This is a genomic window from Pseudarthrobacter sp. L1SW, from assembly GCF_020809045.1.
Lineage (GTDB): Bacteria > Actinomycetota > Actinomycetes > Actinomycetales > Micrococcaceae > Arthrobacter.
Genome location: NZ_CP078079.1, coordinates 2,391,491 through 2,620,841 on the forward strand (window position 1 = coordinate 2,391,491; position 229,351 = coordinate 2,620,841).

210 protein-coding genes, 5 tRNA genes, 1 other RNA gene and 2 riboswitches (2 of these 218 cut by a window edge) are annotated in these 229,351 nt (G+C 65.7%); of the genes, 70 read left to right on the plus strand and 146 right to left on the minus strand.

The window, feature by feature from the left end; all coding sequences use genetic code 11:
• The 16 genes from KTR40_RS11025 to KTR40_RS11100 all read right to left on the minus strand — a co-directional run.
• Nucleotides 1–589 carry the 5' portion of a tyrosine recombinase XerC gene (locus KTR40_RS11025; protein ID WP_228403735.1) on the minus strand. Its footprint begins 338 nt before the window's first position, so the window shows 589 of its 927 coding nt (coding positions 1–589); its start codon is at nt 587–589; its stop codon lies beyond the left edge, outside the window.
• Between the two features lie 98 nt (nt 590–687).
• On the minus strand, nt 688–1,887 hold the full coding sequence (gene dprA, locus KTR40_RS11030) for a DNA-processing protein DprA (protein ID WP_228403737.1): 1,200 nt from the start codon (nt 1,885–1,887) through the stop codon (nt 688–690).
• Entirely contained in the window at nt 1,884–3,428 is a 1,545-nt protein-coding gene (locus tag KTR40_RS11035) for a YifB family Mg chelatase-like AAA ATPase (RefSeq protein ID WP_228403739.1), read from the minus strand. Before KTR40_RS11035 ends, dprA begins: the two co-directional genes overlap by 4 nt.
• Nucleotides 3,429–3,785, minus strand: coding sequence for a YraN family protein (locus KTR40_RS11040; protein ID WP_228403740.1), 357 nt, complete (start codon nt 3,783–3,785; stop codon nt 3,429–3,431).
• Nucleotides 3,786–3,919: 134 nt separating this feature from the next.
• Complete coding sequence (locus tag KTR40_RS11045) at nt 3,920–4,246, minus strand: DUF2469 domain-containing protein (protein ID WP_139029530.1); 327 nt, start codon at nt 4,244–4,246, stop codon at nt 3,920–3,922.
• 50 nt (nt 4,247–4,296) lie between these two features.
• The gene (locus KTR40_RS11050) at nt 4,297–5,109 is read right to left on the minus strand and encodes a ribonuclease HII (protein ID WP_228403742.1); all 813 of its coding nucleotides are present in this window, start codon (nt 5,107–5,109) and stop codon (nt 4,297–4,299) included.
• Between the two features lie 2 nt (nt 5,110–5,111).
• Entirely contained in the window at nt 5,112–5,939 is an 828-nt protein-coding gene (gene lepB / locus KTR40_RS11055) for a signal peptidase I (RefSeq protein WP_139029532.1), read from the minus strand.
• Nucleotides 5,940–6,617 carry a signal peptidase I gene (gene lepB, locus KTR40_RS11060; RefSeq protein ID WP_228403744.1) on the minus strand — a complete coding sequence of 226 codons (678 nt, stop codon included), beginning with the start codon at nt 6,615–6,617 and terminating at the stop codon, nt 5,940–5,942.
• 85 nt (nt 6,618–6,702) lie between these two features.
• The gene (gene rplS / locus KTR40_RS11065; RefSeq protein WP_050054723.1) at nt 6,703–7,062 is read right to left on the minus strand and encodes a 50S ribosomal protein L19; all 360 of its coding nucleotides are present in this window, start codon (nt 7,060–7,062) and stop codon (nt 6,703–6,705) included.
• 270 nt (nt 7,063–7,332) lie between these two features.
• Nucleotides 7,333–8,157, minus strand: a complete 825-nt coding sequence (trmD, locus tag KTR40_RS11070; RefSeq protein WP_228403746.1) for a tRNA (guanosine(37)-N1)-methyltransferase TrmD — start codon at nt 8,155–8,157, stop codon at nt 7,333–7,335.
• Nucleotides 8,158–8,706: a ribosome maturation factor RimM gene (gene rimM / locus KTR40_RS11075; RefSeq protein WP_139029535.1), complete on the minus strand. Its 549-nt coding sequence runs from the start codon at nt 8,704–8,706 to the stop codon at nt 8,158–8,160. It lies immediately after the preceding gene.
• Between the two features lie 110 nt (nt 8,707–8,816).
• On the minus strand, nt 8,817–9,059 hold the full coding sequence (locus KTR40_RS11080; RefSeq protein WP_018759999.1) for an RNA-binding protein: 243 nt from the start codon (nt 9,057–9,059) through the stop codon (nt 8,817–8,819).
• A 1-nt stretch (nt 9,060) separates the two neighbouring features.
• Nucleotides 9,061–9,483, minus strand: a complete 423-nt coding sequence (gene rpsP / locus KTR40_RS11085; protein ID WP_102974722.1) for a 30S ribosomal protein S16 — start codon at nt 9,481–9,483, stop codon at nt 9,061–9,063.
• 216 nt (nt 9,484–9,699) lie between these two features.
• The gene (locus KTR40_RS11090) at nt 9,700–10,140 is read right to left on the minus strand and encodes a hypothetical protein (protein WP_171059032.1); all 441 of its coding nucleotides are present in this window, start codon (nt 10,138–10,140) and stop codon (nt 9,700–9,702) included.
• Nucleotides 10,141–10,282: 142 nt separating this feature from the next.
• The gene (locus KTR40_RS11095) at nt 10,283–11,158 is read right to left on the minus strand and encodes a VOC family protein (protein WP_228403748.1); all 876 of its coding nucleotides are present in this window, start codon (nt 11,156–11,158) and stop codon (nt 10,283–10,285) included.
• Nucleotides 11,159–11,268: 110 nt separating this feature from the next.
• Nucleotides 11,269–12,351, minus strand: a complete 1,083-nt coding sequence (locus KTR40_RS11100) for an amidohydrolase family protein (protein WP_228403750.1) — start codon at nt 12,349–12,351, stop codon at nt 11,269–11,271.
• Nucleotides 12,352–12,442: 91 nt separating this feature from the next.
• A riboswitch (TPP riboswitch) is annotated at nt 12,443–12,550 on the plus strand.
• Here KTR40_RS11100 and thiC point away from each other — a divergent pair.
• Nucleotides 12,545–14,371, plus strand: a complete 1,827-nt coding sequence (gene thiC / locus KTR40_RS11105) for a phosphomethylpyrimidine synthase ThiC (RefSeq protein ID WP_304940880.1) — start codon at nt 12,545–12,547, stop codon at nt 14,369–14,371. (Overlaps the previous riboswitch by 6 nt.)
• Before the next feature lie 4 nt (nt 14,372–14,375).
• Here the strand turns inward: thiC and KTR40_RS11110 are convergent, their stop codons facing one another.
• Together KTR40_RS11110 and ffh are read right to left on the minus strand one after the other, a co-directional pair.
• Nucleotides 14,376–15,107, minus strand: a complete 732-nt coding sequence (locus KTR40_RS11110; protein ID WP_139029539.1) for an alpha/beta hydrolase — start codon at nt 15,105–15,107, stop codon at nt 14,376–14,378.
• 107 nt (nt 15,108–15,214) lie between these two features.
• Complete coding sequence (gene ffh, locus KTR40_RS11115) at nt 15,215–16,798, minus strand: signal recognition particle protein (protein ID WP_139029540.1); 1,584 nt, start codon at nt 16,796–16,798, stop codon at nt 15,215–15,217.
• A 118-nt stretch (nt 16,799–16,916) separates the two neighbouring features.
• On the opposite strand from ffh, the gene KTR40_RS11120 reads away from it, so the two are divergent.
• On the plus strand, nt 16,917–18,320 hold the full coding sequence (locus KTR40_RS11120) for a glucose-6-phosphate dehydrogenase (protein WP_228403752.1): 1,404 nt from the start codon (nt 16,917–16,919) through the stop codon (nt 18,318–18,320).
• Nucleotides 18,321–18,447: 127 nt separating this feature from the next.
• Here the strand turns inward: KTR40_RS11120 and KTR40_RS11125 are convergent, their stop codons facing one another.
• Both KTR40_RS11125 and KTR40_RS11130 read right to left on the minus strand, forming a co-directional pair.
• Entirely contained in the window at nt 18,448–18,786 is a 339-nt protein-coding gene (locus tag KTR40_RS11125) for a P-II family nitrogen regulator (RefSeq protein ID WP_013601408.1), read from the minus strand.
• On the minus strand, nt 18,783–20,141 hold the full coding sequence (locus KTR40_RS11130; protein ID WP_139029542.1) for an ammonium transporter: 1,359 nt from the start codon (nt 20,139–20,141) through the stop codon (nt 18,783–18,785). Before KTR40_RS11130 ends, KTR40_RS11125 begins: the two co-directional genes overlap by 4 nt.
• 233 nt (nt 20,142–20,374) lie before the next feature.
• Here KTR40_RS11130 and KTR40_RS11135 point away from each other — a divergent pair, with 233 nt between their 5' ends.
• Nucleotides 20,375–21,616 (plus strand): MFS transporter, encoded by a 1,242-nt coding sequence (locus KTR40_RS11135; RefSeq protein ID WP_370633124.1) that lies wholly within the window; start codon nt 20,375–20,377, stop codon nt 21,614–21,616.
• An 80-nt stretch (nt 21,617–21,696) separates the two neighbouring features.
• On the opposite strand, the gene ftsY is transcribed toward KTR40_RS11135, so the two are convergent.
• From ftsY to coaD, 7 genes are all read right to left on the minus strand, one after another.
• Nucleotides 21,697–22,905 carry a signal recognition particle-docking protein FtsY gene (ftsY, locus tag KTR40_RS11140; RefSeq protein ID WP_139029543.1) on the minus strand — a complete coding sequence of 403 codons (1,209 nt, stop codon included), beginning with the start codon at nt 22,903–22,905 and terminating at the stop codon, nt 21,697–21,699.
• 75 nt (nt 22,906–22,980) lie between these two features.
• On the minus strand, nt 22,981–26,568 hold the full coding sequence (smc, locus tag KTR40_RS11145) for a chromosome segregation protein SMC (RefSeq protein WP_228403754.1): 3,588 nt from the start codon (nt 26,566–26,568) through the stop codon (nt 22,981–22,983).
• A 110-nt stretch (nt 26,569–26,678) separates the two neighbouring features.
• Nucleotides 26,679–27,659 carry a bifunctional DNA-formamidopyrimidine glycosylase/DNA-(apurinic or apyrimidinic site) lyase gene (gene mutM / locus KTR40_RS11150; protein WP_228403756.1) on the minus strand — a complete coding sequence of 327 codons (981 nt, stop codon included), beginning with the start codon at nt 27,657–27,659 and terminating at the stop codon, nt 26,679–26,681.
• 4 nt (nt 27,660–27,663) lie between these two features.
• Nucleotides 27,664–28,386 carry a ribonuclease III gene (gene rnc, locus KTR40_RS11155; RefSeq protein WP_139029771.1) on the minus strand — a complete coding sequence of 241 codons (723 nt, stop codon included), beginning with the start codon at nt 28,384–28,386 and terminating at the stop codon, nt 27,664–27,666.
• Between the two features lie 21 nt (nt 28,387–28,407).
• Nucleotides 28,408–28,611: a 50S ribosomal protein L32 gene (gene rpmF, locus KTR40_RS11160; RefSeq protein WP_009356569.1), complete on the minus strand. Its 204-nt coding sequence runs from the start codon at nt 28,609–28,611 to the stop codon at nt 28,408–28,410.
• A gap of 36 nt (nt 28,612–28,647) precedes the next feature.
• Entirely contained in the window at nt 28,648–29,172 is a 525-nt protein-coding gene (locus KTR40_RS11165; protein WP_139029545.1) for a DUF177 domain-containing protein, read from the minus strand.
• A 123-nt stretch (nt 29,173–29,295) separates the two neighbouring features.
• Nucleotides 29,296–29,796, minus strand: a complete 501-nt coding sequence (coaD, locus tag KTR40_RS11170) for a pantetheine-phosphate adenylyltransferase (RefSeq protein WP_139029546.1) — start codon at nt 29,794–29,796, stop codon at nt 29,296–29,298.
• Nucleotides 29,797–29,839: 43 nt separating this feature from the next.
• Here coaD and KTR40_RS11175 point away from each other — a divergent pair, with 43 nt between their 5' ends.
• Both KTR40_RS11175 and KTR40_RS11180 read left to right on the plus strand, forming a co-directional pair.
• Nucleotides 29,840–31,069, plus strand: coding sequence for an aminotransferase class I/II-fold pyridoxal phosphate-dependent enzyme (locus KTR40_RS11175; RefSeq protein ID WP_228403758.1), 1,230 nt, complete (start codon nt 29,840–29,842; stop codon nt 31,067–31,069).
• Nucleotides 31,069–31,857: a spermidine synthase gene (locus KTR40_RS11180; RefSeq protein ID WP_228403759.1), complete on the plus strand. Its 789-nt coding sequence runs from the start codon at nt 31,069–31,071 to the stop codon at nt 31,855–31,857. Before KTR40_RS11175 ends, KTR40_RS11180 begins: the two co-directional genes overlap by 1 nt.
• A gap of 30 nt (nt 31,858–31,887) precedes the next feature.
• Here KTR40_RS11180 and rsmD read toward each other — a convergent pair whose 3' ends face one another.
• From rsmD to thiL, 4 genes are read right to left on the minus strand one after another with little or no spacing between them, the layout of a single operon-like run.
• A complete protein-coding gene (gene rsmD, locus KTR40_RS11185) occupies nt 31,888–32,511 on the minus strand; it encodes a 16S rRNA (guanine(966)-N(2))-methyltransferase RsmD (RefSeq protein WP_139029549.1) in 624 nt (207 codons plus the stop codon).
• A gap of 45 nt (nt 32,512–32,556) precedes the next feature.
• The gene (locus tag KTR40_RS11190) at nt 32,557–34,824 is read right to left on the minus strand and encodes an ATP-dependent DNA helicase RecG (protein WP_228403761.1); all 2,268 of its coding nucleotides are present in this window, start codon (nt 34,822–34,824) and stop codon (nt 32,557–32,559) included.
• Nucleotides 34,814–35,800: a DAK2 domain-containing protein gene (locus tag KTR40_RS11195; RefSeq protein ID WP_139029551.1), complete on the minus strand. Its 987-nt coding sequence runs from the start codon at nt 35,798–35,800 to the stop codon at nt 34,814–34,816. Before KTR40_RS11195 ends, KTR40_RS11190 begins: the two co-directional genes overlap by 11 nt.
• A gap of 22 nt (nt 35,801–35,822) precedes the next feature.
• A complete protein-coding gene (gene thiL, locus KTR40_RS11200; RefSeq protein WP_255708902.1) occupies nt 35,823–36,773 on the minus strand; it encodes a thiamine-phosphate kinase in 951 nt (316 codons plus the stop codon).
• Nucleotides 36,774–37,032: 259 nt separating this feature from the next.
• Here thiL and KTR40_RS11205 point away from each other — a divergent pair, with 259 nt between their 5' ends.
• On the plus strand, nt 37,033–37,536 hold the full coding sequence (locus KTR40_RS11205; protein WP_139029553.1) for a DUF3515 domain-containing protein: 504 nt from the start codon (nt 37,033–37,035) through the stop codon (nt 37,534–37,536).
• A 27-nt stretch (nt 37,537–37,563) separates the two neighbouring features.
• On the opposite strand, the gene KTR40_RS11210 is transcribed toward KTR40_RS11205, so the two are convergent.
• The 6 genes from KTR40_RS11210 to leuC all read right to left on the minus strand — a co-directional run bounded on the left by KTR40_RS11210 (nt 37,564) and on the right by leuC (nt 44,099).
• A complete protein-coding gene (locus tag KTR40_RS11210; protein WP_228403766.1) occupies nt 37,564–38,712 on the minus strand; it encodes a D-alanine--D-alanine ligase family protein in 1,149 nt (382 codons plus the stop codon).
• Between the two features lie 2 nt (nt 38,713–38,714).
• Nucleotides 38,715–39,767 (minus strand): NAD(P)H-dependent glycerol-3-phosphate dehydrogenase, encoded by a 1,053-nt coding sequence (locus KTR40_RS11215; RefSeq protein ID WP_139029555.1) that lies wholly within the window; start codon nt 39,765–39,767, stop codon nt 38,715–38,717.
• Nucleotides 39,764–40,537, minus strand: a complete 774-nt coding sequence (locus KTR40_RS11220) for a 1-acyl-sn-glycerol-3-phosphate acyltransferase (protein ID WP_139029556.1) — start codon at nt 40,535–40,537, stop codon at nt 39,764–39,766. The genes KTR40_RS11215 and KTR40_RS11220 overlap by 4 nt, the downstream gene beginning before the upstream one ends.
• Nucleotides 40,538–40,546: 9 nt before the next feature.
• On the minus strand, nt 40,547–41,872 hold the full coding sequence (murA, locus tag KTR40_RS11225; protein WP_139029557.1) for a UDP-N-acetylglucosamine 1-carboxyvinyltransferase: 1,326 nt from the start codon (nt 41,870–41,872) through the stop codon (nt 40,547–40,549).
• Between the two features lie 161 nt (nt 41,873–42,033).
• Nucleotides 42,034–42,636: a 3-isopropylmalate dehydratase small subunit gene (gene leuD / locus KTR40_RS11230; protein ID WP_139029558.1), complete on the minus strand. Its 603-nt coding sequence runs from the start codon at nt 42,634–42,636 to the stop codon at nt 42,034–42,036.
• Between the two features lie 8 nt (nt 42,637–42,644).
• Complete coding sequence (gene leuC / locus KTR40_RS11235) at nt 42,645–44,099, minus strand: 3-isopropylmalate dehydratase large subunit (RefSeq protein WP_228403767.1); 1,455 nt, start codon at nt 44,097–44,099, stop codon at nt 42,645–42,647.
• A 113-nt stretch (nt 44,100–44,212) separates the two neighbouring features.
• On the opposite strand from leuC, the gene KTR40_RS11240 reads away from it, so the two are divergent.
• Complete coding sequence (locus KTR40_RS11240) at nt 44,213–44,932, plus strand: IclR family transcriptional regulator (protein WP_009356552.1); 720 nt, start codon at nt 44,213–44,215, stop codon at nt 44,930–44,932.
• Between the two features lie 56 nt (nt 44,933–44,988).
• The gene (locus KTR40_RS11245) at nt 44,989–45,540 is read left to right on the plus strand and encodes a DUF1697 domain-containing protein (protein ID WP_228403772.1); all 552 of its coding nucleotides are present in this window, start codon (nt 44,989–44,991) and stop codon (nt 45,538–45,540) included.
• A 23-nt stretch (nt 45,541–45,563) separates the two neighbouring features.
• Here the strand turns inward: KTR40_RS11245 and KTR40_RS11250 are convergent, their stop codons facing one another.
• From KTR40_RS11250 to KTR40_RS11270, 5 genes are all read right to left on the minus strand, one after another.
• Nucleotides 45,564–47,180, minus strand: coding sequence for a GTPase (locus tag KTR40_RS11250; protein WP_228403773.1), 1,617 nt, complete (start codon nt 47,178–47,180; stop codon nt 45,564–45,566).
• The gene (locus tag KTR40_RS11255; protein ID WP_228406113.1) at nt 47,177–48,943 is read right to left on the minus strand and encodes a dynamin family protein; all 1,767 of its coding nucleotides are present in this window, start codon (nt 48,941–48,943) and stop codon (nt 47,177–47,179) included. Before KTR40_RS11255 ends, KTR40_RS11250 begins: the two co-directional genes overlap by 4 nt.
• A 34-nt stretch (nt 48,944–48,977) precedes the next feature.
• A complete protein-coding gene (locus KTR40_RS11260) occupies nt 48,978–50,033 on the minus strand; it encodes an acyltransferase (RefSeq protein WP_228403774.1) in 1,056 nt (351 codons plus the stop codon).
• Nucleotides 50,034–50,152: 119 nt separating this feature from the next.
• Nucleotides 50,153–50,228 (minus strand) — tRNA-Glu (locus KTR40_RS11265).
• Nucleotides 50,229–50,366: 138 nt separating this feature from the next.
• Nucleotides 50,367–50,438 (minus strand) — tRNA-Gln (locus KTR40_RS11270).
• Between the two features lie 391 nt (nt 50,439–50,829).
• Here KTR40_RS11270 and KTR40_RS11275 point away from each other — a divergent pair.
• Nucleotides 50,830–51,372, plus strand: coding sequence for a hypothetical protein (locus tag KTR40_RS11275; RefSeq protein ID WP_228403775.1), 543 nt, complete (start codon nt 50,830–50,832; stop codon nt 51,370–51,372).
• On the opposite strand, the gene KTR40_RS11280 is transcribed toward KTR40_RS11275, so the two are convergent.
• Genes KTR40_RS11280 through KTR40_RS11295 form a run of 4 tightly spaced genes read right to left on the minus strand, consistent with a single transcriptional unit; the run spans nt 51,369 to nt 55,296 of the window.
• On the minus strand, nt 51,369–52,106 hold the full coding sequence (locus KTR40_RS11280) for an HAD family hydrolase (protein ID WP_139029563.1): 738 nt from the start codon (nt 52,104–52,106) through the stop codon (nt 51,369–51,371). The two genes, KTR40_RS11275 and KTR40_RS11280, sit on opposite strands and share 4 nt — an antisense overlap.
• On the minus strand, nt 52,106–53,620 hold the full coding sequence (gltX, locus tag KTR40_RS11285; RefSeq protein ID WP_139029564.1) for a glutamate--tRNA ligase: 1,515 nt from the start codon (nt 53,618–53,620) through the stop codon (nt 52,106–52,108). The genes KTR40_RS11280 and gltX overlap by 1 nt, the downstream gene beginning before the upstream one ends.
• Nucleotides 53,621–53,670: 50 nt before the next feature.
• Nucleotides 53,671–54,447 (minus strand): fumarylacetoacetate hydrolase family protein, encoded by a 777-nt coding sequence (locus KTR40_RS11290; protein ID WP_139029565.1) that lies wholly within the window; start codon nt 54,445–54,447, stop codon nt 53,671–53,673.
• 42 nt (nt 54,448–54,489) lie between these two features.
• Nucleotides 54,490–55,296, minus strand: a complete 807-nt coding sequence (locus tag KTR40_RS11295; RefSeq protein WP_370633125.1) for an MBL fold metallo-hydrolase — start codon at nt 55,294–55,296, stop codon at nt 54,490–54,492.
• Between the two features lie 122 nt (nt 55,297–55,418).
• Between KTR40_RS11295 and KTR40_RS11300 the strand changes: the two genes are divergently transcribed.
• The gene (locus tag KTR40_RS11300; protein ID WP_228403777.1) at nt 55,419–56,015 is read left to right on the plus strand and encodes a hypothetical protein; all 597 of its coding nucleotides are present in this window, start codon (nt 55,419–55,421) and stop codon (nt 56,013–56,015) included.
• A gap of 121 nt (nt 56,016–56,136) precedes the next feature.
• On the opposite strand, the gene KTR40_RS11305 is transcribed toward KTR40_RS11300, so the two are convergent.
• The 12 genes from KTR40_RS11305 to ilvD all read right to left on the minus strand — a co-directional run bounded on the left by KTR40_RS11305 (nt 56,137) and on the right by ilvD (nt 73,140).
• Nucleotides 56,137–57,249 carry a branched-chain amino acid aminotransferase gene (locus KTR40_RS11305; protein WP_228403778.1) on the minus strand — a complete coding sequence of 371 codons (1,113 nt, stop codon included), beginning with the start codon at nt 57,247–57,249 and terminating at the stop codon, nt 56,137–56,139.
• Between the two features lie 105 nt (nt 57,250–57,354).
• Entirely contained in the window at nt 57,355–58,407 is a 1,053-nt protein-coding gene (locus tag KTR40_RS11310; RefSeq protein ID WP_228403780.1) for a 3-isopropylmalate dehydrogenase, read from the minus strand.
• Nucleotides 58,408–58,501: 94 nt separating this feature from the next.
• Nucleotides 58,502–59,239, minus strand: a complete 738-nt coding sequence (locus tag KTR40_RS11315) for a class F sortase (protein WP_228403781.1) — start codon at nt 59,237–59,239, stop codon at nt 58,502–58,504.
• A 128-nt stretch (nt 59,240–59,367) separates the two neighbouring features.
• Nucleotides 59,368–60,216: a hypothetical protein gene (locus KTR40_RS11320; RefSeq protein WP_228403783.1), complete on the minus strand. Its 849-nt coding sequence runs from the start codon at nt 60,214–60,216 to the stop codon at nt 59,368–59,370.
• A 222-nt stretch (nt 60,217–60,438) separates the two neighbouring features.
• Complete coding sequence (gene metG, locus KTR40_RS11325) at nt 60,439–62,001, minus strand: methionine--tRNA ligase (RefSeq protein ID WP_228403785.1); 1,563 nt, start codon at nt 61,999–62,001, stop codon at nt 60,439–60,441.
• Between the two features lie 34 nt (nt 62,002–62,035).
• Nucleotides 62,036–62,791, minus strand: coding sequence for an ABC transporter ATP-binding protein (locus tag KTR40_RS11330; RefSeq protein WP_139029572.1), 756 nt, complete (start codon nt 62,789–62,791; stop codon nt 62,036–62,038).
• Nucleotides 62,788–65,583 carry an ABC transporter permease gene (locus KTR40_RS11335; protein ID WP_228403787.1) on the minus strand — a complete coding sequence of 932 codons (2,796 nt, stop codon included), beginning with the start codon at nt 65,581–65,583 and terminating at the stop codon, nt 62,788–62,790. Before KTR40_RS11335 ends, KTR40_RS11330 begins: the two co-directional genes overlap by 4 nt.
• 217 nt (nt 65,584–65,800) lie before the next feature.
• Nucleotides 65,801–67,390: a phosphoglycerate dehydrogenase gene (gene serA / locus KTR40_RS11340; RefSeq protein WP_139029574.1), complete on the minus strand. Its 1,590-nt coding sequence runs from the start codon at nt 67,388–67,390 to the stop codon at nt 65,801–65,803.
• A 130-nt stretch (nt 67,391–67,520) separates the two neighbouring features.
• Nucleotides 67,521–68,546, minus strand: a complete 1,026-nt coding sequence (gene ilvC / locus KTR40_RS11345) for a ketol-acid reductoisomerase (RefSeq protein ID WP_228403788.1) — start codon at nt 68,544–68,546, stop codon at nt 67,521–67,523.
• Between the two features lie 91 nt (nt 68,547–68,637).
• Complete coding sequence (gene ilvN / locus KTR40_RS11350; RefSeq protein ID WP_009356538.1) at nt 68,638–69,150, minus strand: acetolactate synthase small subunit; 513 nt, start codon at nt 69,148–69,150, stop codon at nt 68,638–68,640.
• Nucleotides 69,151–69,153: 3 nt separating this feature from the next.
• Nucleotides 69,154–71,061 (minus strand): acetolactate synthase large subunit, encoded by a 1,908-nt coding sequence (locus tag KTR40_RS11355; RefSeq protein WP_228403789.1) that lies wholly within the window; start codon nt 71,059–71,061, stop codon nt 69,154–69,156.
• A gap of 360 nt (nt 71,062–71,421) precedes the next feature.
• On the minus strand, nt 71,422–73,140 hold the full coding sequence (gene ilvD, locus KTR40_RS11360; RefSeq protein WP_139029576.1) for a dihydroxy-acid dehydratase: 1,719 nt from the start codon (nt 73,138–73,140) through the stop codon (nt 71,422–71,424).
• Nucleotides 73,141–73,406: 266 nt separating this feature from the next.
• On the opposite strand from ilvD, the gene KTR40_RS11365 reads away from it, so the two are divergent.
• The 3 genes from KTR40_RS11365 (at nt 73,407) to KTR40_RS11375 (ending at nt 75,803) form a co-directional block, all read left to right on the plus strand.
• Nucleotides 73,407–74,507 carry a hypothetical protein gene (locus KTR40_RS11365; RefSeq protein WP_228403790.1) on the plus strand — a complete coding sequence of 367 codons (1,101 nt, stop codon included), beginning with the start codon at nt 73,407–73,409 and terminating at the stop codon, nt 74,505–74,507.
• Nucleotides 74,458–75,618 carry a PQQ-dependent sugar dehydrogenase gene (locus KTR40_RS11370; protein ID WP_228403791.1) on the plus strand — a complete coding sequence of 387 codons (1,161 nt, stop codon included), beginning with the start codon at nt 74,458–74,460 and terminating at the stop codon, nt 75,616–75,618. The genes KTR40_RS11365 and KTR40_RS11370 overlap by 50 nt, the downstream gene beginning before the upstream one ends.
• A 112-nt stretch (nt 75,619–75,730) precedes the next feature.
• Nucleotides 75,731–75,803: transfer RNA gene (locus tag KTR40_RS11375), tRNA-Lys, on the plus strand.
• Nucleotides 75,804–76,022: 219 nt separating this feature from the next.
• Here the strand turns inward: KTR40_RS11375 and KTR40_RS11380 are convergent.
• Nucleotides 76,023–76,481, minus strand: a complete 459-nt coding sequence (locus KTR40_RS11380) for a MarR family winged helix-turn-helix transcriptional regulator (protein ID WP_139029775.1) — start codon at nt 76,479–76,481, stop codon at nt 76,023–76,025.
• Nucleotides 76,482–76,577: 96 nt separating this feature from the next.
• On the opposite strand from KTR40_RS11380, the gene bcp reads away from it, so the two are divergent.
• The 9 genes from bcp to KTR40_RS11425 all read left to right on the plus strand — a co-directional run bounded on the left by bcp (nt 76,578) and on the right by KTR40_RS11425 (nt 86,683).
• Complete coding sequence (bcp, locus tag KTR40_RS11385; RefSeq protein WP_228403792.1) at nt 76,578–77,051, plus strand: thioredoxin-dependent thiol peroxidase; 474 nt, start codon at nt 76,578–76,580, stop codon at nt 77,049–77,051.
• Nucleotides 77,052–77,151: 100 nt separating this feature from the next.
• A tRNA-Leu gene (locus KTR40_RS11390) sits at nt 77,152–77,233 on the plus strand.
• A 264-nt stretch (nt 77,234–77,497) separates the two neighbouring features.
• Nucleotides 77,498–78,172: a fasciclin domain-containing protein gene (locus KTR40_RS11395; protein WP_139029580.1), complete on the plus strand. Its 675-nt coding sequence runs from the start codon at nt 77,498–77,500 to the stop codon at nt 78,170–78,172.
• 31 nt (nt 78,173–78,203) lie between these two features.
• On the plus strand, nt 78,204–78,368 hold the full coding sequence (locus KTR40_RS11400; RefSeq protein ID WP_228403795.1) for a hypothetical protein: 165 nt from the start codon (nt 78,204–78,206) through the stop codon (nt 78,366–78,368).
• A gap of 55 nt (nt 78,369–78,423) precedes the next feature.
• Nucleotides 78,424–80,094, plus strand: a complete 1,671-nt coding sequence (locus tag KTR40_RS11405; protein ID WP_171059011.1) for an ABC transporter substrate-binding protein — start codon at nt 78,424–78,426, stop codon at nt 80,092–80,094.
• Nucleotides 80,095–80,173: 79 nt separating this feature from the next.
• Nucleotides 80,174–81,676, plus strand: coding sequence for a malate:quinone oxidoreductase (locus KTR40_RS11410; RefSeq protein ID WP_139029581.1), 1,503 nt, complete (start codon nt 80,174–80,176; stop codon nt 81,674–81,676).
• Nucleotides 81,677–81,745: 69 nt separating this feature from the next.
• On the plus strand, nt 81,746–84,979 hold the full coding sequence (locus KTR40_RS11415) for an efflux RND transporter permease subunit (RefSeq protein ID WP_228403796.1): 3,234 nt from the start codon (nt 81,746–81,748) through the stop codon (nt 84,977–84,979).
• Nucleotides 84,980–85,091: 112 nt separating this feature from the next.
• Nucleotides 85,092–86,201: an LLM class flavin-dependent oxidoreductase gene (locus tag KTR40_RS11420; protein ID WP_163162589.1), complete on the plus strand. Its 1,110-nt coding sequence runs from the start codon at nt 85,092–85,094 to the stop codon at nt 86,199–86,201.
• Entirely contained in the window at nt 86,201–86,683 is a 483-nt protein-coding gene (locus KTR40_RS11425) for a MarR family winged helix-turn-helix transcriptional regulator (RefSeq protein ID WP_139029584.1), read from the plus strand. The genes KTR40_RS11420 and KTR40_RS11425 overlap by 1 nt, the downstream gene beginning before the upstream one ends.
• Here the strand turns inward: KTR40_RS11425 and KTR40_RS11430 are convergent.
• A complete protein-coding gene (locus KTR40_RS11430) occupies nt 86,680–87,486 on the minus strand; it encodes a transglutaminase family protein (RefSeq protein ID WP_228403797.1) in 807 nt (268 codons plus the stop codon). The two genes, KTR40_RS11425 and KTR40_RS11430, sit on opposite strands and share 4 nt — an antisense overlap.
• A gap of 73 nt (nt 87,487–87,559) precedes the next feature.
• On the minus strand, nt 87,560–88,351 hold the full coding sequence (locus KTR40_RS11435; protein ID WP_370633196.1) for a hypothetical protein: 792 nt from the start codon (nt 88,349–88,351) through the stop codon (nt 87,560–87,562).
• Nucleotides 88,352–88,515: 164 nt separating this feature from the next.
• Here KTR40_RS11435 and KTR40_RS11440 point away from each other — a divergent pair, with 164 nt between their 5' ends.
• Nucleotides 88,516–89,175: a DUF1684 domain-containing protein gene (locus KTR40_RS11440; RefSeq protein ID WP_139029586.1), complete on the plus strand. Its 660-nt coding sequence runs from the start codon at nt 88,516–88,518 to the stop codon at nt 89,173–89,175.
• Between the two features lie 15 nt (nt 89,176–89,190).
• On the opposite strand, the gene KTR40_RS11445 is transcribed toward KTR40_RS11440, so the two are convergent.
• From KTR40_RS11445 to KTR40_RS11465, 5 genes are read right to left on the minus strand one after another with little or no spacing between them, the layout of a single operon-like run.
• Nucleotides 89,191–90,345, minus strand: coding sequence for a cysteine desulfurase family protein (locus KTR40_RS11445; RefSeq protein ID WP_228403800.1), 1,155 nt, complete (start codon nt 90,343–90,345; stop codon nt 89,191–89,193).
• Nucleotides 90,346–90,352: 7 nt separating this feature from the next.
• Nucleotides 90,353–91,240, minus strand: coding sequence for a carboxylating nicotinate-nucleotide diphosphorylase (gene nadC / locus KTR40_RS11450; protein WP_228403802.1), 888 nt, complete (start codon nt 91,238–91,240; stop codon nt 90,353–90,355).
• On the minus strand, nt 91,233–93,020 hold the full coding sequence (locus KTR40_RS11455; protein WP_228403804.1) for an L-aspartate oxidase: 1,788 nt from the start codon (nt 93,018–93,020) through the stop codon (nt 91,233–91,235). Before KTR40_RS11455 ends, nadC begins: the two co-directional genes overlap by 8 nt.
• Nucleotides 93,020–94,324 (minus strand): quinolinate synthase NadA, encoded by a 1,305-nt coding sequence (nadA, locus tag KTR40_RS11460; protein ID WP_228403806.1) that lies wholly within the window; start codon nt 94,322–94,324, stop codon nt 93,020–93,022. The genes KTR40_RS11455 and nadA overlap by 1 nt, the downstream gene beginning before the upstream one ends.
• Complete coding sequence (locus KTR40_RS11465; RefSeq protein ID WP_139029590.1) at nt 94,321–95,031, minus strand: NUDIX domain-containing protein; 711 nt, start codon at nt 95,029–95,031, stop codon at nt 94,321–94,323. The genes nadA and KTR40_RS11465 overlap by 4 nt, the downstream gene beginning before the upstream one ends.
• 252 nt (nt 95,032–95,283) lie before the next feature.
• Between KTR40_RS11465 and KTR40_RS11470 the strand changes: the two genes are divergently transcribed.
• From KTR40_RS11470 to KTR40_RS11480, 3 genes are all read left to right on the plus strand, one after another.
• The gene (locus tag KTR40_RS11470) at nt 95,284–96,672 is read left to right on the plus strand and encodes an amino acid permease (protein WP_228403808.1); all 1,389 of its coding nucleotides are present in this window, start codon (nt 95,284–95,286) and stop codon (nt 96,670–96,672) included.
• A gap of 177 nt (nt 96,673–96,849) precedes the next feature.
• On the plus strand, nt 96,850–97,677 hold the full coding sequence (locus KTR40_RS11475; RefSeq protein ID WP_139029592.1) for an alpha/beta fold hydrolase: 828 nt from the start codon (nt 96,850–96,852) through the stop codon (nt 97,675–97,677).
• A 20-nt stretch (nt 97,678–97,697) separates the two neighbouring features.
• Nucleotides 97,698–98,345: a phosphoribosyltransferase gene (locus tag KTR40_RS11480; RefSeq protein ID WP_228403810.1), complete on the plus strand. Its 648-nt coding sequence runs from the start codon at nt 97,698–97,700 to the stop codon at nt 98,343–98,345.
• A gap of 106 nt (nt 98,346–98,451) precedes the next feature.
• Here the strand turns inward: KTR40_RS11480 and KTR40_RS11485 are convergent, their stop codons facing one another.
• Nucleotides 98,452–99,783, minus strand: coding sequence for an MFS transporter (locus KTR40_RS11485; protein ID WP_228403811.1), 1,332 nt, complete (start codon nt 99,781–99,783; stop codon nt 98,452–98,454).
• 329 nt (nt 99,784–100,112) lie between these two features.
• On the opposite strand from KTR40_RS11485, the gene KTR40_RS11490 reads away from it, so the two are divergent.
• Nucleotides 100,113–100,847, plus strand: a complete 735-nt coding sequence (locus tag KTR40_RS11490; protein WP_228403813.1) for an IclR family transcriptional regulator — start codon at nt 100,113–100,115, stop codon at nt 100,845–100,847.
• Here KTR40_RS11490 and KTR40_RS11495 read toward each other — a convergent pair.
• The 4 genes from KTR40_RS11495 to KTR40_RS11510 form a co-directional block, all read right to left on the minus strand.
• Nucleotides 100,844–102,193, minus strand: a complete 1,350-nt coding sequence (locus tag KTR40_RS11495) for an MFS transporter (protein WP_370633197.1) — start codon at nt 102,191–102,193, stop codon at nt 100,844–100,846. The genes KTR40_RS11490 and KTR40_RS11495 overlap by 4 nt on opposite strands.
• A 184-nt stretch (nt 102,194–102,377) precedes the next feature.
• A complete protein-coding gene (locus tag KTR40_RS11500; protein WP_228403815.1) occupies nt 102,378–105,446 on the minus strand; it encodes an AAA family ATPase in 3,069 nt (1,022 codons plus the stop codon).
• Complete coding sequence (locus KTR40_RS11505; protein ID WP_228403817.1) at nt 105,443–106,627, minus strand: exonuclease SbcCD subunit D; 1,185 nt, start codon at nt 106,625–106,627, stop codon at nt 105,443–105,445. Before KTR40_RS11505 ends, KTR40_RS11500 begins: the two co-directional genes overlap by 4 nt.
• 56 nt (nt 106,628–106,683) lie before the next feature.
• Complete coding sequence (locus KTR40_RS11510) at nt 106,684–107,658, minus strand: aquaporin (RefSeq protein ID WP_228403819.1); 975 nt, start codon at nt 107,656–107,658, stop codon at nt 106,684–106,686.
• 160 nt (nt 107,659–107,818) lie between these two features.
• Here KTR40_RS11510 and KTR40_RS11515 point away from each other — a divergent pair, with 160 nt between their 5' ends.
• Entirely contained in the window at nt 107,819–108,940 is a 1,122-nt protein-coding gene (locus KTR40_RS11515; protein WP_228403821.1) for an ADP-ribosylglycohydrolase family protein, read from the plus strand.
• Here the strand turns inward: KTR40_RS11515 and KTR40_RS11520 are convergent.
• Together KTR40_RS11520 and KTR40_RS11525 are read right to left on the minus strand one after the other, a co-directional pair.
• Nucleotides 108,921–109,400 (minus strand): DUF4395 domain-containing protein, encoded by a 480-nt coding sequence (locus tag KTR40_RS11520; RefSeq protein ID WP_139029600.1) that lies wholly within the window; start codon nt 109,398–109,400, stop codon nt 108,921–108,923. The two genes, KTR40_RS11515 and KTR40_RS11520, sit on opposite strands and share 20 nt — an antisense overlap.
• 68 nt (nt 109,401–109,468) lie before the next feature.
• Nucleotides 109,469–110,479, minus strand: coding sequence for an exonuclease domain-containing protein (locus KTR40_RS11525; protein ID WP_139029601.1), 1,011 nt, complete (start codon nt 110,477–110,479; stop codon nt 109,469–109,471).
• Nucleotides 110,480–110,547: 68 nt separating this feature from the next.
• On the opposite strand from KTR40_RS11525, the gene KTR40_RS11530 reads away from it, so the two are divergent.
• Nucleotides 110,548–111,324: a VTT domain-containing protein gene (locus tag KTR40_RS11530; protein ID WP_139029780.1), complete on the plus strand. Its 777-nt coding sequence runs from the start codon at nt 110,548–110,550 to the stop codon at nt 111,322–111,324.
• Between the two features lie 82 nt (nt 111,325–111,406).
• Here the strand turns inward: KTR40_RS11530 and rdgB are convergent, their stop codons facing one another.
• The 6 genes from rdgB to clpS form a co-directional block, all read right to left on the minus strand.
• A complete protein-coding gene (rdgB, locus tag KTR40_RS11535) occupies nt 111,407–112,081 on the minus strand; it encodes an RdgB/HAM1 family non-canonical purine NTP pyrophosphatase (RefSeq protein WP_139029602.1) in 675 nt (224 codons plus the stop codon).
• Nucleotides 112,078–112,836: a ribonuclease PH gene (gene rph, locus KTR40_RS11540; protein ID WP_139029603.1), complete on the minus strand. Its 759-nt coding sequence runs from the start codon at nt 112,834–112,836 to the stop codon at nt 112,078–112,080. Before rph ends, rdgB begins: the two co-directional genes overlap by 4 nt.
• 54 nt (nt 112,837–112,890) lie before the next feature.
• A complete protein-coding gene (locus KTR40_RS11545; RefSeq protein WP_139029604.1) occupies nt 112,891–113,688 on the minus strand; it encodes an MBL fold metallo-hydrolase in 798 nt (265 codons plus the stop codon).
• The gene (gene murI, locus KTR40_RS11550; RefSeq protein WP_139029781.1) at nt 113,685–114,683 is read right to left on the minus strand and encodes a glutamate racemase; all 999 of its coding nucleotides are present in this window, start codon (nt 114,681–114,683) and stop codon (nt 113,685–113,687) included. Before murI ends, KTR40_RS11545 begins: the two co-directional genes overlap by 4 nt.
• A 123-nt stretch (nt 114,684–114,806) precedes the next feature.
• Nucleotides 114,807–115,373 carry a DUF2017 domain-containing protein gene (locus tag KTR40_RS11555; RefSeq protein ID WP_139029605.1) on the minus strand — a complete coding sequence of 189 codons (567 nt, stop codon included), beginning with the start codon at nt 115,371–115,373 and terminating at the stop codon, nt 114,807–114,809.
• Nucleotides 115,366–115,749 (minus strand): ATP-dependent Clp protease adapter ClpS, encoded by a 384-nt coding sequence (gene clpS / locus KTR40_RS11560; RefSeq protein ID WP_139029606.1) that lies wholly within the window; start codon nt 115,747–115,749, stop codon nt 115,366–115,368. Before clpS ends, KTR40_RS11555 begins: the two co-directional genes overlap by 8 nt.
• 81 nt (nt 115,750–115,830) lie before the next feature.
• Here clpS and KTR40_RS11565 point away from each other — a divergent pair, with 81 nt between their 5' ends.
• Both KTR40_RS11565 and KTR40_RS11570 read left to right on the plus strand, forming a co-directional pair.
• A complete protein-coding gene (locus KTR40_RS11565) occupies nt 115,831–117,159 on the plus strand; it encodes a nicotinate phosphoribosyltransferase (RefSeq protein ID WP_228403823.1) in 1,329 nt (442 codons plus the stop codon).
• A gap of 9 nt (nt 117,160–117,168) precedes the next feature.
• Nucleotides 117,169–117,804, plus strand: a complete 636-nt coding sequence (locus KTR40_RS11570) for an isochorismatase family protein (RefSeq protein WP_139029608.1) — start codon at nt 117,169–117,171, stop codon at nt 117,802–117,804.
• Between the two features lie 21 nt (nt 117,805–117,825).
• On the opposite strand, the gene KTR40_RS11575 is transcribed toward KTR40_RS11570, so the two are convergent.
• The 8 genes from KTR40_RS11575 to KTR40_RS11610 all read right to left on the minus strand — a co-directional run bounded on the left by KTR40_RS11575 (nt 117,826) and on the right by KTR40_RS11610 (nt 127,250).
• Nucleotides 117,826–119,607, minus strand: a complete 1,782-nt coding sequence (locus tag KTR40_RS11575; protein WP_228403825.1) for a DEAD/DEAH box helicase — start codon at nt 119,605–119,607, stop codon at nt 117,826–117,828.
• Nucleotides 119,607–119,948: a DUF3039 domain-containing protein gene (locus KTR40_RS11580; protein ID WP_139029610.1), complete on the minus strand. Its 342-nt coding sequence runs from the start codon at nt 119,946–119,948 to the stop codon at nt 119,607–119,609. Before KTR40_RS11580 ends, KTR40_RS11575 begins: the two co-directional genes overlap by 1 nt.
• 120 nt (nt 119,949–120,068) lie before the next feature.
• Entirely contained in the window at nt 120,069–120,851 is a 783-nt protein-coding gene (gene nagB / locus KTR40_RS11585; RefSeq protein WP_228403826.1) for a glucosamine-6-phosphate deaminase, read from the minus strand.
• 19 nt (nt 120,852–120,870) lie between these two features.
• On the minus strand, nt 120,871–122,442 hold the full coding sequence (locus tag KTR40_RS11590) for a transporter (RefSeq protein ID WP_228403828.1): 1,572 nt from the start codon (nt 122,440–122,442) through the stop codon (nt 120,871–120,873).
• A complete protein-coding gene (locus KTR40_RS11595) occupies nt 122,424–123,242 on the minus strand; it encodes an ABC transporter ATP-binding protein (RefSeq protein WP_139029613.1) in 819 nt (272 codons plus the stop codon). Before KTR40_RS11595 ends, KTR40_RS11590 begins: the two co-directional genes overlap by 19 nt.
• Before the next feature lie 146 nt (nt 123,243–123,388).
• Nucleotides 123,389–124,486 carry an NADH:flavin oxidoreductase/NADH oxidase gene (locus tag KTR40_RS11600; protein WP_228403830.1) on the minus strand — a complete coding sequence of 366 codons (1,098 nt, stop codon included), beginning with the start codon at nt 124,484–124,486 and terminating at the stop codon, nt 123,389–123,391.
• The gene (locus KTR40_RS11605; protein WP_139029615.1) at nt 124,486–125,493 is read right to left on the minus strand and encodes a tetratricopeptide repeat protein; all 1,008 of its coding nucleotides are present in this window, start codon (nt 125,491–125,493) and stop codon (nt 124,486–124,488) included. The genes KTR40_RS11600 and KTR40_RS11605 overlap by 1 nt, the downstream gene beginning before the upstream one ends.
• Nucleotides 125,494–125,546: 53 nt before the next feature.
• Nucleotides 125,547–127,250, minus strand: a complete 1,704-nt coding sequence (locus KTR40_RS11610; RefSeq protein WP_228403833.1) for a hypothetical protein — start codon at nt 127,248–127,250, stop codon at nt 125,547–125,549.
• Between the two features lie 191 nt (nt 127,251–127,441).
• Here KTR40_RS11610 and KTR40_RS11615 point away from each other — a divergent pair, with 191 nt between their 5' ends.
• Nucleotides 127,442–128,752, plus strand: a complete 1,311-nt coding sequence (locus KTR40_RS11615; RefSeq protein WP_228403835.1) for an AI-2E family transporter — start codon at nt 127,442–127,444, stop codon at nt 128,750–128,752.
• Nucleotides 128,753–128,800: 48 nt separating this feature from the next.
• Here the strand turns inward: KTR40_RS11615 and KTR40_RS11620 are convergent, their stop codons facing one another.
• Entirely contained in the window at nt 128,801–129,601 is an 801-nt protein-coding gene (locus KTR40_RS11620) for an alpha/beta hydrolase (protein WP_228403837.1), read from the minus strand.
• Between the two features lie 44 nt (nt 129,602–129,645).
• Entirely contained in the window at nt 129,646–130,002 is a 357-nt protein-coding gene (locus KTR40_RS11625; RefSeq protein WP_228403838.1) for an ATP/GTP-binding protein, read from the minus strand.
• A 115-nt stretch (nt 130,003–130,117) separates the two neighbouring features.
• On the opposite strand from KTR40_RS11625, the gene nucS reads away from it, so the two are divergent.
• Both nucS and KTR40_RS11635 read left to right on the plus strand, forming a co-directional pair.
• Nucleotides 130,118–130,813 carry an endonuclease NucS gene (gene nucS, locus KTR40_RS11630; RefSeq protein ID WP_139029619.1) on the plus strand — a complete coding sequence of 232 codons (696 nt, stop codon included), beginning with the start codon at nt 130,118–130,120 and terminating at the stop codon, nt 130,811–130,813.
• A 301-nt stretch (nt 130,814–131,114) separates the two neighbouring features.
• Complete coding sequence (locus KTR40_RS11635; protein ID WP_011692441.1) at nt 131,115–131,318, plus strand: cold-shock protein; 204 nt, start codon at nt 131,115–131,117, stop codon at nt 131,316–131,318.
• A gap of 87 nt (nt 131,319–131,405) precedes the next feature.
• Here KTR40_RS11635 and KTR40_RS11640 read toward each other — a convergent pair whose 3' ends face one another.
• From KTR40_RS11640 to KTR40_RS11705, 14 genes are all read right to left on the minus strand, one after another.
• Nucleotides 131,406–133,988, minus strand: coding sequence for a bifunctional lysylphosphatidylglycerol flippase/synthetase MprF (locus tag KTR40_RS11640; protein WP_228403840.1), 2,583 nt, complete (start codon nt 133,986–133,988; stop codon nt 131,406–131,408).
• Nucleotides 133,985–135,295 carry an alpha/beta hydrolase family protein gene (locus KTR40_RS11645; protein WP_228406116.1) on the minus strand — a complete coding sequence of 437 codons (1,311 nt, stop codon included), beginning with the start codon at nt 135,293–135,295 and terminating at the stop codon, nt 133,985–133,987. Before KTR40_RS11645 ends, KTR40_RS11640 begins: the two co-directional genes overlap by 4 nt.
• Nucleotides 135,296–135,300: 5 nt before the next feature.
• Entirely contained in the window at nt 135,301–135,729 is a 429-nt protein-coding gene (locus KTR40_RS11650) for a DUF2550 domain-containing protein (protein ID WP_228403842.1), read from the minus strand.
• Nucleotides 135,730–135,739: 10 nt separating this feature from the next.
• A complete protein-coding gene (locus KTR40_RS11655; RefSeq protein WP_013601509.1) occupies nt 135,740–136,024 on the minus strand; it encodes a F0F1 ATP synthase subunit epsilon in 285 nt (94 codons plus the stop codon).
• Between the two features lies 1 nt (nt 136,025).
• On the minus strand, nt 136,026–137,480 hold the full coding sequence (gene atpD, locus KTR40_RS11660) for a F0F1 ATP synthase subunit beta (protein ID WP_139029622.1): 1,455 nt from the start codon (nt 137,478–137,480) through the stop codon (nt 136,026–136,028).
• Nucleotides 137,481–137,563: 83 nt separating this feature from the next.
• Entirely contained in the window at nt 137,564–138,454 is an 891-nt protein-coding gene (locus KTR40_RS11665; protein ID WP_139029623.1) for a F0F1 ATP synthase subunit gamma, read from the minus strand.
• A gap of 72 nt (nt 138,455–138,526) precedes the next feature.
• Nucleotides 138,527–140,164, minus strand: a complete 1,638-nt coding sequence (gene atpA / locus KTR40_RS11670) for a F0F1 ATP synthase subunit alpha (protein ID WP_139029624.1) — start codon at nt 140,162–140,164, stop codon at nt 138,527–138,529.
• 79 nt (nt 140,165–140,243) lie between these two features.
• Nucleotides 140,244–141,071, minus strand: coding sequence for a F0F1 ATP synthase subunit delta (locus tag KTR40_RS11675; RefSeq protein WP_228403844.1), 828 nt, complete (start codon nt 141,069–141,071; stop codon nt 140,244–140,246).
• Nucleotides 141,071–141,622: a F0F1 ATP synthase subunit B gene (locus KTR40_RS11680; RefSeq protein ID WP_139029626.1), complete on the minus strand. Its 552-nt coding sequence runs from the start codon at nt 141,620–141,622 to the stop codon at nt 141,071–141,073. Before KTR40_RS11680 ends, KTR40_RS11675 begins: the two co-directional genes overlap by 1 nt.
• Nucleotides 141,623–141,674: 52 nt before the next feature.
• Nucleotides 141,675–141,878, minus strand: a complete 204-nt coding sequence (gene atpE / locus KTR40_RS11685; protein ID WP_009356484.1) for an ATP synthase F0 subunit C — start codon at nt 141,876–141,878, stop codon at nt 141,675–141,677.
• Between the two features lie 107 nt (nt 141,879–141,985).
• Nucleotides 141,986–142,786 carry a F0F1 ATP synthase subunit A gene (gene atpB / locus KTR40_RS11690; protein WP_139029627.1) on the minus strand — a complete coding sequence of 267 codons (801 nt, stop codon included), beginning with the start codon at nt 142,784–142,786 and terminating at the stop codon, nt 141,986–141,988.
• A gap of 81 nt (nt 142,787–142,867) precedes the next feature.
• Nucleotides 142,868–143,206 carry an AtpZ/AtpI family protein gene (locus KTR40_RS11695; RefSeq protein ID WP_139029628.1) on the minus strand — a complete coding sequence of 113 codons (339 nt, stop codon included), beginning with the start codon at nt 143,204–143,206 and terminating at the stop codon, nt 142,868–142,870.
• Nucleotides 143,199–143,681 (minus strand): hypothetical protein, encoded by a 483-nt coding sequence (locus KTR40_RS11700; RefSeq protein ID WP_228403846.1) that lies wholly within the window; start codon nt 143,679–143,681, stop codon nt 143,199–143,201. The genes KTR40_RS11695 and KTR40_RS11700 overlap by 8 nt, the downstream gene beginning before the upstream one ends.
• A 108-nt stretch (nt 143,682–143,789) precedes the next feature.
• Entirely contained in the window at nt 143,790–144,902 is a 1,113-nt protein-coding gene (locus KTR40_RS11705) for an MraY family glycosyltransferase (protein WP_228403848.1), read from the minus strand.
• A 305-nt stretch (nt 144,903–145,207) separates the two neighbouring features.
• Here KTR40_RS11705 and KTR40_RS11710 point away from each other — a divergent pair, with 305 nt between their 5' ends.
• Nucleotides 145,208–146,104 carry a glycosyltransferase gene (locus tag KTR40_RS11710; RefSeq protein WP_228403850.1) on the plus strand — a complete coding sequence of 299 codons (897 nt, stop codon included), beginning with the start codon at nt 145,208–145,210 and terminating at the stop codon, nt 146,102–146,104.
• A 10-nt stretch (nt 146,105–146,114) separates the two neighbouring features.
• Here the strand turns inward: KTR40_RS11710 and KTR40_RS11715 are convergent, their stop codons facing one another.
• The 10 genes from KTR40_RS11715 to argS form a co-directional block, all read right to left on the minus strand.
• Nucleotides 146,115–146,888, minus strand: a complete 774-nt coding sequence (locus tag KTR40_RS11715; protein ID WP_139029632.1) for a WecB/TagA/CpsF family glycosyltransferase — start codon at nt 146,886–146,888, stop codon at nt 146,115–146,117.
• Nucleotides 146,888–147,742 (minus strand): L-threonylcarbamoyladenylate synthase, encoded by an 855-nt coding sequence (locus KTR40_RS11720; RefSeq protein ID WP_228403852.1) that lies wholly within the window; start codon nt 147,740–147,742, stop codon nt 146,888–146,890. Before KTR40_RS11720 ends, KTR40_RS11715 begins: the two co-directional genes overlap by 1 nt.
• A 12-nt stretch (nt 147,743–147,754) precedes the next feature.
• Nucleotides 147,755–148,627, minus strand: a complete 873-nt coding sequence (gene prmC, locus KTR40_RS11725; RefSeq protein WP_139029634.1) for a peptide chain release factor N(5)-glutamine methyltransferase — start codon at nt 148,625–148,627, stop codon at nt 147,755–147,757.
• 21 nt (nt 148,628–148,648) lie between these two features.
• The gene (gene prfA, locus KTR40_RS11730) at nt 148,649–149,722 is read right to left on the minus strand and encodes a peptide chain release factor 1 (RefSeq protein WP_139029635.1); all 1,074 of its coding nucleotides are present in this window, start codon (nt 149,720–149,722) and stop codon (nt 148,649–148,651) included.
• Between the two features lie 232 nt (nt 149,723–149,954).
• Complete coding sequence (gene rho, locus KTR40_RS11735) at nt 149,955–152,153, minus strand: transcription termination factor Rho (RefSeq protein ID WP_228403854.1); 2,199 nt, start codon at nt 152,151–152,153, stop codon at nt 149,955–149,957.
• A gap of 296 nt (nt 152,154–152,449) precedes the next feature.
• Nucleotides 152,450–153,436: a homoserine kinase gene (thrB, locus tag KTR40_RS11740; protein ID WP_228403856.1), complete on the minus strand. Its 987-nt coding sequence runs from the start codon at nt 153,434–153,436 to the stop codon at nt 152,450–152,452.
• A gap of 2 nt (nt 153,437–153,438) precedes the next feature.
• Nucleotides 153,439–154,545, minus strand: coding sequence for a threonine synthase (gene thrC / locus KTR40_RS11745; RefSeq protein ID WP_139029638.1), 1,107 nt, complete (start codon nt 154,543–154,545; stop codon nt 153,439–153,441).
• Complete coding sequence (locus KTR40_RS11750; protein ID WP_139029639.1) at nt 154,546–155,862, minus strand: homoserine dehydrogenase; 1,317 nt, start codon at nt 155,860–155,862, stop codon at nt 154,546–154,548. It abuts the gene before it with no gap.
• Nucleotides 155,863–157,338: a diaminopimelate decarboxylase gene (gene lysA, locus KTR40_RS11755; protein ID WP_228403857.1), complete on the minus strand. Its 1,476-nt coding sequence runs from the start codon at nt 157,336–157,338 to the stop codon at nt 155,863–155,865. It abuts the gene before it with no gap.
• A 5-nt stretch (nt 157,339–157,343) separates the two neighbouring features.
• Nucleotides 157,344–159,008: an arginine--tRNA ligase gene (argS, locus tag KTR40_RS11760; protein WP_139029641.1), complete on the minus strand. Its 1,665-nt coding sequence runs from the start codon at nt 159,006–159,008 to the stop codon at nt 157,344–157,346.
• A gap of 189 nt (nt 159,009–159,197) precedes the next feature.
• Here argS and KTR40_RS11765 point away from each other — a divergent pair, with 189 nt between their 5' ends.
• The 4 genes from KTR40_RS11765 (at nt 159,198) to KTR40_RS11780 (ending at nt 162,287) form a co-directional block, all read left to right on the plus strand.
• The gene (locus KTR40_RS11765) at nt 159,198–159,683 is read left to right on the plus strand and encodes a hypothetical protein (protein ID WP_228403859.1); all 486 of its coding nucleotides are present in this window, start codon (nt 159,198–159,200) and stop codon (nt 159,681–159,683) included.
• Between the two features lie 3 nt (nt 159,684–159,686).
• A complete protein-coding gene (locus KTR40_RS11770; RefSeq protein ID WP_228403860.1) occupies nt 159,687–160,559 on the plus strand; it encodes an FAD:protein FMN transferase in 873 nt (290 codons plus the stop codon).
• Nucleotides 160,556–162,097: a ferredoxin--NADP reductase gene (locus KTR40_RS11775; protein ID WP_228403861.1), complete on the plus strand. Its 1,542-nt coding sequence runs from the start codon at nt 160,556–160,558 to the stop codon at nt 162,095–162,097. The genes KTR40_RS11770 and KTR40_RS11775 overlap by 4 nt, the downstream gene beginning before the upstream one ends.
• A gap of 114 nt (nt 162,098–162,211) precedes the next feature.
• Nucleotides 162,212–162,287 (plus strand) — tRNA-Arg (locus KTR40_RS11780).
• 75 nt (nt 162,288–162,362) lie between these two features.
• Here KTR40_RS11780 and KTR40_RS11785 read toward each other — a convergent pair.
• Nucleotides 162,363–163,043: a VOC family protein gene (locus KTR40_RS11785; RefSeq protein WP_228403862.1), complete on the minus strand. Its 681-nt coding sequence runs from the start codon at nt 163,041–163,043 to the stop codon at nt 162,363–162,365.
• Nucleotides 163,044–163,215: 172 nt separating this feature from the next.
• Between KTR40_RS11785 and KTR40_RS11790 the strand changes: the two genes are divergently transcribed.
• Nucleotides 163,216–164,268 carry a M4 family metallopeptidase gene (locus tag KTR40_RS11790; protein WP_139029645.1) on the plus strand — a complete coding sequence of 351 codons (1,053 nt, stop codon included), beginning with the start codon at nt 163,216–163,218 and terminating at the stop codon, nt 164,266–164,268.
• Between the two features lie 65 nt (nt 164,269–164,333).
• The gene (locus KTR40_RS11795; protein ID WP_139029646.1) at nt 164,334–164,666 is read left to right on the plus strand and encodes a protealysin inhibitor emfourin; all 333 of its coding nucleotides are present in this window, start codon (nt 164,334–164,336) and stop codon (nt 164,664–164,666) included.
• Between the two features lie 11 nt (nt 164,667–164,677).
• Here the strand turns inward: KTR40_RS11795 and KTR40_RS11800 are convergent, their stop codons facing one another.
• A complete protein-coding gene (locus KTR40_RS11800) occupies nt 164,678–165,646 on the minus strand; it encodes a GlxA family transcriptional regulator (protein WP_139029647.1) in 969 nt (322 codons plus the stop codon).
• 81 nt (nt 165,647–165,727) lie between these two features.
• On the opposite strand from KTR40_RS11800, the gene KTR40_RS11805 reads away from it, so the two are divergent.
• A complete protein-coding gene (locus KTR40_RS11805; protein ID WP_171059018.1) occupies nt 165,728–165,895 on the plus strand; it encodes a hypothetical protein in 168 nt (55 codons plus the stop codon).
• Nucleotides 165,896–165,975: 80 nt separating this feature from the next.
• A complete protein-coding gene (gene hrpA / locus KTR40_RS11810; RefSeq protein ID WP_228403863.1) occupies nt 165,976–169,962 on the plus strand; it encodes an ATP-dependent RNA helicase HrpA in 3,987 nt (1,328 codons plus the stop codon).
• A 41-nt stretch (nt 169,963–170,003) separates the two neighbouring features.
• Here the strand turns inward: hrpA and KTR40_RS11815 are convergent, their stop codons facing one another.
• Genes KTR40_RS11815 through KTR40_RS11830 form a run of 4 tightly spaced genes read right to left on the minus strand, consistent with a single transcriptional unit; the run spans nt 170,004 to nt 173,194 of the window.
• Complete coding sequence (locus KTR40_RS11815) at nt 170,004–170,429, minus strand: HIT family protein (protein WP_139029649.1); 426 nt, start codon at nt 170,427–170,429, stop codon at nt 170,004–170,006.
• Nucleotides 170,426–171,607 carry an NAD(P)-dependent alcohol dehydrogenase gene (locus KTR40_RS11820; RefSeq protein WP_228403864.1) on the minus strand — a complete coding sequence of 394 codons (1,182 nt, stop codon included), beginning with the start codon at nt 171,605–171,607 and terminating at the stop codon, nt 170,426–170,428. The genes KTR40_RS11815 and KTR40_RS11820 overlap by 4 nt, the downstream gene beginning before the upstream one ends.
• Nucleotides 171,604–172,500 (minus strand): sulfurtransferase, encoded by an 897-nt coding sequence (locus tag KTR40_RS11825; RefSeq protein WP_228403865.1) that lies wholly within the window; start codon nt 172,498–172,500, stop codon nt 171,604–171,606. Before KTR40_RS11825 ends, KTR40_RS11820 begins: the two co-directional genes overlap by 4 nt.
• Nucleotides 172,501–172,537: 37 nt before the next feature.
• Complete coding sequence (locus KTR40_RS11830; RefSeq protein ID WP_228403866.1) at nt 172,538–173,194, minus strand: MBL fold metallo-hydrolase; 657 nt, start codon at nt 173,192–173,194, stop codon at nt 172,538–172,540.
• 94 nt (nt 173,195–173,288) lie between these two features.
• Here KTR40_RS11830 and KTR40_RS11835 point away from each other — a divergent pair, with 94 nt between their 5' ends.
• A complete protein-coding gene (locus KTR40_RS11835; RefSeq protein WP_228403867.1) occupies nt 173,289–173,753 on the plus strand; it encodes a Fur family transcriptional regulator in 465 nt (154 codons plus the stop codon).
• Nucleotides 173,754–173,788: 35 nt separating this feature from the next.
• On the opposite strand, the gene KTR40_RS11840 is transcribed toward KTR40_RS11835, so the two are convergent.
• From KTR40_RS11840 to KTR40_RS11860, 5 genes are all read right to left on the minus strand, one after another.
• Nucleotides 173,789–174,664, minus strand: a complete 876-nt coding sequence (locus KTR40_RS11840) for a metal ABC transporter permease (protein ID WP_228403868.1) — start codon at nt 174,662–174,664, stop codon at nt 173,789–173,791.
• Nucleotides 174,664–175,479, minus strand: coding sequence for a metal ABC transporter ATP-binding protein (locus KTR40_RS11845; protein ID WP_228403869.1), 816 nt, complete (start codon nt 175,477–175,479; stop codon nt 174,664–174,666). Before KTR40_RS11845 ends, KTR40_RS11840 begins: the two co-directional genes overlap by 1 nt.
• Nucleotides 175,476–176,465 (minus strand): metal ABC transporter solute-binding protein, Zn/Mn family, encoded by a 990-nt coding sequence (locus tag KTR40_RS11850; RefSeq protein WP_139029656.1) that lies wholly within the window; start codon nt 176,463–176,465, stop codon nt 175,476–175,478. Before KTR40_RS11850 ends, KTR40_RS11845 begins: the two co-directional genes overlap by 4 nt.
• A gap of 128 nt (nt 176,466–176,593) precedes the next feature.
• Nucleotides 176,594–177,664 (minus strand): hemolysin family protein, encoded by a 1,071-nt coding sequence (locus tag KTR40_RS11855; protein ID WP_139029657.1) that lies wholly within the window; start codon nt 177,662–177,664, stop codon nt 176,594–176,596.
• On the minus strand, nt 177,661–179,031 hold the full coding sequence (locus KTR40_RS11860) for a hemolysin family protein (RefSeq protein WP_228403870.1): 1,371 nt from the start codon (nt 179,029–179,031) through the stop codon (nt 177,661–177,663). Before KTR40_RS11860 ends, KTR40_RS11855 begins: the two co-directional genes overlap by 4 nt.
• Before the next feature lie 560 nt (nt 179,032–179,591).
• Between KTR40_RS11860 and KTR40_RS11865 the strand changes: the two genes are divergently transcribed.
• The 5 genes from KTR40_RS11865 (at nt 179,592) to KTR40_RS19135 (ending at nt 185,915) form a co-directional block, all read left to right on the plus strand.
• Nucleotides 179,592–183,401, plus strand: coding sequence for a multifunctional oxoglutarate decarboxylase/oxoglutarate dehydrogenase thiamine pyrophosphate-binding subunit/dihydrolipoyllysine-residue succinyltransferase subunit (locus tag KTR40_RS11865; RefSeq protein WP_139029659.1), 3,810 nt, complete (start codon nt 179,592–179,594; stop codon nt 183,399–183,401).
• A 190-nt stretch (nt 183,402–183,591) separates the two neighbouring features.
• Entirely contained in the window at nt 183,592–184,191 is a 600-nt protein-coding gene (locus tag KTR40_RS11870; protein WP_139029660.1) for a GDSL-type esterase/lipase family protein, read from the plus strand.
• Between the two features lie 87 nt (nt 184,192–184,278).
• The gene (locus tag KTR40_RS11875; RefSeq protein WP_139029661.1) at nt 184,279–185,106 is read left to right on the plus strand and encodes a DUF4097 family beta strand repeat-containing protein; all 828 of its coding nucleotides are present in this window, start codon (nt 184,279–184,281) and stop codon (nt 185,104–185,106) included.
• Nucleotides 185,106–185,717 (plus strand): PadR family transcriptional regulator, encoded by a 612-nt coding sequence (locus tag KTR40_RS11880; RefSeq protein WP_139029662.1) that lies wholly within the window; start codon nt 185,106–185,108, stop codon nt 185,715–185,717. Before KTR40_RS11875 ends, KTR40_RS11880 begins: the two co-directional genes overlap by 1 nt.
• A 123-nt stretch (nt 185,718–185,840) precedes the next feature.
• A complete protein-coding gene (locus tag KTR40_RS19135; protein ID WP_369299106.1) occupies nt 185,841–185,915 on the plus strand; it encodes a 50S ribosomal protein bL37 in 75 nt (24 codons plus the stop codon).
• Nucleotides 185,916–186,014: 99 nt separating this feature from the next.
• On the opposite strand, the gene rsrA is transcribed toward KTR40_RS19135, so the two are convergent.
• Together rsrA and KTR40_RS11890 are read right to left on the minus strand one after the other, a co-directional pair.
• On the minus strand, nt 186,015–186,275 hold the full coding sequence (rsrA, locus tag KTR40_RS11885) for a mycothiol system anti-sigma-R factor (RefSeq protein ID WP_139029663.1): 261 nt from the start codon (nt 186,273–186,275) through the stop codon (nt 186,015–186,017).
• Nucleotides 186,272–187,045, minus strand: coding sequence for a sigma-70 family RNA polymerase sigma factor (locus tag KTR40_RS11890; protein ID WP_139029664.1), 774 nt, complete (start codon nt 187,043–187,045; stop codon nt 186,272–186,274). Before KTR40_RS11890 ends, rsrA begins: the two co-directional genes overlap by 4 nt.
• A gap of 338 nt (nt 187,046–187,383) precedes the next feature.
• On the opposite strand from KTR40_RS11890, the gene KTR40_RS11895 reads away from it, so the two are divergent.
• The 11 genes from KTR40_RS11895 to KTR40_RS19025 all read left to right on the plus strand — a co-directional run bounded on the left by KTR40_RS11895 (nt 187,384) and on the right by KTR40_RS19025 (nt 196,153).
• Complete coding sequence (locus KTR40_RS11895) at nt 187,384–187,932, plus strand: DoxX family protein (RefSeq protein WP_139029665.1); 549 nt, start codon at nt 187,384–187,386, stop codon at nt 187,930–187,932.
• Between the two features lie 6 nt (nt 187,933–187,938).
• Nucleotides 187,939–189,324: a 3-phosphoshikimate 1-carboxyvinyltransferase gene (gene aroA / locus KTR40_RS11900; protein WP_228403871.1), complete on the plus strand. Its 1,386-nt coding sequence runs from the start codon at nt 187,939–187,941 to the stop codon at nt 189,322–189,324.
• A complete protein-coding gene (locus tag KTR40_RS11905) occupies nt 189,308–190,423 on the plus strand; it encodes a ribosome small subunit-dependent GTPase A (RefSeq protein ID WP_139029667.1) in 1,116 nt (371 codons plus the stop codon). The genes aroA and KTR40_RS11905 overlap by 17 nt, the downstream gene beginning before the upstream one ends.
• A 48-nt stretch (nt 190,424–190,471) precedes the next feature.
• Complete coding sequence (hisN, locus tag KTR40_RS11910; protein ID WP_139029668.1) at nt 190,472–191,284, plus strand: histidinol-phosphatase; 813 nt, start codon at nt 190,472–190,474, stop codon at nt 191,282–191,284.
• Nucleotides 191,285–191,444: 160 nt separating this feature from the next.
• Nucleotides 191,445–191,558: riboswitch (SAM riboswitch) on the plus strand.
• 35 nt (nt 191,559–191,593) lie between these two features.
• Complete coding sequence (locus KTR40_RS11915) at nt 191,594–193,018, plus strand: aminotransferase class V-fold PLP-dependent enzyme (protein WP_370633126.1); 1,425 nt, start codon at nt 191,594–191,596, stop codon at nt 193,016–193,018.
• A 93-nt stretch (nt 193,019–193,111) separates the two neighbouring features.
• A complete protein-coding gene (locus tag KTR40_RS11920) occupies nt 193,112–193,870 on the plus strand; it encodes a class I SAM-dependent methyltransferase (protein ID WP_228403872.1) in 759 nt (252 codons plus the stop codon).
• Nucleotides 193,871–193,916: 46 nt separating this feature from the next.
• Nucleotides 193,917–194,645, plus strand: coding sequence for a metal-dependent transcriptional regulator (locus KTR40_RS11925; RefSeq protein WP_228403873.1), 729 nt, complete (start codon nt 193,917–193,919; stop codon nt 194,643–194,645).
• A 5-nt stretch (nt 194,646–194,650) separates the two neighbouring features.
• On the plus strand, nt 194,651–195,070 hold the full coding sequence (locus KTR40_RS11930; protein WP_228406119.1) for a CrcB family protein: 420 nt from the start codon (nt 194,651–194,653) through the stop codon (nt 195,068–195,070).
• A complete protein-coding gene (locus tag KTR40_RS11935; protein WP_228403874.1) occupies nt 195,067–195,468 on the plus strand; it encodes a CrcB family protein in 402 nt (133 codons plus the stop codon). Before KTR40_RS11930 ends, KTR40_RS11935 begins: the two co-directional genes overlap by 4 nt.
• Before the next feature lie 88 nt (nt 195,469–195,556).
• Nucleotides 195,557–195,925, plus strand: a complete 369-nt coding sequence (locus tag KTR40_RS11940) for a hypothetical protein (RefSeq protein ID WP_228403875.1) — start codon at nt 195,557–195,559, stop codon at nt 195,923–195,925.
• Nucleotides 195,926–196,018: 93 nt separating this feature from the next.
• Entirely contained in the window at nt 196,019–196,153 is a 135-nt protein-coding gene (locus KTR40_RS19025) for a hypothetical protein (protein ID WP_255707894.1), read from the plus strand.
• Between the two features lie 2 nt (nt 196,154–196,155).
• Here the strand turns inward: KTR40_RS19025 and KTR40_RS11945 are convergent, their stop codons facing one another.
• The 14 genes from KTR40_RS11945 to KTR40_RS12010 form a co-directional block, all read right to left on the minus strand.
• Nucleotides 196,156–197,139: a S1C family serine protease gene (locus KTR40_RS11945; protein ID WP_228403876.1), complete on the minus strand. Its 984-nt coding sequence runs from the start codon at nt 197,137–197,139 to the stop codon at nt 196,156–196,158.
• Between the two features lie 210 nt (nt 197,140–197,349).
• Nucleotides 197,350–197,718, minus strand: a transfer-messenger RNA (tmRNA) gene (gene ssrA, locus KTR40_RS11950).
• 87 nt (nt 197,719–197,805) lie between these two features.
• Nucleotides 197,806–198,279 (minus strand): SsrA-binding protein SmpB, encoded by a 474-nt coding sequence (smpB, locus tag KTR40_RS11955; protein WP_009356865.1) that lies wholly within the window; start codon nt 198,277–198,279, stop codon nt 197,806–197,808.
• Between the two features lie 86 nt (nt 198,280–198,365).
• The gene (locus tag KTR40_RS11960; protein WP_228403877.1) at nt 198,366–199,790 is read right to left on the minus strand and encodes a M23 family metallopeptidase; all 1,425 of its coding nucleotides are present in this window, start codon (nt 199,788–199,790) and stop codon (nt 198,366–198,368) included.
• 26 nt (nt 199,791–199,816) lie between these two features.
• Nucleotides 199,817–200,731, minus strand: coding sequence for a permease-like cell division protein FtsX (gene ftsX, locus KTR40_RS11965; protein WP_104998417.1), 915 nt, complete (start codon nt 200,729–200,731; stop codon nt 199,817–199,819).
• Nucleotides 200,728–201,507, minus strand: coding sequence for a cell division ATP-binding protein FtsE (gene ftsE, locus KTR40_RS11970; RefSeq protein WP_157241790.1), 780 nt, complete (start codon nt 201,505–201,507; stop codon nt 200,728–200,730). The genes ftsX and ftsE overlap by 4 nt, the downstream gene beginning before the upstream one ends.
• Before the next feature lie 185 nt (nt 201,508–201,692).
• Nucleotides 201,693–202,808: a peptide chain release factor 2 gene (prfB, locus tag KTR40_RS11975; RefSeq protein ID WP_139029676.1), complete on the minus strand. Its 1,116-nt coding sequence runs from the start codon at nt 202,806–202,808 to the stop codon at nt 201,693–201,695.
• A gap of 98 nt (nt 202,809–202,906) precedes the next feature.
• Nucleotides 202,907–203,443 (minus strand): pilus assembly protein TadG-related protein, encoded by a 537-nt coding sequence (locus tag KTR40_RS11980; protein WP_370633127.1) that lies wholly within the window; start codon nt 203,441–203,443, stop codon nt 202,907–202,909.
• Nucleotides 203,440–203,961 carry a hypothetical protein gene (locus KTR40_RS11985; RefSeq protein WP_228403878.1) on the minus strand — a complete coding sequence of 174 codons (522 nt, stop codon included), beginning with the start codon at nt 203,959–203,961 and terminating at the stop codon, nt 203,440–203,442. Before KTR40_RS11985 ends, KTR40_RS11980 begins: the two co-directional genes overlap by 4 nt.
• Nucleotides 203,942–204,253, minus strand: a complete 312-nt coding sequence (locus tag KTR40_RS11990) for a TadE/TadG family type IV pilus assembly protein (RefSeq protein ID WP_255708908.1) — start codon at nt 204,251–204,253, stop codon at nt 203,942–203,944. The genes KTR40_RS11985 and KTR40_RS11990 overlap by 20 nt, the downstream gene beginning before the upstream one ends.
• Nucleotides 204,254–204,370: 117 nt before the next feature.
• Nucleotides 204,371–204,604: a hypothetical protein gene (locus KTR40_RS11995; RefSeq protein ID WP_171059022.1), complete on the minus strand. Its 234-nt coding sequence runs from the start codon at nt 204,602–204,604 to the stop codon at nt 204,371–204,373.
• Nucleotides 204,605–204,663: 59 nt separating this feature from the next.
• Nucleotides 204,664–205,605 (minus strand): type II secretion system F family protein, encoded by a 942-nt coding sequence (locus KTR40_RS12000; RefSeq protein ID WP_139029678.1) that lies wholly within the window; start codon nt 205,603–205,605, stop codon nt 204,664–204,666.
• The gene (locus KTR40_RS12005; RefSeq protein WP_228403880.1) at nt 205,602–206,459 is read right to left on the minus strand and encodes a type II secretion system F family protein; all 858 of its coding nucleotides are present in this window, start codon (nt 206,457–206,459) and stop codon (nt 205,602–205,604) included. The genes KTR40_RS12000 and KTR40_RS12005 overlap by 4 nt, the downstream gene beginning before the upstream one ends.
• The gene (locus tag KTR40_RS12010; RefSeq protein WP_228403881.1) at nt 206,456–207,679 is read right to left on the minus strand and encodes a CpaF family protein; all 1,224 of its coding nucleotides are present in this window, start codon (nt 207,677–207,679) and stop codon (nt 206,456–206,458) included. Before KTR40_RS12010 ends, KTR40_RS12005 begins: the two co-directional genes overlap by 4 nt.
• 712 nt (nt 207,680–208,391) lie before the next feature.
• Here KTR40_RS12010 and KTR40_RS12015 point away from each other — a divergent pair.
• A complete protein-coding gene (locus KTR40_RS12015) occupies nt 208,392–210,569 on the plus strand; it encodes a GH25 family lysozyme (RefSeq protein ID WP_370633128.1) in 2,178 nt (725 codons plus the stop codon).
• A gap of 996 nt (nt 210,570–211,565) precedes the next feature.
• On the opposite strand, the gene KTR40_RS12020 is transcribed toward KTR40_RS12015, so the two are convergent.
• Nucleotides 211,566–212,012: a GtrA family protein gene (locus KTR40_RS12020; RefSeq protein ID WP_228403883.1), complete on the minus strand. Its 447-nt coding sequence runs from the start codon at nt 212,010–212,012 to the stop codon at nt 211,566–211,568.
• A gap of 254 nt (nt 212,013–212,266) precedes the next feature.
• Between KTR40_RS12020 and KTR40_RS12025 the strand changes: the two genes are divergently transcribed.
• The 3 genes from KTR40_RS12025 to KTR40_RS12035 all read left to right on the plus strand — a co-directional run bounded on the left by KTR40_RS12025 (nt 212,267) and on the right by KTR40_RS12035 (nt 217,690).
• Entirely contained in the window at nt 212,267–214,231 is a 1,965-nt protein-coding gene (locus tag KTR40_RS12025; RefSeq protein ID WP_228403884.1) for a hypothetical protein, read from the plus strand.
• Between the two features lie 114 nt (nt 214,232–214,345).
• Nucleotides 214,346–216,313, plus strand: coding sequence for a hypothetical protein (locus KTR40_RS12030; RefSeq protein WP_228403885.1), 1,968 nt, complete (start codon nt 214,346–214,348; stop codon nt 216,311–216,313).
• A 117-nt stretch (nt 216,314–216,430) separates the two neighbouring features.
• Nucleotides 216,431–217,690, plus strand: a complete 1,260-nt coding sequence (locus tag KTR40_RS12035) for a lipopolysaccharide biosynthesis protein (protein ID WP_228403886.1) — start codon at nt 216,431–216,433, stop codon at nt 217,688–217,690.
• Between the two features lie 40 nt (nt 217,691–217,730).
• On the opposite strand, the gene KTR40_RS12040 is transcribed toward KTR40_RS12035, so the two are convergent.
• Genes KTR40_RS12040 through KTR40_RS12055 form a run of 4 tightly spaced genes read right to left on the minus strand, consistent with a single transcriptional unit; the run spans nt 217,731 to nt 221,961 of the window.
• A complete protein-coding gene (locus KTR40_RS12040) occupies nt 217,731–218,723 on the minus strand; it encodes a glycosyltransferase (protein ID WP_228403887.1) in 993 nt (330 codons plus the stop codon).
• A gap of 7 nt (nt 218,724–218,730) precedes the next feature.
• Nucleotides 218,731–220,155, minus strand: coding sequence for a bifunctional dTDP-4-dehydrorhamnose 3,5-epimerase family protein/NAD(P)-dependent oxidoreductase (locus KTR40_RS12045; RefSeq protein WP_228403888.1), 1,425 nt, complete (start codon nt 220,153–220,155; stop codon nt 218,731–218,733).
• A gap of 3 nt (nt 220,156–220,158) precedes the next feature.
• Entirely contained in the window at nt 220,159–221,157 is a 999-nt protein-coding gene (gene rfbB / locus KTR40_RS12050; protein ID WP_228403889.1) for a dTDP-glucose 4,6-dehydratase, read from the minus strand.
• A 33-nt stretch (nt 221,158–221,190) separates the two neighbouring features.
• Nucleotides 221,191–221,961 carry a glycosyltransferase gene (locus KTR40_RS12055; protein ID WP_228403890.1) on the minus strand — a complete coding sequence of 257 codons (771 nt, stop codon included), beginning with the start codon at nt 221,959–221,961 and terminating at the stop codon, nt 221,191–221,193.
• 246 nt (nt 221,962–222,207) lie between these two features.
• Between KTR40_RS12055 and KTR40_RS12060 the strand changes: the two genes are divergently transcribed.
• The 6 genes from KTR40_RS12060 to KTR40_RS12085 all read left to right on the plus strand — a co-directional run bounded on the left by KTR40_RS12060 (nt 222,208) and on the right by KTR40_RS12085 (nt 228,144).
• Complete coding sequence (locus KTR40_RS12060) at nt 222,208–222,966, plus strand: glycosyltransferase family 2 protein (RefSeq protein WP_199775250.1); 759 nt, start codon at nt 222,208–222,210, stop codon at nt 222,964–222,966.
• Nucleotides 222,960–223,343, plus strand: a complete 384-nt coding sequence (locus tag KTR40_RS12065; RefSeq protein WP_104998433.1) for a DUF2304 domain-containing protein — start codon at nt 222,960–222,962, stop codon at nt 223,341–223,343. Before KTR40_RS12060 ends, KTR40_RS12065 begins: the two co-directional genes overlap by 7 nt.
• Before the next feature lie 14 nt (nt 223,344–223,357).
• Nucleotides 223,358–224,245, plus strand: a complete 888-nt coding sequence (locus KTR40_RS12070; protein WP_228403891.1) for a glycosyltransferase — start codon at nt 223,358–223,360, stop codon at nt 224,243–224,245.
• Nucleotides 224,229–225,170 (plus strand): glycosyltransferase, encoded by a 942-nt coding sequence (locus KTR40_RS12075; protein WP_228403892.1) that lies wholly within the window; start codon nt 224,229–224,231, stop codon nt 225,168–225,170. Before KTR40_RS12070 ends, KTR40_RS12075 begins: the two co-directional genes overlap by 17 nt.
• Nucleotides 225,171–225,241: 71 nt before the next feature.
• Nucleotides 225,242–226,105 (plus strand): glucose-1-phosphate thymidylyltransferase RfbA, encoded by an 864-nt coding sequence (rfbA, locus tag KTR40_RS12080; RefSeq protein ID WP_104998436.1) that lies wholly within the window; start codon nt 225,242–225,244, stop codon nt 226,103–226,105.
• Nucleotides 226,106–226,161: 56 nt separating this feature from the next.
• A complete protein-coding gene (locus KTR40_RS12085) occupies nt 226,162–228,144 on the plus strand; it encodes a DUF6541 family protein (protein WP_228403894.1) in 1,983 nt (660 codons plus the stop codon).
• A 632-nt stretch (nt 228,145–228,776) separates the two neighbouring features.
• Here the strand turns inward: KTR40_RS12085 and KTR40_RS12090 are convergent.
• Nucleotides 228,777–229,351, minus strand: the 3' portion of a protein-coding gene (locus tag KTR40_RS12090) for an ABC transporter ATP-binding protein (protein ID WP_228403895.1). The gene runs 151 nt beyond the window's last position; 575 of the gene's 726 nt are visible here — the last part of the coding sequence; its start codon lies off the right edge, out of view; the stop codon is at nt 228,777–228,779.

Sequence of the window (229,351 nt, forward strand, 5' to 3'; positions counted from 1 at the left end):
CTGCGGGAACGCCATAGGGAACCGTGCGTTCCTTGTTGCCTTTACCGATGACGCGCAGGGTGCGGCGGTCAAAGTCCACGTCATCGATATCCAAGCCGGCCAGTTCGCCCACGCGGACACCGGTAGCGTAAAGCAGTTCCACGATGGCACGGTTCCGCAGGGGCAGCGGCGCGCCCTCGGCCGCCCCTTCCTCCAGGGTGGCGAGCAGCCGGGCCACCTGCGCGGCCTGCAGCACGCCGGGCAACGACTGTTCCCGTTTGGGGGCCTTGAGACGCAGGGCAGGATCCGCAACGATGAGTTCCTCCGCCAGGGCCCAGGCAGTGAAGACCCTTACGGAGGCGGACCGCCGGGCGAGGGTTGATCGTGCGGCACCAGCCTGGCTTTGGTTCCCCAGCCAGCGGCGTAGGGTGCCAAGTTGCAGGTCCCCAAGGCGGTCAGCGCCTTCCGCCGAGGCGTGGGCAAGGAGGCTCCGGACGTCACCCAGGTACCCCCGGAGTGTGTGTGGAGAAACGGCGCGCTCGGCGGACAGATACCGTGCGAAAGCCTCAAGCGCCCGGCCAAGCTCTACGGGCAGTTCCTCGTTTTCCACCCCCCTACTGTCTCAGGTCCGGTGCCCGAAGCAGCGGTGACACGCGATCCTGCCTTGGGCCCTCATTCCCACCAACGGCGGGACGGAGACAATGTACATCACGTGGTTGCCTTACCGCGTTTCCAGCCGCCCCGCTCCGAGACCGCCAGTCCCAGTAAGCCCAACCGGCCTAGGCCGGCCCGGACCGATTCCTGGCTTAGGCCCGCGACTACGGCGAGTTTCTCAACCGACGTGGTGGAGCGCAACGGCAGGGCGTCCAGGAGAATCAGGTCCTCCAGGGTCAGGCCGTCCTGCACGGCCGCCTGACCCTGGTGCGCGTCCGGAAGGGCGGAGCCGCTGGGGCCCGCCAGTTCGGCAACCTCGGCGGCGTCCGTCACGCACACGGCTCCTCCATCCCGAAGAAGACGGTGGCAGCCCGCCGAGTTGGCGCTGTGCACGGAGCCGGGGACAGCGCCAACAGCGCGGCCAAGGGTCTCGGCGTGGTGTGCGGTGTTCAGTGCCCCGGACCGCCACCTTGCCTCCACTACAACGGTCACGGCGGACAGGGCGGCGATAATGCGGTTGCGCTGGAGGAACCTGTAGCGGGTGGGGGCGGACCCCGGGGGAACCTCGGCGAGCACTGCGCCCTGGTTGCACACGGCCCGCAGGAGGTCCTCGTTTCCCGAAGGGTAGAACCGGTCAACTCCCCCGGCCATCACTGCGACGGTCGGCATGGCATCCGAAGCTCCAGCGAGGGCTGCCCGGTGGGCGTGTGCGTCAATGCCGTAGGCGCCGCCGGACACCACGGTGAATCCGCGCTGCGCGAGGGAGTAGGCGATATCACCCGTGACGGAGGCTCCATAGCTGGTGCTGTCCCTGGACCCGACGAGGGCAATGGCTTTGGACACTCCGGGAAGCCGCTGTTCCTGGCCCCGCCACCAGAGGCAGATCGGCTCCTGGATCCCGAGGTCACCCAGCTGAACTGGCCATAATTCATCCGACGGAATGATCAGGCGCCCACCCAGCCGCGCTATGGTTGCGAGGTCCCGTTCCGGGGCGAGATCGGGTATGCGGGGCTGCCAGCGCCTGAGCGACGCGGCCATCCCGGCCCAGCCTGTGGCCAGCCCGCTGTCCGCGAGCAGCCCGGTAATCTCTTGCTCCAGATCCGGCCCTGCCGCCACCTCGCCGGTAGCGATGCGCAGTGCGTCCACTGCCCCGGCAACGTGCACCAGGGCCAGGCCCGCGGCGTCCTGCGGCTCCATCAGTCGCGAGAGGGCGGCGCGGGAACGCCGTTCGCTGTCCCTGGCGGCCGCGTTCATGCCACGGCCGCCGCTGCCTGCCGGAGGCCCAGCGCCTGCCCGATGTCGTTGGTGTCCGGTTGGTCCCGGTGCCCGAGGTCGGCCAGCGTCCACGCCAGCCGGAGCACCCGGTCGTAGCCGCGGGCTGTAAGGACGCCACGTTCAAGGGAGTGGTCAAGGATCCGGGTGACGCCTGCCTGCAGTCTAAGCTCGCCTCTCAGGACGCGGCCTGGAACCTGCGCATTGGTTTCCAGGCCATAGGGCGCCAGCCGTTCCAGTTGCCGCGCCCTGGCGCCGCGCACCCGCCGTGCCACCGTGGCGGTGTCCTCCTCCGCCCCGGCCTGTCCAAAGTCGGCCAGGGAGACCCGTTCCACCTGCAGCTGGATGTCCACCCGGTCCAGCAGCGGACCGGACATCCTGGCGAGATACCGCCGCCGCATCATGGGTGTGCAGGTGCAGTCCAGTCCCTTTCCGGATGCCTTGCCGCAGGGGCAGGGATTAGCCGCGAGGACCAGCTGGAAGCGGGCGGGATAAGCGGCGGTTCCTGCTGACCGGTGGATCACCAGCTCGCCGCTTTCCAGCGGTTGGCGCAGCGCATCCAGCACCCGGCGCTCGTACTCCGGCGCCTCGTCCAGGAACAGGACGCCACGATGTGCCCGGGATGCCGCCCCCGGCCGGGGAAGCCCTGAGCCGCCGCCGATGATGGCTGCCGCGGTTGCCGAATGGTGCGGGCTTTCGAACGGCGGCCGGCGGAGCAGCTGCACCGAGGAGGACGGCAGCCCGCACAGCGAATGGATGGCTGTCACCTCCATGGACTCATGGTCCCCAAGGTCCGGCAACAAGCCGGGAAGGCGTTCTGCCAGCATGGTTTTGCCGGCGCCCGGCGGTCCTGTCAGGAGAAGATGGTGCGCCCCTGCGGCCGCCACTTCCAGCGCCCGCCGGGCATCACCCTGGCCGGATACGTCGGCCATGTCCGGATATACCCCCGACTCGCCGACTGCTTCGCCGGTGGAGTCCGCGTCCTCGGGTTCGAAATCCAGCGCGAGCTCCTGGGGGTCCGCGCCGAAGTCCAGCGCCAGCCTGGCCAGCGTGCTGTACCCCCGCACCCTGGCGTCCGGCACCAAGGCAGCCTCCGCGAAGTTCGCCTGCGCCACGACGATGTCCGGATACCCGGCCTGCACCGAGGCCATCACGGCCGGGAGTATCCCCCGGACCGGACGCAGCCTGCCGTCGAGCCCAAGCTCTGCAATAAACACTGTCCGACCGGTGGGTTTGATGTCGTTGGCGGCGCGGAGCACGGCCATGGTGACGGCCAGGTCGAAACCCGAACCGCGTTTGGGCAGCGAGGCGGGAATAAGGTTGGCGGTGATTTTCCTGCGGCTCAGGGGAATCCCGGAGTTCTTCGCCGCGGACCGGATGCGCTCCTTCGCCTCGTTGAGGGAAGCGTCCGGCAGGCCCAGGAGAATGAAGGCCGGGAGGGTTTGGCCGATGTCCGCCTCAACCTCCACCATGTATCCGTTCAGCCCCACCAGGGCAATGGAGTAGGTGCGGCCCAGCGGCATTTAGCCCACCCCCTTGAGGTGTTCCACCACGGGTGTCCCGCCGCCGTCGTCTAGCACCGCGATGACATCAACGCGCCGCAGCGGCATCCGCAGCTCCCGGTCCCGGCACCAGGCGGCTCCAAGCCGGTGGAGCCGCGCAAGTTTTTCCGGGCCTACAGCTTCGAAAGGATGGCCGTAGTCGAGAGTGCGGCGGGTCTTCACTTCGGCGATGACCAGGGCGTCGCCGTCGAGGGCAACGATGTCTATTTCGCCTTCGGTACAGCGCCAGTTACGCTCAACCACCAGCATGCCCAGGGTTTCAAGATAGCCGGCGGCGACGTCCTCGCCGTGTCGGCCCAACAGGTCTTTCGATTTCATTTCTACCTCCGCAACCAGCCTGTGATGGCTGGGGCCCGGAGGACAGGAAGATTACCGCCTATGTGGATTAAGCCCGGTCAGCTCCCCCTGTGCAGGAGGAGTCGGCGGGGAGGAAGGCGGCCGGCGGAAAGGCCCTAGTTGCCCAGGTCGACGTCCTTGGGCAGGGCGAGTTCCTCGCTGCGCGGCAGTTCTTCGACGTTGACGTCCTTGAACGTGAGGACCCGGACGCTCTTGACGAACCTGGCCGAGCGGTAGACGTCCCACACCCACGCGTCCTGCAGGGTGAGGTCGAAGTAGACCTCGCCGTCGGCGCTTCGCGCCTGGAGGTCAACATGATTGGCCAGGTAGAAGCGGCGTTCGGTTTCGACCACATAGCTGAACAATCCGACCACGTCCCGGTATTCACGGTAGAGCTGGAGCTCCATGTCGGTTTCGTAGTTTTCAAGATCCTCAGCACTCATGCTTCCATCTTGCACCATCACCGGGGCCGCTGGCGCCCGCACCGGAGCACTCAGGCGTCGGCCGGAACTTCCCCGTCCGGATTTTCGCAGTCCGGAACTTCACCGTCCGCATCTTCGCGGTCCGGCAGCCCGGCGTCGAGCAGGTCCCCGCCAAGCAGCCGCCAGCTGACCCGGTGGTAGGGCGTGGGTCCGGCGGCGCGGAGGACGTCGCGGTGCAGGACCGTGGCGTAGCCCTTGTTGATGTCCCAGCCAAAGTCCGGGAACTGGGAGTGCAGTTCACGCATCTTCCGGTCCCGTTCAACTTTGGCGATGACGCTTGCGGCAGCGACGCTCAAGCACTGCATGTCCGCTTTGACCTTGGTATGCACGGGGGCGTCACAGCTGACCTCGAAAACGGGTTCGTCGAACAACGACAGTTGCTCGGCGGGGGAAAGCCAGTTGTGGCTGCCATCCAGGAGCACGGCCTCGGGACGGACGCCTGCCTCGAGGATGTCCCGCCAGGCCCGTGTTCCGGCGAGGCGCAGCGCGGCAATGATGCCGATCGAGTCGATTTCCTGGGCGGAGGCATGGCCCACCGCCGATGCCACGCTCCAGCGGCGCACCAGCGGTTCAAGCCGCTCCCGTTCCGCCGGGCTCAGGAGCTTGCTGTCCCGCACGCCGGCCAGGGGCTTCTGGCGTTCCAGGTCCACCACGGCAATACCCACGCTCACCGGTCCGGCAAGCGCGCCACGCCCTACCTCATCCACCCCTGCCAGGTACCGGATCCCCTCGGCCTTGAAGGTCCGCTCGTGCCTCAACGTAGGAGCCTTTGCGCGGGCAGGCACTTTGGTGGAACCCGTCCTGGGCTTGACTGCCGTGGTCATGGTCAGGGCGCCGCCGGCACGTTCCGGAACACGTCCGGGTAGTTGCCAAGGGTGGTGATGCGGTTCAGCGGCCAGGCAATGACCGCCGCCTTGCCTTCGAGGTCGTCGAGGTCGATGAACCCGCCGTCGGAATCCATGTGGGCACGTGAGTCGGCGGAGTGGTTCCGGTTGTCACCCATCACCCACACCTTCCCTTCGGGGACCACTACATCGAAGTTGCGGATCTGCGGCACCTCGGCGGGGTTGACGTAGCTTTCGTCGATTGCCGTCCCGTTGATGGTCAGTTTACCGCCGGCATCGCAGCACACCACGTGGTCCCCCGGCAGTCCGATGACCCTTTTGACCAGGTGTTGTTCAGAGTTGTCCGGCAGCAGGCCAACGAATGTCAGTCCGTCCTGGACCCAGGTGAAGGGCCCCTGCTCTTTTTCCGGCGCGGCCGGCAGCCAGCCCTTGGTGTCCCGGAAAACCACCACGTCGCCGCGGGTCAGCGCGAACGGTTCAGGTACCAGGAGGTTGACGAAAATGCGGTCGTCAACGTCCAGGGTATTGACCATGGACTCGGAGGGGATAAAGAACGCCCGGAACAGGAACGTTTTGATAAGGAAGGACAGCACGACGGCGATCACCACCACCGTGGCGACTTCCTTCAGCCACGCAAGGACCGGGCTGCCCGCGGATTTCCCGGCTGCCCTGGCGGCAGAGCGGCTGTCCGCGGCAGCGGGAGCAGGCGCCTCAGGATCCTGGGCGGCCGTCACCGGAGCCGCGTCGGAGGGTGTAACCGAGGCCCCCTCCTGACGTGGTTCAGGAATCCGCGCGTGGTTCTCGGGCATCTACTGTCCGTTCTCTGTTGTTGGTCCTGCCGCAGGCGGACGTGGTAATGATGCAAATCTATCAAGCGGCCAGATGATCTGGACCGGCCTGCCGATAACCCTGTCCACCGGGACCATGCCGCCGCCAGGAGCACCTAGCAGGCTTCGGGAATCGGCGGACAGGGACCGGTGATCACCCATCAGCCACAGCCGCCCGTCCGGGACCACTACGCTGAACTTCTGCGTACTGGGGGCGTCGCCGCTGAAAACGTACGGCTCCTCCAAGGGCTCCCCGTTCACAGTAACCCTTCCTCCGGCGTCGCAGCAGGCCACCGAATCCCCCGCCACGCCGATGACCCTTTTGACGTAGGTTGTGTCGCTCCCAGTAAGGCCGAGCCATTGGGTAATGGCAGCCGCCGCCTCCAGGAAAGGGCCGTTTCCGCTCTTGAGCGGAGCGAAGGTGCCCCGCCCGTCAAAGACGACGATGTCCCCGCGCCGGATCGGTTCATCCCGGAAGTCGGTCCGGGAAATCACGATGCGGTCCCCGCCTTCCAGTCCCGGCTCCATGGACGCGGAGGGGATGAAGTAGACATCCAGCCACAACGACCGGACCAGTCCGCTGACGGCCAAAGCCAGGAAGACGGCAAGGAACGCAAAACGCCAGCCCATTTTTCGGGGCTGGCGTTTTGTCTGGTCCATGGTCCGTATCCTGGGCGCTGGTGCTGGATGGCTCCGGCGCTGGCCGGATACGGCTGCGGCCCAGCCTTCGTAGGTCCGAAGGGACTTACTTGGCGGTGCTGAAGTCGCGCTTTTCCTTGATCTTCGCAGCCTTACCGCGCAGTGCACGCATGTAGTAAAGCTTGGCGCGGCGGACGTCACCCTTGGTAACGACCTCGATCTTTTCGATGATCGGGGAGTGAACCGGGAAGGTACGCTCCACGCCGACACCGAAGGACACCTTGCGGACGGTGAAGGTTTCGCGGACACCCTCGCCCTGGCGGCCCAGGACGAAGCCCTGGAATACCTGGACACGGGTGTTCTTGCCTTCGATGATGTTCACGTGAACCTTGAGGGTGTCACCGGCGCGGAACGCGGGAACATCGGTACGAAGCGAGGCTGCATCGACGGAATCGAGAATATGCATGATGTGCACTCCTGGTGAACGCCACAGGTCATTCACTTTGGGTCACGGCAGGCAAGCCCGGAACGCTGGTGGCGTAACCGGAGATTGCTGCCGAAAGTTAAGTGGTCCGGCCGCTTCACTGATTGACGGGGCCGGTTGTCTTAGCTGTTGGTTGCGCTCCCCCTGTGGCAGGTGCGGACCCAGCAGACACAAGGACTAATTTTGCCACATCGCGGAGGTTACAGCCAATCCCCGCAGCCACCCGAAGAATGTATGGCCGCCGCCGACCGCCTAGGAGGAGGCCGGGTCCTGCTCGGCACCTTCAGCGCCAGGGCGCCGGCGCAGGCGTCCGTCGACGACGTCGTATCCCAGTTCCTGCAGTTCGGCGCGGTCCGCGCGTGGCAGCTTTCCAGCGTCGAACGTTTCGAGGAGGTCTGGCCGGCGCTCTGCCGTCCGCCGGAACTGTTCATGCCGGCGCCACTGCGCGATCTTGCCGTGGTTGCCGCTTAAGAGCACGGCCGGCACTTCCCGTTCACGCCACACGGAGGGCTTGGTGTAGACGGGATACTCCAGGAGGCCGTCGGAGTGGGATTCCTCCACCAGCGATTCCGGATTGCCCACCACGCCCGGCAGCAGGCGGCCGATGGCCTCCACCATGGCCAGGACCGCCACCTCGCCCCCGTTCAGGACATAGTCCCCCAGGCTGATGGGACGGACGTCGAAGTGTTCCCGGGACCACTCGATCACGCGTTCGTCGATGCCCTCGTAGCGTCCACAGGCGAATGCCAGGTGCTCGTGTTCCGCCAGTTCGTGCGCCAGCGCCTGGGTGAAGCGCTCCCCTGCCGGTGAGGGAACGATCAACACGGGCCTTGCCGCCCCTTCCGGGCGGCCTTCTGCAATGGAGGCCAGGGCCTGCGCCCAGGGTTCGGGCTTCATGACCATTCCCGCACCGCCGCCATAGGGCGTGTCATCCACGGTCCGGTGCCGGTCCGTGGTGAAGGCGCGGAGATCGTGGACGCGCAGGTCCAGGATCCCGTCCTGCCTGGCCTTGCCAATCAGTGACAGTTCCAGCGGCGCCAGGTACTCCGGAAAGATGCTGACGACGTCGATCCGCATCTACGCTTTGCCTTCCGGCTCCGAAGGGGCTGCTTCTGTCTCCGCATTCAGCTCGAAAAGGCCGTCCGGCGGCGTGAGGAGGATGTAGCCGCCCTCGACATTGACTTCAGGAACAATCTGCTCGACGAACGGAACCAGGATCTCGCCGCCGTCCGGGGTGGTGACCATCAGCAGGTCCTGCGCGGTTCCGGTGTTCAGCGCGGCCACCTTGCCCACGACGTTTGAGCCCACCCGGGCCTCCAGGCCGACGAGTTCATGCTCGTACCAGCCTTCGTCGTCGTCCTCCTCCAGCTCTTCGGTTTCGATGAAGAGCTTGGCACCACGGAGGGTTTCCGCTTCATTGCGGGTTTCAATCTCCTCGAAGCCCAGCAGCAGGATGTCCTTGTTCCACCGGGCGCTGTTCACAGTGAGCGGGCCGACGGATGCCGGTTCCACCATGAACTCGGCACCCGGGACAAACCGGTCCCCAGGGGCATCGGTCAGGACCTGGACGGTTACTTCCCCGCGGATGCCATGGGGTTTGCCGATTCGTGCCACCTGAAGCTGCATGTGTTCCTCTGTTCGGGTTGTGGTTGGTCCACGGTGTCCTGGTGAAAGCACTCCGGCCCCTCCACCGCGTTGGTGGAAGGGCCGGAGCTAAAACTGATATTGCCGAGCGCTCAGCGGCGGCGGTCGGTGTCGACGACGTCGACACGCACCGGCTCACCGCCGGCCAAGGCTGCCACCACGGTGCGCAGTGCACGCGCCGTGCGGCCCTGGCGGCCAATCACCCGTCCGAGGTCGTCCTGGTGAACACGCACTTCGAGGGTGTCCCCGCGGCGGTTGTTCTTGGAGCTGACCTTGACGTCATCCGGGGAATCAACGATTCCGCGGACCAGGTGTTCCAGCGCTTCTGCCAGCAATCTACTCAGCCTCGGTGGTCTCTGCTTCGGCCTCGGCGGGTGCTTCGGCTGCATCAGACTTGGATGCCTTCTTGGTGATGGCTTCCGGGATGATGACGGAACCCTTCTCCGGGGCAACGAAGGCGACCTTCTCAGACTTGGTCTTCAGGGTGCCTTCCTGGCCCGGCAGGCCCTTGAACTTCTGCCAGTCACCGGTGATCTTGAGGATCGCGGCGACCTGCTCGGACGGCTGGGCGCCGACGGACAGCCAGTACTGCGCACGCTCGGAGTTGACCTCGATGTATGAGGGCTCTTCGGTGGGGTGGTACTTACCGATTTCTTCGATGGCACGGCCGTCACGCTTGGTGCGTGAGTCCGCGACGACGATGCGGTAGTACGGTGCGCGCATCTTGCCAAAGCGCTTAAGGCGAATCTTTACGGCCACTGTTGTGGTCACTCCTGTTTCAGAAAAAGGGGGTGAACCCGGCTTTCTGCACCCGTGGGGCGGGCCGTACTTGCGGGTTCGAAGGACAGGATCCGGACGCGGAGAGAGGGGCCACGCAGATCGAGTACCTGTTTATTGTGCCAGATCAGCGTCCGGATTTCGACTTGACACGTACCGGCCCTGCTCGCGCTGCCCGGACGGATGGGCACGGACGGCTCAGGCGGACCAGACGTAGAGGCCCGTGCGCTCCGAGTCATCGATCCTGCCGGCCATTTCAGCAAGCTGCCGGACGTAGGTGCGCGCCTGGGCAGCACCGAACGGCATGTCATCCTGTGCCGCCCACTGCTCAGCGACGTCTTCGAGGACGTCGCCCTCCCCTTCGGTTTCGTAGGACAGGAGGTCCGCCAGGGCACGCACCATCGCCGGGGGAACCGCGAGCAGCGAATCGCTCGCCACGTCCACCATGGTCAGCTCATAGTCGGCCCCGCCGGCGTGGACCGCGGTGCCGGCCAGGTCACCCAGCTGCTCCACTTCAAAGTCGCTGATTCCCGGGATCCGGACGGCGTCGCCGCCGGGGGCACTGCCGCCTTTATCCAGGATGCCGCCGCGCTTCAGTGCGGCGTCGTGGGTGGCAACAAAGATTTCGGTGAAGCCCATGGGAAGTGCCCTCATTCCGTTGACGGTGCGGCCTGCCGGGGGGGCAGCGCGTGCCGCCCGGCGGTTCGGTTTCAGCCTAGTACAGATACCCCCGGCGGCACCTGCCCATGCCACCGCCAGCCCGGTGCACAAAACGCCGCTGTCAGCGGACGGCGACCCGGATCCTGTTGCGCCACGGATCCTCGAACCGGAGTTCGGCGCCGGTGTGGTGGGCGGCAACACCGGCAACCTTAAGGCGGTCGGCGAGGGCGCCGACGTCGTCCCCTGACGGAACCTCGATGAGGACCTCACCCAGGCCGAGGGTGTCCTTGCGCGGCCCCGCGCCGCGGCTGTTCCAGACATTCATTGCCATGTGGTGGTGGTACCGGCCCGCCGAGACGAACAGGGCCTGGCCGTGCCAGCCGGCGGTCTTTTCGAATCCGAGGGTCCCAACGTAGAAGTCGCGGGCCGTTTGGACGTCACCCACCTGAAGGTGCACGTGGCCCACGCCGGCAACCGTTCCGCGCTGGCGTTCCTGGGACTCCTCGGTGAGGTGCTGCTCCAGGTAGCGCTGCGGCGGAAGGGCCAGGCTGTCCATCACCACGTCAGTGCCATTCCAGGACCAGCTGCTGCGCGGCCGGTCCCAGTAGAGCTCGATCCCGTTGCCTTCCGGGTCGGTGAAGTAGAAGGCCTCGCTGACCAGGTGGTCTGCGCTGCCGGTGAAGGAGCGGGGCTCGAACTGGGCGGCGGTGGCGATGGTGGCGGCAAGGTCCGCCTGGTTCTCGAACAGCAGCGCGGTGTGGAAAAGGCCGGCCTCTCCCCTGCCCGGGAGGTTCAGGCCCGGAGCGGGGGCAAGGTGCACCAGCGGCCTCTGCAGCCGGCCGAGGTAAAGCCCGCCGTCCTGCTCCGCGACGACCTCCAGGCCCAGGGCGCGCTGGTAGTAGTCGGTCATGACCTTCATGTCGCCCACCTTGAGCATCACGGTGCCCATGGCAAGGTCGGCAGGAAGGAGATCCTGGCTGGCGGCTTGTGCAGTCATTGAAAACTCCCGGTGCTGTGGGCCATCCGATCTGGAGGCCTTTCACTCTTAAAATTACTTGAAGCTTCAATTTATTCCAAGTCCCAATTTTCGACATTCGCCCGGCAGTTTCAGCGGACCAACCGTCCTCCCAAGACAACGTGCGCCAGGTCACGGACGGTGTCCGGCACCATTCGCGGGTCCTCCCTGCAGAGCACAACGTCAGCCCGCGCCCCCTCCGCAATTCCCTCCGCGCCCAGCCACGTCCGGGCGCTCCAGCACGCCGCGTCCAACGCAGCGGCGATGGGCAGTCCTGCCGCGTGGAGGGCGAGGATCTCATCGGCGATCCTGCCGTGCGTGATGACACTCCCGGCATCCGTTCCGGCGTAAATCCGCACCCCGGCCTCGTAGGCCTCAAGCACCCGTTCCTCCCGCCGTTCCCACAGCGCACGCATATGCGCCGCGTATGCGGGGAACTTGGGATCGGCCTGCGCCGCGATGTCCGGGAACGTGGCAATGTTGATCAAAGTGGGCACGATGGGTACCCGCTGCTCCACAAACCGGGGAAGGTGGCGTGGCAGCAGGCCGGTGGCATGCTCCACGCAGTCGATGCCGGCGTCCAGCACGTCGTCGAGCGTCTCTTCGGCAAAGCAGTGCGCGGTAACGCGCGCACCCTCATCGTGGGCGGCCTGGACTGCATCACGGACGACGGCGGCAGGGAAGGACGGGGCCAGGTCGCCGGCGCCGCGGTCGATCCAGTCCCCCACGAGTTTGACCCAGCCGTCACCGTCCCGGGCCTGCTTGCGGACAGCCTCCACCAGGCCGTCCGGCTCAACCTCTTCCGCGAATCCACGCAAGTACCGCCGCGTACGCGCAACATGGCGGCCCGCGCGGATCAGCACCGGGAAGTCGCTCCCGCCCTGCAGCCACCTGGTGTCGGCAGGGGATCCTGCGTCCCGGACCAACAGCGTGCCGGCCATCAGGTCCGTCCGGGCCTGGTCCCCGGCGGTGGCCGCATCCACTGCACCTCCCACCCCCAAGCCGATGTGGCAGTGGGCATCCACGAAGCCCGGCAGCACCCAGCCGGCCAGGATCCTGTCCGGCGCCTTCGCTGGTTGGCGGAACGTCAGCCTGCCGTTAATGGACCACAGGCCGCGGGCCTCGCTGTCCGGCCCGGTAAGCACAGTTCCGGTGAACTGGATGATTTCTGGCATGGCCTTCCTCTCCTCGCCCGGACAGGCTAGCATCGGCCAACGTGGCAAGGCCCCCTCGCGTTTGCCCTTGCTGGGCGTGTGGTAGCTTTCATCTTGACCACACGGGTGCCCCTGCAGGGGCTGAGATCGGGCTGACGCAGCCTGCGACCGTCGAACCTGTCCGGGTAATGCCGGCGAAGGAAGTGAGTATTCCTTGAGTACGCAAACTGCACAGCTGAACCCTGCCCACAACCCGTCAGTCGCGGAGGAAAACAGCCAAAACCAGCCTCCTGTCACGCAATCCCTGAAGTCCCACTCGTTGGCGTTTGTCCACGATGAGGCGGCGGGCATCCGGGTACCCGTCACGGAAATAGAGCTGACGGACTCACCGAACGGGCAGCCCAACGGCCCGTTCCGGACCTACCGGACGGCAGGGCCCGGGAGCGACCCCGTCCGCGGCCTCCTTCCCTTCCGGACGGACTGGATCGAAGCGCGCGGGGACACCGAGGCGTACAGCGGCAGGGAACGGAACCTGCTCGACGACGGCCGCTCGGCTGTCCGCCGCGGCGCTGCCAGCGCGGAGTGGAAGGGAGCGCGCCCCGTGCCCCGCCGCGCCGTCGACGGCAGGACCGTGACGCAGATGCACTATGCGCGGCAGGGCGTCATCACCCCGGAGATGCGTTTCGTGGCGCTGCGGGAGAACTGCGATGTGGAACTGGTCCGCAGCGAACTGGCTGCGGGCCGCGCCATCATCCCGAGCAACATCAACCACCCTGAGTCCGAGCCGATGATCATCGGCAAGGCCTTCCTGGTGAAGATCAACGCGAACATCGGCAACTCTGCGGTCACGTCCTCGATCGCCGAGGAGGTGGACAAACTGCAGTGGGCCACCCAATGGGGCGCGGACACGGTGATGGACCTTTCCACCGGCGATGACATCCACACCACCCGCGAATGGATTATCCGCAACTCGCCCGTGCCAATCGGCACCGTCCCCATCTACCAGGCGCTCGAGAAGGTCAATGGGGAAGCCAATGCCCTTACGTGGGAGGTTTTCCGCGATACCGTCATTGAGCAGTGCGAGCAGGGGGTGGACTATATGACCATCCACGCCGGGGTCCTGCTCAGGTACGTTCCCCTGACGGCCAACCGGGTCACGGGCATCGTGTCCCGCGGCGGTTCCATCATGGCCGGCTGGTGCCTTGCGCACCACCAGGAGAACTTCCTCTACACCCACTTTGACGAGCTCTGCGAGATTTTCGCACGGTACGACGTCGCGTTTTCCCTGGGCGACGGCCTGCGGCCCGGGGCGACGGCGGACGCCAACGACGCGGCGCAGTTCGCCGAACTGGACACGCTGGCTGAGCTGACGCAGCGCGCCTGGGAGTACGACGTCCAGGTGATGGTTGAGGGTCCGGGCCACATCCCGTTCCACCTGGTCCGCGAAAACGTGGAGCGCCAGCAGGAACTGTGCAAGGGTGCGCCCTTCTACACGCTCGGGCCGCTGGTGACGGACGTGGCGCCGGGCTATGACCACATCACCTCGGCCATCGGCGCCACCGAGATCGCCCGCTACGGCACCGCCATGCTGTGTTATGTCACGCCCAAGGAGCACCTGGGGCTGCCCAACAAGGACGACGTAAAGACCGGGGTGATCACCTACAAGATCGCGGCGCACGCGGCGGACCTTGCCAAGGGCCACCCGGGTGCGCACGAGCGTGATGATGCGCTGTCCAAGGCGCGCTTCGAGTTCCGCTGGCGCGACCAGTTCGCGTTGTCCCTGGACCCTGTCACTGCTGAAGCCTTCCACGATGAGACGCTGCCCGCCGAACCTGCCAAAACCGCGCATTTCTGCTCCATGTGCGGCCCCAAATTCTGTTCCATGAGGATCAGCCAGGACATCCGGGATGAATACGGCTCCGCTGAATCGCAGGCAGCCCTGGCCGAGGCTGCGGCGGGAATGAAGGGCAAAAGCGAGGAATTCCGGGCGGCGGGCGGCAAGGTGTACCTGCCGGAGCCCCGCGTTGCCGCCGGAAGCTAACGTTTCAGGAGGCGCGTGCCTGGACCCGGCTGGCGTCACCGATAAACGAGCGGATGATGCGGTCCCCTTCGATTGAATCCTGGGGCCGGTGCCCTCCCGCCGCAGTGCGGTGCAGGGCGCCGGTCTCCCGGAGGTAGCCCGCGATCTCTTCGTAAAGCGGCTCCCAGCCGCCCGTCAGGACGAGCGTAGGCACACCGGGAACGATGTGCAGCGGCGCTTCCCACGACGGCACCTGCAGCCGCAGCCGCCGGGCGGACCGCTTTTCTTCCACCGTGACCGGATGCTGCAGGTCCGTGGCGTAGACCCGGCGGACGAATTCCCGCTGGAAGTCCTCATCACTGAGTTGGTGCCGGATGTCCAGGAGCGGCCTCATCAGCGCGATGTGGGCTGCCGTGGCCGGCAGTTCCGCGGTCAGGGACAGGCAGGCTGGCTCCACCAGCGTCAGCGAGTAGACAAGGTCGGGACGTTCGACGGCGGCCATCATCGCTGCGATGGCGCCTTGGGCGTGTGCCACGATGTGCCCGCCTACGGCGCCCCGGCCGTCGTCGGCCAGCGACCGCAGCAGGATCCGGGCGTCCTCGTCGAAGGAGGATTCCACTGGCTCCGCCACGGGATCGTAGCCGTGGCGGCGCAGGAACAGGGCGTCATAGGACAGTGCCAGGCCATGCTGGCGGGGCCAGGCGGCGGCGCCGAAGCTGCCCGCGCCGTGCACGAACACTACCCTCTGCTTGAACATGACCCAACCCTATTCCACAGCCCCGACATCCCAACCAGGTAGCGCCAAGTGTCGTTATGAACCGTCAAAACGACACTTGGCGCTACCTGGTTGGGAGACAGGGATTGCTACTTGCCCAGGAACTTGTCGAAGCCCTTGGGCAGGTTCAGCTGGGACGGGTCGAAGTCGCCGCCCTGCTGGCCGAAGGCAGCGCCGGTGGGCAACGCCTTGGCCGCGTTCGCCCGGCGGGCCTCGGCGTCCTTCCGCTCCTGGGCGGCCTTGGCCGGGTTGCCGGACTTCGCCTTCTTCTTGGGGGCGTTCTTGGCGTTCTTCCGCGCCCCGCCACCGGCCCCCGGCATGCCCGGCATTCCGGGCATCCCCGGCATGCCGCCCTGGGCCATCTTCTTCATCATCTTCTGGGCCTGGGCAAAGCGCTCAAGCAGCCCGTTGACCTCGGAGACGTGGACACCGGAACCGCGGGCAATACGGGCACGGCGGGAGCCGTTGATGATCTTGGGCGCAACACGCTCGTGCGGGGTCATGGAGCGGACGATGGCCTCGACGCGGTCGATCTCGCGTTCGTCGAACTGCTCCAGCTGCTGGCGGATGTTCTGCGCGCCCGGCATCATCATGAGCATTTTCTTCATCGAGCCCATGTTGCGGATCTGCTGCATCTGGGCCAGGAAGTCCTCAAGGGTGAAGTCTTCCTGGTCGGCGAATTTCTTCGCCATCCGGGCGGCTTCGTCCTTGTCCCAGGATTTCTCCGCCTGCTCAATCAGCGTCAGGACGTCACCCATGTCCAGGATGCGCGAAGCCATCCGGTCCGGGTGGAACAGCTCGAAGTCGTCCAGGCCTTCGCCGGTGGACGCGAACATCACGGGCTTGCCGGTGACCGAAGCCACCGAGAGCGCGGCACCGCCGCGCGCGTCGCCGTCGAGCTTGGACAGGACGATGCCCGTGAAGTTGACGCCCTCGTCAAAGGCAAGCGCCGTGTTCACGGCGTCCTGGCCGATCATGGAGTCGATGACGAACAGGACTTCGTTGGGCACAATGGCGCGGCGGATCTGGCGCGCCTGCTCCATCATGTCCGCGTCAACGCCGAGCCGGCCGGCGGTGTCCACAATGACGACGTCGTGCAGCTTCTGGCGGGCTTCCTCCACGCCGGCGCGGGCGACCGCCACGGGGTCGCCGGCAGGGTGCTCGAGTTCGGAGGATGTCGCTCCCGGGTGCGGCGCGAATACGGGCACCTTGGCGCGCTGGCCCACCACCTGCAGCTGGGTGACCGCGTTGGGGCGCTGCAGGTCGCAGGCCACCAGGATGGGGCTGTGGCCCTGGGCCTTAAGCCACTTGGACAGTTTGCCGGCGAGGGTGGTCTTACCGGCGCCCTGCAGGCCGGCCAGCATGATGATGGTGGGGCCGTTCTTGGCCAGGCGGATCCGGCGGGTTTCACCGCCGAGGATCTCCACCAGCTCCTCGTTGACGATCTTGACGATCTGCTGGCTCGGGTTCAGCGCACCGGACACCTCGGCACCCAGGGCGCGTTCCCGCACCCGGCCGGTGAATTCACGGACAACGGGAACGGCAACGTCGGCATCCAGGAGGGCACGGCGGATCTCGCGGACTGTGGCATCGACGTCGGCCTCGGAGAGCCTGCCTTTACCGCGCAGGTTCTTGAAGGTTGCTGTCAACCGGTCAGAGAGTGAATTGAACACGCGACGTGCACTTCTTTCTGTGGATGATCAAAGGCTGTGGATGATCAAAGGCCGTGGATGATCGGGACTCGACTATCTAGGGTACCAAGTCGGACCCCCAAGGTGGCATGCTGGCAAAATGACGAGCCAACCAACTGTAAAAACCCTCCTCATCCTCGGCGCTTCCGGCGACCTCACGGGCCGGCTGCTCCTGCCCGGCCTGGCGCGCCTGGTGGCAAAGGGCCGGGCCACGGGTCTTCGGCTCGTCGGTGCAGGGTCCGATCCGTGGACCCCGGAACAGTGGCGCGAACGGGTGCACGCGGCCTTCGAAGCAGCTGCCGGACCTGCCGATCCTGAAGGGAAAGAAGCCCTGCAGTCGCTGGAAAAGGAAACTGTCTACCACCAGCTTGATGTCACTGCCGACGGCGCCCTGGCGGCGCTGCTTGCCGAGTTGGAAGGGCCCACCGCCGTCTACTTTGCCCTCCCGCCAAGGGTCAGCCAGCTCGCCTGTGAGGCGCTCAGGCCCGGCCAGGTCCCGGCCGGCACGCGGCTGGTGATGGAAAAGCCCTTCGGCTCCAGCCAGGAGTCTGCCCGGGCGCTCAACCAAACGCTGGTCCGGCTGGTCCCGGAAGACCACATCCACCGGGTGGACCACTTCCTGGGCAAGGCCACCGTCCTGAACATCCTGGGCCTGCGGTTCGCCAACAACTTCCTGGAGCCCGTCTGGGACCGCCACCACGTGGAAAAAGTGGAAATCATCTTTGACGAAGACCTCGCGCTGGAGGGAAGGGCCCGGTATTACGACGGCGCGGGAGCCCTCAGGGACATGATCCAGAGCCACCTCCTTCAGATCATGGCCCTGATGGCCATCGAGCCACCGGCCACCATCGGCGAACGGGACCTGCGCGACGCCATTTCCACTGTCCTTCGCGCCAGCAGCGTCCCGGAGACCTACGCCGGTTCCACCCGCAGGGCACGCTACACGGCGGGTGAAGTGGCCGGGAAGGAGGTCCCCGACTATGCGCGGGAGGATGGCGTGGACGCGGCCCGCGGCACAGAGACCCTGGCCGAAATCCAGGTGAACATCGACAACTGGCGCTGGAAGGGCGTCCCCTTCATTCTTCGTTCCGGCAAGGCGCTGGGCGTCAAGCGCAAGGAAGCCGTGGTCACTTTCCGTCCGGTTCCCCACCTTCCCCTGGGCTTTACCGGCGTTGACTCCCCGAACAAGCTAAGGATCGGTTTTGGGCCGGACACCCTGGCGTTCGACGTCGACGTCAATGGTCCCGGGAACATCTTCAGCCTGGGCCGCATCACCCTCGACGCGGAACTGAGCGCGTCCGACCTCCTCCCCTACGGTGAGGTCCTTGAGGGCGTGCTCGCGGGCGACCCGCTGCTATCCGTCCGCGGCGACACGGCGGAGGAATGCTGGCGCATCGTTGAACCTGTGCTCAAAGCCTGGCAGCAGGATTCTGTCCCGCTGGAAGAATACGACGCCGGATCGGCCGGGCCCGCGGGCTGGCCCGGCACGGTGCCGGGAGACTGAGTCCGGCGCGGCTATATGGCGGCTGCGTCCAGCCTGCGGGCCGGCAAAGGACGCGGCACAGCAGGGCGGGCAGGGAACCTTCCGGTTACCCTGCCCGCCCTGCTGATGTTGGTGCTGTGTTGCTGTCCTAGATTGCGGCGACGCCGCGTTCGCCGGTGCGGACCCGCACCGCCTCGGAAACGTCCACCGTCCACACCTTGCCGTCACCTGCACGGCCGGTGTTCGAGCTGGCGATGATGACGTCCAGGATGTCATCTGCCTGTTCGTCCGTGGCCAGGACCTCCACCCGGATTTTTGGCAGCAGGTCCACGTTGTACTCCGCTCCGCGGTACACCTCGGTGTAACCGCGCTGCCGGCCGTAACCGCTGGCCGCGCTGACCGTCAGGCCCTGCACGCCGTAGGCTTCCAGCCCTTCCCGGATGGCCTCGAGCTTTTCCGGCCGGACGATCGCAGTAATCAGTTTCATGCCCCCACGCTTTCCTTACCTGTTGCTGATTCGGTCTTCGGCGCACCCGCTGCGCCGGAAGTCTGCGCCGCGTCCTGCTGGGTCTTGCCGGTGATCATGTCGTGCAGCGGCTGGAAGCTTCCACCGTGTCCGCCCACACCGAACTCGTAGGCGGTCTCGGCGTGCAGGCTGAGGTCCACACCCACCGTTTCCTGTTCCTGCGAGACCCGGAAGCCCATGGTCTTGTGGATGGCGAAGGCGATGATCGCCGTCAGGATTGCCGAGTACGCGATGGCGATGCCGGCCGCTGCGAGCTGCGCCCACATCTGGGTCATGCCGCCGCCGTAGAAGAGGCCGCCGCCCACACCGTCGGTGGGCAGCGCGATGAAGCCGAGGGCCACGGTGCCGATGATGCCCGAGACAAGGTGCACGCCGACGACGTCAAGGGAGTCATCGAAGCCCCAGCGGAACTTCAGTCCCACTGCGAGGGCCGAGGCGACACCGGCGACGACGCCGAGGCCGAGGGCACCGACGGGGCTGACGTTGGCGCAGGCGGGAGTGATGGCAACGAGGCCGGCAACAACACCGGAGGCGGCACCCAGGGAGGTGGGGTGGCCGTCGCGGATTCGCTCGGTGACCAGCCAGCCGAGCATCGCGGCAGCCGGGGCGGCGAGGGTGTTGACCCAGATGAGGCCACCCTGCTCAGCGGTGGTGGCGGCACCGCCGTTGAAGCCGAACCAGCCGAACCAGAGGATGGCTGCGCCGAGCATGACGAACGGGATGTTGTGCGGGCGGTGGTTCGGGTCCTTGCCGAAGCCCTTGCGGTTGCCGATGATAAGGACCAGGACCAGGGCTGCAACACCTGCGTTGATGTGGACCACGGTGCCGCCTGCGAAGTCGATGGCCGGGCCAAGCGCCTGGCCCACTGCACCTTCAGGACCGAACAGCCCGCCGCCCCACACCATGAAGGCCAGCGGGCAGTAGACAAGGGTGACCCAGACGGGCACGAAGACAGACCAGGCGCCGAACTTGGCGCGGTCGGCAATGGCGCCGCTGATCAGTGCGACGGTGATGATGGCGAAGGTGGCAGCGTAGCCGACCTTGATCAGTCCGTCCGGAGTGTCAATGCCCTCCAGTCCGAAGGTGGCGAAGGGGTTGCCCACGATCTGGAGGAAGCCCTCGCCGGAGCTCATGGAGGCGCCCCAGAGGACCCAGACAACGCCAACCATGCCGATGGAGATGAAGCTCATCATCATCATGTTCAGCGCGGCCTTGGCCCGGGTCATGCCGCCGTAGAAAAATGCCAGACCCGGTGTCATGAACAGCACAAGCGCCGCCGACACCATGATCCATACGTGACCTGCGGTAAGTTCCATGGTGCACGCCTCTCTTATCGATTTGGTCGAAATTGCGGAGATGATCCGCCTGCCAACGCCTTTTGCGTCCTGTAACGAGTGTGTCGGCGCCGTGTTTCGGCCGCGGAGGATTTAGATTGCGGGGCTGTTACAACAACCTCTAGGAAGTAAATGGTGCATATCCGGCTTGTTACGGTTATGTTTCCCCTCTCCCGCCGATGCCCGGCACCCCAGTACGCAAGGATCCTTCGACCATGACGGCTGTACCCCGCGTGAGCCGCGCCACAGCGCGGATTTTTTCCCTGCTGCACCCCGGGAGGCAAAAGCTGCCGCGCGACATCAAGGTGATGCTGGCCGCGGCCTTCCTCATTGCCCTTGGATTCGGCCTTGTTGCGCCCGTGTTGCCACAGTTCGCCACAACCTTCGGCGTGGGAAATACCGAAGCTTCGGTGATCGTGGCGATTTTCGCGTTCATGCGGCTGGTCTTCGCGCCGGCCGGCGGTGCCCTGATTGGCCGGCTCGGCGAACGGCCCGTCTACGTCATGGGCCTGCTGATCGTGGCTGCCTCCACGGCCGCCTGCGCGTTCGCCCAGGACTATTGGCAGCTCCTGCTGTTCCGGGGGCTTGGCGGCGCCGGATCGGTGATGTTCACGGTCGCTTCGATGGCACTGGTGGTGCGGCTTGCTCCGCCGGAGAGCAGGGGCCGCGTTTCCGGCGCCTACGCGTCGGCCTTCCTCATCGGCAATGTCTGCGGCCCGATCGTCGGCGGGATGCTGGCCGGCTTCGGCCTGCGCGTTCCCTTCCTGGCCTACGCGGCCGCCCTGGTGATGGCCGCCGTCGTGGTCCAGACACAGCTGAGCCATCAGCGCCGGGGCGGCGGGGACAGGCAGGAACGCGCGCCGGACATGCCGCTGGGCGAAGCGCTGACCATGGGCCCCTACCGGATCGCCCTGCTGTCCAGCTTCGTGAATGGCTGGGCTACTTTTGGAGTCAGGATGGCCACTGTTCCGCTGTTCGCGGTGGCGGCACTCGGGGCGGGACCCGAGGCGGCCGGGTTTGCGCTGGCGGTCTTTGCCGCCGGGAACGCCGCAGCCCTCACCTTCTCCGGCCGGCTGGCTGACACCTTGGGCCGCAGGCCCATGATGATTGCCGGCCTGGTTGTTGCCGGGGCCGCCACCGCTGCCATCGGTTTTACGTCCGGGCTGGGCTGGTTCCTTGCGGCGTCGGCGCTGGCGGGCATCGGCTCCGGCCTCTTCGGCCCTGCCCAGCAGGCCGCCGTCGCAGACGTGATCGGCAGCGGCCGCTCCGGGGGCAAGGTCCTGGCCGCCTACCAAATGACGTCCGACGTCGGCGCGATCGTTGGGCCGGTCCTGGCGGGTGTGCTGGCGGACCGGCTGGGCTACGGCTGGGCTTTCGGGGTGACCGGCGGCATCATGCTCGTGGCGGCCGCGGGCTGGGCCGCCACCCGCGAAACGCTGCGGGCAGCAAAGTCCTGACCGTGGGCCCTGCCCGCTGACGAAAACGGCGGCCGCCCCTGTGGGACGGCCGCCGTTTTACACGACGATATGGCGTCGGGTCAGTTCAGCAGTGCGTCCACAAAGGCCTCTGCATCGAAGGGGGCGAGGTCGTCCGCCCCCTCGCCCAGGCCGATCAGCTTGACCGGGACGCCGAGGCTCTTTTGGATGGCGACGACGATGCCGCCCTTGGCGGTTCCGTCCAGTTTGGTCAGGACAATGCCCGTGATGTTCACGACTTCCGAGAAGACGCGGGCCTGGTTGAGGCCGTTCTGGCCGGTGGTGGCATCCAGCACCAGGAGGACCTCGTCCACCTCCGCCAGCTTCTCGATAACGCGCTTGACCTTGCCCAGCTCGTCCATGAGGCCCACCTTGTTTTGCAGCCGGCCTGCAGTGTCGATCATGACCACATCCACTTCCTGGTCGATGCCGGCCTTGACTGCTTCATAGGCAACGGAGGCAGGATCGGCGCCGTCGATGTCCGACTTCACAGTCGGTACCCCCACCCGCTGGCCCCAGGTGGCCAGCTGTTCGGCCGCCGCGGCGCGGAAGGTATCCGCAGCGCCGAGGAGGACATCCTTGTCCTCCGCCACGAGCACGCGGGCGAGTTTGCCCACGGTGGTGGTCTTTCCCACGCCATTGACGCCCACCACCATCATGACGGCCGGCTTGTCAGCGTGGCGCTGGACGTTGAGGGTGCGGTCCATGGTGGGGTCCACGAGCTTGATGAGCTCTTCGCGGAGCAGCTCTTTGACCTGCTCCGGGGTCCGGGTGCCCAGGACCTTGACCCGTTCGCGGAGGGCGTCCACGAGCTGCATGGTGGGTTCGGTGCCCAGGTCCGCCAGCAGGAGGGTTTCCTCCACCTCGTCCCACACGTTCTCGTCGATCTTGTCGCTTGAGAGCAGGGCCAGGAGCCCCTTGCCCATGATGTTGTTGGACCGGACCAGGCGCTCGCGCAGCCGGACCAGCCGGCCGGCCACGGGAAGCGGTGTCTCCACCGGAATGACTTCCAGCCCGGCCGCGGTGTCCGGGACCTCGGCGGTTTCCAGCCCCGCCAGGTCCACGCCGTCCGGGGCAGTCCGGTCCGCCACGGGGCCGGGCCGGTCCTCCACGGCAGTGCTCCCGCCCCGCGGCAGGACGGGGTCGTTGGCATCGCGCGTGCCAGGGTACCGGGTGATGTTCTTCCGGGTCTTCATGAGGACCGGAATCAGCCCGCCAATAACCACCAGGGCAGCAAGAATGGACAGAATTATGGGAAGGATGTCATTCACTCCCCTAGCTTCTCATACGCACCGGGGGCCTTCCGGGGGCGGGCGTGCAGTTGACCTGCCGTTACACCCGGCCGGTCATACGTCGGCCCCGAGCCGCTGGCTGATCACCGTGGAGACGCCGTCGCCCCGCATGGTGACTCCGTACAGCGCGTCCGCCACTTCCATGGTCCGCTTCTGGTGGGTGATGACGATGAGCTGGCTGGATTCCCGGAGTTCCTCAAAGATGGTGATGAGCCGGCCCAGGTTGGTGTCATCCAGGGCAGCTTCCACCTCGTCCATGACGTAGAAGGGCGAGGGCCGTGCTTTGAAGATCGCCACCAGCAGAGCCACCGCGGTCAGCGAGCGTTCCCCGCCGGACAGGAGCGAGAGCCGCTTGATCTTCTTTCCGGCCGGACGCGCCTCCACCTCGATTCCGGTGGTGAGCATGTCGGCGGGGTCGGTGAGCACCAGCCGCCCCTCACCGCCCGGGAAGAGCCGGGCGAAGACCCTGGTGAACTGGGCCTGGGTGTCTTCGAAGGCCTCGGTGAAGACGCGCTGGACGCGGTCATCCACCTCCTTGATGATGTCCAGCAGGTCCTTCCGGCTGGCCTTCAGGTCCTCAAGCTGGGTGCTGAGGAACTGATGGCGCTCCTCCAGCGCGGCGAATTCCTCCAGCGCCAGGGGGTTCACCCGGCCCAGGCTGGCGAGGTCCCGTTCGGCCTTCCGCAGCCGCTTCTCCTGCTCTTCGCGGACGTACGGCTTTCCCTCGACGATCTCCGAGCCGGCGTCGTCCACCGGAGCGCGGAGGGCCGCCCATTTGTCGCCGCTTTCCTCGGCCGGAACCGGAACGGGAACGTCCGGGCCGTACTCGGCCACCAAGGCGTCCGGGGTTATTCCCAGTTCGTCGATGGAGCGGGTTTCCAGCGCTTCGATCCGCGCCCTTTGCTGGGCGCGGGCGAGTTCGTCGCGGTGGACGTTGTCCGTGAGGTCGGCCAGTTCCCGCGCCAGGAGTTCATTGGCGGTCCGGACCTCCCCGAGGGCCTGGTCACGCTGCTCCCGGTTTTCTTCGGCAAGGTCGCGTTCATGCCGCGCCAGGTCCACGGACACGTCAACGTGGCGGAGTGCCAGGCCGACGGCGGCGGACACGGCGGCCGCGCGGCGCGCCTGGATGCGGCGCACGCGCGCGCGCTCGGCGGCTTCCTCCCGGGCCCGGCGCTCCGTGGCGGCGGCCCGTTCCAGTGATGCCACGCGGTTCCTGGTGGCAGAGAGCTGCTCCTCGGCGCTGCGAAGCGCCAGGCGTGCCTCAACCTCCGCGGCCCGTGCGTGGGCCGCAGCCTGGGCCAGGGCGTCGCGGTGGTCAGTTGACGGCTCCTGCTCCGCAGGCGCTTCCTGTGCTGCCGCCAGGCGTGCGGCCACGGCGGCGAGCGCCTCCTCCTCTGCCGCCACGTTGTCCTCGGCCCTGGCCAGCGACGCCGCCAGGCGGTCGCTTTCGCCGACGGCGCTGCGGAGTAGGGAGTTCAGGTGGCCGAGGCGTTCCGCCACCGCGGCGAGCTTGGCGTCGGATTCGTGCAGTCTGTCCAGCGCGGCATCGGCCTGTTCCTGCACCTCCGTCCGCTTTGCCTCGGCAGCGGCAAGGGCGAACCTGTTCCGCTCCAGGCCTGCCGTGACCTCCGCAAGCCGGCTCTCGGCGTCGTCCACTGCCGCCTGCACCTCAAGGAGGGACGGCGCCTTGGCCGAGCCGCCCGTGGCTGACAGTGCGGTGAAGACATCCCCGGCGGTAGTGACGGCCGTCAGCCCGGGATGTTCCGCCACCAGGGCGGACGCTGCCCGGATGTCGGGGACGACGGCGGTGCGGGCCAACAGGGACGCAACCAGGCCTGCGTAGGAGGTGCCGCTGCTGGTGAGGGCCCCCGCCCAGCGCGCGCCTGTGGGGAGGGACGCGCCAAAGTCGGCTTGGTGTCCGGCCGTGGCCCCCGCCGGTTCGAGGAGCAGTGACGCCCGCCCGGCGTCGTCATCCTTGAGGAGCTGGAGCACGGCCGTTGCCGCCTCCGCATCCCGGACCACGATTGCCTCGGAGGCCTCCCCCAAGGCCGCGGCTATCGCCGTCTCAAAGCCGGCTTCCACCGTGATTCCGGCCGCCAAGGTACCAAGGATTCCATCGAGGCCGGCGTGCAGCGCGTGCCTCGCCCCGTCCTTCCGTTCGAGGCCCAGCTTCAATGCGTCCCGGCGCGCCGCCAGCGCATCCCGCTTCCGTACCCCCTCGCTGACGGCTGACTTCAGGCCGGCGATTTCCTGGACCACTGCGTCAAGGGCATCACTGGCGGCCTCGTAATCGGCGTCAAGGGATTCCTCTCCCTCTTCCACACCGGCCACCTGGTTTTCCAGTGCCGTGAATTCGGCCTGGGCACGTGCCCGGCGCTCGGTCCCGGCGGCAAGGGATTCACGAAGCCTTCCCAGTTCCGCCTGGGCGGACTCAACGCGGGACCTCGCCGCCGCAACCTGGCCCGCCAGCCGGGCCAGCCCTTCGCGCCGGTCAGCCGCCGCCCTCAGCTCCGCGGTGAGCCGCTTGTCCTCTTCGAGCGCGGCACGCTCGGCCCCGGCTTTTGCCGCGCTGGCGGTGTCCAAGGCGGCTCGCCGGTCAAGGATGCTGCGCTCAAGCTCGGCGAGCTCCTCGCGGACCCTGGCTGCCTGGCGCTCCAGTTGTTCCGGATCCCGGCCCGACGGCGGCGCCTCCACGGACCCCAGGAGGCGGCTGCGGTCCTGGGCCAGGGAGCCGAGTGAACGCAGCCGCTCCCTAGCGGCGGACAGCCGGTACCAGGCGTCCCTTGCGGCATTCAGCCGGGGGGTCGCAACAGCAGCCAGTTGCTCCAGTTCAGCCTGCTGGCGGCGGCCGGCCTCGAGCTGCTGGCCGGCGAGGGCCCGCCGTTCCTTTAGGGCAGCCTCGTCCGCCACGTCCTGTTCAAGTGCCAACTGGAGCTGCACCAGGTCATCGGCCAGCAGGCGGGCACGGGCATCGCGGACATCGAACTGGACCCGCTGGGCCCGGCGGGCCACTTCCGCCTGTTTCCCCAACGGGGTGAGCTGGCGCCGGATTTCTCCGGTGAGGTCCGTGAGGCGCTGCAGGTTTGCCTGCATGGCCTCCAGTTTGCGCACCGTCCGTTCCTTGCGCCGGCGGTGCTTCAGGATGCCGGCGGCTTCCTCGATAAAGCCCCGCCGGTCCTCCGGCGTGGCATGGAGGACGCGGTCCAGCTGTCCTTGGCCGACGATGACGTGCATCTCGCGGCCCAGGCCGGAATCGGACAGCAGTTCCTGGATGTCCAGCAGGCGGCAGCCGGCGCCGTTGATGGCGTATTCGGATCCGCCCGTACGGAACAGCGTCCGCGAAATGGTCACTTCGCTGTACTCGATGGGCAGGGCGCCGTCAGTGTTGTCAATGGTCAGGGAGACGTGGGCCCGGCCAAGGGGCGGCCGGCCGGACGTACCGGCGAAAATGACGTCCTCCATCTTGCCGCCGCGGAGGGTTTTGGCCCCCTGCTCGCCCATGACCCACGCCAGGGCGTCCACCACGTTGGACTTCCCGGAGCCGTTGGGGCCAACCACCGCGGTGACCCCTGGCTCGAAATTGAAGGTGGTGGCGGACGCGAATGACTTGAACCCCCGGACGGTCAGGCTTTTGAGGTGCAAGGCTTTTCGGATCTCCTGAGTGGCTGAGGCGGCTGCTTCGCTGTCCTAAATCTAGCGGGTTCCGGCGCAAAGTCCGGGATTCGGCCCTGCCGTGGAGTCCTCCGCGGCGCCTACCAACGGCCGTTCCGGGGACGCGGCTGGCAGACGGGGCACGTGTGCGAGGACCTGTTCATGAACTGCTCGCGGCGGATGACGGCGTGGATTCCCGCTGCGGCGCAGCGTTTGCAGGCCTGACCTTCCCTGCCATAGACATTGAGGGACCGGTCAAAGTATCCGGAGGCACCGTTGACGTTCACGTACAACGAGTCGAAGCTCGTTCCGCCGGCAGCAAGCGCGTCCAGCATGACCTCCCGGGCGCTGGCGAGCACCCTTTCGGCATCGGCACGGCGCAGGGTGTCCGTGGGGCGGGCGTAGTGGAGCCGCGCCCACCACAGCGCTTCGTCGGCGTAGATGTTCCCGATTCCCGAGACCAGTCCCTGGTCCAGCAGGGCCCGCTTCAGGCCGGTCTTGCGCTTGCGGAGGCGCCGGTAGAAAAGGTCGAAGGAGAAGGCGGGGTCCAGGGGGTCCCGCGCGATGTGCGACGCTTCCTCAGCAATCAAGGGCAAGGGTGATTCGGCAAGGCCGCCGGGGCCGCCGTCGTCCGTGGGGACCATCGCCGTGACAAACAGTCCGCCAAAGATCCGCTGGTCCACGAACCTGAGCTGTTCGGGCATGCCGTCACTGGCGTTGAGCCTGAAACGGACTTTCAGGTGCTTTTCGTCCGGAACCTCCCGGTCCTGCATCAGGAGCTGGCCGCTCATCCCCAGGTGGGCCATGAGGGCAACGCGCGGACGGTCCATGGTTGGCACCGGCGCGGCTCCGGCGACGCCACCCCCGTTGCCGGCTTCCAGAAGCGGCATCCACAAGAACTTGCCCCGCCGGACGACGTCTGCGACCGTGGCGCCTTCCAGGTTCCCGGTGAAGTCCTCCACACCCAGGGCGTGGCGGCGCACGGACCTCGGATCAAGGACCTCCACGGAGGTGATGGTCCGGCCGCGGACCCAGCTCACCAGGCCGCGGCGGACCACCTCAACTTCGGGAAGTTCGGGCACGGCGCTACTTGGCGGGGACGGAACCGGCGGACTTTTTTGCCCCCGCTGCGGCCCCGGTAAGCACCCGCCACGCGTCGGCGGCCGCTTCCTGCTCCGCTTCCTTCTTCGAGTGGCCGGAACCCTTGCCATAGGCGGTGCCGCCGACGTGGAGGACGGCGGTGAACGTGCGGGCATGGTCCGGCCCCGAGCCGTCCACGGCGTAGTGGATGGTTCCGAGCTGGCGGCTGGCCGCGAGTTCCTGGATGCTGGTCTTCCAGTCCGTTCCCGCGCCGAGGGCGGCCGCATCCTTCAGCAGGGGACCGATCAGGCGCATCACCAGCTGGCGCGCTGTTTCGATGTCGTTGGACACGTAGGTGGCCCCGATCAGGGCTTCCATAGTGTCAGCCAGGATGGAGGCCTTGTTGTTGCCATGGGTGAGCTTCTCGCCCTGTCCAAGGTAGATGTAGTCCCCGATGCCCAGGCTGCGTCCGATGCCGGCCAGCGCACGGGTGCTGACGACGGCGGAGCGCCGCTTGGCGAGCTCGCCTTCGGGCAGTTCCGGGTTGTCCCGGTACAGCGCGTCGGTCACGGAGAACCCCAGGATGGAATCACCCAGGAATTCGAGCCGCTCGTTGGTGGGTATGCCGCCGTTTTCGTAGGCGTAGGAACGGTGTGTGAGCGCAAGACGAAGCGTCCCGGCGTCAATAGAGACACCGAGACGCTTCAGAAGCTCTTCAGTTGAAGACATCATGTCAGCCTGAGTGGCCGATTAGACGTCCGCGACCTTGCGTCCCTTGTACTCAAGGAACAGCGCAGTGCCGGCCGAGTCGGTGACAACCTTTGCCTGGTGCGGCAGGCTGTAGGTGACCTGGCCGTTCTCGACGGTCTTCACCAGGTGGGGGGCGGTCGCCTTCCACTGGGAGCGGCGGGCGCGGGTATTCGAGCGAGACATTTTCCGCTTGGGAACAGCCACGGCTAACTCATTTCTCTCTAGACAAACACGTACAAATCAATTTTGCCGGTCAGGCTTAGCCATATCAGCTAGGGCAGCCCAGCGAGGATCCAAGACCTCGTGGTGGTGCCCCGGCTCGTCTTCCAGGCGAACTCCGCATTCGGAGCAAAGGCCCTGGCAGTCTTCCCGGCACACCGGCTGGAACGGCAGCGCGGTCACCACTGCGTCCCGCAACACCGGTTCAAGATCGATTACATCGTGCTCGACTCGACGTTGCTCTTCATCATCTTCTTCGTCCGAGAGCTCCACACCCTCATAGAAGAAAAGTTCTTGCACATTGACCTCGAGGTCATACGCAAGGGGATCCAGGCATCGGCCGCATTCACCTGTTACCTCGGTGAGCACGGTTCCTGATACCAAAATTCCTTCGTGTACGGCTTCAAGCCTCAGGTCCAGCTCGACATCCGAGCCTTCCTGAACGCCAATGAGCGCCACGCCAAGATCACTTGGCGCGGGTACATGTTCCTTCAGTGTCCGCATGCTTCCCGGGCTGCGCCCGAGGTCCTTGACGTCGAACGCCAGGGGCGAACCAGCACCTCTTTTAATGAGAACTCCTGTTGAACATATGACCGACGTACCATCTTAGCCTGAAGAGCCACAGGGACTCAAACCGGCCGGCAGGGAGTGCCGAAGTACCGGACAAGCCTACCCCCTCGGCTGCTGTCCGGGGCCCGACTCGCCCGCAAGCATCCGCCGCTGCACCGACCGGGGCACGTAGTCGGAGACGTTGCCGCCAAGGCCGGCTACCTCTTTGATGAGGGTGGAGGAAAGGTGGAGGTAGTGGGCTTCCGCCGGCAGGAAAACCGTTTCGACGCCGCTGAGCTGCCGGTTCATGGTGGCCATGGGCAGCTCGTAGTCGAAATCGGAGGACGACCTGAGTCCCTTGACGATGGCCGAGACACCGCGCTGCCGGCAGTACTCCGCCAGCAGGCCTTCCCCGACGGGTTCCACCACAATGCCTTTGAGCGAGGCGAGGGTCTCGCGTGCCATGTCCAGGCGCTCCGGCAGGGTGAACCTGTATTTCTTGGCCTGGTTGGTGGAGACAGCCACGATGACCTCGTCAAAGAGGCCGGCAGCACGTGCAATAACCTCGAGATGGCCGTTGTGGATGGGGTCAAAGGATCCGGGGCAGACAGCGCGTCTCATGCTCCGAACCTACCCCATGGGAACGCCGGGATACCATGACTGGATGCATCCACCACGGGAACTTTCCGCCCCCCTGGCCCCTGCTCCGTGGCAGCGTGCCGCCCTCGGAGCCAACCTGCTGGCCCCCGACGGAGGCCTGGGCGTCACCATCTTCGAGGAGATGACCACCCTGGCCGTCCAGACCGGCGCCATAAACCTCGGCCAGGGGTTCCCGGACGAGGACGGCCCTGCCGAAATCCGGGAAGCCGCCAGGTCTGCCATCCTTGCCGGGGCGAACCAGTATGCGCCGGGCAAGGGCATCCCGGAACTGCGGGAGGCAGTCGCGGCCCACCAGCAGCGGTTCTACGGCCTCTCCCCCGACCCCGCAACCGAGGTCATCGTCACCACCGGCGCCACCGAGGCCATCGCCGCCTCGCTCCTGGCCTTTGCCGGTCCCGGCGACGAGGTCCTCACCCTGGAGCCTTTCTACGATTCCTACGGCGCGGTGATCGGCCTGTCCGGTGCTGCGCACGTGACAGCCCCGCTGCTGGCGCCGGACTTCATGCCGGACATGGCCGCCCTGGAGGCTGCTTTCAGTGCCCGGACGAAGGTGGTGTTGCTGAACAACCCCCACAACCCCACCGGGGCGGTCTTCCCGCGGGACGTCCTGCAACGGGTGGTTGACCTGGCATGCAGGCATGACAGCATCATCATCTCGGACGAAGTCTATGAGCACCTCACCTTCGGCGTCCGGCACATACCGGTGGCTTCGATGCCCGGAGCGGCGGACCGGACCCTCACCATTTCTTCTGCCGGCAAGACCTTTTCCCTGACAGGCTGGAAGGTCGGCTGGCTCACGGGACCCGAAGAACTGGTGTCCGCCGCCCGGACGGTCAAGCAGTTCCTCACCTACAGTTCGGGCACACCGTTCCAGTCGGCAATCGCCGCGGGCCTGGCCCTTCCCGACTCCTTCTATGAGGGCATTGCGGCGTCCCTTCAGCACAAGCGGGACATCCTGAGTGAGGGCCTGCGCGCGGCGGGGTTCGAGGTCTTCTCCCCGCAGGGCACGTACTTCGTCAATGTGGACACCGCCCCCTTGGGCATCAGCGACTCCGTGGAGCTGGCCCGGAAGCTCCCGGCGCTCGTGGGCGTGGCCGCAATCCCGGTCCCCGTTTTCTGCCACGCCGAGGGAGCGCAGCGCACCCGGAGCCTGCTCCGTTTCGCCTTCTGCAAGAAAGCCGAGGTCCTGGAAGAGGCCGCCGGCCGGCTGGCTACACTCCGCGGCAGGCTCTGATGCCCGAGGGGCGGGAGGTCCGGGCGTCGCGTTTCCTGCGCACCACCGGGCAGCACGCGTCCATCGAACCCGATGCCTTTACTGCCGGCAGCTACGTCCTCAGCATCGGCGGCGCGGAACAGTCCCACGTGAACCTCCTGCGGCCGGAGGAAATCTTCTATGAATACCTGCGCCGGATCGGGCACCTGGTGGACCTGGCGGCCCCCGCCGGGGTCCCGGTCAGCGCCCTGCACCTCGGCGCCGGGGCGCTGACCCTGGCCCGCTACATCCAGGCCACCAGGCCCGGATCGGTGCAGTACGCGGTGGAGCTGGAGCGCGAGCTGCTGGATTTCGTCCTGCGCCAACTCCCCCTGCCCAAGGGGACGGACCTGCAGACCGTCATCGGCGATGCGCGGGAGTCCCTTGCCGGCCTTGAGCCCGGGCTCCGTTTCGACGTCGTCATCCTGGACATTTTTTCCGGACCGGAAGCGCCCGCGCACCTCGCTGCCAGCGCGTTCTACCAGGAAGTACGGGAACGGCTCAGCCCTGGCGGACTGCTGATCGTCAACGTCGGCGACGAGCCGGGACTGACCCTGGTCCGAAGCCAGGTCTCCGCCATGCGGCAGGCCATGGCGGACGTGGCCGCCGTCGCCGAAACAGGCATGTTCGAGGGCCGCTACCCCGGCAACATCATCCTGGCCGGCACCCTCACCCCCTGGCCGGCGGAATGGAGCGCTGAGCTCACCGCTCGAGGACCGCACCCGGCAACGGTACTGGCCGGAGTGGACCTCGACCCCTTTGCAGGATGAGCCCCGGAGGCCGTGGCTCCTGCGCCTGGTCTAGCGCCCGGCCGGTTCCGGCGCCTCGGGAATGTCGTCATTGTCGATTGCATCGGGTACGAAGGGCTCCGCGAACCAGAGCTTGGTCTCCCCGTATTTTTTCTCCGCAAACCGGGTGAGGGCATCCGGCCAGCGGGGTTCGGGTGAACGGGAGGACCGCTCCACCACCACGACTGCGGCCGGCGACAGGTGGGGTGCGAGCTTCTGGAGGGCCGCCTGCAGGGCGACCTCTTCGAGCGGGTACGGCGGGTCCAGGAAAACGAGGTCCCACACCGCGGCGGCCGAGGCACGGTCCAGGAAGGGCTCCACTTTGGATCGGTGGACGGTCACGGCTTTCCGGCCCAGGACGCCGTTGACGAGATCGGCATTGCGCTGGCAAACGGCGCTGGCCTTGGCCTCGGACTCCACCAGGTCCACCGCCTGGGCGCCCCTGCTGCCGCTCTCGACGCCCAGGGAGCCGGAACCGGCGTAGAGGTCCAGCACCCGGGCGCCGGCAATGACGTTGAAGGCATCAAGGCGGGAAAACAACGCTTCCTTGACGCGGTCCGTGGTGGGCCTGGTGAGGGACCCCGGGACGGCGGTCAAGGGAGTGCCGCCGGCGGCACCTGCAATGATCCGGCTCATCTAATGCTCCTGTCTTCGCCGCCAGGATATCCGGCACCCACCATGCTAGCCGCGTTCAAGGAACGCCTCCTTCTCGGGATTGAGGTATTTGTCGATCGCCTCGGCGAGTTCCGGGCGGGCGGACAGGGCAGGGTCCTCGCGGACAATCTGCTGGGCGTCTTCCCTGGCCCGGGCAATGACGTCACCGTGTTCCAGGACGCGGAGCAGCTTCAGCGTTGAGCGTCCGCCTGACTGCGAGGCACCCAGGATGTCGCCCTCGCGCCGCAGCTTCAGGTCCTCTTCCGACAGGACGAAGCCGTCCGTGGTGGCGGCAACGGCCTCCAGCCTGCGCCGGCTGGGGTGCCCGGGCTCCAGGGCGGTCACCAGCAGGCAGGTCCCGGGCAGCCCGCCCCGGCCCACCCGGCCGCGGAGCTGGTGCAGCTGGGAAATCCCGAACCGGTCCGCATCAAGAATGACCATCAGGGTTGCATTGTGGACGTCCACGCCCACCTCGATCACCGTGGTGGAGACAAGCAGCTTGATGCGGTTGGCCGCAAAGTCGTCCATGACGCCGAACTTCAAGTCAGGTTCCTGCCGGCCGTGGAGCGGCGCCAGGGGAATCCCGGACAGGGTGGGCTCTTCCCGCAGGTGCTCGACGACGGCTGTCACGGAGGCGAGTTCCCGGCCGCCGTCTCCTTCCGCATCCCCTGCCGGAGGCTCCGCTTCCCCGGGGCTGAAGTCGCCGTCGTCGTCCGTTCCGATCCTGGGGCAGACGACGTACACCTGGTGGCCAGCGTCAATCTCCTCCCGGGCGCGGGCCCAGATGCGGCCTGCCCAGGCCGGGTTTTCGGCAAGTCCCACCAGGTGGGTGGAGATGGGGGCCCGGCCGGCCGGCAGCTCGTCCAGGACCGAGGTTTCGAGGTCGCCGAAAACCGTCATCGCGACGGTCCGCGGGATGGGCGTGGCGGTCATGACCAGCAGGTGCGGCGGCTTCCGTGCCTTGGCGCGCAGGGCATCGCGCTGCTCCACCCCGAAGCGGTGCTGCTCGTCCACCACGATCAGGCCGAGATCGTAGAAGGACACGGTGTCGCTCAGCAGGGCATGGGTGCCGATGATGATGCCGGCCGTCCCTGAGGCGGCATCAAGCAGGGCCTGCCGGCGCGCCGCCGTTGGCATGGAGCCGGTGAGCAGCGAAACCTGGACGGACGCGCCGTCCATTCCGCCCAGCAGTCCGTCACCGGACAAGGGACCCAGCGTCCGGCGGATCGATTCAAAATGCTGGGCGGCGAGGACTTCCGTAGGCGCCAGCAGGGCCGCCTGGCCGCCGGCATCCACCACCTGCAGCATGGCACGGAGTGCCACGACGGTCTTGCCGGAGCCCACTTCGCCCTGCAGCAAGCGGTTCATGGGGACGTCCCGGGAGAGTTCTGCGGCCAGCGTTTCCCCGACGGCGGCCTGCCCCGCCGTGAGCGTGAACGGAAGGCTGCGGTCGAAACCGGCCAGCAGGCCCTCCGGAACAGGCCGGCGGGCGGTGGCTTCCTCCGCGGCCAGCTGGGCCCGGCGGCGGGCCAGGGCGGACTGCAGCACCAGCGCTTCCTGGTACCGGAAGCGACGCCGTGCCTGCTGCCAGTCAGAGGCAGTTTCCGGTTCATGGATCAGCCGGTAGGCTTCGGCGATTGGCAGGAACTTCTCCCGGGCCGCGATGGCGGGTGGCACAGGATCCGGGAGGGAGCCAAGGTCTGCCGTCTCGAGCAGGGTTGAGACGGCCTTCTGGATCTTCCAGCTGGGAAGCTTGGCGGTGGCCGGATAGATGGGAATGGGCATGGCGGCCAGCTTTTCCGGATCCCGGCCGTCCTCGCTGAACGGGTCATCGTCCAGCAGCTGGTAGTCGGGGTTGGTGAGGCCAAGGGATCCCTTGAAGGAGGTGACCTTGCCGGAGAAGAGCGCCCGGCGGCCCGGGAGCAGGTCCGCCTGGGCCTTGTAGCCGTTGAAGAAGCTGATCTTGAGCGTACCCGGCGCCTTGCCGCGGTAGTCCGTACCGGCAACCAGGCGGAGGCCCTGCCTCCCGTCATCGTCGGAAACCACGACGTCGGTGATGGTGCCGCGGCGCGCCTGCATCCGGCGGGTGCTGCTGGAAAGCACCCGGGCGATCAGGGTGACTTCCTCGTCCCGGGGGATCTCGCTGATGGGGGTCAGCTCCCCGCGGTTCATGTAGCGGCGCGGGTAGTAGTTCAGCAGCCCCTCAACTGTGGTGATGCCCAGATGCTTCTCAATGACCGTGGCGGAACGCTTGCCGATCCGCCGTTCCAGCGCCAGGTCCAGTTCAGCGCTCATGCCCACTGGAGTTCACTGCATCCGTTGCCGGGTCCCGCGGCAGCGCGAGTTCACTGATGCTGATGTTGGCCGGCTCCCCCAGGGAGCGGATGATGTGGACGGCGGGATCCGCCTCGGGGACATGGACGTGGACGCGCCACCGGTAGTTGCCGTCGGAGTCCGGACCGCTGCCGACCTGGCTCATGATCACCGACTCGCCCACCTCGTCCAGCCGCTGGCGGAGGGTCGCGGCATTGAGTGGAGACAGGCTGATGGTGCACATGACCTCCACCCCGTCGTCGTCCGGCATGGCCGTATGGATGTGCGGATCCTGCACGTCGTAGCCGTGCAGGCCGTCAAGGAGTTCGCTTTGCAGCTCTTCGCCCAGGACCGCCGAGCGAAGGCAATCAAGGATCAGCAGCATCCCCACTCCGCCGGCATCAACCACGTGGGCGGACGTCAGGGCGTCCAGCTGCTCCTCGGTGTGGATCACCGCTGCGAGGGCGCCTTCCACAGCCGCGTCCAGGGCAAGGCCCAGGGCGTGGTTGCTGTCGTCCCCGTTCTGTCCGGCATCCACGGCGGCCGCGGCCCGGGCCGCGGCTTCCATGACGGAGAGCATGGTTCCCGGCACGGGGTCGCTCAAGGCTGACCACGCACGGATCTGGGCACGGTTCAGGGCGGCCGCAAGCAGGGTGGAGGTCAGCCGGGTATGGCCCGCCAACGGTTCGGCAGCAGCGCACAGGAACACCGAGAAAAGGGTCCCCGAGTTTCCCCGCGCTTCCTCCATGGCAGCCTGGCCCGCTGTGGCCAGGACGGCACCAACGTCCATCTGCGCGGGCTGGTCCCCGCCGGCAGCCAGGGAACGCGCTGCCGCGCGCACCGTGACGTAGAGGTTGGTTCCGGTATCGCCGTCGGCCACGGGGAAGATATTGATGGCATTCAGGCGGTCGCTGTGGTTGCCAAGGGCGGTCTCGGCCTTGCCCAACCACCTCTTCATCGCTTGCGCGTTAGCGGCAACCTTAGTGTGCAAAGTGATCCCATCCCCCGGTGTCCGCGGACCGGCCCGCAATTTTGACGCCCGGGCCTTCGTTGATTCCCAGTGCTTGTACTGAGCCTATCGCAGTGAATCCGGGAGGCAGCGGCGAACCGGGGGGGAATGTGGCAAGCAGTCCGTGGTCCTCCCCGCCGCCGAGCACCCACTCCCGGGCGTCCATGCCCAACAGCTCCGCAGCCGGCAGGAGGGGGCCCGCCAGCCGTTTCAGCGGGCCTGGATCGAGGTCGACGGCCACGCCGCTCGCCGCGGCCAGCCGCGACCCGTCGCGCAGCAGGCCGTCCGAGACGTCCAGCATGGCGGTGGCGCCGGCGGCACGCGCGGCGGGCCCTGCCGCCAGGGGCGGCATCGGCCTGCATTGCAGGTCCACCAGGGCGCGCTGGCCGGCGCTGAGGGCATCAACGTGCACGTCCGATTCCAACAGTGCGAGGCCGGCGGCAGCGTGGCCGGCAGTGCCTGCAAGGGCAAGGACGTCCCCCGGCCTGGCGCCTGACCGGAGGACTGCCGGGCCGCCGTCAAGCGTTCCCAGCACCGCAACCGTGACGGAAATTTCGCGCCCGCGCCCCAGGTCGCCGCCGGCCACCGAACAGTGGACAGCGCCCAGTTCCCTGATGCCGGCGGTGAGGCCGTCCGCCAGGTCCTCCACCCAGGCCACGGCCGTTTCAGGAGGAAGGGTCAGGCTGACCACCAGCGACGTGGCCCTGGCCCCCATGGCATTGATGTCGCTCAGGTTCTGCGCGGCGGCTTTCCAGCCGACGTCAAAACCGGTAGTCCGGTAGCCGTTGGGCCACTGCAGCCTGAAGTCCTGGTCCTGCACCTGCGTGTCGATGCTGATCACGGTCCTGCCGTCAGGAGCAGCGACTATGGCGGCGTCGTCCCCCGGGCCGAGCAACGTAGCCTCGCCGTGCACGCCGTCCATGGCCAGGCGCGGAAAAATCCGGGCCAGCAGCCCGGACTCGGAAAGTGCTGAGACTGTCACGGCGGGCACGGCCAGCGGCTCCCCGGCGGCGGCCGGGCTTTCAGGGTGTGGCAGTCGGCGGCGGAACTGTCCTGGGTGGGATTGTCCGGGGCAGGTGGCGGGATTTTCAAGCACTCCCCTACGCTATCGCGCGGCTCCGACATTACCGGCTGCCAATGCCGCGTCAGGGCGGCCTCTGCAGCGGCGATAGGCTGGAGGCATGCACCGTCCCCAGTTTTCCCTGCCCGCCCGCGTCGCCAGGCTGGCACTGGTTGGGAGCCTTGCGGCCATTCCGCTAACGTCATGCTCGCCTGCCGTGGATGTTCCCGCTGCCAAGGACGCGGCCAACCCGGCGTGCGCGCCCATGATGGTGGGTCTTCCTGACGCCATCGGCGAGTACGCGCTGCGGAAGACGAACAGCCAGGCCACCGCCGCCTGGGGCGATCCGTCCCTGGTGATCCTGCGCTGCGGCGTGAATGTTCCCGGGCCCACCACGGACCGCTGCGTGACGGTCAACGGCATCGACTGGGTCATCAAGGAAGGCGACCCGGTGTGGACCCTGACAACCTACGGCCGCGAACCGGCAACAGAGATCCTCATGGATCCCGACAAGATCAGTTCTGCCACAGTCCTGGCCGACCTTGCGGCAGCGGCCGGCAAAGTGCCCGCCGCCAGGAGCTGCGTGGGCCAAGAGGACCTGCAGAACCTGCCGCCGAGCAAGTAGGCCATCGGCGGCCCACTCCGTCGGGGATCAGCGCAGCCCGGTTTTGCGGTTCAGCGCGAGGTAGATCAGTTCGTCGATGAGGTCGGCGTACCCCAGTCCGGAGGCCGCCCACATCTGCGGGTACATGCTCTTGGGCGTAAAGCCTGGCATGGTGTTGATCTCGTTGATGATGAGTTCCCCGGCCGGCGTGTAGAAGAAGTCCACCCGGCTCAGGCCCTCGGCCCCCACGGCGTCGAACGCCGCCGCTGCAAGCTCGCGGACCCTGGTGATGGCTTCCTCGGGGATATCGGCGGGGCAGCTGAGGGAGGCGGCGTCGTCCTCAACATACTTGGCGTTGAAGTCGTAAAACTCGTGGGTGCCGCCCGCCACGGAGATCTCACCCGGCATGGATGTGCGGGGGGCGTCGGTGCCCCTGCCTTCGAGGACCGCACATTCGATTTCCCGGCCGGTGATGCCTGCCTCGATCACCAGTTTCAGGTCGTGCCGCCGGGCTTCCTCGATGGCTGCATCAAGCTCGTCCAGGGAATCGACCTTGGAGATACCCATGGAAGATCCTGCCCGTGCCGGCTTGACGAACACGGGAAATCCCAGCCGGTCCACCTGTTTGCGCACCGATTCCGGGTCCTTGCGCCACTGCCTGTCCGTGACGGCAACATAGGGACCGACATGCAGCCCCGCGGCCTCGAACACCACCTTCATGAAGTGTTTGTCCATGCCCACGGCCGAAGCCAGGACACCGGCGCCGACGTAGCGGGTATCCGAGAGCTCCAGCAGCCCCTGGATGGTGCCGTCCTCTCCGAACGGGCCGTGAAGGAGCGGGAAGACCACGTCCACCGTGCCGAGTTCCCGGGGAACCTCGTTTGGAGAAGCGACGATCAGCTGGTGCTCGCCGCCGATCTCGGCAAGGGTCACGGTCTGCGGCGAAGGCGCCACCTCCGGCAGGGACGTTGCCGCGAGGGACCATTGGGCGGTATCGGCGGGCGCGAGGACCCATTGCCCGGTTTTGGCGATTCCAATGGGAATCACCTCGTACTTGTCCTTGTTGATCGCGCCGAGGACACCGGCCGCGGTCACGCAGCTCACGGCGTGCTCGCTCGAGCGGCCGCCGAAAAGTACCGCCACCCGGGGTTTCGCCCGCGGCGCGGTCTCCACTGCGCTCAGGTTTTCATGGGACATCGTCAGTAATCGCCTTCAGGTTTCAGTTCCCGGGACAGCAGGACGGGCCCCAGTTGGTCAACGGACAGCTTGCCTGCCAGCACGGCGACGACGGCGGCTGTGATGGGCATGTCCACGCCCAGTTTGCCGGCCAACTCGTGGACCGCCTGGCCCGATTTTATGCCTTCGGCGGTCTGGGTCATCTTCTGGCCCACCTCCTCGAGCGTGAGGCCCTGCCCCAGGAGCCGCCCGGCGGTGTGGTTGCGTGACAGCGGGGAGGAGCATGTGGCCACAAGGTCGCCCAGGCCGGCAAGGCCGGCCATGGTCTTGGCTTCCCCGCCCAGGGCAAGGGCAAGCCGGGACGTTTCCGCAAGTCCGCGGGTGATAACGGAGGCCTTGGTGTTGTCCCCCATTTGCTTGCCCTCGCAAATGCCGACGGCCAGGGCGATAACGTTCTTGACGATTCCGCCGATCTCCACCCCCACCACGTCAGCGGTGGTGTACGGCCGGAAGTAGGGCGCGGTGCAGCTCCTGGCGATCCAGCCTGCGGCGGCGGAGTCGGTACAGGCAACAACAGACGCCGTGGGTTCTTCGCGGGCGATTTCCATGGCCAGGTTGGGGCCGGACACGATGGCGATGCGCTCAGCGGGCAGGCCCAGCTCCTCGCTGATGACCTCGCTCATCCTGGCATCCGTGCCGAGCTCCAGGCCTTTCATCAGGGAAACAACCATGGCGTCCGGAGCGATCAGGCCTTTCCACTCCCGCAACTGCGGGCGGAGTGACTGTGCAGGGACGGCGATGACCACAAGGTCAGCGCCCTCCAGGACCGCGGCGACGTCCGTTGACGCGGAGATGCTCTCCGGCAGCGGGATGTCCTTCAGGTACTGCTCATTGCGGTGGCCGGTGTTAATCAGGTCCACTACTTCGGCGCGCCTGCCCCACAGCCTGATGCTGCGCGGCTCCCCGGCAGCAGCCGCAGCGTCGGCCAGGATTTTGGCAAAGGTTGTTCCCCAGGAGCCGGCGCCGAGAACAGCAACGGAACGGGCTGAGCCCGTCTGCTTTCCCCCAGCGGTCACGGAGTTTCCGTTCCGGAACCGGTCGGCTTCTGTCCGCGTTCCACGAACCTGCCGTGCCGCGCCTGCTGCTGCTTGGCCGGATCCCACCGCTCAGCCGGCGGCTCTTCCCCCCTGATCTCCGCCAGGAGTCCGGTGATCGCATCCATGATGGCGTCGGTGGCCGCGGTGAGGGTTGCCTTGTCCAGCGGACGGCCGCTGAAGGCGCTGAGGTCAACAGGCTCCCCCACTACCACCCTGGACTTCTTGCGCGGGAACAGGTGGAACCTCTTGCCGTAGCGGGGGAACACCTCGTGGGCGCCCCAGTGGGCAATCGGAACCACGGGAATGCCGCCCTCAAGGGCCAGCCGCGCAGCACCCGTGTGGCCTCTCATGGGCCACATCCCCGGATCCCGGGTCAGGGTGCCTTCGGGATAGATGATGATGGCCCCGCCTTCGGCAACGATCTCCTGCGCAAGCTGCAGGGAACGGTTCGCACCCGCCGTCGAACGTTCCACCGGGATCTGTTTTGTTGCGCGCAGTACCCAGCCCAGCACCGGAACCTTGAAGAGCCCTGACTTGGCAAGGAAGTGCGGGGCAATCTTGTGGTTGTAGAGGAGGTGGCCGATGATCAGGGGATCGATCTCGGTGCAGTGGTTGGGCGCGGCAATAAATCCGCCCGCAGGCAGCTTCTCCGTTCCCTCCCACTTCTTGTCCATCATGAGGTTGAACAGGGGGCGGACTATGCCGGCGACCACGGCAAGGGTGGCGCGGCTCTTAGCCGGTTCTTTCACGGCTTCCTGCTACTTCTCTGTGGTGATGTCGAAGTCGGCACCGAGGCCGGCCAGCTTTTCGGTGAAGCGCTCGTAGCCGCGGTTGATGATATCGATCCCCGTGACGCGGGACGTGCCGGTGGCGGCGAGGGCGGCAATCAGGTGGCTGAAGCCGCCGCGCAGGTCCGGCACGTCAATGTCGGTCCCCTTCAGCTGGGTGGGCCCGGAGATCACTGCCGAATGGAGGAAGTTGCGCTGGCCGAACCTGCACGGCACGCTGCCCAGGCATTCGCGGTGGACCTGGATGCTGGCGCCCATCCGGATGAGTGCGTCAGTGAAGCCGAACCGGTTCTCGTAGACCGTCTCGTGGACGATGGACACGCCTTCGGCCTGGGTCAGTGCCACCACCAGCGGCTGCTGCCAGTCGGTCATGAAGCCGGGGTGCACATCGGTCTCCAGTACCAGCGGGTTGAGCTTGCCGCCGCGGTGGTAGAAACGGATGCCGTCCTCGCCGATGTCCATGCCGCCGCCCACCTTGCGGTAGGTGTTCAGGAAGGTCATCATGTCCCGCTGCGAGGCACCTTCAACGTAGATGTCGCCCTTGGTCACCAGTGCCGCAGACGCCCACGACGCCGATTCGTTGCGGTCCGAGAGCGCCCGGTGGTTGTAGCCGCCGAGGTCGCGGACACCTTCGATGCGGATGGTGCGGTCCGTCTGGACGCTGATGATGGCGCCCATCTTCTGGAGCACGGCGATGAGGTCGATAATTTCCGGCTCCGTCGCAGCACCGGACAGTTCGGTGATGCCCTCGGCGCGGGTGGCGCTCAGCAGCACCTGCTCCGTGGCACCCACGGACGGGTAGGGCAGGGAGATCTTGGCGCCGTGCAGGCCCTTGGGGGCCGAAATGTGGATGCCGCCGGGGCGCTTCTCCACCACGGCACCGAACTGGCGCAGGACGTCCAGGTGGTAGTCAATGGGCCGGTCGCCGATTTTGCAGCCGCCAAGATCGGGGATGAACGCTTCGCCGATCGCGTGGATCAGCGGCCCGCAGAGCAGGATGGGAATCCGGGAGTCGCCCGCGTGGGCGTCGATGGCGGTGCTGGACGCCGTTTTTGCGGCCTTGGGATCCAGCGTCAGGTCGCCGTTCACCGGGTCCTTGACCACGGTCACGCCGTGCAGCTGCAGGAGGGAGGTGACTACCTCCACGTCCTTGATCTCCGGCACGTTCCGCAACACCGACGGTTCGTTGCCCAGCAACGCTGCCACCATCGCCTTGGGAACAAGGTTCTTTGCTCCCCGGACGCTGACGCGGCCTGTAAGCGGGACTCCGCCGCGGATTGTCAGAACACTACTCATATACCGGTTTCCTTACGATCACTCGCCCCCAAATCCTTGCAAAGGCTCCAACCAAGCATAGGAGGTCGCGTTACCGAACCGAAATACGCAGGCGACGGCGGCAGGGCGTGGCGCGCCGCCGTCGGCCCGTTTCGAAGGCAGGCAACGCTGCTTTGGCGGCCTCAGGAAAGGCGTGCCGGCAGGGTTTTGGGCTTGAACGAGGGCCGGGTGGCCTCGTAGGCGGTGATGTCCGCCTCATGCTGGAGGGTCAGCCCGATGTCGTCCAGCCCCTCAAGCAGGCGCCACCGGGTGTAGTCGTCGATGTCGAAGGGCGCAACGATGTTTCCGCACACCACGGTCTTGGACACCAGGTCCACCGTGACCTCGGTCCCCGGCGCGTTCTCCAGTTCCTTCCAGATCAGCTCGATGTCGTCCTGGGACACCTCGGCCGCGAGGAGCCCCTGCTTGCCGGAGTTGCCGCGGAAGATGTCGGCGAAGCGGGAGGAGAGCACAGCCTTGAAGCCGTAGTCCTTCAGCGCCCAGACGGCGTGCTCGCGGGAGGAGCCGGTGCCGAAGTCCGGGCCCGCCACCAGGACGGAACCCGCGTTGAACGGCGCCTGGTTCAGGATGAAGGCCGGGTCTTTGCGCCATGCCGAAAACAGGGCGTCCTCGAAGCCGGTCCGGGTGATCCGCTTGAGGTAGACGGCCGGGATGATCTGGTCCGTGTCCACGTTGCTCTGCCGCAGCGGGACGCCGATTCCGGTGTGGGTGGTGAACTTTTCCATGGCGTGTCCTAGGCTGCGTCGGTGCGGATGGCGGCGGATTCGGGGGCCGGATCGAGGTCCGACGGCGAGCTGAGGGTGCCGCGGATGGCGGTGGCTGCGGCCACCACCGGGGAGACCAGGTGGGTCCGGCCGCCCTTGCCCTGGCGCCCTTCGAAGTTGCGGTTGGAAGTGGAGGCGCAGCGCTCCCCCACGTCGAGCTGGTCCGGGTTCATGCCCAGGCACATCGAGCAGCCGGCGAAGCGCCACTCCGCGCCGAAGTCCTTGAAGACCTTGTCCAGGCCCTCAGCCTCGGCCTCAAGCCGCACGCGTGCCGAGCCCGGCACCACCAGCATCCGGACGTTCGGGTCCTTCTGCCGGCCCCGGATGATGTCCGCCGCGGCACGGAGGTCCTCCATCCGGGAGTTGGTGCAGGAGCCCAGGAAGACGGTGTCCACCCGGATGTCCTTCATGGGCGTGCCAGCTTCGAGGCCCATGTACTGCAGGGCGCGTTCCGCGGCGGCCTTGGCGTTTTCGTCGCCGAAGTCCTCGGGGGACGGGACGGACTGGGACAGTGAGACGCCCTGGCCGGGATTCGTGCCCCAGGTGACGAACGGCTCCAGCGTGTTGGCATCGAGGTCCACCTGGGCGTCGAAGGTCGCATCGTCGTCGGTACGCAGCGTGTTCCAGTACTCGACGGCGGCGTCCCAGTCAGCGCCCTGCGGGGCGTGCGGACGGCCCTTCATGTATTCGTACGTGGTCTCGTCCGGCGCCACCATGCCGGCGCGGGCGCCGGCCTCGATGGACATGTTGCAGATGGTCATACGGGCGTCCATGGACAGGGCGCGGATGGCCGAGCCGCGGTACTCCAGGACGTAGCCCTGCCCGCCGCCGGTGCCGATCTCGGCGATCACGGCGAGGATGATGTCCTTGGCTGTCACGCCCGGGCGGAGCGTCCCCTCAACATTGATGGCCATGGTCTTGAACGGCTTCAGCGACAGGGTCTGGGTGGCCATCACGTGCTCCACCTCAGAGGTTCCAATGCCCATGGCCAGGGCGCCGAAGGCACCATGGGTGGAGGTGTGCGAGTCACCGCAGACAACGGTCATGCCCGGCTGGGTGAGGCCCAGCTGCGGGCCGACCACGTGCACGATGCCCTGTTCGGCGTCGCCCAGGCTGTGCAGGCGGACGCCGAACTCGGCGCAGTTGTTGCGCAGGGTCTGGATCTGGGTGCGGCTGGTCAGGTCGGCGATAGGCTTGTCGATGTCCAGCGTAGGAGTGTTGTGGTCCTCGGTGGCGATGGTCAGATCCGGGCGGCGCAGCTTCCTGCCGGCCAGCCGCAGGCCCTCGAACGCCTGCGGCGATGTGACTTCGTGGACCAGGTGGAGGTCGATGTACAGAAGGTCGGGCTGGGCGTTGGCACCGTCGCCGTCACCTTTGCGCACCACATGTGCGTCCCAGACCTTCTCGGCCAATGTCTTTGCCATGGCCATCTCCCTTCACTGCTGTTTGGCTGATGAGTCCAACTGAATCAGGACGGCTCCGCACTGCGCCAGCCGAAAGATTTGCATCTCAGATATTGAGACGGCAATATCATTACATGGACAATTCTAGTGGAGTCGGTGTCATTGATAAAGCGGCCCAAGTGCTTGATGCACTCGAAGCCGGCCCCACCACCCTGGCGCAGCTCGTGGCGGCCACAGGCCTGGCCCGTCCCACTGTGCACCGGCTTGCCCTCGCCCTGGTGCACCACCGGCTGGTGAGCCGCGACATCCAGGGCCGTTTCGTGCTCGGCAGCCGCCTGGTTGAGCTTGCCTCGGCGGCCGGCGAGGACCGCCTGATTGCCTCTGCCGGACCCGTGCTCATGCAGCTGCGTGATGCCACCGGCGAGAGCGCCCAGATCTTCCGCCGCCAAGGCGACTGGCGTGTCTGCGTCGCCTCCGCCGAGCGTCCCATCGGCCTGCGGGACACCATCCCCGTGGGCACCCAGCTGTCCATGAAGGCCGGATCTGCCGCCCAGGTGCTGCTCGCCTGGGAGGACCACGACCGCCTGCTCGAGGGGCTGCAGTCTGCCCGCTTTACGCCTACTGTCCTGGCAGGCGTTCGACGACGGGGCTGGGGCCAGAGCCTCGGCGAACGCGAGCCCGGGGTCGCCTCAGTTTCCGCGCCAGTGCGCGGGCCGTCCGGCCGCGTGATTGCGGCAGTTTCGATTTCCGGTCCGATCGAGAGGCTCACCCGCCAGCCCGGCAGGCTGCACGCCGAAGTGGTCTGCAATGCCGGCCGCATCCTCACCGAGGCCCTGCGCAAGAACAACGACTGAGCCACTGCCAACCGCCCGCGGCCCGAACCAGCGCCACCGGAGCTAGGATTTTGGGCATGGGCAGCTACGCAGTGTTTCTTCGCGGCATCAACGTGGGCGGCATCAACATCAAGATGGCCGAGCTGCGGGAAGCCCTCAAGGCCGCAGGCTTTGCCGATGCCCGCACACTGCTTGCCAGCGGAAATGTTGTCCTCACCAGCGCCCTCGACGCGGACTCCGTCAAACGCGGCTGCGAAAAATGCCTCCGGGAAGCGTTCGGCTACGACGCCTGGGTGGTGGTGCTCGACTCAGCCCGGCTGGCAGAACTGGTGGCGGCCTGCCCCTACCCGGAGGACGACAAAACCACCCACAGCTACATCACGCTCTCCTCGGACCCCGCGGTCCTGGATGAACTCGACGCGGCAGGGGCGGCGCTGGAGGGAAGCGAGCAGGAGCGGCTCGGTCCGGAGGCCCTCGCCTGGCTGGCACCGGCCGGCGGAACGTTGGACAGCCCCTTCAGCAAGATTTCCGCGAAGGCCAGGTTCAAGGCCGCGACCACAACGCGCAACCTGCGCACCCTGATCAAAGTAAGGGACGCTGCCGCTGAACTCGCGGCGGCCGGGGGTTAGGTCCACGCCCGGGTCGGCCGGCTCTATCCGGCCGCCGCCGTCTTGAGCGCGGCGTTGAAGGCGGCCTGCCGGCTGACCTCCACCTCTACGGGTTCCACCACGAGTTCCTCCGCAACAGCGGCCACTGCGGCATTCAACCGCCTCCGCGCCCTCGCCGCCCGTGCACTGGCCGCGGCGGCAGCAATAAAGCGGCCCGTAATGGCCAGGAAAATGCCCAGTGCCACCCCCAAGGCGATCATCAGCGTAGGAACCGGCCACCCCTCCACCCTGGGCACCTCCGGCACGGGCATCTGGAAATAGCCCAGTGCCGCCAGGACACCAAGCCAGCCCAAACCGCCCAGCACCGTCAGCAAGGCCAGCCACTGCGCCACGTTGAAGACTCCCCACCACCAGGACCGTCGGTTGGCGGCAAGGTCCGTTCCGGCGATGGCCTGGTCCAGGGCATCAGGCAACCGCTCCCTTCCTTCGCGGGCCGCCCCGCGGATGGCCGCGCGCCACGGGCCCGGGGCACCGGCACTTGCGGCATCGGCGAACTCGCGTACCGCGGCGTCCGTGCGGGCCCGTTCCGGCGCCCCCGCCGGCGGGAGCGATGTGCGGTTCAGCTCCGAGGGCGCCGCGCTGCGGAGGTTGAGCCGGCGCAATGGGTCGGCCCGGAAGCGGGACAGCCACCGCGTCACCGGCCAGCCGGTGCGCTTGACTGACTCCAGCCGGTAGGACTGCGCCACTGCCCGGACCACCACCGGAACGTTCGCCGCCACTGCCAGTTCATCAGCGAGGCGGGCCTTCGTTCCAGGCCGGACGCCGGCCGCAGTCCCCTCTCCGGAGACGGCACCCAGGTCCGCTGATGCTTTAGTGATATCTGCGGCAAGCCGCTGCGACTGGGCTTTGCGCTTGACCGCCACCCCGCGGATGGCCGCCCGGACCTGCTCCACCCCGGCCCCCGTCAGTGCCGAGGCCGCAAGCACCTGGACCTTGGCGAGTCCGTCGCGGGCGAGGATCCCGCGCAATGATTCCAGGACGGGCTGCACATCCCGCTCCGGCAGCCGGTCCACCTGGTTGAGGACCACCAGGGTCACGGCACCGTGGGAGGCCAGGCGGGACAGGAAGTCATTGTGCACTGCAGCGTCGGCGTACTTCTGTGGATCAAGGACCCACACCAGCACGTCCACCAGCCCCACCATCCGCTGCACCACTTCGCGGTTGGACGCCTTGGTGGAGTCAAAGTCCGGCAGGTCCAGCAGGATCAGGCCGGTGTCTTCGCCGGCAAACCCTTCCACGGCTGCGGCGTGATGGCGGCTGCGGACCTCCAGCCAGTCCAGCAGCGGTTCGCTGCCCTCTGCTCCCCACACCCCTGCCAAAGGTTCGGAGGTTGTGGGACGGCGCGCTGCCGCCGTCGCAATTTCAGCCCCGCTGACCGCGTTGAAGAGCGATGACTTGCCGCTTCCGGTTGCTCCAAAGAACCCCACTACCGTGTGATCCGCGGAGAGCGAGCGCCGTGAACTGGCGCGCTCCAGGACAGTGTAGACGTCCTGCAGGGTCTCGTCGGGGAGTACCCCTTCGCCGAGCTCGCGGGCGTCGTTGAGGGCGGACAGCCTGCGGTCAAGCCTGGAAGCATCCCGGGTGTCGCTGTGGCGGCTCATGCGCTTTCCGCCAGCCGGACCAGTGCGTCCGCGTGGGCAGCGAGTGCCTCGGGTGCGCGGTCATCGCGCTCCGGCAGCCGGGAGAGGAACTTTCGCCGCTCATCCTGCAGCAGCCGCTTGCATCGGGCGTGCAGGTCCTCCCGCGCTTTTTCCGCCATCCGCCGCACGGCGTCCTCGCCGAAGACCGCCTCCAGCAGCCGCTGGCCCACGACGGCGGTACCTCCCGCCACGCCCACCTCCAGTCCGGTCAGTCCCGCCGTCATGGAGAACACCACGATCATCAGCGCGGCGCCCAGTCCGTTGATGCCGAAGGACAACCAGCGCGCCTGGGTCCGCTTCCCTTGACCCTCCGTGCGGATCAGCTCCATCAAGTCTTCCTGCCACGCCCGGATTTCAGCGGCGGCCCTGTCCTCAAACCCCGGGGTTGTCCCGGAGAGGTCGTCCGTCCCAAGCAACTGGCGCCCGGCGGGGTCGGTACGCCAGCGCTGGTCCGTGTCCTCTGCGGCGTTGGCGGCCTCGTCAACAATGACTGCCTGCAGGCCTGTTTCGATGGCCGCTTCCACCCTCACGGCCGGGGCCGGTTCACCGCGGAAGAAAGCCCCCACCCGGTCGCGGAACCGGCCCACGTTCTGTTCCAGGGTGCGGAAGAACTCCCCTGTGCCAACGAAGTCCTGCCAGCGGGCCAGCACTTCTCCCCTCAGAAGCGCCCCGTCCCTCGTGGCGTCAAGGATGCGCTCTGCGGCGTCCTCATAGGCGGCCACGGCGGCGTCTTCCAGGTTGTCGGCGGCGTGCTGCTGCTCGCGTGCGGCCTGGGCCACGGCGGTGACATGGCCTGCCAGCGCCCTGACGGTGCCGTTGAGCGTGCGGCGGGCGATGTCGGACCGGCCCGCGGCATCTGCTGCCAATTCCCCGAGCCAGGTCCGCAGTGGCAGGACGGCCCCGGCGGGGAGCATGCCCAGCGGATCGAGGCTGGTTTCCGGTATGACGAACAACTGTGCCGCGCCCAGGCCTTCGCGGTCCAGGAGGCTTCGCAGGTCCTCACTGACCTCTTCTTCCGCCCCCGGCGGCACCCGGTCCAGGACCACCGCCACCATGATGTCCCGCGAGGCGGCGTTCAGCAGGAGTTTCCAGGGAACCGCATCGGCATAGCGGTTGGCGGTGGTAACGAACACCCACAGGTCGGCGGCGGCCAGGAGTTGTGCGGCCAGCCTGCGGTTGTCGTCCGAAATGGAATCGACATCAGGGGCGTCCAGCACAGCGATCCCGGCGGGCACGGCCGGATCAGCCACCAGGACAAGCGACGACATTGCGGCTGCGTCGGGTGCCGCCCCTGCCCGGCTTGCCGGTACGGGGCCGCCGGTGACGGACCCCCGGATCCTGCTCAGGCTGGGCAGTACGCGCTGGCCCTCGAACCAGGCGGCCTCTGACGGGTGGTGCAGGAGGATGGGCTGGCGGGTGGTTGGGCGGATGGCGCCCGACCGCGTCACCGGGTGGCCCACTATTCCGTTCACGAGCGTTGACTTGCCCGCCCCCGTGGAGCCGCCGACGACGGCAAGCAGCGGCGCGTCCAGGCTGCGGTACCGGGGAAGGATGTAGTCGTCCAGCTGGGCCACGGCGCTGGCGGCCTCGCGGCGCGCCTGCTCAGCATCAGGCAGGGCAAGCGGCAGTTCCGCGGCTGCCAGATCATCGCGCACCTCTTCGAGCAGCGTTACGGCCGCCAGGGCCGCGGCACTGCCGGAAGGTTTGCGCTGCGGATCCTGCAGGGCGTCTTGCTCGTTCCGGGAGGTCACAGCAACATCATGCCAGTTCCTCAACCCTTCGCTGAGTGACCCGCGCAGGCTGCCAGCGCTGGGCAGGCTGCTCCACGTATCGACAGGAGAGCCATGCCAAGGGAGCAACCAGCATGAGGGAGGCGCCCGCAAAAACCAACGGCGGGGCGATGGCATGAACGCCAAGTGAAGCCAGGAACTGCTGGGCGGGCCAACCGTAGATATAGACACCGTACGAGATGTCGAAGCGGGAGCCGACCCTGGACAATGGCAGATACAGCGATACTGAAACGAGGAAAAAGCTAAGCGGAAGGTGCGCCAGCGAGGAGGCAAAGCCCATCGAGCTTGTCAGGATAACCAGTCCGCCTGCGACGAGAAGCGTTGTCCGGTTTGCCGGAATCGAGTCCTGGAACAGGTAGACCAGCGATCCTGCGAGGAACGACAGTACGGGGATTAACGGCCAGTCGTACGGGGTGGGTGCCGCGACCCACCCGGCGTCAACGGTCACTGCCGCCGCCGACGCGAGAACGAATAGGGCCGCCATGGCGAGGCGAGTGAAGTGCGTCCGAAAAAGCCAGAACACCAGACCGATAAGGACGTAGCACACTATCTCCCAGAACAGCGTCCACAACGGACCGTTCCACAGGCGGGGGTCCGGGAGGCCTTCAAGTGACCCCGGAATGCCCCCGACGGCGATACTCGGAGTACCAGCAGAGAGGTTGGTCACAAAGTAGATCGCTGCGTCGGAAAGCGAATAGTGCCTACCGGTCAATAGAGCGGTCACTGGGGCGATCAGAAAGGCTACAGCAGCCGCACAAACGGCAAGTCCGGGAAAGATCCGGAGAAACCTGGCACGGAAGTACCTGCCTACTGAACTGGCCTTTGCTCTGCTGCGGGTTATCAGAAAACCCGAGATTCCGAAGAAGCCCAGGACCGCCCAACTGCCAAGCTTCACATCACCGGGATCGGGTTCAGGCCCGTAACCACCCAACCACCAGGTATGCGAGAGGATGACAGTTGCGGCCAGTAGTAGCCGGATAGCATTCAGTGAATTTTTACGCTCGGCAAACTGAGTTCCCAGCACAGATCTCCCCCATCTTGGCGACTGGGTTCAGGGTATGGACGGTTCCGCAGCGTTCGAACGGAATCAGCGAAGTTTTAACGAAAGAAATGGTCCCGGGCGTTTGCCCGGGACCATTTCGGTGGTGACCCCAGCGGGATTCGAACCCGCGTTACCGCCGTGAGAGGGCGGCGTACTAGGCCGCTATACGATGGGGCCGTGTACATTTCCGTACTGGTGATCAGCATTTCCGCTAATCAAGCTCAGTGATTGTTTCACACACTTCGCTTCTGTTTCAAATCGGCGAACCGGCTGAAACCGCCTGCCTTGAGCTTGAAATTACTGCTCAAACCAGAGCTGGGATACCAGGACTCGAACCTAGAATGACGGTACCAGAAACCGTAGTGTTGCCAATTACACCATATCCCAATGATACTTTCGGGCCGGTTTTCAGGGGTTTTACCCTGCTCCGTGCGCCTCAGCACGAGAAATTACTTTACCTGAGACTTTCGGCTCGCACAAATCGGCCCGGCCGGTCCCCTGGTGCCGCGCCCCGGCACCAGCCCGGCCTTCGTCCTCTGGGCGTCACCGGCGGCAGGGTCCAAAGCCCCGGTGCGCCGAAGGTCTTCGGACTCTGGCCGGCTGGTGCCGGCGCGGGCGATGCTGGCCAGGTCGGCCTGGATGGTGAATCGATTGACAGGAGGACGGCGTGGTGGCTTGGAGAGCCTGGACTTTAACCGGCTTGTTCGGGGCGGCCGGGGTTGCCTGCTTTAGGGTGTGGCGTCCCTGGCAACTGACATGGGGCGCCAGCCCTGATGAGGTGGCGCGGGCATTGCCGGGTGATGACCTGGTGCGTGCTCCGACGTTCAACGCCACCCGTGCCATCACCGTCGGGGCGCCGCCCGAACGGATCTGGCCCTGGCTCGTCCAGGTGGGAGTACGACGGGCCGGCTGGTACAGCTATGACCTGCTGGACAACCTGGGGCATCCCAGCGCCCGGCGGATCCGCCCCGAATGGCAGGACCTGGAACCGGGCGACGTCCTGGCGATGAGCCCGGACGGCAAACACGGAATCAACGTCTATTCACTGGACTACCCGCGCTCCATGGTCTGGGGCACACCCGGTGACACCACATGGGTTTGGCAGCTGGACCCCCAACCGGACGGAACCACCAGGCTCCTCACCCGGATCCGGGCCCGGATCCGGTGGTCGCCGACGTCCATTGCGTTCTCGGCGCTGCTGGAGGTGGCCGACTTCTGGATGATCCGTAAAATGCTGGCCGGTCTGCGTGAGCGGGCAGAGCAGAACGTGACGTCCGGGGAGTGGCAGGATACATGGCAACCTGCCAACGCCTCTTCCTAGGTGAGCAGCTCTGCCAGCGAGGACACGGAGTTGCCTTCAAACTCCGCCACGGGCTCCCCCACCCTGTTGAGCCAGACGCCAATCAGCCCGGCCGCCGTCGAGCCCTCTGCGTCCAGGAGCCGGTTGTCGCCCACATACAGCGTGTCGGCCGGCGCCGTGTCCAGGAGCCGCACCCCTTCAAGGTAGATGGCGGGATTCGGCTTCGCCACGCCCAGCGTGTCCGTTCCCACCAGCCGCCGGACGCGTTCCAGTCCGGCCCCGTCCAGCTTGGCGCGCTGGTAGTCATGCACGTTGTTGCTGACCGCCCCGTAAGGGATTCCTGCCCGGTCCAGGAGATCCAGCAGCGGCAGGACATCCGGGAAGGGCTTCACGTAGGCGGGCTGTTTTTCAATGTAGGCCGACAGCCACTGGTGGGACTGCTCGCCGTCGCCCAGCTCGACGCCGAAGTGCCCCAGCGCGGCACGGCCCCGCAGCAGGCGCTGTTCGTTGAAGGTGAGCTCACCGGCAAGGTAACGGTCGTAGTAATGCGTGGTTTCGTGCGTGAAGATGCGGCCGAACCTCTCCCACCCCGCCTGGTCCAGCCCGGGCAGGAGGTGTTCACTGACTTCCCGCAGGGCGGTTGTCATCGAGAACTCAAGGTCCACCAGGGTGTCGTCGATGTCGAACAGGATGCCCCGCACAGCCCCGAAGGGCGTGTCCAGGAAACCGGCAGGGGCCGTGCTGGGAGCTGTCATCAGCCGCGGAAGGCCCGGAGCCTGCGGAGCGAGGATTCACGGCCCAGGATCACCATGGACTCGAACAGGGGCGGCGAGATCCGGCGTCCGGAAACAGCCGTGCGCACCGGTCCGAATGCGAGGCGTGGTTTGAGGCCAAGCTCTTCAACGAGGGCCTGCTTGAGGGCAGCCTGGATTTCTTCGGCCGTCCACTCGTGCACGCCGTCCAGGGCGGCAATTGCCGCATCGAGGACCTCCCCGAGGTTCTCGGGAAGTCCCTTCCGGGCGTCGTCCGCCACATCGATCGCGGCGTCGTCCTTGAACAGGAATCCGAGCATGTCCGGGGCCTCGCCCAGGAGCGTGATGCGCTCCTGGATCAGGGGTGCGGCTTCAGCCAGGATTTCTTCCTGCCGCGCCGTGAGTTGCTCGCCGACGTAGCCTGCGGTGCGCAGGTACGGGACCAGCCGCTCCCGGAAGTCCTCCGGGGCAAGCATCCGGATGTGGGTGCCGTTGATGGCCTCGGCCTTCTTGATGTCAAAGCGTGCAGGGTTGGCCAAGACGTCGTGGACGTCGAAGTTTTCGATCAGCTGGTCCACCGTAAAAATGTCCTCGTCGGCGGACAGGCTCCAGCCCAGCAGGGACAGGTAGTTCAGGAGGCCCTCGGGAATGAAGCCGCGGTCGCGGAGCAGGAACAGGTTGGACTGCGGATCGCGCTTGGACAGCTTCTTGTTGCCTTCGCCCATCACGTACGGCAGGTGGCCGAACTCGGGCATGTAGCTGGCTACGCCGAGTTCCATCAGTGCGCGGATGAGGACAACCTGGCGGGGCGTGGAGGAGAGCAGGTCCTCGCCGCGCAGCACGTGGGTAATGCCCATGAGGGCGTCGTCGACGGGGTTCACCAGGGTGTACAGCGGTGAACCGTCCGCGCGCACGATGACGTAGTCCGGGATGCTGCCGGCCTTGAAGGTGATCTCGCCGCGGACCAGGTCGGTGAAGGTGACGTCCTCATCGGGCATCCGAACCCGGAGCACCGGCTTGCGGCCTTCGGACTTGAAGGCGGCCACCTGTTCTTCGGTCAGCTCGCGGTCGAAGTTGTCGTAGCCAAGCTTCGGGTCGCGGCCAGCGGCGCGGTGGCGCGCCTCGACTTCCTCGGGGGACGAGTAGCACTCGTAGGCGTAGCCCGCTTCGATCAGCTTCGCCACCACATCCTTGTAGAGGTCCAGCCGCTGCGACTGCCGGTACGGCTCGTGGGGCCCGCCCACCTCCACGCCCTCTTCCCACGTGATGCCGAGCCACTTCAACGCCTCCAGCAGCTGCTGGTAGCTCTCCTCCGAGTCGCGTGCAGCGTCCGTGTCCTCGATGCGGAACACAAAGGTGCCCTTGGTGTGCTTGGCATGGGCCCAGTTGAACAATGCCGTGCGGATCAGGCCCACGTGCGGTGTGCCGGTGGGCGAAGGGCAGAACCGGACGCGCACGGGAGTGTCGGCAGAAACGGAGGGCAGGGAGGCAGCAGTCGACGCAGAAGCAGTAGTCATAGTGGCTTCAACTTTACCGTCTGCCGCCAGGGGTGAAGGCGGCGTTGGGGTCAGCGCCGAACGATGGGGTTGGACAGGCGTCCGATGCCCTCGATCTCCACCTCGAAGCGGTCCCCCGCGGTGACGAGTCCCACGCCGGCCGGAGTCCCGGTCATGATCACGTCGCCCGGAAGGAGGGTGAATGCCTGGGACACAATGGACACCAGTTCGCGGACTCCCCTGATCATTTGGCTGGTGCTGCCGTCCTGCCGCAGTTCCCCGTTCAGCCGGCCCTGGATCTGCAGGTCCTCGGTGTCGAGTTCGGTCTCGATCCACGGGCCCAGCGGCGCCGAGGTGTCAAAGCCCTTGGCCCGGGTCCACTGCAGGTCGGTCTTCTGGACGTCGCGGGCCGTGAGGTCATTGCCGCACGTGTAGCCGAAGATGACGTCATCCACGCGGTCCTCGGGGACGTCCTTGCAGATCCTGCCGATCACCACGCACAGTTCCGCCTCGAAGGAGACTTCCTCGGAGAATTCCGGCAGCACCACAGGATCGTTGGGGCCCACAACGGCGGTATTGGGCTTCAGGAACAGGAGGGGCTGGGCGGGCACTTCGTTGCCGAGTTCATGCGCGTGCTCCACGAAGTTTCGTCCCACCCCGATCACCTTGCTGCGTGGAATGATGGGGGCCAGCAGCCGGACGTCCTCCAGCTTGTGGCGGACGGATGTGCGCTCCACCCCGTTGAAGAAGGGGTCTCCGTGGATGACAGTGATTTCCTCACTGCCCGTGTCACCTTCGACGACGCCGTAGAGGGGATCAGAATCAACGACAAACCTGGCAATACGCATGGCTCCTACCCTACCGTCCCGACAGGCTGCGGCTGCCAGCGCCTACTGCTGCGGCGGCACGCCGCGCAGGTAGTGGAGCTGCGCTGCGACGGACGTTTCAGCGGCCCGCCGCACGGAGGGCCCGACGTCGGAATAGACGACGGCGGCAACGTCACCTGCGGACGCGTCCCGGCCCAGCCTGTCCACAGCAGCGCGGATCTGTTCCAGCCGCTCGAGGCGGTGGCTGCGGTAGGCGCGCGCAATTTCCTCCAGCGACGGCAGCACCGGACCGTGGGCCGGCAGGACAGTGGCAGGCCCCAGCGCTTCAAGCCGGTCCAGCGAGGCAAGGTAACTTCCCAGGGTTCCGTCAGGATAGTCGAGCATGGTGGTGCCGCGGCCCAGGATGGTGTCCCCGGTCAGGACTGCGCCGAGGAAACCGTCGCCAGGGAGGTGGAAGCACAGGGAATCGGACGTATGGCCGGGCGTGGCCAGCACCCGGATTTCCACGCCGGCGGCGGAAAGTACTTCGCCGTCCTCGAGGGGAGTGCCGCCGCCGTGGCAGTGGACGGCCCCGGCCGCGCGCACCGGGGCGCCGGTCAGCGCGTGGAGGCGGGCGGAACCGGCTGTATGGTCCGCGTGGCGGTGGGTGATGAGGATGAGCTCCACGGGGCCGGCAGCGGCGAGTGCCTGGAGGTGCGGCTCGTCCAGGGGGCCGGGATCAACCACAACGGCACCGGGGTTTCCGGGGGCACGCAGGACGTAGGAGTTGGTCCCTTCCAGGCTCATGGGCCCTGGATTGGGCGCGAGGATAAACCCGGTCAGGGCGGAGCTGCGCTGCAGGCGGCCGGGGGCGGGGGCTGGAGTCACCATCCCATCTTTGCATCCACCCGTGGTGCACTGGTGTTTCCCGGCAGAGGAATAGAACAGCCACGGCGCCGGGTTGAGCACCAGTGAAGACCACCCCATCACCCAGGAAGCCGGAACCAGACACCATGAGCACCACAACAACGCTTGCCGATCTGCTCGCCGAGGCTGACGCCGCCGGCCACGACCATGCCCTGACGGAGAAGAACAGCGGGCTCCAGCACATCCACAACCACGCGACGGGTGGCATCGTCTGGTTTCCCACCTGGAAGAAATTCCGTGAGACCACGGACTGGCGCGAGGAAGTGGATGCTTTCGCGGAGGATCTCACGTCTGGTTCACAGCTGGTGGAAGAAGTCGCGGCAAGTTCCGTCGCCGCCGAGTTGGAGTCCCTCCTGAAACGCGCGGCAGCCGCGGGTGATGCGGGTATCTTCGTCGAGAAAAACCTGACCCGGCACCTGACCCGGACCTGGGCCCTCGCCGACGCCGTCGCCGAGGTAACCGGGAAGGCGCTGCCCACCGGCAGCACTGTGCCGTCCATATTTGCCGACTACCCGTACGACGTCTACGCCCAGGACGGCGGCGCCTTTGCGACGGCGCTGTGGAACGACATGATCGATGCCCGCCGCAACCAGGCCATCGCCGAAGAGGCTGCGCGCAAGGCGCTGAAGCCGGTGTCCCGCAAGGCCCTCAAGAACGCCGCCCGGAAGGCCGCCCGGCGCTGAGTGCCGCCGTCGGGCGTTTCAGGAGCACTGCGCCCCAGCGGTCCCAAGCGTGTTCGCGAAACCGAACCTTCACGGTGGGGTTTCGCGAACACGCCTAGGATGCCTGCCGCGCTGAAACCGGTTAGGCCAGGCGGGTCAGCCAGCCGTGGGTGTCCGGGACGGTTCCGGTCTGGATGCCGAGCAGTTGCTCGCGGATTGCCATGGTGGTCTCCCCCGCCTTGGCGTCCTCGGAGCCAATGAACTCGGTGGCGTCCTTGAGGACTCCGATGGGGGTGATGACGGCGGCTGTACCGCACGCGAAGACCTCGGCAATCTCGCCGGAAGCAACGCCGTCGCGCCACTCATCAAGGGTGATCTTGCGCTCGGTAACCTGGCGGCCCATGTCCTTGGCCACCTGGATGACGGACATCCTGGTGATGCCTTCCAGGATGGTGCCGGTCAGCGCGGGAGTGACCAGCGAGCCGTCCTTCATCACGAAGAAGACGTTCATGCCGCCCAGTTCCTCGACCGCATTGTCGTTGAAGTGGTCAAGGAAGAGCACCTGCTTGCAGCCGTGGGCTTCGGCTTCCTGCTGGGCGATCAGCGAAGCGGCGTAGTTGCCGCCGCACTTGGCGTCGCCGGTCCCGCCACGGCCGGCGCGGGCGTACTCACGCGAGATCCAGATGGAGACAGGCTTCAGCTCGCCGCCGAAGTAGTTGCCAACAGGCGAGGCGATGACCCGGAAGGAAACCTCGCGCGCAGCCCGGACACCAAGGAAGGCCTCGGTGGCGATCATGAACGGCCGAAGGTAAAGCGCTTCGCCGTCACCGCTGGGCACCCATTCCTTGTCCGCAGCCACCAGCTCACGGATGGCGCCGAGGAAATACTCGGCCGGGAGTTCGGGAAGGGCGAGCCTGCGGGCGGACTTGTTCAGCCGCGCCGCGTTTGCTTCCGGGCGGAAGGACCAGATGGAACCGTCGGCATGGCGGTACGCTTTGAGACCCTCGAAAATCTCCTGCCCGTAGTGCAGCACCGCGGCGGACGGGTCCAGGACGATCGGGCCGTACGCTTCAACCCGGGCATTGTGCCAGCCGCCGTTGCCGTGCTCGTCCACGCTGTAGTCGACAACTGCCGTGTGGTCGGTGAAGTGCTTGCCGAATCCCGGGTTGGCCAGGATGGCTGCACGCTCTTCAGCAGACTTCGGGTTGGCCGAGAGCTGCTGGCTGAATTCGACGCCAGAGGCGGTCTGAGTCATGGTTCCTCCACGATCGGCCGCCCCCGGTTCAGCGCTGAACAGCAAGGGCGGCATTTGGTGATTCGAGACAAGCTTACGCCCGAAGCCGGAGGCCCTGGCGCGGGGTCAGAGACCGGCAGCGATGGCGTCGCCGATGGCACTGGTGGTGCGTGCACCGCCGTCGCGCTTTTCGACGTCGGCAACCACTGCCGCTTCGATCCTGCTGGCCGCTGCGCCGTAGCCCAAGTGGTCCAGCAGGAGGGCAGCCGACAGGATGGCAGCCGTGGGGTCGGCCCTGCCCTGGCCGGCAATGTCCGGGGCGGAGCCGTGCACCGGCTCGAACATGGACGGAGCGGTGCGGTCCATGTTGATGTTGCCCGAGGCTGCGAGGCCGATGCCGCCGGTGACGGCCGCCGCGAGGTCGGTGATGATGTCCCCGAACAGGTTGTCCGTGACGATCACGTCAAAGCGGGAGGGGTCGGTGACCATGAAGATGGTGGCGGCGTCCACGTGCAGGTAGTCGTGGGTGACTTCCGGGAACTCCTGGGCGACGGCCTCGACCGTGCGCTTCCACAGGTGCCCGGCGAAGACCAGGACGTTGTGCTTGTGGACCAGGGTTACATGCTTGCGCTCCCTCGCGCTGGCGCGGCGGAAGGCATCCCGGACAACCCGCTCCACGCCGTGGGCCGTGTTCAGGGAAACTTCGGTGGCAACCTCGTGTGGAGTGCCGGCGCGCAGGGTGCCGCCGTTGCCCACATAGGGTCCTTCGGTGCCCTCGCGGACCACGATGAAGTCGATGGTGCCGGGGTTGGCCAGCGGGCTTCCCACGGTTCCGTAGAGCCGGGAAGGCCGAAGGTTGACGTAGTGGTCCAGGCTGAAGCGGAGCTTGAGCAGCAGCTCGCGTTCAATGATGCCGGAGGGGATGCGGGTATCGCCCGGGGCGGCGCCTACCGCGCCGAAGAGGATGGCGTCCCTGGTCCGGAGGTCCGCCAGGACCTCGTCCGGCAGGGTCTCCCCGGTGGCCAGCCAGTGCTCGGCACCAAGCTGGTAGTGGGTCTGCTTGAGCTCAACGCCCTCCGCTGCCACGGCCTTCTCGAGGACCTTAAGGGCCTCGGCAATCACCTCGGGGCCAATGCCGTCGCCGGGAATTACTGCAAGATCAATGGAGGATGCGCTCATGGATTCAGGTTAGCCAAGACATCCATATGCTGGTCAAGCCGTCTCAATATTCGAGAAGGAGGGCGTGCCCGCCGCCGGAGCCGGCTGCTGCCGGTCAGCCAGCGACAGGGGTAGCGGTTACTACCACGTTGGTTCCCCAGAGGTCGTCGGTGTAGCACGAAATGAGCACCAGCCTGTTGGGTGCAACCTCCCAGATAGGACTGTCCTTGAGTCCCGATTTTACGTACGTGGTGACCGAGTCCACCCGGTATTCCAGCTCACCCGCGGACGTAACAACCGTGAGGCTGTCCCCCGCTGCCGCCTTGGAACTGAGCCGGTTGAAGGGCGCCTCAAGATCCTGCCAGCTGTGGCCCACGACGTACGTTGTGTTGGTGGAGCCCGAGCCCGGCATTCCGTACGGGGTCAGCCAGTATCCGTCCATGGTGGGCGGCGGGATGATCGTCTGTGAGGCAACGTCCGAACTGCTCGGATCGAGCGGATACACAGGAACGTCGATATCCGCAGCGGGATAGATCAGCCGCTGCGGAGGAGCAACCGGTGGCCCGGCCATTTCCGAAGGCACTTCCGAGGGGATATCCGGACCAGGGGTAACCGGGGCGGTGCCGGTCGCCGCGTGCGTTGGAAGTTGCGATGCCACCGCTGGTGCGCCGCCGTGCGGTGTCCTGCCCCCGGCGTCAACCAGGACAGGGAGAAGGGCTACGGCAACGAAGCCCACGATGCCTGCCACGGCCAGCAGGAGAGTCGTTTTGAAAATGGCACGCCGGCGATGGTGGCCTGTTGTACTGGATTTTGCTTCCGCTCCGGGTACTTCCTCCGGGTGATGTCCTGCCATGGATCGTCCTCATGCTTCGGCTTAGCTTGGGGAAAACGGCCGGGTGGAGACGCAAAGCGCCGTGCAACAGCTGCACGGCGCTTTGCGTTCCTTTACCTGGATGCCGCCGGGGCGGCGGTCACCGGACGCTATCCGTGGTGCTGGCCGCGGACCACAACCCTGGCCATGGCCTTCCGGACAGCAAGGGCAACGCCGGCAGCCAGCACAGCAGCCAGGCCGCCAAGCCAGGGAGCTGTGCCCACACCGGACGAAGCCGACACAGCGGTCTGCACGTTGAAGCCCTCGTTTGGCTCGGCCACTGCACCCGCTCCGCCTCCGGCAACAGCTCCGCGCGGATTCGTCCCCGGCACGGCACCCGCAGGCGGAACTACGGTACCGGGAACGGTGGGCGGAGTTGTCGGCGGCGTGGTGGTCGGCGGCGTGGTGGTGACCTTCACGGGCTTGCAGTCGTTCTCGAAGATTGCCTGGCCTGCCGCGGTCCAGTTCTGGCCGGCAGGAATCACCTTTCCGCTGTTCGGCGGGATGATGTCCTCTTCATGCTGGTGGTGGGCGCCACCGTGGCCGTTCAGCCCCTGCAGCGCGATGGTAATGACCTGGTAGGGGTTCTTTTCCGATCCCGTGGCATGGCAGATGGTGATCTTCTTGTCGTTGTCCTTCGGCGGTTCAGCGGGATTTCCGCCCGGCATGGCGCAACCCGCGTTCCACACATCCACCTTGTCCAGGTTCTGGCCGCGCGGCAGGACCTTCCCGTTGTTGGCCGGGATGATGTCCTCTTCGTGCTGGTGGTGGGCACCCGCGTGGCCGTTCAACGCATTGAGGTCAATGGTGATTGCCTGGTAGGGGTGGGTTTCAGACCCCGTGGCGTGGCAGATGGTGATCTTCTCACCGCCTCCCGATTCACCTGTGGCGAATGCCGAGGCTGTTGCACCCATGAGTGCGAGGCTTGTGACCCCCAGGGTGGCAAGGATCCGTTTCATTTCCGTCTCCGTCCATAGTCTGCTTCAGACTGTCCAGACGCGAGAGAGAACACACCGCCCCAACCTGACGGTTCAACCCGGCGTAACGGGTCGAAAGGCAAACAGACAGCATCGGGGCGACGGTTCTCCCAGATGCGAACTGTCAGTTTGCTAACACGTTCAGGCTATGGATTTTCCTGCCGGGAATCCCCAGTAGGACGTACTTATTTTCGGAATGCGGAACTACTTGGCCTCTGCCGGCTCTTCGTACTTCGGGAACACCGGGGACGGAGCCGGCAGTGGCGTCCCTGCCACGATGGGGGTGCCAATGGCGGCGAACTGCCGGGCCTCCCCTTCCGGCTGGCCGAGCGTCTGCAGCAGCGCCGCCGTTGCCTTGGGCATGACCGGCTGCGCCAGGATGGCCACGATCCGCAGCACCTCCAGCGTCACGTACAGCACCGTGTTCATGCGTCCGACGTCGGTCTTCCGCAGCACCCAGGGTGCCTGCTCCGCGAAGTAGGCGTTGGTGTCGCCGAGGACTCCCCAGATCGTTTCAAGGGCGCGGCTGAATTCCTGCTTGTCAAAGGCTGCCCGGGCCGCCTCAAGGAGGGCGCCGGCCTGCTCCAGGATGGCGTTGTCCCCAGCCGTGAACGCACCCGGAACGGGGACCTTTCCCTCGCAGTTCTTGGCGACCATGGACAGCGAACGCTGGGCCAGGTTGCCGAAGTTGTTGGCCAGGTCCGCGTTCATCCGGCCCACGATGGCATCGTGGTTGTAGCTGCCGTCCGCGCCGAACGGCACCTCGCGGAGGAAGAAGAACCGCACCTGGTCCACGCCGTACTGCTCCACGAAATCGGACGGGGCCACCACGTTGCCCAGGGACTTGGACATTTTCACGCCGTTATTGTGCAGGAAGCCGTGGATCATGACGCGCTTGGGCAACTCCAGGCCCGCGCTCATCAGGAAGGCCGGCCAGTAGATGGCGTGGAAGCGGGAGATGTCCTTGCCGATGATGTGCACATCGGCGGGCCAGTACTTCCGGAACTTCTCCGAATCGACGTCGGGGTAGCCCACACCCGTGAGGTAGTTGGTCAGGGCATCCACCCAGACGTACATGACGTGCTTGTCGTTGCCCGGAACCGGGACGCCCCAGTCGAACGTCGTGCGGCTGATGGACAGGTCCTCCAGGCCGCGCTTCACGAAGCTGATGACTTCGTTGAAGCGGTACTGCGGGGCGCCGAACTCAGGGTGCGCATCGTAAAGCGCAAGGAGCTTGTCCTGGTAGGCGGACAGCCGGAAGAAGTAGCTCTCCTCCGCCGTCCAGGTCACCTCGGTGTCCGTCTCCTTGGAGTAGCGCACGCCGTCGTCCTTGACCACAGTGTCGTCCTCGACATAGAACGCCTCGTCCCGGACGGAGTACCAGCCCTCGTACTTGGACAGGTAGATGTCCCCGTTGGCTTCCATCTTCTTCCAGATGGCCTGCGAGGCAGCGTAGTGGTCCTCGTCCGTCGTCCGGATGAAACGGTCGTAGGAAATCCCCAGTGCGGAATGCGCCGCCTTGAAGGCCTCGACGTTCCGGTCCACCAGCTCCTTGGGAGTCAGGCCTTCCTTCTCAGCGGTCTGGGCGATCTTCATCCCGTGCTCGTCCGTGCCGGTCAGGAACATCACGTCATAGCCATCCAGCCGCTTGAAGCGTGCCATTGCATCGGTGGCGATGTACTCGTAGGCGTGGCCGATGTGCGGCACGCCGTTGGGGTAGGTGATGGCCGTGGTGATGTAGAACGGCGTTTTCTCTGAAGCAGTCACGTGGAGGACGTTACCTTCGGTGCGGAGGGGCGGGCTAGATGAGTTCAGTCAGGGTATCGCTGAGCCGGACCAGTTCGTGGTCATGCGAGGCCACCAGGACGGCGATCCCGTCCGACGTGGTGTCCTTCAGGATGCTGATGATGCGGTTGGCCGAAGCACGGTCGAGGCTGGCAGTGGGCTCATCCACCACCAGGACGCGGGTGCCCAGGATCAGTGCCCGGGCGATGGCCACGCGCTGGCGTTCGCCGCCGGACAGCTGGGCAGGACGGTGCCGCATGCGGCGGCCCAGGCCCACGAGGTCCAGCAGGTCCTTGGCCATGTCGCGTCGCTGGTCCACTTCGCCGTCCGGGACCGCCGGCAGGAGCACGTTCTCGAGCGCGCTCATCCCGTCAATCAGTGCACCGCCCTGGTCAACATAACCGATCAGGGCACGACGGCGGTCCGCGATTTCGTCATCGCCCATGCTTTCCAGGGAATCGCCTTCCCAGAAGACGCGGCCCGACGTCGGCAGCGTCAGTCCCGCGCCGACGGTGAGGATGCTGGTCTTGCCGGAACCGCTGCGGCCGGCAACGCAGTGCATCTCCCCCGCGTGCAGGGTGAGGTCGAAGTTTTCCACCACGCTGACGGCTTCCGCACCGCCCTTACCCCCGCCGTAGCGGATGGTGATGTCACTCAGTTCCAGCGGGGTCGCGTGGTCGGCGGCCTTGACGATGGTGTTGGCACGGGTCTGCAGGGGGACCTCGGCGGAGCCGGACCGGCGGCTCCGCTGGACATTCGTCGGGTTTGTCATTGGACCACTTTCGTTGCAATCGGTATCCAGCAAAGTACAGCCACAAGGCCCGCCACGCCCGCCCACAGCGCGGCGTACGGGGCCAGCAGCAGGCCTATCCCCAGGGCGCCCAGCACGCCCAGCGGCAAGGCCAAGGTTCCCACCAGGGCGTTCTCGAACAGCCGGACCTGGCGCAGCATGTCCGGGTTCCAGCCCATTGCCTCGAGGATGCCGAGGTACTGGCGCTTGGCGTTGAGTTCAAACCGGCCGGTGACCAGGGTGAGCACCAGCCCCACAGCCACGCCCGAAAGAGCGAGGAGGATGCTGGGCAGCGCGACGCTGGCAGCGGCCAGGCCGCTGAGGGCACTGGCGCCGGCAGCGCGGGGAATGTCGATGAGCAGGGAGATGAGGCCGCCCACTGCAGCGCCGAATACGCCGACGGCTACGGCGAGGGAGATCGTGTTGAATTTGTTGGTGCTCAGCTGGCGGTTGGCGAAAGTCAGCGGCGAGTCCACCGGGATGAGCCGCTCGTCATGCTGCGGCTCCTGGTCCACGACGTGGCCGTGGCGCAGCTGCTGCGCGGCGAAGAACGCCGCAGCGGCGTAGAGCACCAGGACGGACACGGACACGAGGGCCGTGGCCAGGCTCCAGCTGACAAGGCTCAGCACGGTCCCGGCGATTGCCAGCAGGACGGCTCCCACACCGAACTCCTCAAGCACCCACCGGCGGACCCGGCGCTGGTTCCAGCCCATGGCCCGGAGTGTGCCGGCTTCGCTCCGCCGCTTACGGATGTAGCTGACGGTGGATGCGCCCGTCAGGAGGGCTGCACCGCAGAGCGTCAGGAAGAGCAGGGTGATGTTGGTGCCGGACAGCGATCCGGTGACGGCTTCGGCGGCGTTCTGCCGCACCCAGGACTGCTGGACGGTGCCCAGGGCGGATTCCTTGCCGGCGCCGTCCTTGGAGTAGCCGGGAACGAAGATGCTGGCATCCTCGCGTGCGGAACCTGCCACGACGGTGGCTTCCAGGCCCATTGCGCGGATTTCGCCGGCCAGCTTCTCGACGTCGGGCTGCGCCTGCTTCCAGCTGCCCGGCGCCTTCGCGCGGACCCGGACGGCGTCGATCACACTGGCGTTGTCCTTGTACCCGCGGGCGGCGGCCAGCCCGTAGTAGTCGGTGATGGCGCCGGCGGACTGGCTGGCCAGGCCGGTGGCGCTCAGGGACGGTTCCAGCTGCGTGGCGGGGACATCGTTGCCGGCAGCGTCCTTGACCAGCGTGAAGGGGGTGGGATCGTAGCCGCCGAGAGGCAGCTTGTTGACGTCGCCGGCGGCAGCAGCAACGGCCGAGGGGTCGAACGTGCCGTAGACCATCGCCAGCGGGGCAGCTGACTGCGCACCTGTTTCGAGGTTCTCGCGATAGGAACGTTCATCCACCGGTTGGCGCTGGGTCTGGTCAACAGGGGCGCCGTTGGCGCTCTTCTCAGGCAGCCGGTTGACGGTGACCCATTCGCCGGGAACTGCTGTCTTGTCCACAGCCCCGTTTGCAGCCGTTTCACCGTCCGTGTACTTGGGGGCGGCGGCAAAGTCGGTGCTCCAGGTGGCCGGGGTGTAAAGGCCCTGGTTGAAGTTGCCGGCGCTCCCCAGCAGGGAGGAGTGGTCCGTGGAGCCGGGCCAGGAGAGGACAAAGGGGTCCTTGGAGACAAACGGCAGGTAATCCTTGTCCAGGGACCGGGAAACTGTACCGACGTCCTTAACTACCTTGCCGGCGTCGTCAATCTCTTCGATCTTGACGTTGTACTTGAGGTCCAGGGAGGTGCCGGAGCGCACGATCAGCGGAATGGCCTGGGAATCGGCGGTCAGCTGCCCGGTCCGCTTGGCCTGCTGGTACTGGGTCATCAGCGGCGCCCAGTACTTGAGCTTGACGCCGAGGAAATCCGGGCCTTCCTTCAGCTGGTCCATGCTGACACCGTTGGTGAAGAGGCCTTCGAAGTACCGTCCGATGGCCCCCGCGTCGCGGGCGTCAGCAGGCGGCGCCTTTTCCAGCGGGGCCAGGAAGTCACCGGCGGAGCCCAGCAGGGCGCGCTCGGCTGCCGGATCAACGGCAACCACGGACTCCGTCACCTCGGGCGCGAGGGGCAGGGATACGGACAGGTTAAAGAGGTTGTGCTCGGACCCTCCGGCCGGGGCGGGGAACTTGATGCCGGTTTCATCACCGGGGGCAGCAATCCGGATGCTGCTGCCTCCGGCGGCCTTCTCTTCAACGAGCTTGGCCTTGCCCAGGGTGCCTTCGGCAGTCGACTTGAACAGCGTCTGCTCGGAGACGCCGTCGGAGCTGACGGCGCTGGCGGTCAGGCGGTACTTCTTGCTTTTGTCGCTCAGCACGGATTCGGCCGCGGGCCACTGGGCGGGGGCAGTTGCGCCGGCCGCCTGGTCGGTGGTTGCGGTGCCGGCCAACCCGGCGTTGTAGCCCAGGTAGTCCATGGCGTCCAGGCGGGGCGACTCCAGGTTCTGGGTCACCCGGGACACAAGGCTGATCGGGGCCGCTACGGAGGTTCCGGTGAGCTTCCTGATGGCGTCCAGCTGCTCGAAGCTGATGCCTCCGGTCCCGTTGGCGATCTCCGGCTGCATCAGCGCACCGGAGGGCGCCTTGGCCTGGACCAGGACATCGTAAAGGCCCCGCGAATTTTCATCCACGGTCCTGTTGAGTGCAGCCTGTGACTGGCTTTGGACGAGGACCGACAAGCACATGGCTGCGATCAAGATGGCCGCGGTCAACAGCAGCACCCTGCTTCTGATGAACCTCTGGACGGCGTTCATGGAACTCCCTGAAACCTGGAATGCGTGCGCACATTCGAGTCCGCCCCGGGGCGGACATGGACGATTACGGACGGATGTGCAAAAAGGTAATTGGCCGGCCTGCCGGCCCCTGTCCTGAATCAGGACCAAGCCATTGTAAGCAGACCGGCCAATCATACGTGGCCTTGCCGGGACTCGCCGAAGCGGGGCCGGCGGTACGGTGTTTCCCTGCCGCGGACTAGTCCTCCAGGTCCACTTCACGCACCATTTCGGCGCCGATGCCTGCCTTGATGGCGTCGAGGACCTGCTGCGGCACCGAGCTGTCGATGGTCAGCAGGGCGAGCACCTGGCCGCCCTCGTCAGAGCGTGCTACCTGCATGCCGGCGATGTTGATGTTGTTCATGCCGAGGATGTGGCCGATCGTTCCGATCACGCCGGGGCGGTCGGTGTAGGCCACCACCACCAGGTGTTCGCTGATCGGGATTTCCACCTCGAACCCGTTGATGCCCACCAGTTTCTGGATCTGCTTGGGGCCGGTCAGGGTACCGGCCACGGAGATCTGGCTGCCGTCGCTGAGGGCGCCGCGCAGGGTCAGGACGTTCCGGTAGGACTCGGTCTCCGGGGTGGTGATCAGGCGGACGTTGATGCCCCGCTGCTCGGCGATGACCGGCGCGTTGACGTAGGAGACCTGCTCGGTCACGACGTCGGCGAAGATGCCCTTAAGGGCGGCCAGTTCCAGGACCTTGACGTCGAGGGAGGAGATCTCGCCGGCAACCTCGACGTCGAACTGGGTCAGGGAGTCGTGCGTGAGGGCCGTGAAGATGCGGCCCAGCTTCTCGATCAGCGGGATGCCCGGGCGGACGTCGGGTGCGATGACGCCGCCGGCAACGTTGACGGCGTCGGGAACCAGTTCACCGGCCAGGGCAAGGCGGACCGATTTCGCCACCGAGACGCCGGCCTTTTCCTGGGCTTCGTCCGTGGAGGCGCCGAGGTGCGGGGTGACCACCACGTTGTCCAGCTTGAAGAACGGCAGGTCCGTGCTGGGCTCCTTGGCGAAGACGTCCACGCCGGCACCGGCGATTTCACCGTCCTGCAGCGCCGTGAAGAGGGCTTCCTCGTCCACGAGGCCGCCGCGGGCCACGTTGACTACATAGGCGGTGCTCTTCATCTTCCTGAAGGCGTCCGCGCCCAGCATGCCCACCGTCTCCGGCGTCTTGGGCATGTGGATGGTGATGAAGTCGGCCTGGGCCAGGAGCTCGTCCAGGGTGACCAGCTGGACGCCGAGCTGCGCGGCCCGGGCGGAGGTGATGTAGGGATCGTAGGCAAGGATCTTGGTGTCGAAGCCCTTCAGGCGGGCAGCAACCAGGGCGCCGATCCTGCCGAGGCCGATGATGCCGATCTTCTTTTCGAAGAGTTCGATTCCCGTGTACTTGGAGCGCTTCCACTCGCCGTCCTTCAGGGCGGCGCTGGCCTGCGGGATGTGGCGGGCCAGGCTGAGGATGTGGCCTACCGTGAGCTCAGCTGCCGAGACGATGTTGGACGTGGGCGCGTTCACCACCATGACGCCGGCCTGCGTGGCTGCCTTGATGTCGACGTTGTCCAGGCCCACGCCCGCGCGGGCAATGACCTTCAGGTTCTTGGCAGCGGCAATGGCTTCTGCGTCCACCTGCGTGGCAGAGCGTACCAGGATGGCGTCAACGTCGCCGATGGCAGAGAGCAACTGGGAGCGGTCTGACCCGTCGGTCTGGCGGATCTCGAAGTCCGGGCCCAGGGCCTCAATAGTGGCGGGGGAAAGTTCTTCGGCGAGCAATACTACGGGTTTTGACACGGCTGATCCTCTGCGTTGCAGTCCTGGGGATGAAATCAAGTCTAGGCCGACGGAAAGGCCGGGCTCACATTGTTAAGTGTGAACCCGGCCTCACCGTCGATTTAACTAATGGGGTTGGCAGCAACCGGCCTTAGCGGGCTGCGGAACCTTCCACATAGTCCACGTCCTGCTGCTGCCAGGAGAACAGGGAGCGCAGTTCGCGGCCAACGGCCTCAATGGGGTGCTGCTCTGCCTTGGCACGCAGTTCCTTGAACTCCACGCCGCCGGTGTCCTGGTCCTCGATGAAGCGCTTGGCAAAGGCCCCGGACTGGATGTCGGCCAGGACAGCCTTCATGTTTTCCTTCACCTCCGGGGTGATGACGCGCGGGCCGGAGACGTAGTCGCCGTACTCTGCGGTGTCGGAGACGCTCCAGCGCTGCTTGGCGATGCCGCCTTCCCACATGAGGTCGACGATGAGCTTGAGCTCGTGGAGGACCTCGAAGTAGGCGATCTGCGGCTGGTAGCCGGCTTCGGTCAGGGTTTCGAAACCGTACTGGATCAGCTGGGACACGCCGCCGCAGAGGACAGCCTGCTCGCCGAAGAGGTCCGTTTCGGTCTCTTCGGTGAAGGTGGTCTTGATGACGCCGGCGCGGGTGCCGCCGATGGCCTTGGCGTAGGACTTGGCCAGGTCCCAGGCGGAGCCGGTGGCGTCCTGCTCGACGGCGATGATGTCGGGGATGCCGCGGCCGGCTTCGAATTCGCGGCGCACAGTGTGTCCGGGAGCCTTCGGGGCGACGAGGATGACGTCGACGCCTTCGGGTGCCTGGATGTAGCCGAAGCGGATGTTGAAGCCATGGGCGAAGGCGAGGGCCTTGCCGGGCTTCAGCTTGCCCTTGATGGAGTCGTTGTAGATGGCACGCTGGTGCTGGTCCGGCGCCAGGATCATGATGACGTCGGCCCATTCGGCGGCGTCGGCAACGTTCTTGACCGTGAAGCCGGCGTCCTCTGCCTTGGGTGCGGACTTGGAGCCGTCCTTCAGGGCGATAACAACCTCGACGCCGGAATCGCGCAGGTTGAGCGCGTGGGCGTGGCCCTGGGAACCGTAGCCAACAATGGCAACCTTGCGGCCCTGGATGATCGACAGGTCTGCGTCGTCGTCGTAGAACATTTCAGTCACTTGCGTAACTCCTCTTGAGTGGATTGTAGATAGGTATGTAGTGGTGCGTTCACGGGCGTTGCGTTTGGCCGGGCGGACCGCGGCGAATGTCCTAGGCGGACCGCAGCGCCCTGTCACTCATGGAGCGGGATCCCCGTCCAACGGCCAGGGTGCCGGACTGCACGATTTCGCGGATGCCGAAGGGCTCCAGCACTGAAAGCAGCGCTGCAAGCTTCTCCGGGGTACCGGTTGCCTCTATCACCAACGAGTCTGTGGACACGTCGACGACGGCGGCACGGAACAGGTCTGCGGCCTGGGTAACCTGCAGGCGTGTCGCGGCATCCGCACGTACCTTGACCAGGATGTGGTCTCGCTGTACGGAAGATTCGGAAGTCAGCTCAACGATCTTGATGACGTTGATCAGTTTGTTGAGCTGCTTGGTGACCTGCTCGATGAGGTCGCCGTCGGCGTCGACGACGACGGTCATCCGGGAGATGCCCGGAACCTCGGTGGGGCCAACGGCAAGTGAGTTGATGTTGAAGGCGCGCCGGGCGAAGAGGCTTGCAACCCGGGTCAGGACGCCCGGTTTGTCTTCCACCAGGACGGAAAGTGTGTGGCGGCTCATTGGTCAGTCCTCTTCTTCCCATTCCGGGGTCATGTTGCGGGCAACCTGGATCTGGTCGTTGCTCACGCCGGCGGGCACCATCGGCCACACCATGGAGTTGGGGCTCACCACGAAGTCGATGACCACGGGGCGGTCGTTGATTTCGAGGGCCTTCTGGATGGTGGCGTCGATGTCCTCGTCGCGTTCACAGCGGAACGAGGCGCAGCCGTACGCCTCCCCCAGCTTGACGAAGTCCGGGATGCGGACGGTGTCGTGGCCGGTGTTCAGGTCGGTGTTGGAGTAGCGGCCTTCGTAGAAGAGCGTCTGCCACTGGCGCACCATGCCCAGGGAGGAGTTGTTGATGACGGCAACCTTGATGGGGATCTTGTTGATGGCGCAGGTGGCCAGTTCCTGGTTGGTCATCTGGAAGCAGCCGTCGCCGTCGATGGCCCAGACCACCCGGTCCGGTTCGCCCACCTTGGCGCCCATGGCCGCCGGGACGGCGTAGCCCATGGTGCCGGCGCCGCCGGAGTTCAGCCAGGCGTGCGGGCGCTCGTACTTGATGAACTGTGCCGCCCACATCTGGTGCTGGCCAACGCCTGCAACGTAGATGCCCTCCGGTCCGGTCAGCGCACCGATCCGCTCGATGACCTTCTGCGGTGCGGTCAGCCCGTCGTCCGGCTCGGTCCAGCCCAGGGGGTAGGTTTCCTTCAGGTTGTTCAGGAAGGCCCACCACGTGGTGAGGTCCGGAGTGCCCGACGCCTCGAACTGGGTGCGGACGGCTTCGGTGAGCTCCGGGATGATCTCCTTGACCGAGCCCACGATGGGCACATCGGCGGTGCGGTTCTTGGAGATTTCGGCCGGGTCAATGTCCGCGTGGATGACCTTGGCCATGGGGGCGAACGTCTTCAGCACTCCAGTGACGCGGTCATCAAACCGGGCACCGAGGGTGATGAGCAGGTCGGACTGCTGCAAAGCAGTCACGGCGGAGACGGTGCCGTGCATACCGGGCATTCCCATGTGCTGGGGATGTGAGTCCGGGAAGGCGCCCTTGGCCATCAGCGTGGTGACAACCGGGGCTCCCGTGGCCTCGGCGAGTGCCAGCAGCTCAGCCGAAGCGTGGGCCTTGATGACGCCGCCGCCAACGTACAACACCGGCTTGCTGGCTGCAGCGATCAGCTTGGCGGCTTCGCGGACCTGCTTGTTGTGGCCCCGGGTGACGGGGCGGTAGCCGGGCAGGTCCACGCGGGGCGGCCAGGAGAACGTCATCTGGCCAACCTGGGCGTCCTTGGCCACGTCCACCAGGACGGGACCGGGGCGTCCGGTGGAAGCCAGGTGGAAGGCTTCGGCCATCACGTGCGGGATGTCGTTGGGGTCGGTCACCAGGAAAGAGTGCTTGGTGATGGGCATGGTGATGCCCACGATGTCGGCTTCCTGGAAGGCATCGGTGCCGATCACACCGCTGGACACCTGCCCGGTAATGGCCACCAGGGGAACGGAGTCCATGTGGGCATCCATGATGGCGGTAACGAGGTTGGTGGCACCCGGGCCCGAGGTGGCGATGCACACGCCTACCCGCCCGGTCACCATGGCGTAGCCTTGCGCGGCGTGGCCGGCTCCCTGTTCGTGACGGACCAGCACGTGGTTCATGCTGGAGGCCATCAAGGGGTCGTAGGTGGGCAGGATCGCGCCACCGGGCAAACCGAAAATATCGTCGACGCCGAGTTCTTCGAGCGAGCGGACAATTGCTTGCGAGCCGGTCATCACCGTCGGGGGTACAACGTTGTTCGGCCCAAGGACAGGAGAGACGGCGGCAAGGTCGGCGACGACGGCGGCGTTCTCAACCGTCCGGTCGGCGCGGTCCGGAGCCTTGGCGGCTCCGGCGGACTTGGTGGCCATCAGCGAGGGGCTGATGGGCGATCCTTTGCTCATCGGACTCTTCCTTGTGGATCATCTGTGGTTCGTGGAAACTGCGGAAAATAAAAAAACCCCTCAGCCTGGCGGCTCTTCGAGGGGTTCGCGCGTGACAGTTCGTTGCCGGGGCTAGTGTGCCACGCGCTTGGTAAGGACGACGACTGCATCTGCAACAGCGCAGCTGGTAACGAAAGTCATGCGTTCAGTTTTCCCTCTGGGCGAGATACGTGTCAACGAGCCGTGCCACGATCTCACCATGTGGACCCCATTGTCCACTCTTTGGCGGGTCCCCCCAACTAAGTAGCGCTAAGTGTCGTTCTGAGCCTCCAAAACGACACTTGGCGCTACCTGGTTGGGAGGGCCGCCACCATAGTGCTGCTACCCGCAGTATGCGCCTGTGCTGGCACTGTGCACCAGCTTGGCATACTTGGCCAGCACGCCCTTGGTGTATCTGGCCGGGAGCGGCTCCCAGCCCACCTTGCGGGCTTCGAGCTCAGCCTCGTCCACCAGCAGGTCGAAGCTGCGGGCCGCAATGTCCACGCGGATCCGGTCGCCGTCCTTGACGAAGGCGATTGGCCCGCCGTCGACCGCTTCCGGTGCGACGTGTCCGATGCACAGGCCGGTGGTGCCGCCGGAGAACCGCCCGTCCGTCAGGAGCAGGACGTCCTTGCCGAGGCCTGCGCCCTTGATGGCACCCGTGATGGCCAGCATCTCGCGCATGCCCGGGCCGCCCTTGGGGCCTTCGTAGCGGATGACGACGACGTCTCCGGCCTGGATCTGTCCCTTGTCCAACGCGTCCAGGGCGCCCTGCTCGCGTTCGAAAACGCGGGCGGTGCCTTCAAAGACATCGGCATCGAAGCCTGCGCTCTTCACCACGGCGCCTTCGGGGGCCATGGTGCCGTGCAGGATGGTGATCCCGCCGGTCTTGTGGATCGGGTTGTCCAGGGCACGCAGGATCTTGCCGTCCAAATCCGGCGGGTTGATCGCTGCAAGGTTCTCAGCGACAGTCTTGCCGGTGACGGTGAGGCAGTCCCCGTGCAGCAGGCCGGCGTCGAGCAGTGCGCGCATGATGACCGGCACTCCGCCGATCTTATCGACGTCGGTCATCACGTAGCGGCCGAAGGGCTTCAGGTCGCCCAGGTGCGGGATCTTGTCGCCGATGCGGTTGAAGTCATCCAGGCTAAGCTCAACCTCCGCCTCGCGGGCGATGGCCAGCAGATGGAGCACGGCGTTGGTGGATCCGCCGAACGCCATGGTGACGGCGATGGCGTTTTCGAACGCCTTCTTGGTCATGATGTCGCGGGCCGTGATGCCCTGGCGGAGCAGGTTGACCACAGCTTCGCCTGACTTGCGGGCGAATTCATCACGACGGCGGTCTGCCGAGGGCGGGGCGGCGGAACCTGGCAGGGACATGCCCAGCGCCTCGCCGATGCAGGCCATGGTGTTGGCTGTGTACATGCCGCCGCAGGCGCCTTCGCCGGGGCAGATGGCCTTTTCGATGCGGGTCAGGTCTTCCATGCTCATCTTGCCCGCGGCGCACGCGCCAACAGCCTCGAACGCATCGATGAGGGTGACTTCCTTTTCGGAACCGTCCTCAAGCTTGACCCAGCCAGGCATGATCGAACCGGCGTAGAGGAAAACGCTGGACAGGTCCAGGCGTGCGGCTGCCATGAGCATGCCCGGGAGGGACTTGTCGCAGCCGGCCAGCAATACAGAGCCGTCGATCCGCTCAGCCTGCATCACTGTTTCCACGGAGTCGGCAATGACTTCGCGGGACACCAGGGAGAAGTGCATGCCCTCGTGGCCCATGGAGATGCCGTCGGAAACGGAGATGGTGCCGAACTGCATGGGGAACCCGCCGCCGGCGTGGACGCCTTCCTTGGCACCCTGTGCAAGCCGGTTCAGGGAAAGGTTGCAGGGAGTGATTTCGTTCCAGGAGCTGGCGACGCCGACCTGGGGCTTGGCGAAGTCGTCATCCCCCATGCCGACCGCCCGGAACATGCCACGTGCCGGGGCAGCGTGGATTCCGTCCGTTACCACCCGGCTCCTGGGTTTGATGTCAGGCTTGTTCTCGGTTGCGATCTGGGCGTCACTCATAGGGGAAAGTCTAGGGCTCCTATGGACGCCTGCACGACAGATCCGGGCCGTTCGGGACCAAACGCCTCAATCTTGGCGCCAAATAGTGGACTGCCATCCCACATGGTGAGACAGACGGGCTCGCCTTTCAGCCTGTTGGGCTGGCTCACTGCTTTCTGTTCAGGCCCGCCGCGGAACTTCAGCTACCGCCGTCGATCTGGACAGTCGTGGCCGCCGGACGTAGCGTCAGGAAAAGACACCTTGCCATCCGGACTGAAGGGCCTGCCATGGATTTCGTTTTCTGGATCATTCTGATTGTTGTCATCGTCGGCGTTGTGTGGTGGCTGCTGAACCGCAACAGCGCATCGAAGGCTTCCGGGACGCCCGGGACCGAGGGCACCCGCGCCGATGGAGCGCTTTCGGGCGGAAGCGCCGCTGCCTCCGCCGAAGCAGCCGGAACCACCGGCCTTCCCGGCGCAGCTGGCTTTGGCCGCCCCGCCGAACCCGCCGCCCCGACCACCGCAGAGGAACCCGCAGATACAGCGGCGGCACCCGCTTCCCCGGCAGTATCCAGCCAGGACGAGCGCCGGCGCCAGGATGAGGACGAGTGGGAAACGAAATGGTCCGAAGCCTCGGGGGCGTCGGCCATTGCAGCCGGCGGGGCTCCGCACCGCGGGCCGCAGGTAACTACGGGACAGGAAAGTACTGGACGGGAAGGCTCCCGACAAGAAGGTGCTGGACAGGAAGGCTCCGGACAGGACACTTCCCCGGCGCCGGCAGAGCAGTCCGTAGCCGCGGCGCCGGCATCCAGGCCTGTCCACCACCCTGAATACACAGAGCCGCACGCCCCCACCCTCCCGGGCGCCGAGACGGCGGCGGTGGAGGACACGGACGACGACGGTCCCTCCGGCCGCGCTTCCGCGTCGGCGGGTGCCGTTACCGGGAGCGGCGCCGAAAGCGGCATGGCAAGTGGAACCGCACCTGCGGCTGACGCCGTCGGCCGCCCCGCCCCGGGTAACGCGGCTGCGACGCCGCTGGCCGCCGTCGTTCCAGACAGCGCGCCCGCGGCAGAAACGGCGGACCGCACCCAATCCTCCGCCCTGACTGAAGCCGGGGCCGACCACGCCCAACAGACCGTGGCCGCTGCAACGCCGGAACCCGCGGGACACCTGGCGGCGGACGAGCCCTACGGTGCCGGTTCAGCGGCCGCCGGAGCGGACGGCAGCGGACCTGACGGCTACACGGTGAAGGGTGACGCCGGAACCATGGTCTATTACGAGGAGGGGCACCCCGAATATGAGCAGGCGAGGGCTGAAGTCTGGTTTGAGTCGGCCGCGCATGCCGAAGCCGCGGGCTTCCGGGTTCCCCGACGGAAGCGGCTCCAGTAGCAGAAGCAGCGCTGGTCAGGGACACCCGCGCCTCCGCGGCGCTGCCGCCGGCTTCGCGGCTGCCTGCGTTGCCCTGCTCCTGGCGGGGTGTACCGGCGGGCAGGGCGGGCCCGCCGGAAGTACCACCTTCAAGGGAACGGCGGGCGGGCAGGCGCCGCTAGCCGCGGAACGCCTGGAGCTTCAACTCAACATCCCCTGGGCAGCGGTGTTCCTTCCGGACGGCACGGCCATCATCTCGGAACGCGACACCGCCCTGCTCAAGGCAGTGCCCCCGGGCGGCAAGGCAATTGAGCTCGGCAAGGTGCCGGGGGTAGTGGCCGCAGGGGAGGGCGGCCTGCTCGGGCTTGCCCTCTCCCCCGGATTCGCCTCCGACCGGTACCTGTACGCGTACCTGACCGCACAGGAGGACAACAGGATTGTCCGGCTGGCGCTGGAGGACTCAGGAAACGGGAGGCTCGCCCTCGGCGAACCCCAGGTGATCTTCACCGGAATCCCCAAGGCGACCACCCACAACGGCGGAAGGATCCGCTTCGGCCCCGACGGCTTCCTGTACGTGGGAACCGGCGACTCCCAGCGCAGGAACCAGCCCCAGGACCCTGAAGCACTGGGCGGCAAGATCCTCCGGCTGACCCCCGAGGGCGGACCGGCACCGGGCAATCCTTTCGGCAACGCGGTCTACAGCCTGGGCCACCGGAACGTGCAGGGCCTGGCGTGGGATGGTGCCGGGCGGTTGTGGGCCAGTGAGTTCGGACCCGATGTCAACGACGAACTGAACCTTATTCTGCCCGGGGCAAATTACGGCTGGCCAACGGTGACGGGCGCACCGCACCGCCCCGAATTCCAGGACGCAAAAGTCGTGTGGCCCTCCACCAGCGAATCATCACCCAGTGGGCTGGAAATCGCCGGGTCCACCGCCTACCTCGGGGCGCTCCGGGGGCAGCGGCTGTGGACGGTGCAGCTGGAGGGCGGGGAGGCGGGTAATCCTGTGGCCCATTTCACACGCGAGTTCGGGAGGATCCGCGACGTCGTCAGGACACCTGAGGGCGGATTCTGGCTGCTGACCAACAACGAAAACCCTGATTTTGTGCTGGTTCTGCCCCCTCCCGAGTAATGCCGGTACTGCTGTGGGCGCCGATTTCACATGGGCAAAAAGTTCGTGTAGAGTTTCATGTCGTTGCGGAGATCAACCGGGAAAGAAAAGCCCGGTGATCACAGCAAAAGATGCACCTCTAGCTCAATTGGCAGAGCAATTGACTCTTAATCAATGGGTTCCGGGTTCAAGTCCCGGGGGGTGCACGAATGGGAAAACAGCCTCCTGCTCGCGGAAACGCAAGCAGGGGGCTGTTTTGTTGTGCCTGGACTTCACTATGTGGCTGGCCCAGCCACGGAGCGGCAGCGGGGGGAGCCTGGCAGGGTGCACGCACCCACCCCCCACGGGGAAGAAAAAAGGCGTGGCCGCAGCCCCGGGGGCCGCGGTCACGCCTGCTCGCCGGCGGTCAGGCCGGCAACAGAGTCCTAAGGTGCATTCTCCACCAGCGCGCCGGTGGCGGCGCTGGGGGTGGTGGCAAACTGGCTGGCCAGTTCCCGCACCACGGCCTGGAGCTCCTGCCGCAGCAGGTCAGGATCAATTGAGGCTGAAGCCAGCACCGAGCGTTCCATCTCCACCGCGGCCGTCACCGCTTCCTTGCCCTGCTCGGTAAGGGACACCACGTGGCTCCTGCGGTCCGACGTGCTGCGGACGCGGACGATGTGCCCGTGGGACTCAAGGCGGCTGAGCGTCTTACCCATTGTCTGTGCCTGGACACGAACGTATTGGGCAAGCTGCGCCTGGGTCATGGGGCCTTGCGCATCGAGAACCTCGATGGCAATGACACCCGCGTGGGTGAGGCCGATGGCGCCCAGTTTTTCGTTCCAGGAGTGTTCAACGAGGCGCGCGGCAGTGGACAAGAGGCGCCCCGTGGGCCAGTGATCCATATCAGGCATAGCAGCAAGTATAGCCAAGTGCCGATTAGCACTGGTTCCCGACCCTTACTAGGCTGGTGTGTCCCGCCTGCGACAAGGAGAAAAACAATGGCTGACAGACTCGTAACCGGAGACGACGCGCCCGGTTTCACACTGAAGGACTCTTCCGGCGCGGACGTCAGCCTGTCCGCGCGCCCGGGCCGCCACACCATTGTGTACTTCTACCCCGCCGCAGCAACACCGGGATGCACCAAGGAAGCGTGCGACTTCCGGGACAGCCTTGCCTCCCTCCAGTCGGCCGGTTACGACGTGCTGGGGATCTCCCCCGATCCGGTGGAAAAGCTGGCAAAGTTCGCGGCGAAGGAAGGGCTCACTTTTCCCTTGCTCTCGGACGCGGACCATGCGGTCGCCGAGGCATACGGTGCCTGGGGCGAGAAGAAGAACTACGGCAAGACCTATGAAGGACTGATCCGTTCCACCATCGTGGTGGATCCGGAGGGCAAGGTTGCGCTGGCCCAGTACAACGTCCGGGCCACGGGCCACGTTGCCAAGCTGCGGCGCGACCTGAAACTCGACGCGTGACCATCCGGCGCTGAGCCAAGGCCCTGCCCGGGCGACGCTACAATGGACACTGGCGTCCGCCGTCGCGCCCTATAAACGGGAAACAGCGACCGGAAGCCCTGCGCGAGTGGTGAAATTGGCAGACACGCAGGATTTAGGTTCCTGTGCCTTCGGGCGTGGGGGTTCAAGTCCCCCCTTGCGCACTATGTGGTCCCCCGGCCGTGGCCGGGGGACCACCCTGCTTAACAGTCACGGCACCTGGTTCTTAGTCACGGGACTTGGGCGAACCGACGGCGAATTCGCGGGCCGCCGAAAAACTCCTTGGAATGCACCCATCCGCGTCCCGCCCCCGGCCGAATACCCAGTGAGACACCAGCCAAGGGCAGGTGCCCACCAGCAAGATTCGAACGACGCCGTCAGACAGCACGTCCGCGGCGGGCAGACGCCACAATCCAAGGAGAACCGAAATGCAGACCATCAAGCGCACAACCTTCACCGTCGCAGGCGTTGCAGCAGCAGCTCTGCTCAGCCTGACCGCCTGCGGCGGTTCAGCATCGACGTCCGGCTCCTCCGCTCCCGCGGAGTCGCCGGCCGCAACGAGCATGGCCCCCTCCCCCTCGGCCAGCTCCTCCGCCGCGGCCATGGATCCGGCGGCAAACCTGGTGGGTCCGGGCTGCGCCGGCTACGCCGAACAGGTCCCTTCGGGCGCAGGTTCCGTTGAAGGCATGGCCCTCGATCCGGTGGCCGTAGCAGCGTCCAACAACCCGATCCTGAAGACCCTTACGGCGGCCGTTTCCGGACAGCTGAACCCCAAGGTTGACCTGGTGGACACGCTGAACGGCGGCGAGTTCACTGTGTTCGCGCCGGTGGATGACGCCTTCGCCAAGATTGATGCGGCCACCATTGAAACCCTCAAGACGGACGACGCCCTCCTGAGCAAGATCCTGACCTACCACGTGGTTCCCGGCCAGATCACTCCGGACAAGATCGCCGGCACGCACGCCACGGTCCAGGGCGGTTCCGTCACTGTCACGGGCAGCGGTGACCAGCTGAAGGTTGACGGCGCCAACGTGATCTGCGGCGGCGTCCAGACCAAGAACGCTACGGTCTACCTGATCGACTCGGTACTGATGCCCAAGTAACCACCAGGTGCGGTAATCGTAAGGTGCCGGCATGAACACTGACGCCGGGGGCGGTTCCGAATGGATCGCCCCCGGCTTCGCTGTGGGCCGAGCAAGCCAGGCAGCCCCCGCGGTGGATGGCGGGCCGGGTCCCCTGCCGTGGTTCTGCTGCCGGAACACCCCGCGGCGCCGGGGACCTGCAGGTGGCGTCTACTAGACTGGGCTTCGGCCCGCACGCGGCGGCGCCGGCAAGATCCAGAGGTGATAAACGAGTGCCCAGCAGTACTTCGCGGCGGACAGTCATCAAGACGGGCGCTGTCCTCCTGGCGTTGGGCGTAACCTCCTGCACAGCCGTACCAGCCCCTTCGCCGTCGTCGGGCACGCCCAGCCCAACCGCCGCAGCGGAGCCGGCCGCAACCTTCAATTTTGGGACGGCTGCCCAGCCCCTGGGCCTGGATCCCGCACTGTCCAACGACGTGGAGTCCCAGCGCATCACCCGGCAGATCCTCGAAGGGCTGGTGGGCGTCGACCAGATCACCGGGAAGCCCACACCATTGCTCGCCACGGAGTGGACTGAATCCAACGAAGGCCGTTCCTATACCTTCAAGCTCCGGACGGACGTTGCCTTCCAGGACGGGACCCCGTTCAATGCGGAGGCCGTCTGCTTCAACTTCAACCGCTGGTTCGCCTTCTCCGCGGACCTGAGGCGGCAGGCTCCGGGCGGAGCCTTCAAGGGTGTTTTCAAGGCGCATTCGGACGAGCCGGAGCTCTCCATCTTCAAGAGTTGCACGGCGCTCTCGGCCGACACCGTGAGGATCGACCTTACCCAGCGGTTCACCGCCTTCCTCCAGGCGCTCACCCTGCCGGCCTTTGCCATGGCCTCGCCGGCCGCCCTCGCCGCGGGCACGGCCGATGTCCTCGACCAAAGCCGTGGCGGACAGCCCGTGTCCGCGTTTGGCACCAAGCCGGTGGGTACCGGGCCGTTCAGCCTTTCCTCCTGGGACGAAGGAAGCGTCACGCTGGCCACCAACAAGTCCTACTGGGGCGAACGCGGCCAAATCGCCGCCATCAACTTCCTGGCCTACGACCACCCGCAAGCCAGGCTCCAGGCCCTTCTTGACGGCAAGATCGACGGTTATGACGCCGTGACGGTGGGCAACTTTGACCAGCTGGTCAAGCGCGGAAAGCAGATCGTCCAGCGCGACCCCTTCTCCGTTATGTACGTGGGCATCAACCAGGACGTCCCCGTGCTCCAGAACCAGAAGGTCCGCCAGGCGATCGAAATGGCGATCGACAAGGAGACCCTGATCCGCAGGTTCTTCATCGACAACACGGCCAAGGCCACCCAGTTCGTGCCGCCCAAGATCAGCGGATTCAACAACGAGGCCCCGGAGCTGGGCCACGACCCCGCCAAGGCCAAGGAGTATCTCAAGGAGGGCGGGTACGCCGGCGAGGAACTCAGGTTCTACTACCCCCTGAACGTCACCCGCCCCTACCTGCCCACCCCTGAGAAGGTCTACGCCGAAATCAGCCGCCAGCTCACCGCCGTCGGGTTCAACATCCGGCCGGTTCCGGTGGAGTGGTCCGACGGCTACCTGCAGAAGGTGCAGTCCCCCGGCGACCACGCGCTCCACCTCCTGGGCTGGAACGGCTCCTACTCCGACGCCGATAACTTCGTGGGCCCCCTCTTCGGGGAGAAGAACGGGGAGTTCGGCTACCACGATCCCCAGGTCTTCTCGAAGATCAACCGGGCGCGCGGCCTGCCGGAAGGCAAGGAGCGGGATGAGCAATATCACACCATCAACGCCCAGATCGCGGCGACCGTACCCGCCGTCCCCGTCGCCTTCCCCATCTCCGCCCTGGCCCTGTCCGACCGTGTCCTGAGCTATCCGGCGTCGCCGGTCTTAAATGAAGTTTTCACGAAGGTGCAACTAAAGCCTTGACGGACCGGCCCAATTTCAGTATGTCCGCTGCCCGGGGATATTCTGTGACAGCCAGAGCCGCTGCAATCGGAGACTGATCGTGACCTTCATTTCCAAGACCCCACATGCCGACGTCGTCCTGATCGGCGGCGGCATCATGAGCGCCACGCTGGGGGCATTCCTCAAGCAGCTGGAGCCGAGCTGGACCATCTCCCTGTTCGAGCGGCTGGACCAGCCCGGGCTGGAAAGCTCCGGGCCGTGGAACAACGCCGGCACCGGCCACGCCGCCCTCTGCGAGCTCAACTACTCCCCTGCAGCCAAAGACGGCTCAGTGGACCCCTCCAAGGCGCTGCAGATCAACGAACAGTTCCAGCTTTCCCGCCAATTCTGGTCCCACCTGGTGGACCGGAACCTGATCGGCTCGCCCAAGGGCTTCATCAACACCGTGCCGCACATGAGCTTCGTCATCGGCGAGGACCACACCCGCTTCCTGAAGACGCGGTACGAAGCCCTCAAGCCGCACACCCTGTTCCGGAGCATGGAGTACTCCGAGGACCACGGCCAGATCGCCAAGTGGGCGCCGCTGATCGTGAAGGGGCGCGACCCCAAGCAGCGCATCGCCGCTACCCGCGCCGCCGAGGGCACCGACGTCGACTTCGGGGCACTTACCCGCGAGCTGACCACCTACCTCGGGAACAACGGCGTCGAAATCAACTACGGCCATGACGTCACGGGCATCTCCAGGGCGTCCGACGGCGGCTGGAACCTTTCGCTGAAGTACCCCAAGTCCGGCGAGCACGGCAAGATCCACGCCAAGTTCGTTTTTGTGGGCGCCGGCGGAGGCGCGCTGCACCTGCTCCAGGCTTCCGGCATCCCGGAAAGCAAGGGCTATGGCGGGTTCCCCGTCTCCGGGCAGTTCTTCCGCTGCACGGACGAAGCCATCGCCGCGCAGCACAGTGCCAAGGTGTACGGCCAGGCATCGGTGGGTGCTCCCCCCATGTCGGTGCCCCACCTGGACACCCGGTACGTGGACGGCAAGCGTTCGCTGCTGTTCGGACCCTACGCGGGCTTCTCCACCAACTTCCTGAAGAACGGTTCCTACCTCGATCTTCCGCTGTCCATCAGGCCGGGCAACATCATTCCGATGCTGGCGGTGGCGAAGGACAACATGGACCTCACCGCGTACCTGATCAAGGAAGTGGCCAAGCGCCACGGCGACAAGGTCGAAGCGCTGCGCGAGTACTACCCGGAGGCCAAGGACGGCGACTGGGAACTGATCACCGCCGGCCAGCGTGTACAGATCATCAAGAAAGATCCGCAGAAGGGCGGCATCCTCCAGTTCGGAACTGAAGTGATCGCCGGCCGTGACGGTTCCATCGGCGCGCTCCTGGGTGCATCCCCCGGAGCCTCCACTGCGGTCCCGATCATGATCGAATTGCTGAAGAAGACGTTCCCGCGGAACTTCAAGGGCTGGCAGTCCAAGCTCAAGGACATGATGCCGGGCTACGGGGTCAAGCTGGACGAGAACCCGGACCTCGCCGTCGAGCTGGAAAAGGCAACGGCCAAGTCGCTTCAGCTGGAGAGCGTTAACGCCAGCCACTGACCCTGCCGGGGCCGGCGGCCGGCACGTCCGGGTCCGTATCAGTCAGTCAACCCCTCAGGAGACCATGCGATGTTCCGGCTGGCACAACTCTCACTTGCGAACCGGGCCCTGATCGCACTGGTCACAGTCTTCGCCTCCGTCTTCGGCGTGATCACCATGTCATCGCTGAAGCAGGAACTCATCCCGTCCATCGAGTTCCCGCAGATCACCGTGCTGACCGCAATGCCCGGCGCTTCCCCGGAGGTGGTGGACAAGCAGGTGAGCGGGCCCTTGGAGACTGCCCTGAACGGCGTGGAGGGGCTGGAATCCACCTCCTCCACGTCCCGCAACGGCGTTTCCCAGATCACCATGGTCTTCACCTACGGTTCCAACCTGGACCGGGCGCGGAACCAGATTGACCGGGCCATCTCCAACGCCAAGCGGACCCTGCCCGAGGACGTCCAGCCGCAGGCCTTCGCCGGCAGCATCAACGATTTCCCCATTGTTTTCCTGGCGGTTTCCTCGGACAAGGGCCTCAGCGAGCTGAACGCCGACCTGCAGCGGCTAAGCGTGCCCCGCCTCCAGAAGATCGAGGGCGTCCGCGGCGCCGACGTGACGGGCGGCGCCACCCAGCACATCGAGATCCTCCCCCGCCCCGAGGCGATGGCGGCGTCCGGTGCCACCATCGCCTCCATCCGGGACGCGCTGGCCAACAACGGCGCGCTGGTCCCGGCCGGCACGCTGGAGGAACAGGGCAAGACCCTGTCCCTGCAGATTGGCAGCCCGGTGGATTCACTGGACGCCATCAAGGCCCTCCCCCTCGGAGGAGCCAGGAACGCCGCCACGATCGGCGCTGTGGCGGACGTTGCCGTCAAGGACGACGAACGCACCTCCATCACGCGGACCAACGGTGCGGAAACGCTCGCGGTGTCCGTCACCAAAAAGCCTGAAGGCGACACTGTCGGCATCTCGCACGCAGTCCGGGACACCCTCGACGAGCTGGAGGCCGAACTGGGCTCGAACGCCAGGTTCACCCCGGTGTTCGACCAGGCACCGTTCATCGAGAAGTCCATCAAGGACCTCACCACCGAGGGCCTGCTGGGGCTGGGCTTCGCCGTTGCCGTCATCCTGGTCTTCCTGATGTCCGCCCGCTCCACCCTGGTCACGGCAGTGTCCATCCCGCTCTCGCTGCTGATCACCTTCATTGGGCTGTCCGCCACCGGGTATTCCCTGAATATCCTGACGCTGGGCGCACTCACCATCGCCATCGGCCGGGTGGTGGACGACTCGATTGTGGTGATCGAGAACATCAAGCGGCACCTGAGCTACGGCGAGGACAAGGTCACGGCCATCCTGACCGCCATCAGGGAGGTGGCGGGGGCGATTACCGCGTCCACGCTGACCACCGTGGCGGTCTTCCTCCCCATTGCCTTCGTGGGCGAGCTTGCAGGCGAGCTGTTCAGGCCGTTCGCCCTCACCGTCACCATGGCGCTGCTCGCATCGCTGCTGGTTTCGCTGACCATCGTCCCGGTGCTGGCGTACTGGTTCCTGAAGAACAGCGGCGCCGCGGCCGGCGCGGCTCCGGCAGGGTCAGCAGCTGCCCGCCGCAACGCCGACGAGGCGCGGGAAAGGGCGCTGGAGGCGGAGCAGCGCAGCAGGCTCCAGCGCGGATACCTGCCCATCCTCGGCAAGACCCAGAAACATCCGGTGATTACCCTTGTTGCCGCCGTCCTGGTACTGGGCGGCACGGCGGCCATGACGCCCCTGCTGGCCACGAACCTCCTGGGCAACTCGGGCCAGAACAGCCTCACGGTCCGCCAGGTGCTGCCCGCCGGCACCAGCCTGGCGGACACCAGCGCGGCGGCCATCCGGCTGGAAGAAGTCCTTCGCGGCATCGACGGCGTCAAGGACGTCCAGGTGACGTCAGGCAACGCGCAGGCCGGGTTTGCCGCGCTCACCTCCACCGGATCCTCAAACTCCACGTTCACGGTGGTCACGGACGAGAAAGCCAACCAGGCGCGCCTGCAGGAGACTGTACGGAACGAACTGGCAAAGGTCCCCGATTCCGGGAAGGTCTCGGTGGGCACCCAGCAGGGCGGCTTCGGCACGTCTTCCACGGTGGACATCACGCTCAAGTCCGCCACCACCGCCGACCTGCGCGAGGCCAGCGACACCATGGTTTCGGCGATGGCGGGGCTGCCGGGAACCAGCGAGGTGGCAACCAACCTCGCGGCAAGCCAGCCGGTGGTCCAGGTCAAGGTGGACAGGGCCAAAACCGTCGCCGCCGGGCTCAACGAGGAACAGGTGGCCGGGGTGCTCGCCTCAACCATCAGCCCCATCCCCGCCGGAACCGTCCGGATCGACACCGACGACTTCCCCGTCCAGATCGGCAAGGGCACCAAATTCACCAGCATCGAGGCCGTCCGCCAAATCCCCCTGCCGGCCGCCGGCGGCCCTGTGACGCTCGGCAGCATCGCCGCGGTTGAACAGGTGGACGTGCCGGTATCCATCACCGCCAGCAACGGCCAGCGCACCGCGCGGGTCTCCGTCACGCCGTCGGGCTCCAACCTGGGCGCGGTCAACGCGGAGGTCCAGAAACGCCTCGAAGGCGTGCAGCTGCCGGCGGGCGTCACTGCCGAAATCGGCGGTGCCACCACCCAGCAGCAGGAGTCGTTCCAGCAGCTCGGACTCGCCCTGCTGGCGGCAATCGCCATCGTCTACGTCATTATGGTGGCGACCTTCAAGTCCCTCATCCAGCCGCTGATCCTGCTGGTCTCGGTGCCGTTTGCCGCCACAGGTGCCGTGGCCCTTCTGCTGCTCACCGGCGTCCCGCTGGGCCTGCCGTCACTGATCGGCATGCTCATGCTGGTGGGCATCGTGGTCACCAACGCAATCGTGCTGATCGACCTCATCAACCAGTACCGGCAGCCCCGGGACGGGCGGCCGGGCATGAACGTGGCTGACGCCATCACACATGGCGCGCGCCAGCGCCTGCGTCCCATCCTGATGACCGCCCTCGCCACGGTGTTCGCCCTCACGCCCATGGCACTGGGCCTCACCGGCGGCGGCGGCTTTATCTCGCAGCCGCTTGCCGTGGTGGTCATCGGAGGGCTCATCTCCTCCACTGCCCTGACCCTGGTCCTGGTGCCGGTCCTTTACAGGCTGGTGGAAGGCCGCCGCGAGCGGAAGGCGCTGCTCCGGGAGCTGCAGCCCCGGCCGGAATTCGGGCCCGGGGCCGACGTCGACGAGGAGTTCCGGGACTGGACCGCCGGCATCGTGCCTAAGACCAGCGGCCGCCGCGCTGCCCCCGGAAGCCCCGAGTAAAACAGCGGAATAATTCCGCCCCGGCTGCGTTGTATCCGTCGATAGATGCAAATGCATCTAAATTGGACTACACTGGGAGCAAGCCAGCAGTCCAGGAACGGAAAGGCACATCATGCAGATCGGTGTTTTCAGCGTCAGCGACATCACCACGGACCCCACCACGGGCCGGACCCCAACCGAAAACGAGCGCATCAAGGCGTCCGTGGCCATCGCCAAGAAGGTGGAGGAAATCGGGATGGATGTCTACGCCCTGGGCGAGCACCACAACCGGCCGTTCTTCTCCTCCTCCCCCACCACCACGCTTGCCTACATCGCGGCCCAGACGGAACGAATCACGCTGTCCACGGCAACAACGCTGATCACCACGAACGATCCCGTGAAGATCGCCGAGGACTTCGCCATGCTCCAGCACCTGGCCGACGGCCGCGTGGACCTGGTCCTGGGCCGCGGCAACACGGCGCCGGTGTACCCGTGGTTCGGCAAGAACATCCAGGACGGCGTTGAACTGGCCATCGAAAACTACAGCCTGCTGCGCAAGCTCTGGGACGAGGACACCGTGAACTGGTCCGGCAAGTTCCGCACGCCGCTGCAGAACTTCACGTCCACACCGCGCCCGCTCGACGGCGTCGCCCCCTTCGTGTGGCATGGTTCCATCCGCACTCCGCAGATTGCGGAAGTGGCGGCCTACTTCGGGGACGGCTTCTTCGCCAACAACATCTTCTGGCCCAAGGAGCACTACCAGCAGCTGATCGGCCTTTACCGGGAGCGCTACGAGCACTACGGCCACGGCAAGGCGGACCAGGCGATCGTGGGCCTTGGCGGCCAGTTCTTCATGCGGAAGAACTCGCAGGACGCGGTCAAGGAGTTCCGGCCCTACTTCGACAATGCGCCGGTGTACGGGCACGGCCCGTCCCTGGAGGACTTCACCTCCCAGACGCCGCTGACGGTCGGCAGCCCGCAGGAGGTCATCGAGAAGACGCTGACCTTCCGGGAGTACTTCGGCGACTACCAGCGGCAGCTGTTCCTGATCGACCACGCCGGCCTGCCGCTGAAGACCGTGCTGGAGCAGCTGGACCTGTTTGGTGAGGAAGTCCTGCCCGTCCTGCGCAAGGAATACGCCGCGCGCAAGCCCGCGCACGTCCCCGAACCGCCCACGCACGCCGGCCGGGTTGCCGCGCTGCTGGCGGCGCAGGACGCCGAGAAGTCCGCAGCGGAGGCCTGATGGCCGGCAAGAGTCCCGAATCACCGGTCCGCCTGGCAGCGGAAACCTGGGAGTCGCTGTTCCGGGCCCAGGTGGCCGTCATGCGGAAGCTGCAGTCCGGGCCGGCGTTCCGGAAGCTCGCAGTAAACGAGTACGACGTCCTGTTCACACTGTCCCGGTGCCCGTCCGGCTGGCTGCGGCTCAACGAGCTCAACGACAACGTCCTGCTGAGCCAGTCCAGCCTCAGCCGGCTGGTGGAGCGGCTGGAAAAGCGCGGGCTCGTGGCCAGGATGCCGGCGCCGGAGGACGGCCGCGGAGTGCTGTTGAAGCTGACCGACGAGGGGCGGGAGCTCCAGAAGGAGATCGGGCGCGAGCACGTCCGCGATATCTCCGCCGTCCTGGGGCCCGCCCTGACAGCGGCTGAACAGAAGGAGCTGATGAGGCTCACTGCCAAGCTCAGGAATTCGCTGGGCCCGCGGCCGCCCCGGCAAGAACCGAGCTAGCCCAGCGCCACCAGCGTGGCCGGATCCTCGGCCGGGAGGGTGCCGTTCACCACGGCCGTGACCTGCAGCTGGCTCAGCGTCAGGCTTCCGCCCACCGTGGACAGGAACGCCGTGTCCGCTGAGTCCCTGCCGGCCGTGATCCGCAGCATCGACTCCCGCGGGGCAAGCCCCGTGGGATCGATGACATGCCATGCGCCTTCCACGTAGGCCTCGGCCACGGCGTGGAAGTCCATGGGGCTCAGGCCAGGGGCGTACACGGCGGCAAGCCGGGACGGGATGTCCTTGGACCTCAGCAGGGCGATGGCCAGGTGGGCGAAGTCGCGGCACACTCCGCGGCGGCTCAGGAGGGTTTCCACTGCACCGTCCGTCCCGCGCGAGGAGCCGCTGATGTACCGGAGTTCCCCATTCACCCAGTTCCGCACGGCGTGCAGCAGTTCGGCGCCGCGGAGTCCTTCGAACTCGGCGTATGCTGTGGGCAGCAGGCGGTCCGACTCGGCATAGCGGCTGGGCCGGACGTACCGGATCCGGTCGGCCAGCCCGGCTTCCTCGGGCTGGGCCTTCCCCGCTACTGTCGCCGAGTATTCCACGGTCACTTCGGCCGGGTCCGTGAACTCCATGTAGTGCAGCCTGCCGCCGTGGTGGTCCGGCACCTCGGCGGCGGGAACCTGCTGACCGCCCGATGTGATGGACAGGCTCTCCCCAAAGGAGGAATAGCCGTCATTCCTCGCCGCGGCTATGGCCATGGCCACCTTGGTGTTGGCTGTGGTCCTGAAAACCAGGCGTGCGGAAACAGTGCGTTCCATGACTCTCCGGGGGTGTCGGCAGCGGAAGGAAGTCGCCGGTTGTCGCGGCCGTTGATGTGGGCCGGGAACGGGGCTAGTTCTTGATCTCCAGAGACATTAGCATCCGCTGGACGTTGGCGAAGTCGCTGCTTTCATCGACGTACTTTGCGGCCTGGTCCAAAGTGTCGAATGCCTTGGCGGGTGCCACTTTTTCGTCGGGAGCGAATGCCCTGACGGCTACCAGGTCGCCGAAGGAGTAGTCACCTTTGCCGGCAGGGCCCCGGATGATGTTGCGCAGTTCGCAGGCATGGCCGTCTGCCCCGCCCACAAGGTTCGTGACGCCGTAGGAGCCGAAGTACCGGTACCCCTGGATCACGCGGAACACGACCCGCGGCGGGATGGTTCCGTCCCCGCCTTCGGCGGTAAGGTCCGCCGGGACGCTGCTGATGACGGTGTACGGCCGCCGCGCGTCCTGGGGACAGTCAGCGGACGACGGCGGGAGTCCGGTCCGGAGCGCTGCCATGAAGGTGCCGTCGGGCTTCTTCACCTCCACCTTCAGCGCACCGGGCAGGGCGCCCTCCTCCGGGGCCACCGCCTGCGCTATCCACTCCTGCGGCAGCTCGAAACTCACGGTTTTTGCGGGGTCCGAGAAGGTTTTCCAGGCGGAAGCCGTGGCCACGGGGCTGGACGTGGCGGAAGCCGTGGCTCCGGGCGTGGCGTCTGCAGTGGCGGCAGCTGATGCCGGCGCGGTGGGGGCGGCCGTGGTGCCCGGCCCCCCGGGCTGCGCTGTCCATCCGGGTCCGCTGTTCGACGGTGTGGAGCATCCTGCGAGGAGCACGCCCGCCAGGAGAACGGATGCGCCCGCCAGGGCCCTCGGTGTTGCCATGCCTTCCATGCGGCCAGCCTATCGGGACGCGGCAGCCGCGGTCCTTTCCCTGGACGGCGTTTCGGCCGTACCTCGGCACCACATCGGAAAGTGGAAGCCGCACTGCCGCGGTGCGTGTCGCCGTCGGACGTGCAACTCCCGCGCCGGGGACTAGGCTGGTGCTTATGGAAGCCCACCACGGAACGGCCGAAGAAGATTTGGCGGACATTTCCGCCGTCGACATCGCCGACTGGCGGCTCCGGACCTTTGCCTTGTACGCCAATGTCCGCAAGGTCTCGGCCGAAAGTCCCGCGGAGGCGCACCTGTACTGGCGCCACCAGCGGGACCTGATGTTCGCCACCCACCCTGCCTCCCCGCTGACTGCCGAGGGCAAATCAACCTTTGCCGGTTTGAAGACGGCCGACTATGACCCGATTTACCGTTTCCACGTACCGTTGACCATGGAAGGCGCCGGGCGGGAAATGAAAGTGGAAACCGGGACCGACGGCGTGGTGAACTTCGTCAGGCTGGGCACGTTCGACCTTCCCGAGATGGGCCAGCTCGCCGTGTGGAAGCTGCGGGGCTACGGCGGCGGCATCTTTGTGCCCTTCCGTGACGCGACGGCAGGCCAGCCCGGCGGAAGCTACGGGGCCGGCCGCTACCTGCTGGACACCATCAAGGGAGCTTTCCACGGCGTCAACGGGACAGGGCCGGAGGCCAGCTTTGTCCTGGACTTCAACTTTGCGTACAACCCGTCCTGCGCCTACAACGAGGCCTGGGCGTGCCCGCTGCCGGGACCGTCCAACCGGCTGGCCGTGGACATCCCCGTGGGAGAGCTTTACTGACGGTATCCGTGGCCGCTAGGAGCCGAGGCCCCGCACGCTTGCCACTGCCTGCCGGACAGCTTTGGCAGCGACCTTCAGGTCTTCGCCAGCCACCGCTGCGTCAAAGCTGAACCGGACGGCTGTCTGGGCCACCCCGGCTTCGAATCCCATGGCCGTGAGGACGGGCGACGGCGCATCGGATCCGGCTGCGCAGGCGGAGCCGCTCGAGCACACCACGCCTTGGCGCTCCAGTTCCAGGAGGACCGATTCGCCGCTGGTTCCGGGGAAGCAGAACGATGCCACGGAGGGCAGCCGCTCCGCGGGGTGCCCGGTAAGCACCGCTCCCGGCACTCCCGTGAGCACGGCGTTGATGAAGCTGTCCCGCAGGGCCGCCACCCGGCGCCGTTGTTCCTCCTGGCCGGCCTGGGCAAGCGCCAGCGCGGCGGCCAGCCCCACGGCACCGGCCACGTTTTCCGTCCCGGAGCGGCGCCCGCGTTCCTGCCCGCCGCCGTGGATCAGCGGTTCGATCCTGGTGCGGCCGCGGACAAACAGCACCCCGCAGCCCTTGGGTGCCCCCAGCTTGTGGCCCGAAAGGCTCAGGGCGTCAACGCCCAGTGCCCGGGTGTCCAGGGGGAGCCAGCCCGCCGCCTGGACCGCATCCGTGTGGAAGGGAATCCCGTGGCTGCGTGCTGCGGCGCCCAGTTCGGCGACGGGCTGGACGGTTCCCACTTCATTGTTGGCGTACATGATGCTGACCACCGCGGTTTCGGGGCGCAGCACTGCGAGGAGCGCCTCCGGAGTGACCCGCCCGGTCCCGTCCACGGGAACCACGTCAACCCTGAATCCATGGAAGCGTTCCAGGTACCGGGCGGACTCCTCCACGGCAGGGTGTTCGACGCCGCTGATCACCACCCTGTCCAGTGTTGGGTCAGCTGCCTGCCGCGCCAGGGCAATGCCTTTGACGGCCAGGTTGTCCGCTTCGGTGCCGCCGGACGTGAACGTGATTTCACCCGGCCGGCAGCCCAGGACCGCGGCCACCGAGGCCCTGGCATCCGCGAGCGCCTTGGCCGCCGATTCGCCCAGGGTGTGGTGGCTGGAGGGGTTGCCGAAGTCACCGGTCAGGTAGGGCCACATGGCTTCCAGCACCTCGCGGCGGACGGCGGTGGTGGCGGCTGCGTCGAGGAAGATCACGGTGTACTCACCCGGCTGTCAGTTCCACGTCCAGGCCGAGGTCCAGGGCGGCCACCGTATGCGTGAGGGCGCCGACGGAAATGACGTCCACCCCGGTGGCGGCAATCCCTGCCACTGTTCCCAGGTTCACGTTGCCGCTGGCCTCCACTGTTGCGCGCCCGCCCACCAGGGCAACGCCCTCCTTCAGCTCCGCCACCGTGAAGTTGTCCAGCATGATGGTGTCCACGCCGGCTGCCAGGACAGGTTCGATCTGGTCCACCCGGTCCACCTCGACTTCGAAGTGCGTGGTGTGCCCCAGCTGCGCCTTGGCGGCCCGGAGCAGTCCGGTGAGCCTGGCGGGGTCCCCTCCGGTCATGACGGCCAGGTGGTTGTCCTTCGCCAGGACAGCATCGGACAGGCTGTAGCGGTGGTTGGCGCCTCCCCCGCACCGCACCGCGAACCGTTCGAGGATCCGCAGTCCGGGGGTGGTTTTTCGGGTGTCGGTAATGCGGGCCGCCGTTCCGTCGGTGAGCTCAACGAACTCCGCTGTCCGGGTGGCAATCGCGGACATCCGCTGGACCAGGTTGAGGGCCACGCGTTCTGCGAGCAGGACCGAACGGGCCCGTCCGCTGACCCTCGCAAGGTGCGTGCCGGCGTCGAACCTGTCTCCGTCCGCCAGCAGCAGCTCCACCCGCGTTTCAGGGTCCACCAGCAGCATGGCGTCGCGGAACACTGTGGCGCCGCTGAAGACGCCGGGCACCCGCGCATTCAGCACGGCCGTGGCGTGCGCAGTGGCCGGGATGAGCAGCTGGGAGGTGATGTCCCCTGCCGGGGCATCTTCGGCGAAGGCCCGCTCCAGGATCTCCCGCACCGGCGCCGACGGCAGTGCCAGGTCAAGCAGGGTTGTTTCAGTCATGGAGAACGCTCACTTTCGGGCGGTTCGGGTACGTGTTGTGGAGTTCTTCCGTGATGCCGGGCGCATCCTCCGGGCAGTCGCTGCGGTAGTGGGCGCCCAGGGACTCCGTGCGTTGCTGGGCCGCAGCCACCAGCAGCTGTGCCGCCAGCAGCAGGTTCCGGTCCTCATGCAGGCGGGTATCCGCACCGGCGGATACAGCGCCGGGACGAACGACGGCGGCCCACCGGCCAAGCGTCCGGGCCGCCTCAGCCAGCAGCTCACCGGACCGAAGCACCCCGGCCTTGGCAGTCATCAGCCGGCGCAGGGCCTCACGGGAGAACGGCTCACTCCCCCCACCGAAGTTGGACGGCCGGCTCCCACCCGGAGCAGCTGATGCGGCCGCTTCACCTACTAAAGCAGTAGGGAAGGTGCCGGCGTCCATAGCTTCTCGGGGCAGCGGTGCGGAAGCGTGCGTCAAGGGGAGGCCGCCCGCGGCCGAGACAGCACGCGGAGCATCGGTGCCCCGAGGGGGCGCACCGCCGTCGTCACCTGCCAGGAAGGCTTCAACAGCGCGCCGGCCGAAGACGAGTCCCTCCAGGAGGGAGTTGCTGGCCAGCCGGTTTGCCCCTTGGACCCCGCTGCACGCAACTTCCCCGGCGGCGTACAGCCCGGGCACCGTGGTGCGGCCGTGCAGGTCGGTGAGGACTCCGCCCATCCAGTAGTGGGCCGCTGGTGCCACCGGAACCACTTCGCGGGTCCAGTCGATGCCGGCGTCCAGGGTCTTCTGGGTGAGGGTGGGGAACCGCTTGGCCAGGAATCCGGGACCTTTGGCGCGCTCGATGGCGCGTGCGTCGAGGTAGACGTGGCCGTTGGGGTCGCCGAGCTTGGCGAGGTGCAGGGCGATGCTGCGGGAGACCACGTCGCGTGGGGCCAGTTCTGCGTCGGGGTGGTAGGCCCGCATGAACCGCTTTCCGTTGCCATCGACGAGGGTGGCGCCTTCGCCGCGGACCGCTTCGGAGATGAGGAGCGGATCCTGGCCAAGCCCGCGGGCTGTGCCCGGGTCTGCGTCCATGCTGCCGGCACCGGGCACCAGGCAGGTGGGGTGGAACTGGAAGAATTCCAGGTCCGCCGCTGCCGCCCCGGCGCGGACGGCGAGTGCAAGGCCGTCGGCGGTTGCCACCGCCGGGTTGGTGGTCTGGGCGAACAGTTGGCCTGCGCCGCCCGTAGCGAGCAGCACGGCGTCCCCGTACAGGGTGAATGTCCGGCCGTCCTGGAGGAACTCGACACCGTTGACGTGGCCGGCCGTTGCCAGGAGGGCGGTGGCGTGGGCGCCTGTATGGATGGCCACGGTACCGTCTGCCTGCCGGGCAAGCACGGCTTCGACCAGGGCCGCGGCGGTCTTCGCACCGGTCGCGTCGCCGCCGGCGTGCAGGATGCGCGGAGCGGAGTGTGCGGCCTCCAGCCCGAGCGCCCGGCCGCCGCCGGCACCGGGATCGAAGTGCACGCCGTACCGTTCCAGGCCGGCGATGTCCCTGCGGGCCTCCGAGCACATCAGGCTCACTGCGGCCTCATTGCAGTGTCCCGCTCCGGCCTGCAGGGTGTCGGCAATGTGGGCGGCGACAGTGTCCCCGGGGGCGGGCTCCGACAGGACGGCCGAGATACCGCCCTGGGCGTACCAGGTATTGCTCTCGCGCAACTGGCCCTTGCTCAGGAGAACCACGTCCGCCCCGGCGTCGGCCGCCAGCAGCGCGGCGTAGAGTCCGGCAATACCGCTGCCGACGACGATCAGCCGGCGGCTCATCAGGGCCTCGCGGCGAGCATGCGCTCGAGGGCGGTCCTGGCGTTGTCCTGGACGGAGTCCGCAACGGTAATGCGGTTCACCACCCGCCCGGCCACCAGTTCCTCCAGCACCCAGGCAAGGTAGCCGGGGTGGATCCGGTACATGGTGGAGCAGGGGCAGATGACGGGGTCCAGGCAGAAGATGGTGTGCTGCGGGTACTCCGCGGCGAGCCGGTTCACCATGTTGATCTCGGTGCCGATCGCAAAGGTGGTGGGTTCGGTGGCCGCGGCGATGGCCTTCTTGATGAAGTCGGTGGAGCCGGCCGAATCGGCAGCATCCACCACCTCCATGGGGCACTCCGGGTGCACAATCACCTGGACTCCGGGGAAATCGGCGCGGGCCTTCTCGATCTGGGCGACGTTAAAGCGCTTGTGCACAGAGCAGAACCCGTGCCAGAGGATGACCCGTGAATCGAGCAGTGCCTGCTCGTCATTGCCGCCCAGGTCCTTGCTCGGGTTCCACATGGGCATCTGCTCCAGCGGCACGCCCAGCGCTTTCGCGGTGTTGCGGCCCAGGTGCTGGTCGGGGAAGAACAGCACCCGCTGGGCCCGCTGGAACGCCCACTCGAGCACCGTCCTGGCGTTGGAGGAGGTGCAGACGATGCCGCCGTGCTCACCGCAGAAAGCCTTCAGGGCAGCGGAGGAATTCATGTAGGTGACGGGAAGGACCGGAACCCGGCCCTCGGCGTCGGGCTCGGTGCCGTAAATCTCCTCCAACTGCTCCCAGCACTCGGCCACGGAATCGGCGTCGGCCATGTCCGCCATGGAGCAGCCGGCCGCCAGGTTGGGCAGGATGACGGCCTGTTCGGGGGCGGAGAGGATGTCGGCGGTTTCGGCCATGAAGTGCACGCCGCAGAAAACGATCGCCTCCGCATCCGGACGGGTGAGGGCCGCGTTGGCCAGCTGGAAGGAGTCGCCCACGAAGTCCGCGTACTGGATCACTTCATCGCGCTGGTAGAAGTGCCCCAGGATGACGGCCCGGTCCCCCAGGGCAGCCTTTGCGGCAAGGATCCTTTCGCCCAGCTCGGCGTCGCTGGCCAGCTTGTACTCCTCCGGCAGCTGCCCCTGGCGGGGGCTTGCGGCGGGGGCCACGTCCGCGCTGGAGGCACCGGGGCCGTAGGCGGGAACGCCGGCGAGCGCCTCGGCAAGATCGTAGTCCCACGGGCCCTTGGCCAGGGCGGGGCTGCAGGTGCTGCCCTTTGCGGCGGCGCCGTTTTCGGCCTGCTCGCGCGTGATCAGCTGGATTGCCGTGTTGACGCTGCTCATGGTGTGCTCCTGTTGTCTGGGTCAAGGCCGGGCCGGCCGGTAAAGCGGTAGAGGCGCGGGGGGCGGTGCTTGCCGCCCTGGAGGTATTCGCCGGTTTCTTCTATTTCGGGGGTGGCCTTGAGCTGCCTGCGGAAGTTTGCCGGATCCAACTCACGGTCCAGCACGGCTTCGTAGACCTCCCGCACCTGGGCCAGGGTGAAGTACTCCCCCAGCAGGTGGTACGCAACGGAGCCGTAGGCGAGCTTGTTCCGCAGCCGCCACAACGCGTAGTCCACGATCGCGTTGTGATCAAAGGCGAGTTCGCCAAGCCGGTCCGCCCGGAACCACCGGACGTTCTCGGACTCGTCCGCGAGCGCGGCTTCGGTCGGCTGGACCAGGGCCCAGTAGACGATCGAAACCACCCGCTGGGTGGGTGAGCGGTGCAGCCCGCCGAACGCGTACAGCTGCTCCAGGTAGCTGGGGGCAAGTCCGGTTGTCTCCCGCAGGTTCCGTGAAGCCGCGTCCTGGAGCGACTCCGCGTGGCTCAGGGGACCACCGGGCAGCGCCCACAGCCCTTTGAAGGGTTCCCGGATCCGCCGCACCAGCGGTAGCCAGAGCGTGGGGCGCCCTGAGCTTTCGCTGGGGCGCAGCGCGAAGATCACCGTGGAGATGGCCAGCGACGGCGGTGCAGCCTGGCGTTCCGAGACATTGGCAGAGCTGGAGTACACGGTTACACCGCCTTCCGGGGATCAGGCGCCTGCCCCAGGGAGGAGCCGGACTAGTTATGGTCACTTTGACCAAAACTGATTCTACGGGCTGGCGCCTTGCAATTGCCAATGTTTCTGGAAATTGTCCTCCTGGAGTTTTCAGGCTGCCCGCGGCATCGGATGCGGGCCAAATTCCGCTCCGGCACCGCAGGCGGTAAATTCAAGTGGTCCCACAAGGCGCCACCATCCAGACCCCAAGAAGGTTCCCGGCACATGACGATGAAGTCCACCACCACCCGCCCAACCGAAAAACGGGCCCATCCTCCGCACAGCATGAAGCCCCGGCAGCTGACCATGATGGGGCTCGGCAGCGCCATCGGGGCCGGCCTGTTCCTGGGTTCGGGCGCCGGAGTGCAGGCCGCCGGCCCCGCCGTCCTTGTTTCCTACCTCGTGGCCGGGACCCTGATCATCCTGGTCATGTGGGCCCTGGGCGAAATGGCCGCTGCGAACCCCAACAGCGGAGCGTTCTCCGTCTACGCAGAACGCGCCCTGGGCAAGACGGCCGGCGCCACCATCGGCTGGCTCTGGTGGCTCCAGCTGGTGGTGGTGATCGCCGCCGAAGCACTCGGGGCAGCCGCACTCCTCTTCTCCGTATGGCCGGTCATTCCGGTGTGGGCGCTGGCGCTGGTCTTCATGGTGGTCTTCACCGGGATCAACCTCGCGGGAGTGCGGAACTTCGGTGAGTTCGAGTTCTGGTTCGCCATCCTCAAGGTTGCCGCGATTATCCTGTTCCTGGCGGTGGGCGCCGCCCTGCTCCTGGGCCTCCTTCCGGCCGCCTCACCGGGGCTGTCCAATGTCACGGGCGACTTCGCGCCGCAGGGCCTGGGCGGCATTGCGTCCGCACTCTTCGTGGTCATCTTCGCGTTCGGCGGGACGGAAATTGTGTCCGTCGCCGCGGCGGAAACCGAGGATCCGGAGCGGAGCGTGGCCAAGGCCATCCGCACTGTTGTCTGGCGCATCCTGGTGTTCTACATCGGGTCCGTCTTCGTCATCGCCGCCGTCCTTCCGGCCACCTCGGAAGCCCTGGCCTCGCCGTTCGCCGGCGTTCTGGACGCCGCCCGCATCCCCGGCGCGGGAACGGCGATCACCCTGGTGGCCGTCGTCGCACTTCTCTCTGCCTTGAACGCCAACCTCTACGGGGCATCACGGATGGCCTACTCCCTTGCGCAGCGCTCCGCGGCGCCCCGCGTCCTCGCCCGCTTGGGCGGCTCGAACGTCCCCATGCTGGCGGTGGGGGTATCCGTGGCCTTCGGATTCGTCGCCACCGTCCTGGAACTGCTGTTCCCGGAGCGGATACTTCCGGCCCTCTTCCAGCTGGTGGGCTCCACCTGCCTGGTGGTCTGGGGAAGCGCCCTCGTCTCGCAGCTGATCCTGCGGCGCCGGGCGGACCGGGCAGGAATTCCGCTGCCCCTGCGGATGAAGGGTTTCCCTGGCCTGACCATCCTGGGACTTGTCCTGCTGGCCCTCATTTTCGCTGTGGGGTTCAGCGCCGAAGAGAGCCGGATCCAGCTCTTCAGCACCTTTGCCCTCATCGCCGGGATAGCCCTGGCCTCCGCGGCGGGTGCCCGGCTCACCGCCCGGACCCGCCACACCACTGGGTAGCGCCAAGTGTCGTTTTGGCGGCTCAAAACGACACTTCGCGCTACCCAGATTGGGGCCGGGGGGCAGCAGCCGGTGAGGGGAAGCGGCGCGGCGGCCGGCAGGTAGAGTAAAACCAAAAGCACGAGGTTCCGAAGCGCCGGGTCCGCCTGGGCGCCGTACTTGATGAGGACTGACACCATGAGCGGCAGGCACACCGGCCAACAGCACACGCACACAGTGGAAGGCACGGACCCGCAACTCTACGTGGCGGTCCATGATCCCGCGGTGGATGCCGGGTTCCGTCCGGTCCTGCTGGTGCACGGGTTCTCCTCCTCCAGCAAGCTCAACTGGGAGGACACCGGGTGGGTGGCTGCGCTGCTGGACGCCGGCCGGCGCGTCATCACGGTGGACCTGCCCGGACACGGCCGCAGCGGCGCCCCCGAGGATCGGGACTCCTACTCCCCAAGCAGGATCCGGGCGGACCTGCTTCAGACAGCGTTCGACGCCGGTGTGCGGCCTCTGCAGGAGGGTGACCCTTCCAGCGGCCTGGACATCGTGGGCTACTCGTTGGGCTCCAGGCTCGCCTGGGAATTCGGCGCCACCCAGCCCGAGATCACCCACCGCCTTGTCCTTGGCGGCCCCAACATCTCCGATCCGCTGGCCGAGTTCGACCTCCGGGCCGCGCAGGACTACCTCGCCGACGGCACCCCCATCGCCGACGAGTCCACGGCGCGGCTGCTCAAGATGGCACTCCTGCTGCCCAGCAACAACATCTTCGCGCTGCTTTCCCTGGTGGAGGCCATCAAGGCCGAGCCATACGACCCTGCAGAGGCAGTACCCCACGTGCCGATGCTCCTGGTGGCCGGGGAAAAGGATGAACGGATCGGCAGCCTGCCGCAGCTTGAAGAACTGGCGCGAAAGGCCGGTTCCATGGCCGAACAGCTGATTCTGCCCGGCAGGAACCATACGAACGCGGTGACGAGCAGGGCCTTCAAACAGGCGGCGATCTCCTTCCTGGCCGTATAGCCTTTCTCCAGGAGGGACTGATGGGCACGTTCTTCGAAGACCGTACGGACGCCGGCGAACGCCTTGCGGCCCTCCTTCCGCAGTTCCGGGAGCGGCCGGACACCCTTGTGCTTGGCCTGGCCCGCGGGGGAATCCCCGTGGCGGCTGCGGTGGCCAAGGCACTCTACCTTCCCCTGGGGACCGTCCTGGTCCGGAAACTGGGAATCCCCGGCCATGAGGAAACCGCCTACGGCGCCCTGGCGTGGGTCCACGGCCGCACGGTCCGGCTGGTCAACAAGCCCCTCCTGGACCGCGTCCTTGAACACGGCGTCCGCCGGGAATGGCTCGACGCAGTGGAGCAGCGGGAACGGACCGAGCTGCTTCGCCGCGCGGAGCTCTACCCGGGTACCGGCCTCGACCTGGGTGGAAAGACCGTCCTCCTTGTCGACGACGGCCTGGCAACGGGAGCCACCATGCGGGCAGCCGTCGAAGCAGTGCGTGAGGGCGGTGCGGCAACAGTGGTGGCGGCCGCCCCGGTTGGTTCCATCGAGGCCGAGGCCTCCGTGGAGCGCGTGTGCGACGCCGTGCTGTGCCTGCACCTGCCGGGAAAGTTCCGGGCGGTAGGCAGTTTCTACCGGCACTTTGAGCAGCTGTCCGACGACGACGCAATCAGCCTGCTGGAGCAGTAGAAGTCCCGGCAGCCATCCTTTGCCCGCAGGGCAAAGCGGGCCGGACCACCATGGTCCGGCCCGCCGTCGTGACTATTCCAGCCGCGCGCCGCGCGGTTGGAGCCCGTTAGTGGTGGCTGACCCCCAACGGACGGCCCTTGGTTTCCTTAGCAAGGACAACGCCGATGGCGGAGATGACGCACAGGACCATGATGTAGATGCCAATGGACCCGGTCCACTTGGTGGACTGCAGCAGCGTTTCAGCGATGGTGGCCGCGAATGCCCCTCCCAGGATGGCGCCGAACGCATAGCCGATGGAGATCCCCGAGTACCGCACGTTGGCTGGGAACATTTCGGCGTACATGGCTGACATGGGCCCGTAGGACAGCCCGAGCCCAATGGTGAGGACAAACAGCGCCAGGCCATAGAGCCAGATGTTCTTGGTGTCGATGAGGGCAAACATCGGGATCATCCAGGCGAAGATGATGGCGTAACCCGTCAGGAAGGTCTTGACGCGGCCGATGCGGTCGGAAAGCCACCCGCCCGCGAGAGTGAAAATCAGCCAGCCAAAGGACGCCAGCGTCGTGGCCAGCAGCACCTCCGGGGTAGGCATCTTCAGCGTCCGGGTGGCGTAGGCGATAAAGAAGGCAATGAGCAGGTAGCCGGCAGCATTGTTCGCGATGAAGATCATGGTGGAGTACAACACCGGCTTCTTGTGGCTGCGGACCAGCTCGCCCAGCGGAGCCTTGCTCTCCTGCTTCCGGGCGGCCATCTCCTGGAAAACAGGGCTTTCGGCCACGGCGCGGCGGATGAGGTAACCCACCACGATGAGGACGATGGAGAGCAGGAACGGGACCCGCCAGCCCCAGGCCGCGAAGTCTTCCTTGGACATGCTGCTGTTGAGGAAGAAGAGCAGGCCGGTGGCCAGGATCATGCCGATGGGTACCCCGATCTGCGGGTAGGCCCCGAAGAGGCCGCGCTTGTTCAGGGGCGCGTGCTCAACGGCCATAAGCGCCGCCCCGCCCCACTCGCCGCCTGCTGAGAAGCCCTGGATGATGCGGAGCGTGATCAGCAGGACGGGTGCCCAGGCGCCGATCTGGGCGTAGGTGGGCAACATGCCGATCAGCGCAGTGGCAGCGCCCATCATCACCAGGGTGAAGACAAGCATCGCCTTGCGGCCCAGGCGGTCGCCCAGGTGGCCGGCCACCACGGCCCCGAGGGGCCGGAAGAGGAAGCTGATGCCGATCAGTGCAAAGGAAAGGATCTGCGCCAGCCCCGGGTTGGACTGCTGCAGCGGGGTTAGGAACAGCGGGGACAGCAGCGTTGCCGTCAACTGGGCAAAGATGAAGAAGTCGTACCACTCGATGGTGGTTCCGACGAGGGTGCCGGCGAGGACCTTGCGTTCCTCCCGCCGGGAGCTGGGTCCGGCGAGGGTGTCCACCTTGGAAGGTGTGGTCATTGAAACTCCATTGTTTAAGGCAGCAGCGCTGCCGGGACGCCTTCAGGATTACCGACAGAACGGTCAGTTAGTTAGTAGGGTACTACGAAAGTGTGAGGCGCAACACGGCCCGGGGAAACTTTTATGCGCGGCCAGGCGGAGCTGCGGAACGTCCACTTGGTCCAGCCGTCAGGCACCGATGTGTTCTGGATCCCCACCGAGGGAGGATTGGGTTGCGCGGTGTCAGAGTTCTATATTGGAATTGCCGTTTCGAATTCAGGACGGCCGCCCTGCTGGCCAGGGAAGCCAAGGGCACCGCCTGCCAGCATCTGCCACCTAGGATGGACACCATGAATCCCACCGCCGCAGCCCCGGCCGGAGCGGCGCCGGCACAGGCATCCGCGTCGCAAACCCTGTCCCGGGGAATCCGCGCCCTGGAGATCCTGGCGGCAGCGCCCGGCCCGCTGACGATTGCGGAACTGGCGGATGCGATGGGCGTGCACCGGTCCGTGGCGTACCGGATCCTCCGGACGCTGGAGGACCACTCGCTGCTGGTGCGGGACGACGCCGGGCGGGTCCAGCCCGGGCCGGGGCTTGCGGTCCTGGCACGGGGTGTTTCGCGAAACCTGCAGGCCGCAGCCCTTCCGGAGCTGACGCAACTGGCCAACACCCTGGACATGACGGCGTTCGTGGCAGTGTGGGACCACCACGACTGCATCACCCTGCTTACCGTGGAGCCGAGGCACTCCGGCGCCACCGTGGCCCAGCATCCCGGCACCCGGCATCCCGTCAACGCCGGAGCGCCGGGCATCGCCATCCAGTCGGCGCTCACCGAGGCCGAATGGGACCGCCTGGCCACGGGAATCCCCTACCGCCCTGAAGCTGCCGAGGCCCGCCGCGCCGGATATTCGGCCAGCCACGACGAGGTCATTGCGGGCGTGTCCTCCCTCGCTGCCCCCGTCCGGGTTCCCGGCAGCCGCCCGGCCGCCCTTGCCGTCGTCTATATCCGCTCAGCCCATAACCCCGCAGCAGTGGGCGCGGCCCTGGTGGAGAGCGCCGCCAGGATCGAGCGGCAGCTGGCTTAGGGCCTGCGGCGAAGAACGACGGCGGCTGCCGCGCCCAGGAGCGCCAGCACCGCTGCGGCGCAGACCGGCACAACGAAGGCCGCGGCGTAGCCATGCAGTTCGGCGAGCTGGCCGCCAATGGACGAGCCAAGGGCAGTGCCGGCCACGATGCCACTGGCCAGTGCCGTCATGACGGTGCCCAGGCGGCCTGCCGGAGCCACGACGCCGCCGACGCCAAAAACCGTGACCATGACCGGGCCCACCGGGAGGCCGAGCACCAGCAGGGCGGCCACCATCCCGGGCATCGAGGACGGGAGCAGCAGGAGCAGCGCCAGCGCCGCCATCAGTCCGGCGCAAAGCGCCCATCGGCCGGACAGGCTGAACGCCTGCGGCCAGTAGGCAACCGACAGTGCCGCCGCGGCCGAACTCAGGCCCATGGCGGCGTACAGCAGGCCGGCAACCTCCGAGCCGCCAGACATTCCGGAGAACGAGCTCAGGGCGGCCTGCGTCGAGCCAAAGAACGTTCCCATGCACACCATCGCAAGCACCGGCAGGGCCACCGCTGCCGGCAGTCGTCCCGACGCGTTCTTTGTACGGCGCCTTTCCGCGGCGGGCCGGCCTGCCGGCGCGGCCCCGTTTGACGGGACGGCCCTGCCCGGAACAGCGCGATGGGTGCGGTGCACGGCGAAGGCCGGAACGAGGGTGATGGTCATGCCCGCGGCCAGGGCGAGGGGCAGCCAGGGAGTTAGCAGGCTGGCAAGTATTCCCACGAGTGCCGGGCCCAGGACAAAAGTCACCTCATCAGCGGTGCTTTCGTAGGAAAGGGCGGTGTCCAGGTCCTTCGCACGGTCCGCAGCCGTCCCCCGGGAGGCCAGTGCCATCCACCGGACCCTTGCCAGCGGCCCGACCTGCGGGCAGCTTGCACCGGACGCGAACGCAGATGCCAACACTGCCGCGGGAACGCCGCCGATCTCCCCCATGGCCCACACAGCCAGGATCAGGGCCACCACTGCCAGGGTGTTAAGGAGGGCTGCAAGCAACAGCACGGGACGTTGTCCGTGCCGGTCGGCAAGGGCACCCAAGGCTGGAGCGCCCAATGCAGAACCTATCCCGACAGCACCGGCTGCCGTACCGCCCAGCGCGTAGGAACCGCTGGCTGAGGTAACAAGCGTGAGCGTGCCCACCGTCAGCATGGCCAGCGGAAGCCGGGCGAAGAGCCCTAAGGGTATAAAGCTGCGGCCGGCAAGGTGGGGCAGCCGGGCGAAGCGGCGGCGGGACCCCGCCGGGGTGGTGGAGGGCCGGGTGGCGGAGCCTGTGCTGGTTGAGGCGGAGCTGTTTGAGGCGGGCGGCTCAGGAACCGGGGCCAGTGCGGAAGCCGGCGAAGGTGAGGGCTGTCCGGCGGGGGCGGTTACCTGCGGGCCGGCGGGTGAGGTGGGTGAGGCGGGTGACGTCAATTCCGGGCTCGTTCATGTTGTGCGCACCGTCCCTCCTCCCGATGCGCGCAACCCGGTAACTGTCCAACTATATCCGGCCCCCGCCCCAGCCGGGCAGTCACACTGGCACATCCACGCCGTCGGAAATCCGCAGAGTAGAGCCGTTCCGGCCCTTCAGCACCTGGAGCTGGGCACCGATCCGCAGTTTCATCTCCGCCACGTGGCTGACCAGCCCCACCACGCGGCCGCCGTCCCGCAAGCCTTCGAGGGCGTCCATTACCTGTTCCAGGGACTGCTCATCCAGGCTGCCGAACCCTTCGTCCACGAACAAGGTTTCGATCTCCACTCCGCCGGCCTCTTGCTGCACAACGTCTGCCAGCCCCAGCGCCAGGGACAGGGAGGCCATAAACGACTCACCTCCGGACAGCGTGGAGGTGTCCCGGTGGAATCCGGTCCACTGGTCCACCACCTCCAGGCCAAGCCCAGACTTTGCGCCGCGTGCGGCCTTTGCGTCCGTGTGCTGGAGCAGGTACCGCCCATCGCTCATGGCCACCAACCGTTCCGAGGCGGCCAGGGCCACCTCTTCCAGGCGGGCGGCAAGGACATAGCTGTTCAGGCTCATCCGGTAGGTGTTCTCGCCCCGGCCTGCCGCCGCGTCCGCCAGCCCGGCCAGCATTTGCGCCCGTTCGGCAGGCTGCCGCGCGGATCCTTCAACATCGCCGTATTCGGCCCGGATGCTCCGCAGCGAGGCCAGGCACCTGGACGCCATTCCGGCCGCCAGGTCCGCGTCCCGGGCTTCCCGGAGCGCGGCAGCCGCAGCGTCGCGGAGTGCGGCAAGCCGGCCAGAGTCCAGTTCATAGCCGGCCGACTTTTCTTCCAGCGCCAGCACAACATCCTCGGAAACGAACAATTCTGCAACCTTGGCCTGCTCGTCCTGCGCGGCCCGCACCCGGGTCTGGAGGGCTGTTGCCTCGGCGGCCTCAAGCAGCTGTTCCCGGACCTCCCCAGCTGTTGCGAAACCGGCAGCAGGAAGGGCCTCCTCCAGCTGTTCCCGCGCCTCGGCGGCCTGGGCCTCCGCCCTTTCCAGCTGCGCCTGAGCGTCAACGGCCTTATTGAGGACTGCCACCGCATTTTCCAGCGCCTTCAACCGCTGGGCCAGGCTCCGGTGGGTTCCCCTGAGCCCGGCCAGCGCCTGGTCAAGGGCAGCGGACTGTTCGGTTACATCGGCCAGGGAGGCCACTGTCCGGGCAAGCTCGGCTTCGGCGGCGCTCTTCGAGTCCTGCGCCGCTTCAACAGCGGACTCAAGCTTCTCGAGGCGCGCCCGGACAGCCGTGAGTTCCTTGACCGCTGCCTCTGCTTCGGCGGCCGCCAGGCGTGCACCCTGCGCACCGATCTCGGCCTCAGCTGCGGCCGTTTCGCCGCCCTGGCCGGCCAGGACGGCCACCAATTGGTTGGCGTCCGCCAGTTCATGGGCAACCAAGGCACAGGCCTCTTCCGCTGCCTCGTGGACCCGCCGCGCCTCTTCCTCCTCCTGGGCAAGGACCGGACCGCCGGGACCACCCGTGGCGGGGGCAGGGTGGTCCGCGCTGCCACAGACGGCACATTGTTCGCCCGGCACCAGCTTGGCTGCCAGCTCGACGGCGGCGTTGGCAAGCCGTTGCTCCCTCAGGTCCAGCCACTGGCGTTTTGCTTCCAGCTGGTTGTCCCGGGACTCGTCGTAACGCACCTTGACGGCGTCCCGGGCCGCAACAGCCGCGCCGTACCGCCTGACGACGTCAAGCAGCTCCTCCGCGGCTGCGGCTTCCTTCCTCCGCAGGGCCTCAACCCCCGCCCGCTGCTCAAGCTCCTGCAGCCCGTCCTGGAGACGGCGCCGCTCGTCCTGGAATTCCTCCCAGCGGTTGCCCGCCTGCACCAGCGCGGCGGTGAGCTCTTCCTGCCTTCTGACCAGCCCGCCGCGGCGCTTCCGGAGGCCCAGCAGCCTGTCCTCATCCGGCAGCCTGGCCTCCACCACGGCGAGGAGCGAACGCAGGCGGCCCAGCTCGGCGTCACAGCCGGCAGCAGGGACTGCACCGTCCGCCGCTGGGACCGCGGCAATTCCCAGGTCCAGCTGGGCAAGTTCGGCGTCCTCGCCGGCGGCCAGGTTGAGCAGCGTAAAGGCGGACTCCACGGCAGTAGCGGCGCGCCGGACTTTGGCGGCAGTGGCATCAACGTTCAGCACCTGGCCATGCAGGACCTCGGCTTTCCGGTGCCGGGCAAGCCGGAGGAGCTGTTCTTCGAGCAGCTCCACCCCCTGGTCCACGGCCGCTTTCCGGGCCGCGGCCGCATCGAGTTTCCGGCGCCGCTCCCCACACGCTGTTTCTGCTTCCACGGCCTTCCTGCACTCGGTGCTTGCGGCTTCGGCCCGTTCTGCGCGGCCCGTCAGTTCCGCCAGGCGCAGCTCCACTGCGCCCTCAAGCCATCCGAGGCGGGCGGCGGCACCCTCCGGGGCTGGAGCACCGGACTCATCCAGCCCCAGGCGGGCTGTCTCCGACTCCGCCCTCGCCGCCAGCAATTCAAGCCTGCCAAGGAGGAAGGACACTTCCTCCTTGGCAGCCTGCGCCTGGCGGGCAAGTTCCTGCTCCACGGATTCGAACCGCTCTGTACCAAAAAGCTTCTGCAGAAGCTCCAGCCGGTCGGTGGCCTTGGAACGGAGGAACGCAGCAAAATCGCCCTGGGGCAGCATGACAACCCGCGTAAACTGCTCCCGATCCATGCCCAGCAGCGCCAGAATCTCGGCGCCCGCCTCGTCATTCCGGGCGGACTTTTCAATCCAGCTTCCACCGACGCGTTCACGCAGCAGGGTCTTTGCCTGCTGCGTGGTGAAGCCGTTCTTTCCCCGGGCGCTGGGCTTGTCCCAGGCCGGGGACCGAGTTACTTCGAAGCGGCGGCCCTGGGCTGAGAACTCGCAGGTGACTGCAGGTTCCTGGGCCGGTTCCGCATGGTCGCTGCGGAGCCTTTTCCCGTCCTGGCGGGCCCCGGGAACCGAGCCGTACAGGGCGTAGCAGATGGCATCCAGGACGCTTGTCTTCCCTGCCCCTGTTGGGCCGTTGAGAAGGAAAAGGCCATGGGCGCTGAGCCTGTCGAAGTCGATCTCCTCGGTACCGGCAAAGGGCCCGAACGCGGAGATCAGGAGGCGGTGGATCCTCATCGTGAAGCCTCCAGGAGCCGGACGTTCTCGAGGGCAGCAGCCACCGCTGCTTTCTCGTCCTCATCCGGGACCCGGCCACGGACATGCTCCAGGAAGCCGCAGCACACCGAGAGGTCGTCCGGCGCCTCGGCGAGCCTGCTGCTGTAGCTTGAGGCGGCGCCCCGGGTTCCACCCTCTGGATCAAAACCAAGGACCAGTGTGTCCGAGAAGCGGGAACGCAGCCGCTCCATGGCGCGGGCAGGCCGCTGGGCGTCAGTCAGCGTGACCTGGCAGTAGGCCGTTTCAGCCCACTGGTGCGCGGGCGATTCCAGCAGCTCTGCCAGCGGCCCGCGCAGCACGGCCAAGACGCGCGGCGCCGTCCACAGGACTTCCTGCACGGCGGTGACTCCCTCCACGCCGACGTCCACGAGCCAGCCGCCCTTCTGGTGGGCGGCCTCGGAAAAGGAGTAAGCCAGTGGCGAGCCCGAGTACCTCACCTGGGGCGACAGGGTCTGGCGTCCGTGGAGGTGCCCCAGCGCCGTGTAGCTAAAGCCTTCGAAGAGGTCCAGCGGCACGGCTCCCACGCCGCCAATGCTGAGGTCCCGCTCGCTGTCCGAGCTGATCCCCCCGCTGGCGAAGGTGTGGGCCAGGACCACGGAATGCACCGTCGCGGAAGCTGAACGCCGTTTGATGTCCTCGCGGATCATCCCTGTGGCTGCACGGGTGACCTCAAAGTGGCTGGCGGTGTCCGCTCCGAGTTGTTCGGCGACGAGCCGGGGCTCGAGCCACGGAATGCCGTAGATGGCAAGCACGGCCTGGCCACCATCCCCGGCAGCGGTGTCCCCGAGCGGCAGCAGCAGCGGTTCGTCCAGGCCGCCGATACTGGTCCGGAGGTGCACTCCCCCGCGTTCCAGGAGCCGGGACGCAAAGCCCAGGCGGATGGCGGAATCATGGTTGCCGCTGGTCAGCACCACCTTGGCGCCGGCCGCAGCCAGGCGCACCAGGGCGTCGTCCAACAGGCGCACCACGTCCACGCCGGGAAGGGCGCGGTCATAGACGTCCCCGGCCACCAGGACAACGTCCACGCTGTGCTCGTTGACGGCGCCGACCAACTGGTCCACGAAGGCGCGCTGGGCATCCAGCATCCCGACGCCATGGAAGGACCGTCCGAGGTGCCAGTCGGAGGTGTGTAGTAACCGCATGTTCCTAAGTTATCGGCTGCCACTGACAGTCAAGGCAACCGCCGCGGCCACCGGGATCAGCCCCGCGTTCCTTCGAAGAAGTCCTGGGCTTCGCTGGTCCCGTCCTGGGCCCTGTCAGTGCGCCGATGGGCAGGTCCATCCGCGCTGGCAACAGCCGCTGCTGCGGGTGGAGTCCCGTCCGCACCCTGCCCTCCGGAGACCGCTTTGGTGGCGGGCCTTTGGGTATCGGCGGCCGCGCCGAAGCTGCGGAACACCAGGCCCGCAATGGCAGCGCCCACGAGCGGGGCTGCCAGGAACGCCCACAGCTGCCCGGCAGCCCAGCCCGAGCTGAACACGGCGGACGAGACGGCGCGGGCAGGATTGAACGGCAGGTTGCCCACGGACTGGCCCAGCTGCAGGAGGACCGCGAAGGACAGTCCGACGGCCACGGCCGCAGCGTAACGGCCACCGTCCGCACTGCTTTCCCTGCCGCCGTCGACGGCGTTGCCGATGCCAAAGGCGGGCGCCTTGCCGGACGTCCCCAGGAACACCGCCACAATGATTGCGGCTCCCAGCATCTCAAGGAGCAGCACGGCCGCGAGCGGCGCCTGGATGATGGAGTGCTCGCCAAAGCCGGCAGCGACGGTGTCGAAAGCGGTACGGCTGTCCGCGATCCCCGGCAGGGTGCGCAGGATTCCGAAGAGGGCCAGGGCGCCCGCCAGTCCCCCCACCAGCTGGGCACCGGCGTAGGCGGCAGCAGCGCCGGCGCGGATCCGTCCGGCCAAGAGGTGGCCCAGGGTGATGGCGGGATTGAAGTGGCCGCCCGAAACGCGTGCGAAGGCGAGCATCGCGGCGGTGACGGCGAGGCCGGCCGCGAGCGCAGCCGGGAGGGGGCTGGAGTCCGGGATGGTGAACAGCGGAACACCGAGGCCGGCCACCACGATGAACAGCGTGCCGAACGCCTCTGCGCCCAGCCTGGGCAGGAGCCCGGGACGGGAGGCCTCCGGGCCGCGGGGCAAAGAGTGGTGATGGTCAACGGCGGGGGTGCTCATGGTGGACCCTTTGGTAGGCAGGAGATGGCGGTACGGCCGCCGGGCAACCCCTCCATTATTCCAGCTGCCGCTGGGCGTTTGCTGTGCCCGCGGCTTTACCCACGCGGGCACGGCCCGGCACCCGTCAGGACGCCGGCCGCTGCCGCGGTAAATTTGCAGCATGAGCAATGAACCCGGCCCGTCCGCGCCCGCACTGACATCACGGATCCACGGCTGCCTGCTGGGCGGCGCATTGGGCGATGCATTGGGCTTTGCCGTTGGGACGGACTCGATGGAGGAGATCCGCCGCCGGTTCGGACAGCGCGGCCTCACCGGTTTCCATGCGCTCACGGAGAGCCCCTTTTCGGACGAGACCCAGCTGACCCTTTACACGGTCGACGGGCTGGTGGAGGCCCTTGAGTGGGCCAATTCCGGGGTGGGCGCGGACGTCAACGCCTGCCTCTGGCTTGCGTACCTCCGGTGGCTTGCCACCCAGGGTGAAGAGGCCGGGCCGCGGGCCCCGGCGCCGCAGCCGCGTTGGATCGACCGCCAGGCAGTGCTCCACGAGCGCCGGCGTCCGGACAAAACCTCAATCTCCGGCCTGGCCACGGGCGAGATGGGGACTGCCTTCCGTCCGGTGAATCCGGCGTCGAAAGGCTACGGTACGGTGGTGCGTTCGGCGCCGTTCGGGCTGGTCCCGCACATCACGCCCGACGCCGTCTATAAGTTGAGCACCGACGCCGCCGCACTGACGCACGGGCATCCGGCGGCCCGCCAAAGTGCAGGGATCTTCAGCCTGCTGATCCACCGGCTCGTCTCGGGTGAAGGGCTCCCGGAGGCGGCTGCCGCGGTGGCCGCCCACTCCCGCACGCTCAACGAGGTGGCACCGGAACTGCCCCAACGCCTGGAGACGGCACTCCGGCTCGCGGCCAACGGCGCAGTCTCCCCGGAGGAACTGACGGACGCGCTGGGTGAGGGCGTGGCCGCGGAGGAAGCCCTCGCCGTCGCGCTTTATGCGGTGCTTGCCACTGCGCCCGGCCCGGGCAAGGCGGGCGGGGACAACCACGGCACGGACGACGCCGGCGCGGACACCTTGCCCGTCCGGCACTTCCGGGAGGCGCTGGCACTGGCGGTGAACCACGGCGGCAACAGCGATTCCACCGGTTCGCTGGCCGGGAACATCCTGGGGGCCTTCTATGGCGAGGAGTGCCTTCCCGCTGACTGGCTCGGGTCGCTGGAGGCGCCGGAGGCCGTCCGCGGCATGGCCAATCTCCTGGTGGGGGTTACGACCGCCGAAGGCTGATGTTGTTGCACGCCTCGCAGACGTCCTCCGGGATCAGTCCGCGGCGCTGAAGGAACCCGAAGATCACGCAGCCCAGGCAAAAGCCCGCAAAAGCTTCCAGTGAGGCCGCCACGATCAGGATGCCCAGCACTGCCCAGGCTGCGGGAGCCGCCCCGGCCAGGAACAGGACCAGGGCCGTGGTGGACACCGCGGCCCCTATCCCCTGGGCGAAGCGCTTGGGCGGTCCCGGGACAAGCTTCACGCGTCCCAGCCGCGGCGTGATGATTTTCACGGACAAGAGCGCAAGCGGCGAAACCCTCGGGCCGAAGAGGACGCGCAGCCAGAATCCGGCCGCAAGAGCCAGCAGGCCCCATGCCGAGCCGCTGGCTGCCGTCACAACCGCGAGCAGCACAACCAGGCCCGCGGTCACGCGGGCAGCGTACTCATTGACGGGATTCGGGAAGGCGAACACAGAACTCATGAGCCAAGGCTAGGAGCGGCCGGTCCGCCAGCCAAGGATTGTTGCGCCGCATGAACCGGCGGGGCGGTTCAGGCTATGGCCGCGGCCGCGAAACCGCCCACCATCTGCAGGAACTCACCTTCGGACAGCACCTCGATGGCTTGCCCGCGCTCATGGAGCTCCAGGACCCGGCGGGCCTTGCCCGTCAGCCTGCCGGACCGCAGGTCCGAGGCGACAAAGCCGTCCCCCACCACCAGGACCGTGGTGCGTCCGGTCACCCGGCTTTCGGGCCGGGCACCGACGTCGGCAGAGCGTTTTTTCGCCTCCGGGCGTCCCATGGACAGCTGCCCGGTGAAGACGACGGTCTGCCCGTAGAGGGGATGGCCGGGCTCCGCGTCGGGGTTGGGCAGCGGATTGGCGCCCTCCTCCGGCCAGCCTGGCTGGAAGGACCGGAGCGGCGCGGCAGTGCTGCCGGACGCTGCGGAGAGGGCGGCCAGGCTGGGCTTGGACAGCGCATCCATGGCGGGGTCAAAAGCCTGCTGCCGCGGCATTGCCAGCCCCAGGGACAGGTAAAGCTCGGCGATGCTGTTGGCCTGGTTCCTGCGGGCGATGTCGATCAGGATTCCTGCGCACGCCCGCGCGTCCTCGGCGGCGTCGTGATGGTTCACCAGGGGAACGCCGGCTTCCTCCGCGGCGAAGGGCAGGGAGTTGGACACCAGGGAATAGCACCGCCGGGAGAGCATCACCGTGCAGACGTAGTCATAGGCCGGGCCCGGCAGGCCCGAGACCTCCAGGCCGGAACGGATCACGCCCAGGTCGAAGGAAGCATTGTGCGCGGCAAGGATGTCGTCCCCGATGAAGGCGCCGATCTCGGGGAAGAGTTCCCCGAAACGGGGCTTGCCGGCCACGTCCTCGGCCCGGATGCCGTGGATCCGGACGTTGTGGTAGTCAAAGTGGTCGTGGTCCTGCGGCGGCCGCATGAGCCACGAAGCTTCCTCCACGATCCGGCCGCCCCGGACCTTGGTCAGGCCGACCGCACAGGGAGACCCCCGAAAGCCGTTTGCAGTCTCGAAGTCAATCGCCGTAAAGTCCAAACCCACGGCCCCCACCTTACCGTCGGAAACCGTCCAAACCCGTCAAGTACCCTTGAGGGGTGAACTTTCCTGTGATGAACCACCTCGCCGTGTCCATGCTGGGCGGGGCAGGACCCGTCCAGCCCCAGCTGGCCTCCTTCCTGCCCGACTGGCTGAACCCCCAGGTCTTCCTGGCCGATCCCGCCCTGGCTCCCTGGGTGGTCCTGCTGGTCTGCGGCATCGTCTTCGCGGAAACCGGCCTGCTGGTTGGCTTCTTCCTGCCGGGCGATTCCATGCTGTTCACTGCCGGACTGCTGGTGGCCACGGACACCATCAAGTTCAACGTGTTCCTTTTCGCGCTGCTGATCATCGTCTCGGCCATCATCGGCAACCAGACCGGCTACTTCATCGGCTCCAAGGCCGGACCCGCCATCTTCAACAAGCCCAACTCGCGCCTGTTCAAGCGCGAGAACGTGGAGAATGCGCATGCGTTCTTTGAAAAGCACGGCGGCAAGGCGCTGATCCTGGCCCGCTTTGTCCCCATCATCAGGACGTTCGTTCCCGTCATCGTGGGCGTGGCCCAGATGAGCAAGAAGAAGTTCTTTCTCTTCAACGTCATCGGCGCAGTGCTGTGGGGCGGCGGCGTGACCCTCCTGGGCTACCTGCTGGGCGACCGCATCCCGTGGGTGCGCGAGAACCTGGACATCATCTTCATCGCGATCGTGCTGGTGTCGGTCCTGCCCATTGGCGTGGAGGTCCTCCGCGGCATCTCCGCCAAGCGGCAGGCGAAGGCATACGGCACCGATCCGGTGGACGAGTTCATCGAAGAGCACGCCCCCGACGACGAGCAGAAGACCCCGCGCCTCCCCTGACCCCCGCAGCCCGGAGTTTTTGTCCAGCTGTGCAGGCCTAAAGCCCGGCAAAGTCCGCATAGCGGGACAAAAACTCCACGGGTCAGGAGCCCTGGGCCCGCAGTGCCTCGACGATGGCGGGCAGCAGCGCCCGGAACGCCTTGCCCCGGTGGCTGATGGCGTTCTTTTCCTCGGCGGACAGCTCGGCACAGCTGCGCTCCTCCCCTGCGGGCTGCAGGACAGGATCGTAGCCGAAGCCCCCGTCCCCCCGAGGCTCGCGCAGCAGGATCCCTTCGAGCTGCCCGTATTCCACAACCTCGCGTCCCGGTGTACCGTCCGTGTCCGGCACCGCGAGCGCCGCCGCGCAGACGAACGCGGCGCCGCGATGGTGGTCCGGAACGTCCGAGAGCTGGCTCAGCAGGAGCCGGAGGTTTGCGGCGTCGTCGCCGTGGCTGCCGGCCCAGCGGGCCGAGAAGATTCCGGGCGCTCCGCCCATCACGTCCACGGCAAGGCCGGAGTCGTCGGCTATCGCCACGAGGCCGGTCGCCTCCGCAACAGCGCGCGCCTTGAGCAGCGAATTCTCGGCGAACGTCACACCTGTTTCGACGACGTCCGGGGCACCTGCCGCCGCCGCGTCCACCACTTGTGTGTCGACGTCGAGCCCTGGCACCTGTCCCCGCAGCAGTTCGCGCAGCTCCCGCAGTTTCCCCTTGTTGTGCGTGGCCAGAACCAGCCGCGGGACTGTGCCTTGCCCCGGGGCGGCGCCTGCCGTGCTCACAGGGTGTCTGCCAGCGTTTCGCGCTGGATGGCCGCGAGCTGCGTGGTGCCCAGCAGGGCAAGGTCCAGGAGCGCGTCCAGCTCGGCCCGGTCGAAGGGCGCACCCTCAGCCGTTCCCTGAACTTCCACGAACTTCCCGGAGCCGGTGACCACCACGTTCATGTCCGTTTCGGCCCGGACGTCCTCAACGTACGGCAGGTCCAGCATGGGAACGCCGTCGATGATGCCCACGGACACCGCGGCGATGGTGTCGATAAGGGGCTGGGCGTTCTTCGCGATCAGTTTGTTGTCCCGTGCGAAGCGGATGGAGTCAGCGAGCGCAACGTAGGCACCGGTGATGGCTGCCGTGCGGGTTCCGCCGTCGGCCTGGAGGACGTCGCAGTCCAGCACAATGGTGTTCTCGCCCAGTGCCTTGGTGTCGATGATCGAGCGGAGGGAACGGCCGATGAGCCGGGAGATCTCGTGGGTGCGGCCGCCGATCTTGCCCTTGACGGATTCGCGGTCGGAGCGGGTGTTGGTGGCCCGTGGCAGCATGGCGTACTCGGCAGTGACCCAGCCGCGGCCCTCGCCCTTGAGCCAGCGCGGGACGCCCGCGGTCAGGGACGCGGTGCACAGGACCCTGGTGTTGCCGAACTCGATCAGGGCCGACCCCTCAGCCTGGGAGGACCATCCGCGGGTGATGCTGATGGGCCGGAGCTGGTCGGGGGCGCGGCCGTCGGCGCGCACGATGGGCACTGCAGTTGCTTCAGAAGTCATGCCTTTAGCTTATCCACTGCAGCTGCCCCCGACGCCGGCCCTGCCTCAAGGCGCCTAGATGGTGTAGTGGACTCCGGCAACCGCCACCGCAACGTCGCCACCGAACACGGGCCGGGCCTCGGCCATCACGGTGGTCTGGGACGTCCATACCGGAATGTGCGTCAGCAGGAGCCGGCGTGCCCCCGCCGCCGCGGCTGCCTCGCCGGCACGCTTGCCGGTGAGGTGGACGTCCTTGATGCCGTCGTCGCGGCCTTCTTCGAACGCAGCTTCGCACAGGAAAAGGTCGGCGTCCTTGGCGGCTTCCTCAAGCCCGGCACAGGAATCGGTGTCACCGGAGTACGTCAGGGTCCGGGAGACGATGTTGCCTTCCTTGTCCGGCTCCACCACTTCCACCCGCAGGGCGTAGGCCTCCTCCACGGGGTGGTTCACGGCAAAGGGGGTCACGGTGAAGGGACCCACGGTAACCGGCTCGCGCTCGGCCCAGTTGGTGAAGTCGAACTCCTCGCGCATTCCCGGGTCCAGCTCCAGGCCGTAGGCGGTTGCCATCCGGTCCGCCGTGGCGGCCGGTCCCCAGACCGGGATCCGTCCCCTGCCCCAGCCGCCGGGCTTCCAGCGGACGGCCACGTGCAGGCCGCAGAGGTCCATGCAGTGGTCGGGGTGCAGGTGGGTCAGGAAGATCGCGTCGATGTCCTCCAGGTCGGTGTACCGCTGGATGGCACCGAGCGCCCCGCTGCCCAGGTCCATGACCACTTTCCAGGTCCGCTCGCCGTCGTTCGCGGTCAGGAGGTAGCACGACGCCGGTGACCCGGGGCCGGGGAACGAGCCGGTACAGCCGACGATGGTGAGCTTCACTGGCCCGGACCCCCGGTGGCCGACGTCCCGACAAAGTTTGAGATCCGCGGCCGCGACGCAGCGCTCTGGGCGGCGGCGATCATCTCGGGCGTGATCCGGGCAAGGCTGCCGGTGGGGTACTGCGCGGACACATGGTCCACATGCCGGACAGAGAGCACCTCGGGCCCCAGGAAACGCCTGGCCAGGGCCTCGAACTGGCCGGCGTCGCCGGTGGCCACAAAGTGGTGCTCCGGAGGCACTGCGTCCGTGCGCTGGAGGTTGTGGGTGGCCAGGGCGCGGTAGACGTCCTTGGCGGTCTCCTCGGCACTGGACACGAGGGTCACGTCCGCCCCCATGACGTAGGAGATGACGCCGGTGAGCAGGGGGTAGTGGGTGCAGCCCAGGACCACGGTATCCACCCCGGCGTCCTTGAGCGGAGCGAGGTACTCCTCGGCAACGGCAAGCAGGGCCGGTCCGGTGGTGATGCCGGCCTCCACGTAGCTGACGAACTCCGGGCACGCCACGGAGGTGATCGCAAGATCGGGAGCTGCGGCAAACGTATCCTCGTAGGCCCGCGACCCCACCGTGGCAGACGTGCCAATCACGCCCACCCGTCCACTGCGGGTCGCGGCCACGGCACGGCGCACTGCCGGCTGGATGACCTCGATGACCGGGATGCCGTACTTGGCCGTGTAGCGCTCCCGGGCGTCCCGCAGGACAGCGGCCGACGCCGAGTTGCAGGCAATGGTGAGCAGCTTGACGCCGGAGTCCACCAGTTCGTCCATCACGCCTAGGGCGTTTGCCCGCACCTCCGCAATGGGAAGCGGTCCGTACGGTCCGTGCGCTGTGTCCCCCACATAGAGGATGGACTCGTTGGGCAGCTGGTCGATGATGGACCGGGCCACCGTCAGGCCGCCCACGCCGGAATCGAACACACCGATGGGCCGTGACTCCACGGCGGCGGCAGGGAAGTCGCTGGCTTCGGACCCCGCTGCAGCGTCGGCTGGCGGGTCCATGCTCGAGGCTCTACTCATGATTATTCGAGGATAGGGCTTCCCTGCAGCCCCAGCCATGATCTTGTGGCCAGCAGCTCATGTCTAATGTGTCACAGCGCGGGGACGGGGAACGGCCGGCGCCGCTCACCGGCGGGCGTCCAGGGACTGCAGCATGGCCTGGACCAAGGACTCCTGGAGCCAGGTGGCGAAGTTGTAGACCAGCGCCAAATAGCTTTCCACGTCCTCGGCCTGGGACCAGTCCTGCATGAGGTGGACGTGTTCGGCATCCTCCTCGTCCTGGATGTCCAGCCGCTCGGCCAGGACAAGCCGGACATCGTTCAGCGCCATGGACCAATGCCGCGCCCCTTCGGGCGTCAGCACGATCTCGTCCTTGTCGAGGTCCAGGGCGGCCGCCTGCAGGGCGCCGATCTTTGTCTCCCGCAGCGACCGTTCGGTGAGCTGACGGAACTCAAGGGACGCGCCGGCGTCGTCCTTCATGACGTTCGGAAGGAGCCGCTTGACGGCCCTGTCCACGGGCTCGGCAACGTCCATGTCCAGGCCGATCAGTGCCGCCAGCGGGTCCTGCCCGGACCGTTCCTCCGGCTGGAGCATGGAGATGACGTCACTGATGAGGCTGCGCAGCAGGTCCCGCTCTGCGGGTTCCAGGTAGCCGGTAATGCCCTTGAGTCCGTACTTGAATGCCTTAGCCACGTTTCCCCTTGCCCTGGCCCGGTCCGCCGGACTTGCGGGAGTTGCCGCCGTCCCCGCCGCTGGCCTTCTCCACCGTTGCCCACAGGCCAAATCCGTGCATCGCCACCGCGTGGCGCTCCACCTGCTCTTTGCTGCCGGAGGCAACAATGGAGCGGCCCTTCTTGTGGACCTCCATCATGAGCTTGTTCGCCTTGCTCTCCGAGTAGCCGAAGTAGCTCTGGAAAACGTAGCTCACGTAGCTCATGAGGTTGACGGGATCGTTCCAGATCACCAGGTTCCAGGGGATGTCCGGTGCGGTCAGGGAATCGGTGGATTCCGCTGTTCCGGTCCGGGTGCCCTCCTGTGTATCAGGGCCGGGCGCAACGCTAATGGTCATCTGTCCATTCTATGGGGAGGACGGGCCGGCGCCGCGAAGCGGAGCGAGACGTGGGAGCCGGCGGGGACTAGAGTGACTTTCGTGAGTACCTCAGCCGGCTGGGACCATCCCCGCACGTCCTTTTACACCGACCACTACGAGCTGACCATGCTGCAGGCGTCGCTCCATTCGGGGGCCGCGCACCGCAAGTCGGTGTTCGAGGCATTCGCCCGCCGCCTCCCTGACGGCCGGCGTTACGGGATCGTGGCAGGCACGGGACGGCTGCTCGAGGGCATCGCCAACTTCCGCTTCGGGGAAGCCGAACTGGAGTTCCTGGAGCGCACCAAGGTGGTCAACGCGCAGACCCTTGAATACCTTGCTTCCTACCGTTTCTCCGGGGACATCTGGGGCTACCCCGAGGGTGAAGCGTATTTTCCCAACTCCCCCATCCTGATCGTCGAAGCCACCTTCGCTGAAGCCTGCATGCTGGAAACCTACCTCCTGTCCGTGCTGAACCACGACAGTGCCATCGCCTCCGCCGCGTCGCGCATGGTCAGCGCGGCGCACGGGCGGCCGTGCATCGAGATGGGCTCACGGCGCACGCACGAGGAAGCGGCCACCGCTTCCGCCAGGGCGGCCATCATCGCCGGGTTCGACAGCACGTCCAACCTGGAAGCAGGCATCCGCTACGGGATCAAGACGGTGGGCACCGCCGCCCACTCCTTCACCCTCCTGCACGACACCGAACGCGACGCGTTCGAGGCACAGATTGCCTCCCTTGGGGACCAGACGTCCCTGCTGGTGGACACGTACGACGTCGAAGCGGCCGTCCGCACGGCAGTGGACCTTGCGGGTCCCCGGCTGGGAGCGGTCCGGCTGGATTCCGGGGACCTGGTGGCACAGGCCCAGTGGGTGCGCCGCCTTCTGGACGACCTTGGCAACGAGAACACCAAGATCGTGGTCACGTCGGACCTCGACGAGTACGCCATCGCCGCGCTGCAGTCCGCCCCGGTGGATTCCTACGGTGTGGGCACTTCCCTGGTTACCGGCTCCGGCGCCCCCACGGCCAGCATGGTCTACAAACTGGTCAGCCGCACGGACGATGACGGGAACTTCGTCTCCGTTGCCAAGGCTGCCAAGAACAAGGCAAGCGTGGGCGGACGGAAGTACGCGTTGCGCAAGCTGGACCAGCGCGGCATCGCCACCGCCGAAGTGGTGGGCGTGGGGCGCCCGCCGGAGGATGACGGCAATGACCGCCCCCTGCTGCAGCAGTTCATGAAGAACGGGGAGCTGCTGCCGGGCTGGACCGGCCATGAAGGGGTGCTCCGCGCCCGCCAGCGCCACGCGGATTCCATGGCGGAACTGCCTCCGGTGGTTAACCGCCTGCAGCGCGGCGAAGCTGCTATCCCTACCCTGTACGACGAAAACTGAGGAGAACCGATGTCCCGCGCACTGATCATCGTCGACGTCCAGAACGATTTCTGCGAGGGCGGTTCGCTCGCCGTTTCCGGCGGTGCGGACGTGGCCGGCGCCATCAGCGACTACGTGGACGCCCACCACGGCGAGTTCGACCACATCGTGGCCACCCAGGACTGGCACATCGACCCGGGCGCGCACTTCTCGGACACACCGGATTTCAAGGACAGCTGGCCGCCGCACTGCGTGGCCGGGACCCGGGGCGCCGAACTCCATCCGGACCTCGACACCGAGTACATCCAGGCGTATTTCCAGAAAGGCCAGTTCGCCGCCGCCTACTCCGGGTTTGAGGGCCTGCTGGCCCCCGAAGACGCAGTGCCCACCGGAGAACGCCAGCCAGGCGCCCTGCCCGGGGGCGACGCCGAAAAATTCGCCCCGGACGAGGACGCGATCGGACTGGATGACTGGCTGCAAAGCCACGACGTCGAGGACGTTGTGGTGGTGGGCATCGCCACCGACTACTGCGTCATGGCAACCGCCCTGGACGCCGTCCAGGCAGGCTACTCGGTCACCGTCCTCCGGTCCCTGACCGCGGGGATAGCAGAGGACCTGGAGGACGCTGTGGCCGAAATGGAACTCGGCGGCGTGGACGTCGCCTGACTGTCCCTGGCGGCAGCGGCCCTACTTGCGGCCGATGAACCAGTCCTGGAGTTTCCGCAGGCGGGACTGAAGCTGCTCCTCGTTTGCCTGCGCAACGGGCGGCCCGCCGCACACGGTCCGCAGCTTGGTATGCACCACGCCGTGGGGGGTCCCCGTCCGGGCTGACCAGGCTGCCACGTTCTTGGCCAGCTCATTCCGGAGGTCCATCAGCATCCGGTGGTCCGGGACGGCGGGCGCCGCACTTTCAGCTGCAGCCGGCGCCTTCCGGTTTTTCCGGTTCAGCTGCTCGTGCTGGCGCTGCCGGAGGAGCGTGCCCACCTGTTCGGCGTCCAGCAGCCCGGGAATGCCGAGGAAGTCCATTTCGTCGTCGGACCCCACCTCGCCGCCGGTGCCGAACTCGCCGCCGTCAAACAGGACGCGGTCAAAGGACGCCTGCGAGTCCAGGGCCTCGAACTTGCCCTTGGTCAGGGTGTCGGAGGCCTTCTCCTCACGGTTGGCCTCCTCCATAAGCGAGTCTTCGGGATTGAAGAGGCCGTCGCCGTCCTCCTTCTCGGGGCGGTCCAGGGCATGGTCCCGTTCCGCCTCCATGGAGTTGGCCAAAGCCATCAGCTGCGGCACCGAAGGCAGGAAGACCGAGGCCGTTTCCCCGCGCTTGCGGGCACGCACGAACCGCCCCACTGCCTGGGCAAAAAACAGCGGCGTTGAGGTTGATGTGGCGTACACGCCCACGGAAAGCCGGGGCACGTCAACGCCTTCGGACACCATGCGGACGGCCACCATCCAGCGCTTCTCGCTGGCTGTGAACTCCTCGATCTTGCTGGATGCCTTGGCGTCGTCGGACAGGATGACCGTGGGCGACTCCCCGGTGATCCTCTTCAGCTGCCCGGCGTACGCCCGCGCGTCCTCATGGTCCGTGGCGATCACCAGCCCGCCGGCGTCGGGGACGGTGCGCCGGACCTCGCTGAGGCGCTTGTCCGCGCCGGCCAGGACAGCCGGGATCCACTCACCGGCAGGATTCAGGGCGGTCCGCCACGCGTGCGAGGTGATGTCCTTGGTGACCGCCGCTTCCCCCAGCGATGCCGCCATCTCTTCACCGGCACTGGTCCGCCAGCGCATCTGCCCCGAATAGGCCATGAACATCACCGGGCGGACCACGTGGTCCCGCAGGGCGTTGCCGTAGCCGTACGTGTAGTCGGCCTTGGAGCGGCGGATCCCGTCCCGGTCCTCGGCATACTCCACGAACGGGATGGGCGAGGTGTCCGAGCGGAACGGCGTACCGGTGAGCGAGAGCCGTCTCACCGCGGGGTCAAACGCTTCCCGCAGGCCGTCGCCCCAGGACAGGGCCTCGCCGCCGTGGTGGATCTCGTCCAGGATCACCAGGGTGCGCGCAGCCTCGGTCTTGGCACGGTGGAGCAGCGGTTTGCTGGCCACCTGCGCGTAGGTGACGGCCACTCCGATGAAGCCGCGGCCGTGCTGGCCGTCCGAGTTCTTGAAATTGGGGTCGATGGCGATGCCCACCCTGGCCGCAGCATCCGCCCACTGGCGCTTGAGGTGGTCGGTGGGCGCCACGATGGTTACCCGGTTGACGGCGCCGGAGTCGATGAGCGTGGACGCGACGCGGAGGGCAAAGGTGGTCTTGCCGGCTCCGGGGGTTGCCACCGCCAGGAAGTCGCGGGGGCTGTTGCGCAGGTAGAGGTCAAGCGCTTCCTGCTGCCAGGCACGGAGTTTCGGGGCGGTTCCCCAGGCTGCGCGTTCCGGGTAGGCCGGTGGCAGGGTGGGGCCGCCAAAGAGCGTCTCCGTCACTATTTGTTGTTGCCCGAGTCCCCTCCGGGACCCTTGCCGCCGTCGTTGCCCGGGCGGAGGCCGTCATAGACCTCTTTGCACATCGGGCAGACCGGGAACTTCTGCGGGTCCCGGCCGGGCGTCCAGACCTTGCCGCACAGGGCGATGACAGGCTCCCCGGTCAGCGCGGACTCCATGATCTTTTCCTTGCGCACATAGTGCGAAAAGCGCTCCCGGTCCCCGGGTTCCACTTCCTGGCGCAGTTCCTCGCGCTCAATGGTGGCTGTGGACGATCCAGCCCCGGAAAGCTCGCGCATCGGGTCGTTCTCGAGAGGGTCCGTCATGCTAGTCATGCGAACCATCTTAGCCGTTCCGGGGGCCGCACGTTCGACGCCGGAGGCTGCCGCCGCGCCGCCCGGAACCGGCCGCCGTCGTACTTTTCCCCGCGGCACCCTGGCTGGTCACCGGCCGTCAGCACGCGGTCAGAGGCCCTGCCAGGCGGGCTTGTTGTCATAGGTGTGGCGGTAGAAATCCGCCAGCTTCAGGGCCGAGGCGGCTGCCTCGTCCAGGAGGACGGTGGCGTGCGGATGGAACTGGAGGATCGACGCCGGGCAGATGGCCGAGACGGGGCCCTCCACGAAGTCCCGGACCGCCTGGGCCTTCCGCGCGCCCGTTGCCAGCAGGATGACGTGCCGCGCGTCCATGATGGTTCCGAGGCCCTGGGTCAGGACATGGTGCGGGACCTCGGCCAGGCTGCTGAAGAACCGGGCGTTGTCCCGGCGTGTCTGCTCGATGAGGCTCTTGATGCGGGTCCGGGAGGCGAAGGAGGACCCGGGCTCGTTGAACGCGATGTGGCCGTCCGTACCCACCCCCAGGAGCTGCAGGTCGATTCCGCCGGCGGCGGCGATGGCTTCCTCGTAGGCGAGGCACGCGGCCGGGATGTCCGCGGCTGTGCCGTCCGGGCTGTGGACGTTTTCCGGGGCGATGTTCACCCGGCTGGTGAACTCGCGCCGGATGACTTCCCGATAGGACTCGGGATGGCCGGCAGGGAGGCCAACGTATTCGTCCAGGGCAAATCCCTGCGCCCGGCTGAAGTCCAAGCCTTCCCGCCCGTGCCGCGCGGCCAGCTCATCGTAGACGGGCAGCGGGGACGAGCCCGTGGCCAGGCCCAGGACGGCGCCCGGCTTGCGCCGCAGGAGTTCCTCGATGGCGTCAGCGGCGAGTTTACCGATCTGCTTGGTGCCGTTGAGGATGACTACTTCCATGCTGTTCCTTCCGAAGTTTTCAGCGGTTGACGGCCACCTGTGCCAGGAGCTCGGGGCCACGGGCATCCAGCCATTTTCCGCCCAGCCGGACTCCTGCCACGAACAGGCCCAGCCCCAGAACAGTCCCTGCGGCGAGGTTGATCCAGCCGAAGAGGCTGTTGCCGGTGACCAGCTGGGCAATCATGAGGACGGCCTCGGGCAGGACCAGGGCCATCAGGACCAGCAGGCCGCCGAACTGCACCGCGAGGGTCTGCCCCACGTTGCCGGGCGGTTTCTTGAACGGGCTGTCGCCCGGCAGCGGAACGGCCACGGTGTACCGTGCGGAGACCACCGAGGACAGGCCCAGCCCGGTGAACAGGACGCCCAGGCTCAGGCCCAGCTGGCCGGGCAGGGCATCCCACTTCCCGGTGAGAGCGGAGTAGCCCACGGCAAACACGAGCACGACGGGCAGCGCGAACGCCAGGCAGGCCAAGGCGCGGCCCAGCCGGTCCGCCACGCCCCGGACGCCCGTGGCCAGGTGCAGGGCGAAGGCGGTGCTGTCGTAGGACACGTCGGCAGAGATGGACCAGGCGAGGATGAATGCGGACAGCGGGGCGAGGGAAGCCAGGCTGCTGTATTCCCCGGTCTGGCTGCCCTGGAACAGCAGCACCACGGGAAGCAGCGGGATCACCACCAGGGAGCCCGAGTACCGCGGGTCCCGGAACCAGTACGTGAGGCACCTGGCCATCACCGCGCCGGCGGGGACCGGCGGCAGGACCCCCAGCAGCCCCAGCTTGCCGGCCTTCCGCTTCCCGCCGCCCGCATAGGGAGGGGTCACCAGCGCGCGCTCCAGCAGCAGCTTCCAGGCCCACGCCAGGGCGGCAAGTGTTGCCGTGGAAAGGAGCAGTTTCAATGCTGCCTTGCCTGGCTGGCCAGCGGCGGCATCGCCGGCAATGGACCACGGGGCTCCGAGCGGTGTCCAGGACAGCGCCCGGGCAAAGCCGGGAAGGAACCCTGCGGACGAGGAGATGCCCTGGCCCACTCCGGCCACGATGGGTCCCATCAGGACCAGGGGCACCATGAACGCGATGGCGCTGACGTCCTTGAAGCGCCGTGACGCCGCCAGGCTGGCCGTAGCGGTTGTGACCACCTTGGCGATGACCACGCAGGTCAGCACCCCCAGCACTGCTCCGGCAAAGGCGGCGAGCGCGGGAAGGACGGCCCGGGACCACGTCACCACTGTTGCCAGGGCAACGAGGGAGGTGGCCACTCCGGGAATTCCGATCAGTCCGCCCAATGCCAGCCCTGCGAGCATCTGCTTCACGGGGATGGCGAAGGTTGTGAAGCGTGCGGGGTCCAGGGTCATGTCGGTCGCGGACGCCACCACCGGCACAATCCCCCAGCCCAGGATGGCAGCGGATCCGCCCAGCACCACGGCGGCGTAGGCGAGTTCGTGCGGCGCGTTCCGCAGCAGGACCAGGACCACCACCAGCGTCGCCACCAGGCCGAGAGCATAGAGTCCGGCGAAGGCCATGCCCACCAGCTGCCAGGGGCTGCGCCGCAGGCCGTTGCGCAGCAGGGTGAGCTTGAGCCTCAGAAGGTGCGCAACCATTCCAGCCCCTCCGTGTGGCTGCGGCCGCCAACCAGCTGGACGAACCGGTCCTCAAGCGTTGCTCCGGCGCGGACCTCGTCCACGGTTCCCGCGGCCAGGAGGCGGCCGGTGGCCACCACTGCCACGTGGTCGCACATCCGCTGGACCAGGTCCATGACGTGGCTGGACACGATAACGGTGCCCCCGGAGGCGACGTAGCTGTCCAGGATGGAGCGGATGTTGGCCGCGGAGATGGGGTCCACTGCCTCGAAGGGTTCATCCAGGACCAGGAGCCTGGGCGCGTGGATCAGGGCGGAGGCCAGCGCCACCTTCTTGGTCATGCCGGCGGAGTAGTCCACCACCAGCGTCCCGGCGTCATCCTGCAGGTCCATGGCCGCGAGCAGGTCCGCTACGCGGGAGGCCACAACATCCTTGTCCATTCCCCGCAGCAGCCCGGCGTAAGTGATCAGCTGCTCTCCGGTCAGCCTGTCGAACAGCCGCACCCCGTCCGGCAGGATACCCATCAGCCGTTTGGCTTCCAGCGGCCGCTGCCATACGTCCACGCCGTGGACCACCGCTGTTCCAAAGTCCGGCCGCAGCAGGCCGGTGGCCATGGACAGCGTGGTGGTCTTGCCGGCGCCGTTGGGGCCCACAATCCCGTAGAAGGAACCTGCCGGCACGTCGAGGCTGAGGCCGTCGACGGCGATTTTGCCGCCGAAGCGCTTGGCCAGGCCCCTGATGGACAGGGCAGGCAGGTGTTCCGGGCCGGGATGGGGTGCCGGGCCCGGTGGCTGCACGGGGCCGGGTTGCGGAGCAGTCATGAAGCCAGCGTAGCCCTCAGCCCACCCCTCCGGGCCCTCCCGCGGGGCAGTAAGTGGGGCCGCCTTATGCTGTACTGCCCTCCAGCTGCAGTGCCTTCCAGGTGTGGCGCCTTCCTGCTACGGGCGGGCCGCCCTGGAACCGGACATCAGAAGGAACGCCGCGGAACGGCGCGTTCGTATTGCGGCGGCCATGCAATGTCGTGGCCCAGTTCAAAGGCGGCCCGCAGCCACCAGTGCGGGTCGCGCAGCGCTGCCCTGGCAATGAGGACGCCGTCAGCCTGTCCGGTGGCAACGGCGTGTTCAGCCTGTCCGGCCGAGGTCAGCAGGCCGACGGTCCCGGTGGCCACTCCGGCTTCCTTGCGGATGGCGGCGGAGAAACCGGTCTGGTAGCCGGGGCCGGCCTTGATCTGCTGATGGGCCACGGCACCCCCGCTGGAAACGTCAATGAGGTCCACCCCGTGGTCAGCGGCCTGCCGGGCCAGGCGCACGGAGGCGGCCAGGTCCACACCGCCTTCTGCCCAGTCACTGGCTGAGATCCTCAACAGCAGCGGCATGGATTCCGGGATGACTGCCCGGACTGCGTCCACTACTGCGAGCATCAGGCGGTTCCTGCCGGCTTCGTTCCCGCCCCACTGGTCATTGCGGGTGTTGATCAGCGGGCTTTGGAACTGGTGCAGCAGGTACCCGTGGGCGCCGTGGATTTCCATGGTGTCAAAGCCTGCGTCCACCGCACGCCCGGCGGCGGCGGCGAAGTCGCCCACCACCCCCTGGATCTGTTCCTCTGTCATGGCGGCGGGAACGGCATAGCCGTCAAAGGCCGACGCCGAGGGGCCCACGGTGGCCCAGCCGCCGTCGGACTCCGGCACGCTGCCCTGCCTGCCGGAAAAGGGCCAGTACGTGGAGGCCTTCCTGCCGGCATGGGCCAACTGCACGCCGATCTTGGCGTCTGCCGGGCCGTGCCGGTGCACGAAGGACGTGATCCGCTGCCAGGCTTCGGCCTGCGCGTCGTTGTACAGGCCGGCATCCCGGGGGCTGATCCTGCCCGCGGCGTTGACGGCGGCAGCCTCGGTGAGGATCAGCGCTGCGCCGCCGGCGGCGAAGGACCCCAGGTGCATCAGGTGCCAGTCATTCGGCACCCCGGGGGCGTCGTCGGGATCGCAGCTGTACTGGCACATGGGCGAAACCCAGCCCCGGTGCTGCAGCTCCAGCCCCCGGAGCTGCAGCGGCTGGAACAGCGCCGACACTAGAAAAGGACCCGCGCGAGCGCCTGGCGTGCCTTGGCCACCCGTTCGTCGGAGGCGCCCACCACGTCGAACAGCTCCAGCAGGCGGACGCGGGCGGTTTCACGTTCCGGGCCGAAGTTCCTGCCGATAAAAGTGACCAGCCGGTTCAGGGCATCCTCCACGTGGCCGCCTGCCACGTCCAGGTCCGCCACGCCCAGCTGCGCCTCAAGGTTGTCCGGCTCGTTGGCTGCCAGCGCCCGCAGGGCTTCGCTGTCCTGCGCGGACAGCGGCTGCAGCCTCGCCATCAGCTCCACCTGGGCCAGGCCGGCCTTCGCCTCGTGGTCCGCGGGCATCGCGGCCAGCGCCTGGCGGTACGCCTCCGCTGCGGCGGCGTAGTCCTCCGCCTCGATGGCGTCATAGGCTGCCTGGTGCAGCGGCGGCAGGGGCGCGGGGCTGTCGTCTTCATCGGCACCGGCGCCCAGGCTGCCGGTCACGCCGTTCGCCGCCGCCACCTTCAGCAGTTCGTCGAAGAGGCTCCGGACCTGCTGTTCGTCTGCGCCGCCCTGGAAGAGCGGTACGGGCTGGCCCTTGAGGACGGCCACCGCGGTGGGCACGGCCTGCACCTGGAAGGCCTGGGCCAGCTGCGGGAACGCCTCGATGTCAGCGGCACCGAGGACCAGGCGGCCGCCGTAGCTTGCCACCACCCGCTCCAGGACGTCCAGCATGGTTGCGGACTCGGGCGAGTAGGAGGCCCACAGCGCAAAAACAACCGGCACCTGCGCGGACAGCTCCACCAACTGCTGGAAGTTGCCTTCGGTGACGTTGACTTTCAGTTCCGGAGCGTTGGGGGCCGAGCCGGGGGCGCCGGGGGCCGCTCCCGCGGCGCCACCGGGTGCGGCGGGCTGGGGCGTTCCGGTCCCGGCGGGGGACGCCGGGCGTTGCTTCAGCGTGGAAAGGTCGACGGCGCCGCGCAGGTTAAGCAGGTTGGCAGCGGCAGGAGGGACTGGGCGGGAAGCTGGCGAACTCATGCTTTCCACTCTAGCCACTCCGGCCGCTGCCGGGGCTACTGCGGGAACCGGGGTTACTTGAAGCTTGCCCCTGTCAGGCCGCGGGTCGCAGCGACGAGCTTCATCGGGTCGGTGGACCCTGCCGGCGGCACGTACACGGCCACGGACTCGGCGAAGCTCAGGACCATGCCGGTGGTGGTTTCCTTGCCGCCGGCCAGGGCTGCGGCATCGTCACCGATGGTGAGCTTGTCACCCGAGGCCTTGGGGGTTCCCTCGAAGCCGAAATTGATCCTGCCCAGGACCAGGGCGCCGCCGTCTGCCGTCCGGAACACAACGGTGTTTTCGGGAGCCACCTTGTGGGTGAAGGAGAAGTTGCCGTTCTCGCCGGCCTTCACCACCTCGGCCTGGTAGGACAGGGTGTCCGCAATGTACGGCGAGGACTCCCCTTCCACGAGCTTGTCCTTGTAGGCGGAATCAGCGGAGGTCAGGCGGTCGGCAAGGCCGGACATGGCTTCTTCGCCGCTGTAGAGCAGGCCGGTCTTATCGCCGGCAGCCAGGGTCTCCGTACCGTCCCGGTTGATGGTGGGGAAGGTGGTTCCGGGCTGCAGCGGGTTGGTTTCCACCAGCTTGTAGTTCTCTCGGGGAGAGGGCTGCACCAGCGTCAGCAGCTGGGGCACCACGTTGCCGTCGCCCTGGGTCACGGCCATGACGGACCGCGGCCACTCACGGTCGCTGGTCACCACCGTGGTGAGCAGCTTGGTGGAGCGGACCGGCATGCGTGGCTCGTAGGAGCCCACCTGGGAGCGGATCTTGTAGTTCTGGGTGCGGACTTCAAGCTCGGTGCCACCCACGCGGTCCGCGAGTTTGGCCGCATCCTTTGCGGCATCGCCGGCGTCAACGGCACTGGAGACCTGCTCCAGGATCCTGCGGAACTGGGCATCCAGCAGCACGGGTGAACCGGACTGCTCCTGCGCGGCAGGCGAAGCAGCGGCAGACGGGTCCGCGGAAGGCGCCGGCGAGGTGGCGCTTGCGGCGGCACCGGTTCCGGCCACGACTGCAACAGCCACCATGCCGGCGGCCGCCATGGTGACCCGGGAGGACCCTGCCTCTTTGCGGGCCCGGGCGCGCTGTGCAAAGCCGCTGCCCTTGCCGTCCCCTTCGCCGTTGCGCTTGCGGGCGGAGATCAGGGCAAGGGCGATTCCGCCCAGGATCAGCAGCGAGCCGAGAACGATCAGCGGGATGGCCCAGGGCGTGGACGTGTCATTGGGGAACGTCATGGAAATGGTGGCCGGCGCGGGCTTGGTTCCGTCCGAGGCGAGCAGGAGGGTCCAGTCACCGTCCGCCGGCGCGGTCCACGAGTACTCAAGCTCGCTGCTCGCGTTCTCGGTGGAAACCCACAGGTCCGAGCCGGCGGGGTTGGGTGCGGTGGCTTCGCCGTCGGCGTGTTCAACCTGCAGCGACTTCTCGTCCGCGGAGACGCCGGTGATGGTGTTGTGCGCAGTCTGGCCCACCCACGCGTCCACGTCGTCCGGCCGGCCTGCTGCCAGGAGGAAGTTACCGTCGCCCTCAATGGTGATCTTGACGGTCCCGCCGTGAAGGGTGCGCAGCTTTTGGTCGATCACGGTCAGCGGCGCTTCGGCAGCATCCGCCGGAGCGGTTGCCGTAAAAGTCTCGGCGGGGGCCCAGATGGTTCTCTGGCCGATGCCGGCCAGAAGTGTCAGGAGGCCGAGCAGCACGAGTGCGACTGCAGTCTTTAAACGCAAGGGAACACCTATCATCAGCGGGGGTTTCCTATCAATAGTATCCGTTTTGTTATGGAAGGCCCGGATCGGGGCTTCCCGGGGGACCTCCAGCGCACCTGCAGCCGGGCTGTTCCGCTGCTGTTGACAAGGCTGCTGATAGTGTTTGCGATGATCATCACACCGGCCCGCGGACGCGGTGCCACCTACGGAACAGGCCCTTAAAACCAGTGACTGACAAGACGGACGAATCCTCCGCGGCGCCAGAGAACCCGGGGGGTGGGCAGCCGCCGGCAGCCGCTCCGCAGGTTACTGCAGCTGCCCGCCGGAAGAGGCCCGCGGCGGCCGCACTCGGGCTGCTGCTCCACCGCCTGCGCCAGCCGCTGCCGGGTGCCCAGCCCCGGCTTCGGTTCGAAATGCCGCCGGAGTACTCCCGCCAGAACGGGGAAGAGGCAGCACAGGACAGCACCACGCAGCCGCAGTTTGGCAGCCCAGGCCCCCGGATCTCGCCGCAGCATCCCCTTTACATGGGTTTCATGGGGACGGTGGGCGTCGGACTTGCCCTGCTGGTCTACTGGATTGGCTCCAACACCACCCAGCTGCTGCTGTGGATTGTGGCGGCGCTGTTCATCGCGCTGGGGCTGGAACCTGTGGTCAGCTGGCTGGAAAGCCGGAAGATCCCCCGCCCCGCCGGAATCCTGGTGTCCGTCACGGTGCTGGTGAGCGCCGTCGTCGGATTTTTTGCCACCCTCATTCCCACCATCGTGGAGCAGGTCACCCAGATCGTCGAGCAGGCACCAGTGTGGATCCGGGACTTCATCGACTCCGACTTTTTCCGCAGCCTGGACGACCAGTTCGGCGTGCGCGACCGGGTCACGGAGGAACTGGAGAAGTTCGTGAACGATCCTGCCGCGATGGGCGGAATCTTCGGAGGCGTGGTGGGCTTTGGTTCCACCGTGGCCAACGGCCTCTTCGGCACCCTGATTGTCCTGGTGCTGAGCCTCTACTTCCTCGCCGCCCTGCCCGCGATGAAGAAGTGGGGCTACCGGCTGGCGCCGCGCTCCCGGCGGCACCGCGTTGAAGCCCTGTCCGAGGAAATCACCCGCTCGGTGGGCAACTACGTGATCGGCCAGGCGGTGGTTGCCCTCCTGAACGCGACCTTCGCCTTCATCGTGATGACCATCGTGGGCATCCCCTTCGCCCTGCTGCTGGCCTTTGTGGTGGCCCTGCTCGCCTTCATCCCGCTGGTGGGCGGCATGATCGCGGGCATCGTGGTGCTGCTGGTCTCGCTCACCGAGGGCTGGCAGGTGGCGGCGGTCTACGGGATCTGCTACTTCGCCTACCTGCAGTTCGAGGCCTACTTCATCTCGCCGCGCATCATGCAGAAAGCCGTGGCGGTCCCCGGCGCCGTCGCCGTGATTTCCGTCATTGCCGGCGGCAGCCTGCTGGGCGTGCTCGGCGCACTGATCGCCATCCCCACGGCTGCTGCCGTCCTGCTGCTGGTCAGGGAGATCTACATCGTCAGGCAGGACCAGCACTAAGCCGGCCGCGCCGGCGGGCCCTTCGCTCCGAGCCGAGGCTGCCGCTCCCTAGGCCGGGGCCGTAGCCGCCGGCCCGCTCCATTCGTGCGGCAGCCCGGCAGCGCCCGATCCTGCCTCGGTGACGTCATCCACTATCTCGTTGAGCACGCGGGAGGCGTACTTCTCCCCCACCCACAGGTGCTTGGCGCCGTCCACCCCCACCACGCGGGCCTGCGGAACCAGGCTGAACCGGGCGGCGGCTTCGTCCGGCTTGAGGAAGTCGTCGTGCTCCGGGACCAGTACCGTGAGCGGCTTCCCGGATTCCGCCCACAGGCGCAGGTGTTCGTCCGTTGCGCGGTGCAGCGGGGGCGAGAGCAGGACCGCGCCCTCGATCTGGGACGCCACTGGCTCCACCGCGCCGTACATCAGGGCAAGCTCCGTGCCAAAGGACCACCCCACGAGCCAGCGGTTGGGCAGGCCCCGTTCCACGGCGAAGCGGACCGAGGCCTCAATGTCATGGCGCTCCCCGATGCCTTCTTCGAACGCGCCGCTGCTGGTTCCGCGGGGCGAGCCGGTGCCCCGCGTGTTGAAGCGGAGCACCGCAACCCCGGCAAGCGCCGGCAGGCGGTAGGACGCCTTGCGGTAAACGTGCGAGTCCATGAATCCGCCGTGGGTTGGAAGCGGATGAAGGGTGATCAGGGTGGCCTTCACGGGGCCGGATTCCGGCAGCGCCAGCTCCCCCACCAGGACGTGGCCGTCCTCCGTGTGCAGCTCAACGTTCTCGCGCCGGGCCGGCAGCACCGTGGAGGCGCGGATGGGGGTGGGCCCTGCGGGCTGGCGGAATTCGTACGACGCCGGATCAAAAGTCATGCCTGCCAGCTTAGCGACAGCGGACGCGTCTTTGCCCGCTGCCGCTAGCGGTAGCGGTAACTGCGCGACATCCAGCAGTTGGTGTGCCAGTGCCGCCGCTCCGCCAGGCCGGCGGCGGCCCCGAACAGGTGGTCATCCTTCCAGACCACCAGGTGGGCCACGCCGGGCAGCACCGCAGTGGAGCATTCAGGGCAGATATAGGTTTTCTCGGCATTCCGGGCCGTCATGGTGCGGACCATCCATTCGCCGTCGGGCGCGCTCTCCCGCCGCGCGATGCCGGCACGTGCCCGTTCGAGGTCGAGTTCGGGGACGTCCTGGCTGCCCTTCTTTCCGGCGCCCGCCCTTCCGGACCCGGTACCCTTTCCGGAAACGGGACGTCGGGGACGGTTGGAGCGCGGCATGCATCCATTCTGCCCCAGCGGCTGGCCGCTTAGCTCCTGGGCCGGCCTGCGGCACCCGCCGTGGCAGGGGGACCAGCGGCGGAGCCCGCACCCTGCAGACGGTAGTCTGTACGGCGTGCGACTTGTCATAGCCCGATGCTCCGTTGATTACGTTGGCCGGCTTAAAGCCCATCTCCCGCTGGCCACCAGGCTCCTGCTGGTGAAGGCCGACGGCTCCGTCCTGGTCCATTCAGACGGCGGATCCTACAAACCGCTCAACTGGATGAGCCCGCCGGCGACGCTCCGGGTTTCCTCCCCGGAGGAGGTGGACCTCGAACTCGGGGTGGTGGAGCAGTGGACCGTGCAGTCGGCCAAGACCGACGACCGGCTGATCATCAACATCCACGAAAAACTCGATGAGTCCTCCCACGACCTCGGCGTGGACCCCGGCCTGATCAAGGACGGGGTGGAAGCGGACCTGCAGCGGCTCCTGGCGGAGCAGATCGAAACACTCGGAACCGGCTACTCCCTCATTCGCCGGGAGTACTTCACGGCGATCGGCCCGGTGGACATCCTGGCGCGCGACGCCCAGGGCGCCACGGTGGCCATTGAGCTGAAGCGCCGCGGTGATATCGACGGCGTGGAGCAGTTGACGCGCTACCTCGAACTACTCAACCGCGACCCCCTGCTGGCCCCGGTCCGCGGGATCTTTGCGGCCCAGCAAATCAAGCCGCAGGCAAAGGTCCTCGCCAACGACCGCGGGATCGACTGCGTGACCCTCGACTACGACGCCATGCGCGGCGTTGACGATAGCGAATCCCGGCTTTTCTGACGCCCGCGCCGCGGCGTTCAAACCCTGCTTGAATAAGCCCCTGACATGCGCATTAACCTGTTTTTTGCCGAAAATTTGTCCGTTTCGCCGCGCAAACCGTTGACCTGCGGGAACGGGCATGAAATTCTTGTCTCAGTCTTTGTGTAGGTGTTTTTCATGCTCGCAAGACATGTTGCGAGCGCGAAGCTCCTGCAGCGCCGAATCCCTTTCCGGGACGGTAATTCAGGATTCTTCTCGCGGAGTGACCAAGGCCGGCACGAGGTGTGCCGATCTTAATAAGTTCCATAATGAGGAGAAATAAATGGCACAGGGAACCGTCAAGTGGTTCAACGCTGAAAAGGGCTTCGGCTTCATTACCCCGGATGACTCGGACGGGGACGTTTTTGTCCACTACTCCGAAATCCAGACCGGCGGCTTCAAGACCCTCGACGAGAACCAGCGCGTTCAGTTCGAAATCGGCCAGGGTGCCAAGGGTCCCCAGGCTACCGGCGTAACGCTGGTCTAGTCCCGCATTCCGGCCGCTGCTGCGGCCGGCAGCGAAACACTGGTCCCCGGCATAAATGCCGGGGACCATTGTTGTTATTACCCGAATTCATTTCACCAGTTTGCGGACCAGTCGGGCGCCCTGCGGCAGGGAAAGCCCTGGCAGGTAGGCGCGGGTCAGGGCCCGGCCGATGGCCGGCAGGTGAAGCGGGTCCTGGTAGTAGAGGTAGAGCGCCCGGTACTCGGGCTTGAACCTGGACTTGAATGCCGCCAGAGACCGGAATCCGTAGACAGGCTCCAGTGCGTGCCCCACCAGGTCCAGGATCCGCACCAGGTTCTCCGGCCCCGCCTGGGCGCCTTCCCCTTCGCCCGCCCCGTCGTCCCAACCATCCGCCTGGCTTCCTGCCTGGTCTGCGGGACGGCTGGCCAGCGGGGACCCGGACAGGGAGATGACCTCCACGGATCCGCGCAGCTCCAGCACCGCGGAGGCGATAAGGAACTCCATCACCCCGGGAAAACCCTCGCTGCCGCGGCGCATCACGTCCAGCGTGCGGCTGACCAGCCGCCCGCCGTCGTACACGGGAAGCCAACTGGTAACCCCATGGACAGTCCCGCCCTCATCCACGGCGAGGCAGCACAGCACCTCGTCGTCCTCAAGCTCATCCACGCCGCCCAGGGTGAAGCCCATCTCGGGGACGGACTTCCCTGCCGCCCACTCCTCGGAAACCTCGCTCAGCCTGGACCGGAGGGCCGCCGGCAGTGAGTGGTAGGGGCCCCACACGGCGTGCACGCCCAGCTTCGCAGCCCGGTTAAGGGCTGTCCGGACGTTCTGCCATTCCTTCCCCTTGAACTCAAGCTGGCGGATCGGCAGGCGTGTCTCCTGTGCAACTGCAACCCGGGAAAACCCGCGTTCCTTCAAGGCAGGCCATACCGAGTCATCGCACGAGTACAGCGCCGGAATCATGGCATGCCCCCGGCAGTACGCCAGGAACCCTTCGGTCACGGCCTGCTGGGCATCGCTGGGCCCGAAAGCGCCACCGAGGGTCAGGGCAACGCTGCCGTGCTGCTGGAAGGCAACGGCACCCTTGCCGTCAGGACTGAACCAGTAGCTGTTCGGTTCCCACAGCGCCATCCAGGAGAGCGGGCCGCCGCCCTGGCGCAGCAATGCCCGCGCCCGTTCCCGGTCCTCCGCACCGGAGTCCGTCCCGCGGGCCTTGCCCAGGAGCACCCACCACACGGCCGCCAGCGCGATGACCCAGAACACCGGCCCCGAATAGGCAAAGAGCACGGACTCCACTGCGTTGCGCTCAGCAAAGATGCGGTGGTACTGCTGCGGGATGGGCACGGGGACATACTGCCTGGCCAGCTCGGCCAGGAGGCCCAGCACGCCGCCGTCGCGCGCCAGTCCTCCCGCCCAGAACCAGGCAACGGCATACGAAGCTGCCAGGACGAGCCACGACCCGCCCACCACGGCTGCAAGCAACCGCCGGGCTGACGGCGCCGTCTGCACCCGGAACTGCCGCCGGTTGAGCCAAAGAACCAGCGCCAGCAGCAGCGGCACCACAACCAGCGGAAGGACGTGGGCAAAAGCAGAGCCCATCGCCCCCGCCTTCGGGCCCACCACGCGGGCAGGCACCAACGCGAACAGGGCGAGGTAGACGGCCGCCAGGGCTGTCACGGCGAGCTGGATGACAATGGCAATGTTCACGGCCAGCCGCCGGCCGCGCCGCATTCCGTCCGCGCAGATCAGCAGCAGGGCCACCGGGACCACTGCCAGGGCCAGGCCCAGCGGCCCTGCAAAACCCGCACGGCCGGCCTCGAGGCAGGAAGCCTCCACCGTGCTGCCGCAGTTGAGCGTCAGCTGCCCCAGCGTCGGGATCGGGTTCAGCACCATGTCGCGCAGGAGTGCCAGCGGTCCCGTGGGCGCCCGCGCGATCCCGGTCAGGATTGGACCGACAGCGAAGACGGCCACCGTGAGGGCCAGGAGGTTCCTGGTTTCGCGCCCGGTTGAGCGATGCCGGTGCAGTTGGCCCTGGTCCCCCTGGATCCACCAGCCGGCAACCAGCCCCAGAATTGCCCCCAGGAGGCCGAGGACGGTTTCGGCGTGTCCCACGTAGAGGACCAGCAGGAGGGAAACGGACAGGGATGCTGTCCGCAGCCGGCGCTGCCAGAGGACCGGCAGCCGGGCGCTGCCGGCAAGCCCTGCGGTGAGCAACGGCGCGTAGGGACCGATCAGGATGTCATCGGCCATCCTGTCCAGCCAGCCGTCCTGCGCGTAACCGGCGAGCTGGGTTGCCAGCAGGAACAGCGTGACGGCAGCAAACTGGCCTCCCAGCAGGAGTGCGATCGCTGCACGGGTGCCCAGCTTGCGTTCGGCCAGGCCGAGGAGCAGGACAATCATCAGCGATGCGGCCAGGTAGGCCAGAGGGTTGGTGGCGAAGAACATGCTGGTAAAGAGCGACCACCAGTTGCCGTCACGGAGGCCCGGGCCGCTCACTCCGGCAAGCCAGAGCAGCCGTTCCGGCGGGCCGGCCGCGAAGCTTCCGGTCACTGCCCCCGCTGCGAGGAAGATTCCGAGCACGGTCAGCGTGAAGGGCAGGGATTTCAGGGCCTCCATGGCCTGCTGCAGCGCGGGCCGCCCCACTGTGGACCAGGCAAGGGCAGCTGTGCGGACCTGCTTCTCGGCGCTCATCCGGCCGTCCCCCACCGCTCTGCCAGGAAGTCCAGGGCGTCGGCAATCCGCTTCGAGGAAGTGTCCCAGGAGTGCCCGGTATGCTCCACCTCATGGGCGCGCACGGTGAAGCCCGCCTCTGTGGCTGCTGCCGCCAAAGTGCGGAGGTAGGCGACGAATTCGGGGTCGTCCTGGCCAGCTGTCAAGTACAGGCCGCTGCCGTCGAACCGCTGCTCCTTCATGATGGCCAGGGGTGTCTGCCGGTTGAAGGCTTCGGGGTCTCCGGGAAAGGAGGCGTCAATGGTCTTTTGGCGTTCCTTGGCGATTGCCGGCTCTGCCTCGCCGGAGAAGGACAGGACGGCGGGAAACAGGTCCGGATGCCTGGTTCCGAGCTGCAGGGCGCACGTTCCGCCGAAGGAGAATCCGCCGGCGGCCCACCGGCTGTGGTTGGTGTCCACCGCGAGGGTGGACTTTATCCAATTCGGCACGTCCTCCGACAGGTAGGTGTCCGCGTGGGCTATCCGGCTGTCCATGCACATGGTGTTGGCGGACTGCGAACCGTTGGCGTCGGGAACCACCACCACGGGCGCCACTCCCCCATGCGCGGCGGCATAGGAGTCCAGATGGGACTGGAGCTGGCCTCCGGTCAGCCAGTCAGCGGGACCACCAGGCTGGCCTGCCACCAGGACCAGCACCGGCAGGGCCGGGCGGTTTTGCGCAAAGTAGGCGGGCGGCAGGTAGATATAGGCGTCCCGGACGTTCATCCCGGACTTATCACCGGGGATAAAAGCCTTCCGCAGCTCGCCTTCGGCAGGGACGTCCCCCTGCGGCACCCACCCGCGGAGGGCGACGCCGTCGGACTGTCCCGGCTGGCGCATCAACTCCTGCTCCAGCGTGGGGATCCGCGCGAGTGCTGCGCCGAAGAGGTCGCTGACCGTCTTGTGGAGGCCAAAATAGGCGTTGATTTGCACTGCCGAAAGGGCCGCCACCAAAAGGGCTGCCACGAGGCCGGCCGCGCCGCGGCGCCACGTGTTCCGGGGCATCCTCAGCAGGAGCAGGAGCAGGGCGGCAACGCCGGGCACCACCCACAGGAGGACGGTGTCCGGAATGTTTTCCGGGAAGACGGAGAAGACGTTGATGAGTGCCCAGTGGACAGATGCAACCAGGGCGAAGGCGGCGGCTGTGGCGGCGATGACTTTCAGCAGCCAGGTCCGCCTGGCCAGCGCGGACGGAGGCAGCAGCAGGTAGGCGGCGCCCGCCGCCCCGAGGGCGAGGGAAGCCCAATATACCGGCCCGTCGATGAGCCGGATGTCGAAGAACCAGTCCACGTTGGCTAGCGCCAAGTACCAATGCCGATGACCGGGCCGGCTTCCAGCCAGGATGAGAGTCCCGTATACGCGTCGAACTTCATGGCGAGGCGCAGGTCCTGGCCTTCGTACCGCAGTTCAACAATGACGACGTCGGGCTGCACCTTGACGGCCTCGGCCTCCGTGGGCTTCCGCCGGCCGAGCAGTTCAAGGGAGTGCCGCTTGAACTTGTGCTTGGGCCGCACGCTGAGGGAGAGCAGCCGGAACCATTCAAGGTCGTTTTCCTGATAACGACAAACCCCCATCTGCCAACTGTTTCCAGCCATGCAAATGGAGGCGTCCACCGTGCCGAGGGCACGCCGCAGATTGAAGCGGCGCACCCCCGAAAGGCACAGTGCAAAAATCAGCAATCCAAAAACGACTGCCAAGGCGATGAACAGACCCAGTGCGTCCATCAAGGTGATGCTAGCGGATCCCAGCGGTAGCCGAGCCGCCCAGATGGGCGTTGTCAGCAACGATGACCACGCGGTTGTTGTCCACGGAGAAGAACCCGCCGTCGACGTCTACCGCAATCCGGTCTCCCGAAACCGGCTGGATGGCCAGTTCACCCTCGGCCAGGATCGCCAGCAGGGGCGAGTGGCCGGGCAGGATTCCGATTTCACCATCGCTGGTGCGGGCCTTGACCATCTTGGCCGCTCCGGACCACACGAAGTGGTCCGCTGCGACAATCTCAACCTCAAGCTCAGCCATATTACTTGGTCTGTTCCTGGATCTTGGCCCACTGGCGCTCTACGTCATCCAGGCCGCCGACGTTGAAGAACGCCTGCTCTGCGATGTGGTCGAGCTCGCCGTCGCAGATGGCGGAGAAGCCTTCGACGGTGTCCTTGATGGAAACCGTGGAGCCTTCGACGCCCGTGAACTGCTTGGCGGTGTAGGTGTTCTGCGAGAGGAACTGCTGGATGCGGCGTGCACGCGACACGACGATCTTGTCCTCTTCGGAGAGCTCGTCAACGCCGAGGATGGCGATGATGTCCTGGAGTTCCTTGTTCTTCTGCAGGATCTGCTTCACACGGACAGCCGTGTTGTAGTGGTCCTTGCCGATGTACTGGGGATCCAGGATGCGGGAGGTGGACGTCAGCGGATCAACTGCCGGGTACAGGCCACGGGAGGCGATTTCACGGGAAAGTTCCGTGGTCGCATCCAGGTGCGCGAAGGTGGTTGCCGGAGCCGGGTCGGTGTAGTCATCCGCGGGGACGTAGATGGCCTGCATCGAGGTGATGGAGTGGCCCTTGGTGGACGTGATGCGCTCCTGCAGGAGGCCCATCTCGTCAGCCAGGTTGGGCTGGTAGCCCACTGCGGAAGGCATGCGGCCGAGGAGGGTGGAAACCTCGGAACCTGCCTGCGTGAAGCGGAAGATGTTGTCGATGAAGAGCAGCACGTCCTGGTTCTGGACATCGCGGAAGTACTCCGCCATGGTCAGCGCGGACAGGGCCACGCGAAGGCGCGTTCCCGGCGGCTCGTCCATCTGGCCGAATACAAGGGCGGTGTCCTTGAGGACGCCTGCCTCTTCCATTTCAACCCAGAGGTCGTTGCCTTCACGGGTGCGCTCACCCACGCCGGCGAATACCGAGGTACCACCGAAGTTGCGGGCAACACGGGTGATCATTTCCTGGATCAGGACGGTCTTGCCCACGCCGGCGCCGCCGAACAGGCCGATCTTTCCACCCTTGATGTACGGGGTGAGGAGGTCGATGACCTTGATGCCGGTTTCCAGCATCTCGGTGGAGCCTTCGAGCGAGGCGAAGCTCGGTGCCTTGCGGTGGATGGGCCACCGTTCGCTGATGTTCAGTTCCGACTCGGCAACGTCCAGGGGCTGGCCCAGGACGTTGAAGATGTGGCCCTTGACGCCGTCGCCAACCGGTACGGAGATGGGGGCACCGCTGTCCACTACGGACGTGCCGCGGACGAGTCCGTCGGTTGCCTGCAGGGAGATGGCGCGGACGAGGTTGTCACCCAGGTGCTGGGAGGTCTCGAACGTGATGGTCTTGGTCTCACCGTTGAGAGTGATCTCGGTGGTGAGTGCGTTGTAGATGGACGGGATTGCGTCAGCCGGGAATTCGACGTCGACAACCGGGCCGATTACGCGCGCAATGCGGCCGGTGGCACCGGACGTTGCGGCTACGTGTTCGGTAGCAGTGGCAGTCATCTCTCTCACTTCACTCAGTAGATGGCGTGGGTTTAAGTTTATCTGTGGTGGTGCAGGTCCAGCGGAATCCGGGCTGCTGCTGGCTAGGACGCGAGGGCGTCGGCGCCGGCAACAATCTCGGAAAGCTCCTGCGTAATTTCAGCCTGGCGGGCCGTGTTGCGCAGACGCGTGTACTTCTTGATGAGGTCCGTGGCATTGTCGCCTGCGGACTTCATGGCACGCTGGCGTGCAGCAAGCTCCGAAGCCGCAGCCTGCAGCATGGCCGCGAAGATGCGTGACTCGATGTAGCGCGGCAGCAGGGCGTCAAGGACCTGCTCGGTTTCCGGCTCGAACTCGTACAGCGGCAAGAGGTCCGATTCAGAAGCGGCCTGCTCTTCCACTACTTCCAACGGAAGCAGGCGGATGACCGTGGGCTCCTGGGTAACCATGGACTTGAAGCGGGTGTACACCACGTGGATCTCGTCCACGCCGCCCTCTTCATAGTCAGTTGCGAAATCCGTCAGCAGCGCCTCGCCGATTTCACGGGCGGTGGCGAACTCAGGCGCGTCGGTGCCTCCGGTCCAGACGCGTGAATACTCACGGTTCCGGAATTCGTAGTAGGCCTGCGCCTTGCGTCCGACGAGGTACGTCTTGACTTCCTTGCCTTCAGCGTGGAGCAGCTCGTTGAGACCTTCCACCTGCTTGAGCACGCTCGCCGAGTACGATCCAGCCAGGCCACGGTCCGAGGTGATTACCAGGACTGCGGCACGGCGGATCTGCTCCGGCTCAGTGGTCAGCGGGTGGTCGATTTCGCTTTGGCTTGCGACAGCAGAAACGGCGCGCGTGATCGCGTTCGCGTAAGGCAGTGAAGCTGCTACGCGCGCACGGGCCTTGCCGATGCGCGAGGTAGCGATCAGTTCCATCGCCTTGAAGATCTTGCGCATCGACGTGGTCGAGCTGATCTTCTGGCGGTAGACCCGAATCTGGGCTCCCATACTTATCCTTTCCTAACATTCCTTAGACCGGATGCGCCGGGCCCTTGGGCCCGGCACATCCAGTCAGCGGAACTAGCGCTTCTGCTTGACGATTTTTTCCTGGTCGACTTCGCCCTCGGAGATGGCTTCATGCTCCTCGTGGCCGGCGCCTACCAAGTGGTTGTCGCCCTCGCCGAAGAAACCCTTCTTGAAGTCCACGATGGCGGACTTCAGGGCTGCAACGGTGTCGTCGTCCAGCACGTTGGTCTGGGCCAGCGTGGTCAGGATCGAGGACTTGTGCGCCAGGTGCTCCAGGAACTCGGACTCGAAGCGGCTGATGTCCTCAACCGGAACGTCGTCCAGGTAGCCGTTGGTGCCGGCCCAGATGGACACAACCTGGTTCTCCACCGGGAACGGTGAGTACTGGCCCTGCTTCAGCAGTTCCATCAGGCGGGCGCCACGGGTCAGCTGCTGGCGGGATGCGGCGTCCAGGTCCGAGGCGAACATGGCGAATGCCTGCATGTCGCGGTACTGGGCCAGGTCCAGCTTCAACGTACCGGAGACCTTCTTCATGGACTTCACCTGTGCGGCACCGCCCACGCGGGAAACGGACACACCCACGTCGACAGCGGGGCGCTGGTTGGCGTTGAAGAGGTCCGACTGGAGGAAGATCTGGCCGTCGGTGATGGAGATGACGTTGGTCGGGATGTAGGCGGAAACGTCGTTCGCCTTGGTCTCGATCAGCGGCAGGCCCGTCATGGAGCCGGCACCCAGTTCGTCGGAGAGCTTTGCACAACGCTCAAGCAGGCGGGAGTGCAGGTAGAAGACGTCGCCCGGGTAGGCTTCGCGTCCCGGCGGGCGGCGCAGCAGCAGCGACACTGCACGGTAGGCCTCAGCCTGCTTGGAGAGGTCATCAAACACGATGAGGACGTGCTTGCCGCCGTACATCCAGTGCTGGCCGATGGCCGAACCTGCATACGGTGCCAGGTACTTGAAGCCCGCGGGGTCGGAGGCAGGGGACGCCACGATGGTGGTGTACTCCAGCGCGCCGTTGTCCTCGAGGGTCTGGCGGATGGCGGCGATGGTGGACGCCTTCTGCCCGATTGCCACGTAGATGCAGCGGACCTGCTTGGTCACGTCGCCAGAAGCCCAGTTGGCCTTCTGGTTGATGATGGTGTCGATCGCGATCGCGGACTTGCCGGTCTGGCGGTCGCCAATAATGAGCTGGCGCTGTCCGCGGCCGATCGGGATCATGGCGTCGATTGCCTTGAGTCCGGTCTGCATCGGCTCGTGCACCGACTTGCGCTGGGTCACGCCGGGAGCCTGCAGCTCCAGGGCGCGGGTGGTCTCGGCCTTGATCTCGCCGAGGTCGTCGATGGGCACGCCCAGCGGGTCGACAACGCGGCCGAGGAAGGCGTCGCCCACGGGAACGGACAGAACCTGTCCGGTGCGGTGCACTTCCTGGCCTTCTTCGATGCCGGTGAAGTCGCCGAGGATGATGACGCCGATTTCGCGGACGTCGAGGTTCTGGGCAAGGCCCAGCGTGCCGTCCTCAAAGCGAAGCAGCTCGTTCGCCATGACCGAGGGAAGGCCCTCAACACGGGCGATGCCGTCACTAGCGGTGGTTACGCGGCCGACCTCTACGCGCTCTGCGTTTCCGGGTTCGTAGGACGCCGCGAACTCGTTCAGCGCAATACGGACGTCGTCGGCGTTGATGGTCAATTCGGCCATCTGCAGTCCCTGCTCTCCTGTTTTGTGATCACCGTTGCCGGTGACCGGGGTTTCTATCAGTTGGGTTGTGCTTGTCCGGCTAGCCGGCCAGCTGGCGCTGCAATTGGCCCAGCCTGGTGAGGACCGAAGCGTCGAGCACTTCGTCACCAACCTGGACGCGGATGCCGCCAATAAGTGACGGGTCAACGTTGAGGTTGACCTTCAATTCCCGTCCGTACATGGCATTCAGGCCCGCCTGAAGGCGTTCAAGCTGAGTCTGCGTCAGTGGACGGGTCACGCTGACCGTTGCAATCCAGCGCTGCTGCCGTTTGGCCGCCAGTTCGGCGAACCGCTGAACCAGCCGCGTGGGCTTGATGCCGCGGGGCTGGGTGACGGCCTGCGAGATGAGGACTTTGGCTTCCTCACTTGCGGCCGGCACCAGCTTCAGGGCGAGTGCGGTCTTCGCCGCACCACTGGCCTGTGGTTCGGACAGAGCACGTTGTACCTCGTGGCTGGAGGCAACAGCCTGGTTGAAGGAGAACAGATCGTTCTCCAGCTCTTCCAGGCCAGTGATTCCGGAGGCAGAAACGGCCGACTTGTTTTCAGCAACGGAAATGACCACCGTTGCGGCAAGAGTCTCGAGTGCATCGCCGATGTCACGGGCCGTTGCCCAGCGCAAGCTGGCCAGTCCGCCCGCGATCTCTGCAGCATCAGCGGAGACTTTCCCGCCAACCAGCTGCCTGACCAGCGCCGACTTTTCGTCACCGTTGCGGGACGGGTCAGTCAGGGCGCGGCGCAAGCCAGCCGAGCTGTCCACCATTCCCAGAATTCCGAAGAGTTCCTTTGCCAGCTGCAGCGACGCCGTAGGAAGTTTTGCTTCCAACTCCGCCAGTGCTGTTGCCAGCGATTCGCTCGATACGCCTGCCATTACTTAGCCGCACCTGCGTTCTGGGTCTCCAGATCTGCCAGGAAACGGTCCACGACCCGTGCTGCACGCTCATCGTCGTTGAGCGCTTCGCCGACAATCCGGCCCGCCAGGGTGGTGGCCAGGGTGCCGACCTCGGAACGCAGGGACACAACGGCCGCCTGGCGCTCGGATTCGATCTGTGCGTGAGCCTGCGCCGTGATGCGGGCAGACTCTGCAGCTGCCTTCTCCTTGAGATCCGCGAGGATCTGGGCACCTTCGGCGCGGGCTTCCTCACGGATGCGGTTGGCTTCGGTGCGGGCGTCGGTCAGCTGCTGCTTGTACTCTTCGAGTGCAGCAGACGCCTCAGCCTGGGCCTTTTCAGCCTTTGCAATGCCGCCTTCAATGGCCTCGGCACGCTCGGCGAAGGTCTTTTCGAACATCGGGACAACGAACTTGACCACGATGAACATGAGGATGGCAAAGCCCACGAGGACAACGCCCATTTCCCAGATGTTGGGCATCAGGGGGTTGACTTCGCCCTCAGTGGCGGCTGAGATGATCAGCTGATTCATATTTCACCCGTCCTTTTCTACTCGGTTCTGTAAGATCGCTTCGTTCTAAGGACTAGAGAACGAAGGCGAAGACCAGGCCGAGGATGGCGAGGGCTTCGGTCAGCGCAAGGCCGAGGAACGCGATCGGCTGCAGGACGCGCTGTGCTTCCGGCTGGCGTGCAACGCCGTTGATGTAGGCAGCGAATACGAGGCCAACACCGATACCACCGCCGATTGCGGACAGACCGTAACCTACGAGGTTGAGATTGCCTTCCATTTTTATTCCTTTCAAGATGCCACCCATGTGGCAGGTTGTTTGGGTTGCTCTATCCCCGCGAGGGGAAGTCTTTGTGCCCGGCGGCGTATTGCCGCCGGGCGGGGTGCCTAGTGGCTGTCAGCGTGGAGTGCGCCTTCGATATAGATCGCAGTCAGCAGGGTAAAGACGTAGGCCTGCAGGACCATGATCAGGGCTTCAAGCATGTACATGGCGATCGCACCGGCCAGGACCAGGATCGAGGTTCCCTTGAGCAGGACGTTCTCCTGCATGACGAGGAACTCAATGCCGGAACCGGCGATCATCACGATGAGGTGCCCTGCGAGCATGGTGGCGAACAGACGGAGGCTGTGCGTGACAGGACGGACCAGGAAGTTGGAGATGATCTCGATCGGGATCACGATCGGGAGGATGAACCACGGGACGCCTGAAGGCACGGTGGCCAGCTTGAAGTAGCGCAGGCCGTTCTTCTTGACGCCGATGCCGATCCAGGTGAAGTAGACAAGGGCCGCCAGCACGTACGCACCGCCCACATGCGAGAACGTGGGGAGCTGGATCAACGGGATGGCACCGTAGATGTTGTTGACCAGGATGAAGAAGAACAGGCTGAACAGCAGGGGGACGTACTTGATGAAGTCCTTGCCGCCGATGATGTCCTTGGCGATTCCGTTGCGGACGAAGCCGTAGGCGGCTTCGCCGGCGAACTGGAGTTTGCCGGGAACCAGCTGCTGCTTGCGTGCTGCAAGCACGAAGAAGGTGGCGATTATGGCGACAGAGAGGAGGACCAGCAGCATCTGCTTGGAGAATCCTTCTGTGGCACCCCACGGCAGGATTGCCGGCAAATGCATTTCGTTAATACCAGGAGGAGTGAACCCTCCTGAATCTTGGGCCGGGAGCGCAAGCGCGATCAACGCGTTTCCTCTCTGCAGTGTCCATCATTGGGCGTTGGGCGGGGACCGGCAGCCTGAAGGCCTGCTGTTCCCCCTGTGAAATTATTTGGCATTAGTGTCGCCGTCCTGGGACGGCCCGCTGGAAGCATGGCGCTCCCCAGCGTTATTTCGAGAACTGGTAAGGCCATGCATGTGGGAAAGGTAGAAACCTCCGACGGCTCCAAGCAGGGCGCCTGCGAGCACGATCCAGCGCGTTCCCCACACGTAATCCAGTCCCCACCCTATCAAACTCCAGACGATGATTCCGCCAATGATGTAGCTGAATACGGCCATGCCGGCGTTGTATCCGCCGTCGGTTCCGTCACTCGGTACACCGGGGGCAGAACCGCTCGATCGGCGGTTGCCGTTGCGGCCTTTGGTGGGCTTCTTCGGATCACGCATCGTGGTTTTCCCTGTTTTCCGGCTCGTTGTAGATCTGCAGGCGCGCTTTGCTGAAACCGTAGATTTCAGCAGCCTGCCACAGCACGACGGCGGTCACCGCGCCGGCAACAAACCAGCGGCCCTGCAGCCACTGCGGCGCCCCCACGACGAACAGCACGACGGCGAAGCCGACCACCTTGACGAAGTAGGTTGCCACGAACATGCCGATGGCACCCGAAGGATTGCTGCGGCCCACGAAGTGCCCTACCAGGAGGCTGATTCCGAAGAACAGCATGACCAGCAGGCCGCCGGCAATACTGGACAGGGCACCGTCCGTGCCCTGCAGAAGCAAGGCAAGGGCTGCGCAGAGGAGGACTCCGCCCGCAGCGGCAATGGAGCTCAGCTTGAGGAGGTGCAGCCAGAGCGACGGAGTGGGGCCGGATGCGCCAACGGTTCCGTTGCCGGACGGAGGCCCGGACTCGGCGTTGGAGGTCATTCGATCCCAATCGTCGGCGCCGGCAGGCAGTCACCGGCAGGCAGGTTTGGAGGGGCAGCTTTGGCTGCCCCTAAATTCTACACGAGATAGAAATATTCGGCACGGACGTTACGCCCGCGCCTCGTCGCCCCGCCGGGCGAGGTAGGGCCAGGCAGTGACGAGGCCCATGACCAGGGTGGCGAAGATGTCCACCGCCAGCACCAGCTGCCACGGGAAGACGGCGAAGGCCAGTCCCCCGAAGGAGAGGATGGCTGTCCAGAGGTACATCAGGATCACGGCGGTGCGGTGCGAGTAGCCGATGTCCAGCAGCTTGTGGTGCAGGTGGCCCCGGTCCGCGGACCAGGGCGAGCGGCCGCGGGCGGTGCGCCGCACCACCGCAAGGCCAAGGTCCAGCAGCGGCAGGAAGAGGACGGCGAACGGGAGCAGGATGGGGATCACGGTGGAAATACCGTTGGCCCTGTCGTAGAGCCCCGACGTGATCTGCCCGGTGGACACGACGCCGGCGGAAGCCATCAGCAGTCCGATCAGCATGGCGCCGGAGTCGCCCATGAAGATCTTGGACGGAAACCAGTTGTGCGGGAGGAAGCCCAGGCAGCTGCCCACCAGGACGGCGGTGATCAGGGTGGCGAGATCCGAATAGTCCAGGAGCACGGCGTTGCGGTGCACCCAGTATGCGGTGAAGAAGAACGCTGTTCCGCCGATGATCGCCACACCCGCTGCCAAGCCGTCCAGGCCGTCGATGAAGTTGAAGGCGTTCATGGTGGTGACGATCAGTCCCGCGGTCAATAGCACCCGGACCGTCTCGTTTTCAAGGTAGATCGCCTCGGGCACCCACGGGACGATGGTCATCTGGACTCCCCAGACGGCCACTGTCAGGCCCGCGGCGCTTTGCCCGATGAGTTTCACCCACCAGCGGATGTCCATCAGGTCATCCGCCACGCCCACGAGGACAATGACGGCGGCACCCGCGAGGACGCCCCACGGGGAGAAGTTGTTGCGGTAAATGTCCTTGACGAAGAACGACTGGCTGGCCACGATGAGCGCCACCATCACCCCGAGAAAAATTGCCACCCCGCCCAGCCGGGACACTGGGATGGAATGCATGTCGCGGCTGCGGATGGGCAGGTGCAGTTCCAGCCGGTGACCGATGACCCGGGCTCCCCAGGTGGCCGCATAGGACACGATGGCAGCCGTCAGCCCCATCAGCAGGTACATGATCATGGAACGGGGACCGTTTCAAGGGGGATGCTGAAGCAGGGCAACCGTGCCGGCAGTTGGTCCTTGGTCGAGGGGCTCACTGGCCGGGAATCTGTTCTTCGATAAATGAAACTTCTCCGTCGCCGAGCGCGCAGCAGGCAGTACGTATGTTCGTATACGCAGTGCTTTTCCGTATACGCAGTGCCTTACAGGGCTGTATTACAGTGGACTCTAGTCAAAGATACTAGCGCCAACAGCTTCATGGCTTCGCGCCACACGGGCGCAGTGCGAGCGGGGAAATCCCTGTCAGCCATGCTGAAAGGACCCCCATGACCCCCCGCATAGCAGTTGCCGCCGTGACCTTCGACCGGCCCGGCGAACTGGCTGTCCTGCTCGATTCCATCAATAACCAGACGGCCAGGGTGGACACGATCTGCCTGGTGGACAGCGGCACAACGCCGGCCGCGGACGTGGCCGGAAAGCACCCCAACGTCGACTACGTCCGTTCGGAAGCGAACCTCGGCGGCGCGGGCGGATTCGCGCTGGCGGCGCTGAAGGCCGTGGCCAGCGGTGCCAGATGGATTTGGATGATGGACGACGACGCCGAGCCGGCTGATCCGGAATGCCTCGCCACGCTGCTGCGTGAGGCCGAGGCGCGCGACCTGGAAGCGGTGGTTCCGCTGGTCACGGCGCCGGGCCAGCCGGACAGGCTTTCTTTTTTCTTCCGCCTGGACGGGAAAGTCACGCATAGCCGCGCCGACGTGGAGAAGCTGGGTTTCCTGCCCAACGACGGCCACTTCTTCAACGGAGCGCTGATCCGTTCCGACGTCTTCTTCAAGGTGGGCCTGCCGGACATGCGGCTCTTCATCCGCGGGGACGAGGTGGACTTCACCATCCGCCTTCGCAAGGCAGGGATCCGGTTCGGCACGGTGACCACCACCGCCATCACCCATCCGCACGCTTTTTCAGAGACCCAGCATGTGTTCGGCGCCGGCTGGCACGTCATCGTTCCTGAGTCGGCCTTCAAGCGGTACTACTACTACCGGAACCGCGGCTACCTGATCCGCCGGTACTTCCGTGTCAGGTCCTTCGTGGCGGATGTGGGGGGTTACCTGGGCTACTTCCTGCAGCGCCGGGACCTTCCCGGCTTCCTGGGCTGGGCCAAATCGTTCACTACCGGGCTGCGCGGCAAAGGGTTTGCGCCGCTGGAGGACCAGAAATTCTAGGCTGCGGTTCCTAGGTCCTGCGCGCCAATCCCTGGCGCTTCAGCCCTCGGGCCGCAAGGAGCCACAGCAGCACCCAGGGCTCGCCGAGGACGCGGTAGGCAACCCGGCGGGGATGAAGCAGCAGGCGCCACGCCCATTCCAGGCCCATCCTGCCAAGCCATCGCGGGGCAAGCCGCTGGATGCCGGCAAGCTGTTCGATCGCCCCGCCAACAGCGCAGTAGACTGCCGGCGGCATGTCACCAAGGCGGCGCTGCAGGACTTTCTCCTGGAGCGGCATGCCCAGTCCAATCAGGACCAGCTGCGGCCGCTGCCGGTGGAGCCAGGCCACGGCTTCGTCCTCGAGCCGGCCGTCCCAGCCCTCCCCCGGGAAGCCCGCGACGTTTGCGCCGGGAACGATTGACTGCAGCTTCCTCACGGCGCCGGCGTTAGCCTCCGCACCGGCGCCCAGCACGGCGATCCGCTCCAGTCCCCGCACCTGGTCCAGGGCTGGAAGCCAGTCGGTGGAACCCAGCCGGTAGTCCATGACGGGGCCTTCGGCCTTGCCGGTCCTCCCCCACAGCCAGAGCACGGGAGCCCCGTCCAGCAGGACAACATCGCTCCGCTGGTAGAGGTCGGCGAAGCCCTCGTCCGAGAGGGCCAGGGTGACACTGTGGAGGTTGTGGCCCAGCACCGTGCGGGTGGAGCCTTCCTGGACATAGCGGCTGAGTTCTTCCACCAGTTCCGGAACACGCAGGGGGGTTGCCTCAACCTCCAGCAGCGGGACCTGCTGGCGGTGCAGCGCCATCAAGATTCAGTGTCCCGAACCGGCGCCTGGGTTGCCGGAGCGGGGGGTTCGACGGCGGAGGAACCTGACGCTGCGGGCTTATCCCGGGCGGTGGAAGGCTCGTCCGCCACGGGAGTCGCAACCGCGGGCGACAGGGCAGAGGCCACTGCGTCAGACGGTTCCTCGTCCGCCTGTTCCTCCTCCGCCATGGGCATCTCGCCCAGGCCCAGGACACCCGGAACGTGCTCGCGGAGCTGGTCAAGGCTCACCGCACCGTTGCGGACCACGCGCAGGTGCGGGCCGGTGGCGTCAACAATGGTGGAAGGCACGGCGTCCTGGCCTTCCTGCGGCCGGAAGCCCCCTTCCAGGTAGACCTCCACGGAATCGGCCAGCTGCTCACGTGCGGCGGCGGCCGTCTGCCCGGGGGCGTGGCCCGTGCGGTTGGCGGACGAAACTGCGAGCGGTCCGGTGAGGGTCAGCAGTTCCTGGGCGATTTCGTCGTCCGGCATGCGCAGGGCAACCGTGCCCTTGGTCTCGCCCAGGTCCCAGTCGAGGGACGGCTGGGCGTGCAGGATCAGCGTCAGGCCGCCCGGCCAGAACGCTTCCGCAAGCTTTCGGGCGTCCGCGGACACGTCCGTGGCCAGTCCATCAAGGGCGTTGATCCGCGGAATCAGCACTGGCGGGGGCATGGTGCGGCTGCGTCCCTTGGACACCAGCAGCATGGTCACTGCCTGGGGCGAGAAGGCGTCGGCGGCTATCCCGTAGACCGTATCCGTGGGAAAAACCACGCACTTCTTCTCGCTGATGGCCCGCTGGGCGTGCTCAAGTCCCCGGGCGCGCTCGTCGTCGCTGGTGCAGTTATAGGTTGTGGTCACTCGCCTATTCTTTCATTCCGTATGGCCCGGACCCGCGAGCAGGGCGCTGGTGGCGCGCTCCTTGCCGTTGAGGTCCAGGTGCGTCCTGATTCCGGTCCAGTTCCCGGTCCTGGCCAGCATGGCCGAGATCCAGCCCGCCTGGACTTCCGCATGTTCCATCACAAAGTAGCCGCCGGGCCGCAGGAGGCGTGCCGCGGAGGCGGCGGCCGCCGTCGGAAGTTCCATGCCGTCCGCTCCCCCGCCGTACAGTGCTTCGGGCGGATCATGCAGGGCGACTTCGGGCTCGTTGGGGACGGCTTCGGCGGGGATGTACGGCGGGTTGGAGACCACGACGTCGAAGGTTCCGTTGAGCTCCGGCAGCGCGTCGCGCAGGTCCCCCAGGACCAGGTGGACGCCCAGCGGCGCCAGGTTCCTGGCAGCCCAGGCGTGGGCGAAGGGGCTGAACTCCACCGCATGGACGTCGGCGCCGGGCACCTCGTGGGCGATGGATCCGGCGATGGCGCCGGATCCGGTGCCCAGGTCCACAACGCGCGGGTGCGGCATGCCCTTGAGGTGGTCGATCACCAGCTGCACCACGGACTCGGTTTCGGGGCGGGGAATGAAGACCCCCGGCCCCACCGCCAGTTCGAGGTAGCGGAAGTGCGCCACACCGGTGATGTGCTGCAGCGGAATCCTCCCGGCTCGCTCCGCCACCAGGGCTTCATATCCCTCCGGGGCAGCAGCGTCCCCCAGCATCAGGGCACGGAGGCGGCCCAGCCCGACATTCAGGAGGTGGTCGGCGAGCAGCTCGGCGTCCACGCGGGGGCTGGGGACGCCGGCGTCCCGGAGGATGGCTGTTGCCTCGGCGACGGCGTCCGCCAGCGACTGGCCTGGCTGAAGTGTCATGTCTGGGATGTACCAGAAGCGCTAATCGCCAATGGCGTCCAGGCGGGCCTGTTCGTCCATCTCGATGGCTGACTGGATGACGGGTTCCAGGTCGCCGTTCATCACCTGGTCCAGGTTGTATGCCTTGTAGCCGGTGCGGTGGTCCGCGATGCGGTTTTCCGGGTAGTTGTACGTGCGGATGCGCTCCGAGCGGTCCATGGTGCGGATCTGGGACTTCCGCTGGGCGGAGTTCTCGGCGTCGATCTGCTCCTGCTGGTGCGCCAGGATGCGGGCCCGCAGCACGCGCATGCCGGCTTCGCGGTTCTGCAGCTGGGATTTCTCGTTCTGCATGGCCACCACGATGCCCGTGGGAAGGTGGGTGATGCGCACGGCGGAGTCGGTGGTGTTAACGGACTGGCCGCCAGGGCCCGAGGACCGGTAGACGTCGATCTTGAGGTCGTTCTGGTTGATCTCGAGCTCTTCGGGCTCGTCCACCTCGGGGAGGACCAGCACGCCGGCCGCGGAGGTGTGGATGCGGCCCTGCGATTCGGTGACGGGAACGCGCTGGACACGGTGCACGCCGCCCTCGAACTTGAGCCGTGCGTACACGCCCTCGGCAGGATCGTTCGAGTTGCCCTTCACGGCCACCTGGACGTCCTTGTAGCCGCCAAGGTCGGATTCAGTGGCGGAAATGATTTCAGTCTTCCAGCCCCGCGACTCGGCGTACCGGGTGTACATGCGCAGCAGGTCGCCCGCAAAAAGCGCAGCTTCGTCGCCGCCTTCACCGCCCTTGACCTCAAGGATGACGTTGCGGGCATCATCAGGATCACGCGGAATAAGCAGCCTGCGCAGTTTGGCAGCGGCAACCTCAAGGGCGGCTTCCAGTTCAGGCACCTCGGCAGCGAACTCCGGATCCTCTGAAGCCATCTCCTTGGCAGCAGCAAGGTCATCCCGGATGCCCTCCCACTTGTGGTAGGCCTCAACAATTCCATTAAGCTGAGCCGACCGCCGCCCCAGCTTCCGGGCAAGCCGCTGGTCAGCATAAACAGCAGGATCCCCCAGCTGCGCCTGGATGGAATCATGCTCATCAAGCAGGCCCTGTACGGACTCAAACATCTTTCAAAACCTCTTTCGACTTGTACAAGTCTAGTAACAAACAAAACCGGACCGCGGCTGGTGCGTTAACGACGAAGCCGCACGGATTTTTCCGCCCCGGGAGTGGCATCGGGCCTGCCGGAGCTGGGCGGCTGACGATCGAAGATCGGAAGCCGCCCAGCGTAGGGGCGGGGGCGGAAAAATCCGTGCGGCGTCAGCACCGGGGCAGCAGAATCAGCCGCTCACCGGGGCGTTACTTGTCGTTATCCGACTTCGCACCAAGCGTCGTCTTCTGGACCTGCATCAGGAACTCGACGTTGCTCTGGGTTTCCCGGATCTTGTTGGTCAGCAGTTCAAGGCTCTGCTGGGTCTCGAGTCCGGAGAGGACGCGGCGCAGCTTCCACATGATCTTGACTTCCTCGGGCGAGAGCAGGTTCTCCTCGCGGCGGGTGCCGGACGCGTTGACGTCCACGGCCGGGAAGATGCGCTTGTCAGCCAACTGGCGGGACAGGCGGAGCTCCATGTTGCCGGTGCCCTTGAACTCTTCGAAGATGACCTCGTCCATCTTGGATCCGGTCTCCACGAGGGCGGTTGCCAGGATGGTGAGCGAGCCGCCGTTTTCGATGTTGCGGGCGGCGCCGAAGAAGCGCTTGGGCGGGTACAGCGCGGCGGAGTCCACACCACCGGACAGGATGCGGCCGGAGGCCGGTGCTGCCAGGTTGTAGGCGCGGCCCAGGCGGGTCATCGAGTCGAGGAGCACCACGACGTCCATGCCCATTTCCACGAGGCGCTTGGCGCGCTCGATGGAAAGTTCGGCCACGGTGGTGTGGTCGTCGGCGGGACGGTCGAAGGTGGAGGCTATGACCTCGCCCTTGACGGTGCGCTGCATGTCCGTGACTTCTTCGGGGCGTTCGTCAACCAGCACCATCATGAGGTGGACCTCAGGGTTGTTGGTGGTGATCGCGTTGGCGATGGACTGCAGGATGAGCGTCTTGCCGGCCTTGGGCGGCGAGACGATCAGGCCGCGCTGGCCCTTGCCGATGGGGGCAACAAGGTCGATGACGCGGGGGCCGATCTTCTTGGGATCGGTCTCCAGGCGCAGCCGCTCGGAGGGGTAGAGCGGAACCAGCTTGGCGAATTCGACGCGGTCCTTGAGCTCTTCGGCGGTCTTGCCGTTCACCGAAGTGACGCGGACCAGGGCGTTGAACTTCTGGCGGGCGGACTGCTGGCTGCGGTCCTCGCCTTCACGGGGTGCGCGGATGGCGCCGACCACGGCGTCGCCCTTGCGGAGGTTGTACTTCTTGACCTGGGCCAGGGAGACGTAGACGTCGTTCGGGCCCGGGAGGTAGCCGGAGGTGCGGATGAACGCGTAGTTCTCCAGGACGTCAAGGATGCCCGCGACAGGCAGCAGGACGTCGTCCTCGGTCACTTCGACGTCGTCGACGTCCGGACCCTGGGAGCGCCCGCGGCGGCGGTCATTACGGTCGCGGAAACGGTCGTTGCGCGAGCTGTTGTCCCGGTCCTGGCCGCCGGAGCGGTCATTGCGGTCGTTCCGGTCCCGCCGGTTACGGCGGTTGCGGCGGCTGCCGCCGTCGGAATCGTCGCTGTCGCGGGTGTCCTCGCGGCGGGAGCCTTCACGCTGGCCGGCCTCGCGGCTGCCTGCGTTGTCGCGGCCGCCGTCGGCGCTTTCACGGGCGCCGCCGTCGCGGCCGGCGTTGTCACGGCCGCGGGTGCGGCCGCCGTCGCGGCGGTCGGTGCGCTGGCCTGCGTCGCCCTCAGCAGGGGCTTCGGTGCGCTGTTCCGACGTGCGCTGTTCGGCGGTGCGCTGCTCCGCGGCCTGCGCTGCGGGGCGCTGTTCGACGTCGGCCTGCGCGGCAGGAGCCTCGGCGGCCTCCGCGCCCTGGGGTGCTGCGGCGGCAGCTTCGCCGCGGCGGCGGTTACGGGTACGCGGCTGGCGGCGCTCGGTGGCTCCTTCAGTTGCCTCGGCAGCCTCGGCAGGAGCTTCCGCCGGCGCTGCGGTGCCGGTGGCGGCAACGGCGGCCTCGGCAGCAGCGGGCTCCGCGGCGGCCGGAGCCACCACGCCGTCGCTCACTGCGCGGCGGCTGCGGCCGCGGCGTGCACGGGTGCCGTCGGCGGGCGCTTCCGTGGTTTCAGCCGGAGCGGCAGCAGCCGGGGCGGAGACGGCCGGCGCGGCAATGCTCTCGGCACGCTTCTCGGTTGCCTTGGCAGGCGCCTTGGCAAGTGGGGTGCCGGCGCGGTGGGCGGAGATGGCGGAAACCAGGTCCCCCTTGCGCATCCGGGAACCGCCGGAAATGCCGAGCTGGCTGGCAAGTGCCTGCAGCTGGGCGAGCTTAAGGCCTGCGAGGCCGCTGCTCTTGGCGGGTGCGGCCGGTGATTCGGCAGCAGAAGATGATAGTTCCACAGCTGGCGACAGCTCAGTGGTTTCGGTCACGAAGGATCCTTCCCCCTCGACGGCGTCCAGACGAGGAGCTGGACGCGATGATTTGATCTGGGCTGCAGTTCAGATCTGCAGCCGGATTTTTCGGCCTTGCCGGTTGGAGATCGGCCAGCAGGGCCGGATACTGATTCACCTTCCACTCCGCCCGTGGCGGAGGGATGGACTGACGCTTCAGGGGCAGCTTAATGACTGCAGATTCCTGCGACAGACCAAGCAGGCGGCACCGGAATAGATTGCGCAGTAGGAGATCAAATCGCAAATGAATGCTGGAGGAGATCAGATAGGCGGAATTACCGCCGGTGCATCTCCACCTTAGCACCTTCAACGTCCACTGCCAGCTTCAGAACACGCCATGCAATATCCGGCGTGTTGGCTGCGATGAAGTCCTCGATGAAGGCCACCACGGCCGCGGCGTCGGCTTCTCCGTCGGCCAGGACCAGCACGGTGGGGCCCGCACCCGATACGACGGCGGCGTACCCGGCCGTTCGGAGCGCCGCGATCAGCGCTGCGCTGGGGCGCATCGCCTCCGCCCGGTAGCTCTGGTGCAGGTAGTCCTCGGTGCCTGCCAGCAGGAATTCGGGCTTTGCCGTCAGCGCGTGGATCAGCAGTGCGGCACGGCCCGCGTTCATAGCTGCCGCATGGTGGCCCACCGATGCCGGCAGGAGAGCCCGGGCCGCCTCCGTGGACAGTTCGAAGTCCGGGACCGCCACAACCGGGATGACCGAATCCGCCACTGTTGCCCGCGTGCTGCTGTACTGGTCATTGTTCTGCCAGGACAGCGCCAGTCCGCCGAAAATGGCGGGTGCGACGTTGTCCGGATGTCCCTCCATCTCGGAGGTGAGCTGAAGGATCCAATCCTTGCCGCGGCGGGCAGCCTCTGGAACCAGGGCATTGGCTGCGGTCACGGCAGCTACCACTGCCGACGCAGAGGACCCAAGCCCCCGCCCGTGCGGATTGACGTTGTCCGCCGTGATCCGAAGCCCCTCATGCCGGAAGCCCAGGCGGTGCAGGGCTTCGGTGAGGGCGCGGACCACCAGGTGGCTGGCGTCACGGGGAAGCGTTTCAGCCCCCTCACCGCTGAGGTCGAACTGAAGCTCACCGCTGCCCAGGGTTTCCACCGTCAGGGTGTCGTGCAGCGACAGCGCAAGCCCCAGGCTGTCATAGCCCGGGCCCAGGTTCGCGCTGGTGGCGGGCACGCGGACGGTCACCAGCTGGCCAGCCGGAACTGCCGGCGCAGCGGCCGCGGACTCGGCAGGGACGGTGAGGGTGGTTTCCACGGTTACTTGTCTTCCAGTCCCAGTTCGGCGGCAACCGTCACGACGTCATTGGGCACCTTGACAGGCTGCACATCGCTGCCGTCCTCGGTGCGCAGGGCCCACTGGGGATCCTTGAGGCCGTGGCCAGTCACGGTGATGACGATGGTCTTGCCTGACGGAACTTCACCCGCGGCGTGCTTCTTCAGCAGCCCGGCCACGCCGGCGGCGGATCCCGGCTCCACGAAAACGCCCTCACGTGCGGACAGCCAGCGGTGCGCGTTCAGGATTTCCTCATCCGTAACCGCATCAATCAGTCCACCGGATTCGTCACGGGCGCCGATGGCACCGTCCCAGGAGGCGGGATTGCCGATCCGGATGGCCGTGGCGATGGTGTCCGGTTCGGTGATGGGGTGGCCGGCAACAAACGGCGCGGCCCCCGCAGCCTGGAAGCCCCACATCACGGGGGTCTTGGTGGAGACGGCGGGAAGGGTGCCGGCCGTCTCGGACTCGAACGGAGCGGAGTACTCCTTGTAGCCCTTCCAGTAGGCGGTGATGTTCCCTGCATTGCCGACCGGCAGGACGTGGATGTCCGGTGCGTCGCCCAAAGCGTCGACGATTTCGAACGCGCCGGTCTTCTGGCCCTGGATGCGGGCGGGGTTGACCGAGTTCACCAGGAACACCGGGTAGGACTCCCCCAGCTTCCGGGCGATGTCCAGGCAGTTGTCGAAATTGCCGTCCACCTGCAACAGCGTGGCGCCGTGGGCGATAGCCTGGCTGAGCTTGCCCATGGAGATCTTGCCTTCCGGCACCAGCACGGCGCACTTCAGGCCGGCGGCGGTGGCGTAGGCAGCAGCAGAGGCGGAGGTGTTGCCGGTGGAGGCGCAGACCACGGCCTTCGCCCCGGAGGCGACGGCGGCGGTCATGGCCATGGTCATGCCGCGGTCCTTGAACGAACCGGTGGGGTTCATGCCCTCCACCTTCAGGTACACCTCGGAACCGGTGAGCTCCGAGAGCTTCTGCGCGTGCACCAGGGGGGTGCCGCCTTCGCCCAGGGTGATGACCTTGGTGGATTCCGTCACGGGCAGACGGTCAGCGTATTCGCGGATGACGCCGCGCCATTGGTGAGCCACTTAGACTCCTTCTACCCGCAGAACGGATGTAACTGAATTGATGACGTCCAGGCCTTTGACGGCCTCGACGGTGGCCGCAAGGGCAGCCTCTGACGCGCGGTGGGTGACGATCCGCAGTTCGGCCGATTCCGTGTTGGATTCGGCGTCCTTGTGGATGGTTTGCCGCATGATCTCGATGGACACGCCGTGCTCTGCGAAGAGCTGCGCAATGCGGGCCAGGACGCCGGGCTGGTCGGCGACGTCGAGGCCGATGTAGTAGCTGGTAGTGGCTGCATCGATGGGCAGGGCCGGAACGTGGCCGGTAGTGGTCTCGGTACGCTGCGGTCCGCCCAGCACCAGGCGGCGGGCTGCGGAGACAAGGTCGCCCAGTACGGCAGACGCCGTCGGCGTGCCGCCGGCACCCTGGCCGTAGAACATCAGTTCACCGGCGTTTTCCGCCTCAATGAACACGGCGTTGAACGCGCCGCGGACGGCGGCCAGCGGGTGTTCGCGCGGCAGGAGCGTGGGGTGCACGCGGACGGACACGCCCTCGTTGCCATCGGCGTCAGTGAGTTTCTCGGCGATGGCCAGCAGCTTGATGACGAAGCCGGCGTCCTTGGCCGCGGCGATGTCAGCGGCGGTGACGGACGTAATGCCTTCGCAGTGGACGTTCTCAAGGGCAAACCGGGTGTGGAAGGACAGCGTGGCCAGGATCGCGGCCTTGGCAGCGGCGTCGTGGCCTTCGACGTCGGCGGTGGGGTCCGCTTCCGCGTAGCCGAGGCGCTGGGCCTCTGCCAGGGCATCGGCGAACTGGGCGCCGGTGGAGTCCATCTGGTCCAGGATGAAGTTCGTGGTGCCGTTGACGATGCCCAGCACCCTGGTGATCCGGTCACCGGAAAGGCTGTCGCGGATGGGCCGGAGGATGGGGATGGCCCCGGCCACGGCTGCTTCGTAGGAGAGCTGGACCCCTGCCTTGTCCGCCTCTTCGTAGAGGGTGGGGCCGTCCTGGGCCAGCAGGGCCTTGTTGCCGGTGACAACGCAGGCGCCGTTCCGCAGCGCGGAGAGGATCAACGTCCGGGCGGGCTCAATGCCGCCCATGAGCTCGATGACCAGGTCTGCGTCCTTGACCAGCGTCTCGGCGTCGGTGGTGAAAAGCTCCTGCGGCAGGTCCACGTCGCGGGGGGCGTTGACGTTGCGCACGGCGATGCCGCTGAGCTGCAGGCGGGCGCCGGTGCGGGCGGCAAGGGCGTCGGCGTCCTCAATGAGGATCCGCGCAACCTGGGCCCCAACGTTGCCGCAGCCCAGCAGGGCTACTTTCAGGGTTCGCAATTCCGTCATTCAGGCTCCCATGTCGCGGTTCAGCAAATCTTCTTCGGTTTCCCCGCGGACAATCAGCCGGGCAGATCCGTCGCGCACCGCGACAACGCCCGGCCGGGCCAGATAGTTGTAGTTGCTTGACAGGGCCCAGCAGTAGGCGCCGGTCCCCGGTACAGCAAGCAGATCACCGGCTGCCACGTCCTCGGGCAGATATACATCTCTAACAACTATGTCGCCGCTCTCGCAATGTTTGCCCACCACGCGGGACAGCTGCGGAGCCGCCGCGGACGTGCGTGAGGCCAGAATTGCGGAGTAATCGGCGTCGTAGAGCACGGGGCGGGCGTTGTCGCTCATGCCGCCGTCCACTGAAACATACCGGCGCGGATACGTAACGTTGTTGCCTCCGTCACTGGCTCCGGACGGGGCCGGTGCGTCCACCCGAACGGTTTTGATCGTCCCCACCTCGTAAAGGGTGAACGTGGTGCTGCCCACGATGGCGCGTCCCGGTTCGATGGAGATGCGGGGCGGGTCGATGCCGAGCTCTGCGCAGGTGGAACGGACGACGGCGGCCATCGCCTCCGCGATCTCGGCTGCGGGGCGGGGGGTGTCCACCGGGGTGTAGGCGATGCCGTAGCCGCCGCCGAGGTCCAGCTCCGGAAGGACGATGGAGTATTTCTCCTGCATGGCGGCGAGGAAGCGGAGGAGCTTCTCGGCGGCCATCGCGAAGCCGTCCGGCTCGAAGATCTGGGAACCGATGTGGCAGTGCAGGCCCAGCAGTTCAATGCCCGGGTGCGCGGCGGCGGCAGCCACTGCTTCTTCGGCAGCGGACAGCCCGGCCTGTTCGGTGGTGTCCGCGGCCATGGAGAGGCCGAACTTCTGGTCCTCGTGGGCCGTGGCAATGAATTCGTGGGTGTGCGCATGGACACCCGGCGTCAGCCGGAGCATGACGTTGGCCTTTTCCCCCCGGTGTTCGGCGATGGCGCCCACCCTGATCAGTTCGCTGAGGCTGTCCACCACGATCCGGCCAAGTTTCATGTCCAGCGCACGGTGGATCTCGCCGTCGGACTTGTTGTTGCCGTGCAGGGCAACGTCGGCGCCGGGAATCCCGGCCTTTGCCGCGACGGCGAGCTCTCCGCCGGAGGCCGTGTCCAGCCGCAGCCCCTCTTCTTCGACCCAGCGCACCACAGCGGTGCACAGGAACGATTTGCCGGCGTAGTAGACGTCCACTCCCCCGCAGATGTCAGCGAACGCATTGTTGAAGGCATCGCTGAACGCGCGGGCCCGCGCCCGGAAATCGTTCTCGCTCATGACGAACAGCGGGGTGCCGTACTTCCGCTGGAGCTCACTGACCGGGATCCCGTCCACGGTGAGTTCGCCGTCGTCGTTGCGCTCCACGCCTTTGGCCCACATGGGTTCCTGCAGGGCATTCAGGTCGGCAGGAACCGAAAGCCAGGCAGGGGCAAGCGGGGAACCGGCGGTGGTGTCCTGTGCAGTCATGGAAATCACATCCGTTCCGGCGCGGAAACGCCAAGCAGGTCAAGGCCGTTGGCCAGCACCTGGCTCGTGGCGTCGTTGAGCCACAGCCGGGTGCGGTTGACGTCGGTCACCGCTTCGTCGCCCATGGGCGCAATCCGGCAGGCGTCATACCAGCGGTGATAGGCGCCGGCAATGACCTCCAGGTGGCGGGCCACCCGGTGCGGTTCGCGGAGCTCGGCGGCCTTGGCCACGATCGAAGGGTAGCTGCCCAGGTAGGAGAGCAGCTCGTTTTCAGTGGGGTGGTCAAGCAGCGAGGCGTCAAAGCTGTCCACGCCGTCCACCTGGCGCTCGACGCCCGCGGCCACGGCGTTCCGGGCAGCGCCGCGGGAGCGTGCATGGGCGTACTGCACGTAGAACACCGGGTTTTCATTGCTGTGCTTCTTCAGCAGCTCCGGGTCAAGGGTCAGCGGCGAATCCGCGGGGAAACGGGCCAACGAGTAGCGGACGGCATCCTTCCCGAGCCAGTCGATCAGGTCCTTGAGCTCAATGATGTTTCCGGCACGCTTGGACAGCTTGGCGCCGTTGACGGACACCAGCTGCCCGATCAGCACCTCGATGTGGACCTCGGGGTCGTCACCGGCGCACGCGGCAATCGCCTTGAGCCGGTTGATGTAGCCGTGGTGGTCGGCACCCAGGAGGTAGATCTTCTCGGTGAAGCCCCGGTCCTTCTTGGACAGGTAGTACGCGGCGTCGGCGGCGAAGTACGTCGGCTCGCCGTTGGCGCGGATCATCACGCGGTCCTTGTCGTCGCCGAAGTCCGTGGTGCGCAGCCACACCGCACCGCCGTCGTCGAACACGTGGCCCTGCTCGCGCAGGCGCGCCACGGCACTTTCGATCGCACCGGCGTCGTGCAGTTCCTGCTCGGAGAAGAACACGTCGAACTCCACGCCGAAGTCCGCAAGGGTGGCCTTGATGTCCTTCATCTGGGCCTCGTAGGCGGCGGCGCGGATCACCGGAAGGGCGGCAACCTCAGTCAGTTCACGGATGTCAGGGTGCTCTGTCAGTACCTCGTGCCCAAGGTCCGCGATGTACTGTCCGGGGTAGCCGCCGTCGGGCACCGGAAGTCCGTGCAACCGGTTGTAGACGGAATGCGCGAAGACGTTCATCTGCGTGCCGGCGTCATTGATGTAGTACTCGGCGGTGACCTCCGCGCCGGAGGCACGGAGTACGCGGGCGATCGAATCCCCCAGCGCTGCCCAGCGGGTGTGGCCGATATGCAGGGGCCCGGTGGGATTGGCGGAAACAAACTCCATGTTCACCGTGTGGCCGGCGAGCGCGGAGTTGGTGCCGTACTGCGCGCCGGCCTCGACAATCACCTTGGCCAGGGCGCCGGCGGCAGCCGCATCCACGGTGATGTTCAGGAACCCCGGCCCGGCGATGTCCACGGCAGCAACGCCGTCGATGGACTTCAGGCGGGTGCTGAGGATCGTGGCGAATTCACGCGGGTTGGTGCCCGCCTGCTTGGCGAGCTGGAGGGCAATGTTGGTGGCCCAGTCGCCGTGGTCCCGGTTCTTGGGTCGCTCCACGCGCACCTCATCAGGGACAGCTGATGCTGAAAGGGCGATGTCACCGGCAGCGACGGCGTCCTTCAGGCAGGCGGATATGGCGAGGGAGAGTTCTTCGGGAGTCACCCCTCTAGACTACCGGGGGCCGGTGACAGCAAGGGAATTCGGGGGCTTTGTGCGCCTTGGCGTTCCACAGGGAAACAGGAATCCGCACACAGGTTGAACCAATACGCTGGCTCTTGCGTTGACAAGGGCGTAGGCACTGAGCAGTTCCCTTCCCGAGTCCCCCGAATCCCTGACGAAACGAGAATGTTGATGAGACCCTCAGTCCGTAAAAGTGTTTACGCCGGAATCGCCGGCCTGTCCCTGGCGGGAACGGTGGCAGGTTGCGCACCCTCGGCCGGAAGCACCCCCGCTGCCGGTGGATCGACGCCGCCCGCCGGCGGCAGCGCTGCGGCAACGAGCCCCGCCGCCGCGGGAGCGTCAACACTGGCGGCCAGCGGGACAGAGTACAAGGACGGCACCTACAGCGCCGACGGCACCTATGTGTCGCCCAACGGTACCGAGACCGTGGGCGTGCAGCTTACCCTGGCCGCGGGGACCGTCACGGACGTCCAGATCACGCAGCACCCGTCCAACCCGAACACCCGCAAGTTCCAGGGCGAGTTTGCCGGCGGCATCGCGGCCCAGGTGGTTGGCAAGAACATCGACGAGCTCAATGTGTCCAAAGTCGCGGGCTCCTCGCTCACCAGCGGCGGTTTCAACAAGGCCCTGGAGCAGATCAAGTCGGAGGCACAGTAGGCCGTGCCGGACCGGGACCGGGAGGACTTCGCGTTTGAGGGGATCGGCACGCGCTGGCAGGTCTCAACGCCCCGGCTGCTCGATCCGGTCCTGCTGGCCCGGCTCCTCGCCGTAGTGGAACGGTTCGATGCCGACTGGTCCCGGTTCCGGGAGGATTCCCGCGTTACCGCCATGGCCAGGGAACCCGGCCGGTACGAGTTCCCTGCCGAGGCCGGTCCGCTCGGGCTGGTGTACCGGACCCTCTACCAGCTCACCGGCGGCGCAATGACGCCGCTTATCGGCACCAGCCTGGAGCGTTTGGGGTACGACGCCGGCTACTCACTTCAGCCTTCCGGCTCCCCGCTGCCGGCACCCGTTTGGGACGAGGTGCTGGATTGGGCGGGCACCACCCTCACCACGAAAGCTCCGGCCGTCCTGGACATCGGGGCCGCCGGCAAGGGCCTGCTGGTGGACCTGTTGGCGGCGGAACTTGAGGCGGGCGGCGTGACGGCGTTCATTATCGATGCCAGCGGAGACCTGTTGGTGCGTGGGCCGGATCCCGTTCCGGTGGCATTGGAACACCCCTACAACGCAGCCCAGGCCATCGGCGTGGTGCAGCTGTCCGGCCGGGCACTGTGTGCCTCTGCGGCAAACCGGCGCGCCTGGGGCGACGGCCTGCACCACGTCCTGGACGGCAGGACCGGCCGGCCGGTAAGGACCGCTGTGGCCACCTGGGCGCTGGCGGAAACCACAATGCTGGCCGATGCACTGGCAACGGCGCTCTTTTTCCTCCCCGGCGACGAATTGCAGCGGTCTTTTGATTTTTCCTGGTTGACGGTCTTCTCGGACGGAAGCGCAGCCCATTCCCAAGGATTTGAAGGGACACTGTTTTCATGAGCCCCGTCGAAACCCCCAGAACCGGGCCGGACCTGTCCATCGGCCGGCTGGATACCGTGCTGGGCCGGTACACCATGTACCGGCTGATCCTCCTGGTCCTGGCAACCTTGGCCGGATACAGCCTTGTGCTCGACGCCTTGGGCTGGCTGACGTTCGGCGTTCCGGAGATGCTGGGGCACCTGGTCCTGTGCCTGGGGCTGACCTACGCATCCAACAGGGCGCTGGCGGCACTGTTCCGGGTACGGCCGCACTCCGAGTCCTCGCTGATCACCGGGCTGCTGCTCTATTTCCTGTTCTGGCCCTCTTTCGCCCCAATGGACGTGGCGGGGGTGGCTTTGGCATGCGTGCTGGCATCGGCGTCGAAATACGCCCTCGCCTGGCGCGGAAGGCACGTGTTCAACCCTGCCGCCGCGGGTGCGTTCGTCACGGGCCTCACCGGCCTTAACATCGCCACCTGGTGGGCTGCCACGCCGGCCATGCTGTTGCTGCTGCTTCCGGGAGTCCTGCTGGTCCTGTACCGCACCCGGAAGTTCCTGATGGCCACGGTGTTCACCGTTGTTGCCGCCGCGATCATCACCGCCGAACTGCTCCAGGCCGGGCTGTCAGCGGGCATGGCCCTGTGGCAGTCCTTTGCCCAGCGGCCGCTGCTGTTCTTTGTTGGCTTCATGCTTACCGAGCCGCTGACGCTGCCGCCGCGGCGCTGGCAGCAACTCGCGTTGGCCGCAGTGGTGGGCGTTGTCTTCGCGGTCCCCTACAACGTCGGGTTCCTGGCCAATTCTCCGGAGGCGGCGCTGCTGCTGGGCAACCTGCTGGCTTTCCTGGCGGGCCAGCGCGGGAGCGTGACCCTCCGCCTTGCCGGAACCAGGGCGCTGACACCCAGCACCACGGAGTTCTCCTTCGAACCGTCGCGGCCGGTCCGCTTCGTGCCGGGGCAGTACATGGAGCTTGACCTGCCGCAGGTGAAGTCGGACAGGAAGGGCCGGCGCCGGGTATTCAGCCTGACGGGTTCACCGGACGAACGCCTGGTGAAGTTCGGCGTGCGGACTGCCGAGCCGGTATCCCCGGCGAAGCGCGTCCTCCTTTCACTGAAGCCCGGGGACAAAGTGACCGCCACCTCGGTGGGTGGAGACTTTGTCCTCCCCCGGAACCCACGGAAACCGGTACTGCTGATTGCCGCCGGAATAGGCATCACGCCCTACCTTTCACACCTGTCGTCCGGAGGATTGCGGGAACGGGACGCCGTGCTCCTCCTCCTTGCACGGAGCGCGGACGAGGTTGCCTATGCGGAGGAACTGCGGGCGGCGGGTATCCGGGTCCTGGTTCGCACTGCGGATGGTTCGGCGCCGCCGCCGGACCTGGCCACCGCCGCCTGGGACGGCACGCGGCTGGACGGCGAAGCCCTCCGTGCACTGGTACCGGACATCGCGGACCGGGACGTCTACGTCTCGGGATCACCGGCCAGCGTGGCGGCACTGCGACGTGCGGCCAGGCAGGCAGGGGCGCGCCGGATCCACGTGGACTCGTTCTCGGGCTACTGATTTCCCGCTCACTGGCATGCCCGGGGTGACGGGGCGGCCGCGATTTTCCCTTGCGGGCCACCTTCCTGCTAAGCTCTAGGACGTCCCGCCAGCAACGGCAGGAAACCCCGGATTGCCCTCGTAGCTCAGGGGATAGAGCGTCTGCCTCCGGAGCAGAAGGTCGTAGGTTCGAATCCTATCGAGGGCACCAGAAGAACCCCGTTACTTCAATGAAGTGGCGGGGTTTTCTGCTCCCCCTGGACTCCGCCCACTCCCCATGTAGGGTTCATTTCCCGGCGCGCCAGGAATCGATAACCACGGTGCCGCGCGGCGAGTCCAGGGTGGCGCTGAGTGGCGTGGAACTGGCCGCTTTTGCTGTGCCCGCCTTCACTCCTGGCATCTTCAAGACGGCGAGCGCTTCCTCAGGCACCCCGCGCAATACCAGCTCTTGGAGCGCCAAGGCCGTTTGCGGGAGATGGTCACATGGATGCGGTCCGGTCCATTCGATCAACGTCGGCAACGCGCCCCCGCATTCTGTGCGGCCATCCTCCCGTACCGTGATGAGCCACTTCAGCGTGCCATACGGCGAATCGCGCTGCACCGCCACTGGCACGCCGGGATCCAGGCCGCAGGTGGCCAGGCCTTGCCGCAGCGTTTCCAATGCGGCTGTCCGCGCAACTGCATGCACCAGCCGGGGCCGTTCGCGCACGGCCTCACGCAACGCTGGCTGGTCCAACCCGAACCAGCGGGGCCTGCCGGGTTCCGGCGCTCCGGGATCGACGGCGATGATCTCGAGATAGCACTGGGGGAAACGTTCTGTGCTGATGTCCATCACGTGATTATGTGTGCCCATCAAGGCGTGTTTGCCACCCCCGGAGGGCTGGACGCCGAACAGAGCCTCGCACCAGGCCGTGCCCTGCTCCAGCGAATCTGCCGCGATGACCAGGTGATCTATGCGCGCGTTCACAGGACGACTATAAACCCGGCCCCGCAACAGCGAGTCAGCGAAAAACGCGGCGACTACGTCCGTCAATATGCCGGCGGTTGTAGCGTTCAGGCTACTGCTACCGCACGTGAGCCTCCGCAGCATTGTCGGTGCCTCCTCGTAGTCTGAAAGCACCAAGTCGAGGGGGTACGCCATGCACGTTCCGTTCTGTTCCATTGTTCCGCCATACCTGCTGAGGCGGCTGGCCAAACAGGATGCGCCGGAGTTTTCGTCCGCGGCCAGGGCCGCCAAGGAAGCCCTGGGCCACGTGGAGTCGTTCCACTCAGCGCGGTCCCGGCCAGTGCCGGACGTTCCGGCAGGGATCCGCCAGGCGAAGCCGGGGCCGCCAAACCGGAGCATCTTCGACGCCGCCGGCTCGGAGGTCCTCCCCGGCCGGCTGGTCCGCAAGGAGGGTGAGGCCGCCACGGAGGACCCCGCTGCCGATGAGGCCTATGACGGGCTCGGCCACACGCACCGCCTGTACGCGGACGTGTTCGGACGCAACTCCATTGACGGACGGGGCCTGCCGCTGGACGCAACGGTCCACTTCGGCAAGCTCTACGACAACGCCTTTTGGGACGGCAAGCAGATGGTTTTCGGCGACGGCGACGGTGAGGTCTTCGAACGGTTCACCAAGTCCCTGAGCGTCATCGGCCACGAGCTGGCCCACGGCGTTACCCAGTATTCAGCCGCGCTTGCCTACCGGAACCAGGCGGGCGCCCTGAACGAATCAATGTCGGACGTCTTCGGTGCCCTGGTGGAGCAGTATGTCAGGAACCAGTCCACGGCCGAGGCCAGCTGGCTGATCGGTGAGGGCCTCTTCACGGCTGAGGTGCAAGGCAGTGCCTTGCGTTCCATGAAGGATCCCGGCACAGCGTACGACGACGATGTGCTGGGTAAGGACCCGCAACCGGACTCCATGGACACGTACGTCAGGACAAGCGCCGACAACGGCGGGGTCCACATCAACTCCGGGATCCCCAACCGCGCCTTCTACCTCGTGGCCGAGACGCTCGGGGGAAACGCCTGGGACTCCCCCGGGCGCATCTGGTACGAGACACTCACCGGCGGAACGCTGCCTCCCACGGCGACCTTCAGGGTCTTTGCGCGCGCCACGGTTGCGTCCGCCGTGGAACTCTACGGTTCCGGATCAACCGAGCATGACGCCGTCCAGAAGGCATGGGAAACTGTGAAGGTCAAGCTTTAACGGACGCCTGGCTGCCGTACTTCGGGGCGGCAGCCAGGCTGTAGGGCAAGCCCAAGGACCAGGCCATGAAGATCAGTGTTGAGCGCACCGGAGGAACCGCCGCGATACCAAGGGTGTGGACTGTGGAAGCCCAATCCAAGAGCGCCATCAGCCAGTGGCAGCCAATCGTGGAAGCATGCCCCTGGGATTCAGTACCCAGGACGCCCAGGGCAGCCGCCGAGCAGTTTGCGGAAACCCAACCGGACCGGTTCATCTATTCGATCAGGGCCGGGCAACGCCGGGCAGCACTTCCTGAGCAGGCCGTCACCGGACCTTGGCGGATTCTTGTGGACAGCACCCGGGAAGCGGCCGAGGAACTGCGTGCCCAACAGCGCGGCGATGGACCGGCGCGCAGCTAACCTGCAGGGCGCTATCCCGCCACGGCCAGTTGGCCGCGGAAGGCACGGCGGTATGACTGCGGACTGGTGTCCAGGACCTTGGCGAAGTGGTGCCGCAGCAGGACGGGGTGCCCGAAGCCGGACTCCCTGGCGATTTCTTCGATGTTCAGGTCCGTGGATTCAAGGAGTTCCTGGGCCCGGAGCACCCGCTGTGAATTGAGCCAGGCGGCAGGCGTCGCTCCGGTCTCGGACCGGAAGCGCCTGGCAAATGTCCTGGCGGACATGTGCACGCGCGCCGCCAGCTCGTTCACGGTGTGCTCGCGGTCCAGGTTCTCCACCATCCAGCGCAGCAGTTGCTCCATGGGAGCTGAACCGCAGGTTGGCATCGGCCGGTCGATGAACTGCGCCTGGCCGCCGTCGCGGTGCGGAGGAACCACCATGTCCCTGGCGATCGCCGCAGCCACATGCGCCCCGAGTTCTACGCGCACCAGGTGGAGGCACGCATCGATCCCGGCGGCCGTCCCTGCGGACGTGATGATGTTGCCGTCCTGTACGTAGAGGACGTTTTCGTCCACCTGGACGCGGGGATACTCGGCAGCCAGTTGGCCTGAGTAGTGCCAGTGGGTGGTGCAGCGGCGCCCATCCAGCAAGCCGGCGCGGGCCAGGGCAAAGGCGCCGGAGCAGATGGACATCACCCAGGCTCCCCTTGCATCAGCGGCCCGCAGCGCCTCAAGGACGGATTCGGGCAACTCGTCGTCCCTGCCATAGGGGGCCATGATGACCAGGTCCGCATCCTCGGTGGCCTCCAGTCCGAGGCCGACGTTCAGGGACAGGCCGGACTTCAGCCGGACATTGCCCGGCTGCGGCGTGCAGACGCGGAAGTCGAAGGCCGGGACGCCGCTTCCCCGGCCGGATCTGTCGATGCCGAAGACCTCGCAGGCAGTGCCGAACTCGAACATCGAGAAGTTGGGAACCACGATCACAGCCACTGATTTGAGCATGCTTCCATTGTGGCAGAAATTAGAGCTTTTTGGGCATTTCTGCCACTTCTTCTTGCTCCGGGCAAGGAGAAACATGGAGGCATGGAAATCCTCATAACCCTCCTCGTCATCCTGTTCCTCCTCGTGATCGCCGCCACGGTGTCAGCGCTCCTGCGTGATGGCCGGGGGCATACGCCTCCTGTTGAATCCCACGAAGCCTGGTCTGCCCTGGACCTCCCCAGCATCAACTACACGCTCCGCGTCTTCTAGCAAGCCGAAGCAAAGCCACCGGACAACTGCCGGCACTACAAACGGGAAGCCCGGGCTCCCGCAGTAGACTGTCAGCAGACATGACACTTCACATCACCTATCCCGCCGAGCTGCCGGTCTCCGAACGGCGCGAAGACCTGATGGCAGCCATCGCGGCGAACCAGGTCACCATCATCGCCGGCGAGACCGGTTCCGGTAAGACCACCCAGATCCCCAAGATGTGCCTCGAACTTGGCCTGGGCGACAACGGGCTGATCGGCCACACCCAGCCACGCAGGTTGGCGGCACGCACGGTGGCCGAGCGCATCGCCGAGGAACTGGGCGTGGACATCGGCCAGGAGGTGGGCTTCCAGGTCCGCTTCACCGGCGAGGTCAGCCGGTCCACCAAGGTCAAGCTGATGACCGACGGCATCCTGCTGGCGGAAATCCAGCGCGACAAACTGCTGCGCAAGTACAACGCGATCATCATCGACGAGGCCCACGAGCGAAGCCTCAACATCGACTTCATCCTTGGCTACCTCAAACGGATCCTGCCGCAGCGCCCGGACCTCAAGGTGATCATCACCTCCGCCACCATCGACCCCCAGCGGTTTGCCGACCACTTCGGTACGCCGGAAAAGCCCGCTCCCATCGTGGAGGTTTCCGGGCGGACCTACCCCGTGGAGATCCGCTACCGCCCGCTGTCCCAGCCGCCGGGCGGACCCGGCCCTGACGACGAAGAGAATGCTTCCGACGACGAACTCGAGGAAGACCGCGACCCCCTCGACGCCGTCTGTGACGCGGTGGACGAACTCGCCGCGGAAGCACCGGGCGACATCCTGGTGTTCTTCTCCGGCGAGCGCGAGATCCGGGATGCGGCGGATGCCCTCCAGGCCCGCATCCAGACCAACCGCCGGCTGGCCGGAACCGAAGTGCTTCCGCTCTTCGCACGGCTGAGCCTGCAGGAACAGCACAAGGTCTTCCATCCCGGCAGCAAGCGCCGGATCGTCTTGGCCACCAACGTTGCCGAGACCTCGCTCACGGTTCCCGGCATCAAGTACGTCATCGACACCGGCACGGCGCGCATCTCGCGGTACTCGCACCGCACCAAGGTCCAGCGCCTGCCCATCGAGCGGGTCTCCCAGGCTTCGGCCAACCAGCGGTCAGGCCGCTGCGGACGCGTGTCCGACGGCATCGCCATCCGCCTGTACTCGGAGGAAGACTTCGAGTCCCGGCCCCTTTACACCGACCCCGAAATCCTGCGCACCAACCTGGCCGCCGTCATCCTGCAGATGACCGCCATGGGCGTGGCGCGTGGTCCCAAGGATGTCGAAAACTTTCCCTTTGTGGAGCCGCCTGAAACGCGGGCAATCAACGACGGCGTCACGCTGCTCCGTGAACTGGGCGCCTTGGCTGCGGCCCGGCCGCAGAACGGCACGGACGGAGCGAAAAGCGGAGGTGGGCTCACCGCCGTCGGGCAGAAACTCGCCCAGCTGCCGGTGGATCCCCGCCTGGGCCGGATGATCGTGGAGGCGGGCAAACGCGGCTGCGTCCGCGAGGTGATGATCCTCGCTGCCGCCCTGACCATCCAGGACCCACGCGAGCGCCCGACAGACAAGCAGCAGCTCGCGGCGGAAAAGCACAACCGGTTCAAGGACGAGAATTCGGATTTCACCGGCTTCCTCAACCTGTGGAACTACCTGCAGGAAAAGCAGCAGGAACTGTCGTCGTCGGCCTTCCGCCGGATGTGCCGGGCGGAGTTCATCAACTACCTGCGGGTGCGCGAGTGGCAGGATCTCTTTGCCCAGCTGCGCCAGTTGGCCCGGCCCCTGGGCATCACCCTCGACAACAAGCGGCTTGCGGATCCCGTGGGCAACCACGACGGCATCCACATCAGCCTGCTGTCCGGCCTCCTGAGCCACATCGGCATCCTGGACGAGCGCAAGCGCGAGTATGCAGGAGCCCGTGGCAGCCGCTTTGCCATCTTCCCCGGCTCGGCACTCTTCAAGAAGTCGCCCACGTTCGTCATGGCCGCTGAGCTTGTGGAGACCAGCCGGCTCTGGGCCAGGGTTGCCGCCAAGTTCGACCCCGTCTGGGCGGAGCAGGTGGCCCCGGACCTCGTGAAGCGGAGTTACAGCGAACCGCACTGGTCCACCCGGCAGGGCTCCGTGATGGCTTACGAGAAGGTCACCCTCTACGGTGTGCCGATCATCGCCCAGCGCCGGATCAACTACGGCAGGGTGGATCCCGTCGTCGCCAGGGAACTTTTCATCAGGCATGCCCTGGTGGAGGGTGACTGGAAAACCCACCATAAGTTCTTCCACCGCAACCGCGCACTCCTGAATGAGGTGGAGGAACTCGAGGCAAGGATGCGCCGCCGGGACCTCCTGGTGGACGACGAGACGCTGTTTGAGTTCTACGATGCCCGGATTGGACCGGACGTTGTGTCCGAGCGGCATTTCGACAAGTGGTGGAAAGAAGCGCGGCAGAAGAATCCGGACCTCCTGGATTACGACAAATCCCTGCTCCTCAGCGACGACGCGGACGGCCTCGACGAAGCCGCCTACCCCAAGACCTGGCTGCACAAGGGCTTCGAGCTGCCGTTGAGCTACGAGTTCCACCCCGTGGCGCCAGGCTCGCCGCCGGATCCGTCCGACGGCGTCACGGCCGAGGTCCCGGTGCTGTTCTTGAACCAGCTCGATGACAAGGCGTTCCGTTGGCTCATCCCCGGCCAGCGCGTGGAGCTGGTGACGGCCCTGATCAAGTCGCTGCCGAAGCAGATCCGGAAGAACTTCGTCCCTGCCCCGGATGTGGCCCGGCAGGCGGTGGCAGTCCTGGAAGCCGACTTTGATCCCGCTTCCGACGAGCTGGAGCCGTCCCTCGAGCTTGCCCTGCGACGCATCCGCGGGCATGTCATCCCGCCCGGCTCCTGGAACTGGGACGCTGTGCCGGCACACCTCCGGGTGAGCTTCAAGGTGGTGGACAGCAAGGGCACTGTCCTGGGCGAGGGCAAAGACCTTGCAGCCCTGCAGGAGGAGCTTGCTCCGGCAACCCGGCGGGCCATTGCCGAGTCGCTGGGGGCCACGCCCGCATCCACCGCGCCCGGTGCCGGCAATGGCAAGAAGGCAGCGCGGCAGGCAACAAAGGCGTACGACGGCGGACCTGACGGCGTGCGGCAGCAGGCAGGGGCGCAGGGAGGCACCGCTTCCACGGGCTTCAGGGAGCAGGACGGCCTGACGGAGTGGACCTTCGGTTCCTTGCAGCGGCAGGTCAGCAACATGGTCAAGGGCCATACCGTCACCGGGTACCCAGCCCTCGTGGACCAGGGAAAGTCGGTCTCGCTCCGGGTGTTCCAGACACCGGCCGAGCAGGCCGAGGCCATGCGCGGCGGGGTGGTCAGGCTGCTGGCCCTGCGCGTTCCGGCTCCTGACCGCTATGTGCTGGAGCACCTGAGCAATACGGAAAAACTCACATTCAGCCAGAACCCGCACGGCTCCGTCTCAAGCCTGATCGCGGACTGCGCCCTGGCCGCCATCGACAAGCTCACGCCGGCTGAGCTGCCTTGGGACCGGGAATCCTTTGACCGGCTGTATGAGGTGGTCCGGGCCGAGCTGATCGACACGGTGTTCAGCGTGACCGCTGTTGTGGAACGTATCCTGGCCAGCACCCGGCGGATCGAAAAGCAGCTGAAGGGGACAACCAGCCTGGCGCTCATCAGTGCCCTCAACGACATCAAGAGCCAGCTGGAACAGCTGGTGTATCCCGGTTTTGTGGCACGGACTGGCTACGCCCAGCTCAGCCAGCTCCCCCGGTACCTTTCGGCCATCGAGAAGCGGCTGGAACGGCTTCCCGGCAACGTCCAGCGCGACGCCCTGAACATGGCGGTGGTGCAGCGGCTCGAGGACGACTACGACGACGCCGTGTCTGCCCTGCTTCCCGGACGCAAGGCCGGTCCTGAGTTAACCCAGGTGCGCTGGATGCTGGAGGAGCTCCGGGTGAGCCTTTTCGCCGTCGAACTCGGAACCGCGTATTCGGTGTCCGAGAAGCGGATCCGCGCCGTGCTCAACAAGGCGCTCGCCCCGGCCTAGGCGGAACCTGGGCCGGGGACGGGCTGCCGCGGCTGGACGGCCTAGGACGGGACGAACTCGCCGTACCCGGCAGCCCGCAGGCCCTGGCGGAGCTTCTCGGCGTTGGCGTCGAGGACGTCCGGATCCGGGTCCTGGTCCGCGGTGGCGAAGTTGAACTCCGCCATGCTCCTCGAGGGCCAGACGTGCACGTGGAGGTGGTTGATCTCATAACCCGCCACGATCAGCCCGGCCCGCGCCGCGTTGAAGGTCTCCACCTGCACAGCACCGATCCGCCGGGCAACTTCCATGACCTTCGCCAGCGTTTCCGGCGAGGCGTCCGTCCACCGGTCCACTTCCTCCGTGGGTACCACCAGGGTGTGGCCGTCAGCCAGCGGACCGGTGGTGAGGAACGCGGAAACATCCGGCTCGCGCCACACGAAGCGGCCCGGGATTTCGCCGTTCAGGATCCTGGTGAAGAGCGTGCTCATGCGTCTGCCTCCTTGGCGGGTGCCTGCAAGGTGCTGGTATCCAGCACGAATCGGTACTTCACGTCGCCTGCCACCATCCGGTCGTAGGCATCATTCAGCTGGTCTGCCCGTACCACCTCGATGTCTGCAACAACGCCGTGCGCGGCGCAAAAATCCAGCATCTCCTGGGTCTCGGCGATGCCTCCAATCAGCGAACCGGCGTAGGCGATCCGGCGCCGGATCAGCGCGCCGGGGTTCACGGGCGGCATCGCCTCGGACGGCAGGCCGAGCTGGAAGAGCACACCGTCAACCCGGAGGGTCCGGAAGTAGGGGTTCAGGTCGTGCGGGGCCGCCACGGTGTCGATGATGAGATCGATGCTGCGGTTGGCCGCCGCCATCGCCGCTTCGTCGCGGGACAGGACCACCTCATCGGCTCCCAGCTCGAGGGCCGCCGCGACTTTTGCCTCCGACGTGGTGAACACCACCACTTTCGCTCCCATTGCCTTGGCGAGCTTGACGGCCATATGGCCGAGTCCGCCCAGCCCCACCACGCCCACAACGTCGCCTTCTTCGACGTCGAAGTGCCGCAGCGGCGAGAACGTGGTGACGCCGGCACACAACAAAGGGGCAGCGGCGGCAGGGTCGAGGGCTGCCGGCACCCGCAGGACGTAGCGTCGGTCCACCACCACCGAGGAGGAGTAGCCGCCCTGCGTCACGGCGCCGCCGTTCCGCCGGTCCTCGGCCCCGTACGTGCCGGTCATGCCCTTTTCGCAGTACTGTTCCAGGCCGTCCAGGCAGCTTTCGCATTCGCGGCAGGAATCCACCATGCAGCCCACGCCCACGCGGTCGCCCGCGGCAAAATCCGTAACGGCCGAGCCCACCCGGCTGACGGTGCCCACAATCTCGTGCCCCGGGACCAGCGGCCATACCTTGCCGCCCCACTCGCCCCGGGTGGCGTGCACATCCGAGTGGCACAGCCCGCAGAACTCGATGGCGATTTCGACGTCGTCCGCCCCGGGAGAGCGCCGGGCGAGGGTCAGCGGCACCAGCCCGCTTTCGGGCGACGTCGCACCGTAGGCCGCAGCCAGGCGTCGGCCGCCGGAAGCAGCGGCTTCCGGAGTGGCGATGGTCCCGGGAGTGGCAGGTTCCGGGGCTACTGGCTTGGCAAGGGGCGGCGGTACGGGGCGTCCTGGAGTCATAGTGCGACGCTACCCTTGCCCGCAGCCGTGTTTCCACTCGGCAGTCCGCCGGCGCGGCCGGGCTCTGCGCCGGTTGCCACCGGCAGGTCCGGGTGGTTGGACCATTCCGAGAACGATCCCGGATACAGCGCAGCCCGAAAACCGGCGAGTTCCAGGGCTGCCACCTCATGGGCAGCGGTGACCCCGGACCCGCAGTACACCGCAACCTGGACTCCGTCCCGTACGCCCAGCGACTCGAAGCGGCGGCGGAGGGCAGCGGGCGGCAGGAACCGGCCGCTGCTGTCCACGTTTTCGGACGTGGGCGCGCTGACCGCGCCCGGGATGTGCCCGGCCCGGGGGTCCACAGGCTCGAACTCGCCGCGGTACCGCTCCCCGGCGCGGGCGTCCAGCAGGACGCCGGCATGCGGCCAGTGGGCGGCAGCAGCGGCGTCGACCACCGGCATGTTCCCGTCCGCAAGCGACACGCCTCCGGCTTCCGGGAAAACCTGGCCCGCTTCCAGGGGAAGGCCTGCGGCACGCCAGGCGGCCAGTCCGCCGTCGAGCAGGCAGGCGTCCGCGAAGCCGGCATTCCGAAGCATCCACCACGCGCGCGCCGCGGCCATGTTGCCGCTGTCATCGTAGGCAACCACAAGATCGCCGTCGTTGATGCCCCAGCGCCTGGCGCTTTCCTGGAAGTCTTGGACAGGCGGCAGCGGGTGCCTCCCGCGCTCCGGAACTGCCGGGGCGGCAAGCTCAGTGGCGAGGTCCACGAACACGGCGCCCGGCAGGTGCTCCTGCAGGTAGTTGCGGTGGCCATGAGGATCGCCCAGGGCCCAGCGGACATCAAGGAGCACCGTGGGCCGGCGCTCCGCAAGGCGGGCCTGCAGCCCGGCCACGTCGATCAGCGGGTTCATGACACTTCCCTGGCAGCGGATGGGAACGGGGGCGCGCTCAAACCTCCACCGACTCCCGGGCAGCCAAATGGGTGTACTCGGTGCCGTACTTGGCGCCGATCCTCTGGACATGGCCTTCCACGATCTTCAAGCCGTTGTCGTTGAGCAGACCGTCATGGATCTGGAACGCCTTCGGCGCCCGGACGCCAATCACAAAGTCCAGCACCTCGGCGGACTTGCTCCACGGCGCGTGGAGGGGAACCAGCAGGGTCCTGACGCTGATCCCGTCCGGAATCACGAAGGAGTCCCCCGGGTGGTAGACGTTCTCGTCGATGAGGTACCCGATGTTGGCCACGAGGGGGATCTGAGGATGGATCAGGGCATGCTGGCCGCCGAAGCTGCGGACGGCGAATCCGGCAGCCTGGAACGTTGACCCAGGGTTCACGGCGTGGATCCGGGCAGCTTCACCGGTGGCCTTGTCCTGCAGCTGGCCCGCGACACGCGCCGGAGCGAACACTGCCAGCCCAGCGTGTGCACGCAACGCCTCCACCACTACCGGAACGTCAATGTGGTCCGCATGCTCATGCGTGACCAGCACCGCCTCCGCACCCTCCAGGGCCTCCGCTGACTCCGAAAAGTTGCCCGGATCCAGGACCAGGACGCGGCCGTCCTTTTCGAGGCGGACGCAGGCGTGGGTGTATTTGGTCAGCTTCATAGCGCCAGCCTAGGGTCCCCTTCCGGACCATGTCCACGAAGCTCCGGCTGGTAATCTGGATCTTTGCCACCATCCTGAGGAAGCGAGTCCACCCATGCCCTTCGGCGCCAAGGCTGATTCCACCACCCCGCCCCCCTTGTCGGGCGGCGGCAAGGAACAGCGCGTCACGAAGCAGCGCCTGGCAGTAAGTGCCGCCCTGGATGAACTGGACGACTTCGTCAGCACGCAGGAACTGTACCGGATCCTGCAGAACCAGGGCGTCTCGGTCTCCCTGGCAACCGCCTACCGGATCCTTCAGTCGCTCGCCGACGAGGGCCTGGTGGACGTACTGCGCAACGGCGACGGCGAGGCGGTGTACAGGCGCTGCGCCGTCACCGGGCACCACCACCACCTGCTGTGCAGGAACTGCGGCAAGGCCGTAGAAGTGGAGGCCCCCGCCGTCGAGACCTGGGCGGCGCGCATTGCCGCCGAGCACGGGTACACCGAGGTAGCGCACACGGTGGAGATTTTCGGGCTGTGCCCGGAGTGCACGGCGCGGAAGGCCGCCGGCGGCGCTTAGGGGCGGCGCTTAGGGGCGGTGCTTAGGGGCGGTGCTTAGGAAGCAGCCAGGACCCTTCCGTTGATGCCCCTTCCGGCCCGCACGGATCCGATCACGCGGCACACCACGTAGATCAGGAACGACAAAGTGGTGACGTAGGGGCTGATGGGGATGCGGCCGCCCAGGGCCAGCAGGATCCCGCCCACCGTGGCCGTCATGGCAAACGCCACGCTGAGCACCACCACCGCCACCGGCGAGGACGTCACCCGCAGTGCCGCGGCGGCCGGGGTAATCAGCAGGGCAAGGACCAGGAGCGCCCCCACCACCTGGATGGACAGCGCCACGCTGACGCCCAGGAGGATCATAAACACGATGGCAAGCGTCCGCACGGGAACACCCCGGGCCTCTGCGAGTTCCGGATCCACGCTCGCGAAATTCAGCGGCCGCCAGATCGCCACCAGCGCCAGCATCACCACCACGGCGGTTCCGGCGAGCGCCTGGAGCTGCACCGTATCCACGGACACGATCTGACCGGTCAGCAGGCCGAACTTGTTCGCAGCCCGCCCCTCGTAAAGGGACAGGAACAGGATGCCAAGCCCCAGCCCGAACGGCATGATCACGCCGATGATCGAGTTCTTGTCCCGTGCCCGGACGCCCATCAGGCCAAGGAGCAGGGCGGCGGCAACCGATCCGATCAGCGATCCGAAGACGATGTCCGCACCGATCAGCAGCGCAAAGGCGGCGCCGGCGAAGGAGAGCTCGGAAATTCCGTGGACCGCGAAGGCAAGGTCGCGCTTCATGACAAAAGTGCCCACCAGGCCGCCCAGCAGGCCCAGGACGGCGCCTGCCCAAATCGAGTTCTGGACCAGGACCAGCAGCTCCCCGTAGTTTTCGAAGCTGAAGATCGCGCCAAGTATGCTGTCCGCGTCCATCAGGCAGCCTCTCCCGCCAGGGCGTGGGTCTCCGCATGGTGGTGCGTGGTGGCGTCAGGCAGGCCCACCACCACAATGCGGCCGTTCGCGTGGATGACCTCGACGTGGCTGCCGTAGAGCTCGGAGAGGACCTCCGTGGTCATGACTTCCTCCGGGGTCCCCACCTTGAAGCGTCCTCCGGCCAAGTACAGGACCCGGTCCACGTAGTCGATGATGGGGTTGATTTCGTGCGTCACGAACACAACTGCGCTGTTGTTCTCGTGGCACTGCTTGTTGATCAGGGCGCTGACCGCCTGCTGGTGGTGCAGGTCCAGGGAGAGCAGGGGTTCGTCGCAGAGCAGGACCTGGGGGTCCGTGGCAAGGGCCTGGGCCACGCGGAGCCGCTGCTGCTCGCCGCCGGACAGCTGGCCCACCGGGACCTTTGCGTAGTCCTTGGCACCTACCAGTTCAAGGAGTTCGTCAATCCTGCGGTTGGCCTTGGCAGAGTTCAGGCGCAGGCCCCAGCGGTGGCCATCCACGCCCAGGCCCACGAGGTCCCTGGCCCGCATGGGAGTGTCCGGAGCGAACGATTTCTGCTGGGGAATGTAGCCGATCAGGCTGCTGCCGCGCTCCACGGGGCGGCCACCCAGTACGGCCTGCCCGCGGTGCAGTTCCTGGAGCCCCAGCAGGACCTTCAGGAAACTGGTCTTGCCGCTGCCGTTGGGACCGAGCACGGCGAAGAACTCGCCGGGCTTAATGTCCAGGTCCAGGTCCTCCCAGAGCGCCCGCTTGCCGAACTTCAGGGACGCTCCGGTGAGGCTGACCAGGGGTTTCAACTATTTGTCTCCAGAACTTTGCTGATGTTGTCCACATTGTCCGTCATCCACTGCAGGTACGTCTTGCCCTCGGGCAGTGTTTCGTTGAAGTCCACCACCGGAACCCCGGCAGTTTCCGCGGCTTTCTTCAGCGACTCCGTCTGCGGGCCTTCGGTTTGGCTGTTGTAGGCCAGGAGCCGCACCGACTTTGTTGCCACGAGGTCGGTTGCCGCCTTGAGGACTGCAGGCGGCACGTCAGAGCCTTCTTCAATCGCAGCAGTGTAGTCCGCGGGGGTGGCGTTCACCAGCCCGGCATCCTCGAGGAGGTAGAGGGGCACGGGTTCGGTGACGGCAACCTGTGCTCCGGCCGAGACGGGCTTGAGGGCCTCGAGCTTTCCGTGCAGCTCTTCGACGCTGGATTTGAAGGCGGATGCGTTGGACTCGAAGGTCGAAGCTGAAGCGGGGTCCAGCTCGCCGAGCTTGGAAGCGATGCTGTCGGCCAGCTGCTCCATGGCGTGCAGGCTGTACCAGACGTGCTCATTCAGTTCGCCGTGATCGTGCGCGGAGCTGTCCCCCGCCGGCGCTTCGGTAGTGGTCGCCCCTGCGGAGGCGGTTTCCTCCTCCGGATGCGCCAGGCCGGAGAGTTCGACGGCGTTCAGCACCTTCGCGTCGTCCAGGCCGCTGTCCTGGGCGAGGGTGTGGATGAAGCCGTCGTAACCGCCGCCGTTCTCGAGGACAAGGTCCGCCTTGGAAACTGCGAGCCGGTCCTGGGCTGTCGCCTCATAGGAATGCGGGTCCTGGCTGGTCTTGGTGATGAGGGCCGTAACGCTGACCTTGTCCCCGCCGATCGTCTTGGCGATATCCCCGTAAACGTTGGTCGAAGCCACCACGTTGATACCGTCGGCAGCCTGGGTTGACGGCTGCGCCTGCGGGCTGCATGCGGTGAGCAGGAGGCCTAGCCCGGCAAGGGCGGCGAGGGACGATCGGGCAGCGGCGGAACGGCGCACGGAAACCTCATTCAAAGGGAAGGGCGAAAACAACCACTCCAGCTTATACCTAAATGGGAATGATTCCTATTTAGAAAAGAAGCGCCGCGACGGCGCCCTCCCCGCTGACGGGAAGGGCGCCGTCGGGGTCAGCTGCCGTTCGGCTGTCCCAGCCGGCGGATGCCGGTGGCCTGCGTGGCGTCCCTGATCTCGCCCACCAACTGCTCAATCACGTCCTCGAGGAACAGGACGCCCTGGGTGTTTCCGTCCGGGCCGATCACGCGGGCAAGGTGCGAGCCCGTGCGCTGCATGACGGACATTGCCTTTTCTATCTCGTCGTCCAGCGCCAGGTTGGCGAGTGACCGGATGCGGCTTTCGGCAATCGGCAGCTCATAGGCCTGCTCAGGGATGGAGAGCACGTCCTTGACGTGGAGGTAGCCGTACAGCATGTCGTCCTCGTCAAGCATGGGGAAGCGGGAAAACCCGGTACGGCTGACTGCTTTTTCAAACTCCACCGGAGTGGTGGCCGCCTTCAGCATGACCAGCTTCTCCAGCGGCACCATGATGTCAGCCGCAGTGTACTCGGAGAACTCCAGCGCGCCGGTGATGAGCCCGGCGTCGTCGTCCACCAGGCCGTGGCGGGTGGACTCCTGCACGATGGACTGCACTTCCTCCAGCGTGAAGGAGGAGTTCACCTCATCCTTGGGCTCAATGCGGAGGAGCTTGAGGATGTGGTTCGCGGACCAGTTCAGGACCGAGATCACGGGGTGGACCAGCCGGGCGACGAACATCAGCGGCGGGGAAAGCAGCAGCGCCGCCTTGTCCGCCACGCTGACCGAAATGTTCTTGGGCACCATCTCACCGAAGGTCACGTGCAGGAACGTCACCAGCATCAGGGCAACGGCGAAGGCCGCCACGTCGGCGATCTCCATCGGCAGGCCCAGCGTTTCCAGGGGGACGGCCAGCAGGTGGTGGATGGCCGGTTCAGCCACCAGCAGGATCAGCAGCGAACAGACGGTGATGCCCAGCTGCGCGCAGGCCAGCATCAGCGAGACGTTTTCCATGGCGCGGAGGGTGGTCTGCGCCCGCTTGGAACCTGCCTCGGCCAGCGGTTCAATCTGGCTTCGCCGTGCGGACATCACCGCGAATTCAGCGGCAACGAAGAACGCATTACCGAGCAGCAGGACCCCCAGCCAGGCGATTCCGGCCCAGTCACTCATTGTTCTGTCCTGTCATTGCGCTTGGCCCTGTCGTTGCGCCTGGCCTTGTCGCCCTTGTCCGCAGGCTCCGGTTCGTCGGCCGGGTGGAAGCAGATCCGGTCGATCCGGCGGCCATCCATCCGGGTGACACTCAGTGTTCCCCCGCCAACGGGGACGGTGTCCCCCACTGTGGCAATCCGGCCCAGCTGGCTCATGACGTACCCGCCCACGGTTTCATACGCAGCTTCATCGGGGACGGTCAGCCGGGGGATCTGCTCGGACAGCTCGTCCGGGCGGAGCAGGCCCGGGAAGTACCAGTCGCCGGAGGCGCTTTGCAGCAGCCCGGGGCGGACCTTGTCGTGTTCATCCGCCACCTCGCCCACGATTTCCTCCACCAGGTCCTCGAGGGTGGCGATGCCGGCGGTTCCGCCGTACTCGTCCAGGACGACAGCGAGCTGCAGGTTGCCGTCCCGGAGCTCTGCCAGCAGGGCGTCAAGGTGGATGGTCTCGGGGACCCTCAGCACCTCGGTCATGATGGCTCCGGCTTCCAGGTTCTGGCGGCGGTCCCAGGGAACGGCCACGGCCTTCTTCACGTGGACCAGCCCACGGATGTCGTCCGCGGAGTCGCCAATAACCGGGAACCGGGAGTATCCGGTCCGGCGGGCGGCATCCACCACATCGGAGACGGGCTGGTCGGCGTCGATCGTCTCCACCCGGATGCGTGGCGTCATCACGTCGGCCGCCGTCCTGGTGGAGAAGTTCAAGGTGCGCGCCACGAAGTTGGCGGTGCCGGCGTCGAGCGTTCCCATTGCCGCTGAACGGCGCACCAGGGATGCAAGTTCCGCAGGCGTCCTGGCTCCGGAGATTTCTTCCTTTGCTTCCAGTCCGAAAACGTTAAGCACCTTGTTGGAGAATCCGTTGAGCACCACGATGGCGGGCTTGAACACGGCGGTGAACATCAGCTGCGGCCGCGCCAGGGCGCGCCCCACGGGGAAGGACAGCGCAATGGCCATGTTCTTGGGCACCAGTTCGCCAAGGAGCATGGAGAGCAGGGTAGCGATCACCATGGCAAGGACCAGGGAGATGGAGGCAACCGCGACGCCGGGAAGTCCGACGGCGGCCAGGGGGGCTTCCAGGAGGCGGCCCACGGAGGGCTCCATCACGTAACCGGTCAGGAGCGTTGTCATGGTGATGCCCAGCTGGCAGCTGGAGAGCTGCGTGGACAGCGACTTCAGGCAGGTGAGCAATGGCACGGCGGCTGTATCGCCGTCGTCAATGGCGCGCTGGACCGTTGCCTGGTCCAGCGCAATAAGGGAGAACTCGACGGCTACAAAGAAACCCGTGCCGGCGATGAGCAGCAGTCCTGCTGCGAGGAGAAGCCACTCCATTCAGCATCCCGCCCGGGAGGCGGCTGCCGACGGCGTGGCATACGGAAGGAAAAGCTGGGGGCTGGAAGATCTTCCCGGCGGAGGATGGTCGGCAGAAACCGACGCTCTTTCCGCGGGGGCTACGGCCGGCTGGGCCGCCGGCGGGTGATGGGCTCGTGTTCGGGGTTTGCCGGCTCTGCGGGTGGACTGCGCGGAGCTGGTCGTTATGCTCCGCTGACAGCCCCCAGGCCGGCACCTAGATTTACTGTCCATAAGGTTTTCAGTCTACAGGAGCCGTGCCCCCGCCTTACCGCCACCAGCCGGCCAGCCGCTGCCGCCGCCCTGTTTCCTTGCGTGTTTTTCTGCGGGGCCGGACACTCCCTGGCTACGGCGTTTAACGCCACATTCAGCGATCCCGGCGTCACTTCATGATTTGGGTCACCCTTATTGGCAGTTAAGACAAGATGCTCACTAGACTTGCAAAGGTCTGGGTTCAGAGGACGCAGAGATCGGTTCGAACGTGTTGCTGAAGCACCGTGGGGCCGGAGAGAAATCAAACTCATGGAAGAGGCGTATTTCAAGTGCCAGAGCAGCCTAGCCACCGTCTACCAGAGGAATTTGGCGGAAACGAGTGGCTCGTTGACGAACTGTACGAGCAGTACCAGCAGGACAAGAACGCCGTGGATGCCAAGTGGTGGCCGCTGTTTGAATCGTTCGAGTCGGGCAACAGTTCTTCTTCCAATGGAAATTCGGCGCATGCCGCAGCCCACCCTGCCACCAGGGAAATGCCTGCCGTAAACCCGGCTCCAGCAGCCCCGGCACCGTCGCCGGCCACTGCTCCCGCCGCGCCCCCGGCGCCGCCCGCCGCCCCGCCGGCCTCCGCTGCGGCACCGGCAAAGAAGGCTCCCGCCACTGAAGCCCGCGACGGCGGCACGAAGACCGGAACGGGCCCGGGCTCCCAGCCCATCCCCGCCCAGCTGCCCAAGAACGTCAAGGCACCCACCGCCCCCGAGGAAGACGTCGTCTCCGTCCTTCGCGGACCGGCCAAGGCGATCGCCACCAACATGGTCACCAGCCTCCAGGTGCCCACCGCCACCAGCGTCCGCGCCATTCCGGCCAAGCTGCTGATCGACAACCGCGTGGTCATCAACTCGAACCTCGCCCGCGCCCGCGGCGGCAAGGTTTCCTTCACGCACCTCATCGGCTATGCCGTGATCCGCGCGCTCTCCCAGTTCCCTTCGATGAACGTGTACTACGACGAAGTGGACGGCAAGCCGGTTGCGGTCCAGCCGGCCCACGTCAACTTCGGCATCGCCATCGACATGCCGAAGCCCGACGGCACCCGCCTGCTCATGGTGCCGAACATCAAGAAGGCTGAAACCCTCAATTTCTCCGAGTTCTGGCACACCTACGAGGACCTCATCAAGCGTGCCCGCAACGGCAAGCTCACCGCGGAGGACCATCAGGGCACCACGGTGTCGCTGACCAACCCCGGCGGCATCGGCACCGTCCACTCGGTGCCCCGCCTGTCAAAGGGCCAGGCCGCCATCATCGGCGTCGGCGCCCTCGACTACCCTGCGGAATTCCAGGGTGCCAGCGAAAAGATCATCGCCCATAACGCGATCAGCAAGGTCCTCACGCTGACCTCCACCTACGACCACCGGGTAATCCAGGGTGCCGGCAGCGGCGAGTTCCTGAAGCTGGTCCACCAGTTGCTGCTGGGCGCGCAGGACTTCTACGACGAAATCTTCGAGTCCCTGCGCATCCCCTACGAGCCCGTGCGCTGGAGCGCGGACAAGCAGGTGGACCCGGCCGACGAAATCAACAAGGTGGCCCGGATCCAGCAGCTGATCCACTCCTACCGTGTCCGCGGACACCTGATGGCGGACACCGATCCGCTGGAGTACGTCCAGCGCAAGCACCCCGACCTCGATGTCCTCACCTACGGCCTGACGCTGTGGGACCTGGACCGCGAATGGCCTACGGGCGGCTTCGGCGGCAAGCCCCAGCTCAAGTTCCGCGACATTCTGGGCGTCCTCCGCGATGCTTACTGCCGCACCACGGGCATCGAGTACATGCACATCCAGGAGCCTGCCGAGCGCAAGTGGTTCCAGGACCAGCTGGAGCACCCCTACTCAAAGCCCAGCCGTGAAGAGCAGCTGCGCATCGTCTCCAAGCTGAACGCAGCCGAAGCCTTCGAAACCTTCCTGCAGACCAAGTTCGTGGGCCAGAAGCGCTTCTCCCTTGAGGGCGGCGAATCGCTGATCCCGCTGCTTGACGCCATCATGTCCAACGCGGCCGACGACGGACTGGACGAGGTTGCCATCGGCATGGCCCACCGCGGCCGCCTCAACGTGCTCACCAACATCGCCGGCAAGACCTACGCGCAGGTCTTCCGGGAGTTCGAAGGCACCCAGGACCCGCGCTCCGTGCAGGGATCCGGCGACGTGAAGTACCACCTGGGCACCGAGGGGACGTTCACCTCGGACAACGGCAAGGAAACCAAGGTTTACCTGGCCGCCAACCCTTCCCACCTCGAAGCCGTGGACCCCGTCCTCGAGGGCATCGTCCGCGCCAAGCAGGACCGGCTTGACCAGGGCGAGTCCTTCCCTGTCCTGCCCATCATGGTCCACGGCGACGCCGCCTTCGCCGGCCAGGGCGTGGTTGCCGAAACGCTCAACCTGTCCCAGCTCCGCGGCTACCGCACCGGCGGCACCATCCACGTTGTGGTCAACAACCAGGTGGGCTTCACCACGGCCCCCTCGTCGTCCCGCTCGTCCACATACTCCACGGACGTTGCCAAGATGATCCAGGCACCCGTCTTCCACGTGAACGGCGACGACCCCGAAGCCGTGGTCCGCATCGGCCAGCTCGCCTACGAGTTCCGCCAGCGGTTCCACAAGGACGTTGTCATCGACATGGTCTGCTACCGCCGCCGCGGACACAACGAGGGCGACGACCCCTCGATGACCCAGCCGCTGATGTACAACCTGATCGAGGCCAAGCGCTCCGTCCGCAAGCTGTACACCGAGTCCCTCATCGGCCGTGGCGACATCACCGAGGAAGAAGCCGAACAGCTGCTCCGCGACTACCAGGAGCGCCTGGAGCGCGTCTTTGCCGAAACCCACGCGGCCCAGACGTCCCCGATCCCGATCGTGACGGCAGACACCGCCGCTGTTTCGGACATCGAGCGCCCCATCTCCCAGCAGTCGGATTCCGGCGTCAACGCCCCTGCCTCCACGGCAATCTCGGCTGACACCCTGGCCCGGATCGGCAAGGCCCACGTGGAAGTCCCCGAGGGCTTTACCGTGCACGCGAAGCTCAAGCAGCTGCTCGAGAAGCGTGAACAGATGTCCCGTGAGGGCGGCATCGACTGGGGCTTCGGCGAAATCGCGGCCTTCGGTTCGCTGATCATGGAAGGCGTCCCCGTACGCCTTGCCGGGCAGGACTCCCGCCGCGGCACGTTCGTGCAGCGCCACGCCGTCTTCCACGACCGTGCCAACGGCAAGGAATGGCTGCCCCTGGGCAACCTCTCCGACGACCAGGCGAAGCTGTGGATCTACGATTCCCTGCTCTCCGAATACGCGGCCATGGGCTTCGAATACGGCTACTCCGTGGAACGGCCGGACGCGCTGGTCCTGTGGGAAGCCCAGTTCGGCGACTTCGTCAACGGCGCCCAGACCATCATCGACGAGTTCATTTCCTCGGCCGAGCAGAAGTGGGGGCAGCGTTCGTCGCTGGTCCTGATGCTGCCGCACGGTTATGAAGGCCAGGGACCGGACCACTCCTCCGCAAGGATCGAGCGGTTCCTGCAGCTGTGCGCCGAGGAGAACATGATCGTGGCCAACCCCACCACCGCGGCCTCGCACTTCCACCTGCTGCGCCGCCAGGCCTACAGCCGCCCGCGGAAGCCGCTCATCATCTTCACACCCAAGCAGCTGCTGCGCCTCAAGGCCGCCGCGTCCTCGGTGGAAGACTTCACCACCGGCAGCTTCCGGCCCGTGATCGGCGAGCACGAGCAGCTGGCGGGAGGCGCCGTCGAACGCGTACTGCTGGTGTCCGGCCGCCTGTACTACGACCTCCTGTCCACCCGGCAGAAGACCGGTGACAAGACCACCGCGATTGTCCGCGTGGAGCAGCTCTACCCGCTGCCCCACGAGGAGATCGCAAAGGAGCTGGCCAAATACCCGAACGCCGAGGTTGTCTGGGCACAGGACGAGCCCGCCAACCAGGGTCCGTGGCCGTTCATCGGCCTGAACCTGCCGGACGCCCTTGAGCGCCGCGTCCGGCTGGTCTCGCGTCCGGCCTCGGCATCCACCGCTGCCGGGTCAATGAAGCGGCACGCCGCCGAGCAGGATGTACTCCTGAAGCAGGCATTTGCACGGAAGTAAGCAGTAAGGCTGCCCGGCCGGACGTCGAAATCCCAGACTCCGGCCGGGCAGTTCTGTTTAATGGAGTGCACGGCGCCGAATGGAACGCACGGCGCGAGATGGACAGGCCCAACGAATGCACAGCGGCGCTCCGTGGCCGGCAAGTGAAGCCACGGTTGCAGCGGCAAGGCACTGACGTAAAGAGGAACGTGTGGAAGACAGGAAGCTGCGCATTGCAGCTGTAGGAGATGAACTGCTGGCCGGACTGGGTGATCCCCGGGCACTCGGCTGGCTGGGACGCGTCCTCGCCCGCACACCCCGGGACAGCATGCTCCTCGAGAGCTACGCCCTCCCCTGCCCGCAGGAAGGCACGGAAGGCCTGGCCGCGCGGTGGCTCGAGGAAGCCGGCCGCCGCTTCAGCGACCACGCCGAAAACAGGCTGGTCATCGGGCTCTCCGGGCGCGACATCGAGTTTGGGCTCTCCACCGCACGCAGCAGGCTCAACCTCGCCAACATCCTGGATTCCGCATCGCAAAACCGCATCGAAGTCTTCGTCGTGGGTCCGCCCCCCACGCTTGATCCGAACCAGAACAGGCGCCTGGACGAACTCAACACCGCCTTCGCCGACGTCACCACCCGGCGCAAGCACCTGTACGTTGACACCTTCTCCCCCCTCCTGAACCACGAACAGTGGCGCCAGGACCTGGCAGCCAACGGCGGGACCCCGGGGCAGGCCGGGTATGGACTGATGGCGTGGCTGGTGCTTCACCGGGGCTGGTTCCAGTGGCTTGGCATGGACGTCCCGGAGTAAGCTCCAATCGCGATATATCTTGACGTTGTTCCCGCCGCGGGGTAGCTTGGGAGGGTCAACACGATATATCGCCTTTTGGAGGACTCCGTGCCTGATCAAGAATGGACTGTCACCAGCCCACAGACCATCGACGTCGACGGCGTGGCGTCCCTGAAGCTCGGCATGGTGCAGGGCCGCTTCGACGTCGTTACGCACGAGGAGCAGGTGGCCCGCGTCGAGATTGCCGACGTCCACGGAGACCCTGTGGCGGTCTCCCTGAGCGAGGGCCGCCTGGAGGTCCGCCACCAGCTGCACGGCCCCCAAGGCTGGTTCAAGAACCTCATGGGGACCGTCAGCCACAACAGCGAAAATTCGGCCGTCATCAGCATTGCCGTCCCCGCCCACGTCCGGGTGGAGGCGGGCACGGTCAGCGGTGACGGATTGGTGTCAGGCATCAAGGGACAGACGCGCCTCAACACGGTCTCCGGCTCGGTCATGGCGGACGGCACCGAGGGTGAACTGCACATCAACACCGTCAGCGGAGAAGTCACCGCCCGGAACCACACAGGTGTCCTGACCGCCAAGAGCGTCTCCGGCGAAGTGACCGCGTCCGGGCACCTCAGCAACATCCGCGCAAACACCGTCAGCGGGGACATGAGCTTCGATCTCCTGGGCTTCACGCACGACTTTGGCGCGAACTCGGTGTCCGGGGACCTCACCATCCGGCTGCCCCACGACGTGGGCGTGGACATCGTGGCCAAGTCGGCCAGCGGTGCCGTTGTGATCGGAGACCAGCGGTACGCGGTGGTTGGCGGCAAGGTGGAAACGATTGCCGGCCCGGACGGACAGCTCATGCTGGTGCGGACCAACACGGTGTCGGGCAAGACCTCCATCTTCCACGGCCCGGCGGCGGGAAATGCAGAAGCTGGCTCCTAATGGCCCCGGTATTCGCCCACGGCGCGCTTCGCCTCTACCTGCTGGCACTGCTTGAGTCAGGTCCCAAACACGGCTACGAGCTCATCAAGGAACTCAAGGAACGGTTTGGCGGCACCTACTCCCCCAGCGCCGGAACCATCTACCCCCGGCTGGGAAAACTTGAGGAGGAAGGGCTCGTGGCCACGGAATCCGCCGGGCGCCGGACCAACTACCACATCACCGCATCCGGGCTGGCGGAGCTGAACCGGCGCCGTGACGAACTGGCCGGCGTGGAGAGCGAAATCTCCGCTTCCGTCCGCCGGCTGGCCGACAACCTCCGCGAGGACATCCGCAGCAACATGCGGGGGCTTCGGGCCGATCTTGCCGCCACGGCGGAGGCCGCCCGGGCCACTGCGCGCTCGACGGATTTCAAGGTCCCCGGCAGGTTGCCACCGGAAAGCCAGCGCTCCCTGAAGGAAGCGGAAATGATGCTCCAGCGGTTCCGCGACGACCTCAGGTCTGAGCTGCGGCTGCACGCCGGAAGGGAGCCCCTCAGCCCCCTGGCACTGGAAACAGTCCGGACCGTCCTTGAACAGGCCGGCATCTCGATCCGGAACTCCCTCAAACCCTAGGACTGCATGCTCCCCCAGCGGCCAAGGCGCAGGTCATGCGGCTGTTCCCGGTTCGCGGGCGGCTACTTGATGTGCGAGACTTGAGGGCAGCTCTTTTGAGTACCAACAGTAAGGAGGCCAGCTATGAGCAAGCGTGCACGCAAGCGTCGTGACCGTAAGCGTGGCGGCGCGAACCACGGGAAGCGCCCCAACACCTAGGCAAATGCCAGGAACTACGGTTCAAGCGAAGGACCCCGGACGCCAAACGGCTTCCGGGGTCCTTTGCTTTGTCAGCGGCGGCGGTACGGCCCCGCCGCCCTAGGCGTCTACCGGCCGGATGGTGTGGATCCGGTCAAGAATGGCGTTCTTCAGGTTCTCCGGAGCGGCCTCGGTGCAGGACCGCTTGACCATGTTGCGGATCACGCATTCAAGGTCGTACTGCTGCGTGCATTCCGGGCAGTCATCAAGGTGGTTCTTGATGTCTGTGATGTCCTCACGTGTCAGGGCACCGTCGAGGTACTCGTAAATCCGTTGCATCCGGGTGTCATCGCAATCGCCCAATCCCTGGCAGTCGCTCATTTCCTGCTCTCCTGTTGTGTGCTTCCTGCCGCGTCCTGTGAATCGGCGGCTGTCTTGAATCCGCGCTCGGCGGCGTACTCTCCCAGCATGTCCCGCAACATTCTCCGGCCGCGGTGGAGCCGGGACATCACTGTGCCGATGGGCGTGTTCATGATGTCTGAAATTTCCTTGTAGGCGAACCCCTCAACATCCGCGAAGTAGACCGCAAGGCGGAATTCCTCGGGAATGTCCTGGAGCGCCCTTTTCACGTCGGAATCCGGAAGGTGGTCCAGTGCTTCCGCCTCGGCGGACCGGAGCCCGCTGGAGGTGTGCGACTCAGCCCTGGCCAACTGCCAGTCCTCGATGGTGTCCGAGTTGGACTGGAGCGGTTCCCGCTGCCGCTTGCGGTACAAGTTGATGTACGTGTTGGTCAGGATGCGGTAGAGCCAGGCCTTGAGGTTGGTTCCGGGCTTGTACTGGTGAAACGCGGAGAAAGCCTTGGTGTAGGCCTCCTGGACGAGGTCCTCGGCGTCGGAAGGGTTCCGGGCCATGCGCATTGCCGCCGAATACAGCTGGTCGACGTACTGCATGGCATCGCGTTCGAACCGCAGCCGGCGCTCTTCCGCCGATTCAGTGGCAACATCCACCGGGTCCTCGCCCGATTCCACGGCAGCGGCGGCCACCGGGACAACTGCGGAATCCGCAGCCCCGGTTCCGGCGGCAACGCTGCCCTTCGCTTCGTTGTGGGAAGCTTCATACATGGCCGAGACGGCCGGATCCAAGGTGCTCATTGCCCTCAAGTCTACTGTCAGGCTCCGCGCACGCGGCGGCCCATACCCTGGGGGTTGCGACCCAAACGAGTCCAGTGCCACCGGGCCTGCTGCTTCAATTCCGTCCAACACGCGCGCCAAGGGCCCAACTCCGCTCTGCTTGTCCGGCCGGGGACGTGCGTCTGGCAGTCCGTGCCCGGCCATCTGTTCCATGGTTTCACCCATGATTTACCTGCGGACCGGCGTTCCCCGGATCCGACATCCATAACCTCCTGCGCTCGGCAAATATTCCCCAAAAGTGCAAGACTAGGACGGACTCCGCCGCATTCGACGCGGTTCGTCCACCCAGGAGGAAATCCATGTCCTTTGTCCGCACGCTCGCCCGCCCCATGCTGGCCTCCAGCTTTGTCCTTGCCGGAATGGACAAGCTCAAGAACGCTGACGACACCGCGCAGCAGCTCTCGCCGCTGCTCCGCAAGGCAGCCGCGTCGCTGCCCTTCAAAGCGGACGAGAAGACGCTTGCCCGCGTCATCGGCGGAACCCAGGTGGGCGCCGGCGTACTCTTCGGACTGGGCAAGTTCTCCAGGCTTTCGGCCACGGTGCTCACCGTGATTTCCCTGCTCAACACGTTCGTCGAGTGGCGCAGTGCAGACATCAGCAGCAAGGAAGGCCGCGAGACCCGGCGCAACCAGCTGCTCAAGAACCTGTCCTTGAGCGGCGGTGCGCTCCTTGCGTCCGTTGACACCGCGGGCAAGCCGGGCCTGGCCTGGCGCGCAGAGCACCTGGCCGCTGATGCGCGCAAGGGCGCCTCGCACCTGGCTGCGGACGCCAGGAAGACCACCAACAAAAAACTCCACAAAGCGGACAAAGCCGTGCGCCGCGCGGTGGAGCAGGCCACGGGGGCATAACAACGAATGACCGCAGCAGCCGCCGTCCGGGATGATTCCGGAACGCCTGTCCCCCACTGGCCCGCACCCTTCGCGTCCCGCCCTGTCAATGCCACCGTCACGGTGCCCGGTTCCAAGTCGCTGACCAACAGGTATCTGGTCCTTGCAGCCCTGGCTGACGGACCCTCCCGCCTGCGCGCGCCCCTGCACTCCAGGGACTCCGCGCTCATGGTCGAAGCACTCCGCCAGCTGGGTGCCACCGTTACGGAGGTGCCCGGGGAAGGAGCCTTCGGGCCAGACCTTGAAGTTGTTCCGCTGGACCCGGACGCGGCCCCGTCCCCGGCGGGGATCGACTGCGGGCTTGCCGGCACGGTGATGCGGTTCGTCCCGCCCCTCGCTGCACTGCGCAGGGGCACCAGCGAGTTCGACGGCGACCCCCACGCGCGCAAGCGGCCGATGGGAACCATCATCGAGGCACTCAAGGCGCTGGGGGTGGCAATTTCCTCCACTGAGGGGGGCACGCCGTCGTCGTTGCCGTTTGTGGTGGATGGCACCGGGAAGGTCCGCGGCGGCCACCTGGTGATCGACGCCAGCGCGTCCTCCCAGTTCGTTTCGGCGCTGCTCCTGGTGGGAGCGCGGTTCACCGAGGGCCTGCACCTGGAACACGTGGGCAATCCGGTGCCCAGCCTCGACCACATCAACATGACCGTGGACGTCCTGCGCGGGGCGGGCGTTGCCGTTGACGACTCGGTTCCCAACCACTGGGTTGTCAGCCCGGGCCCCATCCGCGCCTTTGACCAGCGGATCGAGCAGGACCTGTCCAACGCCGGGCCGTTCCTCGCCGCGGCGTTGGCGTCCGGCGGAACCGTGCGGGTCCCCGGCTGGCCGGAAGAAACGCAGCAGGTGGGCGATCTCTGGCGCAGCATCCTTGCCCGGATGGGCGCGGAGGTCAGCCTGCAGGACGGCGTCCTGACCATCACCGGCGGCACCGAGATCAAGGGCGGGGACTTCGCGGACACCAGCGAACTCGCCCCCACCGTGGCCGCCCTGTGCGCGCTGGCCAGCGGGCCTTCGCGGCTCAGCGGCATCGCGCATCTGCGCGGACACGAAACGGACCGGCTTGCTGCGCTGGTCACGGAAATCAACCGGCTCGGCGGTGACGCCGAGGAGACCAGCGACGGCCTGGTGATCCGGCCTGCGAAGCTGCACGCCGGCGTCGTCCACAGCTACGCGGACCACCGCATGGCCACCGCCGGGGCCATCCTCGGCCTGGCCGTGGAGGGCATCCAGGTGGAGGACATCGGCACCACCGCCAAGACCATGCCGGACTTCCCGCAACTGTGGGCCGACATGCTGGCCCAGGACGCCCCTGGGGCTGGGGCGGAAGGTTCCAGCGGTGGCGCGGAGCACTGATTCCTGGGACGAATCCGACGTCCGGATCCGGCCCAGCAAGAAGGGCTCCAGGCCCCGCACCAAGGACAGGCCCAGCCACGACGACGCCGTCACCGGGCGCATCATCACGGTTGACCGCGGCCGTTACACAGCAGTGGTGGGCGAGGACTCGGGCAACGAGCGGGTGGTCATTGCCGCCCGGGCAAGGGAACTTCGCAGGAACCCGGTGGTTGCCGGGGACTTTGTTTCACTGGTGGGCGATGTCTCCGGCGAGCCGGACACCCTGGCCCGGCTGGTGAAGATCCAGGACCGCCGGACGCTCCTGCGGCGCAGCGCCGATGACACCGATCCGGTGGAACGCGCCGTGGTGGCCAACGCGGACCAGCTGGTCATTGTGGTGGCAGCCGCCAACCCCGAGCCGCGCACGGGTTTCATTGACCGCGCCCTGGTGGCCGCCTACGACGCCGGCATTGAGCCGATCCTGCTGGTCACCAAGGCGGACATCAAGGATCCCGCGGAGCTGCTGGCCAATTACACCCACCTGGACTTTCCGGTGATCATCAGCCGGACTGCCGACGCGCAGGCCTCAGGCGTTGATGCCCGTTCCGACGACGGCCTCTCCGCCCGGCTGGACAGGGCCGCCGTCGCGGAGCTGCGGACCTACCTCGACGGGAAAGTCACCGTCATGCTGGGGCACTCCGGCGTGGGCAAGTCAACCATGGTCAATGCGCTCACCGGGGCGGAACGGGCCACCGGCGGCGTGAACGCGGTGACCGGCCGGGGCCGGCACACGTCATCCTCCGCCCTCGCCCTGCGCCTCGCGGACGCGCCGTCCGGCAGCTGGATCATCGACACCCCCGGCATCCGCTCCTTTGGCCTGGCGCACGTGGACCCTGACCGGATCCTGCGCTCCTTCCCGGACCTCTCCCCCGGCACGGATGACTGCGAGCGCGGCTGCAAGCACACAGCCACTGCCGTGGACTGCGGGCTGGACGCATGGGTAGCGGGGGGCCACGCCGGCCCCACCGGGGCTGCCCGGCTTGCCTCGTTGCGGCGGTTGCTCGGGGCGGACCCGCGAATGGAAGCCCAGGAGGCCAAGGAGCTGGGCAGCGTCAACTGACGGGGCCCGGATCCCGGCAGAATCGTGCGCAGACGGTAGTTTGGAACCATGATCCAACCCGCTTCGAGCTACAACGATGACCTGCGCCTGGCCCATGTCCTGGCCGACTCAGTGGATGACCAGACCATGAGCCGCTTCAAGGCACTGGACCTCCACATTGAGACCAAGCCGGACCTGACGCCCGTCACCGATGCGGACAAGGCGGCCGAAGAAGCCATCCGCGGCCAGCTCTCCCGCTCCCGTCCGCGCGATGCCGTCCTTGGCGAGGAGTTCGGCAGCACCGGCCACGGCTCGCGGCGGTGGATCATCGATCCCATCGACGGCACCAAGAACTTCGTCCGCGGCGTTCCCGTGTGGGCCACCCTGATCGCGCTGGTGGACGAAGGCGAACCGGTAGTGGGTGTGGTGAGCGCTCCGGCCCTGGGCAAGCGCTGGTGGGCGGCGAAGGGCATGGGAGCCTACATGGGACGCTCCCTGGCAGCTGCCACCCGGCTCCGGGTGTCCAACGTTTCCAGCCTGTCCGACGCCTCACTGTCCTATTCGAGCCTTGGCGGCTGGAAGGAACGTGGAAACCTCAACGAGTTCCTGGGCCTCACCGAGGATGTCTGGCGGACCCGGGCCTTCGGCGACTTCTGGTCCTACTGCATGGTGGCGGAGGGTTCGGTGGACATCGCCTGCGAACCCGAGCTCAACCTCTATGACATGGCCGCCCTGGTGCCTATCGTCGTTGAAGCGGGCGGCCGTTTCACCTCGTTGGAAGGCGAAGACGGGCCGTTCGGCGGCAATGCCCTGGCCACCAATTCCATCCTGCACTCGGAAGTGCTGCGCCGGTTGAACCCGGACCTGGACGACCTCCTCTAACACTCCATTCTCCGAAGAATCAACGCCGGGCACCTCCAAAAGGAGGTGCCCGCCGTCGTTATCTTCGGTAAAAGCAGTCCTTTTCAACTGCGCGTAACAAAGCCCTTAACATTCCAGCCGGCTTTTAGCCTGCACGGGGTATGTCCTACGCTCTTAACCAGGTCACGAGTGCCAGCGCTAAACCCCGGTTTGCTGGCCGGCAACCCTCCATTCGCGGTGGGGTGCCCCGGGTGACGACCAGGCCGGTCCGGAACGGATGCGGCAAGCGCGGATTCCCCCAGCGGAGTCCTGTTCCAAAGTGAGGTCTCTGTGACAACTGCCACCGTCTCCCCCAGCGCCGCAATCCAGCCTGGACCGGCAGCACTCGTCGACCAGCGCCATGCGGCGGCCGGCCGTCCCCTGGCGGCAGTCACCGGCGCCGAAATCCAGGCCCCCCTGATCCATGGCGGGCACGTCCGGTACGCGAACCTCGACTACGGCGCGTCGGCCCCGGCGCTCTCCGTGGTGTCCGCCTACCTCAACGAAATCCTGCCCTTCTACGCGAGCGTGCACCGCGGAGCCGGCTACGCCTCCCAGATCAGCACCTCGGTGTACGAGAACGCCCGCGCCATCGTCCGGGACTTCGTGGGCGGCCGCCCGGACGATTCCGTGATCTTCACCCGGAACACCACCGATTCCCTCAACCTGCTGGCCGGCTGCCTGCCCGCTACAAGCGGCCGGGCCGACGGCGACGTCCTGTACCTGGACATTGAGCACCACGCCAACCTGCTCCCGTGGCAGGGCGTCCCCCACCGCAGCATCGTGGCGGCCGACACCATCGCGGGAACCATTGATGCCGTGCGTGCCGAGCTCCAGCACGGCGGGGTAAGCCTGCTCGCCGTCACCGGGGCGTCCAACGTCACCGGCGAGATCCTTCCCATCCGGGCCCTCGCCTCACTCGCCCACGAATACGGCGCAAGGATCGTGGTGGACGCGGCCCAGCTGGCGCCGCACCGCCGCATCGACATCACCGCGGACGACGTCGACTACCTCGCCTTCTCCGGGCACAAGCTGTACGCGCCCTTTGGGTCAGGGGTCCTTGTGGGCCGCCCGGACTGGCTGGACGCCGGGACCCCGCACCTTGCCGGCGGCGGCGCCGTCAAGGAGGCCAGGCTCGACGGCGTCAGCTGGGCCACCGGTCCGGCCCGCCACGAGGGCGGGTCACCCAACGTGCTGGGCGCAGCCACCCTTGCCCGAGCCACCCAGGTTATTGCGGAGCTGGATCCGGACCGGTGGCACGCCCACGAGTCCGCCATCCGTTCCTTCCTGGTCGAAGGCCTGCAGGAGATCGACGGCGTGACTGTCCACCAGATCTTCAAGGACACCGATCCGGAGACTGACACGATCGGCGTGGTGAACTTCTCCGTGGAAGGCTACGACGCCGGATTGGTGGCGGCCTACCTGTCAGCCGAGCATGGTGTGGGCCTGCGTGACGGCCGCTTCTGCGCCCACCCGCTGCTGAAGCGGCTGGGGCTTCCGTCCGGCTCCCTCCGGGCCAGCTTCGGCGTGGGATCCCGCCTTGATGATGCCCAGCGGCTCCTGGCAGGCATCCGGGACCTTCGCAGCAAGGGGCTTGGCTGGGACTATGTGGTGGATGCGGGCCGCTGGGTTCCCGCCAACGACAACCGCACCTACCCGCACTGGGCCCCCAACACCCCGGGGACGGCTGGCGCGGCCCCCTGCATCGACGACTGACCTGCGCACCGCCTGACGGCCGCCGCTCAGCCGTACCGGTCCGGTACGGTAAATTCGGAAGGTACCGACGGGACCTGACGAAGGAGGCCACGCGTGGCACGGGGTGGCCCCAGGCTGGATCACGGCCGGCGCCGGGAGCTCGGACAGAGCTTCCAGGACGGCGGCAAGCATTACCAGCGGGTGCGGCCGGGATATCCCGCTGAATCCGCGCAGTGGCTGGTGCCCCGGGGCGCCCGCGATGCACTCGATGTTGGTGCCGGCACCGGCAAGTTCACGGCGCTGCTCCTGGACATGGGACTGTCGGTCACGGCGGTGGACCCCTCAGCGGACATGCTCGAACAACTCGCGGAACACTATCCCGCCGCCGCGGCTGTCCTGGGCACCGCGGAGGCCACCGGCCTGCCTGACTCAGCGTTCGACGTCGCCACCGTGGCCCAGGCCTGGCACTGGTGCGATGCGCTGCGGGCCAGCACGGAACTGGCCCGTGTCCTCCGGCCCCAGGGAACGCTGGGCCTGGTTTGGAACCAGTTGGATACGTCTGTCCCCTGGGTCCACCGGCTCTCGAGGATCATGCATGCCGGGGACGTGTACAAACCCGATTTCCGGCCGCTGGTAGGGCCCGAGTTCGAGGGACTGGAAGGCCACGTGGTGCACTGGCAGGACCCGGTCACCACCGGCGGCCTGATGGAGCTGGCAAAGTCGCGCAGCTACTACCTGCACGCCGGTGAGGCCACGCGGGCGAAAGTGCTGGCGAACCTCGACTGGTACCTCCATGAGCACCTGGGCCACGGCCCGGACAAGGACCTGCAGCTGCCGTACCTCACCTTGGCCTGGCGGGCTGTGCGGGCGTGAGCGGATCTGCCTGCGCCCGGCCCTGGCAGCCGGTAGGCTTGATCCCGTGAAGACCAGCGCGCCCTCCTCCTCCATCGAGGACTACGTCAAGGTCATCTACTCATTCACCGAATGGCAGGACAAGCCCATCACGTCCTCCCAGCTGGCGCAGCGGCTTGGCGTGGCCAATTCCTCGGTATCGGAAATGGTCCGCAAGCTGAAGGACCAGGGCCTGGTGGACCACAAACCGTACAGTGCCGTGAGGCTCACGGACGCCGGGCTCCGGCTCGCCCTTTCCATGGTGCGGCGCCACCGGCTGATCGAGACCTACCTCGTCCAGCAGCTGGGGTACAGCTGGGATGAGGTGCATGACGAAGCCGAGCTGCTGGAGCATGCCGTCTCGGACACCTTCATCGAACGGGTGGCAGCCAAGCTGGGCAACCCGCAGCGGGATCCGCACGGCGATCCCATCCCCACTGCCGACGGCAGAGTATTTATGCCCCGCGCGCACCTCATGGGGGAACTTGATGAGGGCCACACCGGACGGATTACCCGGATCAGCGACGACAACCCGGAACTGCTCCGCTACCTCGCCGCCGAGGAGATAGACCTCGACGCCGAGGTGGAGGTGGTGGGCCGCCGGCCCTTCGGCGGCGCCCTGGTGGTGCGGATCAGCAACTCGGGCCGTGAACGGAACTACGACCTCGCCGACGAGGTCACGTCGGCGCTGTGGGTGCACAGCGACCATCCCCACCCGGGCTGCCTCCTCGGGGACGCTGACATGCCCAAGGCGTGAGCCCGCTGAAGACTTCCGGCGCGCCGGAGGGCCGCGCCTGGCTTGCAGTGGCCGCGGGCGCCCTGATCGGCACCGAACTGCGGTATGGGCTGGGTATCGCGTTTCCTGAACCGCCCGGCGCCTTCCCCTGGACCACGCTGGGCATCAACGTGGCCGGCAGCTTTGTCCTGGCCGTCCTGACCACCGCCTGGATGGCCCGGCCACGGACCGCGTTCTGGCTGCGGGCAGGGCTGGGGCCGGGTCTGCTGGGCTCCTTCACCACGTTCTCCGCCGTGGTCTTTTCCACGGACCAGCTGGCCAGGGCCGGGCAGCACGGCGTATGGGCCGGCTACCTCGCGCTGTCGCTGCTCCTTGGCCTTACCGCCGCCGGCGTGGGATGGCGGGCAGGGAAACTGGCTGGCCGGCGCCCCGGGGTCCGCCGGTGACCACGGCTGTCCTGGTGGGTATTTTCGGCGTGGCGGGTGCCCTCCTGCGCTTCGGCGTCGACAGCTGGTTTGCGCACCACAGCTCCATCCGCAGTTCACGTGCCACTGGCAGCGCGGAAAGGCTGCACTGGCCCTGGGCCACACTGCTGGTGAATGTGGCGGGCTGCTTCATTATCGGTGCCGCCCACGGTGTTACTGTCCAATTGGGTCTGGGGGCCGAGTGGCAGGCAGGCCTGGCAGGAGGGCTGGCAGGAGGGCTGACCACCTTCAGTTCGTGGACCACCGCCACGGTGCGGCTGCTCAGTGAGGAACGCTTCGGCGCTGCCGCAGTGAATATTGCGGCCAACCTGGTGCTGGGTTTTGGCGCGGCAGCGGCCGGGATTGCCCTGGTGTCCTGAGACCAGCCGCGCCGGCCGGTCCTGGGGCAACCCTTGCGAGTCAACGCTGGGGGTGCTGATTTGGCGGGCTCCCGTATCGTGGATGGTGATGATTAGCAGACGCGACGCGGCCATTGCCCTTGACGTACCGATGGAGATGGCACAGCGCCATGGCCTTCCGAAGTGGATGACGGAGGCCGAGCTGGGTGAGATTCTGGACAACCCGCCGCCATGGCTGGTCCAGTCCCGAGCCAACCGCACCGGCAAACGCCCGGTGTGGGTCCATCTGGAGTGCGCGGTCTGCGGCTACGAGGAAGCAGCGCGTCCCAAGAAATGGTGGCCGGACTTCACCTATGTGGTGTGCGGACACCATGATCCCCAAGACGTTCCCCGCGTGCGCGAGGGGTACGTCCGCAGCGAGTTCGACGGCGTCGGGACGCGTTTTGTGGGCATCGCCGACGTCCCTGTTCCGGACTGATTCCATACCACCTTCCGGCCATTACATTCGGGGCCGAATAGGCGTAACTTACGAAGTGGGACGCAGCCCGTCCCCTGTTGTAAGGAGCACGCCATGCCGGACAAAACACCCCACCAGAACCTGGCAAAGAAGCCGGTCAAGACCATCAAGGAAAAACGCGCCGAGAAGAAGTCGAAGAATCCTGAAGGCGCCCAGGACCCCGTGGCCCACCTGAAGAAGCGCCGGTAGCTTTACTGGCCGTTCGCCTGCATCTCTTCGGGAACGGCCACCAGGTCCTCTTCCCTGCCGTGCCTCAGCACCCTGATCTGCAGCGGCTGGCCGATCGCATCGGCGAACAGCAGCTTCTGCAGACTCTCAGCGTTGCTGACGGCGCGGCTTGCTGCGGTCAGGATGATGTCGCCTGCCTGCAGTCCCGCACGGTCTGCGGGTGATCCGGCCAGCACCTCCACCACCCTGAGCCCCTCCCGCTGGCCTGTCCTGATCACTGCGCTGGCATTCAACCGGATGGGGGTGCTGACCACCCCGAGGTAGGCGCGCCTGACCCGGCCGTCGTTCAGCAGGGCAGCGATGATCCGCCGTGTTGTTGTGTTGATTGGCACGGCAAGGCCCAGCCCGGCTCCCGCCACCGCGGTGTTGATGCCGACTATCCTGCCGTGCGCGTCCGCCAGGGCACCGCCGGAGCTGCCTGGGTTCAGCGCCGCGTCGGTCTGGATGACGTCCTCGATCACCCGCCGGTTGCCGCCCGCCCAGACGGGGATGGAACGGCCCAGGCCGCTGACCACCCCGGCCGTCACCGATCCTGCCAGCCCGAGCGGATTCCCGACGGCGATGACCAGCTGGCCCACCCGCAGCGTCTCGGCGTCGCCGAACTGGGCGGGGGCCACCCTTGGTGCTTTGCCGCGGACCACAGCGAGATCCGACAACGGATCCACGCCCACGAGCTCGAGATCGGTCCGGCTGCCGTCGGCAAATGCGGCGTGGCCCTTGTTGGTACCGGCCACCACGTGGGAATTCGTCAGCAGGTAGCCGTCCTCGGTAAAGAGGACCGCAGAACCTGCCCCCACGCGGAACCTGCCGTTCCGGCGGGTGCTGGTCATTTCTATGGCCGCGACGTGCGGCGTGACGGTCTCAGCAACCCGCATGACCGTCTCCGAATAGGAGTCCAGCGCGCCGTCGTCGTACTCTTCGGGACTGGGCTCACGCATCTGGTTCATGGGGCACCTCCTGGCTGCTCCGCCGCTGGTTCCGGCCGCTTCCGGCCCGGCCTGGGCCGCGGCGCCGGATCTTATAGAGGACAACCCATGGATGTCGGCCGCTAGTCCCAGGCCCGCTACGCCGTCGGTGAACAGGCAAGCCGCGCTTAAACACCAAAAGACCCGGACGCAATGTCCGGGTCTTTCAGTCTGCCTTGCGGCATTTTCAAAATGTGGAGATGGGGGGAATTGAACCCCCGTCCGATGTCGTGTTGTCAGGGCTTCTCCGGGCGCAGTTTGCGTCGGATTTTCTCGGCCCCAGCCATGCTGCAAACAGCTGGCTGATCCGGGCCCAGTCATCTAAGAGTCCCGCTCACCCCGATGACGGGGGTAAGCAGCAGTGGCTATCTAAATGACGCCAGGTTCCGGGGCAATAGCAACCTCGGGCTGACGGACTGTCTTACTGCTTAGGCAGCAAGAGCGAAGTCAGTGCGCTTAGAATTGGCACTTATTGGTTTGCAGACAGCGTTTACGAGATAATTCTGCATCCTCGGCCCGCTTCACCTGTCGCGACTAACATCGTCGAAACCGATCATCCCCGTATTTTGTTACCAAACCGGTGGGTTTCCCCGCCGGACTATCAATAGTAACGCATGATCCGCGGGATTCATTCCCGGGCGCAGTTTCCTAGCGGCGGCGGTTGCGTTCCCGCATCTCTCGTTGGGCTTCACGGTTGTCCTGCTGCTCGCGGAGGGTCTGGCGCTTGTCGTACTCGCGCTTGCCGCGGGCCACGCCAATCTCCACCTTTGCCTTGCCGTCAACGAAGTAGAGCTGCAGCGGGACGATGGTGTAGCCCGATTCCCGCACCTTGTGGGAAATCTTGATGAGCTCCTCGCGGTGCAGCAGCAGCTTGCGGCGGCGGCGCGCGGCGTGGTTGGTCCAGCTCCCCTGGTTGTACTCGGGGATGTGGATGGCCTCCATCCACAGCTCGTCGTTGTAAAAGGTGCAGAACCCGTCCACCATGGAGGCGTGCCCCTCCCGCAGGGACTTCACTTCGGTGCCCATGAGCGCGATTCCAGCCTCGTAGGTATCCAGCACGTGGTAGTCATGCCGGGCCTTACGGTTGGTGGCCACCACTTTACGGCCACTTTCTTTAGGCAAGGGAAAGCTCCTCAGTTGAAGAATCGGATGTCCTCCGGCCTGGCCGGCGCGGAGTCATACCAGTCTACGGCAGGCTGCAGGCCGCGCTACAGCAGGCCCATCGGGTCCACGGCGGTGCCGTTCAGCCAGGTTTCGAAGTGCGCGTGGCAGCCCGTGGAGTTGCCTGTGTTGCCCGAGTAGGCAATCAGCTGCCCCTGCGAGACCCGTTGACCGTTCGACACCACGATGCTGGCGTTGTGGTAGTAGATGGTGTTCAGGGTGTTGCCCGCAATCAGGCCGTGGGAGATCTTGACCCGCCAGCCGCCGCCGTCGGCAGAGTTCCAGCCCGAGCTGAAGACCTCGCCGGCTGCTGCCGCGTAGACAGGCGTGCCGCAGGCTGCGCCGAAGTCCAGCCCCGTGTGCATGTAGCCGCCCTGGCCGTAGAAGTCAATGGTCCCCGGCGGGGTGGCGCGCCAGCCGAAGCCGGACGTGATGGGCACGCTGCCGTCAAACGGGTGCCGGAGGCCAAAGGCCGACGGCGACCCCACAGGCGGCACAAAAGGCTGGACCGGGGGCGGCGGCTGGTTCCTCGCTGCCGCGGCTGCCGCGGCAGCGGCGGCGGCTTCTGCCGCCAGCCTGCGCTGTTCGGCCTCCCAGGCCTCGCGGAGCTTCCTGTCGCGTTCCTGGATCTCCGCGGCCACCGCGTTCTGGCTGGCCTGCACGCCGGCGAGCTGGGACTGGATGCCGGGCTTGGCCGCCTGGAGCTCGGCATCGAGGCGGGTGGTGTCCGCTATGAGCCGGTCTACTTCTTCCTTCTTTGCGGCCGCTTCATCGCGTGCCGCCTTCTCCCGCTCGAGGGCTGCGTCCGCCTTGGCCTTGAGGTCCTTGATCTCGGCTTCCACGGCCTGGAGGCGGGCTTCGGAGTTGACGTTGGTGGCGTTCTGCTGCGACAGCTTGTCCATGGCAGCGTTCTGGCTGCGCATGGCCTGGTCCGCCAGGTCCATGGTTTCGGTCAGGCTGCCGCCGTTGTTGGCCCCGAAGAAGAGTGACAGGTTGGACGGAACGCCGCCGGATTTGTACGCCTGTGTGGCGATTTGCCCGATCAGTTTCTTGGTGTCGGCAATCTTCTGCTTGTCCGTTTCAAGCTGCTGCGTGATTTTGGCCTTGTTCTGCTGCGCCATGTCCACGCGGGCGGAGAGTGCCTCCACTTCCTTGACGGCACCGGCTACGCGCCCCTGCGCCTCGAGGAGTGCCTGCTGGGCGCCGGGCAGCTGGCCCTGGTAGATGACCAGGTCGCTGGCCGCCTTGGCAATGCGCGAATCAACGAATTCCAGGGACTGCTGGACGCGGGCCGCCTCTGCCTCCAGCGCCTTCTGCCTGTCTTCAAGCTCGTCAGCAAAGGCCGGCGCAGAGGATGAGGCCAGGCCTGCGGCGAGGACGACTGCCAGCACGCCGCTGAGGATGCTTTTGCGGGGCGCCGTGCGGCGGCTGTTCAGCCGGTGTCGCGGCGACGTTTGGTCCGTTAAGTTCATGGGCATTCCTTGTTCGGTTTGCATACCTAGACGCGAAGGTATCTGCGCAAGGTCAAGAGAGACGAAATTCCGGCCAAGGATCCACCAAGGATTATCAGTGCCGGCGCGAGGATCAGCGTCTGGCCGGCGGAGATGAAGGCTGTGTCCGGGTACTGCTGGGCCATGTAGTCGCCCAGGAAGAAGTGGGCCACGGCCCAGAGCGTGGCTGAGGCCAGGGCGGCGCCGATGACGGCGGCAATGACGCCTTCCAGGATGAAGGGGAGCTGGATCACTGTCTTGGAGGCACCCACCAAGCGCATGATGCCTGTTTCACGCCGCCGGCTGAAGGCGGAGAGCCTGATGGTGGTGGCGATCAGGAGGATGGCGCACACGATCATCACGCCGGCGATGCTGACGGCCACCAGGGAAGCGCCGTTCATGACCGAGAACAGCCGCTCAAGGAGCTGGCGCTGGTCGATCACTGTTTCCACCCCGGGCTGGGAAGAGAAGGTCTCGCTGATGATCTGGTACTTTTCCGGATCCTTCATGTTGATGCGGAAGGATGCCGGCAGCTGGTCCGGCGTGACCGAATCCACGATGGGCGAATTCGAGAACTGGTCCTTGAAGTGCTTGTACGCCTCTTCCTTGGACTCGAACTGGAAGTCGTTGATGTACTGCGCCACCGCCGGGGATTCCAGCAGGGCGTTAAGGCTCTCCTGCTGCTCGGGGGTGACTGGGCCGCTGGCGCAACCTGCCGCCGTCGACCCTTCACTGCACAGGAAGATGGCCACCTGGACCTTGTCGTACCAGTAGCCCTTCATCTGGTTGATTTGCATCTGCAGCATGCCGGCCGCGCCCACGAAGGTGAGCGAGACGAACGTGACCAGGATGACGGAGACCACCATGGAGAGGTTGCGGCGGAGGCCGCTGCCGATCTCACCGAGGATGAACGCGAGCCTCATCGCTGTCCCTCGCCTTCCCCGGGCAGGCCCGCTTCAGGGTTTTCCCGGCCGCTCGCGTCCTTGAGCCTGCGGGACTGGCCAACAACGGGAATCATCGAGGTGTAGAGCGCCTTGGCTTCGTCACGGATGACGATGCCGTTCTTGAGTTCCACGACGCGTTTACGCATCTCGTTGACGATGTCGTCGTCGTGCGTGGCCATCACCACGGTGGTTCCGTTTTGGTTGATCTTGTCCAGGACACCCATGATGCCCATTGACGTGGTGGGGTCCAGGTTTCCGGTTGGCTCGTCGGCGAGGAGGATCCCGGGGCGGTTGACCACGGCGCGGGCAATGGCCACGCGCTGCTGTTCGCCGCCGGAGAGCTCGTGCGGCATGCGGTGCTCTTTGCCCTCGAGGCCAACGGTCTTCAGGACCTCGGGGACGGTGTCCCTGATGACGCTGCGGCTCTTGCCGATGACCTGCATGGCGAAGGCTACGTTGGCGAAGACGTTTTTCTGTGGCAGGAGACGGAAATCCTGGAAGACGACGCCGATTCCGCGGCGGAGCCGGGGGACGCGCCAGCTTGAAATCTTGGCGACGTTCTGGCCGGCAACGTAGACGGCGCCGGAGGTGGCGCGGTCTTCCTTGAGCACCAGGCGGAGGAAAGTGGACTTGCCGGAGCCGGATGCGCCCACCAGGAAGGCAAATTCGCCGCGGTCAATCTCAAGGTTGACGGAGTCCAGCGCAGGCCGGGCTTTCTGGTCGTAGACCTTGGTGACATTTTCGAATCTGATCATGGCCCTAAGTACCCTGCAGGGCACGGCTGATTCTGATGCAGCCCAGTTCTGCAGCCGGTGCGCGGGTTTTCGTTTGGGGGAAGTAGGGCCCCGGCCCCTCGACTATACGCAGGAGTCGCTGCGCATCACGCTGTTATTCGGGGGCGTGTCGGCTAATTCGGTCCTGGCCTTTGCGGCCGCTGGGCCTACTTAGCGGCGTTGCGGTTGTCGGTGCGCCAGCGGATCCCGGCGTCGATGAAGTCGTCGATCTCGCCGTCGAACACGGCCGAAGTGTTGCCCACCTCGTGCTCGGTCCGCAGGTCCTTGACCATCTGGTAAGGGTTCAGGACGTAGGACCGCATCTGGTCACCCCAGGATGCCTTGACGTCGCCGGCCAGGGCCTTCTTTTCGGCGTCTTCCTGTTCCTTCTTGAGGAGCAGGAGCCGGGACTGCAGGACCCGCATGGCGGCGGCGCGGTTCTGCAGCTGCGACTTTTCGTTCTGCATGGACACCACTGTGCCGGTGGGGATGTGGGTGAGGCGGACGGCGGAGTCCGTGGTGTTGACCGACTGGCCGCCGGGGCCGGATGAGCGGAACACGTCGACGCGGATCTCGTTGTCCGGTATTTCGATGGAGTCTGTCTGCTCGATCAGCGGGATCACTTCGACGGCGGCGAAGGACGTCTGGCGCCGGCCCTGGTTGTCAAAGGGGCTGATGCGGACCAGCCGGTGGGTCCCAGCCTCGACGCTGAGTGTGCCGAAGGCGTAGGGAGCCTTGACTTCGAAGGTTGCCGACTTCAATCCGGCCTCCTCCGCGTAGGAGGTGTCCATGACCGTGGTTGGATACCCGTGGCGTTCGGCCCAGCGGAGGTACATGCGCATCAGCATCTCCGCGAAATCGGCGGCATCCACGCCGCCGGCACCCGCGCGGATGGAAACCACGGCCTCGCGCTCGTCGTATTCACCGGAGAGCAGGGTGACAATTTCGAGTTCCTTCAGGGCCTTCTTGATGGACTCGAGTTCTGCCGCCGCCTCCCCCATGGAATCGGCGTCGTCCTCGTCCTGGCCCAGCTCCACCAGGACCTCGAGGTCATCGATCCGGGCAGCCAGCTTGTCGAGGCGCTCCAGTTCCGACTGGCGGTGCGAAAGGCGTGATGTGATTTTCTGCGCCGCTGCGGGGTCGTCCCACAGGTCCGGTTCGCCTGCCCGCTCGCTCAGTTCGGCGATGTCTTCCTTCAGTGCCTCTACGTCGGAGACCCGCTCAATGGAGTCGTAGGTGGCGCGGAGGGCGCGGATTTCAGCAGAAAAATCAATATTGGCCATGGTTGTTTAAGCCTACGCTATCCGCGGCAGGGCACCGGCGTGCATCAGTTGGCGCCCGGGGCAGGGCCCCGGATAGCGTCAGTGGGCGCCCGGGGCAGTCAGCGGGTGAGCCGCGAGCGGGCAGTGGACGTCGCCTCGATCCTGATGCCGTCGGGCACCAGGAAGTTCACCACCGGCGGATGGACTGCGGCGGTCAACACGACGACGGCGGTGGCGCCGTCAGGACTGCCTGTTGCCCCCGTGACTGCGAGGCCGTCGAAACGCTGTGAGGCGGGGCTCCTTGCGAGGAAGTCGGCTGCGACGCTCCGGACCCGGGCCGGGTTGAGGGTGGCCGACGGGCTGCCGCCCTGCGTTTCCACCTCACCCAGGGTGTAGCTGTCCGCAGCAGCCAGGGAGGCGCCGTCGGCCAGGGAAAGGAGCCGCTTGTGCTCCAGGTAGACGGACGATATGCCGATCACCACCGTTGCCACCAGCAGGGCCAGCGTCATGTACCCGAGGATCATCACCATCATCTGGCCGTCCTCGCCTGAGGTACTCGTGGTTACTGCCCTGGTGGTCACCTTCCTGGTGGTCACGGTCGTGGCGGTCACCGTCCTGGTGGTTACTGTCCTGGTGGTCACCGTCCTGGTGGTCATCGGAACCGGCCCACGAGCTGTGTCGACGATGCCTGTACCTCGCTCGCGGCCAACCGGAACCCCTCGTCAAAGGGCACAAACGGCAGGGGCACCGCCAGCGTCACCGTGACGGTAACCGCGGCGCCTGCAGCATGGCAGTCGGAAGGATTGCAGGATGTGGCAACGCTGGCCTCGTCTGGCTGGTGCCCAAAGTCGGCGAGGGCGATTGCGACAGCCTGCTCAGCTGCAGCCTGTGCTGTTGCTGCGTCAGGCTGCGCCACGTAGACCTTCGCCGCCTGGTCGGCGGCTCCCACCACCGCAAAGGAGCCGCCCTGGATTTGCCCCACCGTGATGACGAAGTAGACCAGCGGCACCATCAGCAGGAGGGCAAGGAAGGTGAATTCAACTACCGCGCTCCCCTGTTCATGCTTGTGGGCAGGCTCCTGTTGTCCATCAGTTTGCGGCGGCATCCGGCAAAGGGCTTCGGCGAGCCGTGCCTTGAGCGGAGACCACCCGTACTCATGGCGGAACCGCCGCATGCCCCTTCACCTCCAGCATCTCCCGGGGACCGATGAGTCCGATGACGGGCATAGGAGCCCGGACCGTCACTTCAAGGGTCCGAAACCCTTGGACAGTTACTTCACTTGTGCTGACGTGCTCCGCGAATCCGGCGTTCAGCGCAACATCGATCAGGCCGCGGGTCCGCTCCTCAGCGTCTGCGGCTCCCCGGTCGGCGAGGGTTCCGTAGCGGGCGCCTGAAGCCGCAGCATCGATCAAGGTATTGCGGACGTGCAGGATCAAGGTCAGCTGGATGATCGCCAGGAAGAACATGGTGAGGAGGCTTCCCACCAGGACGAAGTCCACCACTGCCGAGCCCTGCTCCCGAGGCGCGGGCAGCCCGTGCTTCGTGGTGGCCCGGCCGGCATGACGGGAGGACCGCGTCACCGGCTAGCTTCCGACCTTGTCCATCGCCTGGTTGAACATCGACTCCAGCGCCGGACCGGCAAGTGCCAGCAGCGCGGCCACCAAGACAGCGGACATCAAGGTGATCATGACCCAGCCTGGGACGTCTCCCCGCTCATGGTGGTCATCAGCGTGGCTCCCTCTCGAGGCTAGGCCGGCGCCCAGGAGGGCGCCCAACACCAGCAGCATCGATACCCAGCGGATACCCATGGTTTTCATTTCTCGTCCTCTTCCTGATTCGATTCTTTGAGTTTCTTGCATGCCGGTGTTGCGTCTTCCTAGAAGCCCAGGTTGATGGCGGCCAGCCCCGGAAAAACGGCGAAGACCACGGTGAGTGGGAGCACACCAAAAACGAGCGGCACCATCATGGCGATCTCCTTCTTGCCGGCGGCTTCCATGAGATCCCGTTTGGCTGTGTCCCGCACGTCCTGGGCCTGGGCACGGAGCACGTCCGCGAGCGGTGTGCCCCGCTCGACTGCCACGATGATGCCGTCAACAAACCTGACCAGTGGCGCCAGGTCCGTCCGCCCGGAGAATTCCTGCAGTGCCGTGACCAAGGGTTTGCCGGCCCTGGTCTCGGCAAGAACGTTCGAGAACTCCTTGGTCAGTTCCCCCTTGGCACTGCGGCACACCCTGTCCAGCGCTCCGGTTGCGCTCTCGCCTGCGCTGACGGCGAGCGCCATCAGTTCAGCGAGACTGGGGAACTCCGCCATCATTCGGGCTTCCCGCCGGCGGACTTGCACCCCCAGCCAGTAGTCACGCAGCATGAAGCCGCCCACTGCGCTGCCAAGGATTGCCACAGCCGCGAACAAGGGGCTGAACCTTCCCGCTGCTGCCCCTATGAGGGTGAATCCAAGGGAGGCCACGAAGCCGGCAGCAGCCCACAGGAGCTGCTCTGCACGGAAGTCGATGGACGACTTGTTGATTCCTGCCTGTGCCAGCCTCCGGGCGGTGGCTCCCGGTGATGGGTTCAGCCTTCCCAGCGCCGCCATGCCGTCACGGAAGACCGGACGGAGTATCCTTTCGAGCGGTCCGAAGGGTGTCAGGTTCTGCTCCCCCGCGTTCAGCAACCGTGATTCGAGGTTCTGGGACTTCAGCTGCGGCTCGATGCGTTGCGCCAGGGTGGTGGCACGCATTAGCGGGGACCTAAAGACGATAAGCCACAGGCCGGCGCCCATTGCGGCCCCGCAGACGACGGCGGCTGGTGGTATTTCGATCATCTCAACACCCGCTCGTCCTGCGGCAGAGCACCAATCCTCAGCATGATGGAGTAGCAGACCAGCGAAACCACCAGGCCTCCGAGCAGGACTGCAGCACCTACGGCTGTGTTGTACGCCTGCACCGCTTCAGGCCGTGTTGCCAGCAGTATCATGACGATCCATGGGGCAGCGACAGCAAGGCGCGCCGCATTGACGGTCCAGGACTGCCTCGCCTCCAGCTCGCTGCGGGTGCGGGCGCTTTCGCGCAGGAATTCAGCCAGCGTGCCGAGCATCTTCCCCAGATCGGAGCCGCCGACTTCCCGGGTCAGGCGCAGTGCCTCGACAATGCGGTCGGCAACAGGGTCCGCGAGCCGGTGTTTGAGCTTGCTAAGTGAGGCATCGAACTGACCTCCCGCGCGATAGTCGGCACCGAATTCGCGGAAGACGTGCCGCAACTCTTCGGGGCCTTTGTCCCCCAGCTGGATCAGTGCCTCGGGCAGTGGCAAACCGGCGCGTATCGCGGACCGGAGGTGATCGACGACGTCGGGCCAAAGCTGCCGCAACAGGGCGCCTCTCTTTTTCGCCCTCCAGCGCAGGATGCTGATGGGGAGCCATGCAGCGAACAGCGCAAAGCAGCCGGCGATCGGCCAGGAGCGGCTGATAGCGTAGAAGACCAAGGCCACGAACAGTCCGAGGCCCAGGCACGTGCCAATCAACCCGCCAGGAGATACTTTGTCCACTCCTGCAGAGGCGAGAAGGTCTGCCAGGCGGCTGGCCTTCCGCTCCCGCGGACGTTGTTCCGGCGACTCCCAGCAGGACCACCAGATGAGGAACAGACCCGCCCCTGCCGTTACCCCCAGCAGCGCCGACGTCATCGCGGATCCAGCAAGGCCGCGACGTCGTAGCCTGCTCGGTTGAACTTTTCAGCGGCAGGCATCGAGTTGGCCCTTGGCTGAAGGGTGCCGTCCACCATGGCGAACACCGGGGAGGACTCAATGATGCCGTTCTCCACCCGCCGTCCCAGTGACAGGATCTCCGTTACTTCCCTGCGTCCATCGGCGTGCCGGCTGCAGTGCACCACCAGGTCGATGCAGGAGGCCACAGTCGGGACAACGAAGGCGCTCGAGATGTTCTCGCCCGCGAGCAGGGGCAGTGTGCAGATCTTGGTGACGGCGTCGTGTGCTGAATTTGCATGAACGGTGCACATGCCTGGAAGACCACTGTTCAGGGCGATAAGCATGTCCAGGCTCTCCGCTTCACGGACCTCGCCCACCACCAGGCGGTCGGGCCGCATGCGGAGGGCTTCCTTGACCAGCCGGCGAAGCGGGATCTCGCCTTCGCCCTCGAGGTTCGGCTGCCGGCACTGGAGGCCGACGACGTCGCGCAGGGGAAACTGGAGCTCGAAGATTTCCTCCACCGTGATCACGCGTTCCCTGCTGCCGATGCTGGCCGCCAGGCAGTTCAGCATGGTGGTCTTGCCGGCCTGGGTGGCGCCGGAGACCAGGATGTTGAGGCCGCTTGATACGGCCGCGCCAAGGAAACGGGCTGATTGCGGCGTCAGGGTGCCAAGCTCAACGAGATGCTCAAGGCGGGTTGCCTTGACCACGAACTTCCTGATATTCACTGCCCAGTGCTTCCGTGTCACATCCGGAATGACGACGTGGAGCCTGGAGCCGTCGGGCAGGGCTGCATCCACAAAGGGCGAGGACATGTCCAAGCGGCGGCCTGAGCTCTTGAGCATCCTCTCCACGAGGTCCCGGACCTGCTGCTCGGTGAGGCTGAGGGAGGTAAGTTCTGATTCGCCGTTGCGTGCCACAAAGATTTCATTGGGCGCGTTGAGCCAAATCTCTTCGATTGAGGGATCGTCCAGCAGGGGTTGAAGCACGCCGAAGCCTGCAACGGCGTCGAAGAGGAACCTGCGCGCTGCATCCAGCGGACCTATGGGAGGAAGGGGTCCCATAAGCGCTCTCTCGTCGTAATCCGTGACTGCAGCCTCAACAAGCCGGCGCACCTCACCAGCCTGGTGCAGCGGATCCAGACCCCGACGACGGATTAGCTCGCGGACCTCGTCCTCGACAATTCCAAGCGCGTCCATTTGTTCCCCAATACAACTGCCGCCCCCGGCGGAGGCAGTGCAACTGGGATAAAGACTAGGCACCGTACAACATGCTGCCAAGTCATAAGGATTGTCTGTGGATAAGCGCAAGATAGCCACAGGATCAACACATGCACCATCCGCACCACTGTTTACACCAGCAACACGGTGCTATGGTGAGCGCGTTAAGTGTCAAAACCCCTGTCCGTCTGGTTCCTGGGGAACCAGCCGGAACAGCAACCCAGATGAGGGCTCTCCGTCGGAGCGCCTTGTCTCCGGAGCCAATATGAAACGGAACCTGTCTCAGTCCCGTCACCCCGTCAGGAAGTCCCTTGGGATAGTCCTGCTGGCCGCTTCCCTGGTGGCCGGCCCAGGCCTGGTGGGTATTGCTTCCGCCGTTGAGCCTGCTCCGACGCCGACAACCTCCACGCCGGCGAGCGATCCATCGCAGACTGCATCACCGTCTCCGACGGTTCCGACGCCGGCCCCTTCTCCAGAAGAAACCGCACCCGCAACAGCCCCCGCCGCCCAGCCCACTGCAGAGGCTACGCAGTCGATGGCGGAAGCAGTCGGCGTCGGCGGGGCGGAAATGGGGCAGCGGTCCGCTCGCGTTACCGCGTCGGCTCCTTCGGAGTCGTTCAGACGGCTGAGCACGGAGCCGTTGTCCGCCCAAGGCACTTGGATGCCCACTTTTGGCATCCAAGGACTGGACGTGAGCGGCCACCAGCCGAGTGTGGACTGGCAGCAGCAGTGGAATATGGGCGCCCGCTTCGCCTACGTCAAGGCTACTGAAGGCAATTACTACACGAACCCCTCCTATGGCTCCCAGTACCAGGGGTCCCGCAGCGTTGGAATGATCCGGGGGGCCTACCACTTCGCCATACCCAACTGGTCTTCCGGAGCGGACCAAGCACGTTACTTTGTCCAGAATGGCGGGGGCTGGTCCGCAGACGGGTACACGATGCCGCCCGTCCTGGACTTCGAGTTCAACCCGTACGAAGGCCGCACCATTAACGGCTTCTACTTCGGTAACACCTGCTACAACATGGCGCCGGCCCAGCTGCAGTCCTGGGTTCGGGATTTTGGCAACACTATGCAGGCACTGACCGGCAGGCTCCCGGTCATCTACACCAATACAAGTTGGTGGAACCAGTGCCTTGGCAATCCTGCCGGCTTCGGTGATTACCCGCTTTGGGTTGCGGCGTACCCCAGTTCCCCCACGAACAACGCCGGACCGGTTCCCACTGCCAGCTGGAGCACTTACAGCATGTGGCAGTACAGCAGTACGGGCCCGTTCGCTGGTGACTCCAATGTCTGGAACGGGGACTACTCCCAGCTGAAGACCTTTGCCTCAAGCGGGACTGTTCGGTCGAGTCTAAAAATCTCGGCGGTTGGGGATGCCAACAGCGATGGTAGGTCGGACCTGGTCGCTCGCCGGCCTGACGGATCCTTTTTGCTACACCGTGGAACAGGCAATGGCAGCTACCTGGCGGGCCAGCTCATCGGCACCGGGTGGAACATCTACGACACAACTGTTGGGGTGGGTGACTCAAACACAGACGGTAAGCCTGATCTCATCGCCCGCCGGCCCGATGGAACCCTTTGGTTCTATGCGGGCGACGGTGCCGGTAACTATAAACCAGCCCGTCAGATAGGTACCGGATGGCAGATTTTCGACACCATTCAGGGCGCAGGCGATACAACCGGCGACGGCATTTCTGACATCATTGCCCGACAGCCGGACGGCGCTCTCTGGGCATATGCCGGTGACGGCACCGGAGGATACCGAATCGGACAGAAGATCGGCACCGGCTGGCAAATCTATGACCAGGTCAGCAAAGGTGACGATCTGAATCGCGACGGAAAGCCCGACCTGGTGGCCCGCCGCCCAGACGGAACACTCTGGTTCTACGCCGGCGACGGCACCACCACGTATCAAAACGCCCGGCAAATAGGGTCCGGGTGGGAGATATACGATCACATACTCGGCGCTGGCGACAACAATAACGACGGCAAATCTGACATCGTAGCCCACCGCCCCGACGGAAGCATCTGGTTCTACGCCGGCGACGGCATGAGCAAGCTAACCGACGGATACCAGCCGGCCGCGAACGTCGGATCAGGGTGGGACAGCCGTGATCGCGTCTCGGCGGTTGGGGATGCCAACAGCGATGGTAGGTCGGACCTGGTCGCTCGCCGGCCTGACGGATCCTTTTTGCTACACCGTGGAACAGGCAATGGCAGCTACCTGGCGGGCCAGCTCATCGGCACCGGGTGGAACATCTACGACACAACTGTTGGGGTGGGTGACTCAAACACAGACGGTAAGCCTGATCTCATCGCCCGCCGGCCCGATGGAACCCTTTGGTTCTATGCGGGCGACGGTGCCGGTAACTATAAACCAGCCCGTCAGATAGGTACCGGATGGCAGATTTTCGACACCATTCAGGGCGCAGGCGATACAACCGGCGACGGCATTTCTGACATCATTGCCCGACAGCCGGACGGCGCTCTCTGGGCATATGCCGGTGACGGCACCGGAGGATACCGAATCGGACAGAAGATCGGCACCGGCTGGCAAATCTATGACCAGGTCAGCAAAGGTGACGATCTGAATCGCGACGGAAAGCCCGACCTGGTGGCCCGCCGCCCAGACGGAACACTCTGGTTCTACGCCGGCGACGGCACCACCACGTATCAAAACGCCCGGCAAATAGGGTCCGGGTGGGAGATATACGATCACATACTCGGCGCTGGCGACAACAATAACGACGGCAAATCTGACATCGTAGCCCACCGCCCCGACGGAAGCATCTGGTTCTACGCCGGCGACGGCATGAGCAAGCTAACCGACGGATACCAGCCGGCCGTCCCCGTAGGGAGCCTCTAGCGGGACGGCCAGCACCTCCCAACGGAGCGGACTTTCGTTGGGAGGTGCTGCGCTTGTTGCTCCACAGATTGGAGCCCACCCAAGTAGTCAAACTGTCGCAGTACTGCACAAGCAGGGTTCAGCCGAATCCGCCACAGGACTTGCGATTTCCAAGTGACTTATCGCCTCTACTGAGGCCAGGAACTCGTCAGAATTCGTGGTGTGACAGGCCGTCACGGCGAATAACTTTCAACCAGGCCGCTCCCGGTTCCAATTAGCAGCTGGCCAAGACCAATCTCACTGCGCCGGTGAAAAGAAACAGCCACAGAGACGCATTTTCTGGTTTCGCAACAGTGGACCGGGGGTGGAATGGATATTCTGAGAACACATCGTGGACAGAACGTCACGGCGGCTTGAAAAGGCATCGACACGTGATCCCGAGGACACGTCCAGACTCGATCAAGCCAGCTTGGCAACAAGCCAGTCGGTAGTTGCTTTCACGGTCTGGCCGGGTCCACATGCTTGATCGATCCGGGATACTCCGGTCCAGAAGGAAGCTCATCCTGGTTCACAGCGACTGCAGGCGCCTAACCGGCCCCGCGAGGAAAACCGGCTCTCTGTGGTGGCGAAACAGGTTCCGTGCCTTGAAAGCGGAAGGCCGCCTAGCCCTGCTGCCGTGGATGTACTCTATGCAAGCATCAAGTCAGGATCTACGAGCCTTTGATCTGGGCCAACTGCCCGCGCAAGACCTTCACCGAGGAACAGCACAAGTCCCTCACCGGGCACGGACCACCGCCGGCTTCGGATTCCGCGGCCCGACGCTGCCCGGACTCGCTGCCATGGCACCGCGGATGCCCGGCTGGATAAACAACGCCCCCGGTCCGTGCTGCTCTTCCGCGACCCACCGCTAACGTTTGGACACGCCAGGAACCGTGGATTATCGCCATTATGGACCTGGATACGGCCAGATTGCGGGGATAGTGGACGGCCGTAACAGCGAGAAGTCAGGGCATTGGATTACTGCGACGGCGCTACGACCCCTTCATCATCCTCTTCGCAGTCTGATGCGTTAGGTTTGAATATCCAATGCTTGTACAACAAAAAATTCCACGCCGTCGTCATTATCGTAGAAACAACCTTGCCTACCTGGTAGCCCGCACCCAGCCAGTCGAAAACGTTGACTATGACATCAATTGCTAGCGTATTGAACACCACAAGAAGGCAATATTTGATGAAACTGACGCTCTTGCCGTTATCGGCCCGGAAAGTAAAGATCCGCTGCAGGGCATAATTAAAACCAAGGCTAACAAGGAAGGCAATAGGAGTCGCGAATACAAGATCAACGGAAAATACCTCGTGCAGAAGCATAAGCAGTCCGAGGTCGATGGCGAACGAAACTCCGCCGACCATAATGAATCGCGCGATCTCGTTGTCGAGCACAATCTTGGAATGCCGTTTCAGCACTTATCCTCTTATTTCAAGTTGGACGGCGCCGGTTTGGCACACGTTGGGCGTAAGGAACCATCACAGTCAAAGGTCGGCAGCCCCGGCAAATGCTCTGCGACTTCGGGGCCGTTCAACTGGTGGGCCGTTCGCGCCACTATGGCTTCGCTATAGGCTAGCATACTAGGGTTGTCGGAAGGCTAGGCCGCTTCTCGTGGCTGCATCGCGACAGCGTGAGCCACTGACGCCCAGCCTCGACTCCCTAGGATTAACCTTTGACAGCCACAGCGTTACCAGTACCTGAGCTTGCCGTTCGAAGAAAGTCGTTCTTTTCCCAATTTGGGAAGAAGGACAACCCGCTTCGAATCGCGGTCATAATTCTCTATATCACTGTTGTAGTTTTGGGAGCTACCACTTCATCTATCGGGATGCCGACACTCAGGGAGAATCCCGCTGAACCATTGGGGCTTCAACTAGGTGATGCGTCTCCAATTCGCTCAGATGAGTACAACGCCTTTTCGCCTATTGTGCTTTCTATTATGGCGACAGGGGCTGCACCGACGACAAGCGTCCTGGCTGCTCCAGCAGACTTAACACACCGCTATTCTTCGGGTGGATTTTTCGAGACGTTAGTATTTTTCGATTCATCTTTGCTGTATACCGCCTCTTTTTTGCCGGACGCAATGGTTTTTGCGGCCCACTGGTGGCTGCCGGCGTTACTTCTGTTCCTTTTCCTGCCAACATGGTTTGAGCAAGTCGGCTCCAGCCGTCGCTGGGGATGGATGGCAGCTTTCCTGATAGCACTATCGCCGGCCGCCTCGTGGTGGACCATGATGCCGATCCAGTTGATCGCCTACACGATTGCTGGATCCAGTCTCGTTCTGTCTGCGTATCGGAGATTCACAGCAAATCAACGAGTTGTACCTGTCATGCAATCTCTCGCAGCTGGAATATTGATCGCAGGGCTGCCGAGCTTCTACATCCCTTGGTCGCTCGTTCTAGGCCTGCCCATCCTCGTCGCGTCAATCGCCTGGATTCTTGCTCACCAGGGACAGTGGAAGCCGAAGCTGCTGGCTTTGGGCTGCGCAGGCTTTACCGCGATGCTTTTTGCAGCCGGGATGCTGTGGGAGAACCGCCAAGGCATCAACGCCTTGCTGCAGACGGTCTACCCAGGGTCCAGGAGGTCGACAGGAACAGCTCAGTCTTTTGCCTTGCTGTTCGGAGCGCCTGGTTTGGCTCCGATGCAAGACATGCTTCCCGTTGGCATCAATCAGAGCGAGCTATCTACGGCCTTCACCATAACTTTTGTATGGGCGCTGTTATTGGTAATGAATCTGAATTTGGTTGGACAGCTTCGTGAAAATGCCGCTATTATCGTCGTTGCGTGTTTTGGCATTCTTTGGCTCCTCTGGTGCACTGTAAATTTCGGTGACAGAGGTTCTTCCATACCGCTTCTGAATTATGTACAGCCTGCGCGAGCTGCCCAAGTATGCGGCATCTTGGGTTCAATACTTGTATGTCTTCTGTTGGCTCGGTTGCCATCCATCAAGGTAGCTTGGAAGCTTCCCCTGATAGCTGCCGGAACCTGCACCCTTGTCACGGCGTACGCCGTCTCTTCGCTTCAGTTGTCCTACCTCCCCGAGATGGCAAGTTCGTCAATTGCCGCCGCGGCCATTGCCGTCGGCTTATGTGTTTTCTGCGCCACTAAATTTGCTTCCAAGGTGTGGCCCATAGTGCTGATATCTGGATTGGCCGCAATTCCGGTATTCAGCGCCAATCCCTTGCTTTTCGGGCTTGGCGATTTGAGGAATTCAGAAACTGCCAAGTATCTTTCAGTCGAGGGCAAACGGGCAGCTGAAACCAATGCTGTGTGGGCGTCGGACTTCGGCGCGTTCGACACCGTAATGCTGGCCAACGGGGTCCCCTCGATGAGCGGACTGCAACGTTCAGGCCCCGACACCGACCAATGGAAGAAGTTGGATCCTGGCACCGTCCACGCAAATGAGTGGAACCGTGGAGGCGGATTTATCCATTTTCAGTGGACAGCAGGGGAACCTCTGACCTTTGAAGCTCCCGTGCCTGATACCACTGTTGTTCGCATAGACCCTTGTGACCTGAAGCTCCGCTGGCCGAGCCTTCAAGCAATATCTTCCTCGCGAAGTCTCGATGCAGGATGCCTTATTCCCGAGCGGACGTTGACATGGTCCGGCAAGGAGTTCTTCGTATACAAATTCCACTAGGTCGGTGATTTGCTGCAGTTCCGGCAGCCCTTCTAGAATGACGGCCGTGCTGGCGCCGTGAAAGCTAGCCCACAATCTGCCAGCGCGTTGCCAGCCCGACCCAAGGAAGCAAGCTTGATTTCAGTAGAATCACCCCCACCCGAGGCAGCCCGAAGGACCGTAAAGCTTCTCGCTTATGCGGGCCGGAAGGATAACGCACTACGCATAGCGATCGTTATCCTCTACGTGATCGTTGTACTGCTGGGGGCTACTACCTCCTCTATTGGAATCCCAACCCTTCGCCAGGATCCTGCCCACCCGCTCGGCCTGCAGATAGGAGCTTCTTCCCCTATCCGATCTGACGAGTACAACGCCTTCTCGGCCATAGTCCTGTCGATCATGGCTACGGGAGGAGCGCCAACGACGAGTGTCCTGGCTGCGCCCGCGGGCCTTGCCCACCGCTACCCTTCCGGTGGTTTTTTCGAGACCTTTGTGTACTTCGACTCGACTCTACTGCGCACCGCCACCTTTTTGCCCGACACGATGGTTTTTGCAGCGCACTGGTGGCTTCCCGCGCTCCTTCTCTTCCTGTTTCTGCCGAAATGGTTTTCACAGGTTGGTTCTGCGCGTCGATGGGGCTGGATGGCAGCCTTCCTTATTGCATTGTCACCGGCCGCTTCCTGGTGGACCATGATGCCGATCCAGCTGATTGCTTACACAATTACCGGCTCGAGCCTGATATTGTCCGCCCACAAGAGATTCGCTGAGGGTCAACGCGCTGTGCCTGCCCTGCAATGCATGGTGGCCGGCATCTTGATAGCAGGACTCCCAAGTTTTTACATCCCGTGGTCGCTGGTCCTCGGATTGCCCATCCTGGCGGCTACTGTGGGCTGGATCATAGCCTTCCGAGGGCGCTGGAGGCCGAAGCTACTGTCGGTGGGCTCCGCGGGGCTCGTAGCCTTGGTCTTCGGGCTGGGAACCTTATGGGAGAACCGGGCGGGGATCTCAGCTCTACTGGACACTGTCTACCCAGGGTCGCGGAGATCCTCGGGAGCCGCACAACCATTGGCGATGCTCTTCGGCGCACCAGCTTTGGGACCGATGCAAGACATGACCCCGGTGGGTATAAACGAGAGTGAACTTTCCACCGCTTTCACCATAACGTTTGTATGGGCTGCCCTACTTATAGTGTTCATCAGGAATCTGGGTTCACCTCGTGACAACGTGGTCATCCTCACTGTGGGCACTTTCGCTGTTCTATGGCTCACGTGGTGCACCGTCAACTTCGGCGAGCGGGGATCCTCAATCCCGCTCCTGAACTATGTCCAACCCATTAGGGCGGCCCAAGTCTGTGGCATCTTGGCCTCAGTATTGGTCTGCCTTCTCTTGGATCGATTGCCCAAGAGAGTAGGCTGGAGAGCGCCGACTGTAGCAGCAGCCTGCTGCGCTTTGGTGACGGCGTACGCGGCGTCCTTGCTCCAACAGTCTTATCTGCCCTTCATGACCCGTCCGTTGATTTTCGCCGCTGCCTTCACTGTCGGAGCGTGCGTATTCGTCACCACAAAATATGCGGCCAAGGTTTGGCCGATAGTTCTGACATCGGCCGTAGCAGTGGTTCCCATTATTGGTGCCAATCCGCTGATATTTGGTCTCGGTGACCTAAGGGATTCGGAAACGGCCACGTACTTGCGGAATGAAGGCCGGCAAGCCGCCGCGTCGAACGGTGTCTGGGCATCGGACTTCAGCCCTTTCGACACTGTCATGACTGCAAACGGAGTGCCAGCCCTCAGCGGTTTGCAGCGCTCAGGACCCAATACCGAGGCGTGGAAGAACCTGGATCCCGAAGCCAAGTACACGAATGCCTGGAACCGCGGCGGCGGATTCATCTTTTTTGAATGGACGGTAGGGCAGCCACTGGACATCGGAACACTTTCATATACGGCCGATGTAACGGTGGTGCGCGTGGACCCATGTATGCTCAAGGATCGCTGGCCAAGTCTTCAGGGAATATCGTCATCGCGAAGCCTCGATGCCCCATGCCTGGTGCCCGAACGCACACTCGCATGGGCGGGCAGGGAATTCTTTGTCTACAAGTTCCGTTAGAAACGCTCTGGCCTGCCGTGCACTGGTACCAAGTGCAAGGCAGGCCACCATGAACAGAGAAAGAGTTGTCGCATCGCTATCCCACGAGCAATCACTTTCTAGATCGGAGAACTGAATTTGGCTTCCAAAGCCGTTCCTGCTTTGGTGCGACGTTTTGGCGGCTTCGCAACATCCTTGGTCTTCTCAACCGGAATCAACCTACTCGCCATCCCGTTTGTCATCTCGACCCTGGGTAAAGAGACTTGGGGCGAGCTGGCCTTGGCACAGGCAACAGCTGCAATCTTCGGGATTGTAGTCGCATTCGGCTGGGGCACCGTGGGGGCTGCATTGGTTGCCTCACTTCCACCGCACGAACGTGCCCAGATGTTCCTCGACTCCTTGGTCAGCCGGACGTACCTCTTCTTCCTTGCTGCACCCCTAATGTTTGTCACGGTGCTGCTGCTGGCGAAAGTTGAACCTCTAGTCGCCGCGCTGGCGTCTGTATGCTATGTACTTCCATTCGCGGGTGCCTCATGGTTCTTCATCGGCCAGGCGAAACCGTGGAAACTGTTCCTCCTGGACGTCCTTCCTCAGGGTATGGGTCTCGTGATAGGCGTCGTAATGATCCAGTTCTTTCCCCAGCCCCTCGTCTTTGTCCTGTCCTTGCTGGTTTTCAACCTGGTGGCGGTCGTCTTGGGCGGGATCGGGGCACTGACGGGAGCCGCGCAACCGCCGAAGGCCGACTTCCGTTTCTTCCCCGCCATGAAGCGTCTCAAGGATCAGAAACATGGCGTCATTGCTGCCGGAACGGGCAGCCTGAACAGCAATTTACCCATGCTTGTTGTCAACCAGATCGTTACGGCTGCACTTCCCCAATATGCGTTGGCCGATAAACTCTTCCGTTTTGCGGTCGCAGGATTCGGCCCCATCCTCCAAGTCATCCAAGGGTGGATTCCGGAGGCCGGGCCAAGTCGCAGCGCCCTTCGCATACGGAAAGTAGCAAGGCTTACACCCGCCGTTGGACTGCTCGCCGGGATTTTCCTTGCCGTCCTTACGCCCTGGGCCAGCGCGCTTTTCTCAGGCGGCGCCATCAGTATCGATTATTCTCTCAGCATCCCCTTCGGGCTCATTCTTGGCGGGGTATTGGTCGCCCAAGTCGTTGGCCTCGCTTGTCTCATCCCGCTGGGGAAGGGAGCCGCTTTGGCCAGGTCCACAGCCATCGGGGCAGCTTTTAACATTCCATTGATGGTGGTTCTTGGTTCCCTTTTCCAAGCTCCCGGCGTTGCTTGGGCCGTCGGCATCGCTGAACTAGTCGTGGCCGGCTATCAACTCGCGGTTGTGCACAGCAGCCTCAAGCACCTTACGCTTGAGAAAGGAGCGGCGCCGCTCGCTGACTGAGCGTTGGTTTCGGGGCCGAGGGAACTGGCCCTTCCATGAGCTACCTCCTGCGGCCCTTGAGGAACATTTCAAACGGCGCACCGGCTACGAACTCCAAGAAACATGACAAGGCAACGTCTCCGCGCCTCAGTGCCAACACCAGCGCCCTGATGGTTGCTGTCCAGGTATGTCCGCTCTCGAACGGTGCTATGCCTTCATCAAATCCGGGAGCAGCCACCTTAACGCGGGTCCGAAGGGCATCTGCCATTACCTTCCGCCAACCGAAACTTAGCTCGTGTGCCGTCTTCAGCATAGCGAGCGGACCGAAGCTTCCCTGATACTTCCCTGCGAGCTGCCGCAGGTGCTTGAACGATCCAAAGAGGCTTTTCCGTCCACCGACTTCCCCTAAGACGTTTCCTCCGTGCTGCACATAGTCCTGCACGACGTTCTCAAGCACCGTCACTCCCCCCGTGGACTTGGCGCACACAGCCAGCCAATGGTCATGCACCTGCGAGATTGTGTTTAGGCGAGGGAAGGGCAGAGCCAAGTCCAGCAGCTCCCGACGGAAAAGGCAGAGACTGCCAGTTACCTGATTCTGGGCCAGCAATGCATCCAACGCGACGCTTTTCCGGCCGGTGGAGGATGAAACCACCTCGTTATCGGGAAGACGAACCACGCGTGCTTGCCCCGCGACCAAGCTGGCACCCGCAAGGTACGGGATCATCAGCTCCAGCTTCGAGGGATACCAGGAATCGTCCTGATCAGACAGCGCCACCCATACGGCCCGTTCCGGAACTTGTTGGACTGCCCTTTCGAAGTTTCCGTAGAAACCCAGCCGGTCATCAAAGCCAACCACCCGGAACCGTTCGTCCCCACCCAGTTCCCTCGAAACGAAGTCGCGGATCTCATGGAACCCGCCGTCTGCAGAGATCAGACATTCAAAGTTAGCGTGTGTCTGGTTTTGGATGGACCGCAGCTGAGCCGCAAACAGTGTCCAGTCCGGCTTGTAGGCAGCAAGGGCGATGATGCCGAATGAGCTCTTGTCGTAAGACATGGACCGGTTATTCCGCCATCACACGCTGGCCGAGGTACTCTTCCAGTGCCTCCCGGGCGGGTCTGGGCACAAATCCTGACTCTTTAATCTTCGTCAGGTCCAGAATGCTGTGAGGCGGCCGGGGTGCAACGTCCTTGCCCTTGAAGTATTCCTCAGTGCTGACGCCGGTGACAGCGGCCCGCGGCTCCCCCACGAGTTCGTAGACGTCTCCGGCGATGTCCGCCCAAGACTGGGCGTCGCCGTCGTTGCTGAGGTTGTATGTGCCGTAGTCCGCTCCGGATTCCAGCAGGTGCCGGATACCTGCTGCGATGTCCACGGTGAAGCTCAGCCTGCCAATCTGGTCGTTCACCACCGACGGCTTGATGCCCCGAACTGCGAGGGAACCCATGGTGCGGACAAAATTGTTGCCGTCGCCGATAACCCAACTGGTCCTGACAATGTAATGCTTCGGAACAACGCTGACGACGGCGTCTCCCGCTGCCTTTGTCTGGCCGTAAACTCCCAGCGGAGAGAACCCCTCAGACTCGTCATGGGCGTGACGGGCGCCGTCAAAGACGTAGTCTGATGAAATGTGCACCAGTGTCAGGTCGTGCTCGACGGCGGTCCTCGCCAGGAACGACACGGCCGTCACGTTGTTGGCCCAGGCGGCGGCACGTCCTTCCCGGGTTTCTGCTGCATCGACAGCGGTGTAGGCAGCAGCGTTGATGATCGCCGAATAATTCTTCCAGTTGTAGGCCGCGAAGGCCTCCTGCCTGGTGATGTCGAACTCGCCGCGGCCGACGAATTCGACGGATGCCTCGCCGTCGTACTCTGCTCGCAGCGCCTTGCCAAGCTGGCCGTCCGCACCCACCACGAGGATCTTCCTAGGTGGCATGGGCACCACATCCGCCAGCCGGGGGTGAGCCCGGTCCTTGTCAGAAAGTTCGGCGCGCTCCAAAGGGATGGGCCACCGGACTGCGGCCGACTCATCAGCAAGGTTCAGGAACGTGTATTGGCTCTGCGCATCGGCAGACCAATGGTCATTTACCAGGTACGTGTACGCCGTGTTGTCTTCCAGCGTCTGGAATGCGTTGCCAACACCCCGGGGGATAAAGATTGCCTGGCTGGGATCCAGTTCGGTGGTGAACACCGCGCCGAACGTTGGCCCCTCGCGAAGATCTACCCATGCGCCGAAAATTCGTCCCGTTGCAACCGAAACGAATTTATCCCAAGGCTCCGCATGGATTCCGCGCGTGGTTCCTGCCTTCTCATTGAAGGAGACGTTGTTTTGGACAGGTCGGAAATCCGGCAGTCCAAGGGCCATCATCTTTTCCCGCTGCCAATTTTCCTTGAACCAACCGCGGTTATCACCGTGAACCGGGAGGTCGTAGACGACGACGCCGGGGATGGCCGTTTCGTGTGCCGTCAACTTCTTGGAGAACTCGATGGCCATCGTCTACTGGCCCTGTTCCTTGTACTTGGCTTCCGTGGCGGCCTTTTGCGGGCGCCACCAGTTTTCGTTGTCCCGGTACCACGCAATGGTGTCCTCGATGCCTTCGTCGAAGTTGGGGAACTGCGGTTCCCAGCCGAGCTCGTTACGGAGTTTGGAGGAATCGATGGCATATCGGAGGTCGTGGCCCGGCCGGTCCACGACATGGTCGTAGGCGTCCGGGGACTGTCCCATGTGCTTGAGAATGAGTTCGACAACGTCCTTGTTGTTCTTCTCGCCGTCGGCGCCGATCAGGTATGTTTCACCGATCTTGCCCTTGGCGATGATGGCCAGCACGGCCGAGGAGTGGTCATTGGCATGGATCCAGTCACGGACGTTCTCGCCCTTGCCGTAGAGCTTGGGCCGGATCCCATCGAGCACGTTGGTGATCTGTCGCGGGATGAACTTCTCCACATGCTGGTACGGGCCATAGTTGTTCGAGCAGTTGCTGATGGTGGCCTGCAGCCCGAAGGAACGTACCCAGGCGCGGACCAGTAGGTCCGAGCCGGCTTTCGTGGAGGAGTAAGGGCTGGAGGGGTTGTACGGGGTCTGCTCGGTGAATCGTTCCGGGTCATCCAGTTCCAGGTCGCCGTAGACCTCGTCAGTGGAGATGTGGTGGAAGCGCTTGTTGTGCTTCCGGGCCGCCTCGATCAGCGTGTACGTGCCGATGATGTTCGTGTCCAGGAACGGGCGGGGGTCATGCAAGGAGTTGTCATTGTGTGACTCGGCAGCGTAGTGGACCACCACGTCGGCGTCAGCCACGAGGCCGTCCACCAGGCCGGCGTCGGCTATGTCACCCTGGATAAACTTGAAGCGGTCCTGCGGCAGGCCCTGCAGGGACTCCAGGTTGCCGGCATAAGTCAGCTTGTCCAGAACAGTGACTTTGTCATCGGTGTTCTCAAGAACGTAGTGGACAAAGTTGGAACCGATGAACCCGGCCCCGCCGGTGACAAGGAAATTTTGCATTATGCCAGCTTACCTAACCTTCTTTGGCGGCCTCTAACCCGCGTCACTACTGACAGCCCTGCGACTCCTCCGGAACGCTTCAAACATAAGCCTCAAAAGCATGATGCGTGCAGCGGCGATCTTTCGCAGGGACCTCCACCCTGCCGGTGTCTGGTTCTCGCCATGGAGCCTCCGGAAGACAGTCGCCCCGTCCAGGTGGGCAACAGAGCGCGCCATATTGCCGCAAATGGCCAACCAGAGGTCATGCGACTCTCGAACAAAGGATGGGATGGGCACCACCAGCCCCATGGCATCACGTCTAAATCCCATAGCGCAGCCGTAATATGCCCTGTAGCCGATCAGAATTCCCCAAAGGTTGGCCAGGTTCCTTCGCGAATCCGATGAACGCAGCTTGGGAATCCAGGGGCGGGGGCCGCCGCCCAAAATTTCGAAATTGCTGGCAACTACTTGTGCGGACTCCAAGGCCCCCATCATCACCGCGAGGCGGCCCTCTATCCAGACGTCATCTTGGTCTGACAGGAAGATGAACTGACCACGGCTGAGCTTAATGGCTTCCTCGAAAGTGCGGACGTAACCCCGATTATGCGGTGCCACTACGAGTCGAACCCGCGCGTCCTTCACCCGTCCCACAATGGCGGCAGTTTCGTCAGGTGACGCATCGTCAACAACGATCAGTTCGTCGTCGGGCCCCAGCTCACGGAGAATGGACGCTAACTGCTCCTCAACATATTGGCTTCCGCGGTAGGTTGCCATGCAGACACTGGCCCGGATTTGCAGAGGGCGCCCGGGTGTTGCATCGTTCATATTCTTGGCTCCATTTGAGGTGATGATTGAGTCTGCGTGACGAACCGTGCATCATCCTACGATGTCGATGCCGGACGAAGGATGCTGCCTCCGTGTTGGGCGGTTTGCCTTCGCCACTGATCCCGTCGCCGCCAACTCAGACCACCTGCCGTGAACTGACCCCGTTACTGCACGGATCAGGCCTCCGACCGACTCCACGCGTCCAATGGCCTATGTGGCCCCAGCCCATTGATATATTGGAGCCCTATGAAAACTGATACCTCTGCGCGGGTCCTAGTCATCATGCCTGCTTGGAATGAGGCTGAATCTGTAGGAAATACCGTCCGTGAAGTCCTGTCCGTGGGGATGCCGTACGACGTTTTGGTCGTAAACGATGGCTCAAGTGACGACACCGCCATCCTAGCGGCAGCCGCAGGTGCAACAGTGCTGAACCTCCCCTTCAACCTTGGTGTAGGTGGGGCTATGCGCGCGGGATTCAAGTACGCACAGCGCAGGGGGTACCGGCGAGTTATCCAAGTTGACGCAGACGGACAACACGACCCTCGGAACATTGAGGAGGTCCTGTCCGGCCTTGACTACGCCGACATATCCATCGGAGCTCGCTTTGCTGACCGGGGTGATTACGAAGTGAAAGGGCCCCGCAAGTGGGCAATGCAGTTTCTTGCGCGAGTGATCTCGGGACTGGCAAAAACCCGGCTTACCGACGTGACATCAGGTTTCAGGGCGGCCAACGAGCGCGCGATCAGCCAATACCTTGACCACTATCCTGCCGAGTACTTGGGCGACACTATCGACTCGTTGGTCGTCGCCGTCCGGTCTGGTTGCAAGGTAACTCAGATACCGGTGGCAATGCGACCCCGCCAGGGCGGAACGCCAAGCCATGACCCCGTGAAGGCAGCCATCTATCTAGGACGTTCGGTGTTTGCTTTGCTCTTTGCGCTGACACGCAAGCGCTCGCTACTCCAGACATCAGACCAAACCAGTCAGGAGCCGGCAACATGCTGAATGTCGCTGCTTTTTTCCTTGCCCTTGCCATAGTGGGCGTTGTGTTCGAAATGCTTCGACGGAAGAAACTCCGTGAGAAGTATGCAGCGCTCTGGCTCTTCGTCGGCATAGGCACTTTGGTCCTGGCTGCCTTCCCCCGGCTCCTGACGATCGTAACCGAGTTCTCCGGCGTGCAACTCCCCTCCAATCTCTTGTTCATCATCAGTATCCTCTTGCTCCTGGGGGTCTGCCTCCACTTGTCATGGGAGATTTCTGTTGTAGAAGACGAGACCAGAACGCTCGCTGAGGAGGTGGCGATCCTTCGTGCGTTGATCGAAGCGCTGCCGGCACCCGAGAAGCAAGAAGGCACCCACACCAATTCTCCCGGCGCACAGTAGAGACGCGTCACCAGATGGCACTGGATATTTTCATCCCCTACTGGGGTGACCCCAATTATATGAAGCAGGCCGTTGACAGCGTATTAGCCCAGGATAACGACGACTGGTTGCTGACAGTGGTGGACGATGCTTATCCAAATCCTGAAGTGCGACAGTACGTTGAGTCCCTGGGGGACGAACGTATCAGCTATGTGCGGAAGGAAACGAACGAGGGCATCACGGAGAATTTCCGGACATGCGTCTCCCTGTCAACCCAAGACATTCTCGTCGTAATGGGCTGTGACGATGTCCTTCTCCCCAATTTCGTCACGGTCATACAGAAAGCCGCGGCCAATCACCCAGAGGCGGCGATCATACAACCGGGCGTCCAGATTATCGATGAAGCCGGACGCCATACCCGGCCCCTTACTGACTTAGTGAAGCAGTATTTAGTGAAGCCTCGAGGACGAGGCGCTCGCCTCGTTGACGGCGAAGACTTGGCCGCAAGCCTCCTTCACGGTGACTGGCTGTATTGGCCTTCCTTGGCTTTCAGGCGGGACAGCATCAGCAGGTTTGATTTCCGCGACGGATTTCCCGTCATCCAGGACTTGGCACTCGTAATGGATATGGTCCTGGATGGCGCGATGCTGCTCATCGAACCTGAGGTCTGTTTCGCGTACAGGCGGCACACCCGAAGTGCCTCCGGGGCGAAACTTCTTGACGGATCGCGGTTTGCGGGCGAGCGCGACTATTTCGCTCTGGCAGCCCGACTTTGCGACACCAAAGGCTGGCGCAGGGCGGGCAGGGCGGCGAGGCTACGCCTGACGTCCCGGGCTCACGCCCTGCTCTTTATGCCCTATGCCCTCCGTCGGAGGAGAAACGACACGATCAAAGGATTGGTAATTCATGCCTTCGGAAAGTGAGGTGCAGTCCGCGGAGCACGGTACTTATCCTGCGTCGTTGTCCCGCGTAGCCTGCGTGGTGACGGCCTTCCACCCCTCACCAGGCCTCATAGGCAACGTCAAAGCCCTGGTGGCCCAGTCCGGAAGGGTCATTGTTGTCGACGACGGAAGCGGTCCAGGTTACGACAACATCTTTGGGCAGGTTGCTGAGACCGGCGCCGAGATTGAACGGTTGGCGACAAATTGTGGCATTGGGGCAGCGCTCAACAGAGGGGTAGAACGGGCACGCCAATCACCGGGCATTGACTATATCGTCACTGTCGACCAAGATTCCACGTTACCGCCAGGCTATGTCCAAGCGCTCCTCGAGGGCGAAGCTGCCGCTCGTTCGCGCGGACTCATCCCTGGACTCATAGGGCCGGCGCGTATACGCGGTAATCCAGTGCTGTCCGCAGGAACGCGGAACGGGGTCGTTCTGGGAAAGGAGCCCATCCAGTCGGGGCTGATGATTACCGTGGACGCCTTGGAGCACGTTGGGGCTTTTCAGGCAACACTTTTCATCGACTTAGTAGACACAGAGTTCTACCTTCGTGCAACCGACGCTGGCTGGCCAACCATCCTTGCCGATGCCGAGTTCGATCACTCTCTGGGAACGTTCGTTGACGCACGAGTGCTTGGAAAGCCTGTCAACCTTCCTGCCGGCCCCCTCCGAGTGCGTACAGCCGCAACCTGGCGCTACTACTACATATTCAGAAACAGGATCTTGGTCTCGCGGCAATATGCGAAGCGCCACCCCGTTTGGGTCGCCACTGGTTTGTGGGCAGACGTTCGACATCTTGCCTGGGTCACAGTATTCGCACCCGGCCGGATATCTCGACTCTTAGCAGCTTTGGCTGGCGTCCGAGACGGCCTTCTCGGGCGAAGCGGCAAGAAGCCAGGGGTCTGAGCAGATGGACAGCTGCTCGCTTGCGGCACCAGGTTTTGCTGACGAGTGAGCAGTAGGAGAGGATATAGTCCATGCGTGGAATAATTTTGGCTGGCGGAACTGGATCGCGGCTTCACCCAATCACCCTTGGTATCAGCAAGCAGCTCGTTCCTGTTTACGACAAGCCGATGATTTATTACCCCCTCTCCACACTGATCCTTGCCGGCATCAGGGACATCCTAATCATCACGACACCTCACGACGCAGATCAGTTTCAGCGGCTGCTAGGCGATGGCTCCCAGTTCGGCATTAATCTGACCTACGTCCAGCAGCCCTCCCCCGATGGTCTGGCGCAGGCATTTATCCTGGGCGCCGACCACATAGGGGATGACACGGTAGCCCTTGTCCTTGGCGACAACATTTTCTATGGCCAAGGCATGGGCACCCAGCTGCGGCGTCACGCAACGATCGACGGCGGAGCAGTCTTTGGCTACTGGGTAAAGGATCCCAAGGCCTACGGTGTTGTGGAATTCGACGACGACGGAAAAGCGCTTTCACTGGAAGAGAAGCCCGAAAAGCCGCGGAGTCACTACGCAGTTCCCGGACTGTACTTTTACGACAACGATGTCATTGAGATTGCAAAAAACCTTGAACCCTCTGCCCGCGGCGAGCTCGAGATCACAGACGTCAACCGTACATATCTTGAACGGGGCAAGCTCCAGGTAGAGATCCTGCCCCGCGGTACGGCTTGGCTGGACACCGGGACCTTCAACGACCTCAGCGACGCATCGAACTTCATTCGCACTGTTGAGAACCGCCAAGGACTCAAAATCGGTGCTCCCGAAGAAATCGCCTGGCGCCAGGGCTTTCTGACGGATGACGAACTTCGGGACCGTGCCGAGCCCCTCGTCAAGAGCGGTTATGGCAGCTATCTCCTGGAACTTTTGGAGGGCTAGGGCCTACGGCGTGAGCCGCACCCACCGCCTATCTGCTGTCTTTCCGTGGAGTACTAATGAGTTGGTTTTCCGTCATTCCCATGGCTGCCGTATGTATAGCCCTGCTGTTTCTGCCCGGAACTCTTATCGTCCTGGCCCTGGGGCTTCGTAACCCAGCTTTTGTTGCTGTTGCTCCACTTTTGACAGTAAGCATTGTGGCTGTCTCCGCAATAGTGGCACCATACGCGGGGGTGAGTTGGTCCCTCCTCCCAGTACTGGTTGCAACACTTTCCATAGCCGCTGTCCTTTTCGCCGCAAGGAAAATCCTCAAATTACGGCAACCAAGCGTGCCATGGCGGGCGGTCGCCGGAACGTCAGGACAGATGCCGGTCCTGGCAGGAGCGGGCTTTGTTATTGGCGCAGCGTCCATAGCTCTGCAATTGCGTGCAGCCTTCGGCCGTCCAGAAAACATCTCCCAGACCTTCGACAACGTATTCCACCTGAATGCGATCCGGTACGTGCTGGAGACTGGAAACGCCTCATCGCTGACGATCACGGGGATGACTAACGGCGACAATCCACCATACTTTTATCCCGCTGCCTGGCATGGGTTGGCATCGCTCCTTGTTCAGATATCCGGGCTCCCCTTGCCCGTCGCGGTCAACGTCCTCAACCTCTGTGTCGCAGCGACCGTTTGGACCTTGGGCTGCATGTTCCTGGTTCGATCGATAGTGGGCTCAAACCCCTATGCCATCGGTGCGGCAGGTGTTCTGGCCGCGGGCTTCGGGTCCTTTCCCATCCTGCTGCTGGATTTCGGAGTCCTCTACCCGAATTTCCTGTCTGTGAGCATGCTCCCGGGGACGCTGGCTTGCGTGAGCCTGTTTTTCGGCATGAGTACCTTCGCGCAAGTTGGCCCCCTAGCCAGATTCACGCTGGCTCCTGTTTTAGCGCTGGGAGTTGCCATCGCCCACCCGAATGGTGTGGTTTCATTGGCAGCCATGTCCGTTCCAGTCCTTATCGCTGCATTTACAGCCTTTGCAGTCAGGCGACGCCGGGCAGGTAAGCCAGCGGCCGCATCATTTGTCGCAGGGGCCGGACTGCTCATCGTCCTGGCCGTAGTTGCTGTCCTTTGGAAGTACGTGCGTCCACCGGCAGCTGCCGCGACGTGGCTGCCTGTGCAAACTCCAGGGCAAGCGGTCGGCGAAGTATTGACCAACTCGGCGATGCAGCGCCCTCCGGCGTGGGCCGTCAGCATCCTGGTTATCGTCGGGTTGGTTTACGTCCTAAAGCGTCCCCTTTCTATTTGGATCTCCGCATCCTTCCTGATCATCGCCACGCTCTTTGTCATGGTTTCTGCCGGGCCCGCTGGCCGGATCCGCGACCTTCTAACCGGGGTCTGGTACAACGACAGCTACCGGTTGGCGGCCCTGTTGCCGGTGGCCGCGGTGGCCCTCGCCGCCATTGGTGCTGCCTGGACCATAGAGACGTTGCAGGATCGTATCCGTAGGGTTCCCGACCGGGGGGCGCTGACTTCCAAATTGGGTAAGCCGATGGTTCTGTACAGTGTCGGACCTCTTGTCATCCTGGCTGTGCTCGGACTCCTTCAGGCACCACCGATGATTACACCGGTTCGTTCCGCGCAAGCGAATTACTCAACTTCGCCTGAGTCACCACTGGTCAGTTCTGACGAGATGGCTTTGATAAAAGATCTGGATCAATATGTTCCGGCGGAAGCAACGATCGCGGTCAATCCTTGGACAGGGGGTGCGATGGCCTTTGCAATGGCCGACCGCAACACGACGTCCAAACACACACTCACCACGTACACGAAGGCCGCCGAACTTTTGAACGACAAGTTTCGGGAAGCAGCAAGCGACCCGGCTGTCTGCCCTGCCGCACGTGCCAACAATGTGCGCTACGTACTCGATTTTGGAACTCGCGAAGTTCACGGAGGCAACCACGGTTTCCAAGGGCTCCAGATTCCGGACTCAACCCCAGGTTTTGCGTTGCTCGCCCAGCGCGGTGAAGCGAAATTGTTTGAGGTTACCGCCTGCGGGTGAAGCGGCGCTCATCACTCGCCAGGTTGGTGAGGCACTCTCGGTCAGCCCCACTGCGGCCACCCGGACCGGGGACAGGCGTGGGAACGAGTGTTGGTAGGCCTCGCGGCAGCCTCTGCACGCCTTCTACGGAGTTCGCAGCGGACAGGCGGTCCAGCCCATACTGGAAATTGACAAGAGGCAGGGACATGCGCTCCGGACCAACGTGATTTCCACGGCTTCACCGGATCGTCCATACCCCAGAAGCCATCAGGTTCAAAGGCTCCAGATACCGGCTCAAACACGCCGCCGTCGCCGTCGCCCATTTTTCACCCGCGCAATGGCTCTTTTCACCAGCGCTGACACCTTCCGCCGGGCAGCGATAACCCCGGTGGCTCGGATAACCCTGTAGCTCCCCAGACCCGATGATGACCTGCCCGACTGCTGGCGACCATTTTCGTGGAAATGACGTGGCAGTAGCGAAAGTAAGGAGGATGGGTGGCAGCATCGGCTACGACACGGCAGGCTCGCTCAATGGCACGTTGAAGGATAGCCCCGGTCATCCCGGCAACTACCAATATCCCCTGCCGGTCAGCACCCGCGGATGAGCGGAAACCGGTATGCAATGGACCTGACGCAGAGGTGACCGCAGGCGCCTATGCCCGAAGCATTGCGACGGCGTCGTGGATTGACCCGTCGAACTTAACATTGCCGTGCTCCAACAGGATGCCGCGCTCACAAATCCTTGACACAAGATCGAGGTCATGGCTGACCACAACAAGCGTCTTGCCATCGCGAGCCAGTTCCTGGATCTTGTCGATGCATTTCCGTTGGAACGGCTCGTCGCCGACCGCAAGGATCTCGTCAATCAGGAACACTTCAGGATCGGTGTGGACGGCAACGGAGAAGGCAAGCCTCAGGTACATTCCAGAGGAGTAGAACTTAACCTCTGTATCGATGAATTGCCCGATCTCGGAGAACTCAACGATGTCATCGAACCGCTCCTTAACCTGCTGCTCAGTCATCCCCAGTATGGCTCCATTTAGGAACACGTTGTCCCGGCCCGAGAGATCGGGGTGGAATCCGGCACCTACCTCAATAAGGCCAGCCACCCGTCCCCTCGTCCTGACCGATCCTGTATCGGGGAGCATAACGCCGGAAATGTGTTTCAGAAGAGTCGATTTCCCTGACCCGTTCAGGCCCAGAAGGGCCACCGTCTCGCCAGCCTTAA

Bases quoted from the DNA above. Each gene is read 5' to 3' on its own strand.
- lepB (WP_139029532.1), bottom strand. From the start codon at position 5,939: ATGCCCGAGAACCACGCGCGGATTCCTGAACCACGTCAGGAGGGGGCC.
- KTR40_RS11480 (WP_228403810.1), top strand. From the start codon at position 97,698: ATGGGCACGTTCTTCGAAGACCGTACGGACGCCGGCGAACGCCTTGCG.
- trmD (WP_228403746.1), bottom strand. From the start codon at position 8,157: ATGCGGATCGACGTCGTCAGCATCTTTCCGGAGTACCTGGCGCCGCTG.
- KTR40_RS11420 (WP_163162589.1), top strand. From the start codon at position 85,092: ATGCAGATCGGTGTTTTCAGCGTCAGCGACATCACCACGGACCCCACC.
- murA (WP_139029557.1), bottom strand. From the start codon at position 41,872: ATGAGTAGTGTTCTGACAATCCGCGGCGGAGTCCCGCTTACAGGCCGC.
- KTR40_RS11195 (WP_139029551.1), bottom strand. From the start codon at position 35,800: ATGAAGAGGTGGTTGGGCAAGGCCGAGACCGCCCTTGGCAACCACAGC.
- KTR40_RS11620 (WP_228403837.1), bottom strand. From the start codon at position 129,601: ATGACTTTTGATCCGGCGTCGTACGAATTCCGCCAGCCCGCAGGGCCC.
- KTR40_RS11650 (WP_228403842.1), bottom strand. From the start codon at position 135,729: ATGGACGCACTGGGTCTGTTCATCGCCTTGGCAGTCGTTTTTGGATTG.
- KTR40_RS11980 (WP_370633127.1), bottom strand. From the start codon at position 203,443: ATGACCACCAGGACGGTGACCACCAGGACAGTAACCACCAGGACGGTG.
- KTR40_RS11320 (WP_228403783.1), bottom strand. From the start codon at position 60,216: ATGAAACGGATCCTTGCCACCCTGGGGGTCACAAGCCTCGCACTCATG.
- KTR40_RS11435 (WP_370633196.1), bottom strand. From the start codon at position 88,351: ATGGCAACACCGAGGGCCCTGGCGGGCGCATCCGTTCTCCTGGCGGGC.
- KTR40_RS11120 (WP_228403752.1), top strand. From the start codon at position 16,917: ATGACGAGCCAACCAACTGTAAAAACCCTCCTCATCCTCGGCGCTTCC.
- KTR40_RS19025 (WP_255707894.1), top strand. From the start codon at position 196,019: ATGCCGGACAAAACACCCCACCAGAACCTGGCAAAGAAGCCGGTCAAG.
- hrpA (WP_228403863.1), top strand. From the start codon at position 165,976: ATGACACTTCACATCACCTATCCCGCCGAGCTGCCGGTCTCCGAACGG.
- hisN (WP_139029668.1), top strand. From the start codon at position 190,472: ATGATCCAACCCGCTTCGAGCTACAACGATGACCTGCGCCTGGCCCAT.
- KTR40_RS11675 (WP_228403844.1), bottom strand. From the start codon at position 141,071: ATGGCAGGCGTATCGAGCGAATCGCTGGCAACAGCACTGGCGGAGTTG.
- KTR40_RS11425 (WP_139029584.1), top strand. From the start codon at position 86,201: ATGGCCGGCAAGAGTCCCGAATCACCGGTCCGCCTGGCAGCGGAAACC.
- KTR40_RS11330 (WP_139029572.1), bottom strand. From the start codon at position 62,791: ATGACAAACCCGACGAATGTCCAGCGGAGCCGCCGGTCCGGCTCCGCC.
- gltX (WP_139029564.1), bottom strand. From the start codon at position 53,620: ATGACTACTGCTTCTGCGTCGACTGCTGCCTCCCTGCCCTCCGTTTCT.
- rsmD (WP_139029549.1), bottom strand. From the start codon at position 32,511: ATGAGCCGGATCATTGCAGGTGCCGCCGGCGGCACTCCCTTGACCGCC.
- KTR40_RS11515 (WP_228403821.1), top strand. From the start codon at position 107,819: ATGAGCAATGAACCCGGCCCGTCCGCGCCCGCACTGACATCACGGATC.
- KTR40_RS11470 (WP_228403808.1), top strand. From the start codon at position 95,284: ATGACGATGAAGTCCACCACCACCCGCCCAACCGAAAAACGGGCCCAT.
- KTR40_RS11110 (WP_139029539.1), bottom strand. From the start codon at position 15,107: ATGTTCAAGCAGAGGGTAGTGTTCGTGCACGGCGCGGGCAGCTTCGGC.
- prmC (WP_139029634.1), bottom strand. From the start codon at position 148,627: ATGACACTTCAGCCAGGCCAGTCGCTGGCGGACGCCGTCGCCGAGGCA.
- prfB (WP_139029676.1), bottom strand. From the start codon at position 202,808: ATGGCCAATATTGATTTTTCTGCTGAAATCCGCGCCCTCCGCGCCACC.
- KTR40_RS11310 (WP_228403780.1), bottom strand. From the start codon at position 58,407: ATGAGCGCATCCTCCATTGATCTTGCAGTAATTCCCGGCGACGGCATT.
- KTR40_RS11395 (WP_139029580.1), top strand. From the start codon at position 77,498: ATGCAGACCATCAAGCGCACAACCTTCACCGTCGCAGGCGTTGCAGCA.
- KTR40_RS11825 (WP_228403865.1), bottom strand. From the start codon at position 172,500: ATGAACCCGCTGATCGACGTGGCCGGGCTGCAGGCCCGCCTTGCGGAG.
- KTR40_RS11210 (WP_228403766.1), bottom strand. From the start codon at position 38,712: ATGTCCCATGAAAACCTGAGCGCAGTGGAGACCGCGCCGCGGGCGAAA.
- KTR40_RS11300 (WP_228403777.1), top strand. From the start codon at position 55,419: ATGAGCACCACAACAACGCTTGCCGATCTGCTCGCCGAGGCTGACGCC.
- rfbB (WP_228403889.1), bottom strand. From the start codon at position 221,157: ATGCAAAATTTCCTTGTCACCGGCGGGGCCGGGTTCATCGGTTCCAAC.
- KTR40_RS11805 (WP_171059018.1), top strand. From the start codon at position 165,728: ATGGAAATCCTCATAACCCTCCTCGTCATCCTGTTCCTCCTCGTGATC.
- KTR40_RS12005 (WP_228403880.1), bottom strand. From the start codon at position 206,459: ATGACGTCGGCGCTGCTGGGGGTAACGGCAGGGGCGGGTCTGTTCCTC.
- KTR40_RS11090 (WP_171059032.1), bottom strand. From the start codon at position 10,140: ATGGGCTTCACCGAAATCTTTGTTGCCACCCACGACGCCGCACTGAAG.
- leuC (WP_228403767.1), bottom strand. From the start codon at position 44,099: ATGGCAAAGACATTGGCCGAGAAGGTCTGGGACGCACATGTGGTGCGC.
- KTR40_RS11335 (WP_228403787.1), bottom strand. From the start codon at position 65,583: ATGAACGCCGTCCAGAGGTTCATCAGAAGCAGGGTGCTGCTGTTGACC.
- KTR40_RS11945 (WP_228403876.1), bottom strand. From the start codon at position 197,139: ATGAACCAGATGCGTGAGCCCAGTCCCGAAGAGTACGACGACGGCGCG.
- nagB (WP_228403826.1), bottom strand. From the start codon at position 120,851: ATGGAAGTAGTCATCCTCAACGGCACCAAGCAGATCGGTAAACTCGCC.
- KTR40_RS11610 (WP_228403833.1), bottom strand. From the start codon at position 127,250: ATGATAGGTGTTCCCTTGCGTTTAAAGACTGCAGTCGCACTCGTGCTG.
- KTR40_RS11750 (WP_139029639.1), bottom strand. From the start codon at position 155,862: ATGACGGAATTGCGAACCCTGAAAGTAGCCCTGCTGGGCTGCGGCAAC.
- KTR40_RS11400 (WP_228403795.1), top strand. From the start codon at position 78,204: ATGAACACTGACGCCGGGGGCGGTTCCGAATGGATCGCCCCCGGCTTC.
- KTR40_RS11500 (WP_228403815.1), bottom strand. From the start codon at position 105,446: ATGAGGATCCACCGCCTCCTGATCTCCGCGTTCGGGCCCTTTGCCGGT.
- KTR40_RS11190 (WP_228403761.1), bottom strand. From the start codon at position 34,824: ATGAGCGCTGAACTGGACCTGGCGCTGGAACGGCGGATCGGCAAGCGT.
- KTR40_RS11570 (WP_139029608.1), top strand. From the start codon at position 117,169: ATGTCCCGCGCACTGATCATCGTCGACGTCCAGAACGATTTCTGCGAG.
- KTR40_RS11940 (WP_228403875.1), top strand. From the start codon at position 195,557: ATGATTAGCAGACGCGACGCGGCCATTGCCCTTGACGTACCGATGGAG.
- KTR40_RS11790 (WP_139029645.1), top strand. From the start codon at position 163,216: ATGCACGTTCCGTTCTGTTCCATTGTTCCGCCATACCTGCTGAGGCGG.
- KTR40_RS11095 (WP_228403748.1), bottom strand. From the start codon at position 11,158: ATGACTGCACAAGCCGCCAGCCAGGATCTCCTTCCTGCCGACCTTGCC.
- atpD (WP_139029622.1), bottom strand. From the start codon at position 137,480: ATGACTGCCACTGCTACCGAACACGTAGCCGCAACGTCCGGTGCCACC.
- ilvN (WP_009356538.1), bottom strand. From the start codon at position 69,150: ATGAGCCGCCACACACTTTCCGTCCTGGTGGAAGACAAACCGGGCGTC.
- bcp (WP_228403792.1), top strand. From the start codon at position 76,578: ATGGCTGACAGACTCGTAACCGGAGACGACGCGCCCGGTTTCACACTG.
- KTR40_RS12055 (WP_228403890.1), bottom strand. From the start codon at position 221,961: ATGAACGATGCAACACCCGGGCGCCCTCTGCAAATCCGGGCCAGTGTC.
- KTR40_RS11815 (WP_139029649.1), bottom strand. From the start codon at position 170,429: ATGAGCACGCTCTTCACCAGGATCCTGAACGGCGAAATCCCGGGCCGC.
- KTR40_RS11245 (WP_228403772.1), top strand. From the start codon at position 44,989: ATGGGCAGCTACGCAGTGTTTCTTCGCGGCATCAACGTGGGCGGCATC.
- ftsE (WP_157241790.1), bottom strand. From the start codon at position 201,507: ATGATCAGATTCGAAAATGTCACCAAGGTCTACGACCAGAAAGCCCGG.
- atpE (WP_009356484.1), bottom strand. From the start codon at position 141,878: ATGGAAGGCAATCTCAACCTCGTAGGTTACGGTCTGTCCGCAATCGGC.
- nadA (WP_228403806.1), bottom strand. From the start codon at position 94,324: ATGAGCAGCGTCAACACGGCAATCCAGCTGATCACGCGCGAGCAGGCC.
- lepB (WP_228403744.1), bottom strand. From the start codon at position 6,617: ATGGACCAGACAAAACGCCAGCCCCGAAAAATGGGCTGGCGTTTTGCG.
- KTR40_RS11985 (WP_228403878.1), bottom strand. From the start codon at position 203,961: ATGCGGCGGTTCCGCCATGAGTACGGGTGGTCTCCGCTCAAGGCACGG.
- KTR40_RS11665 (WP_139029623.1), bottom strand. From the start codon at position 138,454: ATGGGAGCCCAGATTCGGGTCTACCGCCAGAAGATCAGCTCGACCACG.
- KTR40_RS11960 (WP_228403877.1), bottom strand. From the start codon at position 199,790: ATGAACTTAACGGACCAAACGTCGCCGCGACACCGGCTGAACAGCCGC.
- KTR40_RS11765 (WP_228403859.1), top strand. From the start codon at position 159,198: ATGAGACCCTCAGTCCGTAAAAGTGTTTACGCCGGAATCGCCGGCCTG.
- KTR40_RS11830 (WP_228403866.1), bottom strand. From the start codon at position 173,194: ATGAAGCTGACCAAATACACCCACGCCTGCGTCCGCCTCGAAAAGGAC.
- KTR40_RS11705 (WP_228403848.1), bottom strand. From the start codon at position 144,902: ATGATCATGTACCTGCTGATGGGGCTGACGGCTGCCATCGTGTCCTAT.
- KTR40_RS11370 (WP_228403791.1), top strand. From the start codon at position 74,458: ATGCCGAAGCCGCGGGCTTCCGGGTTCCCCGACGGAAGCGGCTCCAGT.
- KTR40_RS11880 (WP_139029662.1), top strand. From the start codon at position 185,106: ATGGCCCCGGTATTCGCCCACGGCGCGCTTCGCCTCTACCTGCTGGCA.
- KTR40_RS11430 (WP_228403797.1), bottom strand. From the start codon at position 87,486: ATGGAACGCACTGTTTCCGCACGCCTGGTTTTCAGGACCACAGCCAAC.
- KTR40_RS11440 (WP_139029586.1), top strand. From the start codon at position 88,516: ATGGAAGCCCACCACGGAACGGCCGAAGAAGATTTGGCGGACATTTCC.
- KTR40_RS11355 (WP_228403789.1), bottom strand. From the start codon at position 71,061: ATGAGCAAAGGATCGCCCATCAGCCCCTCGCTGATGGCCACCAAGTCC.
- KTR40_RS11380 (WP_139029775.1), bottom strand. From the start codon at position 76,481: ATGGATCACTGGCCCACGGGGCGCCTCTTGTCCACTGCCGCGCGCCTC.
- KTR40_RS11180 (WP_228403759.1), top strand. From the start codon at position 31,069: ATGCCCGAGGGGCGGGAGGTCCGGGCGTCGCGTTTCCTGCGCACCACC.
- KTR40_RS11775 (WP_228403861.1), top strand. From the start codon at position 160,556: ATGAGCCCCGTCGAAACCCCCAGAACCGGGCCGGACCTGTCCATCGGC.
- KTR40_RS11505 (WP_228403817.1), bottom strand. From the start codon at position 106,627: ATGCGGTTACTACACACCTCCGACTGGCACCTCGGACGGTCCTTCCAT.
- KTR40_RS11280 (WP_139029563.1), bottom strand. From the start codon at position 52,106: ATGACAGCTCCCAGCACGGCCCCTGCCGGTTTCCTGGACACGCCCTTC.
- KTR40_RS12070 (WP_228403891.1), top strand. From the start codon at position 223,358: ATGGCACTGGATATTTTCATCCCCTACTGGGGTGACCCCAATTATATG.
- lysA (WP_228403857.1), bottom strand. From the start codon at position 157,338: ATGACTGCACAGGACACCACCGCCGGTTCCCCGCTTGCCCCTGCCTGG.
- rsrA (WP_139029663.1), bottom strand. From the start codon at position 186,275: ATGAGCGACTGCCAGGGATTGGGCGATTGCGATGACACCCGGATGCAA.
- coaD (WP_139029546.1), bottom strand. From the start codon at position 29,796: ATGAGACGCGCTGTCTGCCCCGGATCCTTTGACCCCATCCACAACGGC.
- KTR40_RS12075 (WP_228403892.1), top strand. From the start codon at position 224,229: ATGCCTTCGGAAAGTGAGGTGCAGTCCGCGGAGCACGGTACTTATCCT.
- KTR40_RS11595 (WP_139029613.1), bottom strand. From the start codon at position 123,242: ATGACTGCTCCGCAACCCGGCCCCGTGCAGCCACCGGGCCCGGCACCC.
- KTR40_RS11710 (WP_228403850.1), top strand. From the start codon at position 145,208: ATGACCCCCCGCATAGCAGTTGCCGCCGTGACCTTCGACCGGCCCGGC.
- KTR40_RS11700 (WP_228403846.1), bottom strand. From the start codon at position 143,681: ATGACCTCCAACGCCGAGTCCGGGCCTCCGTCCGGCAACGGAACCGTT.
- KTR40_RS11890 (WP_139029664.1), bottom strand. From the start codon at position 187,045: ATGAGCACCTTGGATCCGGCCGTCTCGGCCATGTATGAAGCTTCCCAC.
- KTR40_RS12000 (WP_139029678.1), bottom strand. From the start codon at position 205,605: ATGATCGAAATACCACCAGCCGCCGTCGTCTGCGGGGCCGCAATGGGC.
- KTR40_RS11835 (WP_228403867.1), top strand. From the start codon at position 173,289: ATGCCCTTCGGCGCCAAGGCTGATTCCACCACCCCGCCCCCCTTGTCG.
- dprA (WP_228403737.1), bottom strand. From the start codon at position 1,887: ATGAACGCGGCCGCCAGGGACAGCGAACGGCGTTCCCGCGCCGCCCTC.
- rplS (WP_050054723.1), bottom strand. From the start codon at position 7,062: ATGCATATTCTCGATTCCGTCGATGCAGCCTCGCTTCGTACCGATGTT.
- KTR40_RS11655 (WP_013601509.1), bottom strand. From the start codon at position 136,024: ATGGCTGAGCTTGAGGTTGAGATTGTCGCAGCGGACCACTTCGTGTGG.
- KTR40_RS11135 (WP_370633124.1), top strand. From the start codon at position 20,375: ATGACGGCTGTACCCCGCGTGAGCCGCGCCACAGCGCGGATTTTTTCC.
- KTR40_RS11475 (WP_139029592.1), top strand. From the start codon at position 96,850: ATGAGCGGCAGGCACACCGGCCAACAGCACACGCACACAGTGGAAGGC.
- KTR40_RS11625 (WP_228403838.1), bottom strand. From the start codon at position 130,002: ATGCCGCGCTCCAACCGTCCCCGACGTCCCGTTTCCGGAAAGGGTACC.
- KTR40_RS11795 (WP_139029646.1), top strand. From the start codon at position 164,334: ATGAAGATCAGTGTTGAGCGCACCGGAGGAACCGCCGCGATACCAAGG.
- KTR40_RS11485 (WP_228403811.1), bottom strand. From the start codon at position 99,783: ATGACCACACCTTCCAAGGTGGACACCCTCGCCGGACCCAGCTCCCGG.
- clpS (WP_139029606.1), bottom strand. From the start codon at position 115,749: ATGACCATTAGCGTTGCGCCCGGCCCTGATACACAGGAGGGCACCCGG.
- KTR40_RS11365 (WP_228403790.1), top strand. From the start codon at position 73,407: ATGGATTTCGTTTTCTGGATCATTCTGATTGTTGTCATCGTCGGCGTT.
- KTR40_RS11295 (WP_370633125.1), bottom strand. From the start codon at position 55,296: ATGGTGACTCCAGCCCCCGCCCCCGGCCGCCTGCAGCGCAGCTCCGCC.
- prfA (WP_139029635.1), bottom strand. From the start codon at position 149,722: ATGTTTGAGTCCGTACAGGGCCTGCTTGATGAGCATGATTCCATCCAG.
- KTR40_RS12060 (WP_199775250.1), top strand. From the start codon at position 222,208: ATGAAAACTGATACCTCTGCGCGGGTCCTAGTCATCATGCCTGCTTGG.
- KTR40_RS12010 (WP_228403881.1), bottom strand. From the start codon at position 207,679: ATGGACGCGCTTGGAATTGTCGAGGACGAGGTCCGCGAGCTAATCCGT.
- KTR40_RS11305 (WP_228403778.1), bottom strand. From the start codon at position 57,249: ATGACTCAGACCGCCTCTGGCGTCGAATTCAGCCAGCAGCTCTCGGCC.
- KTR40_RS11590 (WP_228403828.1), bottom strand. From the start codon at position 122,442: ATGGTTGCGCACCTTCTGAGGCTCAAGCTCACCCTGCTGCGCAACGGC.
- KTR40_RS11415 (WP_228403796.1), top strand. From the start codon at position 81,746: ATGTTCCGGCTGGCACAACTCTCACTTGCGAACCGGGCCCTGATCGCA.
- KTR40_RS11580 (WP_139029610.1), bottom strand. From the start codon at position 119,948: ATGGTTCGCATGACTAGCATGACGGACCCTCTCGAGAACGACCCGATG.
- murI (WP_139029781.1), bottom strand. From the start codon at position 114,683: ATGGACCCGCCAGCCGACGCTGCAGCGGGGTCCGAAGCCAGCGACTTC.
- KTR40_RS11715 (WP_139029632.1), bottom strand. From the start codon at position 146,888: ATGGCGCTGCACCGCCAGCAGGTCCCGCTGCTGGAGGTTGAGGCAACC.
- KTR40_RS11040 (WP_228403740.1), bottom strand. From the start codon at position 3,785: ATGAAATCGAAAGACCTGTTGGGCCGACACGGCGAGGACGTCGCCGCC.
- KTR40_RS11520 (WP_139029600.1), bottom strand. From the start codon at position 109,400: ATGAGTTCTGTGTTCGCCTTCCCGAATCCCGTCAATGAGTACGCTGCC.
- KTR40_RS11455 (WP_228403804.1), bottom strand. From the start codon at position 93,020: ATGAGCCGCCGGCTGATCGTCGTCGGCAGCGGTATTGCCGGACTCTAC.
- KTR40_RS11050 (WP_228403742.1), bottom strand. From the start codon at position 5,109: ATGACCACGGCAGTCAAGCCCAGGACGGGTTCCACCAAAGTGCCTGCC.
- ftsX (WP_104998417.1), bottom strand. From the start codon at position 200,731: ATGAGGCTCGCGTTCATCCTCGGTGAGATCGGCAGCGGCCTCCGCCGC.
- KTR40_RS11605 (WP_139029615.1), bottom strand. From the start codon at position 125,493: ATGAGTTCGCCAGCTTCCCGCCCAGTCCCTCCTGCCGCTGCCAACCTG.
- KTR40_RS11125 (WP_013601408.1), bottom strand. From the start codon at position 18,786: ATGAAACTGATTACTGCGATCGTCCGGCCGGAAAAGCTCGAGGCCATC.
- rfbA (WP_104998436.1), top strand. From the start codon at position 225,242: ATGCGTGGAATAATTTTGGCTGGCGGAACTGGATCGCGGCTTCACCCA.
- KTR40_RS11680 (WP_139029626.1), bottom strand. From the start codon at position 141,622: ATGAATCAGCTGATCATCTCAGCCGCCACTGAGGGCGAAGTCAACCCC.
- rph (WP_139029603.1), bottom strand. From the start codon at position 112,836: ATGACTTCTGAAGCAACTGCAGTGCCCATCGTGCGCGCCGACGGCCGC.
- KTR40_RS11490 (WP_228403813.1), top strand. From the start codon at position 100,113: ATGAATCCCACCGCCGCAGCCCCGGCCGGAGCGGCGCCGGCACAGGCA.
- aroA (WP_228403871.1), top strand. From the start codon at position 187,939: ATGACCGCAGCAGCCGCCGTCCGGGATGATTCCGGAACGCCTGTCCCC.
- atpA (WP_139029624.1), bottom strand. From the start codon at position 140,164: ATGGCCGAATTGACCATCAACGCCGACGACGTCCGTATTGCGCTGAAC.
- ilvD (WP_139029576.1), bottom strand. From the start codon at position 73,140: ATGAGTGACGCCCAGATCGCAACCGAGAACAAGCCTGACATCAAACCC.
- KTR40_RS11315 (WP_228403781.1), bottom strand. From the start codon at position 59,239: ATGGCAGGACATCACCCGGAGGAAGTACCCGGAGCGGAAGCAAAATCC.
- thiL (WP_255708902.1), bottom strand. From the start codon at position 36,773: ATGGACGGCGTGCACGGCGAGGCTACGTTGCTCGGCCCGGGGGACGAC.
- KTR40_RS11250 (WP_228403773.1), bottom strand. From the start codon at position 47,180: ATGAGCCGCCACAGCGACACCCGGGATGCTTCCAGGCTTGACCGCAGG.
- KTR40_RS11635 (WP_011692441.1), top strand. From the start codon at position 131,115: ATGGCACAGGGAACCGTCAAGTGGTTCAACGCTGAAAAGGGCTTCGGC.
- KTR40_RS12045 (WP_228403888.1), bottom strand. From the start codon at position 220,155: ATGGCCATCGAGTTCTCCAAGAAGTTGACGGCACACGAAACGGCCATC.
- KTR40_RS12040 (WP_228403887.1), bottom strand. From the start codon at position 218,723: ATGTCTTACGACAAGAGCTCATTCGGCATCATCGCCCTTGCTGCCTAC.
- KTR40_RS11695 (WP_139029628.1), bottom strand. From the start codon at position 143,206: ATGCGTGATCCGAAGAAGCCCACCAAAGGCCGCAACGGCAACCGCCGA.
- KTR40_RS11035 (WP_228403739.1), bottom strand. From the start codon at position 3,428: ATGCCGCTGGGCCGCACCTACTCCATTGCCCTGGTGGGGCTGAACGGA.
- KTR40_RS11860 (WP_228403870.1), bottom strand. From the start codon at position 179,031: ATGGAGTGGCTTCTCCTCGCAGCAGGACTGCTGCTCATCGCCGGCACG.
- KTR40_RS11990 (WP_255708908.1), bottom strand. From the start codon at position 204,253: ATGTTCTTCCTGGCGATCATCCAGCTGACCTTGATCCTGCACGTCCGC.
- KTR40_RS11130 (WP_139029542.1), bottom strand. From the start codon at position 20,141: ATGGAACTTACCGCAGGTCACGTATGGATCATGGTGTCGGCGGCGCTT.
- KTR40_RS11895 (WP_139029665.1), top strand. From the start codon at position 187,384: ATGTCCTTTGTCCGCACGCTCGCCCGCCCCATGCTGGCCTCCAGCTTT.
- KTR40_RS11840 (WP_228403868.1), bottom strand. From the start codon at position 174,664: ATGGACGCGGACAGCATACTTGGCGCGATCTTCAGCTTCGAAAACTAC.
- KTR40_RS11045 (WP_139029530.1), bottom strand. From the start codon at position 4,246: ATGAGTGCTGAGGATCTTGAAAACTACGAAACCGACATGGAGCTCCAG.
- KTR40_RS11100 (WP_228403750.1), bottom strand. From the start codon at position 12,351: ATGCCAGAAATCATCCAGTTCACCGGAACTGTGCTTACCGGGCCGGAC.
- KTR40_RS11510 (WP_228403819.1), bottom strand. From the start codon at position 107,658: ATGAGCACCCCCGCCGTTGACCATCACCACTCTTTGCCCCGCGGCCCG.
- rnc (WP_139029771.1), bottom strand. From the start codon at position 28,386: ATGTCTTCAACTGAAGAGCTTCTGAAGCGTCTCGGTGTCTCTATTGAC.
- KTR40_RS11855 (WP_139029657.1), bottom strand. From the start codon at position 177,664: ATGAGTGACTGGGCCGGAATCGCCTGGCTGGGGGTCCTGCTGCTCGGT.
- KTR40_RS11240 (WP_009356552.1), top strand. From the start codon at position 44,213: ATGGACAATTCTAGTGGAGTCGGTGTCATTGATAAAGCGGCCCAAGTG.
- KTR40_RS12065 (WP_104998433.1), top strand. From the start codon at position 222,960: ATGCTGAATGTCGCTGCTTTTTTCCTTGCCCTTGCCATAGTGGGCGTT.
- KTR40_RS11820 (WP_228403864.1), bottom strand. From the start codon at position 171,607: ATGACTCCAGGACGCCCCGTACCGCCGCCCCTTGCCAAGCCAGTAGCC.
- rimM (WP_139029535.1), bottom strand. From the start codon at position 8,706: ATGCAGCTTCAGGTGGCACGAATCGGCAAACCCCATGGCATCCGCGGG.
- KTR40_RS12085 (WP_228403894.1), top strand. From the start codon at position 226,162: ATGAGTTGGTTTTCCGTCATTCCCATGGCTGCCGTATGTATAGCCCTG.
- KTR40_RS11995 (WP_171059022.1), bottom strand. From the start codon at position 204,604: ATGAAAACCATGGGTATCCGCTGGGTATCGATGCTGCTGGTGTTGGGC.
- KTR40_RS11205 (WP_139029553.1), top strand. From the start codon at position 37,033: ATGCACCGTCCCCAGTTTTCCCTGCCCGCCCGCGTCGCCAGGCTGGCA.
- leuD (WP_139029558.1), bottom strand. From the start codon at position 42,636: ATGGAAAAGTTCACCACCCACACCGGAATCGGCGTCCCGCTGCGGCAG.
- KTR40_RS11530 (WP_139029780.1), top strand. From the start codon at position 110,548: ATGAACCACCTCGCCGTGTCCATGCTGGGCGGGGCAGGACCCGTCCAG.
- KTR40_RS11800 (WP_139029647.1), bottom strand. From the start codon at position 165,646: ATGCTCAAATCAGTGGCTGTGATCGTGGTTCCCAACTTCTCGATGTTC.
- KTR40_RS11175 (WP_228403758.1), top strand. From the start codon at position 29,840: ATGCATCCACCACGGGAACTTTCCGCCCCCCTGGCCCCTGCTCCGTGG.
- nadC (WP_228403802.1), bottom strand. From the start codon at position 91,240: ATGACTGAAACAACCCTGCTTGACCTGGCACTGCCGTCGGCGCCGGTG.
- KTR40_RS11290 (WP_139029565.1), bottom strand. From the start codon at position 54,447: ATGCGTATTGCCAGGTTTGTCGTTGATTCTGATCCCCTCTACGGCGTC.
- KTR40_RS11640 (WP_228403840.1), bottom strand. From the start codon at position 133,988: ATGAGCGCCGAGAAGCAGGTCCGCACAGCTGCCCTTGCCTGGTCCACA.